Source organism: Leptospira ellinghausenii (assembly GCF_003114815.1).
Taxonomy (GTDB): Bacteria; Spirochaetota; Leptospiria; order Leptospirales; family Leptospiraceae; genus Leptospira_A; species Leptospira_A ellinghausenii.
Map to the genome: position 1 here is coordinate 1557131 of NZ_BFAZ01000009.1, position 217532 is coordinate 1774662.

The following is a 217532-nucleotide window of genomic DNA, read 5'->3' on the forward strand; positions in this document are numbered from 1 at the left end:
ACCCGATGTGGATAACCAGTACACTTTATGCATTTTTTGAAAGTCAATTTGACCAGAATCATCTGCAGGAATATCTCCTACAAAATAATCAGCATTTTCAGATAAGTAATATTCGGAAATCGAATTGTCTTTAGGTTTTAAAATAGAATAAACATAAGAAGTAATCGAAACAGAAGTAATTAAAAACAATAAGCAAATTGATAGATATGGTTTTTCTAAAAATTTGCCTATTGTAATTCCCATTTAGGTTAGTCTTCGAGTGAGAAAGTGATTGGCAAACGATGGGCCATTTTCTTTGGTTGACCTTGCACATAACCAGGGCTAAATCGTACTCTCTTAATCAGTTTTAAAGCAGCTTCATCAAAACCATATCCAGCTCTTCCGGAAACAATTTTTGCGGATTGTAAACTTCCGTCTTCATTAACTTGGACAAGTAGTACCACTTGTTTTTCCATTATGTTTGCTGCTTTTGCTTGTGGTGGAAAGTATTCCTTTAAATCAAAGTCGATGATAGCTGTCGGCATTTTGTCTCCATTAAATGAAAACAAATAACCATCCTTGTCAGTGCCGTTCCCAGATAATTGATTTGGATTGATATCAGAATTGTCTGGTTCGTCCGCCTTATCTTTGTTACTTCCCTCAACCCATTCTTGTTTTTCGATAGGTGCTGGTGAAGATGTGCCTCCAATTAACTCTGGGGGAATTTCTTCAAAGTTTACATCTACATCTTCAAAAGCAGAATCTTCTACTACTTCATCCCCTCTGAGTTGGCTGATTCGATACCCTGCATAAGTAGCAGTATGTATGAATAAACTTCCAGCCAAACAAATATGAAAGACACGTTCCTTATTTTGTTTGATAGAAGATTTGAACTTTACTAAGAGTTCAATAAACCGATTCATTTTTTTACACTGAGGGCGATTTTTGTGACTCCGGCTTTTCGGATGATTCCCATCAGCTCCGTAATTTTTCCATAAGGCAAACTTTCATCAGCAGATAATGTCAAACGCATGTTAGGTCTGATTTTGGCTTCTCTTTCCAAGTTTCGAACAAGACCTGTTATATCAGTGTCTTTTCCTTCTAAAAGAATTGCACCTGTTTTGGTTATTGCTACTTGAACTGATTCCGCTACGTTGGGATCAGCAGCTTGTACTTTTGGTAAATTAATATTTAAACTTTCTTTTTTTAAGAAGTTTGCTGTTACCATAAAAATTACGAGAAGTACTAAAATCACGTCCACCATAGGAGTGATGTTGATACTTCCGATTTCTTCGTCTTGTGGTCCTGATGCTCCAGCCATAATTATACCTTTGTCTTATTCATTTGATAAGAGAGTAGTTCTTTTTTCAAAATTTCAAGGTTTTGCAAAATCACCTTTGCTTTTCTGGAAAAGTAATTATTCGCCATTACCACAGGAATCGCCACTGCAAGACCAGCAGCCGTTGCTAGGAGCGCAGTTGAGATAGAACGCATCACTACTTCTGCACCAGAACTACCCAGTGTTCCCAAACCATAAAATGCTTTGATGACACCAAGAACTGTTCCTAAAAGTCCGATAAAAGGAGCGTTGTTTCCTAATGTATTTAAAATAGGTAAACGTTTTTCTAACTCCAATTTCTCGGATAAAATTTGACCTTCTAAACTTTCATCTAGACCTTTGCGTCCGAGTTTTAATTGTCTTAATGCAAATTGGATGAATCGTGTGTAAATTGATTCTTCTCCTGCATCCGTTTTCCAATGAATTTCAGGTTCTTCTTGGAGTGAGTTTCTAACTTCAGATAAGTAACTTTCATTTTTTTTACCCAAAGTTTTTTTATAGTAAATGAGTCTTTCAGCAAACACAGCAAGTGCGATAACACTTGCTACTCCCATAGCAACAAAAACTAATTCTTCACCTAATTCTACATATTCCTGCATTTTAATCTCCGTCTTGAATGTTATTAAATAAAAAATACAAAGGTATTTGTTCATTTGTTATCTGATTGTTTGTTGTTGCAAAACAAGATCGTAAACAAGCAGTAGCAGTTGGGCTTGTAATACTTGCTTCGATCAGTGCAGTAAAACTTAATTGTCCACATGTTCCCGCATTTGTTTTAGTTTTCCAATCTGTAGATTGGCAATTAAAAGAGCAGGTTTGTGCAATGCTCGACAGATTTTTATACAATGGGCTCGTGATTAAACCTTGGCATGTTTGGGTTTTCACAGTAGCGCTGGTTGCAGTAAAACTTCCTCCAATGGAAGTGTAATAAGCTTGGAAACAAAGATCTTTGTTTGTGATCATTGATTCGCAGGTTTCTTGTGGTGCATTTGGGGTAGTCAAGTATTGGAGTAATACTGTTTCTTTATATGAATCTTCAAATTTTTTATCTTCTGCACAATTGATAAAGATAAGTATCACAACTAAGTAGGTTAAAAATTTCACTAGAAATGTACCTCCATACCTACGTTGAAAAAAGGAATTACGGTTCCACCAGGCAATTGTAGAGTTCCGAAAGTATCATTTTCTCTTGGATTTGTTGCAGAGAATGGTTTGGAATTATCAAAATCGAATCCATTTTTGTTTTTACGCATGTATACGTTTACAATTTCTAAATACCAGTTTAAATATCCCCATGAATAATTCTCAAAAATATCAAATCGAACATCTAACCGGTGATAATCGGTTCCTCTTTTGACATATCCATATTCGGATGTATAAGGATTATTTGAATACTGCGGATTCCAATAGGTTAAACCATTTAATGGATTCGAAAATCTTCCACCATCATCACCAATGATTGGCCTGGAAGGTAATGAAGTTAAGTAACTCCATCGACCACCAATTTGGAAACCTTCATTCACCCTCCAACCATAAATTACGTTTGCCACATGAGTACGGTCCCAAGGTGCTAACTGTTCTACTGAATTTGGAAAATAAGCCGCTAATATTTTTCTTTCGATCCCACCAACTTGAGTTGTATCACCATCATAAATCTGATACAAGTTAGAGTTTTGAAAGGATTGTGACCATGTATAGGAAATCCAACCGAACCAATCACGAGTTCCAGGTCTCGCATTTTTGCGGATGAGTAATTCATAACCATGTGACCAACCAGAAGCTCTGTTGGAATAGTTTAGGGGACGGTTGGCAACAATTGGTTGTGTTAACCATTGTGATTTATCAGGATTTAATCCAACTGGAGTAGAAACGTAAGGATCATCAATGATCGTATCAGTGAATTCGTTTTTAAAAAACTCTACTTTTACTTGCCATACTTGGTCAATTTTTTGATCAATCCCCGCACTTAACTTTCTTGCACGTTCAAATCTTAAATCAGGATTACCCGTTTCTGAGTTAAAATTTGTAGTGAGTGGAAAACGAGATACATCCCCACCACTTCCGTAAATAGTCATACCTTTTCCTACTTCGGGGAGTGTATAAGAAGCAGTAGCTCTTGGTGTTAAGGCACCGTTGCCAGTCACTTGCACATAGTCATACCTAGCACCAGGTTCGAATAAGAAGTTTCCAAATTTAAAATGTAGAGTAGTATAAGCGTTGTAATATGGTGAATTACCTTGGATACTGATTGGTCTTCCTACAAAATCAGGATTCGCTGAATTATAAGGGTTAGGTGATGGATTTGTTGGGTCTCTGAGTGCTACTTCGGTACCATAATCTCTGAAGGAAAATCTGCGCACTTCGGTTCCAAAATCAACTTTTAGGAATTTTGTTGCTGTCCAATAGGCATCCTGCCTAACTCCAACATAACTTCCTCTTTGGTATTGTTTTCCTTGGATGGAGCCAATTCCGACATTGTATTCACCAATTGGATCGAAGTTGATTAATGTGATTCTATTTTGGAATTTATCTCCTGGAATCCAAGTATAACGGAGTGCAGTTGTTCTAAAACTTTGTCCGAAACTTGCTTTAGCTCCTCCAATTAGGGCAAGTTGTGATGTGGTAGGGTCGTTTGCTGGTTTGTTTGGAACATTGATAGCAAAGTTATCCTGAGCTGTTAAATTATAAAAAGAAATTTGATGTTCAGGTGTAAAGTTATGAACATATTTGATCTGCGAATCATTGTATCTCGGTAAACGAATGCCTTCAGGTAATAGTCCACTGGCACCTAAAGTTTTATCTAGATAACCTAGTTTTCCTGCGATTGCCAAATACCCCTTTCCACCTGATGTTGGTGTTGCTGCATATGCAGTTGTGTTCCAAAGTGATACTTGGAATGCACCTTTTGTTTTTTGCACTGAGTCAACGGTTTCTATTTCAATAATACCACCAGTCGCATTATTGAAGTTTGCTGGGTATGCACCGGAATATAAGTCAATTGATTTAATTAAATCATTGTGAATGACAGATGTTAATCCATCTAAGTGAAAAGGATATAAGATAGGTAAATCATCGTAAAGATATGTATTCGCAGCAGGATTAGCACCTCGTACTATGATTCCATTTGCACCACCTCCAAAGCCAATATTAGGTATTACGCCCGGTAAAGTTTCCAATGCTCTTAATGCTTCACCAAAAGTACCTGGCATACGTTTGATTTCTTCGTATCTGACTTTTGTCCTGGAAGCTACGGTTTTTTCTCTTTCACCTTCTACTACAATCCCTGACTTAGGTGCAGTAGACTTTTTTTCTGTATAAATAGTTCTTGATTCATCTTCATTGCCAACTGAAATTCGAATCTCTTGGATTCCTGTATCACGTAACAAACGCAAGGTGTATTCGCCTGAAGAAGGGAATTCTAATGTTACATTTCCTTCTGCATCTGTTTGTGCAAATTTTTTCGTTTCAAAAATTAATACAGAAAGATTTTTTTCAGCTATTTCCTTTTTAGGATTAATCAGTTTTGCCTTGATGCTGACAGCATAAGCAGGCAATCCTAAAAAAAGAAAAAGAATCCCAATCAGAATCGATTTATTTAATTTGAATTTTGCTGATTTCATTGAAGTTTAAATACCATGGGATATCACCCGTTTCTTCTTCGAGATATATAAGAGTACAAACAAGAGGGTATCCTAAAAAAGGACATTCTGTTCGTGTAATGGCAATCGTACAAAGATCCAAATTTCTTTGGATCGGTTTGTTAACGATCACAAGTGGAGGATTGGGAAGTGGGTTACCACATTTCTCCGATGCAAATTTAGCAGCTGCATAAACTTGGCTCTGAGCATCGTTTGTCTCCACACGATCAACTCCTGATCCACAATTGAAAATCATGAATAAGGTAAGTGAGAGAATTCCAATCTTAACTTTCATTTACTTTCCTTTTGATTGGTTGGAGTCGCTTCTTCAAGTTGGCCAACTACATCAGCAGTTACGATGACTACACTTACAAGGCCTAATGGAAAATATGCTTTGTCTTCCCTTTGTATTTTGATATTGATGAGAGTTTTACCGGTAGGATATTTTTCCAAAATCTGACTCATCGCCAGTTCTACATTAGGTGCTTTTGTAACTGGAAACATTCCTAATAAAAAAAATGCTGAATCTTGGCCAGTTCCCTTTCCCAAAATTTTAAATTCTGTTGATCTGACTACTGTTGCGGAGTCGTATAAATGGATTTCCTTAGGAACATGTGATCCAATGCAACCTAACAAATGAAATGCTATTAGGAAAAAACTAACTGGTATTATCTTTTTAAAAATCATATCCAATGACTCAATTTACTTTTTTGACTTCGTTGGTGTTTGTGAGTTTGTAAATTTTACCAAATCACCTTTGATATTAAATCGATATCGGGTGATCGGTCCAAATATCGATTTATCATTCCAATACCGAATATTCACAAGTGCGTCGCCAGATTCTTCTTCCATAACTTTCTCGTATAAATCAGCGACTGGAGGTTGGGTAATGGGCAATCCGAAAAGTACAATGTCAAACGCATACCAAGTAAAGGTTTTATCTACAGTTTTGATAGTTTCGTAAGGAGTATTTGGAATTGGCTTGTTGCTTGTGGCAATGCCAACCGAGGATGAGGCACAATTGGAAACAAAAGTCAAATATACAAAAGGGAGAATCAATAAAATAATTTTTTTCACAATATAACTCCGTCCATGTTCATTTCGCATTTAGGTTGTTAGAGTCAATGGAATAATTCGTAGTTTCTTTATTCCCTACTTGATTGGGAATGAACGCTACTCATTCGGGAGTGAATTAAGAAAATCAGAGTTTTAGGGCTTCTTTGAGCGACTGTGCATAAGAACGTCCAACTGGTAAGGTTGTTTCATCCTCATTTTTGAGTTGGATTGTATAGGAACCACCCTTGTCATACCGTAAACTTGCCACATAACTTAAGTTCACTAAAAAACCTTTATGGATTCTTATAAATTGAGAATTTGGCAATTTTTCTTCGATTTCTTTAAGCAATTTTGGAGTTTCGTAATCTTTTTGCGTTGTATGAATCACACAACTTTTGTTATTTGCTGAAATAAATTGAATGTCAGGAAATGGTAACAAAAATACTGCTGAATCTGACTGGATTTTTAAATGGATTTGGTTTTTATTTTCATCTGGAATCGTTTGTTTTGATTCCTGCAAAAATCGAAGTGCTTTTTCTACTGACTTTCTGAATCTTTCGAAAGAAAATGGCTTTAATAAATAATCTGTAGCGTCTAAATCAAATGCTTCTACTGCATGTTCACTATAAGCGGTAGTGATCACAAAATAAGTACCTTGTGAACGGTTGGATCTAAGGATGTCCATACCGTTGATAACGGGTAGATTAATATCCATAAATACAATATCAAATTTTTTCTCAGTCAAAAGTGAGTTTGCTTTGTCACCACTTTCGGCAATTCCAGCTAACTTTAATTCGGGACAATTCATCACATAATCCATCATTAACATTCTTGCTGGATATTCATCTTCAATGATTAATACTGAATAAGGTGCCGATTCCATATAAATAATTAGATTATATCAACAAAGAAAAAGGTGACATCATCTTTTAATTCTGCATCAGAATATTTGGTGATTTGGACAACTATTTCTTGCGATAAAGATTTGATGTCTTTGTTTTTACCTTTCTCTAATAAATCAAGAATTTTGCCTTCACCAAATAATTTATTTTCTGCCCTAGCTTCTGTTACTCCGTCTGTAAAAAAGAAATACCGATCACCTTTTTGAATTTGGTGTTTCCATTCAGTGAAAGTGAAACTTTCTTTCCATCCGATGATGGGACCTTTGATATTCATAAATTCAAAAGATTTGCGAATTTTGTTGTATAGAATTGGATTTGGATGCCCTGCAGTAGAAAATATAATTGTGTTTTCTTTTGTATCTACTAAGGCACAACAGGCAGTAATAAAATAACGACTAACAAGAGAAGTAAGTGCTTGGTTCATATGTTCCAAAATTTGTTTTGGAGAGTGAATGGATTTGGTAGATTCACGAAATTGTACTTTTACCATTGATGATACGAAAGCTGCGGGTACACCATGCCCTGCAACATCTGCAATCAGTAAAATTAATCTATTTTCATCCAATTCAACCCAATCATATAAGTCTCCTCCGACTTGCCTCATTGGCAAATAAGTTGTATGGATCCGAATCCCTTGGGTATTCGGATGATTTTTTGGTAACAAATAACTTTGGAGTTGTGATGCAAAAAATAAGTCTTGTTCGAGGTCTTGGTTTTTTTCGCGGAGTTCTATTGTTCTTTCGCGGACTCGTTGTTCCAAGTCTTTTGTGAGAATCGAAAGTTCAGATTCATTTTTGGCATTCCGATAGGAAATAGCTACACCAGAAAGGATCATTAGAACTAAAAATCCATATTGAGTTAAATATACATTTTTACCAGATGTAACATCAATGATGATATCAAATGTTGCTCCAATACAAATACAAACAAAACCTACTGATAAAAAGTAAGCTTCCGTTTTTTTTGCACGTGCTGCTCGGATGACAGCTCTTAATACAAAGAACACTACAAGTAAAAGTGTAAATTCCCAAATCCTTAGTAACAAAATTCGAGTAGGTAATTCAATATCCCAAGTTTGAAAAAATGCAATTGAGATGAGAAAAATAACTAACAACCGTTCTTTTAAATAGAGTTTGTTTTGAAAAAGTGAATAACTGAATAAAAAGATGGAGACTGGCAAAAATGTTTGAGAAGTAAAAAATAGTTTTAACCAAAAGATAAAACTATAATCTGTATATGTATAACTAATATTGAGTAACGGAAGTCTCCACATAACAAAGAATAACGTTGATAATAATAAGTAGAAATTAGTTTTCGCCTGACGTTTTAGTAGAATTGAAAAGATTTGGTAAGCACCAATTCCAAAAAACAACATGATAAAACAAAAATCCCTTCCATCTTCTAAAAGAATCAGTTCTTGTAATTTGTCATAATTTCCCATAACAGGAATTCTTCTAAAAATTCCACCTTGGAATGTTTGGTTTCGAAAATGGATTTCGATTCTTAATTGGTTTGGAGAATTTTCTTTGAGAACTTCATTGGGAATGTAATAAAGTCGTTTGTAATACCAATTGGGAAGATAAGATCCATCGGGTAAAATTTTACCTGTTTGGCCCAGTGTAATTCCATTCACAATGAGTGTATCTACTTCTTGAACACGGTCTAAGTAAATACCTAGAGGTTTTTTGTTTGGTTTGAATGTAAAAGTGGTTTCATAATAACCATGGACAGGAGGAAGAAATCCTTGTGAGGAGAGACCTTTTCCTACTTTAATGGGATGTGTGATTTCGCTTGTGGTAAATGTCCAATTTTCAGCTAGAGATACGATCGTATCTGCACTTATGGCGACAGGTTCGGCTACGAGAGAAAGGATCGTAGTGAAAAAAATTGGGAAAAAAAATGAGAGAATTCTCATCGCTATCCGCTAAAGATAGTGTAGTTTGAAGGGAATGCAAGTTCAATTTTGGTTTAAGCGATGAAAGGATCGATTTTTTAAGGAAATATTATGACAATTACTCAACTTCGATACATAGTAGCTTTAGATCAGTTTAAAAGTTTTGCAAAAGCCGCCGAACATTGTTTAGTTGCTCAGCCAACTTTAAGTTTACAGATCCAAAAAGTTGAACAAGAACTTGGTTTTGATTTATTTGATCGAAAAAAAAATCCTATCATCACAACAAAATTAGGAAAAGAAGTAGTCGAACAAGCAAAATCAACTTTGAAGGAAGCTGACAAATTATTTGAAATTGCTGGTCAATGGAAAGATGAACCTGCAGGGAATATATCACTCGGAATCATACCGACTGTAAGTAATTATTTAATTCCTTCAATATATAAAAAATTACAATCAGAATTTCCAAAAGTTAATTTTCGAATTTCTGAATTACCAACACTTACCATCATTGAAAAATTGGAATCAGAGGAGATAGATCTAGGAATCCTCGCAACGCCACTCAAAATTTCCAATATCGTTGAACACCAACTTTATTATGAACCTTTTGTTGTATATTACCCAAAGGATGCAAAAGAAAAATCAACCTCAGTTTCAATGAAACATATCGAAAAGTATCCATTATTAGTTTTAGGCGAGGAACATTGTTTTCGCCACCAATCATTGAAGATATGTAATCGGAATGCTTTAGCAAAAATCGAAAGTGGAAGTGTTGAAACCCTAAAGCGGATGGTAGATATGGGGATTGGAGTTACCTTATTACCAAAATTAGCAGTTGATAAAGTTTCGGAACGAATCGTTCCTTTTCAATCACCTGAACCGGCAAGAGAAATCAGTTTGGTATATAAAAAAGGATTTTATAAAACAAAAATCTTAAATAAACTTACAAATTTAATTCTGAATGTAATCCCAAAAGAGTACCATAAAAAAGAGAAATTCAAAGTGATTGGAGTGTCCATAGGCCAAGATTAGGTCCAACCGATCCTCCCCATAGTTTATATAAATTAGATCATTTATAACATTTATTTTACAAATGATCTAAAATGGACTATATTCTTCTTAACAAGAAAAGGAGGATATTCAATGTCCAATATCAACACACAAATTCCAGACTTCACAACAGAAGCTTTCCACAACGGTGCTTTTAAAAAAATCAGTAAAAAAGACGTTCTCGGAAAGTGGTCTGTTTTCGTTTTTTATCCAGCTGACTTTACCTTTGTTTGCCCAACTGAACTTGGTGATGTAGCAGATCATTACGAAGAACTTCAAAAAATGGGTGTAGAAGTGTATTCTGTTTCTACAGATACTCACTTTGTTCACAAAGCATGGCATGAAGCAAGTGACACAATCAAAAAAATCAAATTCCCAATGTTAGGTGATGCCTCAGGAAAAATCACAAGAGGATTCGGGGTTATGATTGAAGATGATGGTCAAGCACTCAGAGGGACATTTGTAGTGAACCCAGAAGGAGTCATCAAAACTGCTGAGATCCACGACTTAGGAATCGGAAGATCAGCGGAAGAGTTGGTTCGAAAAGTACAAGCAGCTCAGTATGTTGCAAACAACGACGGCGAAGTTTGTCCTGCAAAGTGGAAACCAGGTAATACAACATTGAAACCAGGTCTTGACTTGGTAGGAAAAATCTAAACAAAATTAGGCGGGTTTTACCCGCCAAAACTAGGAGGAAGTTATGTTAGATGAATCAACAAAACAACAGGTAAAACAATACTTTGAAAGAATTAAAAACCCGATAACAATTCACTTGTATTCCGGTGAACATGAAAAAAGGGAAGAACTTGTTAGTTTTCTAAATGATATTCTGTCATTGAGTCCGCTCATAAGTCTTGAAAACTCAAATGATTTATCTGATGGACTCCGGTTTTCCATTTTGTCGAACGGTAACCCAACAGGAATCCATTTTTCTGGAATCCCAATGGGCCACGAATTCACATCTTTTATTCTTGCGATCCTACAATCAGGTGGAAATCCGATCAAATTAGAAGAAGGGATTTTGTCCGCCGTATCAAGGTTAAATGGTGAATTTCGTTTTGAAACTTTTATATCACTTGATTGTCATAATTGTCCAGAGGTGGTACAAACCTTAAATAGTTTTGCCTTGGTGAACTCTAACATTTCTCACAATATGATAGATGGTGCGATGTATCCAGATTTGGTAAAGGAAAGGAATATCCAAGGAGTTCCTGCTGTTTACTTAAATGGGGAACGTTTTTTAAGTGGAAAGGCAGAGGCATCTGTTATCTTTGATAAACTTTTGGAATTATATTCCATTCCTTCTGCAAATGATTCGAACGAGGAAATGGAAAGTCCAAAACAAGTTTATGATGTGACCGTAATTGGTGGTGGTCCATCAGGAGTGACTGCTGCAGTTTACGCAGCAAGAAAAGGATTGAATACCCTTGTCATTGCAGATCGATTGGGTGGGCAAGTAAAGGATACATTGGGTATAGAAAATATCATATCTATTCCTTACACAACAGGTCCTGAACTTACCAATGTGTTAGCTGACCAACTTGATAAAAATCAAATTAAGAAAAAAGAAAATGTACGAGTACAAAAAATTGAACCAGGGCAAATCAAAATCATTCATTTGAATACAGGGGAAAAAATCCATACTAAAACTATTATCCTTTCAACAGGTGCTAAGTGGAGAGAGCTAAATGTGCCTGGTGAAAAGGAGTATGTAGGCAAAGGAGTTGCATACTGTCCACATTGTGATGGTCCATTTTTTAAAGATAAAGATGTGGCTGTTGTTGGAGGGGGTAACTCTGGAGTGGAAGCAGCTCTTGATCTAAGTGGGATTGTGAAATCTGTCACTTTGGTTGAGTTTGGTGATAAATTAAATGCAGACAAAGTATTATTAGATAAAGTGGCTAGTTCACCCAATATAAAAACTCTAACGAAAGCACAAACAACAGAAATCCAAACTGGCGAAGATAAAGTGATAGGATTAACCTACAAAGATCGATCAACAGAAGAAATAGCAACGATTCCTTTAGACGGTGTTTTTGTCCAAATTGGACTCGTACCAAACAGTGGTTTTGTGAAAGATATAGTTGCTACCAATCGATTTGGGGAAATTTTGGTCGATAAAAAATGTAAAACCAATGTGGATGGAATATTTGCTTGTGGAGATGTTACCAACACTCCCTACAAACAAATTATCATTGCAATGGGAGAGGGCGCAAAGGCAGCAATTAGTGCTTTTGAGTATCTTTTACACTCGGCCTGAAGTTAACCACTTTTCAACAGTTTCATAAAGGTAGGCGGCGGAAATTGGTTTGGTCAAAAAATCATCCATTCCAGATTCCATCGCCGAATCTTTTACAGAATAATACGCCCCGGCTGTTAAAGCAACAATTGAAGTTTTTTTGATCTGATCCTTTTCTAATTTTCTAATTTCAATTGTGGCAGTGTATCCGTCCATAATTGGCATTTGTAAGTCCATTATGATGAGGTCAGGTTTTTGGAATTGAAATTTTTCTAGTGCATCAACGCCATCTACTGCATAACGCAAACTAATGTTAGGATATTTATTTTGTAATAACTTTGATAATAATTTACGATTTAATTCATTGTCTTCCACAATCAGAACATCATTTTGAAATTCTGGTTTTTGGACTTTGGTTATTTCATCATTTGTAAATGGTTTTTCTTGGAATATAGTTTTAGCAGTCTCACCGACGGATTTTGATTCTAATTTTAATGTGAAACTAAACTTACTTCCTACATTTAATTCACTTTTAATGTTCAGTTTAGAATTCATTTTTAATAAGAGTTCATTTGTAATTGATAATCCAAGACCAGTGCCACCGTACTTTCGAGTAATGGATGTATCGGCTTGTGAAAAAGTATCAAAAAGTTTTGATTGCGAATTGATATCGATGCCAATTCCCGTATCAGCAACTTCAAATTCTATTGTTACAATATCCCCAATTTTTTCTTTTTGGAGGATCGAAATGTTCACAGAACCTTCATGGGTAAACTTGATAGCATTGCCAATTAAGTTAGATAGAATTTGACGTATGCGTAAAGGGTCTAACAAAATATAAGTTGGTAAATTTTCATCGATATTTAATTGTAATGCGATTCCTTTGGTAGCCGCGGAAATTTGAAATAAATCTACAGTAGATTGTGCTAAGTCCTTCAAATTTGTACTAATGGATTCGAATTCAATTTTGCCAGAGTCAATTTTAGAAAAATCTAAAATTTGATTTACTAACTCTAATAAACTTTTTCCTGATAAAAATATATTTTTTAGGTATTCTTTTTGTTCTTCTTGTAGAGGAGAATTGAGCAAGAGTTCAGTAAAACCAATGATTCCATTTAATGGGGTTCTAATTTCATGGCTCATATTTGCCAAAAAATTACCTTTTGCTAAATTCGCTGCTTCAGCTAATTCTTTTGCATGACGTAATGTATACTCTATTTTTTTTGTTTCCGTAAGGTCTGTATTCGAACCTAACATTCGTATCTTATTACCTGAGGCATCTCTTTGGATATAACATCTAGATAATACATGAACGTAATTCCCTTTACGTTTTTTCATTTGGAAGGTAAATTCAAATGTTTCTCTTTGTGAGGATAATATATTCTCTAAAAATTCACTAACCCAACCTACATCGTCAGGATGAATCAAGCTTTGCCAATATCCTATAGGAACATTCTCAGGTTTATCATTATTGCCAAATTCTAACCACCATCTTCTGGAATATATCACCGTATTATTGATCAAATCCCAATCAAACCATCCATCGGAGCTAGCTTCTAAGATAAGTGAATATCTTTCATTGTACTCTTTTAATGCATTTTCTGCTAATTTTTGTTCGGTGATATCTTTACTGGCACCTACAATGTATTTAAATTTTCCATCAACTTCAACAGGTGTGAGTTCGGTGATCCATATTTTTGTTCCTGCAGGCATCGCAAAACTCTCTTCGTAAGAGATTGTTTTTTTGGCTTGGATTGCTCTTTTGAAATTATTAATGACTACGTTTCCAACATCTTCCCCTAAAAGTTCACTGGGAGTTTTCCCTTGGATCATTGTCTGTGTGATCCCGGTTGATTTCTCATATGCTAAATTGATACGGCGAATGATAAATTGTTCAGTATCCATCACTTCAATCAAAAACATGGAATCTTGAGTGCCATTAAAAATGATATTATTTTCGAATAATAGATGTTTGGCGTCAATTGATTCATCTTCAAATAATTTTTGTAAGGGAAGTAAGTCAGAAATATCTGAAACAATTCCATCAATTCTATACGATTCATTTAATGGATTGTGGATTAATCTTCCTCTGCATTCAATGTATTTGATTCGATTCTCTTGGGTTAAAATTCTAATTCGAAGACGGAATTTCTTATTTTTACGAATCGATTTTAACGTGTGTTTGATTAAATTTCTGTCGTCCTTATAAATAAAATTTTGCCAAGATTGTTTGTTTTTCAAAAAAAACTCACTATCATAACCAGTGAGTGTCTTGATGGAAGGACTTGTATAAAGAATTTCTAATTTTGGATATCCTATCGAAAAGACAATATCCTCAAAATCTGACAATATTTGGATTTCGAGGGAAGGATGAGTTGCCATACTTTCCATAGGACGAAAAAAAATTCGGGAAATATATTGTTTTTACAAACTGTACTATTGTTTTTGGAGGAGAAAAGGTAAGGCGAGTGACGGGGCAAATTTTGGATAACTCATACCTAATAATTTACCATCACTTAAAACTCGAAATTCATCCACAACAAATGGCCAAGGAAAAGGAGCTTCATTTGTGTAACGCAAAAATAAAGAAGTTTGGCCATCAATAGGTGATTTTTCCAAGGATACCACCATCGTGTATTTTTCTTGGAATATTTTATCTCCAGATTTTAAGAACAGGTTTGTTGCTGTTTCATTCCCTCGGAACATCTTCCCCCACCAATTTCGAAAATGCAAATATTGTAGTCCAGTTTTGGAAGTCCATTGAAACCATTTTGGACCTAACCATTGGATTTGAAAGTTTCCAGAAGGAATAGTAGATGGTGCATTTAAAGAAAGATATTGTTTTTTGTAAGCAAATAGTGACATCACCATTAATCCAAATTAACAATTTCGAAAGCATAGCGAATTTCAGGATAACAGGAAAAAAAATTGGAAAGAAATTCTCGTTCATTCAGGAAAGACTTGGCAATTCTAACCAACAATCGTAGAACAGAGAACATTCGGTTTTTGGAGATTGTATGCGTAAGATAATACTATGGTTTTCGATGTTGTTTTTTTTGGTTTCTTGCCAATCAATAGGTGGAGTTTTTAAATCGATCAAACGCACAATTTTCCCAAGTAGTTGCCGCTTAGAAGTTAAATTAGATACAACGGATTTAAAATATTTAGATAATTTATGGGATTATAAAATTTTCGTTTCGGAAGACACTGAATTTTCGGATTTAGTGGAAGCAGTTACCATTACTCCAAAACCAACGATTGAATCAAATTTTGGATCTTCTTTTATTAGCCGTGAATTCTCATTAGATCATTGGAATTTCGATGAAAATGTCGAATACCAAATCACAATTTCTAAATTTTATGCAACTAACGATTGTTTCCTAGAAAATCCTGTTAGTTTTACATTGCCGAAGATGATTCGTAGACCTTCATTTTCCTTATTCAATGAAAATATATTTGAATCGAACTTAAACAAAGTGTTACCAATCGCCATTGCCAATGTCCCAGAATTTGAAGTTAGATCAGCAACAATCACCGTCCCTATTTTGGTCAATGCGATTGCAAGTCTAGGAAGTGGTTATTATAGTTATGATAAAGAGTTGAGTTGGAAAAATTCTACATGGAAATCAGGCGAAAAAGTTAATTCATACAGAAACCAAGGAATGGACATCGATTCATATTTTGGTTCCAAACCGAATAGCAAAGGTTGGCTTGCTTTAGAATTAGGTGCTACCGTTGTTGATGAAAGTAATGATGAACGATACAAAACAGAAAGTATATTTTTACAATCTACAAATTTAGGAATTACCACAAAGGAAGATCCTAATAAACTACATGTTTGGATCCACACATTATCCAATGCAGTACCTGTAGCAAATACAAATATCAGTTTATATGTCAAAGGGAGTTTAAAAGGAAATTGTAAAACAGACCAAGATGGTTATTGTACTGTTCCTGCCATTGCCAATAATAAACTAATGGAATATTCTGTATTGATTGCAGAAGAACCAACGGGAGACAAAGCATTTCTACATTTTAACCAAACACATATTGATGGATATTCCGAATACCATTCTGATGATCACATCAAAGGAAAAATATACTTTGACCGAAAGTTATACCGTCCTGGTGATCGAGTGGAAATCAAAGGTTATCTTACAGATCGAAAAAATGGAACATTAGTGCCATTTGCGTCTAAATCTGTGAATGTAAAAATTAGAGATTCACGGGGTAAAGAAGTCTCAAATCAGAATACAACTACTACTTCACAAGGTGGTGTTGTTTCCAGTTATGTTGTTTCAGATGATGCAGGTTTAGGGCATTATTCGGTGTCCATCTCGATCCAAGGTGATAATAATTCAGTTACATATGATACCTTTCAAGTAGAAGAGTTTCGCCCAGTGAATTTTATGGTAAACGTTTCTCTTGCGAAACTTGCCAAAAAAAATGAAAATATCAAAGGAACAGTAGAAGGTAAATACATGTTTGGTGCTCCTATGGCAGGGGCCAAAGTCAGTTATTCAGTATTAAAACGAAATCGTTTTGTTTCGTTTGAAAAATTTCCAAGTTTTGATTTCTCTGAGACATCGTATGACTATGAAGATGAGTATAGTGATGGAAATTCAGATTATGTAACAGGATCAGAAGGTGTATTAGATAACCAAGGAAATTATAAACTTGATATTCCAATCAAATCTTTGACTCGTAAATTTGTTACAGATGGAGAAGAAATCGAAATTGCAGATCCCTTTCATTTAGTGGTGGAATCATCGGTTTTTGATGTAGATGGAAAAACAGTTACAAAATCAGCTAACATTCCATACCAACCATCTGCAACATATGTTGGATTAAAATGTAATGATCGTTACCAGTCTTTAGACAAACCTTTTCAGTTTACTACTATTGCAGTAGATGCAAATGGAAAAGCCGTATCTGGTGAAGATCTAAAAGCATACATTATCTATAATGATTGGACTTCTGTTTTATCTCAAGGAATAGGAAAGTATTTCTTCAGAAGTAACCAACTAACAAAAAAAGTTGTAGAAGTGAAAAAATTCACTTCGAAATCAGAAGGAGTCAGTTTTGATTATCGAACAAAAGATCCTGGTAGTTATACAATCTTAGTTCTGAATAAAGACAAAGTTTTTTCGCGAGTCGACTTTTATGCGTATCAAAAAGAATCCTATTACACTTGGGACTTCCGCGGAGACGATTCGATTGAATTACGTTCTGATAAAAATGAATATAAAATAGGGGATAAGGCAAAAATTTTAATCAAATCTCCACTTCAGAATGCTCGTGTGATTGTCACAGTAGAAAGAGATTCCATTTATTTTAAAAAATCATTTTTAATGAAGGGAAACAGTGCCCCAATTGAAATTCCAATCGAAGATATTTATCTTCCCAATGTTGAGGTAAATGTGGTATTACTTTCTGGAAGGCTGAGTGCTCCAGATGGGTTATCTGGTGAGGATATAAAAGAATTCAACGAACAAGACTTAGGTGCACCAAAGGCAAAGACTGGCTCGATCACTTTAAAAGTAGATTTGGGTACCAAAATTGCACCTGTTACAGTTAGTACAGATAAACCTGAATACCAACCAAGAGAACAAGTAAAATTAGCTATCAAAACTACTCCAGGTGCAGAATTAACAATTTCAGTCGCTGATAGGGGAGTATTGGATTTAGTTGGATATAGTTTCCAGTCACCAATTCAGATTTTCTATCAATATTGGTACAATGTAATCAAAACATTTGAACTTCGTTCGATGATCATCAAACACTATTTATATGCAAATAAGGGAGACAGCCCTGGTGGAGATTATGGCGAAGATTCGGGAGGTGGTTTTTCTGCTGATTCTGAGTCTGGGGCAAGAAAAGATTTTCGACTTACCGCTTATTGGAATCCAGTTGTCATCGCAGATCAAAATGGGGAAGCAAATTTAAATTTTACTCTTCCCGATAATTTAACAACATTTAGGGTAATGGTAGCATCTGCTTCCAATGGAAAGTATGGTGTGACCAATTCTGAATTTTTGGTAAAAAAGAATTTAGTATTACAAAAATCGGTAGCAAGGTTTATACGCGTTGGCGATAGTTTGGAGTTAGGTGGGAGTATCACTAACAATACTAAAGTAAATGGTAAGTTTAAATATAAAATTGAGTCAAAGTTTTTAAATGATGAAAGAAAGTGGTCTTTAATCGAACTGAATGCCGGACAAACAAAAGAAGTTCTAAAAACATTTCAAATTTCAGAATCACAATTCATCAAACTCAAACAAAACAAACCAAATGAAGACATTCAGCTTACGTATCAAATTTCGGTAGAACCAGAGAATGAAGGGAATTTTCTTTCATTCAAAAAATCAGACTTATCTGATTCCTTACTTGTTACTTTGCCGATCAAAGAGTTTGATCCAGTTACGTCTGTTCAATTTACAGGTTATACAGATTCCGAGTTTAAAACATCGATTCCATTTCCTAATAAAGATTCAATTTTATTGAATAAAGGATCACTGGATATTCGTATCTCTGGGACTGCTCTCACAGCACTTAAATCTGCCTTTGATTTTTATGAATCAAATCCATATTTTTGTATGGAACAAAGAACTTCTGCGTATCTACTTTCACTAAGTTCTGGTGAACTATTAAGGGAATTCCAATACAAAGCACCTTCAAAAGATTCGTATGACTTCAATCAAATTGAAAAATTGTTTTTGGATGAAATGTCAGAATTTCAAACCTATAATGGCGGTTTTAAATTATGGAAAAGTTACGGTCGAAGTGGGTATCCTTACTTAACAGCTTATGTGATTTCTGTCATGCAATTGGGAAAGGAGAAAGGCAAACGAACAAATTTGATTGCTTACCAATCGGGAATCAAGTTTTTAGAAAGTTATATTAAAAGTCCAACAGAGACTTCAATCGATTCTTACCAAACTTTAAGTTTAATCTATTCTGTTTTTGTAAAAGACAAAAAAGATGTAAGTTCCTTAGAAAAAACACTCATTGATCATTTTGAAGAATTAAATCCAAAATCACGTGGGATCTTCTTAACTGCCTATGCAGATTTTCATAAGATCGATTCGTATCTTTCGGATCCAACTTTCAAAAAGCTATATGAAGATTTTGTAAGTTATATCGAATATGATAAAGAATTATTCATTGTAAAACCTATGAAGAAAAATCCTGACGAATATTTTTATTATTCGTATTACAATACATCTTCTGTTCTCGGAAATTATTTACGATTACTCTTACGTGTTGATTCGAAAAATCCGAGAATGGTCCAACTCGTAAATGCAATTATGATGGATCGTAATAGAAGTTTTTGGACTGACAGTCATAGTGTTGGAACCATTGCTTTAGCATTGTCTGAATATCGGAATCGATTTGAAGCAACGAAGAGTGAAACTGAGGGAGAAGTTGTTTTTGGAGAAAAAACAATTATAGACGAATCGTTTTCTCCGACTTCTGATTCTATTTTCAAAGAAGAAATTTCATTTGATCGTTTATTTGATGGAAATTCTGTTTCTACAAAACCAATTTCATTTAAACGAACAAGTGCAGAAGGAAGATTGTATTTTCAAACACGATTGATGTATGTTCCTGTGAAAGAGACAACACAGGAGAAATTTAATGGATTAGAAATCAAAAAAACAATGTATCGCATTGATGGAAGAGATTCTGATGGAAATCCAATATTAAAAGAAGTTTCAAACTTACAAAGAGGTTCCACGTATTTAATCAAACTCAAAATATTGAGTAAAAAAGACCAAGCATTTGTAATCGTTATCGATCCAATTCCGAGTCATACCGAGATTGTGAATACAGCCTTTTTGACAGAAAAATCATCCGATGCAGAGGATGCGGAAGTTACAGAATCTAGTTATGGTCAGTACATTGAGTATCGAGATGATCGAGTGATATTCTCAGATGATTTTTTACGCAAAGGAGAGTCGGAATACAAATACATTCTGAGACCTGTTGCGAAAGGAAATTCAATACTCCCGGCATCAAAAACATTTTTGATGTACCATCCACAGTTTTACGGTAATACTAGTTCACTTCGGGTAAAAGTGGAGTGATTTGGAATTATATATTTAAAATCAAAACCTTATTCTTCCTGATACCTATCGTCGGAGGAATATGGTTTGTTTTAAGACCAATCCAAATTGATGATTTTAAAAAAGATGTAACAACACGTATCCTATCCAAAGATGGTAGATTGATAGGTAGAACTCATAATCATACTTTGTCCAAACAAGATTGGGTGCCTTTAACCGATTATCCAAAATTTGTTTCTGAAATCGTTTGTATTGCAGAAGACAAACGATTTTTTTCACATCATGGGATTGATCCTTTTGCAATAATCAATTCTTTATATTCGTTTTTCTTTTCACAACAAAATCGTGGTGGTGGTTCCACCATCACGATGCAACTGGTTCGAATTTATCATCCAAATATTCGATCGTATCCGATGATAATTCGTAAATCATTTGAAGTTTTGGAAGCCATTCGGTTTGAAATATGGTTAACAAAAAAACAAATCTTAGAAGCTTATTTAAATTCTGTATCTATTCATTCTAATTCAGTTGGGTTTCCTTCTGCTTCCCTTACTCTTTTTGAAAAAAATGTAAGATTTTTATCCTTGGAAGAAACCGTCTATTTATCTATTTTAATTCGAAAGAATGTCTCAAACGAAGATGAGATCAAATTTCGATACAACCAATTGCGATCCAAAATTCCATACTCACTTCCCATATTAAATTCTCCAATTGATCTCGTCCAAACCAAACTCCAAAAGAAAATACAGAATTACGATGATTCATTAAGTGGTGAAAACCAACATTTTCTGAATTGGATCAGAAGTTTACATTTGGATCCAAAAGAAGAATTGGTATCAACCATTTCAGCTGAATTAAATTCTGAAATCCATTCGATTGTAAATTCAGAACTAAATGTATTAAAAAGATGGAATGTAAATAATGCCTCAGCAATCATTTTAGAGAAAGAATCAAACCAAACAACAGATTTATCACTTGTGGCAATGATTGGATCTAAAAATTTTTTTGAAGATGGTAATGGAATGGTAAATGGAACTATTGCGTTTCGTGATGCTGGAAGTACATTGAAACCATTATTATATGCTCTGGCAATCGATCAGAATTTATACTCGATCAATTCAATACTAGTGGATGAAAAATATTCGTACTCATTGGGTACAGGAGAAAACTACCTTCCGAGAAATGCGGACCTTCGTTATTGGGGGGAATTGACATTAGCGGAAGCTTTGGCAAATTCTCGTAATATACCAGCAGTCACTACCATCCAATTAGTTGGTGTCCCTAATTTTTATCGATTTTTAAAGTTAGCAGGATTTGAAAACTTAAAACAATCCCCAAGTTTTTATGGACCGGGACTTGCATTAGGAACGGGAGGAGCTAGTCTACTACAACTTTCGCGAGCTTACGGTACATTTATGTTAGGTGGTATTCTTCCAAAAATTAAAATTGGAAGTATCGATGGAAAATCAATTTTTTATGGTGAATCACATCCTTTGGTATCTGAAGAAACTGCCGAAGAGATCAAATTCATTCTCAGTGATTCAAAATTGAGACAAAAGGCATTCGGGAAAAGAAGTTATTTAAATTACCCCTTTCCAGTTTCAGTTAAAACGGGAACTTCCAAAGACTACAGGAATTCTTGGACTATTGCATTTAATGATCGCTATGTGGTAGGTGCTTGGGTTGGGAATTTTTCAGGTGAAAAAACAATGGATGTTTCTGGTTCTTTTGGAGCTGGAAGAATTGTCCAAAATATTTTTAGATTACTTATGAAGGACAAGGATAAAAAGTCATACTCACCTAAACTAACAGAAGTTCGATCTTTTTGTAAAATTTCCGGTAAACTGTCAAATTCCAATTGTCCTTCAGTTGTTTTGAATGTTAGAAAAAAAATAACAAACCTTCTTCCATGTGAAGAGTTACACAATAATAAGGTTTCTTCCGTAGTTGGCGTGGGATTTGTGTATCCAGGACAAAGCCAAGTTTTTTTATACCATCCTGGATTTGAGCGTGATAAACAAAATATACCTATTCGAATCCGTGAATACCAGACTTTAAAAGATCCAAAACTGATTTGGAACCAAACTTTACAATTGAAGTTGTCAACAGCAGGTGAAGGACATGTGGCCATCCAAAGAGGAAAACATAGTTTAGAATTATTTGATGGAACGGAAACAAAGGCAAAAGTTCAATTTGAAGTTAAATAATTTAAAACATATTTTAAATACACCAAAATTCCAATGGATTCTTTTTTATTTGATACTGTATAGTTTCCATTATCCAGGTGAAATTCTTTGGTCTGGATGGATGTATTACCATGGATTTTTCCTCCAAATTTTATTTTTATTTGGTGTCCTACCAATTGTTTTGAATGTACTTCAACTCAATTCAATATTCAATCAGTTCTCCCGCATCCTTTTTCTTGTGCCGTTGTTAATCGTTTTAAACTACCAATGGGTATACCAAACACAATTAAACTTTCATCTATTTGGATATGCAGTTCAAAATTTAGGATTCCTATGGAAGGAATTTTTTCCATTTTTGCACGAATGTTCAATGGTACATTATTTTCCATTTTTAATCCTAATATTTTTATTTGATCCTTTTTTGGTGTTTATGCGGTATCGAGTGAACCCTACCTTTTTGTTACTCGTAGTGTACTTATTACTATTGTTCCATTCGAAATTGAATGAACAAACTTTGCCCGCCATTCATCAAAAACAGAATCTTAAACAAAAGGTGAATCAATTTATAAATCATATTCCGGGTGACAGTCATATCATAATGATTGTGCTTGAAGGTGTTTCCAGAAAACACTTGATAGGTGTAAATTCAAAATTTATCAATTTTTCTTACTTAGACAATTCACATTTTTTGATTCCAATGCCACATACTTCTAAAAGTTTATTCACATGGATGACAGGAGAGTCACAGCTAAATAGTTCGAGAATTGAATCTACAAAACAGATTGAAGGAGAAAGTTTACCAATTCTTTTAAAGCAAAAATATTCGTATGATACAAAGATGATTTATACTCAATCAATTTATTTCGAAGGTATGAATTTATTTTTTCCAAACGTATTCCAAGATGTCCAAGACAAAACTATATTAGAAAAAAAATTCAGTACTCCAAATGGTTATTTCAGTTGGGGGATGGATGATCGAGTTGTGCTTTCAGAATTCAAACATTTGGATCTTGGTTCTCATCCATTATTTGTTATGGTAGGACTTAGCCAAACACATAGTCCTTATTTTACTCATTCCAATAGAGATATTTCGTTACCAAAAGTTTTACGCCATACAAAAGCATTAGAGGAAAATATAAATTTAATAGATGAATTGATTTCCTATATTAAAACCAATTCTAAAAAAGAAACATTCCTCATCATTACAGCAGACCATGGTGAAAGTTTTGGAGAAGGAGGTGCACATGCCCATAACTATTCTTTGTATAACCAAGAGATAGATGTTCCCTTTTTGATGTACAAAATACTATCTAATGAATTGTATATTCCAAAATTAGGTTCATCAATTCACTATAAAAAAACTCTATTGGATCTATTACAACTAGAGACGAATCGCAAGGAAAATTCTCAGAATTTTTTTAGTTCCAAATACCAATTAGATTTAGTTTTAAAAACTTGGAATTCAGAAATCCAAAGAGGGTTAGTATTTGATCAAAAGAAATACATATTTCACAATGATAAAGATATTTTATACGAAATGGACTTAGATGAAAAAAATCAAAAGAAGGTTTTAGATCCAAAATCAAAAGATAAATTGATAAAAAAAATGTATGAGTTTATGCAAAACTAAACTAAATGCCAGAATGTCCTTTTAATAAAGTTAGGATGGACATTTCTAAAAATTTTTTATAATCCAACATAAAAATTTCCAATTCTGTATCCTTTACAGCTTCTTTCACTTGGTTAGATGGAAAACCATGTGACCAAGATCCAACTGCTAATGCGTGGCATTGCATCAAGAATAAAAACCCTGATTGTTCTGTAAAAAAAGGAAAGTATTTAATGAGTAAAGGTAAAACGGAGCTGATTTGCGTTTTTAAATTCGATTTAAATTCGCGAATGGTTTGTATACTCGCGTTTTTTTCTAAAATTGTCGGTACAATGGGGAGTAATTTTAAAAATCGTGTATGTCGATCCATTGAATTCACAAACCAATTCGAAAAAATATTTGCATCCATTTTGGGAGTCTTACTTAAAAACTCATGTAAATCCATAAACCAAGATTCGTAATCAGCACTATGAATCCTAAGGCATAAATCTTCTTTCGTTGGAAAATATAAATACAAAGTACCTTTTGCAATTTTTGCACGTTTTGCAACTTCATCCATGGAAAGTTCAGACCAATCTTTTTTTTGGAGTAGGGATGCAGCAGCATGTATGATCGAAGTACGCTTTGAAAGTTTATCTTTCTCTAAAACAGCTCTCTTTTTAGGTGAACGTTCTATGACTTGCACTCGACTCATACTTCCAAACTACGAATCTTATAGAAAATATGCTATAAAAAAATGGAAATTGACCTTAAGTCAATTTCAGATGACTTCTAGTCACGAAATTGAAATCAGTCGGAAAATTGTAAAATCTTAGTTTGCAATTTTTATGAATTAAGTTCAATTGATTCATTGTGTGCGGGCGTTTTGGATATACTATAATCAAATTAAAAGATGGAACCGAAAAATGGATTCGATTGATCCAAGGTACCCAAGTTTTCGACATTCAAAAGGTAGAGGACACATTCCGAAGGTCACCAAATTTTGAATACTATCCAAGTTCGATTGCACCGGTAATCCATTCCCTTTCAAATCAAGGTGAAAATACATTAGAGTTAATGCAATGGGGAGTACAACCGAATTGGTCACCAAAACCAATTTTTAATACAAGAGAAGAACGATTGTTCTCTACGTCTTTTTGGTCCAATGCTGCAAAACACAATCGCTGTATCATCCCTGCTTCTTTTTTTAATGAATGGAAATCCGAAAAAGGTACAAAAATTAAATATAAAATTTATCCAAAATCTGGAGAGAGTTTCTGTTTTGCAGGAATTTGGGGTGAGATTCCAAGTCCCTCCCTTCAAAAATTTTGGTTTAGCATATTAACGCAAGAAGGAAACTCTCTGATGAAAGAAGTTCATAACTCTGGTGGTAACCAAGGCCGTCAACCAGTTCACCTAACTGAAGATTGTTGGGAAAGATGGCTAGATCCTCGAATCAAAGAAGAAAACCAAATCAGAAATTTAATCCAATCTTATCCTTCCGAATATATCATTGCGGAACCAGAAATCATTGAACCTATGTTATTTTAGTTGCCTGTATTAAAATCTGAATTCATGTTGATACAAAAGTAATTCCATGAAAAACTTATCTTCTTTATTTCTTTCTATATCGATTTTCTTATTTATTGTGTGGGGACATCCCCTTAGTTCAGAATCAAAATCCTGTAACACCTATTCAGAATCCGAAAAAATCGAAATCTTATTAAAAAGAATTGGAAACTTCAATGGAAACTTCATTCGAAATGGTGATTCACATAATGCAAAGGATGCAGAGAACCATTTACGTTACAAATTAAACGAAGCCAAAAATTCTTTTTTTGCTCCTGATCCGAAAGATTGGACTGCAAAACTCTTTATTGATAAAGTAGCATCGAAGTCATTTTTATCTGGTACTCCTTATAAAATCCGTTATCCAAATGGAAAGGAAATCACGAGTGCGAGTTGGTTGTATGAAGAACTGAAAAAAATCGAGACTTGTCTTTGACGATTGATTTGTTTCCACTCGAACAAAAAGGTTTAGATTTGAATTGATTTAATGGAAGAAGAACCGATTTCTAAATTGGATTTTTAGTAGAATTTAGAAAAAAATTTACAAACTTGAGTTGTAAAAAGAACAAATTTGAGATATTGTAATTCTCCATGTCCAAACATTGGGAGAGAATGATGTTTCCATACTTTGTTACGAGTGTTATTTGTTTCTTTTTTGTTGGTAGTTTGTTTGCGCAAACAATTGAATCGGAGTTTTTATTCAGTACTAATTTTGATGTTCGACCAACATTTGTAGAATCAAGTAATCCATATTTTGTCAATGGTGGTAAGTGGATTTATATTGGTAAAACTGCTGATTTTGATGAACCTGGAGTTTATTTTTACGATACAACTTCAAAACAAAAAATTTATAAATCCATTCCATTAGAAGCATACTATCTGGCACATACAACAGATTTTATTGGCCAAATTGAGAACAAAGGCAAACGTCTCCCTCTTACCATCTACGAATTTTTATATTACGAAGAAGGAAATCATCGTGCAGGATTTATCCTTGAAAACAAAGGAAAATCATCAAAAACAAAAAAATACTTTTATGTAGGTTGGGATTTAACAGCAAATAACATCGATGTGGTGGAACCTATCTTTGAAATCCCAGAAGAGGATTCAAAGTCATTTGCTCAAAGTTCTTACATCGGTTATTCTGAAAAGGACCAAGCAGCTTATTTTACATTCGCTGTAGATACAGATTTAAAAGATGATGTATCAGAAGATGTATCTGCCTTCATTTTCAAAATTCAAAATCAAAACTTAACAAAACTAAAGGAATACAAATCCAAATTTTATCCGTATACACCTGAATTCCATCCAGAATCAAATCAGATTGTCATCGCTGCATATGCAGAAGCGTTTCAAAATCGAAATCCACTTGGTTATTTATTTCAATTAGATACCAATACATTCCAATCGTTTTCAATCCCTTCCACTCCTTACGGAATTTGTTTTTCAAAGGATGGAAAAACTTTGTATATGGCGGCTTCGGATACTGGAGAAGTGAGAATTTATAATACAGGCAATTTAAACGATGTCAAAAAAACGAAGTGGGGTACACACGGCCATCGATTGGGATTTTGGAAAGAAGGGGAACTGGTTTGGGTTCGAAATTCGGGGCTTCATATTTATGATCCCAAAACATTAAAACAAAAGAAAGTAATCCCAACGAAAAAATTCTATAAAAACTATGTGAATGTAAGTGGATCTGTCTTTTTACCATTTCAAAAATTAGTACTGAGAAATATTTTGGAAGACCCAAAAGGGGGAGCTTCAAGCCGAATTTTAATCGCTGAATGAACTGAATCTAGAATCCTCTTATCCACATTCTAAAAGTTTTTATCGTTTGTGGATAAGGAGGATTTGCTTTAGATTTGTTTTTTATTTCCACGCACTCGCATGGTCTTCTGCATATTTCTGAAATGAAATTGGATCGTTTCCAGTGATCTTTTTGACAGTATCAAGGATAGGTGCTGAGAATCCTTCTTTTAATGCACCTGCGATCATCACTAAAAAAGCTGCATAATCTTTTGATAGTCCGGCGGATACCAAGGAATTTTCAAAAACCTTGGGATCAACATCATTGTATTCAATGTTTTTTCCACTAACAGAAGATAAATGCTTGGCTACTTGGTAATGATCAATGGATTCTTTTCCAGTGAGTGTGAGTGCCTGTTTTTGAAAATCATTAGTAGTTAATAGTACGGAAGCAACGGATGCAATGTCTCTGGCATCTATGAAACTAACGTTTGCATTTCCTCCAGGAAAATAAATCTTTTGGTCCTGTTTGATGCCTGCAATCCAAAACGTATGAAAGTTTTGCATAAACCAATTTGGTCTGATGATGTTCCAAGAAAGGCCAGATCCTTCTAATAAAATTTCTGTTTTTCGGAAAGGTGCTTCCGGTGGTGCATGGTCCACTCCCATCGCTGTCATGAGCACAATTTTTTTCAATCCAACTTGTTTTGCCTTTTCAATCCAAGGAGAAAGAATTTCATATTGGTTTGTTTCCCCTGGAGGGCTTAAAAAAAATGCAGCATCCACTGATTCCAAAATCTCTATCCCTTTTTTAGGATCCTTCGAATCTGCTACCACCCAATTCAGGTTCGTTTCTTTTGTTTGTGCTTCCGGTTTTCTGGAACCAGCAAAAACTTCATGTCCTTTTTTTTGTAATTCTTTGACGAGATACCCACCAACAAGACCTGATCCACCATATACAAATACTTTCATCGTTTGTTACCTTATATCCTCAGATTCAATTTTACTTTTACTTCTTTTGAATCTTATACATTTAGTTTATCACAAAAAAATATACTTTCTATGTCGAAAAATATTAAAAATATATCCAAAAGTATAATTTAATGGACAAATGGTAGGGAATTGGTATTTTTTACTTATGGATTTACTCTCAGACATTCTATTTTCAGCAGGTTGGAAAAACGACCTTTTGTCAAAAGGCCAAATCTTCGATAGTTTTGGATTTCACTTCCCTTGCGAAAAAAGTGGCGGTTTCCATGTGGTAACGCAAGGCAGCTGTTATGCGAGGATAGGAAACAAGCTGATCCCACTCAAAAAAGGTGATTTATTATTCATCACAAGAGGGATACACCACGAGTTATTATCTGATCCAAAAGCAAAAGTTGTAACAATCGAACGATTTTTGAATGAAAAAAATAACCACAAGAAAGACCAAAATCCAGTCACTACCTTTGTATCCGTTCGGTATGAAGTTCCTATTGGACCCGTCCACCCACTTCTCATGGAGTTACCAGATTTCATCTATATTCCATATGAAAGTATCCAAAAACACCACTCTTTAGAAGATTTCATTCAAATCCTTTCAAAAGAATTAGAACTCAATCTTGGAACTGACTTAATAGTGCAAAGATTAACAGATATTATGCTATACTATATGATCCGAATTTGGTTACAACAAGAGGAAAACTCACCTTCTGGTTGGATCAAAGCCTTTCACGATAAAACTGTTTTGTATGCTTTAGAAAAACTTCATAATGCATATGCAAAGGATTGGACAATCGAATCACTAGCAAAAGAAACTGGGGTATCTCGCGCAAACCTAGCTAACAAATTTCGGGATGTATTGGGAATCCCACCAATGGAGTATTTGGCAAAACTGCGTATGGAAAAAGCCAAAATTTTATTTCAAAAAGGGAATATGGGTTTAGAGGAAATTGCACAAAATGTTGGTTATGCGTCAGCATTCTCTTTTTCCAAAGCTTATAAAAGAATTTATGGAAATTCACCGAGCAGAGAATGGAAACGAGTTGTCTAACAAAGTTCGAATACTTTCTAATTGGTTTTTTTTAGGTAAAAAATTTGGTTGGTTTCTGTAAATTTCGGCTGCCTTTCGGATTTTGGTAGTCTCTGGTAAAAGTGGTTTCATCTGTTTCCATCTACCATCGAGTTTCATCTGTTCCGATAGTTTCAAATAGGATCGAATCCTTCCAACTTTCGTTGCATAACGAATTCTATTTTTACATTGGCATGGATTTGTACTTTTACTTAAACTACATTCTTTTCCCAAAAATTGTTCTAATTGGTTTCTTGCTCTTGATAATAATTGTCGATAGGATTCAGGTTTAATTCCCATTACGAGTCCGCCTTCTTCACTCGAAATAGAAAATACATCTCCTAATAAATAAGCCATTCTATACTTACGGGTCAAACTTTGTAATATCGCATATGTACAAGCAACTTGGACATGTAAAACCAGATTCGAAACATTGGAATTTGAATCCTCTTCTAAATTGGAATCAGTTTGTCCTATTAAATGAGATGGTAAGTTGTTTTGAGTTTTGTGTAATTCATCACGGATGTTTCTAAAGTGAATGTGTTTTGTTTCTAGATTTGACTTTTTAACATTGATGAGGTGGTTACTCGCAATCTTATAAATCCAAGTAGATAGTTTGCTCTCTCTTCGAAATCCACCGAGATTTGTAATCACTTTGACTAAAATTTCTTGTGTGGCATCCTCTGCATCTTCAGGGTTCCATAAAAATTTAAGAGCCAAGGAAAAAACTTTTGGCTGGAAGAATTGTATCAATTCTTCCAACGCTTTTGATTTACCTTGTAAACAACTCTCTAAAAGAGAACTATGTGGATCTTCGATCATCGTTTATGATTGGCCAACCAATGTACAACTAATGCTAAAAATGCGGGTAATCCTTGCGAAAACAAAATCGAAAATTTTGCAGTTGCAGATCCATAAATTCCCGCCACCACAACACAAACGAGAAAAAACAAAATGGTTTGGAATTTTTGGCTTTGGTCTTTGATGAAAAACAGTGCCCAAAATAATCCTGCAGCCAAAAACCCATTGTACAAACCTTGGTTTTTTGCGAGTTTCGCAGTGATTTCCGCTGTTTCAGGTGTGAGTTGGAATACCTTCATTCCCAATTCTGTTTTCCACAAAAACATTTCCAACACTAGAATGAATACATGTTCTACGGCAACAAAACCTATGAGTATAAGTGAAAGTAATTTCATTGAATCCTCCTAAAGATCCTTTTCCTACTTGTGACAACGGATTTTCTCCATTGTGACAGAATTCAGAAAAAAATTTTAAAAAAAACGTCCGTTCTGGTTGGAAATGTTACCTTCCACCAGAATTAGCGGCATTGAAAACACAGTCTCTTTAAAAAAAACTAGAATCTTAGATCACCATCCTCCTATCTATCGATACATTAGATATATGCAGTAGAACAGCTGCTAAAGATAGTGGTGGAACTGATGGCAGTAAAGGTATGAAAGGTGGAGGTGGTGGATCTTCGATAGTAGCAGTTAAATTGGATCTAAACACATTAGTGTTAGCTAGTGTTCAGCTTATTTCAGGGACAGCAGGCTCTGGAGGAAAAGGTGGAAATGGAGGGTCTGCTCGCAATTCCCATTCAGGGATCGGAGGCCACTCCATCGAGGTATATTCAACCAATGGAAATGCATACACCCTCAGTAGTGCCGTACTCCAATTCGGTACAGAAAGAAGTGAGGGTTCGATCTCTGGTTATGGTAACCAAACTCAAAACGGTCGCAAAGCGAATCTTAGTTGGAAATGATAATTTTAAGCTATCGAGGGACGATTAAGGTTCCTCGAAGCCAGGTCTCGTACTCACCTCCATGATTCCTTCTTCTGCTGGGTAATTTAAATACCTTATTAGTTTAACAATTCTACCATTGCATACATTGAGATATTGAACATTATAATCGACTAGAACATTTGGTGGCGGTGAAACTGAAACATTTGTTTCATAGTAAACTGATTTAATGCGTCCATCACTTCCGCGTAGGCGAAATGTAACATCCTGTAATTCATTAATTCCATTTCCATAACTCAAATCATCTAGTCCTGTGAACCGCGTACCGTCGAGAGGAGACAAGATATTCCCTCGAAATTCATCAAAGAATGGTATGTATGTAATTTTCGGAAAAAATTCTAGGACGTTTGTATTGGTTGATCCAACGAATTGGTTCCAAATCAAATTTCCATTCCAATCAAATTTTAAGAAGATATGATTTCGATAATTTCCTGTTGGAAAAAATTGATAATCATGAATAGGGATTCCAAATCCGCCTGCTGAATTTCCAGAAGCGAAAATACCATCTGCTCCACCTGTTAATGTATTAATGTCGCCAAGATTGAACGACGTGCTTGAATTTCCTAAGTATGTTACATTTTGGATCGAATGATTGTTTATCGATAGGTTCGCAAGAACGATTCTGGAATAAGAAGGTAACGGATGTCCTGGAAATCCATTAAAGTTATCTTGTGCTGAACCACCAATTAGAATATTGTGATTTGGTCCTAGTTCTGCAGTTGATATTTCTATACTATTAATGGAAGGTAAATATGTTTGAGAAATGGGTGTTCCATCTGAATTTAAAATTGCCCATCCAATCTCTCTTTGTCCAACATTCGTTCCATCCGATGCAACTTTTGTGCTTGGGAATTCTATAAATCCTGTTGAGTCAGGTGTATTGGAAGAATTTGTATTATGGATAAAAAATAAATGGATTTGGTCGTTTTTATCAACTACCAGAGCAAATTTATTCAGAAGAAACGAGTTCACTGGTAAATCGAGATACGTATGCCAAATACGATTACCTTTTTGATTGTATCTTGCTACTAAAAAGGCATCTGTATTTGCTTTGCCAGAGATTGGTGTGCCTTGTGTCCCATTGACGTTGGTATAAACAAGAATGTCTCCGTTCGACATTTCTCTCACTGGAGCAAAATTTACTTCTTCAGAAGTAGAGGTAGTTGGTCCTAAATAATCTAGCCATTCAATTTCAAATGTCCTTCCATTCAATATAAAGACAATGACATTCATCGTTGTTCCTAGTGTGCCAGAGTATGAATACTGAATACCACCAGTTCGTCCCTTCCAAGTTACATCTTCAAAAACACCTGCAGTGACAGCTAAATTTCCATTCTTCAGTAATTCGAGGGAATACGGAAATACCTTATAACTTCCACTTCCCAAACGCACTGATCCTCTTGTATTCGGATCACATAACGTTTTTAAGAATTCATTCCATAATGCGGTTTCAAAATAACTTCTGGACCTTGGATCACTTGGATTGTTTAAATTTAATTTACAATGTGAGAACGATATTATCAATATCGAAGCATAGAAGAGTGATAATAAAAATGTATAAAATTTAAGCAAAAACTTCATGAGTGATTCTATAGCCAAACATGGAGCTTGGCAGGATTTAATGTAATTTCTTAGACATGTTATCAATACAATTCATCGTTTCATTCTCAAGCTTTTTGTGATCCAACGTTTGAAAATCATTCAATGCATACGTCTATCTCCTAGCGGAAAATCGCTACAATATCTTCTATGCATAACTCTTGCGCCAGCGATTGCAGCGGAAATCCTTTTTCGAAGAAAAAGATTGGAGCGCAAAGCGCGGTCGTGTTTGGAAGAAAGCAGAATCTCCTAACGAATGCGAGGCGCCATATCCTTTTTCTTAAGGTAAATTGACATTTTCAATTGAAATCTGAGTGTTTTCAGGAAAGTTTGCTGATGTGAACTTTGTGTAGTTAAGACGGACGAGTTTACCCGAACATATTTCTTTCATCACTTCAGTTTTTTCCTGCGTAGGTGAAGTTAAATTTGATTGATAATTAAAACGATTAAATTCTCCAGATACAGGATTAACGAAGATATCAGCAAGTGGATAAACACCAGTGGCGGTATCAATGATTGAGTTAGGTGAAGAGGTATACCTTCCTGTCGATGAAGAACTAAGAGTACGAAATAATAATTGTGAAGAGGATAAAAACAAAGGTTCAGATTCAGAGAAATCAACGGTAGCTTCTGAATTACTTCCTAAGAAACTATTCCATAAAAAAGTACCATTAGTATTAAACTTTGTTAGAAGAAAATGTTTGATTGTTCCATCTGCTGCGACAAGCGATTCTGTAGGAGAACCGAATGTATTTCTAGCATTACCTAATAAAAACATTTGATCATCTTTTAAGTAGAAGCGAAACGGGCCATAATCTCCTTCTGCTGAAATTCCAAAATATTGATACCAAATAATTGTTCCATCAACTTCGTTAACTTTCATTACAATTGGAGTTTGCGTATTTATATTGGGGTGAATGGTTCCGTTGGCACCTTGAGAGGTTGTGCCAGAAATAAACAGTCCATTGGTATTTGCATCAACTCCAAACACATAGTCTCCACCTGCACTCGTAAAAAATCTTTGGAAACTCATAAAACCATTTTCATTTACTGCTAAATGAATAAAGTCAGAATCAGAAGATCCTCCGAGAGGTGTATTAATTATCGCCGGGCCATCGACAAAAGGTGCATGGCTTACTGAAGTAGTATCCCATATATTTTCAATAAACACATGTAAACGGTTTGACGTATCCATCGCAGAAACAACTGTTTCTCCAATACTTGGTGAATCTAAATATGTATACCAAACACGTGTTCCATTTTCCTTGATCCTTCCAACAAATAAAGAAGGAATTCCAATGCCTGATTTCGCATTTAGTGGACTTGGCTGAGAAGCTCCTGTAACGATCATAGCAACCGATATGTCTCCATTGGAATATCGATTTAAATTTGGCTTAAAATATGTTTCGACAGTCGCTTCCCCAAGATAATCAACCCAAAGGATGTCACCATTTTCTTTGGATACACGCATTAAAAAAGTATTAAGTGTTATCCCATTCGAACCTGCAAAATTATTTGTGACACCAACTGGAGAACCAGTAAGAATATACTGTCTAGTCACACCCGATACCAAATAATCACCATTCGAAAGAACCATGATGTCGGAACCTGTGGTTTTACTTGTGCCAGTTCCGTAGGTTTTTTTCCAGGTTTTGAAGTTTAAACATTGATCTGATGATAGAAATAACCGCATAAGATTCGTTAGAAAAAAATCTCTTGAGGTTGGGTCACTAGGGTTATTCAGATTGAGTTTACAAGAGAATAGGAAAATAATGATGAAGGAAAAACAAAAGCAAATAGAATTCATAGTCTACTTTTGCTAACATTTGAATTCAATAAGTTTCTTAAAGAAAAATAAATAATTTCATTGCAAAAGTTCAATGGCCTTTTGGTAAATAAAATCATATTCTAATTTTCGTTTGGTCCAGGTCCAATCTAGATTCATAATGGTTTTCACTACGAAATTTCTATCTGTCGAGAAATATAGATCTTTTGCTCGTTCTAACGCATAACCCAGCGAACTAACGTCATTCGGTTCAAAGACAATTCCTGTTTTGAATTTGGGATCCATCGATTCCTCAACCGTATCTCTTAGACCTCCCACTCTTGAAACAATCGGAATCGTTCCGTAAACATGGCTATACATTTGGTTGAGGCCACAGGGTTCAAAGAGGGATGGCATGAGGAAAAAATCGCTAGCAGCTTCAATTTTGTGTGCAAGTGATTCGTTGTACCCTCTGTAAAAATAAAACACATCCGGCATCACATCTGATAAATGAAAAAATGCTTTTTCAGTTTCTGTATCACCAGAACCTAAGACCACATAACGGTGTGGAAGGTGGCGTCTTTCTAAAAATGCCTGTAAAAATGTAGGGAATCCTTTTTGGTAGGTGAGTCTGCCAATCAGACCAATGAGAGGTGCATCCAATGGCAAATGAGGTCTACCGATTTCTTCATAAAGAAGTGTTTTGTTTTTTAATTTTCCTTCTTTCCAGTCCTTAGCCGAGTAGGTTTGGAAAATCCGTTTGTCAGACTTTGGATTCCATTCGTCAGTATCAATTCCATTTAAAATTCCAGTATAATCCGATCCTCGTTTTTGTAAGGCATAACTCAGACCAAATCCATTGGGTTCCCTTAAGGTTTCTTCTTTGTAACCTGGACTTACTGTTGTGATTTTCCCTGCAGACAAAATCCCTGCCTTCATATAATTACATTTTTCATTGTGATCAAATGGACTTGTGACAAGGCGAAAGGGATCTTCTTTCAAAAAACCAGTCATCCAAAATGGATGGTCCCCTTGGTAAGCAAGATTATGGATCGTAAAAACAGAAGGAATGGAATGGCTCGAATTTTTTTGTAAGGCGAGAGACATTGCTGTATGCCAATCATGGGCATGGAAGGAATCTACTTGTAAGATTTGGCTTAGCGCATAACAAGCGTATGAAAAAATGGCAAAACGGTAATGTTCGTCTATCGTTCCATAAATGGAATCCAAACTCCGAAACAATTCCGAATCAAAAAAATACAATTTGATCCCAGATTCATCTGCTTCCCGGAACCTTGCTTTAGTCAGTAAACTCACAGCGAACGTTTCCTCGATCCCATCTTCGGGCAGGATTGCCTTATATTCTTTGCCAGTCCAGTTTGGCTCTTTCCCCATCGATCCAATCAGAGGTAATGCGACATAAACTTTTTCTGTCTTAGCCTGTTCTTTGGTAAGGGAGGCGAGCATGTCCGCAAGACCACCCATCTTGATGTAGGGAAAATATTCTGCGGATGCATGTAGAATCTTCATTTTCTGTTATTGACACCGACTCGCAAAGTAAGAAGCTAGAAAAACACAAAGTGAAATCGAGGAGAGATCCATGTCAGTATCTACTAATCTAAAAGGCCTTGCTGAACTCGGCCTTAAACCGTCCGAAGTCTTCCATAACTTATCATACGAAGAAATTTACCAGCACGAATTGAATAACAAAGAAGGTGTTACTTCTGATAATGGAACGATGATGGTGGATACAGGAATTTTTACGGGTCGTTCCCCTAAAGACAAGTACTTTGTCGATGAACCTTCTTCCCAAAACAACATTTGGTGGGGACCAGTAAACACGAAAGTTTCCGAAGCAATTTTTAACGAACTCTATGCAGAAGTCACCAAATTCCTAGATAACAAAAAATTATACGTATTTGATGGCCACGCGGGAACAAACGACGACACACGTATCTCTCTCCGTGTGGTAACGGAAAGAGCTTGGCAACACCACTTTTGCACCAACATGTTCCTTCGCCCAACCAAAGAAGAACTCGCAAAACTAAACCCAGAGTTTACTATCATCAACGCTTCTGGTTATAAAAACGCAAAATACAAAGAACACGGCCTCAATTCTGAAGTGTTTGTGATCTTCCACCTAGCAAAAAAAATCTGTATCATCGGTGGAACAGAATACGGTGGGGAAATGAAAAAAGGGATTTTCTCTGTCATGAACTACTACCTACCACTGAAGAATGTTCTCACAATGCACTGCTCTGCAAACGTGGGTAAAGATGGAGATAGCGCACTTTTCTTTGGTCTTTCTGGAACAGGAAAAACAACTCTTTCCACAGACCCAAATCGTAAACTCATCGGTGATGACGAACACGGTTGGGACGACAATGGAATCTTCAACATTGAAGGTGGCTGTTATGCAAAAACCATCAACTTAGATCCAAAAACTGAACCAGAAATCTATGCAGCCATCCGTCGTGATGCACTTCTCGAAAACGTTGTGTATGATGCGACGACTAAAAAGGTTGATTACTCTTCTGCTGCGAAAACAGAAAACACCCGTGTATCATACCCAATTTTCCACATCGACAACATCCAACCAGGATCCAAAGCAGGTCACCCAAACACAGTGATCTTCCTGACTTACGATGCATATGGTGTATTACCTGCAGTGTCTAAACTTTCCATCGAACAAGCGATGTACCACTTCCTTTCTGGTTACACTGCAAAGGTTGCAGGAACGGAACGCGGTGTAAAGGAACCACAAGCAACGTTCTCAGCTTGTTTTGGTCAGGCGTTTATGACTCTCCACCCAACTTTCTATGCAAAACTTCTTGGTGAAAAAATGAAAAAACACAAAGTAAATGCATACCTCATCAACACAGGTCTAGTGGGTGGAAAGTATGGTGTTGGAAAAAGGATGAACCTTCCTGCAACTCGCCAAATCATCAATGAAATCCTGAACGGAAACATTGAAAAATCCGAGTTTGAAAAACACCCAGTATTCCAAGTGTCTTTCCCTAAATCCGTGAACGGTGTGGATGCTCATATCCTAAACCCACGTAACGCTTGGGAAAACAAAGAAGAATACGACAAAACAGCTCAGGACCTTGCGAAACAATTTGTAGAAAACTACAAAAAGTATCTCACTGGTTCCAAAGAATTTGATTACAGCCAATACGGCCCAGTAGCGTAAGTTTGTTGTAGAATTTCAAAGAGACCATCTAGCGGAGTTTAGGTGGCTCGGAAGTCCCTTTTGAAGAAATGGGACTGTGAGTGGAAAACCATCCTTGAGAAATCTCGGATGGTTTTTTTTATTTCAATGTGTGTTCGAGATCCCGAAGTAAAACGAATTGTGTGTATCAATCGCCCTTTCAAAGGGACTTCTGCTCGACACATACAATTCGTTGTCCGCTCCATAATAGGTATAATTCCTTTGCTCAAAATTGATCGAACGGATTTTGGATTGGTTTCGCATAAAACCAAAATACAATCTGATTTGGTCATATACTTTGTAAGAAAGAGAAACCTCTGCTTGAAATCCTAAGATTTCCGTAATGTTGTTTGGATTGGTTTTTGCTAGTGTAAAGTAAGGGCCCACTCGACCATCGGATGAATACATAGTACTAGATCTTTGGTTCGCATAATCCCTGTTCCCATATGTGACGTAAGGATCAAATCCTAAATTGAATTCGAAACCATCAAAAATTTGAATTTTACTCCGCAGTGGAATGGAAATTCCATACGAATTGATTTTGTCATGGCGAATGTTGTAAGCAAATTCATAATTCTCCACTTGGTACATTCGATCTATTTTTAATAAACCAAGTCCAAAATAAAAAATTTGGCTTTCGATCGGCATATATAGAAAATGAAAACGATATTCTTGCCTTTGGAAATTTCCATACGGGATCGCTGATGGAAAGAGACCATTACTATTGGAATAAAATGTTTTTCGATATGGATCATCAAGTTTGATATTTACCATATCAAATTCGAATCCAAATTGTTTTTCCGGATTTCGATACTTAAAAAATGGCAAATACACCAAATCTTTGTTATTACGGATATCCGATTGGTTATAACCGATGATTCCCTTTGTCTCAAAAGGGACGTAGGTAAAATTTTGTCCTTTGAGGCCATATTCATAGGTTTTGGGATTTGTTTTTCGTGATTCGATCGCCTCTTGTGCCAAGAGAAAGTTGGTAGAGAGAAACAGGAGAAAGAGAAATGGTTTTAGATTCATTGGATTCCTTTGGTGTTGTTAGTAATGTATTGATAGATGATAATGTGCGCCTCGCATTTGTTCGATGATGCAGGTCCATCGAACACCGACCGGGCTCCCTTCGGGGTGCGCTAACGCTCCCGTCCCCAGCCATCTAACGATGGCAGGTGACCAAGCCCTTCGGATCCCTGGCGCGGGTTACCAGATGAAGAGGCCAGGGCGATATCCTCCACCAAATTCTATAACTGGAATTAATAACTTTCCATTAATAGGATTTAAAATGATTCTTGGGAATACAAAATTGCCACTTCCTTGTGGAGAAGCGGTAATTTGAGTGTAGACAGTTGAAGAGCCATCCAGATTGCCCCGGTATAGATGTACATAGTTACTATAATGAGTAATAACTAAAAATTTCTGATTAGATGAGTCCAAAATTATGAAAGGTGAATCGCCTGAGCTGATTGGTTGACCAGCTGAAATATCAGAATGACTGCACATAGTTCCATCTAAATTACATCGAAAGAGACTTGGTTTTGCGTTGTTGGCAATATTTACCGTTACAACTAAAATCTTCCGATTGATTTCATCCAAGACTAAACTTGGAGTTAGACCTGAGCCATTACCTTGGCCTGCTGCGATGTCAATATGTTCGCAATTCGTTCCATCTAAATTGCATCGAATTAAGCTCGGCTTATTATAATTACCTGCATTTCGAGAAACAACTAATAGTTTTTGATTGAATTTATCTATTGCGACACCTCTAAAGGTACCACTCATACTTGTAATTCCAGGTGATATATCAGTTGCAATACATCCTGTTCCGTCCAAATTACAACGTATTAAAAGGAGATTTCCTGATACACTATTGTTAACTGTTACCACCAGTAATTTTCGATTGATAAGATCTAAGACTGCATTTGGGGAATTTGTGGAATTCATAGTGATCGTTGATGATATATCTTTGTGAGTACACGATGTTCCATCTAGGTTACACCTATATAAACTAAACTTATTTCCATTGTTCATGTTTAGCGTTGCTACCAATAGCTTTCGATGGATAGGATCGATGACGGCACTTGGATACAAGCCTGAATTGCTTCCCTGACCAGAGGAAATATCGGTGTGAGTGCAACCTGTTCCATTATGGTTACATTGAAACAAGCTTAATTTTCCATTATTTGAGTAATTAGCTGCTAGCAATAATAACTTTTCATTGAAGGAGTCAAATACTGTGCTTAGTGCAAGTGATGCTCCTACATTTTGTCCCGCAGATACATCAACATAGGTCCCTGTTGAATTTGTCCCCGGCGGTGTCACGGTCGTCAAAGCACTCGCTTCCAACAAAGACACCGAACTACTACCAACTCCATTACTTGCCACCACCCGAAAATAATACAATGTCCCACTTGCCAAACTTGTGATCGTTGCATATGGATTTGTCACTGGTCCAAAACTTGTGGATGCCGTTGTAACGCCAGGGCTAGTGCTATAGTACACAGTGTACGACGTTGCTCTACTGACTGGCCACCATTGCACAACAGCACTCGTTCCCCCAGCTTGTGCTTCCACAAAGGCAGGTGCGTCCGGTGGTCCCACATCGAAACTTTGGTTCCCACTTGAACTTAAATTTCCTGCTAAGTCACAGGCCAGGTAACGCACTTGGTTACTCCCATCGGAGAGTGCCACTGGTGTTGTATAAACAGATCCATTTGTCACGGCTCCACTGCCATCAAACGTTGGTTCTGTGCTATTCAAAGTATAAATTATTTTATCACATCCCGTTCCGTTTGTATCAGAACAACTGAGTTGGAGCTGGGTTCCCGTTGTAAAAGGGCCAGCACCAGAAGGAGACACCATTGCCACAACAGGTGCAGTTGTGTCTTTTCTGGTAGTTCGGGTGGTCGATCCAAAACTTCCCACTAAGTTTGCCACACAGATGCGGATTGTGTTTTCACCTTCACTAAAATGAGAATTTGAAATCGAGGAATTGATCTCCGTTGTTGCTATGGCATTTCCTGTAACATTGGCATCGTTCCCCGAATTGGAGAGAGCCGTTCCATTGGAACAGTTCGTTCCACCTAATCGAATTTGGTAAGGACCCGCTTTGGTTGATTGCCAGCTTACGGAAGCATGAGAGGTTCCGTTGATGGCTTGTGTATGCGAATTGACGGTAACGGTCGCTACTTCTGTATCTACGATATAATTTTGAGAAACCACATTGGATACATTTCCCGCTTGGTCACGAGCAATAAACTTTGTATAGGTGGTAGCACCATCTGTCATAACAAGTGCAGAATTGTACAAATTTCCACTGATGATAGTTCCTGTACTTCCTTGGATGTTAGGATTCGTCGGAGAAGAGCCAACTAATACTGAATAAGCGATTTTGTCACACCCAGAACCTCCTACGTCCGAACACGAGGCAGAGACAGAGGTAGCTGTTGCATAACTCCCAGCACCTGGACTTGTGGTGACTGTAGGTGGTGTGTCATCTCGCCTGAGGCTAAAGGAAACAAATCCAGTTAGCCCATTGGATCCTGTAACGCAGATCCTATAGGTTTTGGTTCCTTCGCTAGTAAAATTGGTATGGGAACGTTGGAAGGATTGATCGGCATTAGCAGTCACATTCCCCGATGCCACTTGTGTTCCAGAAGTACAGTCACTTCCTTCTCGGATGACATAGGAGCCGGATCGATTGGTTTGCCATGTGGCAGTGGAACTTGCAATGGCACCGGCTTGGGAACTGATCGCAGTTGCCGTTTGACCGACAAGGGTGAGAGCAGGAACCTGAGAATCAATCGTATACGTAATGTTTAGTGGTGCCGATAGGTTTCCTGCCAAGTCACGGCAGAGGGCTTGCAATGTATGATTTCCTTCCGTAGATAGGGAAATGGATTGGGAAGAACGATTCACCACCGTTCCCAGTTTTGGTGAGAATGTTGGGGAAGAAGCGTCCATCGTGTATACAATGAAACCTGGAGCCTGATTATCAGAACAAGTGAGAGTTGCAGTTTGAGCAGTGGAGTATGTGCCAGCTAACAAAGAACTGGTGAGTGTTGGAGGTGTCGTATCGCTAAGGATTGTCACAATGGCAATGTCATTTGGTGTTCCATCTCCATCGGTATCAAATCCAAGTGGGTTCCCATTCGCATCAACAATGATAACGACAGGACTTCCTGTTCCACCTGGGGCTGTTGTTAAAAATCCAGGAGGGTTAGGACTGATGAAGTAGTCGGCATTGCCGTCACCATTGCTATCGACGGCATCAGGAATTCCATCATCGTTGGTATCTAAGAGGATAAGATTGGGAGTAGTGCCACCTGTGAGATTGATCCCATCGGAAACTCCATCCCCATCTGAATCCACTAGAGTGGCGTCCGTTTTCCCATCTCCCGAAAGATCAAGTGTAGTGCCAGGGGATAAATCCTGAGAGGAACTCTGGTTCCCTCCTATCAGTCCAAATAAAAAAACAAACGGATTGAAACCCTGTTGCGAGGAGCCGTCGGGGAGGATTCCAACACATTGGCTCGAAAAAAGAGTTAGAACTAAAAATAAATAAAGTTTGTTTCGCATAACAGAGTCCGTTTTCAAATTCAAATTTCCAAATCTATATTCGGAAATTCTAATCAAGCAAAAGGTCTCCATGCTCTCAATGGAAAATTACATGGAAGGAAAAAAATTCAAATTTTTCCGTTAAAAACGTTCTGAAAACGCGTTTGCACCGTTTTCAGCGGTTTTGCGAAGCTTGAGGAGCCGTATGGATGGTTTTTTTTATTTCTTAAATGGCATCTCACCCAAATAATCTTTTTTTCCAATCTCCACACCGTTATGACGGAGAATCGCATAAGCAGTTGTGATGTGGAAATAAAAATTTGGGATCGCGTGATGGGTAAGGTATTCCCACCCAGTTAAGTATTGCCCTTCCCATCTTGGTTGGGACACTTTGATTTCCGAAACCATCTTAAAATCTGATTCTTGGTAACTATCCAAATACTGGAGAACCGATTGGATCCTTGTTTTCAGTTCATTTAAATTTGATTCAGTATCATCATGTTTGGGTGCCTCTTTGCCCGAAATACGAGCCACACAAAGTTTTGCAGTATCGCATGCAATTTGGATTTGTTTGGTTAAAGGGAATTGGTCAGGGAAGAGTCTTGCGTTTAGTAAGTTCTCAAATGGAAACTTTTTGGCTTCTGCATGGGATTCTGCTTTTTCTAGAATATTCAGTAAATTTCTAAGTCCTTTTTTGAAGGATTGGACAGAGATTTCAAAGATCATGGATTGATTCATAATTCTATTCATTGGAAGAGAACATACGAAATCAATCCATTAAATCTTAAAATCTAAATGGCAATGCCACCAGAGAGGATTAACTCTAAAAAACCAAAATTTTGCGAGGCACGATTGGATCCTCCACTTGTTAACACATCGGTGAGATCAATGTAACCACCCTTCCCACCAAATTCAATAAAATAAGTTCTAGAAAATTCATATCGAGTTGCGACGTACCCAGATACTCCATAACCGGATACGTGGAAATTATTGTTTTGTCCTTTACCTAACACGCGTACGTCGCTACGGCAAACCACTGGTCCACCACCAATTGAGGATACCAAACTAATGCCACTAAGTCCATCAGCTGAAGTATAAAGAGGAGTGATCCATCCAAAATCTAAAAATAGATAATTTAAACCATCAGTATGTTCATACTTTAGTATATCAGGTGTTAAAGTAATGGTTTGGTCTCCACCATGGTATCCTGCCATTTCTTGGACATGTCCAGGAAAAAGATATATGAATGCAGCCGCTTCCGTTGACAAAGCAAGTTGATTTTTTGCGATCACTCCAGGGTCAATATAACCTGAATATTTGACTGGTTGGCCAGGAGTGACTACATACTTCATATGATCTTGTCCGAAGGATAAAAAGAATCGATCTGTAAAGTAATACATAAACTTTAAATTGTACTGGGGAATTTCAAACTTTGAAGGATTCAGATAAACATCTGCTTTGAACGATTCTGGTTTGTCTCTGGCATCAACAGATTTTAAAGTATAACGGTACCCTGGACCACGAAAGTTGATATCACTTTGAGTGAAATAATCTCGGTTATAACCCCATTGGATATTCCAGCGTCCTTTTTTATCATGGACGGTCAGTGGGGTTTCATTTTCCTCTGCCCCAACGGAGGGGTTTAGTAAGAGGCATAGAAGGAAAATCGAAAGTGTAGAAGGAAAAGAACCACACACTCGCATGATTCTAAGAGGAATCGAATCGTACATATTGTCACATTCTAAATCATTATGAAATCAGAATAGGCGAATGTATGTTTGGTTTAGGAAAAATTAGTCTTTTTTTGACAGAGATAAAGACTATAATTTAAAATCTGTCTTTTTCGTTTTTCCTTGGCAGAAGAGAAAACGAACAGTTAGTAACTTCCTCCGCTCCCTCCACCACCAGAGGAACCACCTCCAAAACTTCCTCCGCCTCCGCCCCCTCCACCACCGGAGCCAGAACTACTCTTTTGTTTTTTGGGAATGGTTTCATATTCGATTTCACTGTGTTTGCAATGAGCACAATTTCGTCTGACTTCCACTTTCCCCGAACTACTGTAAGTTGCTTCTGAAAGGACTCTACTGGATTTACAAACATAGGTTTCAAATTTACATTCAGGACAAACTTTGATTTTACGAAACGAAGTGCCTTTGTAAATGTATTCTGGATTGATGTTCGGAAATTTTAAGATGGAGTGATTGTGACAAGATTGGCAAACCCAAACATCATAATCAACGGAGTTGACAATTTCCTCCGAGATTTGGCCATCCGACAAATGTTTGTTATCTGCTTCCTCTGTAAGTTTGGTCATGGTTGATCCACATTTTTTACATTTTCTCGGAATATTTCGAATGGCTTGTAATCGCACGTTTAACTTTTTCATTCGATGATCGCTAAGGAAAAGAAAGTAAACAATGATACTTGCGATGATGAGAAAGATAGAAACAGGGAAAAGTGCCTCTTCAAGATAAAGGGATAGGGTTGTGATGACTAAAATCAGTGGGCTAATGACAATACCATAGTATAAGATAAAATCTGTCTTGTGAACGATGTGGTATTTGGCAGTCGGAGATGGCAAAATCCAAACGATAAGTCGTTGTAATAGATTTAAAAATAGGAAAAGACCCAAATAACCAAGAACAAAAGTCGATTTAAAATAAAAGGATTCTTCTTTTTCTAATCTTTCTGTTTCTTCATATTTTTCATTTAAGAGCCGAGATTCCTCATCCGTGAGAAAGAAATTAGATGTTGTATTGTATGTGTCGATCGTCTGTTCTAATATTTGTTTTTCTTCTGAAGTGAGGTCAGTAAACTTCTTACCTTGGTAATCATATAAATTTGTGCGTGTAACTGCATTGTTATCAACATTCTCAGATGGAGCAGAACTTACATCAGAGGGAAGGGTACTTTCCCCTTGTTGGGAGATTAGATTTTCAACAGCGATTTCAGGGTGTTTGAGCTTTTGGATTAATGCTGCAACAGTCTCGACATGGCCTTTTTGGAAATTGTCCTCTTTAAAAGAAGGAATTGTATAAGTATCAATGATCCTTTTGACAGTCGCATCAGGAAGGTCACCTTCAAGTCCATAACCAATTTCGATTTCGACTCTCCTTTGGTCAATGATGTGTAAAATCAAAATTCCATTGTCTTTCCCTTTTTTCCCAATTTTCCAGTGATTGAAGAGTGCCACTGCAAAATCTTTTGGCACATAACTGCCAATTGTTGGTAATGTAACGACTGCAATTTCCAACCCAGATGAACTTTCTTCTGCGTTGATCATACTGTCGATGGACGTAGTATCTGTCAGGACTCCGGCACTATCTTCTACCCAACTGTTGCGAAGTTCTTTTGGGTTTGGGACTTTGGCGACAAGTGCATCAATGGATTCTTCATTTGTATTGGAGCACTGCAAAAATAGGAAAAGGACAACAAGTAAAGGAAATAGTGTGATTGAATGTAAATGAAATGGAAAAGCCGATTTGGTTCTTTTTTTTGCGTTGGATATTGGTTGGGAGGAAGTAACTAGGGACTGTATCACGATCTGAAGAATTTAGATGAGTTTTATTCGTTTGTCAAGTATGAGTTTTATGCGAAATGTATATGAAAGAAAAATATACTCTTTATTTAGTCAGAATATGTGTTGGACAATGTTAGTTTTAAGTTTGAGTGTAAGTAAGATTCTAACATGATTTCGGATAAAATCAATTGACCGATTAATCGAAGTGATTACAGTGAAAAGTAAAAGCTGTATCTCGTTGGACTCAGTGATTTACCTGATGCAGACTTTATATTCGAAGTAAAATCAATCGTATGTTGGGTATTTGATGTAAGCTGCTCACATCCACTCATTATGATTTTATTTCCAGAAACAGTGACGGATGTATATCCAGCTATAGGAGCAGGTGTGAACACAACGTAGTTTTGCATCCAAGTTATTATATCTGTTTCTACAGTTGCAGGTGACTCGTTAAATTCCAAATAGATCGTTGAGGGTGTAATTCCAAAATTTGTTTGGTGTAATGACAGTTGGGATCCATTGATAAAATAGGCTTGGACCAATTCAAAAAAGTTCCCTTGTTCGTTAGGACCAACCGTCCCGAGCCCTAGGATTTCCATACCAGGCGGCATTCCGTAAGTTGTGAAACCGATGTTTTGAGGGCCTAGAACTTCTAAAGAAAATTCGAAAAAGTAAGATCCATTTTTGTTCACAGTAAATGGAATGGATCCCATTTGGAATGGGATATAAAACCTTCCTCCGTTATCGGTCACATAACCAGAGTTTGTCGATTTGGATTGGGGCGCAAACGATTTGCCAGGTACTAAAACAAGTCCCACTCCTGCCACACCATTTGGCTCTCTGATTTGACCTGTGATGAGTAAAGATTGTCCGGAAAAGCCTAAGAGTCCAAGGAATGAATTGTTATCTTTGGATTCAGGAGGTGCGAGTATGGAATTGATAATGGGATTGAAGTAACAATTCAAATTGAAAGATAATAAACTGAAAGAAATAAGTCTAAAGAGAAAACTATATTTTTGATTCATTTTAAACTCCCGAATTTCATATGTAAGAAGTGCAAGCAATCTAGTTCAAATACTAATAACCAAATCGAAATTTAACAGTCTGACCTTACTTCAAACAATGCAAGAAATTTCCTATAAATACAAGGCTCCAATTCTAAAACGAATTATAGTCGGTTTCATGCTTTTACCTGAAGCTGATTTTATTCCTGGCAGAAGAGTTAAATAATAATCAGTCTCCGGTAAATAAGATCCACTGTTGACTTGGAAGATAACGTTATTTCCTCCTACACTGGTAGAAAGAAATGACAATGGAGGTGAAATGAGAAAGTTTTCATTCCGCCAAGTATCTGCATCAGATGGCGATTCAAGAGTTTCTGAAAAATTGAAAGAGAATCCTGAAGAGATTGTCATTCCGTAATTTGCATTTGCAACGATCAATCCCTCATAAGGCATAGAAGATGTGATATCAAGATATGTTACATCGCCCAAAGAAGATGGAGATGCTCCCAAATTAAATACTGTAAAACTAGTATTACTAATCGAAACTAAAGTAACCAATGGTGGAGTGACGGAAAGTTCTATGGTGAATTTTGTTCCCGAGACATCGACTTCAAGAGTCATTTTGCCTTCGGAGCTAATTAATTTGAATCGGCCTGCTGAATCGGTAGTGCTAACATTTGTTAGATCAGAAGTGCCAGAAATCCGAACCGTTGCCCCTGAGACCCCAGTTCCAGCAAACATCAATTGGCCCGTCACATAAAAAGTGGAAGGCCCTAACCCAAGAAGACTCAAAACCGCAGGATTCTCTTCTTTCTCAACTGGATTCAATAAATCATACACAAATGGATTGAAATAACAATTTTGGATTAAAAGAAACGGTACAACAAAGATACCGAATCTTTTGCTAAAATTAAGAAAAGAGAAATTTGATATTTGTATCGATCTAAGATTCATGGTTAAATACTTCACTTTGTTATTTTTTCTTTTTCAAAGCTTCTAAATCTTTTTCAAGTAATTCGAGTTCGTATTTTTCTTCGGCTTCTTTTAACTCTTGTTCGGTTTTGATTTGTTCGACGGCTTCTTCTTTGATTCGATTGATTTCCGAATCCGAAACCATACGATATCCATTCCCTTCACAAACATCTACGATAATGGTTTTTCTTGTGATTGTAATTGCAAATCCACCAAGAAGAGTGATCGCAAGGTCTTTCCAAGTCGATGTTTGGCGGATACGAACAGGTCTACTATCTTTGGGCAAAAGAACATTCCAATCAGGTTCTGAGAATCTTAAACCACCAAACAACCAAAAATACTCTGGGTATTCTTGGAACGTTTGGCATTTGGCTGATTCGGGTGCGAGAGTGATCATATTACCATCGGCTACAGAAGTGAGAACAAAAGAATCCCGTAAACTATGTGTGACTTTTGTTCCTTCATTTGATTTTGTACGATTTGCTGCTTCTTGTTCTGCCAGGGCTTCACGTCTTTTACGTATCTCTTCTTGTTTGGCTGCGATTGCTTTTTCTTTTTCTAGTTTTCGTTTCTCTTCTTCTTCTTTTCTAATTTTTTCTTCTTCCGCTTCCGCTAAGTCTTTATAGAGAATTTTTAAGACTGATTTTTTGGAAATCACCATGTGTTTCCCATCTTGTGTATCAATTTCAACGTTCTCAACGTTTTGATTGGTAATGATACCTTTCACAGACTTTCCTTGTTTCAAAAGAATTGTTTGAACGGCATGAAGAGGTAAAAAAAGAAAGAAAAAGAGGATAAGGAATGTTAGATTGCAGTTTCGCATTTGAAAATACCGATAAATCTAGGATTTCTCCTATAAATACTAGTCTCTTTCTCAATTGCAATTAAGAAATTTAAAGATTTTTGGAAATAACGTGTCAATTTTGCAACAAATGACTCCATCGAACCAGTGTTCTATTGAGTCATTCCTTATGTAAAAAAATAGGAAGACATAAATCATACAAAGATCATACCAATGTGGAATTAACTACAATATCAATCGAGTGAGCAAAAATGAACGAAACTCCAAAATTACACAAAGCCCTTCATTCAGTACATTTATGGGGAATGGCAGTTGGACTTGTCATTTCAGGAGATTACTTTGGTTGGAACTTTGGATGGTCAAATGCAAACTTTTGGGAGTTTGGAATCTCCATTGTATGGATTGCCATTTTTTATGTAATGTTTGCTCTTTGTTTTACGGAACTTGCAGCAAGTATCCCACAAGCAGGCGGTCCTTCTGCATATGCCAAACGTGCCTTAGGTGATACATTCGGATTTTTTACTGGTTATCTCGTACTAGTGGAATTTTTATTAGCGCCGCCAGCCATTGCATCTGCATTAGGTGGATACATACATTTTTTATTCCCTATCATTCCTTCACTTTATGCAGGAGTTGGTATGTTTTTGTTATTGTTACTCATGAATTTAACTGGAATCAAACAAACTGCTAGATTTGAATTATTTGTAACTTTTATCGCAGTGATTGGACTTTTATTGTATTTAGGATTATTGGTCCCACATCTCTCTTTGGATCAAATTCCAAATTGGAAGAATGAGACAAATATTTCTTTTTCTGCGGTATTCACTTCCATTCCCTTTGCGATTTGGTTTTTTCTAGCCGTTGAAGGAGTTGCATTAGCAGCGGAAGAAGTAAAAAATCCTGCAAAAGACATACCGAAAGGTTATATTGCTGGTATCATCACCTTACTTTGTTTAGCAGGTATGATTTATGGATTCACAGCTTCGGTAACAAATACAAAGGACATTGCTAATATTGAATATCCTTTGTCCTATGTATTAAACTCATTATATGGATCCGAATCAATTTGGCCCATTTTGTTTACTTTTATTGGATTATTCGGACTTGTAGCTTCTCTTTTTGGGATTATTTTGGGCAATTCAAGGTTGTTATATGCAATGAGTAAAGAAGGTTACCTTCCAAATTATTTATCTCAATTGACCAAAGGATCGGTTGTCCCTCAAAATGCTGTCATCTCTGGTGGAGTTGTCGGAATTTTTTGTATGTTGTTTTTGAATACTGCAGAACTCATTACCATATCCGCATTAGGTGCTTGTGGTATGTATTTACTTTGTTTGGTATCTTATCTTTTTTTGCGAAAAAGAGAACCCAATTTAGATCGACCTTATAAGGCTCCTTTGTATCCAATTTTGCCTTTCATCGCGATGGGATTTGGTATTTTTGCGTTTGGATCTGTATTTTATGCAGAACCAAAGTTAACGATTGGTGTTTTTTTTGTTGGGATCGTATTGGGAATTGGGTATCGATTGAACCAATTCCGAAACAAATCAATTAACTAGTGCCAGACTCGAGTTTGGATTTTTCGAGAGCATCTTTACAACGTTCTAAAAAAAGACGCGATACTGAATCATCAGGATTTTTATCTAATAGGGAAGCAAAACCTTCTTTTGCTTCTTCAAAATCTTCCCTACGATATGCATCGAGGGCAAGAGTGTAATCGTCTTTACAAGCAATTAAACGTTTCGATTTTTCTGGCTCATAACCATCTAACACCTCAACAACAAAAACTGATTCTGTTTTACCTTTGATATTTACTCGATCCAATAATCGGTAGTGAAACCCTAAATTGTCAGACGCTTCGATAAATGTTTCCGCACTGATGACGATCCTAGAAGAGAATAGTTTTGTGATCCCTTCAATTCTAGATGCTAAATTCACTGCATCAGAAATTACGGTTCCTTCCATTCGTTTGTGTTCACCTAAAATTCCGAGTGTTAAATTTCCTGTATGGATTCCTATCCCAACTTCAATGGGAATATAACCACAATTGGCTCGATGGCTATTGTAAATTCGAATTGCCTCTTGCATTTCAACAGCAGCCTTTACCGCATCACTGATATTATATGGGAATAATGCCATCACTGCATCACCAATGAATTTATCAATAAACCCATTATTATGACGGATGATTGGTCCAACGCGTTGGAGATAACTATTTAGAAAATCAAAGTTTTCTTTTGGAGTAAGTGTTTCAGAAAATTCGGTAAAGGAACGAATGTCTGCAAATAATACAGTCATCCGTTTTTGGACTTGGTCTCCCAAGTCAACTTGTCGGATGTCATTTTTCCCTAGATGGTATAAAAATTCAGTGGGAACAAATCGACTAAAGGAAGAACTGAATTGTTTTTGTTCCTCAGCAAACTCTAAGGTTTTGACGATGTTTTGTCTAACGATTCTTCCAAAGGTAAATACTTGCAAAAAGACAAAGATCACAACTGTTGAAGGACCAATGTAAGTGGTATGGATCACTGCTTGTGCATGTAAAACATCATTACTTGCTCCAATCAAAATGAGTCCTATTCCGAATAACAAAGGTTTTGCTTCCATCCGGCTTTTTTGGTACGCTCTGAATAAGTAAAACAGAATAAAAAGTCCATTTAATACAAATGCAATTGGGTAGATGGAAGCAGTTTCTGTGAAATATACTGGTGGCAAAAAGAGCCCCAGAGTTAAAATCGCAGAGAGAAAGTAAAAAACATTGCCAACCTTTTTAGAAAAGTCATATGGAAAAATTGTATAAAAATAATGATAGAGTAGAGGTGCAGACCAGTACCAAGATACATACTCCAATCGAAGCAGTGCCCAGTACGGCATATCGATAAATTCGAGTACAATTCGTTCGCCAGTTGATATGGTTCTGAGTAGTACAGCTAAGGAGAACAAAAAGATTCCTAAAGTTTGCCTTCCATCTCGATTGTAAAAATACATTACTAAAAAGAAAATTCCAACAAAGGCAAATATTGAAGACAAGATTGTTTCGTTTATCTTATGTTTGGTGAGGCGATTCTCTGCTTTGGTATATGATGACAAAACAATATCGTTCCAAACTCCACCCTTTCTGTGAACATAATTGGCTACATACAAATCAATCGTAAGGTTTTTATTGTGTGGTAAAACAACAATGGTGGACTTAACCATCGGAAGGAAGTGAATGGTGTTACTTGCCGGTATCCCCGATCCTCCGTAGTACTTTCCATTGATATAAATTGCATAAGAGGTGTCTTGTTCATGCACTGTAAGCGCCATTGTCTCTTGTAAGTCCTCTGGTAATTCGAGATGCATACGAAAAGTTGCATGACCAAATCCAGAAAGTTTTCCATAGTCCATTTGGTATCCATTCCAATGTTGGGGCAAATTGAGAATACGATCCAAATTTGATTCTTGGATGTTTTCTGGAGAGGTATTCCAATAAAACTTCCATTCCCCAGTTAGAGCCACAAAAGGTTCCAATGGAAACGAATGATTCTTTAAATTGATAAATCCATTTTTTGCTTCTTTGTTTACATTTCTTTCTTCTGACAAACAACTAACCAGGAATAGAAGAGATATCAAAATGAGTTTTTTCATCTAGGCTTGTCGTTTTGGAAAAACTGTATAATCCTGCAATTTTGTAAATTTTACTTCATCTCGTTTGTATCCGAGTAATCCTTCCAAGGTTTGGTAACGATTCATTCCCATACTGATTTCAATGTCTTGGCCTGTAAATTGGCCTGGGTGTTCGTATCCACAAGAATGAGCCAAACTTAAAAGTTCCTTGCGAAAACCTTGGATGTATTTGGCTGCTCGTTTGCCTTTGATTTCTGGATCGACTCCACGTTGTAACCACCAGTTTTGTGTAGCTACACCAGCAGGACAATGGTCTGTATGGCATTTTTGGGCTTGGATACAACCAATCGATAACATGGCTTCCCTTGCGATGTTGATGAGATCACAACCCATCGCAATGGCGACAACGGCTCGGTCAGGAAAACCCAATTTTCCTGAACCTATCCATACCACTCTGTCAGATAAACCTTCTTTTTGGAACAAAGTGTACACTCGTTGGAAACCAATTTTAAAGGGTAAGGATACATGGTCTGCATATGTTAGTGGGGCAGCACCAGTTCCCCCTTCACCACCATCGATGGTAATAAAATCAGGACCTTGTGAGGTACGTTTCATTTCTTCTGCTAATTCTTCCCAGAACTCAATTTCGCCAACTGCACTTTTGATCCCAACAGGCAAACCTGTTCCATTCGCTATCTTTTCGATAAAAGACACTAGTTCTTTTACATTTGTGAACTCACTGTGTGAGTTAGGTGATATACAATCTTTTCCTTCAGGAACATGTCGAATTGACGCGATCTCAGCGTTTACCTTTTTAGCAGGTAAAATACCACCTTTTCCTGGTTTGGCGCCTTGTGATAATTTGATCTCGATCATTTTTACGCAGGCATTATTTCCGACTTTTTCTTTTAAAACATCTAAGTTAAATTTTCCAGAATTGTCTCTTGCACCAAAGTATCCAGTTCCAATTTGCCAAACAATATCAGCACCTTCCTTATGGTAGTTGCTAAGTCCCCCCTCACCAGTGTTATGGTAAGAACCTGAATCTCTTGCTCCACGATTGAGAGCTAAAACCGCATTTTTTCCAAGGGAACCAAATGACATGGCTGAAATATTTACGATGGAATAAGGTCTGTATGGAAATTTTCGGTTCGGCCCAATGACCTTAAGACAGGGAATACAACTCGGGTCACTGTTGTGAACATATGCTTTCGATTCAGGATAAGGAAATGCTTTGTGTTTAATGATGGGGTAACCAGGTTCGTATTGGATCTCTGTAGTTCCAAATCCAAAATTATTATTTTGGCCTTTGGCAGTTGCGTAAATCCAACTCCTTTCTGTGCGATCAAATGGTCTTTCTTCTTTGTCATTGGCGACCCAGTACTGCCTGAGTTCGGGACCAATCATTTCTAAAAAGTAACGTAACCTTCCAACGATGGGAAAATTCCTTTGAATGGTGTGCTTTTTTTGTGTGATGTCTCGAAGGAAAACGAGTGCTAAAAATAAAAACAATCCGATCCAAGTGGCAGAGATAGGATTTGTTTCGATCCAATTCAAAATTGTGTTCATCATTTTTGCATCCATATCTACCTTCGAACTAAGTTATTGACAAGCTAAGATTGTAGATGAGCCAAAGAATCCAAAAGTTTTTCTTTGGTAAATGGTTTAAAAATATAACCAGAGACATAAGGAATTTTTGCTGCTCTTTCTGTATCCGCATCGTCTACCGAAGAACTTACCAAATAAATTTGAATCTGTTTTGGGAATTTGGAAAGTAAAGGTTCAATTGCTTCTAAGAATTGCCAACCATCCATAAAAGGCATATTGATATCCAAAAATATAATATCAGGAAGTATTGATGTGTTATTCGCTTCAGATTGGAAAAAACTAAGTGCATTCTCTGCATCTGAAAATACCAAAACCTCGCCAGAAATGCCAGCATTGGCAATGATCTTCTTCGTTGTGAATTGGTAAATTTTGTCATCATCGATGATACAAATTCTGGGAGTCATGCGTTGGCGGCACTCCCATTCGGAAAATGAAGCAAAAACGTTGCGCCTTCCCCAGGTTTCGATCTGACTTCGACTCTTCCGCCCAATGATTCCATCGTATATTTCATTAAAAATAAACCGAGACCTTTCCCACTCATCTGACGATGAAAAGTCTTCTTCAGCTGAAAAATTTGATCCCCGTACCGAGATAAATCAACCCCTAATCCATTATCTGAGAAGGAAATTGTCGTTTCGGAACCCATTGAAAAGGATTCTACCCCGATTCGTAGTTCCCGAGACGGATCTGCAAATTGAAGTGAATTGCTAATGAGTTGTAAAAATAAGGTTTCTAGGTATTCTTTGGAAACAAAAACCAATTCTTTTTCTGTCACATTGAGTTCGATGTGGACGTTTTTTTTCTGGAATTCTCCTTCCATCAGTTTTTGCACTTTTTGAAAGGTAAGAAGGATGGAGATCCATTCTGGTCGGTAATTTTCCAAACTTTGGATTTTTAAGGTTGTGATGAGTTCGGAAAGTACGGTTTCCAAATTTTCAGTCACTTCTTCCAAGTGATTTTGTAATTCCCTTCGTTCTTCCTCTACACCTGTGATCTTTAATAAATCCAATAAACTTCTGAGATTACTGACAGGTGCCCTTAAATGATGGGAGATAATTTGATTATAAGATTGGAGTTGTTTGTTTTGGATGAGAAGGGAATTTTTAGTGGCTTTTAAAAATTCATTGTTTTCTAAAAGTTGGGTTTCTGTTTTTTTTCGTTCATCGATATCGATAATTTGTGCTAAATAATAAATTGCTTCTCCTGAATCATCGCGTAACACAGTAACTGTGATGTATGCCCAAACCAAATGTCCTAGTTTATGTACATATTGTTTTTCAATAGAATAATGATCGATCATTCCTTTTTGGACAGAATCTCGATACCGTAAATTTTCTTCGAGTTCTCCTGTGGAACTAATTTCAGAAAAATGTTTTCCTAAAAGTTCAAAGGTTTCATAACCTAAAAATTTCGCGAAGGCTTCATTGACATCATCGATGTAACCATGTGTGCTCGTTAAGACAAGTCCAATGGGGGAATCGCGGAATAAGGTTTTGAACTTACGTTCGGACAAAGCTAAGTTTGCATCGGATTCTATTTTTTCTGAGATATCGCGAGAAGATGTGTGTAGATAATTTTTTCCTGTTAAGGAATGAGTGGTCAATCGATTGTCTGATTGTAACCAAATATAAGTTCCATTTTTATGTAAGAAGCGGAAAGTGGGGTGGATGTTTTCTTCACCTCGTAAAAGAGGTTGGTGTGATCTTTCAAAAATTAACCTCCTGTCATCTGGATGAAGAAAATCATAAGGATTTTTTCCAATAAGTTCCTCCGGTTCATATCCGATGATGGATTTAGAATTGGGGCTCACATAAATATAAGTCCCATCAGTTTCGTGTAAACATACCAATTCTCGGCTAATCGAGGTTAATAATTGCAAAATTTCGGAATCGGGAAGTGCCACACTCTAATTCAATAAGAGAAGAATCCGGTTGTCTATCCCAAATCAGTTTTTTTTTAGCATGAATAAAATCCCTTGAGATAACATTTTTTTTAACCATCACTCAAGTTTTTCACCTATAGGAGATGTGGCTAATAAAACTGTAATAGGGATACTCAAATGAAAAATCTATCGTACATCATCTTAGATGGGAATTTAACTTCTGATCCAGAAGAGAAAACAATTGCTGGAGGTAAGTCACTGGCACAATTCACGGTGGCAGTCAATCACTCTCAAAACAACCCAGATGCAAAGGAAAAGGATGATGTTTCCTTTTTTGAAGTGGAAGCTTGGGAAAAGTTGGGTGAAAACTGTGTGGAGTACTTAAAAAAAGGAAGTAAAGTGACAGTGATGGGCAATTTAAAACAAAACCGATGGAAAACTCCAGATGGAGAAAATAAATCAAGAGTGAAAGTCACGGCATCTACTGTTCGATTCGATAGTATAAAGAAACGAGAAGAAAAAGTAGCATAACTGGAACACGGGTGTTTGTGACACCAAGCACCCGCGTTTTTGAATGTTATGGAGTTGTGATGGTTCTCTTTTTATGTTTTGTATGGGTTGGAGAATCAAAGATAGAATGGTTATCATCTTTTTCCGATTGTGAATTTTCTTTTGATTCCTCGGTTCGTTTGTCTTCTTCCATTATGGTTTGTTTTCCTAGTTTGCCAACGGAAAGAATGCGAAAATACCGTGGTGAAGATACTAAGTTCCATTCTCTAAAGAAAAATTTTGTAAACGTATGTTTGGGTCCATACGTTCCATTGGAAGAATCTATTTTTGATTTAATATTTGTTTTAAATTCTGTCTGTTCTTCTGCGGATAAGTTTGGAAATTGTGCAATTTCGCCATTGACATAACGAATTCTTAAAATATCCAATTCACGACGATTCCGTGAAGTCACATCATCGAAAAATTTTTGTTTGGCGCCAAAACAATTTCCGCCATACGATTCACAATTTGGTTCCAAATAAGGTAGAACATACGTTAATTCTAAATAGATACTGATGTATTCCCCAGGAGAGGGAACTTTTCCTTCAAAAATTTCGAGAACCTGAGGAACAGTATCACGATCTGAATACTGTCTTTCGATGGCCTCTCTGGAGATCCTAGTTTCTGGAGTTGTACTATTCACCTTCACTGGTTTTTTAGATTCTCCAACAATCACCTTATTTCGCATCACTTCTGTTTTAGTTTCCAAAATTTCATAGGCTTGGAAGTTAACTGGTTGTTTTGCGATGATTTCTCCTTTTTGGTTTAAGACAACAATATGATGGTCTATGATGGTGCCCGCGATGATTTCTTCAATGATGCTAATACCCGCATCTTCAAAAAATAAATCTAATTGGATAAAAGGAATTTTATTTTCTGAATATTCAACACTCACTCCTGGTTCTTGGGCGAGGGGTTTTTTGGAATTTGATTCATGGCTTGGATTTGCCTCTTGTTTGGTGATCATTTTGATTCGATTCAAATTGATTTGTTCAGATTGTTTAGGAAAAGTCGGAATCATCACCTGTTGTGGTGTTTGGCACCCCCAAACAAATTGCAAAAGGAATACGACAAAAGGAATTCGTTTCATATAGTAGAGTATCGGCAAAGGATTGCCCCTAAAATTAGGGGCAATGATGGTCTTAGATGTGTTTTGCACTCATTGGAGGAAGGATTGGTCCACTCACTTGTTGGATTTCGACATACTTTCCATTGATCAGTCTGTATGCTTTTTCAGGTTTGTCTTTTAAAAAGTAAACTGACTCAACACCTTTTGCAGTAGGAGCATCCATTCTTAAAACTTTACCCCATTCTGTGTATGTAAGAGTGATGGTTTGTCCATTCTCAGTGTATTCTTTCACTAGTTTTCCATCAAAGTCATACTCAGCCATGGCAATTGGATTACGGTCTGTCCAGAATTCAATTAAGTTGAACACAAGAATGTCCAAGAAACTACCAATTCCATACGCTATGTATAATGGAAAAATCATTAACAAGGAACGAAAGAAACTTGCTAATTTTCCTGATCCAATTTGAATCCCTGCATTAAACGAATATACTGCCTTGATAGCACCAAATTTTCCAAAACAATTGGAAAGAAGGCCGAATGACAATAACCCTACTAGAGCTGTTTTTAATATTTTTTTCATTTTCTACCTCTATGTTTTTAGTTGAAAACTAGTGTCCAATCATAAGTGAAATGGGAATGTTCTGCAAGTCGAAATGATTGACACTGGTATTTTTTCGATGATTCTGGTCTCAATAGAAGGCGAACCCATTGATCTTTTCTGATTTTGAATACTTTGTCTTCTTTCTTTTTGTCTTTTTTACTGTTTGGTATTTGTTCCCAACACTCTTTTCGAACCAATCTAAAGAGACTCGCATCTTACACATATTCCTACTCATCAGTAGTTATTTTTTCTACATGTCTTGGGATTATCGTTTTGGTGCACTGATCTTGTTATCCACGGCTATCGACTTTTATGTGGGTCTCAAACTTGCAAATGAAACGAGAGAAAAAATAAGGTATTATTTATTACTCTTTAGTTTGATCACAAACTTAGTTTTTATCCTAGGATTTTTTAAATACTATAATTTTGTTGTGACTTCTATGAATTCCGTCACCAATGTATTGTTTGGTGGTGACATGCTGCCAGTTTTAAAAATCATTTTGCCAGCAGGGATTTCCTTTTTTACATTCCAATCATTGTCTTATACGATTGATGTTTATCGCAAAGAAATTCCAGCGGAAACTGATTTTATTCGGTTTGCATTATTTGTGAGTTTTTTCCCACAACTTGTTGCAGGTCCCATTGTCACTGCAAGGACCTTTATGCCCCAGTTGTACAGTCCTAAAAAATTAGAAGAAATTGAATTTCGTGTTGCGATTCGTTTTTTTATGTTAGGTTATTTTAAAAAGGCTGTACTCTCTGATATGGTTGCACCAACAATTGATGCCATTTATGCAAATCCAGCAGGTCATCATGCTTATGCTTTGCTCATTGCAGCAGCTCTTGGTGGAATCCAGGTGTATTTGGATTTTAGTGGGTATTCGGATATGGCCATCGGCAGTGCCATGTTACTCGGGTACAAATTGCCTACCAATTTTAATTTACCATTTCTCGCCACATCCGTATCTGGCTTTTGGCGAAGGTGGCATATGACACTCAATTCTTGGTTACGAGACTATATTTATATCCCTATGGGTGGGAGCCGTGTAACTTCCGTACGTCGCAAGTTTAATTTATGGTTTACCATGTTTGTGAGTGGTGTTTGGCATGGTGCCCAATGGACTTTTGTGTTCTGGGGTTCCTTAAATGGATTTTTTTATGTTTTGGAAGAGGTTTGGAAAGAGTGGTTTCCTGACAAAAAAGAAACTACTTCTGGCCAATTTTCGTCACTCGTTCAAATTCCTATTTGGCTGTTTCAAAATGTACTCAATAATTCCATTTTCTTTTTAGGTGCGGTTTTTTTCCGCTCGCTTACTTGGGAAAATGCTTGGATCCATTTAAAAGGGATTTTCCTTTTCCAAGATGGAAATTTACGTCCCTATATGTGGAAAGATTTCCTTTGGATCATTGGTTTTCTGACGATTGGTCATGCCATCGGTTATTTTCTCTTTGAAAAGGGAAAAGGGAAAAAAATCCCTGCCAGTTTTGAATTTGCGATGTATCCAATTCTCTTTCTTGTCTTAAATTTAGCTACACCCGAAAACTCGGTTCCGTTCATCTACTTTCAGTTCTAATTTGCTTTTTTCGTTTCCAATTCTAGGAATCCATGTATTTTGTTGCTATGGAAAGTGAGCGAAGGCTTCCCAGAATTTCCCCAGGTGATTTTTCCGAATTTGAAGTCCATTTGGATCTCGAAGGGATCACTCTATTTGGAAAATTAGGAAACATTTCTGAAGAGGGACTTTGTTTTTTGGGAGAAGACGATTTACTTGGTGATGAAATCGAATCACTAGTACTCGGAAGTATTGTTTGGGCAAAAGGCACAAAACGGTTGTTTTTTGAAGGCACCATCATGTGGACCCAAACTTCCAAGATCAAAAACGTCATTTATCATATCGCTGGAATTCAATTTTTAGAAAAAATCAATTTAACTGACTCGATGCTCGCAAGAAGTTTGGAGATAAAATGAAAATATTGTTACTTGGTGGAACAGGTCTTGTCGGTAAACAAGTGTTACTTTCACTTCTATTTTACCCTCAGATCAAAAAAGTGATCGTTTGGGCTCGTCATTTTGAAAACTCATCCAAACCAAATCTTCCCATTGAAGTGATAAAAGTCACTTGGGACGATTTCCAGACAGGTAAGGTGAGTGTTCCAGATGGAATTGATGCCGTGTTTTGTTGTTTGGGTACAACCATAGGAAAAGCTGGGAGTCAGGAGAAATTTAGAGAAATTGATTATGACTATCCACTCCTTGCTGCAAAACAAGCGAAGGAAAAAAATGTCCCAGGTTTTTATATCATTACTGCGATGGGTTCAGATGCTAGCTCTTCCATTTTTTACAACCGAGTGAAAGGAGAATTGGAAAAGGAATTAATGGCACTTTCATTTCCTTTTTTAGGAATCTTTAGGCCTTCCCTTCTCATAGGAGAACGAGAAGAACTCCGGATCGGGGAAAAAGTTGGCGAGGTACTTGGTCACATCATTCCATTTGGATTATTTGGTTTAAAAAAATACAAACCCATCCAAGCAGAATATGTTGCCAAATCTATGATTTATTCCTTGTTAAAAGATAAACCTACAAATCCATCCAAACCGATGGTAAAAATTTATGAAAACGATATTCTGTGGGAGATCGGTAAGGACCATTCTTTTTGATTCCAGATAATAAACAAAAACCCTATTCCAAAACCAAATACATTATCTTAAGTTTTGTAGTTCACTTCATTGTAAGAGTTTGGTATCTTTTCGTACGAAACCAAAAGTTGATCATCCCTCAGGAATCAACAAATGTGATCGAACAAGGAAGGGATTACATCATCGCGGTGTTTCATGAAACAACACTTTCATTGTACAGGCATGCAACGCAGTACTTAAAACGAAAGAAAAAAGCGGACATGGTGGCACTTGTGTCCCAATCAAAAGATGGTGAAATTATCCACCAAACATTTGCTCGGTCAGGCCTTCGTTCCGTACGAGGATCCTCAACAAGGGGTGGAACAGGTGCATTTCGTAATATCCTAAAGGAAATGAAACAAGGAGCCGTTCCCATTTTCACCGTGGACGGGCCCAAGGGTCCAAGAAGGGAAGTAAAACCAGGTGTGATTGTAACTGCCTCTCTCACTGGATTTCCGATTTTGTATCTGCATTCCTGTTATGACCGTGCTTATGTATTTCGGAGTTGGGACCGTCATTTTTTCCCAAAATTTGGGGCCAGGCTCTTCATCCAATATGGAAAACCCTTCTTTGTTCCGAAGGGTCTCACGGAAAGCCAGATCGATGAATACGCTAAAAAATTGGAAACGGAAATGCAGGCGAACGCGGAGTCACTGGAATCTTACGTGCGTGGACTCTTTCCTGACAATTCTATTGACGTACCACCTAAAAACGAAACTTTAACCAAGTAAGGTAAAAAAAAATGTCCTCTCTTAAAAACTATATCTTCACTTCCGAGTCCGTATCTGAAGGACACCCGGACAAAGTCTGTGACCAAATTTCTGATGCCATTCTAGATGCGTATTTAGCCCAAGATCCAAAGTCCCGTGTTGCTTGTGAAACCCTTGTTACGACAAATCTTGTCGTCATTGCTGGTGAAATCACAAGTAAGGGAAAAGTAGACACACAAGAAATCGCACGAGATGTGATTCGCAAAATTGGATACAACGACATCAATATGTACTTTGATGCTGACTTTGCTGTCGTTGCTTCACACGTCCATGCACAATCTCCAGACATTGCCCAAGGGGTAAACGAAGGAGAAGGTCTCCACACAGAACAAGGTGCTGGTGACCAAGGATTGATGTTTGGATTTGCCATTGCAGAAACTCCAGAGTTAATGCCCGCTCCTCTTTATTATTCACATAAACTCCTCGAACACCTATCGGAACTGCGCCATACAAACAAAATTGAATGGTTACGCCCTGATGCAAAATCACAAGTTACAATCCAGTACGAAGACGGAAAACCAAAACGTGTTGATACTGTTGTTATTTCCACTCAACACAAACCTGGTGTGACTCATAAACAAATCGAAGAAGCGGTTATTGAAGAGTGTATCAAAAAAATGATTCCAAAAGAATTATTAACTAACACTCGTTACTTTATTAACCCAACTGGAAAATTTGAGATTGGTGGTCCACATGGTGATACTGGTCTAACAGGACGTAAAATCATCGTCGATACTTACGGTGGAATGGGTCGCCATGGTGGTGGTGCATTCTCTGGAAAAGATCCATCGAAAGTAGACCGTTCAGCAGCATATATGGGCCGTTACATTGCGAAAAACGTTGTTGCAGCTGGCCTTGCTCACAAATGTGAAGTTCAATTAGCATATGCAATTGGTGTAGCACAACCTGTATCAGTTCTTGTCGATACATTTGGAACAGGAACCATTTCTGATGAAGAAATTGCAAAACGAGTACTTGCAAACTTCAAACTCACTCCAAAAGGAATTGTAGAAGGTTTGGATCTCCTTGGAAAAGGAAGAAAATACCAAGAAACTGCTGCTTACGGCCATTTTGGTAGAACTGGAAGCACATTTACTTGGGAAAAAACTGACAAAGCAGAAGCGTTAAAAAAAGGATAATCATGGGAGCACCTAGCCAATCAACAGCGGACAAAAAAGCAACAAGAGATGCATACGGCGAAGCCTTAGTTGAGTTAGGTGCATCTAGGCAAGATATAGTCGTTTTAGATGCGGACCTTTCGGGTTCCACTAAAACTGCTGACTTCAAAAAGAAGTATCCTGAAAGATTTTTTAACGTAGGTGTCGCGGAACAAAACTTAGTTGGTCATGCGGCAGGCTTAGCTCTTTCTGGATTTGTTCCATTTGCTTCAAGTTTTGCTATGTTTTTATCTGGTCGTGCCTGGGAAGTGGTAAGGAATAGTGTCGTTTATCCGAAGTTAAACGTAAAACTTGTAGCTTCTCATGGTGGTATCACTGTAGGGGAAGATGGTGCTTCTCACCAATGTATTGAAGACTTTGCAATTATGCGTGTCATTCCAGAAATGACTGTCATTTGCCCATCTGACTTTAATGAAACCAAACAAGTGATTCATGCAATTGCTGACTACAAAGGTCCTGTTTATGTGAGAGTGGGAAGACCTGCCATTCCTGTCATTGAACGTGAAAACTACAAATTCCAAATTGGAAAAGCAGAAGTGATGTCGGAAGGTAAGGATGTTTGTATCATTGCGAATGGAGTGATGGTGAACGAAGCCATGACTGCAGTAGGACTCCTCAAAGAAAAAGGAATCCATGCCACTCTCCTCAATATGGCAACAATCAAACCTTTGGACAAAGAGGTCATCATCGCCAAAGCAAAAGAATGTGGTGCTGTTGTGACTTGTGAAGAACACAATGTCATTGGTGGCCTTGGTTCTGCTGTATCTGAACTTTTATCTGAAGAATACCCCGTTCCAGTCATCAAAGTGGGAATGAAGGATAGTTTTGGAAAATCAGGAACTTGGAGTGGACTTCTCGATTATTTTGGCCTTCGTGCAAAAGATGTAGTTTCCCACGCGGAACTTGCCATTTCCAAAAAGAAAAAATAAGGGAAGGGCTTCGGTCATGACCGGTTCCGGAGCATCCCAACCTTCTATCTTAGAAGAAACTGAAATCAAACCAACCAAAAATGACGGCCCATGGAAGGTCGTTTTGTGGGATGACGACCACCACACCTATGAGTATGTCATTGAGATGCTCATGGATGTTTGCCAAATGACTTGGGAAAAAGCCTTCCAACATGCAGTTGAGGTGGATACCCGCAAAAAAACCATCGTCTTTTCTGGAGAATTAGAACACGCAGAGTTTGTCCATGAGCGGATTTTGGAGTATGGTCCTGACCCTCGTATGAGTTCCTCCAAAGGATCCATGACCGCAACCTTAGAACAATAAAATAAAGATCGTAATTTTGATTCTATGAACTTAATTTAGAAATTTAGAATGAAATCTACTGATTGAGTAAATTTCGAATGAATGAATCATATACAAAAAAGAAACGAATCATTAATGATATGAAGTTTAATCTAAGCGAATTGTTCGGCAAATCTTTTCAAAATTTTAAGGAAGATTATACTACTTCCAGTACAAATACAAAGAATCGTAATTTCATATTATTTTTTTCTAATTTTCTGCTATCATTTTTGATCTTCATTTTGAGAAAACCGGATTCAGTTCTGAAGGCACAATTATGGGCTGAAGATGGACAAATATTTCTCCGTGATGAATGGGTTACTGGATTCCCAGATACTTTCTTTTTTTTGTATGCTGGATATATCCACTTTGTTCCTAGATTCATTGCATTTTTTGCGAATTTGTTTCCCTATGAATCGATACCTTTGGTATTTAATCTTTGTGCTATTTTCATTTCTGCTATTTCTGTTTCGATTTTTTCTCTCACTAAGTTTCGTTATATCCTAAGAAGTGATTTTTTAAGAACAATTGTGATTGTTTTACTTTGTTGTTCACCTGTTGGAATAGAATCATTTAACAATATCACCAATGTACATTTTTTCCTGTCATTGGGGGTATTTCTTTTGGCAATCATGGGTGGCGAATTAAATGGATTTAGTTATCTATTGATCACAATTTATGTATTGTTAGGAATTTTTTCTGCGCCTTTGGCCATTTGTTATGCCCCTCTATTTTTAATTCGTCCATTCCTTTTTAAATTTGATCGGAAACGTTGGGTATATCTGGTTTTGTTTGTGATTGGTTTGGGATATGGTATTTTAATGTTTTACTTGGGTTCTAGGGATTCCGTGGTTGGCATTGATTGGAATTATTTTTTAAATCCAATACATATTGAGAAATTAATTCGATTGATTGTCGCAACATACTTTATGAATACGAATTCAGTAGAATTCATTACATATCATAAGTATTTTTGGATACTCGAAGTGATCTTACTCTACTTTTATTTCAAAAAATTCAAAATACAAGGATTTCAAACTTCGATATTGTTGGGTGGATTTTTGATCACTGTTTTGATTCCAGTGTTACTTAGAGGTGGTTTGTCTTTAAACGAAGAACAGGCCACTTATATTACTTTAGTCAATGGGGCTAAGGAATCATTTTATTTTTTAAATGTCATTAATCTGATGATCAATCGGTATGGTTTAGTACCATATTTTCTGTTCTGTATTTTGACCTTTGTATTGTTATTCGAAAAAAATAAAACTCAATCCACGATTCATTTTCAAGTTTTAGTTGTGGTTGTATTTCTTTTTGTAATACGAAATTCACTTTTCATCAAACCATATGAAGATTTAAAATGGGATCAATATGCAGATATGGTTAAAAACAAAACAGATGTTTCAATCCCAGTGAATCCGATATGGTTTCCAAAAATAGAAATCAAAAAAGATTCATGGAAATAGTCAGCAATATTGTCATAGCATTGAATCCTTAGTTTAGAATTTTTAAAAGATTTGAACAATTATTTAAATGATTTATCGAAGATATTCCCAGAAAAATCCTGATATTGCGGAAGAACTAAAAAACAAAATTTGTAAATTTTTGAACTTGAGAACTCAGTGAAAGGAAAGCTATTCAGAGGAGACAATCTTCACGTAATAAGCAAAATGATTTTTGTTTTTTAAAAAAGAAATATTCCTTCAATCGATTAATGACTTGTCTTTTATTCTATAATTGAAATATCTAAGTATTTACAATATTGAAAAAACAACCGTAACTTAAATTTCTTTGAAAAAAATAAGAATGAAAAAACAAAATATTAGTAAATTTACAATCTTCAAAGCTAACATCATGAGCTGGGCAGGAAATGAAAAGATAAGTTGGCATAGGATATATACTTCGATAATTGATTCATTAAAAGTATCATGCAATAATTTTAAATCCAATTTTAGATCATGTGGTTCGATAGATTTTAAATATAATTTCAAATTGTATTTTTTCAATGCCATAATCGCATTTTGCATTTTCCATTTTCGCAAATCAGATTCATTGATAAATTCCCAATTATGGGCGGAAGATGGAGTCATTTTTTTGAAATCGGAGTGGGTAACTGGATTTCCAGAAACAATTTTTATTCCTTATGCTGGTTATCTACATTTTGTTCCAAGGCTTATTGCTTTTATTGCGAACCTTTTCCCATTTGAGATTATCCCCTTCATATTTAATTTTATGGCGATGACAATTGCTGCTATATCTGTTTCGCTATTTTCATTGGTAAATTATCGATACTTGGTGAAGAGCGATTTTCTTCGGTCAGTAATTGTGATCCTTATCTGTTTTGTACCAGTTGGTTATGAATCAATCAATAATGTAACGAATGTTCATTTCTTTTTATCTTTTGGGTTTTTTCTGCTGGCTTTGATTGGTGGTGAGCTTAGTGGGGTAAGTTATTTTTTTATTTTTGTATATTCTCTATTAGCTATATTCTCTGCGCCACTCACAATTTTTTACTTACCTTTTTATTTAATACGATTTTTTTCGTCTAAATCTGATCGATACAGTCGGTTATATGGAATTATTTTCATATTAGGGATAACCTACGGTATTGCAATTTATCTGACGGGCGCGAAACGTGAAATAGCTCCAATTGATTGGAGTTTTTTAATGAATGTAATGAATGTCGAAAAACTAATTCGAATTTCATTTTTAGGATATTTAGGTGAAGAAAACACCTTCTCTGCCCTAAGTTATGTTAAGTATTTTTGGATTCTGGAAATTGTATTATTATATTTCTTTTGTAAAAATTTTGTTCACTTTGGTGTCGGAAATACATTCTTAATTCTCGGATACATGATTGCGATATTTGTTCCCATATTGCTCAGAGGAGCGTTCGTCATTAGCGACGAGCAAGCCTTATTAGTGAAGCTTACCAATGGGAGTAAGGATTCCATCTATTTTCTAAACGTTGTTAAACTATTGTCAAGTCGTTACGGACTCGTTTCTTATTTTATATTTTGCATAATAATTTTTTCTAATATTTTGCCAGGAAAAATTTCAATGAAAACATCTAGTATTATGTTAATTCTAATTGTATTATATTTACATCTTATCAAGAATTCGGTCTTTATAAAGCATTTTGAAGAATTAAATTGGGATAGTTATTCGAAACAAGTTCGAAATAAGGAGGATATTTCGATTCCAATAAATCCAAAATGGTATACGGGAATTCATATTAGGAAAGATGAATGGAGGTAGTTTGAATTTATTTTTAGTATTAATATAAAAAAAATCTATTTGATTTTTACATCTTACGTTCTAAAGCGTAGTTCCGCTCAGGAACTAAAAGAGACGAAACAGATTCATTTGTATCGATTTTTATATTCGTAGTTGGATTGTAGGTATCTAACATTGTCTCGCCATCTACGATGAATTGGTAGTGATACTCACCAGGGAGTAATTTTTTCTCTAAGGTAAATACCCCTTTGCGATCTTTTTTCAAAAAATCATGTTCAGGGTTCCAATCATTAAAATTTCCCACTACCCGAACCACTTCTGCATTTGGTAAATAAATTTGAAATTTGACTGTACGCAGATCACGTTCTTCGTTTGCAGAATCTTCCAATACTATCGTTTTTGTTTGGCGATCTGTGTCTTTGGAGTCCAAAACAAAACGAGAATAATAAGAACCAGATCCATCTTCCACCTTATCAAAGTTTTCTGGATCATAGGTGAGTAGGCCGTTGACTCGAAATTTATATTCGTAAACATGATCTTCTTCGTAACTGTCTTTGATTTGGTTTGGTTCGATGACTGTGTAATAAATTCCATATTGGTTCCGTTTCATTTCGGCACATTCCCAATTATTAAAACTGCCACAGATTTCCACAGATTCATCTCTAAGGCCATTATAGGTGAAAAGAATCCCTCGGTGGAGAAGGTTCCCGCTCGAAACATAGGATTCGACATCAAGATAACGAATGTAACGTGGTGCGATGTTTTTCTTCAGACTTTCCAATTGCCAAAGGTAATAAACCGTGTCTTGGTCTTCGGTTTCATCTGACATTTCGAGTTCTCCAGAAGAAAAACTGCCAATCCAATCCATGCCATCGTCGGCAAAAATTCCAATACCTGTCAAAAAGAGTAAAATGAGGGCAATTCGGATGAATTTGGATTTCAACATAGTGCAGATGTCTCTTGTGTCCTTTGTCTTTATTTTCGGCAGGATTGAAAAAAGAGCGTGAAAGGTTTTTTGATTCGAGAATCATCTGACATAATAAAAAAAATATTCTGTCATTTTAAGAAGGAGCCGATAATTCATTAGGAATAGACCTTCGCATGGCTGAGCCGATAGACAAATTGAGTCCGGAAGAAATCACACAAATCGAGACGATGTTTTCGGCTCTCAATAAGAACCCTATGTCCTCGGAAGAGCTCAACCCGATGGCGAAGGTCTTACGTGAGAAACTAGGCTATACCAATCCCTTTTCTGGCAATGAAGAGCCAGAACCTACTGACGAAGAACCAAATGATGCTCTACCCGATGATTTCGGTGGGGATGATGCGACTGCAGGTGACACCTCAGATCCATTTGCCGGTCTTGATGATGATGACGATTTTGGTCCACCCAAACTTTCCAGTTCTCAACCTGAAGAAGACGATGGGATTGATTTAGATGAATTATTAGGTGAAGATAGTCCTAAACCCAAAGAGACAACACCTCCTACTGATACTGATTTTGATGATTTGGGAATGGATGCCCCCTCAGATGTTACGTCTGGGAATGAGGATCCATTTTCTACACCTGCGGGTGACGATACCGATCCATTTGCAAACCTTGGTTCTCCCAGTGACTCTGAGGCAAGTACCGATGATCCCTTTGCCAATTTAGATGCAATTGATGAAGCACCTATTGAAGAAACAAAGGCTCCAGAAATTGGTGACGATCCCTTTGCCAATTTAGGGGGCGATGACGATTCAATTCCTAAAACAACCGACGAAGACTTGTTTGCTGGATTTGATTCAGGTTCGGAAGAACCACAAGGCACTGGTGATGATTTTGATTTTGGATCTGGTGCTGAAACTCCTTCCGGTGATGATCCTTTTGCTGATATGGGATCTACCCCATCCGATGCAGATTCGGGTGCTGGTTTTGGGGATGACCCTTTTGCAAGTTTAGATTCTCCTTCCTCTGATGTCCCTTCGGGTGATGATCCGTTTGGAGATCTTTCCACACCTGCTTCTTCCAGCGAATCTTCGTTTGGTGACGATCCATTTGCCGATATGGGATCCACTCCAGCCGCTTCCGATGTTGGTGCCGATTTTGAAGATGATCCTTTTGGAAGTATGGAAACACCATCCACTTCTGCTAGAGAACCAGAACCTGCAGATATAGGTGGCGGATTTGATGATCCATTTGGTGACTTGGGTGTGGGAATGGAACCACCGAGTCTTGATGATGATTTAGCCGCTCCTTCATTTGATGACCTAGCACCATCCATCGATGATATGCCTGTTTCTGCCATGGATGATTTTGGTGGAAATGATGAAGGCCCAGGTGGATTTGAAGAAGACCTCATGTCACTTGGCAAAGAGGAAGAACCAGAAGAATCTCTTGAATCCAGTTTAACGGATGAAGAACTTGCGGTCATTCAGTCTGAGTTACTTCGGTATCCTCCAAAATTAAGACGAACCATTATTGATGCGATAGTCAACCAACGCATTCCTGTTCGGAACCAAAAAGAAATCATTGAGCTTATCAAAGCTCAACAAAAACCGGAAGACATTGCAAGTTTCTTAAGTGGCCTTCTTGGCGAACGTGTGGAACTCAGTGATTCTAGTGGAAAATTTGCGGCAGATGGAGTTCCCATCATTGCAAGTAAAGATGCTTACACCAAGGAAGGTGCTGCTCGTAAACGTGAGTTAGTCAGAAGGACAATTTTATCTTCTGCTGCAGCTATCTTTTTGGTATTTGGAATTGTTACTTTATGGAAGTATGTAATCGTTCCTTACCGTGCTAAAGCGCAGTATGCTCTTGGACTTGAAAAAATAGAAGAATACAGTTATGAAACTGATGCCTTAGAAAAGAAAAAATTACTCGCTGATGCTGAGAATTATTTTATCAAAGGGGAAGAGATTTTCCCACATAACTTAGAGTTTTTGAATAAATATTGTACTGCATATACGAAAGCTGGTTTGTATGAAAGAGCGTTTGAAAAATGTTTTGGAAAGGTAGAACCCGATTTTGGTTATGAACCAGAAGACAAGGAACATAAACGTGCTTGGGAAAATCGTAAAGAAGTTCCAAACATCAGTTTTGCAAAAAAAACGGAATGGAATGATGCAGGTGTCGAAACTGCAGGTAGAAGACCACTTCCCGAATTAGCATTTTATTTAACTTCTCAAGATAAAGTTCCAAGAAAGGTTTTAAAAGCAGGTGCCTACATTGCATCTCGCCTCAAATACAATGTCCATGATATTGATACTTATATTGCACTCGGAACCTTTCATTCCTTTCACAGAAAAGACTTTATAGAAGTTCCACCTGGAAGTAATCGCAAAAAATACAAAAATGATCATCTCGCCATCGAATACTTCAAACGAGTGTTTACCGATGGGGGAGACCCTGATAATGTTGATGCCATTGCTGGTATTGCAAAAATTTTCTATAACAAAGAAGAGTTTGGAACGGCTGTTAAATACTATAACGATATCATTGAAAAGTATCCAAAAAATCCAATTGGACACGGTGGAATTTTATCTACATATATTGAAATGTGGAAACGTGACAAAAACCCACAATATGTTTTAAACCACCATAGACAAGTTCGTAATGCTTTAAACATTGAAGACGAACTTTCACTATTTGTTTTGGCAAAACTTGCTTCCTTTTATATTGATTTAGATTCTGAAGAAGTACGAATCAAATACAACATCAATCCTGAAGACCAAGTCACAGGAATGGAGATTGATGATAACGTAGAATACCTACTAAACATTGCTTATGGCAAAGACGGTGGTTCAAAATTTGCGGAAGGGTATTACCAAAGAGCACGTTTTTATTTCAAAAAAGAAGAAGCAGCTCGTGCTCTAAAACAATTAGAATTAGCATCAACTTATGATATCAGACATTATTTGGCAGTTTTACTTATGGCTGAATATTATATCCAAACTGAAGATTATGATGAAGCTGTTAAACTTTTAAAAGAAGCAGATGATCGATACCAAAACTATCGTGATCGATTGGGAGAAAGGGACGAAGACGAAACCTTACTCGAAGGAAGTCCAGGAAGGATTTCGTTTAACTTAGGCAAAATTCAATTTTTGGAAGCAGCAGGGATCAACGTAACAGACAACATACGAGAGTTTCCTGGCAAAAAAATCTATCCAGAACGAAGTATAGGAACTCTTTCTTATGAAGAAAAAGAAAGACGAAATGGTCTTTTTATGGCGCGTGAATCATTTCTCGCAGCTCTTGACCGTGATATTTCCAAAGATCCAAAGATAGTTAGAGAATGTTATTATTATTTGGGTTGGATTGATTATAACCATGGTGACTTTGCACAAAGTTTAGATTTTTGGGCAGAACTCCCAGAAGAAGATATATACAATAATCCTACCTTACTCTTTGGAAAGGGAAATGCATTTTATTATACAAGACAATACAATGCAGCACTTGGCAACTATCTGAAGTTAAAGGATGATTTTGAACTGAAGGAACAAAGCCTTGGTCGAATTGACACTGAAAACTCTGATCATAGAGAAGTGTATGAGACATTAACGGCTCTTTACAATAATATAGGTGCAGTGTATGAGAAAAAACAAGATACCATCAATGCACTCAAATACTATTGGAAAGCAATGGAAACAGCACGTAAAATAGGTTCCGTAAGCGAAATTGCAAATTCGAATAAGGATTTGGTTTTTGCTAGAGCCAAACTAGATAGAGAACCATTGTTAGAAGACTGGTTAGCTCCTACGCTAGATCGATTGGCTCAGATTAAAAAATAAACGTTATTGTTTGCGAAAACGTTCGCGAATTCCAAGTAATAGAAAGTAAAACGTTTCCCACATACGTCGGATTCGGTATGGTCTTGCAATGATGCGCCACAACCAAATTAAACCTCTTTCCTTGAACCATTCAGGTGCTTTTTTGTCAGCACCAGATAACATATCTAAGGCGCCACCTACACCAATCACAACAGCTTTACCAAAATAACCAGTGTTGTTTTCAATCCAAATTTCTTGTTCAGGGAAGTCCATAGCAAGGAAAATGATATCAGGTCCAGTTTTACGAATGGCTTCTTTCACTCGCATTTCACGTTGGCGATCTAAATGGCCTGCGTGCCTACCGACAATACGAACTTTCGGAAAGTGCCTTGTGAGATTAAAATAAATACGTTCTACGATTTCGTCTTTTGCGCCAAAGATAAAGGCTGTGAACTCTTTGAGTTCTGCAAGTCGGATCAGGTCCATCATCACTGCAATTGGTGTGACTCTTTCTTTTAATCGACCCTTTGTCATCCAACCAATTCCTGCCCCTTCTACTAAAATCGTACCTGCTTTTTCAGCGATACGGTGGAGCGATTTTTTAGGGCGCATCCTCATCAGTTTGATTGGATCTAAGAATAAAACATGGTGCATGCCTTCTTTTTTTTCAAGCACGCGGAAAAGTTTCGCAATCGCTTCATCTGTTGTGACATTGTCTATTGGAATTCCTAAAACATTCAATGTTTCTAACTTGGAAACATCGATATTTTGGTATTCTAGTAGTATATCTCTCTCGTCTTTTGAGGAATTGTGAACGATTTCGCTCAATTGCTTCATGTAGCCAGGTTTTCCTTTCCTATCTAAAGCATTATGTCCAGTACCCTCTCTTGTCGCCTCTAAATTTTTAAAAACTTTCGTTTTTTCACTTGGATTGGAACCGAGAGGAGGAGAAAAAGTATCAAAATGTTTCGTAGCAATTGTATTCTCTATTTGGTCCTCTTTCTTCTCTCAAGCGCAAGTTATGCGGAAAAAATTTCCATCTTTGGAACCATTCAAAACGGTACAACAAGAGGATTTGGAAAGGCTGATTCGATTCGGATGATGGCTTTACAAGGAGCAATGGTTCCACTCGGAGAAATTGGGCCACAGTCTGGCAAATTTAAATTCCCCGAAATGGATTTACCTGAAGGTGCACCCATCCTTTTGCAGGTCCAGTACCAAGGCGCAAATTATAATAAAATGATTCCGCCAACCACTAAGTTTCGTACTTCTCCTCAAGAAATAACCGTGTATGATTCAGGGGCAGACCGAAAACAAATAGCAATTAAAAGCTTAATGCAAGTTATGCGAGAGAAAAAAGGTCTACGTATTTTTAAATTGTTCCTCATCGATAATGTTAGTAATCCACCAAAGTCGTATGATCCAAAGTCAGGTGCATTGGAATATTCGGTTGCGAAAGAAGCAACGGAAATTATGGCACAACTCCAACAACCAGGTAGTAAAATAGCCATTCCTCTTGGTGTACCAGATGGTCCAAATGGCGGACGAATTTTGGACCGAGCTGTCTTACCTGGAAGTTCCGAACTACAAGTTTCTTATTTGATCCCAAACTCTGAAGATTCATTCAGCGAACGAATGTTAATTGAATCAGAAAACGGTAAATATCCTATCTTCGTAAAACCACAAGATATGGTGGTGGAAACAGGTGAAAAAACACCTGTGGTGAAATTAGATAAAGATGTTCCAAAAGGTCTCAGTGCTTATGTATTAAATGCACTCGAATTTGGAACAATGGTTGAATTTCGTTTTGTTGGAGGAAAGGCACTTCCTACAATGGCAAATTCTCCAAACCCAGAAATTTGGAATGGATCTATCCTTACGAGTTGGGATTTATCTACCTTTGCAATCGTTGGATTTTTAGGACTTTTATTCACACTGTCTTTTATTTTTGTCTATCGCAAACAATCAGAAAGGAAAAACAATTTATGAACCAAAAAAAAACAAAACAAGAAACCACCTATCTTCGGTTTTTTGGTCTTGCAGAACTTGTGAACCATGGCCCAAGAGGGATTTTAGCCTTCTGGATGATTTTAGGTATGGCCTTCTTTCTGTTTGGCGATCAAAACTTAATTGCTCCCAATATGAAAAACATTGGAGCTTCCTTAGGGATTACAGATCCAAATGAAGTTGATTGGAAATTTGGTGGAATCATTCCTGTTTTGTTTTTTATCTTGGGTGGACTTGTTTCATTGTCTATGGGGTATCTTTCCCAAGCATTTTCTCGTAAACATTTGTTAGTTGCGACTGTTCTATTAGGTGAAATTCCATGTTTTTTAACTGCATATGCTCAGAACTTCGATCAGTTTTTAATTTTAAGGACATTGTGTGGATTTGGACTAGGCGGAATTTTCCCATTACTCTTTAGTTTGATTGGAGATTATTTTTCCAGCCAATCCAGAGCCATTGCAACTGGGTACGTATCTTTAGCAATGGGACTTGGGGTGGGAGTAGGTCAGTTGTTAGGTGGTATATTGGGTGGAGCAGATCCCATAAATGGATGGAGGACCTCTTTTATTTACATGTCTGCACCTTCGTTTCTCTTCGTTGCTGTTTATTTATTTTTCTGTAAAGAACCAAAACGTGGTGGAGCAGAAGAAGTGGGTGCCGATGAACTTTCTCACAAAATCACTTTAAAAGACTTTAAATTACTATTCGAAAACAAAACAAATCTAGGTGCCTTTTTACAAGGACTTCCTGGCTGTATCCCTTGGGGTGTATTTTTTGTTTATTTAGCAGATTATTATGAACACACATATCACCTAACAAAAGAAGTTTCCGCTGGTATGATTACATTCGCTGCGATTGGAATTTTTATTGGAACTTTTTTTGGTGGAGTGCTTGGGCAATTTTTATACAATATCAAAAAAACATACCAACCATTATTATGTATGGGAACTACTTTCTTTGGAGTATTTCCGGCTATCCTTTTGTTATATTCGTTTGATATCGTTCCGCACATGGGACTCTTTATTGGTCTCAATGTATTAACAGGAATTATGATCTCAGTCACTGGCCCTAATGTTAGAGCTGTTTTACTCAATGTAAATGAACCAAAATCGAGAAGTGCAATCTTTTCAATATACAACCTAACGGATGATTTAGGAAAAGGTCTTGGTCCTGTTATGTCAGCAGTGATTCTTGGACTCACACCGGATAGAGGTCTTGCTCTTTCCATCTCAATTTTATTTTGGATTCCATGTGCCTTAGCTTGGTTTTTGGTTTTATTCAATTATGAAAAAGATGAAAAAACAATGCATTTGTTAATGAAACAGAGTGTTTCCTAATTTGGATTCATTCATAAATTGAAAACAAATAAATAAAATGCAAATCAAACATAACTTACTCGATATCGAAGGGACAACGGCACCAATTGCCTTTGTCCATGAGATTCTTTTTCCTTATGCAAAAAAACGAATCCATTCCTTTTTAAAAAACTATCAGTTTTCGGACGAGAAATGGAAAGAAATACAAATAGAATACCATAAAGATTTTTTATTCCATGAACCGTCATTCATTCAAAAATTTACGATGGGAAACTCGGCCAATGAAATACCAAAGGAACTTTCCAAAGATATGGTTTCCTTATATTTTGAATATCTCATTGAGAAAGATCGTAAATTTGGTCCCTTAAAAGAAGTACAAGGAAAAATTTGGAAAGATGGTTATGAGTCTCATGAGATCAAAAGTACAGTCTATGAAGATGTTCCCAAATTTTTAAAACAATCCATCCAAGAAGGAAAAAAAAACCATGTGTATTCGTCTGGATCCGTGGAAGCTCAAGTTTTAATTTATCAATATTCGGTGTTAGGTGATTTGCGTGAGTATTTTACTTCTTATTTTGATACAGCGGTAGGTGGAAAACGGGAAAAAGAAAGTTATTTAAGAATTGCGAATACACTCTCTGCACTTCCAAGTGAAATTCGTTTTTTTACAGACATTGTGGAAGAAGCGGATGCGGCAAGTTTAGCAGGGATGCAAGTGGTCATTTTGAATCGACCAGGAAATTTGCCTCAAAAATCACATTCGTTTCCCATTTGGGATCATTTTTAAGTGAAATACCAGATCCCAAATGAATACACAAAAATCAAAGTTGAGAAAATCAACTTCCAAAAAAAATGGGCTCGTACTAAATTCATAAATACATAGGATATCAAAAGGAATTTGATCGCACTCATCAGTATCAAATTCCAATTACTTGGTACAAACGACCCCATCCCGTAAAACGATAGATATACGATTGTGAGTAAAATCATATAAGTAAATACAATTCGTAACATAAAACCTTCTTCCTTATTGGATCAAATACAATGCTGGGTATAGGATAAGCCAGATCAAATCACACATATGCCAAAAAATTCCCCCCGCTTCCAAATTCAAAAGGGTGATGGTTTTTCGGTTGAGAAGAACAATTGATAAGATGATGATTCCTACTGCTACGTGTAAGTAATGAAAACCTGTGAGTAACCAATAGTAACTAAAGAATATACTCGTATCTAAGGTATAACCTAAAGTCCATTTGTCATAAAACTCGAGACTTTTGAGGAACAAAAAAGCCAATCCGAAAAGAATTGCACCTAACATAACATAAAGGAATTGGGTCTCCTTATTGTTTTCTTTTGCATAAACAATTATGGCTAATAAAAATCCACTTGTTAATAGGAAAATTGTATTCCAAAAAGCAAATTCTCTGTGCAGAAGTTTTTGCATGGTTTGGAAACCATCTGGATTTTGAGTTTTGTCATACACTAAGGATCCAATCCCCATACAGAAGGTGATTACTTCCACAAATACGATGAGCCAAATGAGAATTCCCCCAGGTGGGTACCAAATTGAATCATTTTCCTCGATAGTAGTTTCGTTCATGAATTCTCCTTGGTTACTATAGAAAATTAAAATAATCGAATATTCAAGTAAATTCAAATCCATAAGGGATTCAAAAGGTTCCAAAATTTCGGGAAAACGTTCAAATTGTCCGGTTTTCCCCTCAATTTACCTCTTTTAGTTATTTAAATGATTCTAATTCTTATTCATAATCAATTCCATTCGGTGTCTTACGTATGTTAACACAGGATTTTTATTTAGAACTTGATTAGAATCAAGGCATTTTGTACAATCTGCACTTACATTTGTAAAATGAAAAAAGGAGGTAAGGATGCTTTCAAAATCGCAAGCAAGGGCATTCTTTCTGGGTGGAACTTTTTTGTTCGGTGCTATCTTTGTGTTCCTCACAATTGATACCTTGCGACAAAACGATACCCGTACCAATGCGCAAAACTTAACAGAAGATGTGCTGAAAGGGAAAGAGATTTGGGAAAAAAACAATTGTATGGGTTGCCATACCTTACTTGGAGAGGGAGCATACTATGCGCCTGATTTGACTAAAGTGGTCGAGAGAAGGGGAGTTAGCTGGATCGACGTATTTTTAGATGATCCACAAGCAATGTTCCCTGGTGAACGTAAGATGGTGAAATACAATTTTACTAAAGAAGAAAAAGGCCAAGTCATCGCATTTCTAGATTGGGTTGGTAAAATTGATGCCAATGGTTGGCCACCAAAACCAAATATCCCAGTTGGTTCTATAACCACTGCCGTACCTCCACAAACAACTTCCAGCGTTGTGAAAGTTTCTCAACCAGAAAAGTTTTCTCAATTATGTGTCGCCTGTCACGCAGTAGGTGGCAAGGGAGGAAATGTAGGACCTGCACTTGATCATGTAGGATCAAAGTTTGATGTCGATTATCTCAACCGATGGTTGATTGATCCACAAGTAATCAAACCGGGAACTAACATGCCAAAGTTGCCGTTAAGTGATACAGAAAGAAAGGATATAGTTACTTACCTTTCTGCATTAAAATAAGGAGAAACAATGAGATTCCAATCACAAAAGGTCGCATATTGGTTCTTTGCAACTTGTATGTTACTCTTATCTTTACAAATCGTTTATGGTTTTATCATGGGTTTTGCTCGGATTGGTTTTGATGGATTACATGATTACATTCCATTTAACACAGCTCGTGCAACACATACCAATTTATTAGTTGTATGGTTATTAACAGGATTTATGGGTGCTGCTTATTACATCATTCCTGAAGAATCTGATCGTGAATTGTACAGTGTCAAACTCGCATACATCCAACTTATATCTTGGATTGTGGTGGGTGTTGTTGCCATCATTGGATTCCACTTTAATTGGTGGGAAGGTAGAAAGTTTTTAGAGATTCCAAGGCCACTTGATTATCTTGTCGTTGTCAACGTTCTTACCTTTTTATTCAATATTGCCATGACCATTTGGGAGGCCAAAAAAAGGAGTACAACACAACTAGTATTATTCTTTGGTCTGTTATGTGCAGCCTTACTTTATCTCCCAGGTATGATTTATTTCGATAACCAAACCTTGGATTCTTACTTTCGATGGTGGGTTGTTCACCTTTGGGTAGAGGGAGTTTGGGAACTCATCATGGGTGGTATCTTAGCATTTTTACTCATCAAACTTACAGGTGTGGACAGGGAAGTCATTGAAAAATGGTTGTATGTGGTTGTTGGTCTCACGTTCCTTTCTGGAATTTTAGGAACAGGCCACCACTACTACTGGATAGGAACTCCTAAGTATTGGCTTATGGTCGGTGGAATTTTTTCTGCCTTAGAACCACTTGCGTTCCTCGGAATGGCGATTTGGGCTCTCAATATGTATCGCAAAAAAGGAAAAGACCATCCAAACAAAATTGCACTCTATTGGACACTTGGAAGTGCGATGATGTCTTTCATTGGTGCTGGTTTTCTTGGTTTTGCACACACTTGGCCATCGGTTAACCAATGGACACATGGAACTCTCATCACAGCAATGCACGGTCACCTTGCTTTCTGGGGAGCCTACGCAATGTTAGTGTTAGCTGTCATTTCCTATGCAATGCCAAACATGACAGGTCGTAAACTATTCACTGGTATGTCTGGATATTTAGCATTCTGGGCATCCAATATTGGAATGGTCGGAATGACTGGAGCGTTGGCAGTGGCAGGGATCACTCAGGTGTATCTAGAACGTAAATTGGGAATGGACTTTCTAGTGGTACAAAAAGAAATCGTGTTCCATTTTATCGGAATGTTACTTGCAGCTACATTATTTACAATTGGAATCACATATTTCATTGTTGATTTCATTAGACATGGTCTTCCTTCCAATGAAGCGGTTGGTAAAAATGTAGGTGATATAGACTAACGTATGTTAACAACAAAAATTCCCTATTACGAACCAACTGGTAAGGAAGTGGAAATTTTTCAAATGGCGGCGGAGAATACTCTGCCGCTTTTGTTAAAAGGACCTACTGGTTCTGGAAAATCTAGATTTTTGGAGTTTATGGCACACCAAATGGGCCGTAAACTCATTACGATTTTATGCAATGATGAAACATCCGCAGTGGATTTAGTGGGACGATTTATCGTCAAAGGGGCAGATACTGTTTGGATGGATGGTCCACTTACCACGGGTGTCAAAGAGGGTGCAATTGTGTATTTGGATGAAATTGCAGAAGCAAGACCAGATACTCTTGTGACCATTCACTCATTAACAGACCATAGACGGACATTATTCATTGAAAGAAAAAACGAAGAAATCATCGCACATCCAAACTTTTTACTCGTAGCTTCCTATAACCCTGGTTATCAAAAAGGGTTTAAAGAATTAAAACCTTCCACCAAACAACGTTTCCTTAGTATGGATTTTCCATATCCAAAGCCATCTGTGGAAGAAAAGATCATTATCGGGGAAACAGGCATTTCTGATTCCGTTTCGAAAAAATTAGTGCAATTTGCAAATTTAGTCAGGAAAAAACCAGAGTTGGGACTTGCGGAAACAGTATCGACACGTTTGCTTGTATCATGTGCTAAGCTGATTGGGAAAGGCCTACCATCTCGCCTTGCGGGTCGTACTGCGATCATACTGCCTTTATCAGATGATGAAGATACAGTGACTGCCTTACAAGATAGTTTTGATTTAATCTTTTAGGAATTTATTTTGGAATGGGATCAGTTTGTATTCTACCAAGGTCATAAACTTTGGAAAAAACTTAAAACAAAACTTACACCTCCAAGTCCATACTATCCATATCGTATGGAGACGGAAGAAACTAAAATCGTTCGTTATCTACAAACTTTACGAAAAGAAACAACCTCCATTGTGTATGGTGTTGAATTCATCTCCCTTGGGGAAAATTTTCTTAAATTTCCAGAAACCATTTATTGGTATTTAACTGAAAGGGAATCTAAGATTCAAATACGGATTCTACTTGCGTATTTATCATTTTTAAAAGAAGAACATACAATCAAAACCAGTTTGGTTAAGGAAACTTTTTATCAATTATTTCGTTCTTTTCTAAAACGATATCCTGGTGCTTATTTTAATTGGAAAGAAATTCGAAAGGATCGATTGATGCTTAGAAAAAAGGACCCAAAACAATACCAAAAAATTGTTTCCTGTTTTTATCATGCAAACACTTCAATTTCCAATTCCAAGATAAACTTTCCTGTTGGTAAAGATTTTATTTCTGATAAACAGAAACAAAAAATGGAATCGAAAGAATCCAAACAAAAGTTAGATCCTAGTGAAGCAGAATTACTGGAGGTGGATGAGAAAAAAATTGAAGAATATACACTTGGCCACAATTTTGAAAAAATTGAAACTGTAGAAGAGTTTGACGGGCAATGGAGAGACATTGATGGCGAAGAAGATATGGAAGAAGAGGAGGCTCTCGAGGAACTCAACTTAGAATATATCATTCGTACAGAAGATCCCGTTCATACTACAAGGACAAGTGAATCAGGTGCAGGAACCTTGTTGGAAATTTTGGAAGACACTAGTAAGGAAAAACCCTATTTATATCCAGAATGGGATTACAAAAAAAAACAATACAAACCTAATTACTGTTCTGTGGTTGAGGAATTTCCAAAAACATTGGATTCTTCTTATGCAATCGGAGTTTTAGAAAGACAACACCGCACCCTATTATTATTAAAGAAAAAAATGACCGCATTACTCAATCAAACCCGTATTAAAAAACGTTTGGTTGCGGGTGCTGACATAGACTTAGATGCACTCGTTGATCGTTATGCAGATTTAATGGCTAAAAAGAGCCCCTCAGAAGCAATCTATATGAATCCAATTCGAGATGTATCCGATTTAGGATTGTACTTTTTAATGGATTTAAGTTTGTCTACCGATTCTTGGATTCACGATAAACGAATTTTGGATGTGGAAAGAGAAAGTTTATTACTGTTTTCTGAGTGTTTAGAAGAATTGAAAATTCCATTTGGTATCGCAGGTTTTTATTCTCGTACTAGAAATCACAATCAGTTTATCCACTTAAAACAAATGAACGAATCTTGGAAGGTAGTCAGAGATCGATTAGGCCCTTTGTCTCCCATCGGTTACACAAGAGTGGGTCCGTCACTTCGTCATACAAATTCACTCTTAAAAGATTCCGGATACAAACAAAAATGGATCATTTTAATTACTGATGCAAGACCAAATGATTATGACCAGTATGAAGGTAAGTATGGAATTGAGGATGTGAATAAAGCAGTGGGTGAATGTATGTTAAACGGTGTACAAGTGTATACTTTAGCGATAGGAACAGAGGAAAAACCAACTATCCCCGCAATGATGCGAAACGCGAGTTATCAAATGTTATTCCATCCAGAAAGGCTCCTCGATTCATTACAGGAATTTTTTAAAAGAGCCATTAAGAGTTAAGAGTGAATGAGAAATAGAATTAAATTCAACTCTTTCGCTTAAGAAGGTTTTCCATCAGGTCTAGGTGAATAAAGAATGATTGTATACTGGACAACATAGAAAACAAAACACAGAATCCAACCAATTCCAGAGAGGTAATATGCATATTTGTATTGGTTGAACAGTTGTAAAAAGACTCGAATCACCACGCTTACATTTAAGAGGACATAGCAAAAAACAGTGAGTGGAGATGCAACGATGGTCCTACCAGTATGGCCCAAACTCACTCTTGTGATCATACCATAAATAAAAACGGCAAGACCACCAACTGTTAGGCTATGGATTGCTGATGAAATTGGAAATAGATTCAATTCTGTTAAACTATAGAGTAAAAATCCAAGGCATACCCAAAAGTAACCTAAGTACAAAATCCAAAGGATAGGCCTTTGGTAGGATTTCCATGGTTTCCATGAAATGTAACGAATTGTATTTAAGGTAAATAATGAAAATCCAACAAGAAAAGAAATTATTCCAAAAACAGTGAAACCTGTTCCTTGTAAGTAGGAAAGTGATCTTAAAAAATATACATCTAAATATGATTGTATGAGTTTTGTCAGATAAAAGATAAATGGAAGATAGATTAGAAATGTTTCTAATTTTGGCATTCGCTTAAAAGAATAACCTTGGATTACGACCCCAGAGAAAAAAGGAACAACTCGTCCGCCTATGATGAGTATCAAAAATAAAACAACAAAGATGCTTAAATGGATAAAAAGTAATGTTTTCTCCGGATCTAAAATGGAATAAGCAGATAGAGCACTCAGAATATGAAAAATTGTAAAAAGTCCATAATGGTATAAAATGGGTCTGTTGTGTTTTTGGGTAGGAACAATCAACTTTGGAACAAGTAGATAGATGACCAGGATATCCGAACAGATATCAAATCCAAAAGAAAGGTAACTTAAAAAACCGAACGAATAGAATGAAAATCTTCCAAGTAACCAAAAAACTAATAAGTAGAATAAACTTTTCCCTTTTAGAATGGTTGAATTTGTCCAATTTTGAACGGCAGTGAACAAAAAACCCAATACAATGGCTTTCGTAAAACCGAATACCATTTCATAGGAATGCCAGTGAATGGCGTTGATGTGAATTGGATTTTTAATAATATTCGAAAGTATGAATAACCAAATTGAAATGACTAGGATTCCGAAAACTGAGCCAAACCAAAAAAAAGGGCGAAACGCTGTATTCCAGAAACTGTATTGAAAAAACGATTGTTTCATACGTTAATACTATCTGAAAGGAGTATCATTTCATTGATACAAATCAAGTACTAAGCTAAAATTTTCAAAAGACCTTCCTTGTCTAAAATTGTGATCTCACCTTTTTGCGTATCAACAAGTCCTTGGTCTTTCAGTTGTTTTAATATCCTTGAGAAAGTTTCAGGTCTTAAGTAAAGTAAGGATGCCATCTGTGTTTGTTTTAAGGCAAGGGAATCGGGTGTTCCATAAAATAGAAAATGAGCTACTCTTTGCATTGCATCCATGGTGAGACCACGATTAATTGCCAAGTTTAAAGTCTCGATTTTATTCATCAATGAGTGCATTAGAATGTGGTTAAGTTCAATATTAGAATTTAGTCGATTTTGGACTTCAGAAAGTGGCATCCGAAAGATCGTACTTTTTTTTGTAAACCTTGCAGACGCTGGATAAGGAATTCCTTGGATAACAGCCCATTCGGCCACAATACATACTGGTCTGAAAAAAGTTAGAGTTACTTCATTCATATTTCCATCATATTTAAAAACCTGTAAGTCACCATTGACAAGAAGATCCATGTGAGTGACTTCATCACCGGCATGAAATAAAAATTCATCTTTATCATATGTTAGTTCCTTACATCCAACAAAGGCTTTCATTAATGATTCAGGACTAGGTTTCGTAATGTATTTAATAATCATTGAAACAATCGATTTATTTCTTCTTTTTGAAGTTAGGAATTTTAATTTCTGTTTCCTTTAAAAATTTCCAAATTCTTTTTAAAGTGACTCTCCAATCCTCTTTTTCTGATTTTTTTGAGGTTTGGTTTTGTATCCCAACTGAAGTTGAATCTTTGATGGGTTGTAATTCTGAAACAGGAACAATTGCTGAGATTCCCAAATCGATTTTTAGATATTTTTTCTTGATGATTTTAAAGTCGATTTTTGCGCCTAACAAACGTACAATTTCTAAAATAATTGCCCATTTTACTTTAATTGGGGTGAGTTGGTTGTAATTTTCGGACAATTCATTGTATAATTTTTGTGCCACCTTGGAATTACTGTGGAACAATAAGAACCTAAAATGAACATTCCCCTTTAAATCTTGGGTGATGATTAAATCATTATGATTAAATTCTTTAAATGGAGGAAAGTCCACTAGCCTCACTACAACAGAGTTAATTAAATCTAAACTATTAAGAATTTCAGTTTCTGGATTTACTTTAATTGAATATGTAATGTCATCTTCTGGAATTACATCATTGATAAAGGATACAAAATTTACTTGTTCTTTAAATGGGACTTCTTTTAGTACTTCCAATCTTGAAAGTTCAATGATATCATCCATGACGTTGTCAATTGACGATTGGACTTCAATCACTTCTTTTACTAAATTTTTATCTTTTGTTTTTTGAGTAGATTCTCTGTACTCTGAAAGTTTATCTTTCATTAATTTTAATGGGCCTGAGATCATTGCGTCCATATAAAAGAAAATCTTTTCTCTGAGTGAATCGGCTTCTTTTAATCTGTCATATCGATTTTGGAGTTTTCGTTTCATCATCAAAAACTGAAATCGCAACGCAAGGGTCATTAAAATTAAATACACTAAAAAGCTAGTTTCAAGTGAAGATGGTGAGTTTAAATATCCTCTTTCAATTAAAATCTCTTTCAGAATTGAATAGAGTAGGTAAACAAGAGCCAATAAATGGATTGTTGATCCTCTTTTTTGCTCACGGAATTTTAGTATCGTTACATAAATTGCGTAACCAATCACCGCAAGTAAGTGAATATCCCAATACCCAATGAAGTTATACCAAAACACCGGATTTTGGATGATGAGAAATACAAGGATAAAGAAAAATTGAAAAAAGAGGTAAATTCTTTGGTACTTAAATGGTTTTAATTCGAAAAAATCTTGGATGAATTTGATAAAACCATAAGGCAATATAAGTAAAAATGAATATTCCAGGAATTTTAAAATTGCAAAATGATTGAAGATCAAAAATCTAACTTCGTTTTTGCATAATTCATATCCTGAGAAGATAAGCGCCAATACACTGAAACTTAAGTATTCTTTATTCTCTCTTAGGTTAAAAAAGTTAATAAAGAAAAACAAAGCAATGAATAGATAAAAACCTACGAAAATTAGTTCGACAAGTGAATCATATAAATTTCCGTTAATTGCTTCTTCGTAAGTTACAATTCGGATTGGCCCAGTAATGATCCCTGCAGATGTAGATAGTGATGAATCAATTTTGATGATTAAAACATTTTCTCCTTCGAGTAATAAATCATGTGGAATAGGGTAGATTCTAGGCCTTCCAAACGAATATTCTTCAGGATCTTTGCCAAAAGCAGAATTGTTTTTACCTATTAACACACCATTGACAAAAACCTCATCCGATTGGTATACTTTCCCTAATTGTAAGGCTAATGACTTTTGGTGTTGTTCTGTAGTAATTTCAAAACTTTTCCGAATCCATATTGAACCTCTATAGGATTTATTTAAATTTCGGAAATTGTTAGGAACACTTGTAATGTCCAAATTATTTGGATTAAATTCTGGATTTAATAAATCTGCACTATCATTAAAATAGATTCCCCAATCTTCACCATCTAACTTTAATACAACGGTTGATTCGTCAGTTGTACGTGAACAATTAAGTGAAATGAAACAAAAACAAAATAGAATAATGCGACAGAATGGTAAGGATATCATTTTTTTGGTTTTTCTGGGATACGAATTGTGAACTTTGCTCCCATTCCTTCGCTTGATTTTAAACTAACGGTTCCTGATAAAAAGTTGCTTGAAGCCTCTACTAAAGTTAAACCAATTCCTGCGCCAGGGATATCATTTTTTTTGTCTCGATAACCTCGGACAAATTTTTGAAAAATAGTTTCCATTTCTATTTGACTAAGTCCCATACCTTCATCCATCACAATCAATTGATGATATCCATCTCTATTGAAAAATTCAATATGAATGTCTGTTTTAGGATCCGTGTATTGGTATGCATTCTCCACCAAATTTCTTAAAATACAGAATAACAATTCTTTTGGAAAATAAATTTCTAAATCATTTGGTTTAATATCAATAAAGGTATTTTTTCGATGTTGGCCCAAATGGTTTTCTACACTGGCAACACAGTTTTTTACCAACTCCAATACTGAGAAACTTTCATAAAATGGAATATAAGTTCGTTCTTCCAGTTTTCTCAATAAAATTGCTTCCTCCACCATATAACTCATGTAAGATATATGATCTTCTGCTTGTTTAACTGGATCTCCAATATGTTTTGTGTTCGTAACTTTTGATTTTTTCTTAGCGGCTTTTTTGGCAGATGGTTTGACCACATCTTTCACAATAGATTTACTTTGATTGGTAGTAATATTCTCAATCGCGGATTTGATTTTTTCCATTCCCGATTTAAATTCGGAAGATAAGTTGATGAGAAATCCAGTTTTGACTCTTTCCATTTGGATGAGTTCTTTTTCTTGTTCTATAAAATTTTCCAATCCGATGACTATATCGTTTGATAATTGGATAGATATCATCACAAGAAAAATTAAAAAACCCAAGTATAATGTACCTGGCATGGAAATGATGATTTCCAAAGCGGACAAACTATCGATTAATATTGTAGGTAGTAAACAGGCGATCCCAATGAGGATAAATTTTACTTTTTTAATATTTGTTTTACCATTTTTAATAAATAAGTATATCACAAGTCCCATTGCAATTGGTAATGCATAATTAAAGAGTGCAATTACCAAGATCCATGTTTTTGGATTTCTGAAAAATAATGTGATAATAAAAAGTACGGATAAAAACACTTCATAAACAAGTAACACAATGTTACGTTTCAATTTTAAATATTGGTGCATGAAGTTTATGAAAAAAGCAGGTAAACAAATAAGTACTAAAAGTTCTGCAACATACGACCAAGTGAAACTTTCAAATAAAATGTCTCTATGTTGAGTGCGGATGAGAACATAAATTCCCATAAAAATTGAAAATAATGCAAAAAAGAAATTTTCCCCAGCTCTTCCGCGAACAATGGAACCTACTAAAAAGTAAATTCCCATAAAAACAAAAACGTAACCACAAACCATCGCAAAGAGTTCTTTTGAGAATACCGCCTCACGTAACAAACGTTCTTTGGCAATTGTGGGAGCTTCCTTTAATCCATTTAGGTTTGTGGCAGCATAAATACGAATGGCCATCACATTTAAACCTGGTTTGAGTAAATGTGTAGGAAGAGAATAAATTCTGATTTTTTGAAAATCAACTTCTAATCTAGGTAAAACTGTTCCTGTTTTATCAATCAAAGTTCCATTTAAATAAAACTCATCGATGTCACGAATTCTACCCAATTGGATGGCAATTGGTTCCACCGGCGTTGTATAATTGTCAGGTAAATAAAAAGAACAACGATACCAGTGATACCCTGTTAGGTTTTCTGTTTTTGAAATTCCATAATCCGGAACGGAACGTTTGACCCAAAAACTTTCTTCAACTGACTCATCACGCCAATCTAAATTGTCTCCTTTTCTAAATAACCAATCTGTTTTTAAAACCACTGGTTTATCAAAGGATGTGATCATGGTTCCGCATGGTTCTGCCACCAAACTTACTAAAGTTGGTGACAAAAACAGTAAGAACCCGAGGAAAAAATGGGAAAAACGGGTTTTCGAAATCATATTGGTTCTACGTTTCGAATTGCCTCTTCAATTTCTTTGAGCTGAGTGGAAATTCTTGCGTCGATTGCTCCCACATCTGTTTCGATGATCACTCCACCACGGTCGACTCGAGAGTCTTCGTAGATGTTTACTTTTCTGAGTGATTCCATCAGTTTGATGAGTTCGTCTTTATGTGCTGTTGTGAGTTCTAAGTCAGCGAAGTTAACACGAATGTCAATACGGTCACGGTCTTTGATTCGCTTCATCGCCTCACGAATGTTATTGAGTACAATTTCTTTACGTTCAATGATTTCGTCTTTGATCACTTTTCTTGCGATAACAAGAATCATTTCCACCATTTGTTTTTCAGAAGCGGCGATCATCTCTTCACGAATGTCGATTGCTTTACCAATGATAGTTCCCAATCGGTCAATGAGTCGTCTTACTTCCCCTTGGCCTTTTTTAAAACCAACTTCACGACCAGCATCATATCCTTTTTGGTAGGCTTCGTGTTCGATCTCAGCCTGTTTCATTTCGGCTTCTTTGATCATACGTTCGACTTCCATCTTCGCACGATCTAAGATTTGTTCTGCTTTTGCTCGACCTGAATCTTCTTCTAATTTGATTTTTTCTTTAGAGTCCTGAACCATTTGGAAGGCTTTGGTTCTACCTTCTTCTTCAATGGCTTTCGCTTGTTTTTTGGCGTCTTCTAATAATTGGCGGACTTGTTCTTCTGTTTCTTGGCGATACCTTTGGAGTTCCGCTTCGATCTCTTCGATCGAGGGTCCTTGGTATTGTTCGATGATATTCCCTTCTTGGTCTATCTCGAAGTCTTCTTGTTCGTCTGTTTTATGAAATTTTTTGTACTTATCAGGAAGTTGGATTTCAACTTCTTCTTGTAAGTCGGCAATTTGAATGGGTTTAAAAACTAGTTTTGCCATATCCTTACTTCAATCTCCAAAGTTTCACTTTGCCTTCATCCATTGCTTCCCGCAAACGATCTAAGATCCCTTTTTGGGCTTCTTCAATCTCTGCCAGTGAAACAGGACCTAACGAATCCCATTCGATCTTTATCTCTTTCACAAGCCAAGATTCCAAATTGGAATACACTTGGTCACGAAATTCGGTCTCAACACCTTTCAATGCGCAAGCAATGACAAGGGGATGGATCTCAGAAAAAAAACGAGTGAGACTTGTCCTTCCCAAATGAAGGAGGTCTTCCAAACGAAAGTAGTGTTCTACTATAGTTTCGGCATATTCTGGGCTTTTTTTCTGAATTCGTTCAATTAAATTTTGAGATGGCAAAAAAGGAAGTCGAGTGAGAATTTCCCCCGCGGTTTTGGCTTTGCGGCTCCGGATTTTGGAAACCGGCATTTTTTTCTCAATGAGTTCCATTTTGAATCGTAGGAAACGATCGAGTTGGTCACGTTCCCTGTCCGAGTGGTAGTCAATTTCAGCAAGTGCCAAAATGATCTCCTCTCTATGCGATTCTGGGTATTCCGCAAGGACTTCCGATGCTGATTCTGGGTCCGAAAAACTGAGAACCCTTGCCACCACTTCGGGAGATTCATCCCGTGTGAGATTTTGGAGCATTTCGACGGAAAATTTTGGCAACTCTAGCCAGAGTGGACCAGACCGTTTGTTCTCCTCTTCTTTGAGAATTTCTTCTAATAGGGAATAAAGTTCGTTTGTTTCGGGATTGCCACCTGTTGGAATACCTCCAGGAAAGGAACCAGCAGAGTTAGCTTTTGGGGTTTGGTACTCGGCAGAATTTGTTGGTTTTCCCCCTAACGTGTTAGGTTTTGAAATCTTTGGATTCTGGGTACCAAGGTAAGGCAATTCGGCCTCATTTTGTTGCGAAATGGTAGGGTTAGGTTTCCCTCCTCCAGGGAACGGTTGGTTTCCTTGGACCAAATTCGAACGGATTCCCTTTTTTTGCAGGAAATGGGTGAACGAGAGTAAGATGTCCTTTTCTTGGCCTTTTGTCGGAGAGGGATTGGTTTCTACCTTAAGAAGTAGAGACTCGATTTCGGCATCAGTCAGATGGGCGAACACTTCATCCGGTAAGTATTGGCCTAAAATTTGGTATGCCAGTGCGGCTTTGTTGGGACCGGAGGAATGTGCCATTTAAGAGACATAATAGCTTACTCAGTACTTCGTACAAACTAAAAAATATTATTTTTTTCATTTTGAAAACTTCCTTTCCAAATAAGGGTCTGAAATGTCTCTGAAGGATAGGGATGACCCTCTTCAATCGCATCACTCTTTGCCTCGTTTTCCTCACAGTGGCATGCCAACTTGTGACTCCTTCTAAGGAAGTTACGTCTGGAACGTTAGACCTTCGTTCCTTTCCATGGAAAACAGGAAAGGCAATCAAACTACAAGGGGAATGGAAATTTTATCCTCATACACTAGGTGAATTGGCACCTGATGCCAGTTATACTCTTCTCCCGGTTCCATCACTCTGGAATGATGTTCCCTTACGTTCGAATATGATCGATGGGAAGGGATATGGAACTTACTTACTTGATATTTTACTCCCTAGTGAATCACAAATTTATTCGTTATACCTGCCAGAAGTGAGGACGAGCTTTCGTATAACGGCAGGTAATCGAGTATTACTCTCTGGATTTCCAGGTGAAGATAAAAAGACAACAATTCCTTCTGCACAAGGACAAAGTTTTACCTTTGTTACAAAGGATCACATCCAAATTAAAATCGAAGTAAGTAATTTCCATCATAAAGAAGGTGGATTGCCAAATGCACCAATTTTTGGAACAGCTGAAACCGTACAAAACTATATTTTAGCTGAGAGTACAATGGACATTGCACTGACAGGTGCCTTGTTTATGTTTGGATTGTATCATTTTATATTGTTTTTCTATCGTAACAAACAAAGAGAGGCATTTTATTTTGGATTCTTTTGTTTGGTGTTTGCGTTTCGATTACCATTTGTAGGAAGCAAAACCATTTATGCGATGTTTCCAAACATTCCTTGGGAACTTGTTATCTATGTAGAGTATGCATCCGTTTTTGTTTTGGGAATTTTGTTTTTATGGTTTGTAGATGGACTATTTCCTCGATTCATTGAAACGAAACTCATTCGATATTTCAGTGCCTTCGTACAATTCATTTTAGTATACGGACTCATTATCAAACCAGAGTTTTATACAGAATTCGAAGTTGTCTTCCAAGTGTTAGGAATTGTATATGCAGTTTTTCTTGGAATTCGTCTGTACCAAATGGTGGCAAAAGGATTGCCAGATTCTCATATTTTCTTTCTAGGGTATTTGATTTTATTTTTTGGATTTGTATATGATGTATTCCTTGCTTACACAGGTGAAGGGGAATCGTCCTTATCACAAATTGCTGTATTTTTATTTTTTGGCGTTCAGTCTACAATTGTGACACTTCGTACGGCTAGAACCTTTCGTAAAAAAATTCTCCTGAAAGAAGAATTTGAATCGATCAACGAGCAGTTTATATTAACAAATCGATTTTACGCAAAATTTATACCAAGAGATTTTTTGACCCATTTAGGAAAAGAAAGTATCGAGGAAGTGAAGTTAGGTGATAGTAGCGAACGAGAGTTGACAGTTTTGTTCGCGGATATTTGGGAATATTGGGATATCATTTATTCCATCCCACTGGAAAACCGAATTTTATTTACAAATTCCTATTTGGGACGTATTGGACCTTGTGTCCGTAAAAACAATGGATTCATCGATAAATACATTGGAAGTGCTGTAATGGCACTATTTGATGGCGGGATACAAAATTCGATCAAAGCTGCAGAAGATATCCAATGGGAATTGGAAAAATACAATGAGAGAAGAAGGGGCTTTGGTTATTTACCATTACATGCAGGGATTGGAATCCACTCAGGGGATACGATGCTTGGTATTTTGGGAGAAGAAGAAAGGCTCGAGTCAACGGTTATTTCCGATACTGTGAATTTGGCGAGTCGTATCCAAGGATTAACTAAAAAATACAATGCTAGAATTCTTGTAAGTTTAACCTCACTGATGTTACATGAAGATTTAGATACAATTCCCTATCGAATTTTAGATTTTGTTCGTGTAAAAGGTAAACAAGAAACTGTTATGATCGCCGAAGTATTGATTCCAGGGATCGATTCTATTTCGGATCAAAAAATAGCGTATAGGGAACAATTTGAAGCAGCAATTTTTGATTATGAACGTGCTGATTTTAATTCAGCTTTAAATGGATTTAGAGAAGTCCATGCAAACAATCCAGATGACATCGCCGCACAGATTTATATCGAAAGGTGTGAATACTACCAATCAGCAGGTGTTGGGGAAGACTGGGATGGAGTATCCGCATGGGAAAAATAAAACCTATCCCAATGTCTTTTTCATTTTATGGATTACTATTTTTAATCGTACTTCAATTCTCGTGTAATTATAGTAATGCGAAAGAAGCAAAATTTGGATATTTAGAAATTCCTGAAGTTTATGTCGATTCTCATAAAAAAATTTCACTCAATGGTGAATGGGAGTTTTATTGGAATGAGTTGTATGGCGAATCCTTGTTTCAAAAAATTGACTCAAATCAAAAAACCTATGTAAAAGTTCCCTCGTCTTGGAATTCGGTCCGGCCAGAAGGGGAAGGTGGGGATGGATTCGCTAGCTTTCGATTGTTAGTTAAAGTGCCTGATCCTAACATTCGTTACTATTTGAGAGTCCAACCTGCTACGAGCGCTTATGAGTTGTACATCAATCGGCAAAAAATTGCAAGTTCTGGTGTTGTTGGTATGGATGAAATTTCAGCAAAACCAAAATACCAAATCCAATACGTATCCTTCCAACCAGAATCTTACGAACAAGAAATCATTTATGTTGTGAGTAATTTTCACCATGCGCGTGGAGGTTACCGCAAACCAATTGAAATTGGTACAAAAGAAGTTATCCAGAATGAATCATTAATTTATTCTGCAGGTGAAGTTTTTGTTTTTGGTGCGATGCTTACGATGGCTTTATACCAACTAACAGTATTTTTCTTTCGTAGAGAAGAGAAAAGTTCTTTATTTTTCGCACTTTTTTGTTTGTTCACTGGATTACGATTAGTTGTGTTAGATAATTTTTACATTATGTATGCATTTCCTGATTTTTCTTGGAAATGGATGCAAGTATTGGATTATACATCTGCACCACTGCTTGTTTGTTTTTTCTTAAGTTATCTTCGTAGTTTGTTTCCTGGAAAATCAGAAGTTCCAAATTGGATGTTAAAGTTTTGTTGGAGTTTTAGTGTAACATACGTTTTGTTTGTTTTACTTACAGATCCAAAATTATTTACTACAACCAACATAGTGTCCCAAGTTTTTATTTTATTTTTTAGTATTTGTTCCTTTTATGTAATCCTTCGAATTTATCGCCAAAGAAAACGAGACAGTAGTTTGGTGTTTTATGGGTCACTTATTTTAATTTTAGGCTCCACTCATGATTTGATGGCAGGTAATTATTGGTTTCAGGCCCAACCTCTGATGCCATTTTCTCTTTTTGTTTTCTTTCTGTTTCAAAGTATCCTACTAGCAAGACGCAATGCGCGTTTTTATTCCTCTATGGATACACTAACGAATGAATTGATTGAGGTAAACAATCGTCTTGAAGCATCAAACGAAGTATATGCGAAATTTGTTCCTTTACGATTGATCCAACTTTTTTCAAAAAAATTGGATTCTAAAGTAAAACGAGGAGATTTCATCGTAAAACAAATGTCAGTTCTTTCTTCCGATATCCGCGATTTTACAGCAATTTCGGAAACACTGAGTCCTGAAGAAACATTTCTCTTTTTGAATGATTACCTAAAACAAGTTGGTCCTATCATCCGTTCTCATAATGGATTTATCGAAAAGTATGTGGGCGATGCCATCTTTGCACTTTTTGAAAAAGAACCAGAAGATGCATTGTCTTCGGCGATCCAAATGCACAAAACGATTGCTAAATGGAACGCAGAAAGTCATAATCACCGAGTAGGTGAGATCCAAATCGGAGTTGGTATTCACTTTGGTGAACTTATGCTTGGGATTGTAGGAGAAGAACAAAGGATTGAATCGGCAGTTCTATCTGACTCAATGGGTGTTGCCAATTCATTAGAATCGATGACGAAAAAATACGGAGCAAAAATCATTTTAAGTTTGGATGCTCTTCTGGAATTAAAAGAACCTGATTCTTACCCACACAGATTATTGGATTTTATTAAAATTCCAGCCAAACAGAAATTAATTGGAATTGCGCAGGTGTTAGTTGATGGAGTGGAAGAAACATTCCATTTAAAAATACAAACGAAAGAACAATTTGAGGAAAGTGTGAATCTCTTTTGGGATGGCGATTTTCAAGGAGCGGAATCAGGTTTTACATCTGTTTTAAAACAAGATCCTTCAGACAAGGCAGCCTACCTTTATTTAGAACGGGCAAAACAATACATCCAAAATGGGCCACCACCTGGGTTCGGGAAAGGGTTTTTGGCATAAAAAAGACATAGAATCGCCCTCATTTGCGAAAAAGTTCTTGAATTTCCTCTCTAACTGAACGAGAGTCAGTAATACGGAGATTCCCATGACCCAAGCTACTCTTTCCTCGGCCAATGTAAGCAACACTGCCGTCATCCAAACCAAAAGTTTTACTCCCAAAGACATAGACCGTATTTTTAATGCACAAAAGAAAAAGTCACTCGAACTTCGTTTGACGAACTTTAAAACTCGAATCGTCAAACTTAAGAAATTAAAGTCAGCTGTCTTAAAGTACCAAACTGAAATCCAAAAAGCGCTCCATGCAGACTTTAGAAAATCTGCAGGTGAAGTAGACATTACGGAAATTTTACCAACGATTGCAGAAATCAACGACGCGATTCGACATGTAAAACATTGGATGCGTCCGAAAAACGTGATGACTCCACCAACTCTTCTCGGAGCAACAAGTCGGATTGTTTATGAACCAAAAGGAGTTTGTCTCATTATCGCTCCTTGGAATTATCCATTTCATTTAGCAATTGCTCCCCTTGCGGCTGCCATTGCTGCTGGAAACACAGTTATGCTAAAACCATCTGAGTTTACTCCTCACACAGCGAATGTGATTAATCTAATGTTAGGTGAAGTATTCTCTGAAGAAGAAGTGGCTGTTTTTGAAGGTGATGTTACTGTCGCAACAGCATTACTTGAAATTCCATTTGATCATATCTTTTTCACTGGATCTACTCCTGTTGGAAAAATTGTTATGACAGCTGCTGCCAAAAATTTAACTAGCGTTACATTGGAATTGGGTGGTAAATCACCTTCCATTATCGCAGAAGATGCTGACATGAAAGTGGCTGCTGAACGAATTATGTGGGGTAAGTTTCTCAATGCAGGCCAAACTTGTGTAGCACCTGATTATTTACTAATTCCAGAATCGAAGATTGATGAATTTGTAAAACATGCAAAGGAAACTACTGAAAGTTTCTTTAAATCCAAACCTGAAAATTTTACAGCAAGTACTGATTTTTGCCGTATCGTAAATGCAAAAAACTTTTCGAGAGTTTCTTCCTATATCGATGATGCAGTCAAAAAAGGTGCAAAAATTGCTTACGGTGGAGAAGTTAGAAGTTCTGACAACTTTATAGCACCAACAATTCTCACAAATGTTGCGTTAGATGCAAAAATTATGGAAGATGAAATTTTTGGACCACTCCTTCCTATTGTCACTTATAAAACATTAGATGATGCAATTCACATTATCAATGAGCGACCAAAACCTTTGGCTTTGTATGTTTTTACAAAGAAAAGAAGTACTTCGAAGTATGTTCTCCGAAGAACAAGTTCAGGTGGAGCAGTGATCAACGATGTAATTTTACATTTGGTAAATCCCAACTTACCATTTGGTGGAGTGAACCATTCAGGTCATGGCAGTTACCATGGGATTTTTGGTTTCAAAACATTTTCACATGAAAGGTCGGTCTTACAAACACCAAAAGCCTCAATTGCAAAGATGATGTACCCACCTTACTCTAGTTTTGTGAGGCTTATGGTAAAACTCACTACAAAGTTTTTTGTATAAAACAAAAATACTTTCTTAAAACAAAAATCATTCCCGAGTTTTTCTCGGGGATGATTCTCAAATTCTACTTCGAATGGTAAACAACTGAATTCTTTGGTTTCGCATTTTGTTTGATTCTAAAGTCATGATAAATATCAACTTAGGATTTTTCTCAATTTCCGTGACAACAATGGGTGCCGAAATTTTGTGGAATCATGCAAAAGGATTCTTCCGCGCATCTTGACTCTCTTCGTATCACTTGGTTGAGTGAACCCTTTCATCTTGGCATCCCCATCATTGACTTACAACATGTATGGCTTGTGCATATCATTTTGGAGTTAGAAGAAGAAATTGTAGAGGCTGAAAAAACAAATTCAGATATCGATGTTCATTCTTCCTTTCGAAAGGCTCTGGATTATGTGGCAGAACATTTTGCTTTGGAAGAGGATATTTTGGAACATTTCAATTATCCAAATTTCAAAGAACATGTACTCGGACATAGGAAATTTGTTGAGCGCCTAACGGAAAAATACTATGAGGCCAAAAATAGCCAGATGGCTGCTCTTGGAATTTTACAGATTCTGAAAAAATGGTTGTTCCAACATATTTTACATGATGATACTGATTATGCAGAATTTTTTAAAGCTTCGAATTTTGATTTAAAATCATATTGTAACAAGTTATTAAAGTCTGGAAAGTATCCGGTTTCTAAGGAACAACTATTGATTTACCAAAATATTGTTCAAATCGATACCACAAACATTTCTTTACATGAACAGACTATTGATACAATCCAAGAAATTCGGAATATTTGGAAAACCTATAATTTATCAACTGGTATTCCCATCATAGATTTACAACATATTTGGTTACTCAAGATGATAGTAGAACTAGACCATTCCTTGAAGTTAGGTGATGGCTCAAGTGAAACTTTTCATAAGGTCATTGCAGAAGCTATTGAGTATACAAAAGATCATTTTGGTGTAGAAGATAAAATTATGCGTTACTTTCGGTATACGGATGTTGTGCAACACATGAACCAACACAAACGTTTTATTGATTTTATCAAAATGAGAAATGATGAATATAAATTGGGAAATCCTCGAGTGGGTTTACATTTGGTTCAAGATCTTAGGAATTGGTTACTTTCACACATTGCGCTAGAAGATAAAAAAATTGGTCTGGCATTTGAATCGAGGGTGAGAGAACTTTCCGAGTTCACCAAAAAACTCCACCAAAGTGGGGAAATTGGGATCTCACGAGAACAAAAAAATCTATATAAATTGGTCTTACAATCGGTCCCAGACCCCTTGGATTAAAATCTGACGGAATTTGAATTGCCAGGTTCATTTTCCATGAAAATCCTGTTACCAAACCATGGAATACGAAGTCATCATCGGTCTGGAAGTCCACGTCCAGCTCAATACCAATTCAAAAATTTTCTCCACTGCCACTAACGAATTTGGTGGTAGTCCCAATACTCATATTTCGCCATTATGTGTTGCGCTTCCAGGCACCTTGCCTGTGTTAAATGAAGTTGTACTTGAAAAAGCAGTGAGAGCAGGTGTGGCTCTCGGTTGCGAAATTACACAATTCACTAAATTTGATCGTAAAAATTATTTTTATCCTGACCTTCCAAAAGGGTACCAAATTTCACAATTTGATAAACCTTATGCAACCAAAGGTGGGATTCATATCCAATTGAAAGGGGAAACGGAAGAAAAGTTCCTTCCACTCACTCGGATCCATATGGAAGAAGATGCGGGAAAACTCATCCACTCACATGATCCATCCATCAATCGATCTTACGTGGATTACAACCGCGCGGGAACTCCACTCATTGAAATTGTATCCGAACCAGACCTTCGTTCCTCTGATGAAGCATATGCTTATCTAAATGAATTAAAAACCATACTTCGTTATATCCAAGTTTCGGATTGTAACATGGAAGAAGGTTCGCTTCGTTGTGATGCCAACGTATCCATTCGCCCAAAAGGGGAAAAAGGATTTCGTACACGTGTTGAAATCAAAAACCTCAACTCGTTTAAGGCCGTAAAACAAGCGATCGATTATGAAGTGGAATGGCAAAAAGATGTTTATTCAAGAGGTGAGTCGTTCAAACAAATGACAAAACTTTGGGATGCAACTCTTCTCAAGACAATTCCCATGCGTTCAAAAGAGATGAGCCATGACTACCGTTATTTTCCTGAACCAGATCTACCAGCGATTCAAATTTCAGATTCGTTTATTGAAGACATTCGAAAAACGCTCCCTGAACTTCCGAGACAAAAAAAGGAACGTTATAAAACTGTGCTTGGTCTTCCTGAATATGATGCTGAAGTCTTAACAAGTGAAAGGGAAATTGCAGAGTACTTCGAAGAAGCACTTGTGATTTCTGGTGATGCTAAAAAAACATCCAACTGGGTTAAAGATGAAATCTTAGGAATCGTGAATAAAGAAAATATTTCCATCCAAGAATTTGCGATTGATCCTGTCAGGATTGGGAAACTAGTGAAACTCATCAATTCAGGTGAGATCACTGGAAAAATTGCCAAAACCATTTTTGAAGATATGTTAACTTCGAAAGAACAACCAGAATCCATTGTCGAGAAAAAAGGACTCAAGGTAGTTCGGGATGATAAGGCTTTGGAAGAAATTGTCATTCGAGTGTTAGAATCCCAACCAGAATCAGTGGAAGGTTGGAAAAATGGAAAGGATCGCGTGTTAGGTGCCATTGTTGGTGGAGTGATGAAAGAAACAAAAGGCAAAGCCGATCCAAAACTGGTAAACGAACTGATCCTTGCCAAATTAGGCCCGTTAGGTGAAAGAAAGAAGGTGTAAAACCCTCTTAAATTTCAATTTTATGAACTGAACCAAAATCCACTGGGGACTTAAATGCCTCCTCATGTGGAGTTCCATTGATCCGGCAGAGGATGGCTCTAATGGGTCCCGAATGGCATACAACAATCATAGAGTTTAGTTTTTGATTGTTTTTTTCCTCCCATTTTTGTTTCAAAATCCCATTTGGTTTCCAATCCTCTAAAAACAAATCCACTCGTTGGATTAAGTCGGTGAATGCTTCTCCATTTGGTGTTCGGGCATTCACAAAGTCTTTCATCCAAGGAATAGTATCTTTTCTAGGAATTTCTTCCCATAGTTTTCCATCCCAATCACCAAAGTCCATTTCTAACAATCGTTCGTCGGTATGCATTACAATATCCATTTGGTTTTGATTTGGATTGTATTTTGACAGTAAAGCATTAGCTAATTTGACTGCACGAGGTGCTGGGCTCACTATGAAATGATCAAAGTTAGGTGGTAGATAAGAAAAGGTGGAGTCGGCAGTATCTTCCACTGGGTATTTGAGCGGAAAATCTGTACGACCATAACAAGTTCCTTTGGGCGCTATGGTTTCTGGGTGGCGGATTAAATAAAGTTCCATATAAATACTCCTGAAATCCAAATACAAGTTTCCACAACTTGTTGGACTGCTCCAAGACAATCACCAGTAAATCCTTGGATCCAACGTTTCATCAATCGAACCATATATATGTAACTAGGGATGATACACAAAAGGCTTAAGAAAAAATTAGGATGTAGATAAGCAAGAGACAAATATGGTAAAACTCCCAAAAGACTTGCAAATAAGATTTGAGGCCAAGTGATTTCTTTTGCCATCGGTTTGGCATAACCTTCTTCCTTTGCATATGGCAATAGTTTCATTACAAAAACTGATAAAAAGCGACTGAGTGTGTGGGCACTTACAAAATACAACCAAACACTGATTAAATGTAAATCGTTGGTAAGATTCGAAAACATAGGAAGGTTTTTTCTTTGGAAATAGGAAAAGGTTTCGTATGCTCCTAGTACTTTTAGTAAAACAAGAACACAAATTCCAACAGCACCGAAACTGCCAACACGGCTGTCTTTCATAATTCGAAATATATCTTCTCTTTTCCATCCTCCACCAATCCCATCACAGAAATCAGAAAACCCATCTTCATGAAACGCACCTGTTATGATCAGTAAAAAACCGAGAGAGATTGTAAATGCGATCGTTGGTCCATATAAAAATTGGAACAAAAGAAATACGACAAATTGTATACTTCCAAGTAGTAAACCCACAGTAGGTGAATATTTTATCGAATGGTGTAACCAATCCTCTTTGAAACCAATCCAAGTTGGAGAAGGAATTCTTGTCAGAAAGGCCAAACAAACAAAAAACAAACGAATTTCTAAAAGAAGGTATTGGATCATACTCTATACTTTTTTATCTGCATCGCTTACCCCTGCATCAGCAAAGGAAGCCATTTCATTCAAAAATTGAATGCTGAGTTCAACAAGTGGGTAAGCAGCCAATGCACCACTTCCTTCCCCTAATCGTAAATTTAGTTTTAGTAGTGGGTTAATTTGGTAATGGTTCAAAACAATGATATGGCCTTCTTCATCTGATACATGAGAAAAAATTGCATAGTCTTTTACGTTTGGATCTAGGTGGTAAGCTAATAAATACGCAGCAGTAGTGATAAAACCATCCACAAGAAAAAGTTTTTGTTCCGATGCGACACCTAACATCGCTCCAACCATCATTCCGATTTCAAATCCGCCAAATTCGGAAAGAATTTCCATTGGATCATTTAGTTTTCCTGTTCTTTGGAAAGCACGTTCTAAAATTTGAAGTTTGGATTGTTTTCCTTCAGGATTTAAACCTGTTCCTTTCCCAACCAATTTTGAAAGTGGAATTCCTGTTAAATGAGATAAAATCATAGATGCAGAAGAGGTATTCCCAATTCCCATCTCACCAAATAAAAATACATTTGATTCTTTGTATTTGTTTTCCAAAATCAATTTGAATCCATTCTCTATACATTGGTGGGATTCTTCTTTGGACATTGCTTGTGTTTTTAAAAAATTGGATGTACCTTTGCGAATTTTTTTGATCAAAAGGTTTTTTGTAGAATCATCCCAATCATGATCCACTCCAACATCGACAACTTCTACTTCAATCCGACTGTGTTTTGCAAATACGTTGGCACAAGCACCACCATTTAAAAAATTAATGACCATTTGCCAAGTGACATCTTTTGGATATAGTGAAACTGGTTCTTCCGTGATCCCATGGTCACCTGCAAACAAAATTAACTTCGGATTTTTGAGTATTGGAGAAGTGGTGTTTTGAATCTCTGCAATTTGTAATGCAATCGTTTCAAGTGCACCGAGAGAACCTAATGGTTTTGTTTTGGTATCAATTTTTTCTTGGATTTTATTTCGCAAAACATGGGTTATGGGGCTAATTTTTGGTAGGGAAAACGGGGACATAGACAAAACCAGTTTGTGTAATGCCCTGACACCTTCCATCGTTTTTGGGCTTGGATGGATTTGGCAGGTTTAGGAATTGGCAATTTGGGCCAAAAAAAATCGAAAATCCTTCCCTTGGGGCGCTTTACGTACGGGGGCATCGGCTTTACTATGTCACCAAGCCATGGAAGATTTTGCCCACCTGCATCTGCACACTACCTATTCCATGTTGGATGGTGCCATTCGAATCAGTGATTTGATGAAACGAGTGAAAGAACTGGGTATGAGTTCTGTCGCCATCACTGACCACGGCAACATGTATGGTGCCATCGAATTTTACAAAGAGGCAGTTAAACACGAAGTCAAACCCATCATCGGATGTGAATTTTATGTGACTCCCTCAAGAAGTGCAGAAACCGAGTTAGATGAAATTGCTGATGGTGGAGCCTATCACATCATCTTATTATGCAAAAATGAAATTGGTTACCATAACATCATCAAACTTGCTAGCCGTTCGTTTACAGAAGGATTTTATCGAAAACCACGCATTGATTATGATTTATTAGAACGACATAGTGAAGGACTTGTTTGTTTGACAGCATGCCTTGCTGGAGAAGTGAACCGAAAAATCCTGGAAGGCAAAGAAGACAAAGCTTATGCGTTAGCTGGTCGATTGCATGAGATCTTTCGTAAAGAAGATTTTTATATGGAAATCCAAGACCACGGAATTCCAGAACAAAAGATTGTGGCTGAAGCAGTCATTGGTTTTTCCAAACGAACTGGTATCCCACTTGTGCTCACCAATGATTCTCACTTCTTAACCAAAGATGATCGGGAAGCACAAGACATTCTATTACGCATTGGTATGCGCAAAAACATCGATGATGAAATGCGCTTTGGGTTTAACGAAAATTTTTATGTAAAATCTCCTGCGGAGATGAAGGCACTTTTTCCCAATCATTTAGATGCTTACTATAATACACTTGCCATTCGTGATAAATGTTCTTTAAATTTCCAATTTGGAAATCCATTACTCCCTCCTTTCGAAGTACCACAAGGGTATGATACAGACAGTTATTTAGAAAAATTGGTTTGGGAAGGGATTCAGGAAAAATACAAAGAAATCACACCCATTGTCAAAGAAAGAACTGAATATGAAATGCAAACCATTCGTAACATGCATTTTGCAGGATACTTTCTCATTGTTCAAGATTATATCAATTTTGCAAGGCGAACAGGAATCCCAGTAGGACCTGGTCGTGGTTCGGCGGCGGGTTCCATCATTGCTTATGCACTGGGAATCACAAATGTAGATCCAATTCGATACAATTTGTTATTTGAACGATTTTTAAACCCAGATCGTAAGGATATGCCAGATATTGATACTGACTTTTGTGTAGAACGTCGCGAAGAAGTGATCAACTACATCAAACATAAGTATGGTGAAAATCGAGTTGGTCAAATCATAACTTTTGGATCCCTCGCAGCAAAAGCGGCAATTAAAGACGTAGCTCGAGTTTTTAATGTACCTTTTTCAGAAGTGAATGAGATGAGTAAGTTATTTCCTAAAAAATTAGGAATTACCATTCAGGAAGCAGTTGAAACTTCAAAAGACTTACGTGATGTCGCAGAAAAATCTGATCTAAATAAAAAAGTATTTTCCATTGCTCAAAAATTAGAAGGTAACTATCGTCAAGTGGGAAGACACGCAGCTGGTGTAGTAATTGCACCAACTGCATTGGAAGAAATTGTACCATTATCAACTGTTAGTGAACCTGGACGTGATGGGCGTTCGATTGTCACACAGTACGACAAAAACATGTCGGAACAAGTGGGACTCATCAAAATGGATATTTTAGGTTTAAAAAACTTAACTACCATTCATCATGCTACACAATTGATTCAAAAACGGCATGGGATCAAACTTGATTTGGATAACATTCCACTAGATGACCCAGCTACTTTTAGTTTATTAAGAAAAGCGAATGTGTTAGGTATTTTCCAGTTGGATTCTTCCTCAGGGATACGTGACCTTTTTGCAAAAGCACAGGTGCAAAAATTTGAAGAAATTGCCGCCTTGCTTGCGTTATACAGACCTGGTCCGATGGGTTCAGGGATGTTGGATGACTATTTAGATCGTAAAAATGGAAAGAAAAAAGTAATTTTCCCGCATGAAAGTTTGGCAGAAGTACTCGGCGAAACTTATGGTGTTGTTGTTTACCAAGAACAAGTAATGGGTATCTCAAGGATCATGGGTGGATTCTCTGTGGGAGACTCGGATGTTCTTCGTAAGGCGATGGCCAAAAAAGATAAATCCAAACTACCTGCCTTAAAGGAAAAATTTGTAAAAGGTGCAATTGAAAAAAAGATCAATGAAAAATTGGCAACCGAACTATTCGAACAATTAGAAAAATTTGGTGAGTATGGTTTTAACAAATCCCACTCGGTTGCCTATGCATTTGTGACTTACCAAACAGCATACCTGAAAGCAAATTATTCCATTGAATACCTCACTGCCTTATTATCGGGAGATCATTCAAAGATCACTGATGTTGTGAAATACATCAATAATGCAAAAGATATGGGGATCAGAATCCTAGGTCCAGATGTAAGAGAGTCGGGAATTTCATTTGAGATCACAGACGACAAAACAGTACGATTTGGATTGTCTTCCATCAAAGGGGTGGGAGAACTTGCCGCAGAGAATATCATCAAAAATCGAAATGAACTTGGTGGTTACAAACAACTCAGTGATTTTACAAAAAAATTAGATACTCGTCTCGCGAATAAAAAAGTGTTAGAGTCACTCGCACAAGGTGGAGCGTTTGATTCTTTTGGTTATACGAGAAAAACAATTTTTGAATCTACAGATATCATTCTAAACTATGCTAACAAAAAACAAGCTGAGGAAAAAGAAGGTCAATTTTCATTGTTTGGTGGAGCGAATGGTGGAACGGAAGAAAACTTAAATTTACCAAAAGATGGTATTGAGTGGAATGGAGACGAACTTCTCCGTCGAGAAAAAGAAACAACGGGTTTGTATTTGTCTGGCCATCCACTTGACAAATTCACAGAACAACTCAAAAGTCTAAACCCAACTTCCATTGAAAATTTAGAGGAAGTTCGACCTAAATCCAAAGTGGAAATTGCCGGTGTATTATCCAAAAAAGTTGTTAAACTCACAAAGAAAAAAGAAGAATTCGTCAACTTTATGTTGGAAGACCAAACCGGTGAAATTGAGTGTGTGGCTTTTCCAAAAACATATGCTGAATTCAAACATCTTTTCTCTGAAGACAACACAGTATTTATCAAAGGAATATTGGAACGAATTGATGCCGATGAATCAGAGTTAAAGGGTCAAATCATTGTTAACAAACTTGAAGAGCTAAATTCCGTAACGATTGAGAAAAAAATGGAAAAAACCCTTCATTTAACCATCAATATGAAGGAAGAAAAAAATCGAGATGTGATTTTAAAACTCCAAGATATCCTTTCTGTTCATAGAGGTGCCTCTTCTGTATTTTTTCATTTGATTGGGAACGGCGATGAAAAAAAAGTCATTCGTGCTCATGACCATTTTTCCATCGAAATCACAACGGACCTTATGAAGATGTTAACGGATATTTTAGGAAAAGGTGCGGTGCGGTATACCGTTGGGGAAGAAGTGAGAGTTTACGGGTAAATTCTGTGGAAACAGAATCAATTTCCCTCGTTTTATTATTAGAGTTTTTATGGATGGGATCTGGTGCCATCTTTTGCCTCATTTGGGCATTGTCTAACATAGTCAAAAATCGAAAAAAATCGGATCTGCTTTGGTCCTTTATCTTGTTTTCTACAGGTTTATGGTTGTTAACTGGAGCCTTTATGTTTACAGGATTTTATTACCAACTTCCTTCTATAGTGTTTATCCATATTCCATTTGTATTTTTATCTGCTTCGTTTTTGTATCACTATTTGGAAAATTTGTTTTTAGAGAAAAAAATCAATCTACATTGGTTTTCTTTTTTTCCTTCCTTGTTTTCTATTATATTCCTCGTTCCATATTACCTAAAATCAGATGTAGAAAAAATAAATATCTTAGACACAATTACAAGTACTGAGTATGGAAGTATACTGACAGGCCTTAATTTAGGAATCAAACTCTCCATCTTAATTTCTGTTGGAATTTTTTTAATCCGTGAATGGATTCCCAATGTTCGGTTGTCGGTATTTTTTACGAAACGTGCAATTTATTCCTTAGTGTTTATACTTTTGATATGGATTGATTTACTTGTAGGAAGTATTGGTTTTAGTTTTCAAATTCCATTTTTTCGGAAATTGAGTGCATACCTATTGCCCATCCTTATGTATTTTTATTTTTTCACTCGTGAATTATGGGAACCCTTTGTTTCTGATGTTCGCGATACTATACAAAAAAATAAATATGAGAAATCGAAGTTGGTTTCTGTTCCACTTGAAGTAATCGATCAAAAACTATTCGAATTGATGTTAGAAAAAGTATTCTGTGATGAGGACTTAAGTTTAGCTAAGTTGGCGGATTTAGTTGGAGTTAAGTCAGGACAATTGTCTGAATACTTTCACAAACGATATGGATTTGGTTTTTACAATTATATCAATCAATACCGGATTGAAGAAGCAAAACGTTATTTATTGGAACCAAAAGAACGAACCATTTTGTCCATTGCCGATGCAGTCGGTTTTAATTCCAAATCCACTTTCAATCGTGTTTTCTTAGAAAAAGTGGGAGTCACTCCAACAGATTTCCGAAAACAATCAAAACTTTCCGAACCATAAGTCTCAAAGAATTCTAGAGGACGACGAATCTTTTTCCATCGATTACTCTTGTATCCAAAAGAGGAATATTGATGCGAACCATGATCGATTTTTATTTAGATCTCCCAAAACGATTTGGGCATAAAAAAGCTTTTGGAACCAGATTGGGGCCAGGTGTTTACCAATTCAAAACCTATATGGAATTGTTAAATGAGGCAAAACATTTGGCATTTGGACTGAGTGAAACTTTATCCGAAAGAGACAAAGTCGCTATTTTTGCTGACAATTCATATGAATGGATCCAAACAAGTATTGCAACAACTCTCCTTGGTGCAATCGACGTACCACGTGCTTCGGATGTTACCGACCAAGATATATTGTACATTCTCAATCACTCTGAATCCAAAATACTCTTCGTAGAAAATGAAACAGTTTTTGAGAAAGTGATCAGGTTGGAAAAAGATTTAGAATTTCTAAAAGAAATCATTTTGTTTTATCCACCAAAACAAAATAAAGAATTCAAATCCAGGAAAATTAAAATCATAACCTTGCAAGAGTTAGTGGAAAAAGGAATTCAAAAAAGAAAGGAAGACCCTTCTGATCAAATTTTTTTAGAGAATACGATCAAAGAGTCTGATTTGTTTACAATGATTTATACATCAGGAACAACGGGAACTCCAAAGGGAGTGATGTTAACTCATGGAAATATCTTATTTCAACTTAAGAACTTACCGTTGAGTTTGAAAAAAGGTGATAAAACACTTTCGATATTACCCATTTGGCATATTTTTGAAAGGATTTTTGAAATCTTTAGTTTATCGTATGGAGCTTGTACTTATTATAGTAGTGTTCGTACGCTCAAAGAAGATTTAAAATTTGTAAAACCCAACTTTATGGCTTCTGCACCAAGGTTATGGGAAAGCATTTATGGTGGAATCTTAGGTACCTTAAATAAATCTTCATTAGTCAAACAAAAGATGTTTCAAGTTTCGATGTATTTTGCGAAACGTTTTTTTCATTCAAGACAAGTCATTACAGGGAATGTACTCGATATCCATCCAATGGTGATATGGAAACAAATCATACGCTTTGTTTACCATTTGATTCGATTTTTTGTCGTGTGTTTTCCATATTTTATTTTTGACTTTTTAGTTTTATCCAAAATTCGAATCGCAACAGGAGGTGAACTAAGAGGTTCCGTATCGGGAGGTGGAGCACTACCATTTCATGTAGATGAATTCTTTAATATGATTGGCATTCCTGTTTTGGAAGGTTATGGAATGACAGAAACCGCACCAGTCCTTGCCATGCGAACCTTTGAGGAAATCATTCCAGGTTCAGTTGGAAAAATATTTCCCCATACAGACTTACGACTTGTCGACTTAAATACGGGTGAAGTTTTCCTAGATACTGAGATTGGAAAATTTGTTTATGGAAGAAAAGGGGAAATTCACGTTAAAGGAAAACAAGTTATGGCAGGTTACTATAAAAATCCAGAAGCGACAAACAAGGTGCTCGTAGCAGGTTGGTTGAATACTGGTGACTTAGGTATATTTACATCAAACCATAACTTACGCATTGTAGGTCGTTCCAAAGAAACGATTGTATTACTCGGTGGAGAAAATGTGGAGCCAGTACCCATTGAATCCAAAATTTTAGAGTCTGAATGGATTGACCAATGTATGGTTGTTGGGCAAGACCAAAAATTTTTGAGTGCACTTGTTTATCCAAATCTAAATCGATTTGAAACAACACCAGGAAAAGAATTTTGGAAAGATAAAGATGTAATCCAAAAAATGGAATCAGAGATCAAATCAAAGATCAATGTCCAAACTGGATTTAAATCGTTTGAACGAGTGGTTGGTGTGATTGTGATCCCAAAACCATTTGAAGTAGGTGATGAACTTACTGCGAAGTTATCACTCAAACGCCATGTGATCACAGAAAAATATAAAAACCAAATCCAAGCTCTTTACGAGTGATTGGTTTCCGTGGATGTTTGAATTGGACTTTGGTGGAGGGTTAATTCCCTCCACTGATCCTTGTAATGTTGATACTGAAGTTTCTTTCTCCTTCATGACCAGAAAAATCTTTTGTTTGCACTTTGATTGTATTTTCGCCAGCTTTGAGATTCAAAACTCCAACCAAATAACGATCCTTAAAAAATAAATCATCAAAACTATGGCCATCTTTTGTTTTCCATTTGGTACCATCAAACTGAAGGGATTCGAAATTTGCCACTTTGTAAGTTTCACCATTGAATAAATATTTCACTTCTTTGATTCCTCTCCTTTGGCTATTTTTGATCCCACCATCAATGATACTTACCGTTAGAGGAAAAGCTTTGGAAACATTGATATTGTCTCCATCATTTAGATTGGTATAATTTTCTCCCACATGGATGAACAAATTGGCGATTTGAGGAGGCATATTGTCTTCGACGGGCGGTAAATAGGAGAGAGGGTCGAGTAAAGTTTTTCCGTAGTCTTTTCCTAGAACAAAGTGTAAGTGTCCACCAGTTGAGTGACCTGTGTTGCCAGAGATTCCAATTGTATCACCCGCTTTCACTGGTTTGTGATTTTTGACGAGTTCGTTCCTTGTTCCACCTAAGTGGTAATAACCGCTCACATAACCATTTTTATGTGCAATCCAAACAATATTTCCTGAACCTCTTTCATCCTCAAAAGGATTATCTTCCGCATAACGAGAGTACAAAATGAATCCGTCTCCCATGGAACGAACTGGTTGTAAGACTGAGGAAATGTCTAAACCATTGTGAAAGTGGTCTTTTCTCGATTCACCAAACGTACTCGTGATTAGAGAGGAGAGTTCCAATCCTTGGATGGGCCAAACAAAATTAAGTTTCCCTTCGGACTTCTGTCCCTCAGCGAAAATAAAACTTGCCAGAAGAGTCAAAATCACAACAATACGTTTCATGTTATTAGAAGTCTTGGAGTGGGTTCCTTTTTAGGAAAGTAGTTTATGGAACAGACTTCTTATTCCACCGAAGAAATTTTGGAACTTGTCAAAGAATGTGGGACTGGCAACGAAAAATCCCTACAAAAGTTTTTTGATCATTACTCCCAAGATATCTATAATTTTCCCATTCGAGTTTTCCATCTAACGGAAGATGATGCTTCCGACTATTACATTTACGCTTTTGAGCGACTCAAATCTGGAAAACGGTTCAAAAGTTTTGTCGGGAAATCGAGTTTTAAGACTTGGTTTTTTTCCGTACTGCGAAACTTGCTCATCGATTGGCAACGCACCAAACGTGAGGTGAAAACCCAGACAGTTTCTAAGGTCAATAAGGAAGGAAAGGAATACAGCACAATCGAAGACGAACCCGATAAACGTGCAGATGCCCTTGCCCACGCCCTTGATGTCTCCGACCAATTCCAATCCGTACTTTCCACAATTAAAATGGAAAATCGAATCGTATTCAAATTGTCTTTTGTGTACTACCTTCACCTAGACCCTGAAGAAATTTTGTACATCGCGGAAAAAACGAACCGACCTGAGGAAGAAATTCGTTCTGAAATATTGTCGCTACGAGAAGAGTTATCCAACCGAGAGGAGGAAAACCTCAAGATGGAAGACAAAATCACTTCCTTGTATTTGAATATTCTAGATTTAAAAGAGCAGAAAAAACAAAAGGCACAGGGAGATTCGGTTGAAGCACAATATTATAAAGAACGATTGGATCATGCCCTTGCGAAGAAGTACGAACAGAGAAAAAAACTAATCGAAAAAAAGCAAAAAGGCCACTTCCTCGTTCGAACCCCTTACCGGGAAATTGCCCGAATCTTAGGGATTTCCGAAGGTGGAGTGAGTGTCACCCTGCTCCGTGTACTCGAAAAAATACAAAAAAAAATGCATTCTGTAGCGGGAGAGTCGTAATTTCCTTCGTCATACAATATACCGTGGAGGGGCCACATGGAAAATCAGGACTTTAACGCAGAATCATTGGAAATTGCTAGGGAATTATTCCTAAAGGGTGCATTTCCTAGTGAGGCTGAGTTGCAAGATCACCCAGACCTTTGGGATGCATACTGGTTTTGTGAGGAATCCTTTTTTGCAGAATTGAGAAAAGAGGTATGGAAGGAAGATGCGTTTGCTGAGACCTTTCTCCTACATAAAGCTGAAAACACTGTTCACCGTGCGCAACTTCCTTTCCCAGAATACTTAAAAGAATACACACGAAAACATTTGTCTAGTCCTGAATCAAAAGACAATTTGCTTGTCCGCCTAACACAATCAGGGATTCGAGTGATCGACAGTCTCGTTGAGTCGTTCCAAATCCGAGAGTCAATGGAACTGGCACCAATGATGCGTTCAGCATCCGCTGATGTACGTTCAGAAAGTACAAATTCCGTTATATTTGAAGAAACCACAAAAGAAAACCAAAAGTTCTATTACCAGATCGTGAAAGAAAATGAGACAGAAGTTTACCTTTCCGTCAAAGCAGAAGGAAGTTCTGGTTTCCAACAAGTGAACCTTCGCAGGGATGGAAGGTTCATTTTATCCAACAAAATCAATCTGGATGGCAGTGCCAGTTTTTCGGGGTTAACCCCTGGTAGTTACACCATTGAGTTTGTGGGACCTAATCTTTCAAAATCGTTTGACTTGTCCATTCTCCTTGGATAGCTTCATGGGAGAATGCTCTCCCTCATCATAGATCGTGTTGGAAATGTCAATATCTTCAATGTTTTAGAAGATAATCTTCCTGTAGAAGAATCTCACATCCAATCTACGTTAGACGATGATTTGATTTTAGAGTATTTGGGTGAAGTGGAACGACTTGTCCATGTTTCCCAATCCGTATTATCCAAACCCAACCAAATTTTAAATGTCGATATTTTACAAGATTTGAAAGTTCTCGGGGAAACTTTTTTCCAACAGTTTTTCCCAACCTCTATCATCGAAAAACTAAAAAACACAAACAAACAGAGCATCCACTTTAATATCGATCCAACACTTGCTCTTGTTCCTTGGGAATTATTGCATGATGGAACTAGTTTTCTTTCTGATAAATTTCGAATTGGAAAAACGATTCGGGGTGGCCTACATCGTTCCACACATAAAGAAAATCGTAAAATCAAAATGCTCATCATTGCAGATCCAACAGAAGATTTGCCACATGCTCAGAAAGAAGGTGAGGTTTTGTTTTCAGTTCTCAGTCAAAAAGTACCAAACCATCTACTCGAATTAGAATTCATAGGAGGAAAACAGGTAACCAAACTCAAGTTACTCTCTCTTATCAAAGACAAACACATCATTCATTATTCAGGGCACTTACATTTTTCAGATGATTCCCTTGAAAATGGTTGGTTATTGTCGGATGGGAAAGTCCTTAAGGCTCGTGAAATTAAATCAACAGGTATTGATACGGATTTAGTTTTCTCTAACTCTTGTATGTCGGCAAAATCTGCAGGTAAAAAATTAAATACAAATATTTTAAACCAATATGCAGGTGCATTTTTAACTGCAGGGATCAAAACTTTTGTAGGAACAAATTGGGAAATTTTAGACAATGAAAGGACAATTGATTTTACTGTAAGATTTTATACATATCTTTTTTCAGATAAATCTGTTGGAGAGTCCTTATTCTTATCGAAAGAATTTGCAAGACGTAATTACCATGCGAATGATTTAACTTGGGCTAATTATTCCTTATATGGGAATCCTGATTTTGCAATGTTTGTGAATGAACGAAGGAATTTTCATTCGGCAAAAATTTTAAATCCAACTGCAGTATTAGAGTTTTATCCAACTCCAATTGCTGCTTCTTATTCCAAGTGTAATCATTTCAATAAAAACAAAACGGTTGATAAAACAAATCTCCTCAATTTGATTCGATTGTTTGAATCGATAAGCCAAGTGGTAGGGATGATTGTTTTTAGTGATCATGCTTCTCATGCAATGAACAAATCCATCCCAAATAATTTGGATGATGCTGTTACACTTCGTAAATGGTGGGAACTTGTTTACAGTTGTGTATGGGATTTTCAAAAATTAAAGATTACGAGTATATTTGATTCTGCTCTTCCCGTTTTACACGAACAAAAGGAAACCATTTTTAAAATCTTAGGTTGGTTGGAAGTTTGGGAAGAGAGTGATATCAATGCGGAAGAATTGGAATCTTACCAAATCATTCTTCAGTTTTTTTTAGAAAATATGTTATTGGAATTTGCGGAACTGGAACGAATCAGTATTTTACTGGTTTCGGAGAACAATAACCCACATTTTTATTTTAAAGGGATCAAACCATCCTATTTATACCCGACTTCCCACGGGTCACGTGAAAAACTTTTAGAACAATTGTCACACCACAAAGGTAACTTAGTGTTGTTACATGAAGGAAGAAAAATGGTTATCCCATTTCAAACTTATTTCAAAGAAAAAAAGGAAACTGGTGAATTGGAACTTGTGTTCAATGGTCTCATTCCATTTGTAATCGGAGCAAAACAGAATTGAGTTTATGCCATCCAGAACGAGGGAATGTTTCCTGCGGTGCCTGTTGTGGACTTTTTAATTTAAAACTTACAACCAAAGAATTCAAAAATTTACTCTTAGAACGAACAACTGAATTTCATAACACAGTCAATTTTGAAATCAGACATACACTTCCCATCTATCGAAAAGATAGAGAAACCAAAGAATCAAATTTTCCCAAAAAAGATGAAATGACATACAATTGTCCATTCTTGGGTTATGTAGACAACACCAAACAAAGAATAGGTTGTATGATCCATCCTAAATTTACAGGAGATCCCAAAAGCCAAAATTTTTCATTTTATGGAACATCCATTTGCCAAGCTTATGACTGTAAAACAAAGGAAAATGCACTCGCAGAATTGTGGGAAGTTTTGTTTGTCGAAATTGCAAAAGATTCGATTGAATATTCTTTTTTATCCGCAGATCATATCTTTACTTATGCAGTTGAGAAATTTTTTGCCCATTCCAATAAGAACGTAGAAGAAATGTTTCAAACCTTTCGATTGGAACTTGTAGAATTGTTTCAGTTACGATTGGTTACATCCATTCAAAACAATTTCACATCCTTTGAAATCAATTATGATGCTTTTTTGACCTTGGAGTCTGTTTGTTTGTATCTTGAGTCGGAACTTGGAATGGATTGGATTCGTTGGAAGGAAGAGTGGGAAAAGAAAAACCCGAATAGAGGTGAAGTATCCGGGTTTTTTGATAAGTGATTTGGATTATGCTTTTGAAGTAACAGTTGCTACTTTTGCTTTAGCTTCCGCTACAACAGTGTTAGCTTTTCCAACGATTGTTTCTACTTGAGAAAGACCTTCTTGAACGTATTTTCTAAGGTTTACAGAAATTTCGCTTTGGTCTTGAGCACCTTTCGCTGCTAAGTTTTGAAATTCTGCATTAATGCTAGAGAAAGCCTTTTCTGCTTCTACTTTTGCAGTGTTTACTGCGCCTAAGATAAAGTTTAATCCGTCTTTTACTTGTTGTTCCATTTTCATTTCTCCTTTTTTCGGTTCTCAGTTGTGCAATGCACCATTCCTTTTTGTGCGCTGCACAGCGATCCGTCAACCCGTTTTTTCATTTTTTTCCTGCATCGCACAAAAAAAATGGAAAGATGCCCCAACCGGAATTTTTACCCATCCAGTGGAAATCCACTTACCTCTCCTTACTTGACCAAAGGGCCTTGCCAGGAAAAAAAGAATTTTTAGAAATTAAGTCAGTTGAAGAGACAATTATAGCAATTCGTGATATGGCTGTTAGGGGAGCACCAGCCATTGCCATCACTGGTATTTTTGGACTTACACTTGGTGCCAAAAAAAAATCAGGAAAAGTAAATTCACAAGAAATTGAATCTCTCATAAAACAAGTGTTTGAGTCTAGACCAACTGCAGTGAATCTAAGTTTTGCTTTACAAGAAGCAAAAAAACGAGTGGAAGGGGAAACTCTTTGGGAATCCGTACAAACTGTTTGGGAATCGTTTGCACTAGAGATGATGGTGGATGATCTAAATGCCAACCAAACCTTAGGAAAAAACGGGGCAAATTTATTTCCCAAAAACCAGGAAGAGTTTCATATCATCACACATTGTAATACAGGTGCGCTTGCCACGGCTGGTCATGGAACAGCACTTGGGGTGATCCGAAGCCTACGTGACATGGGAAAAAAGGTAGTTGTTTATGCAGATGAAACTAGGCCATTTTTACAAGGTTCAAGGCTTACTGCTTTTGAGATGATGGAAGAGGGGATCGAATGTTATATCATCACAGATGGAATGTCTGGATGGCTCATGAACCACAGGAAAATTGATGCGGTCCTTGTTGGTTGTGACCGTGTTGCGGCCAATGGGGACACTGCGAATAAAATTGGGACATACAATTTAGCGATTGTTGCCCACGAACATAATGTTCCGTTTTATGTTTGTGCTACAAAGGACAGTTTTGATCTCAATTTAAAAACGGGAGAGGAAATCCCCATTGAAATGCGAAAAGAATCAGAAGTGACCCAGTTTGATTTTTTGAAAACACATGATGGAAAGTATTTATTTCCGGAAGGGAAAACCTCACCCGTTGGTGCAAGAGCTCTCAACCCTTCTTTTGACATCACAAAGGCCAAATTTATCAAAAACTTTATTACAGAATTAGGATGTTTTGTACCTGGAGAGATTCCCATTCGTCTAAAGAATGTATGACGGAAAAAGCGATTTTAGGTGGTGGGTGTTTTTGGTGTACGGAAGCAGTGTACTTACGCATCCAGGGTGTAATTTCCGTAGAATCTGGTTATGCGGGTGGTCAAACACCAAACCCAAGTTATAAGGAAATTTGCACAGGGACCACTGGCCATGCCGAAGTGATCCAAATTGAATATAATCCAGAAGTCATATCCTACTCCAAAATATTGGAGATTTTTTGGGCATCACATGACCCAACCACACTCAATCGGCAAGGGAACGACGTAGGAACACAATACAGATCCGTGATTTTCTATTTGAATGAAAAACAAAAGGAACTCGCAGTGGAATCAAAAAGAAAACATGCTTATATGTTCCCTGATCCCATAGTCACTGAAATTTCGCCTGCTCCCAGTTTTTACAAAGCAGAAGACTACCACCAAAATTATTTTACCTTAAACCCACAAAACCCGTATTGCCATTATGTGATTTTTCCAAAATTGAAAAAATTGGGTCTGAAGTTAAATTGATTAAAATTGCGGCTAATTTGAGTTAGCCGACTTATCATTTGCCTTTAAAGGCGGTGAGCATTGCTTTGTCTTGGTTTGGAAAAAAATTCATCACAAAAGCTGATTGTGCTTTGGTGATTTTTTCCACTTGCCTTCTGTATTTGATGACAGCTCCAGGGTGAGCCGTGTTTCGTACGACCACTTTTACATTATCTTGGTTGTAACGAGCACCTTTTAGTTCTTCAATTTTTGATTTGAGTAATTCAACAGTTTTGTTTTTTTTCTGATACGCATCAAAGATTTCTTTGAACTTTTCTTTTCTTGCTTCATCAATTTTTCCGCGAGAACGTTGTACCACTTCTTTGATCTTTTGGATTTCAGGTACAAGTGCTTCCAGTTCCTTTTCCATATCGGAAAGGCGTGAACTACCTTCTGTAAGAAGTCGGTCATTTTTATAATGGAATCCAACTTCCACAACTGTGTCCATTTGTGCAGAGGAACCAAGTGAGGAAACGGTAATTCCTTGGTAGGAAATTAAATCACTGCCAATGATAGAAGAAGATTCCCCCGTTAGGATGATATTCCCCAAACAAAGGATTCTACTGCCTAAAATAAAGTTTTCGATGATACAATCCCCATCAATTTCAAGGTTTGCATTTTCGACAAACTTGGCTCGAAGATCACCTTTGATGCGGATCACTCCTTTACCTTTTGCTTTCACTCCACCTTTGACTTCTAAATCTTCACCCACAACCACATCAGATGATTCAACGTTTCCATCTAAATAGAGGGAACCTTGGCAGTTGACAATCGCACCTTCTTCGATAGTTCCTTTGACACGGATGGTACCTTCAAAATTGATATTCCCTGTTCCTAAACCAATATTACTTTCAATATTTAACTCAGGTGATACAGTAAGTGATGTGTCTGTGGAAAATACCACACCACTTAACGTGGCAAAGTATTCTTTGAGTTGCCTACCTGGTTTTTCAGGGTCATCAATGGTTTTAGGCAAAATATTTTTACCTAAGGTGAGCCTTGGTCTGTCGATTGGATTCGGGTAAATTGGATTTCCAAGTACGTCTGTTCCTTGTTCTCCTGCCACCCCTTCAAATAGGGTAGCTAGTTTTTCCCCTTCTTTTACGTGAACATATTTATTGATATTACGAAAATCAGCAGATCCATCTTCCTTTAAAACAACTCGTTGGGCTCTTGGAAAATAAAACTTAATCCAACCACTTTCCCCTTGTTTGGCGGGGATCCCTTTTCCAACAACAAACGTAAAATCCTCTTTTACCTTTGTTGGATCTTTTAAAATTTTATCAATTTCGAGGGCAGCTAGGTCCACATCTTTCATTAAAATGCGGTCTCTATGAATGGAGGCGTTGTCTAACGCTTCAAAAATGAGTATATTGCTCATAGAACCACCTAACAGCCAAACTGGTTTGACTAAGAGAGTGGCTGTCAAACGATCCTCGGAGATTTGGATCTTGAGTCCTCGTTCCGGATTGAAGTCCGGTGCATTTTTTACGTCCATTCTGACTATAGTATCGGCAGGTTTTTTAGGAGAATCGACAATTTCTGTAGTGCTATTGGTCTAACCAGTGCAGAAAACTTCCAAAAGTTTGTAAGAGAGCAGGAACCCCAAAAATTTGGGAATGGAGTGGGAGACTGTCACCATGGGTGAGGGCAGTGGAAGTCCTGTGGACATAAGGAATTCCTTTTCCTTTCAGAAGGAGAGCCAGTTTTTCCGATTCTTTGGCCGAGATGACGGGGTCGGTTTTTCCATGCAGAAGGGAAACTGGGCCACTTAACATTTCCAATTGGTAAAAGGGGGAAAGGTTTTCTGGCATTTTTTCGGGTACTGTGTCTAAAACCTGTTGGGCCAAACTGATTCGGAAGGTGCGATCGTTGTGGACTTGGTCAAAAAATTCTTTTGCAAGTTTTGAAGATTTGTTTAGATACAATTCGGTTTTGGCATTTTGCCCCGTTCGTTTGAGTCCATTGTCCAGGGCAGCTTCATAATACACGGATTCAAGTTCTTCTGCGAGTTCTCGTTCGAAACGGTGGAGCATATTATATAAAATAACATACACAGCGTACGGGTCTACTTCGTAATGAGAGAAAACAAAAGGGACTGCTTCAAAAAAATTACAATACCCACCAATAAGCATACTTGATTTGATTTTGTCTCGAGTGTTGGATCTGGAAGCGGCAATGATTCCCATACCCGCAGAAAAACTAGCTGATAAATACCCTAAGTCATTACCGTTAAACAATTGTTTGTTTGAATAAATCTCTAACATCAAATTTTGAATATTGGAGATGGTTGTTTCTTCGATTTTTAATCCTTTGACTTCTGGAAGTTCTGGTAAAATGACACTATGACCGGTACTTGCAATGTTTTCTGCTAAGTCGATGATCCTTTGGTCATCAATGCCCATAGCACTCATTCCATGTTGGATGTACACACCTGGTAAGGAAGTAGGATCAGTGTTCTTGGGATAAAAAAGAAAACTACGACGACCCGTTTCGGATAAAGTGAATTCTTTTCGTTCGAGAGATTTTTTTTGTTTTAGTCCGGCATAACTCAAAATTAGAGGGAGAGCCAAAACATAGGGTTTCATTCGACTTTAGTTTTGGGGAGTAGGGAATTTTTCCAACAATAAAATCAAATACAACCTTCCCATGTATTCATCCCCACGTCGGTCTTTTAAGTTAAAGATGAGAATGTATTGGCGAAAGTGTTCCAGTGATATGGGAACCAGTTTGTGGTTTAAATTTTCTGGTGGTAAGATATCAATTTCGTAACGACCAAGTCGCATTTCTGTAATCAATTTACCTGCAATTTGATTGGCGAATTCCATCATGATGGATGCAGAGTGGGCTCTCGAAGTTGGATCAATTTGAAAGGCTTTCGCTATTTTTGGTAAAAGTTTGAGTTTTGTATAACCATCGAGTGCTAAATAGAGTTTTCCATTGATGTCTCCCACAAATTCGACAAGTGTACAATTTTCAAAACAAAGTCCTTCGTTTTTGGAAGGACCATATGCTTCCCTTTCAGCAAACACAAGTAAGGTTTTGTGAAAATGGTCCGGTAATACTTGCGAAACCGTTAATATGAATTTTTCATCGATGAGTGGATCCATTTAAGCGGCGTGGTAGAGGATACTCTCTTCTAAAGAACCATATGCTTTTTTGATCCAACCATCAAACCGTAAGTCAGGAATGAGTGGATTGGAATAACCTAGTGCCACTTCGGAAGGATAACCCAATTGGTCTAATTCCTCAATGAATTGTTGGAAAAAAGAAGAAAAAGATTCTAGGCGTTCGTTGGGAATGAGAGCTGCATATAAGTCTTCTTCCAATTGGAAAAGTCCAAGACCGAGTACAGATTGTTTGATTCCCATATGATTGAGTCCGATGGCAAGTTCCGATTGGAAGTTGGTATCAATGAACTTAAATAAGACCAAGGTCTTTTTTTCGGAAGCCTCAAAGGAAGCTTTTGCCATTTGGTAAAAATGGGAAACAGTATATAGTTTTGTGAACGGGTGTTTGGTGACTTTTGAATATTCACGTTTTGCCAGTATTTTTTCTGACAAATTGGTTGTTTCTTCCCAAAACACTTGGATGTCTTCGTTTGACCAAACATCTTTTGAAGTAAAACATAAAAATCCAAATAAATTCGCATTGATGGTTAATGGAACATATAACTTACGTTTGTTTTTGGAAATCACAGGGAGGGATTCTCTAATTTGGTTTTCTTCCCATTCATTCCATTCCACAGGATTGTCGTCTGTTTCGACTAACATTTCTGACTTTTGCCAGTAACATTCCTTAAATTCTTTTCCATCAAAGTATACATATTGAATGGAGGAGAGTTTAGGACTTGTGAAGGAAAAAGGAAATTCCTTTACCGTATCACAAAAAAGATTTCGTTCTTCCAATCGAACGGATTCTCTCGCAAAAAAAATAGGGTCCACTTTCCATAAGATTTCTTTTGGTTTTGGTCCTTCTGTTACTTCATTGTAGGCTTCAGGTGTCTGTGAAACTTGTGCATCAAAAACTCCTTCCGAAGTATGGGTTTCTTCCGTTGTATTGGATAAGTCATCTTTGCCTGGTGTACTTGTTTCAGGAGAATTGGATAGGGACTGTAAATCCAAACTGTACAAAAAGAGAGTGAGGAGAAGGCATGAAACTGTGAGAAGAGTGAAACTCACCCAGGAAAAATAAAAGAGGGATTGCAGGGTCACACCAATGGCAAAAAAAATAATAGGAATTGTATATCGTTTCATGGTACCTTAGCCGTTACTCAATATAACGGGTAAAATGGGGATTCGCTAAACTGATTTTCCTTTTCCGCTAGGGGCAAATGAAACTCTATTCCGAATTAGCAGAATACTATTTTACCATCGAAGAACCTGGCCGAAAATTTTCGGAAGAAATCCTTTTCTTAAGAGAAACATTCAAGCGACATAAAATTTATACTGTCCTCGACATTGGGTGTGGGACAGGGGAACACATCAAAGAATTACAAGGGATGGGCTTCAAACCACATGGAGTCGACGGATCTCCCCGGATGCTCGAGATTGCAAAAGCAAGATTTCCACATTGTAGTTTTGAACTTGGAAAAATGGAAAACTACATCGCCAAACAACCAGTTGATGGAGTGATTTGTTTGTATGGAACGTTCAATTATTTAGTAAATGATGATTTGGTACAAAATTTCTTACGTAATTGTTATAAAAACTTAAAACAAGCTGGGTTACTTGTTTTGGAAATTTGGAATGCAGATCCCATCCACCGCATCAAACGAAAACCCATTACGACTGTGAGTAATGTAAGACAAGGGACCACATCCATACGAAGGAACCGCGGATTTCGGTTAACAAGAGCAGATGACATTGCCATCGTAGAAGTGAATTATGTTTATAATTTAAACCAAAAGGATTTAAAAGACAAACATACCATGCGAGTGTTTCATTTCCCACAAGTCAGGAATTTCTTAGACGAAAACAAATTTGATATCTTAAACGTGTATAGCAATTACGACGGAGAAAAGTACATCAAAACAGGCGCAAGGATGCTCATCGTCGCCAAAAAGAGGTCTTGACTTTCTTTTTTTAGTACGGTATCTCATTCTATCGGGAGAACGTATGTCCAATTCAAACCATTTCCAAGTGATCGTGATTGGAGGAGGGCCAGGTGGTTATGTCGCTGCCATCCGTGCTGCCCAACTCGGTTTACAAACATGTGTTGTCGAACGCGACAAACTCGGTGGAGTTTGTTTGAATTGGGGTTGTATTCCCACCAAAGCATTGTTAGAAAGTGCACATGTTTTAGAACATTTAAGAGAAGCATCTAAATTTGGCATCTCTGCAGACAATATCAAAGCCGATTTTGAGGCCATCATCAAACGCTCAAGGTCAGTGGCAGACCAAATGGCAAAAGGTGTTGAGTTTCTCATGAAAAAAAACAAGGTCACTGTGGTGAATGGGGAAGCTAGTTTTGCAAATGCTAAAACCATCACTGTGAAATCAACCACAGGCGAAACCTCATCCCTTACCGCAGATTATTTTATATTGGCAGTAGGTGCCAAAAACAAAGCCCTACCTTTTTTACCTTTTGACAGCAAACGAGTGTTATCTGCAAAAGAAGCCATGGTAGAACCAAAAGTCATTCCCAATTTAGCCATCATCGGTGCTGGTGCCATTGGTGTTGAATTTGCTGATTTTTATGCGAGTATGGGATCCAAAGTCACCATCATCGAATACCAAGACCACCTACTACCCAATGAGGACAAAGAAATCTCTGGGGTACTTGAACGTAGTTTTAAAAAACGAGGGATTGAACAGTATTTGAGTTATGGTGTGGAGACAGCAACTGTTTCTGAAAAAGGCGTTGAACTCACGTTACTTGATAGAAATTCCGCTAAAAAAGAGAAATTAAACTTTGATAAGGTGATTGTGGGAGTAGGGATCTCACCGAACACATCTAACATTGGCCTTGATGCCATTGGAGTGAAATTAAAAAATGGGTTTGTGGAATATGTTGGAAACTATAGAACCACAGTGGATCATATTTATGCAATCGGTGATTGTATTCCCACTCCATCCCTTGCCCATGTAGCAAGTGCGGAAGGGATTCGTGCTGCAGAAGATATCTCCATTCGTATGGGAAATCCTCACCACATCCAAATCCAACGATTGAATTATGCCTACATCCCTGGTTGTACGTATTGCCATCCAGAAGTGGCGAGTGTGGGTCTTAGCGAAGACAAAGCAAAAGCGATGGGCCACGAAATTAAGGTTGGTAAATTTCCGTTTACAGCGAGTGGACGTGCCCAAGCCCAAGGTGACACAACGGGGATGGTGAAAATTGTCTCCGATGCCAAACATGGTGAAATTTTAGGGGCACATATCATTGGACCAGGAGCAACGGAACTCATCGCAGAACTGACACTAGGTGCCAATATGGAAATTACCGTGAGAGAACTTGCCAATACCATCCATGCCCATCCTACCTTAGCTGAAGGGATTATGGAAGGTGCTGCGGCAGTGCTTGGTGAGGCAATTAATATATAAGGGAATGGATACGGGGATGGGAATCGATTGGTTTGTCAGTTCTATTCAATACTTCGTTACTCATTTGTATTTTCACATAACAGTTAGCAATTCTTAGATTCTTTCCCTTATGAAAGAACCTATCGAGTCTATCTTACGTACAGTTGGCCACAGGCCATGGCCCATTCCTAAGCATTCCTGGTTTTGGTACCAAGAATGGAACGAAACAATTTTTTTGCATTACCAAGTGGATGGAAATCGTTTGCGTGAGCTTGTTCCTCGGCATTTGGAATTGGATCAGTTTGATGGAGAACATTGGGTATCAGTAGTTGCCTTTACCATGGATCAAGTACATCCAAAGTTTACTTTCCCCATCCAATTCCTTTCTACCTTTCATGAAGTGAACCTTCGTACCTATGTGACACGTGATGACAAACCTGGTGTGTATTTTCTAAGTATCGAAGCAGAAAAAATCCTACCAACATTCTTGGCAAGGATGTCATCAGGACTACCTTACAAACATTCTCCAATCATTCGGACAAACAATTCTTACATCGTACGTGGAAAACGTTGTGAGATTGGTATTGAATTTTTAAAAAAAGATAAAATAAGCTCTCCCACTCCCAAAGAACTTTGGCTTACGGAACGGTATTCTTTGTACAGGGGGAAAAACCCAGACGAAACAGCCATGGACGTACACCACAAACCTTGGGAATTGTTCCAATTAGAATTTACGAAACTGAATATCCGTTATGCGGCATATGATGGGTTAGTCAATTTTGGGAATCCAAACGTATGCCATTATTCACCAGGAGTGCAGGTGTTAGCTTGGTTGTAAGGAAATGGGAAGAGTATTCGTAAATTACATCATGAATCGCGAATGACAGATTTTGTACCATTCGCAGTAATATTTCCATATGCATTCCAAAAAGGAAATTAAACTATGAAAGTTAAAATCCTCACCCTTATGATATTCCCCCTCTTTATTCTTTTTGCAAGAGATCGTAAATTTGATCAATTGTATGAAAAAGTGAATATAGAAAATATTCCTATTGCCAGTTCTTTTTTGTTAGAGAAAGGAAAATCTAAAAAAGAATACTCTGGTGAAAAAATCAATGATCGTAATTATGATACTGCTTGGTGTGTGTCAAAAAACCAAGGGATCGGAGAATCTATTTATCTATCCTTTCCAAACGACTTTTCTTATGGAACTTATGATAATCTGGCTATAAATGATTTTCCCATTTCATTTGCATTGTTTAATGGTTTTTCCAAAACAGAAGATTTATTTTTTGCAAATAATAGAGTGAAGAGAATCCTAATAGAGTTTACGGAAATTCCATACAGTTTTGCCACTGGTGACTTTACATTAAAAGGGGATATTAACTTACACGGTGAGCCAATCCTAAATAGCATTCATGAGTTTTCACTTATTGATTCAAAAGAATTACAAAAAATTAAATTTAAGATTAAGCCTAAACAAAAAAATCAAGAAGGTTATCAAATGGGAATTTTAGCAAAAATGACTATTCTCGAAATCTATCCAGGAACGAAGTATAAAGATACGTGTATTACGGAGGCAGGTCTTTTTGCTGGTATTGAAAAGTATGAGAAAAAATAAAATGTCCAAGTAAACAAAACCAAGTGAAAAAATACCTATCCATTTCTTTATCTCTCCTAACCCTTCTTCTGTCCCAATGTTCGACATCCCATCCCAAATCGTTGGAAGCAGACGTGATGACAGATGCAAGTTACGGATACTTTCATGTCTTCTTGTGAATGAATCTAATTTACTTAGTCCAATTTTCTATACTTAAACCAGGAATCATGGAGAAATGTTTTTCATTGTTAGTTACTAAAGTGTAATTTAAAAAGAGAGCAGTGGATCCGATTAATAGATCAAAATCATCCACAATATTGCCTTTTTTCTGAAGGGTGGCTTTGACCTCACCAAAGGTTTCCACTATTCCTTTTGTTATTTCAATAACAGGAAATAGTTCACCAATTCTATAGACTGTAGCCAAATTTTTCTCTCTACTTTTGGATTTCTTTGCACCAAATATAAGTTCGCCGTAAGTAATTACTGAAATGGCTTTAGAAAGATTTTTTCTTTCGAGAAGGTTTTTTTGAACGCTTTGATTACCCTTAAGACTATAGATGATAATATCAGTATCAATCAAATAGCTCATCTGTTATCCTTGTCCGATTCTTTTTTGATCTTGATGATTTAATTTCAGTAATTAGTTCTTTAGCGGTTTTATCATCATGCCATGAATTAGTCAGTTTCAGAAACTCAATCGTTCTTAACTCGCTTTCAAAGTCATCTCTCTTCAAATGATTTTCAATGATTTTGACAACTTCTTGGCTAACTGATCGATGTTCTAATTCCGCCCTTCTTTTCAATGAATCATAGAGCCTGTTGTCTATATCTCTAACTTGTAAATTTGCCATTTTCTTGAACCTATTATGAGTTTGGACTAACTCATGAATTTGCAAGCATTATTCATGCTTTTTTAGTATTTTCATTTTAAAAACATGATTCATATCACCGACTTAAATCAATACCAAAATGATGTGCTTCGAAAGAGGGCTGTAGAAAGGAATTTGGAAATCATAGGTGAAGTAGTCAAAAAAATTCCTGATTCGATTAAAATCGAAAATCCAGAAATTGAATGGAGACAAATTGTTGGATTACGAGATTGTATCGCTCATGGTTATTTTGAAATTGATGATGAAATCATTTGGAATACAGTCCAAGTCCATTTAAAACCGTTTCGAGAACGTATCAAGTTGATTCAAAATCAGGTTTAGTTTTCAAACCTAACAGGAGCCAAGTGACCAACACCTGACTCCTGATTTTGTGTTGGGAATCTACTGCTCTACACAAACAATTTTCTTCGCAATATTACATGTGTCAGTTGTTACTTCTACAAGCGATGTGGTACTCGTACCGACTACACCAGTGACTCCATTGATTCCAGCATTTGAGATCGTCCAGTTTGTGCAGTTATCACTACTATTTACTAAGTTTCCTCCGGTAATGGTGATCCCTGTCCAAAAACGAGTCCCGTTATCACCGAGTGCAAAATTCATTTGCATCGTAGTGTTGGAATCACGAAAGATTCTGTTGGAAGTTGTTGTGGAACCAGTTGTATTCGAAGTGTCAGTGCTATTGGAATAAAAGGTATTCGCTTTTAACACCCAATCTGTATAAGTCAATGTTCCAATAGGATTGCCTAAAACTTCTCTTACACCTGGAACAGAAACCATCGCTTTATATGTTTTTCCTCTAACTCGATTTAAATCTCCATTACAAACTGCATCTGCACCAACAATTCCACCACTTCCAATTAATCCACTTCTTATAGTGCTAGTTAAAAATATATGACACCTTGTGGAACAAGGAGCGGAGGTGGATTGTGCGAGGAGGAGGGCGAGTAAGGTTGTGTCGTCGTTACTATCTTTAGAAGTGTTGCAAGCGCTTAGGAAAGCACTAGCAAAAACAAGGAATACCAAGGAATACCGTTAGATCCATTTTGTTTGCCGTTTTTCATAAACTCCAAATTGGACGCGCGTTTGGTGGTACGCAAGAAAAAATTAAGAGGTGATAGGTGCTTTTGGGCAAACCATTGAAAGGGATGATACTTAGGTAGCCAATGAGGATGATGGTGATGGTGATGGATTTTCACTTTTCCCCCCGCGCCAGCGATAGGAGACGAAACCATCGTCAATTCTTTGTCGGAAGTTGACTTGACAAAGGTTGTCTCTCAATCAAAAAATAAAGCAAGAGCTTAAAAATGTTTCCCTTATCAAAGAACCAAATTCTCACTCAGTTGAAAGACGACAAAGCGATATTGAGTCACTTTGGAGTGGCTCAGATTGGACTTTTTGGATCTTTTGTTCGAGACGAATCGAATGAAAATAGTGACATAGATATCCTCGTAGAATTTTTACCAGAACAGAAAACCTTTAGAAATTATATGGATTTGAAAATCTACTTAGAAGATAGTTTTCATAGAAAGATAGATTTGGTGATTAAGGATTCTCTGAAAGTTCGGATTAAGGATCAAATTTTAAGTGAAGCAGTATATGCCGCGTGACATTATTGTTTTGATAGAGGATATCCTCAAAGCGATCGATGAAATTTTTGAATTTGTCAATGATATCACCGACTTAAATCAATACCGAAATGATGTGCTTCGAAAGAGGGCTGTAGAAAGGAATTTGGAAATTATAGGTGAAGTAGTCAAAAAAATTCCTGATTCGATTAAGTTCAAAAATCCAGACGTTGAATGGAGGCAAATTGCAGGATTACGGGATTTTATCGCTCATGGATATTTCGAAATTGATGATGAAATCATTTGGAATACAGTCCAAGTCCATTTAAAACCGTTTCGAGAACGTATCAAGTTGATTCAAAATCAGGTTTAGTTTTCAAACCTAACAGGAGCCAAGTGACCTTCACCTGACTCCTGATTTTGTATTGAGAATCTACTGCTCTACACAAACAATTTTCTTCGCAATATTACATGTGTCAGTTGTTGTTTCAACCAAAGTTGTTGTACTTGCACCGACCACTCCTGTGACACCACTTACTCCCACATTGGAACTTGTCCAATTGGTACAATTTACGTCATTGGCAAGGTTTCCGCCAGTAATTGTCATTCCTGTCCAAAAACGAGTCCCGTTATCACCGAGCGCAAAATTCATTTGCATAGTAGTGTTGGAATCGCGAAAGATTCTGTTGGATGTTGTTGTGGAACCAGTTGTATTGGATGTATTTGTGCTGTTAGAGTAGAAAGTGTTCGCCTTTAATACCCAATCTGTATAAGTCATAGTGCCTGTAGGATTGCCTAGTGCTTCCCTAACGCCAGGTATTGATACCATTGCTTTGTATGTTTTACCACTAACCTTATTTAGGTCACCATTGCAAACTGCATCAGCACCAACAATTCCCCCGGCTCCAATAAACCCTCGAGGAGTATTTGCGGACAAAAATATATGACACCTTGTAGAACAAGGAGCGGAGGCAGATTGTGCGAGGAGGAGGGCGAGTAAGGTTGTGTCTTCGTTACTCTCTTTAGAAGTGTTGCAAGCGCTTAGGAAAGCACTAGCAAAAACAAGGAATACCAAGGAATACCGTTAGATCCATTTTGTTTGCCGTTTTTCATAGGTTCAAATCTGGGAGAAACGTTCCAAGGTGGCAAGAAAGAATTGGAGGAAGAGTGTGTGGCAAATCAAAATTTTCAAAGAGGTAATAGTTGGGGAAAGATGACAAACTAGTTAGGTGAGGGGTTTTTTGTCTATCCACCTAATGTCTGTCCGAGGGTTGGGGAGTCGAAAAATTAATGTATTGAAAAAAGGCACACATGACGCCAGGATTTAAAAAGTGATTTTTGACTGGGACCAAGAGAAAAATAAATTCCTCGCATCACAACGAAATATTTCCTTTGAAAGGATCGTTATCGAAATAGAAGCGGGAGCAGTACTTGGCATATTGGAATATCCAAATAGTGAAAAATATCCGAACCAACTCATACTGATGGTGAATATAGATGATTATGCTTGGGTAGTTCCTGTCATTAAAACGAAAAATTCGTTCTTTCTAAAATCAGCATATCCTTCGAGAAAACAAACAAAACACTATTTAAAAAAGGAGAACCTTCATGAAACTGAAACTGACTGAGGAAGAAAAGGAATTAGAATTAACTTTCGAACGAAATGAATGGAAGCCTGTTTACAATCAAAAGCACTACTTAAATCAGTTTAAAAAAGCTGCCAAAAATACGTTAGCCAAAGATAAGAGAATGAATATTCGTATTGCTGGAAAAGACATTCAATTATTAAAAACAAAAGCCCTTGAAATAGGAATCCCCTATCAAACTTTAGTATCCAGTATTTTGCATCAATACGTGACGGGAAAACTAAAAGAATATTAGAGAATTAATCATTCAATAAAAAATTGTAAAGATGATGCGCCAGCGATTGCAGCGGAAATCCTTTTGCGGAAGCAAAAGATTGGAGTGGAAAGCGCGGTCACATCTTCCATCAAAGGAAACGAACACCAAAGGATTGTGAGGCGCCCCGCACTTCTTTATTCTAGAAATATAGTTTAATCTTCTTTCATATCCAAACATCGTTGCATCCAATTCCATGTTTCTTCCGGGCGTTCAAAGGGGAAAAAATGGGTGAAACCAGGGAAGATGGTCACATCCGACTTGGGGTGTACTTTTGTGAGTAGGTTGGCATACTTAGGACTACAGACTTCGTACCTTTCAGGAATGGCGATGTGGTTTTCCGTTTTGATGCCATAGAAGTTTTTGAAGACATGGAAATGGGCGTGGCCAAAAATTTTGGCTTCGACTCTTGGGTCACAACAGAGTTTGACTTCGTCTTCGTTGCCAGTTGGTACAAAACAAGAATTGAGATAATCTTCGAAGATAGAAGGTTCAAAATTGGCAAAGGCTGGGAACTTTCGGAATGACCGCCTAACAAGCTCTATGGATTTGAAATGAGTCCTTCTTTTTTTGGCACCTTTTGCGAGTGGGTTTTCTAAAAATTTAGAAAGTAAAATGAGTTTCCAACCAAGGATGACTGGATCCATTGCTAATACTTTTGTAAATCGTTCGGGTTCTTTTTTCGCTGCGAGTAGGGAAGAAGCTCCACCAAGGGAATGGCCGATGATTGTTGTTTCGTTCACCGATTCATGGTCGAGGAGGGAAAGGATTTGGTCCCGGAAGACATTCCAATTATGGAAGTCCAAAGTGAAGGCAGAACGACCATGCCCAATGAAGTCGGGTGCAATCACTCGGTAGTGTTTTTTTAATCTTTCAAAATAAAATTGGTAACAACCAGAACTATAGCCATTGGCATGACAAAAAACTAGGGCAGGCCCGGGTGTCTCCGAATCTAAATAAGCACATTCCCAATTTTTGTATGGTAAGGTTTTTGATTTCATTTTCTATTTGACCCTTCCCGATTTGCGTCGGATTTTGTCTCTATCCCATGCAATTCCAAGTCATCCTCTTCTTCTGTATAGCTGTATTCTTCAATGCATTGGCGAATATTTTAATCAAAACATCTTCTATGCAAGACAAACAAGTCACACCAGGAGAAGGGTTTTGGAATCTTGTGTTTACTGTATTTAATCCTTATTTTATTGCAGGCCTTGCGAGTTTCGGATTGGCATTGTTAGGTTATCGTTATGTTTTGGGTAAGGGATTGAAATTATCTTTGGCATATCCCGTTTTTACTTCGAGTGGGTTTATCATTGTTCTCATTGCATCTTCAATTTTTTTCAAAGAGAGACTTAATTTTACACAATGGCTTGGGATTTCTTTTATTTTAGTGGGTGTATGGCTTACCGCCTTGCAGATGTTTGACGTTAACTCTTGAGCTCAAAATTCACTCGTACTTCTTTTGATTCCATTTTTCCTTCTTTTGTTTTAAAACTTTTTTTAATTTTCCTACTTTCCCTGCTTTGTGTCTGTCAAAAAGAATCTGTCACACCAGAAAAAAACCTTCCGGCCGAAGAAGCTGGGAAACAAACACGTTCAAAACCCAATGTCATTTGGATTGTGATTGATAGCCTTCGGGGTGATATCATAGGGCATTACAATGTGACACCTAACTTAGATTTTTTTGCAAAAGAAGGAATTCAATTTGATTACCACCTTGTGAATGCTGCCTGGACAAGACCCTCAACCTTAGTGTTTTTTACTGGAAAATATGCCTCTGCCAACCCAGTGAATTTTTGGGATTACCCGACTACCAAATCCGAAGTAGAAGCCTTTTATCGTTCCGAGAAAAAACCATTGCCCAAGGTGTTAAAAGAATTTCAATACAATACGGTGATGGTTGGGAATAATCCGTTTTTGACCGATAAATTTGGGTTAGGTGTGGAAGTTGGGTTTGATTCCTTATATGATTTTTCGAACTACAGTGAAGACACAAAAAAGATAACCAAAAAAACTATGGAAGTATTGGAAGAAGTTTCCTCCAAAGAAAACCCTTTCTTTTTATTTTTAAATTACAATGACCCTCACAAACCTTATACACCTCCACCTGGATTTACCAATCGTGTCAAAACAAACGAATTACTCGACGAACGAAAGTTAAACTATTTGGGGGAAGTTGCCTTTGTAGATGAAGAGTTGGGTAAGGTATTTGCCGATCTCAAAGCAAAAAACCTTTGGGACAACTCACTGATTCTCATCACAGCCGATCATGGAGAAGTGATGCATGCCTCTCACGCTATCTCTCCCTTTACTGGAACCAATACCTATTATGGCCATGGACAAGATTTGTTTTTAGAGAATATCCATGTTCCACTGCTCATCAAACTTCCACATACAGAAAAACAAAAAACAGTGAAGGAGATGACAAGGTCCATTGATTTGTACCCGACGATCTTGGATTATGCGGAACTTCCCATTCCCAAATCCATCCATGGTATGTCACTTCGTCCAATCATCGAAGCGACAGAGACCACCAAACGAACCTACTATGGGGAAACTCGGTTTACGCAAGGGTATGGGGAAGGGAAGGAATTTTTATTACAAAGGTCTTACCGGTTCCATGAATTGGGGAAATTTTGGCAAGGTTCAGTGGGAAATGAATTTTATTTGTACTTCGACTCTGTAAAAGATCCGAACCAAATGAATCCAATTCGCATCAACCAAATGGCAAATATCGGTGAACTTAAGTTAGATGCAAAATTAGAAAAAAAAATCCAAAGGTTTTGGAAACAAATTCGATCCATGGAACCAAAACTACCGTTGTACCACCTTTGGATTCGACCAAACCCACTGGAAAAAGAAACGGAGATCCAAATCAAGGTGCAAAGTGGGATCCTTCGTTTGGCAAAATTCCCAAACACTGTGGTTGTAGAAGAGAAGGGAAAACTAGTTAACATACATACCAAAGATTCACAACCATTCCAAATCAGTTTTGAAGTGTATCCTGATGTGAGTTTTCCGGAGTTCCAAGTTTGGTTCGGGAAGAGGCAAGTCCCCAAATCAGACATTCATGTAGGGTATTTTGGTGTGTCTATGTCGGCTTGTACAAAAGACTGTGATCTGTTATACGAATCACAATCCATTCGTCCCATCATTCATCCCGAAACCAAGGTTCATTTTTGGAAAGAAGGTGGGCAAAAAAAATCATACGAAAGTAAACAAGAGTTAGGAACAGATGCTTTGGATATCTTAAAAAAACAAGGGTATGTTCAATAGTCCTTAGATAATCAATAACTTCTAGTGTCTGTGTATTGATTCTGTTCGGTATTGAAGAGAATCAATTTAGTCATTGTCCTGGTTTGTGACAGATACGTTTGGTAAGGATTCACCATTGAAACCAGTCCCTCCTCCCGTTAACGATCCAAATAAAATCGAATACAAGACATTCCCATCTACAAGCGCATCATCTACACCTGTGAGTACAACATTTTGAAAGGTATTCCAATCGCTGGAAGTAAAGGTCAAATTTGGTACAGACGTTGTTCCTTCTGCAACATTCGAACTGGATACACCGATTGTGACATTTGAAGTGGGCCTTGCTCGTAATCGCACTTGGAATCGAGATTGGCCACCTACTTCCGTAGTCATTAAGTTAGGTGAAGTGACAAGTCCTCCCGAGGGATTGGGAGAGGTTCCACAGGCCACCATTGGATTAGGATCTGTGCAAGGAATGATATCATATAGATTGTACAAATGTACACCTGGAATGGATGAAGGTGTGAGTGCGCTATAAATGGTGGAAGGGGAAAATCCAGTTCCTGATTCACTCGAAGTGATTTGAGGGTTAATGTTATAATTCACATCCGATCCGTCTGCTGTGTCTAAACCAAGGATTGTGACAAGTTGCCCGGTTCCAAAATTGGAAGGTGTGAAGGTAAGTGGTGCCGTAGGAAATTGGACAAGTCCACCAGGTGCTGTTGTAAAATTGATGGTAACATCCGCTGTAGGTTGTGAATTCAAATGGATGTAAAACTGAGAACCAGCCCCAGATTGGGAAGTGATGACTGAAGCTGGGGAAAATCCAGATGTGGTAACACCTGCTGTGTCATTGTCGTTTAACGTAAGTTCGGGGTAGTTTGCGGATGGGTAAGGATTTACGTTATTATAAAATCCATCACTGGAAGAAAGCACACCTATGATGATGGGACAAGATACATTTCCATCATCCACAGAATCATCAAATGGTGTGATTGTAATCGTGTTATGGGCACCAATTGCATTCCAATTGGCACTTGTGATGGTCACGAGGTTCGTGGAAACAGAAAATTGAGAAACTGTGGGACCTGTGAATAATGTACAAGGAAAACTGGAAGAAAGAGAAACGGGAATTGTCACATCATCTGTTGGTGCTTGGCTGAGTAAAATATACACAGAAAAGGAGGCAGCATTTTCAGCACGTACCATGACTTGCGGTGTGATGACTGTCACTGGATTTTCCGAAACACTATAATTCACGAGACTTGCCGTAGTTCCCGTACTTGTCAAAAAACTGTCATACCAAGAAGGAAAGGATCCTGTTTCGGTTCCTGAAACTGTGATCGAATAACTTACATTTCCATCACTAACAGCATCAGAGACTCCCAAAATTTCAACGGGAACGGAGGTGCTCCAATTGGCATCGGTAAAAATATATTGTTTAGAACTAACAGGAGTTCCGCTGTCATTGATCATTCCTTCTGTGGTGTCGGAAGAGGTTAATGTAACAGTCACTGAATTTCCTGGAATGGGTCGACTCCCAAGTCGTAAACTGTAAAAGGTAGAAAATCCAGACTCAGTAGTGAAGTAAGGTTGGCCTGTATCCAAGGTAAAAAGAATTTTTGGAGAAGGGTTATCATTATCTGTGATATTTATGGTAACATCATTTGGATTCATCCCTTCATAATCGGTTCCAGAACCAGAAATGGCACCTAACGTGAGCGTATGGGTTCTTGTATTGGATTCATTGATGGCATCATTCACAACGGAAATCGTAACCGTTTGGGGTGATGCATAATTTAAATGTGTAAATGTTAAACTGGATGGTGAAACTGTATACTGTGTGGAATCAGGCAAGGAAAAGGTTTCAGCTGTAATCGGAATGGTAACAGATCCACTTGTACAGTTTGCCAAATTACTAGGTGTATCACAAGGAGCTGCATTGAGTCGTACAGTAAATGTGGCATCTGGATCTCCTTCTGTGAGATTGAGTGTGGTTGCGGAAAAAGTAAATCCTTTAGTATCATTGTCAGTGATGGTCACCACCAAATATCCGTTTGTGTCAGTATAACCAGGAACCGCACCTGTTGGATAAAGTCCTGTAAAATACGATCCATTTGCTTGAGGGATCTGAATGGTAACGGGTATATTTCCATCATCAAACGAGTCACTGACTGATCGAATGGTTATAGTTTGTGGTACATCCCATCCACTTTGGCTTGTATTCCCCGTATAACTAGCAACTTGCGAATTCGTGGGTGTAAACGTTAATGTGCGAGAAGCCGCTACTCCCGATGTACTATTGAGTAATACTGCTTCCGTTCCATCGGATGAGGTAATGGGGCCTATAGTTACATTGGAATTGGGTTTTAAAGACAATCGAATTTCAAATGTGATTGTGGATGTCCCGTTTTCTGCGATGGAAGATGCCGATAGATTTTGGATTCGGACAAGGGGTTCATTACTATCCGTATTGATGGCTGTAACGGCTGGAATTGCCATCGAATTGTATTTGGGATCTGTAGAACTCGCATTACTAAAGTTGATGTTTACATTTTGATCTCCATCATCCACACCATCTAACACAGAAGTAATGGTGACAGTTTGTGGTGTGTTCCAATTGGCGGTGGTAAATGATAAGGAAGAGGGTGAGACAGTGATTTCTGAAGTGTTACTAGAAGTGATCGAGGAGAGATTCACCGTTTGTGTGGGTTGCGAATTTAATACGACTGTAAATGTTTCGGTAAAGGGAGTTCCATTTTCATGTACCACAAGCCCACCAACTGGAGTGACTGTGATTCCCGCAGTATCATCATCAGTGACAGAAATACTCACTTGTGCCGGGGGAGTGATGCTGTTATACACTGGATCTGCCGTTCCACCTGTATCGACTGATCCAAATTGTAAAGTCACAGTCCTTGTATCTTCGTCGATGGAATTATTATTGGTAGTGATTTGGACAGTTTGGTCTATGTTCCAATTCGCATTTGTAAACACCAATGAATTTGTATTTACATTGGTAATGGTATTGTTTTCGTTAATTCCTGTTAGGGTAACTGTGGATCCAGGAGGAGGTTGTGAGGAAAGTCGAATGGCAAAATTTAAAATCCCACCATTTTCTGATATTGTCAATCCACCTGGTGAGGTGAGAACAAATCCTGGAACATCATTGTCAGTATTCGTTACCGAAGGAAATACGGGTCCCGCCAAACCATTGTAATCTGTGTCAGTTGATGTTGCCGCACTCGAAACGATGGAAACTGTTTGTGAACCATCCACTATGAATTCATCGACACCAGTGACAGTAATGATTTTGGGAGTGAACCATTCGGCTGGAGCAAAGATAAGGGAACTAGGACTTGCGGTGGCTTCTGTCCCAGATGTGGCAACAATGGAGGGAATGGTGACTGCATGTGTCGGAAGTGTATTTAATACCACTCCAAAGGTAACAGCACCTCCTGCTTCTGTAGTTGTGAGCCCTGATAAATTCACAACTGTAAATCCTGCAACATCATTATCCACATTGGTTCCTGTGATGATGGGGACAGACTTACCCATGTAAGCCGGATCAAACGAAACGGTTGGGTCAGCTGAGATTTGAAAGGTACTATCATCCACACTAAAGTCGTCAACACCTGTGACTGTTACCGATTGGGGCACATCCCAGTTGTTAGGTGTAAAAACAAGTTCAACAGATTCTACAGTTGCTTCTGTTGTGTCATTGGAAATAAAATTGCGAATGTATACATCTTGCATCGGTCTTGTTTGCAAAACGTAGGAAATACGACCAGTTTCCCCTGTTTCTGACGTGAGTAGGCCAAACACAGGACTTGCGGCTACACCTGAAGATTCATTGTCAGTGTTCACAACAAGTAAAACTGGCAGTGGTTGTGTGGAAAAACGAATGTCAGAGGTTAAGATACTTCCTAACTGCACTCGGTAATTTTGATTCCCATCTGACAAAAGATCGTCAACTCCCGCCAAACGAACGGTATGTGGTGAGTCCCAATTGTCTTCATTAAAATCGAGAAAAGTATCTGATAATAAAACACCTTCGGTTGGATCGGAGATCGTAATCGGGCCAATTCGCACTGAACTGTTCGGTTCAATGTTCAAACGAAGTACGAATTCTGCTTGTTTTCCATTTTCACTCGTGAATAAAAAATTCGGGGCTTCATAAATTACAGAACCTTGTCCGGACGCCGAAACAAAAAAGGAACCGAACAACATCTGGAGATTAACAGAAGTTACCGATTGGCAGGAGAAAAAGAAAAATAGGAGGAAGAGGTAGACATGCGAGAACCTTTGTTTGAACACGAATCCGAATTGTCCTCTTCTGAATCCCATTTAGGGTTCTCCCTCTCTATTCTACGAGAAAAAAGCCCGAAAACAGAAAAAAATTTCTAGGAAATGCAATAAAACCAAATGGAACAAAATACAAACTCAAATGCAAAAGGACCACTCGCTGGAGTGAAGGTAGTCGATTTATCATTACTCCTTCCAGGACCACTCTGTTCGCAACACCTTGCAGATATGGGAGCAGAAGTGATCAAAATTGAAAACCCACGTGCCTATGATGGATCACGTGCGATGTTTAAAGGGAAAACTGGATACCCTGCTCTCTTTATGATGCTCAATCGAAATAAAAAAGCGATCACTCTCAATTTAAAACGAGAACAAGCAAAAGAGATTTTATTCAAGTTATTAGAAGATGCTGACATCCTCTTAGAAGGGTTTCGACCAGATGGAATGGATAAGATGGGAATCGGTTATGATGTCTTAAAAGAAAAATTCCCACGGCTGATTTACTGTGGCATTTCTGGTTACGGCACAAGTGGTAAGTACGTAGACTTTGCTGGGCATGATCTCAACTACTTAGCGATCTCAGGTGTCCTTGACCAAACAGGAAATCCTCCAAGACCAGCGGGATTCCAAATGGCTGACGTTGGTGGTGGGACCTTAACTGCTTTATCTGCGATCCTTGCCGCCCTCTACTACCGAGAAAAAACAGGCAAAGGCCAAAGGATTGATATCTCGATGACGGATGCATCGGTTCAATTCATCTCTTTGTATGGAGGGATTTTGTCTGCATCAGGTGAATCTCCAGAAGCTGGGAATGATATCCTTTCTGGTAAATTACCAAACTATAATGTGTATGAAACAAAAGAAGGTAGGTATGTTGCACTTGGTGCTTTGGAAGATATGTTTTTCCAAACTTTTTTACGTGCGGCTGGTATGGATACGTTAACCAAAGACCATCCCATGACAGAGGAAAATATTCCTGTCATTAAACAAAAGTTAACCGATTATTTTAAATCCAAAACGTATGCTGACTTACAACCTATTTTTGATAATACAGATGCTTGTTTATCTCCTATTCTGAATATGAAAGAAGTTTCACAGGACCCTCATATGAAAGAAAGAGGGATGGTCATCGAACGCAACCATCCAAAGTATGGACCTATCTTACAATTTGGTTCTCCCTTTCATTTTTCAGAAACTCCTTTTGTGTACCGGAATGATCCGCCAGAACATGGGGAACACACAGAGGAAATTCTCACCCAGTTGGGATTTTCCAAAGACAGTATTTCCGGATTCAAAAAAGATAGAGTCATTTAACGGGTCTTGCTTTTTTAATCGAACTTCTGTACTTTGTCCTAGGGGGGAGGTATACTCTCCCTGAAACAAATGTATATGAAGTTCTTACAAGTATCAGATCTCCACCTATCCGCATCCTCAAAAGAAGAAGAAACGTATTCTCTCACAGTCCTCAAAGAAATTTTTGAAACGGCAGAAACAAAAGCTTGTGAACGAGTACTTTTTTGTGGGGATGTTTTTAATACATTTCCAGACCTAGAGACCTTACGGTCTGGGTTTTTAAAAGTTGTCTCAACCTATTCTGGACTTGTTTATTTTTTACCAGGGAACCATGAGGTCTTAGAAAAAAAGGGAAACCAAAACACCTATTCCGCCTATGATTGGTCCAAAAAAGTCATTGTACTCGACCAACTTCCTTTTACCTGTTTCGAAGAAGATGGAATCGAGTTTGTCGCCATCCCCCACCAAGAAAACTATTCCGAAATTTTACTAAATCCCCCTCCTAGAAAAAAAACACCATTACGAATTGGTCTTGCACACGGGACAGTATCGGGTATGAGTTTCACCGGCTTACAAGAAGAAGAGGAAGAAGGTGGATCATACTTAGATCCCAATTTATTGCAAACCTTAGAATTGGATTATTTGGCAATTGGTCATTTGCATAAACACCGATTTGGCAATGTCGGAAACTGTAACGTCGGATATGCGGGATCATCTCGCGTTTGGAGAAAAGGGGAAGTGGGACCAAGAGGTGGAATTTTACTCGAAGTCAAACAAGGAAAAGTTCACACAGAATTTGTCCCTTGGTTATCAGCTGGAGAATACCGCGAAATCATTGTTAGTCTAGATACAGATGGAAATCCTGAGTTTAGTCCAGACGAATATTTACAAAACACAAATCCCAATGATTGGATTTGTTTTCGGTTTGTTGGGTATGTGGATTCAATGGAAGGAAAACAAAAATTCCAAGAAACCATCCTTAGGGAATGGAAATCAAAATTTAGAATTTGTGAATTTGATCCAGACGAATCTCAAATTGTTGTCATCCAACACATTTCAGAAAACGAATTCATCAAACAATTTTTAGACAAAATGAATGAACGAAAAAATCAAATGGATCCAAGTTTGTGGAGGCACACTCGTGTCACTGGCATTCGTTTTATTTTAGATGGAGGGAAAGTAAAGTGAAATTGAAACTAGAAAACTTTGGAATCTTTACGACAAAAGAATTTCCCATCGAACGAATCACTGTGTTTACAGGTCCTAATGAATCTGGAAAAACTACCATCTTAGATGCGTTTGTATCAGCCCTTATCAAGGTAGTTGGTAGCACAAAGTATGGAACCATCCTAAATGCCAGATACCAAACCAATCGTAAATCCGATTTGGGAGTTTCCAAACAATCACTTTCTCAAAATTTATACTTAAACTCACTTGTGATCCGAGAAGGGAATATGGATGTGGGATCGGAAAAAGAACTCATCCAGGTTATTGAACAATCCATCTTTGACAGTGGTTATAACCCAACTCACTTAAAGGAAATGGCTGAACAACAAGTGGCAAAAACTGGTGTCAGGAAAGTTGCCAAAGACTGGATGGCAACATTGAATGAATTAGAGACCGCCAAACAAAAGTTTGATGTGAGTGAACGAAGTCTAAACCAAATCGCAAACCAATTTGCCGAACTACCCACTTGGGAATTGGAACGACAATCCAGAAAAGACGAAGTAGAAAAACTGACGATCGACCGCACGAATCTGCAAAAACAATTCGAAGAGTTAAAAGAAAAAGAACTCCACACGGAAGCAGACCGTGTATACCAACAAATCCTACAATGGGAAATGTTTACTTCCACTAACAAAGGAGAGGTGGCGGGAATCCAAGTGGATGCAGAAAAAAAAGCAAAAGAACTTGAAGAATCCATTCGCTCCAAAAAACAAAAAATTTCCCTACAAAAAGAACAAATCGGATCCTTGGAATCTAAAATCGAATCCATAAAAACTTCCAAAACCCAATCCGAAACCAAATTCCAATCACTTGAATCTTATTACCCATCTTTTGAAACTTGGAAGGGAACGGTTAACAAATTCCAGCAAGATTTTCCTGTTGTTTCCGTTGTCACTTGGAATCCAACAAACAGAAATTTGGCGTTTGGTTCCTTTATTGGTGTGCTCATTTCTCTTGTTGCTGTTCTATTTACGGACTTCGATTTTGGGATGTATCTACCTCTCATTCTCTTTTTAGGTCTCACCTTGTTTTTTGGAATCAAGATGAAAGATACCCGGTTGGAAAAAGACGAATCCAAATGGAACGAAATGGTGAGGCGAATTGCCAGTGAGATGGAAACAAAAACATTAGGCGATTGGAAACCAGATTCTTTACACTTAGATTCCCTACAAATGACCTTCCAAAGGTATGATAGGGAATACACAAAACAAAAGTTAGAACTACAATCTCTCAAGGAACAAATCACAAAACTTGAAACCGACTTAGATTCCTTTCAAAACCAATCCAAAAAAGAAAAACTGGAATTAGAGGAATTAGAATCTTCTATTACCAAACTTTACCAATCCATGGGAGTGAAGTCTTTGTCGGAACTGAGCGAACGTTTGGTGGAAGGGCGACTCAAACAGGACAAAATCAAAACGCTAGAAGACAACCTGCGTTCAGAAGGTAAAAAATGGGGAACAACTGACACCGAAACCCTCAAACTCAAACTGAAAGATAAAATCGCCGATTGGGAGAAAAAAGGAATTGGGAAAGGGTTTGAACTCGAAGATCGTACAAACAAACAAAAGTTAGAGAATTTCATCCAAGAACGATCCGAAACCATTCGCAATTTGGAACAAAGGATCGTAGAGTTAGAAAAAAAATTAGAAACTGGGAAAGCGGTTTTAGAATCTCAAATGGTACCCGCACAAAGGGATTGGGAGAGTTCTAAAAAAAATCTTGAGACCAAGGAAAAGAAAAAAGCAGAACTCGAAAGGAATTACCAGGCCTTCGAAGTGCTCATCGATATCTTTTCAGAAATGGAAGCGGAAAGTACTGACAAAATGTCTTCTCTTGTTCGTTCCTTACAACACAGAATGGATGCTATCAAAGGATCTCTGCCAGCAAGGCAAATCAAATGGAATGGATTTTCAGATGAAATCCAAGTGGAAACGGAGGCAAACGAAGGTAAGATGGGATTTGGCCAATTGTCTACTGGAACCCGTGAACAAATTTCCTATGTATTACGTTTGGAGTATGCATTCCGGATTGGAACTCAATACAATCTTCCCTATTTACTGTTAGACGAACCTTTTCGTCATATGGACAATGTTCGGCGAAATGTCGCCTTGGAATATACCTTACAATGTATTTTGAATGCAGGTGAGGAATGGAAAGTGGTGTTTTTTAGTTTTGATGAGGGTTTGGTTTCAACAATCAAAGGATTGGCAGAAAAGTGGAATCTTCCCTGCCAAATCCATTCGTTAACTAAACCAGTTTCTTAGCTTCTGCAAGAACGGTGTCGTAATTTGGTTCACTTCCGATTTCAGGAACAAGTTCGGTATACCGAACGACATCGTTTTTATCCACAACGAAAACGGCTCTAGCAGAAAGACCAGCAAGTGGACCACCAGAGATATGGGTTCCGTAGTTTTTGGAAAAAGAAAAATCCTTAAACTGAGAACCTGTGATCAAGTTGTCAGAATCAATGCCTTCTGTGGAACAAAAACGTTTCATGGCAAAAGGAAGGTCACCAGAAATGATGAGAGTTGTGATTCCATTTTCTTTTGCGACCTTTTCATTGAATTTTTTAGTTTCGATGGCACAAACAGGAGTATCAAGGCTTGGTACTGCCACGAGGATTTTTACCTTTCCTGCTAAATCTTTTAAGGAAATATCACTTAAATCTTGTTTGGCGACTTTAAAATCGGGAGCTTTGTCTCCTGGTTTTGGGATGGATCCTTCGAGAGGTACGGGATTCCCTTTGAGTGTTACTTGAGCCATATTTTCTCCTATGTTTGTATTAGACTAAAACATGAGTCTCTTAGGTCTTTCATTCTTTTGGAAGGATTTTTTCCATTCCTTGAAAAGATTCTGCTAGTTTCCCTTTTTGGATGGTTGCACTTAAAAATCGCACACGTTCCAAAATCCAAGAGGGTGAGTGTTCACTGAGGCCGACAAAGGCATTTAATTCTTCTGCATTTAATTTTCCATCAAAGGAAGCACAGATGGCAAAGACAGATACCGGCCATTTTTTTTCTTCTTTCGAAAGCCCCTGTAAGGACAAAACAAAATGTTCCCAATCATCCAGGTTTTGTAAGTTTTCTCTTTTTGGCAAAAGCCCAAGTAACCCAAAGAGTAAGTATTCAAAATTCGGATGGAAGGTTTTGGTATAGACGATAGAAAGGGCCACAGAACGTAACACAGATTCAATGAGTTTTGGATTTCGGTTTTTCGATTTGATTTGGAGTAAAATGGAATCTGCCAATTTTCGTGTGATGATCCGTTTTCTGAGTTCAAAGAGAATCAGGTAGGTGGTGACAGCATCCCAAATTCCAGTAATGGGACCTGAGATGTATTCAATGAGAAAACGCAAACTTGTCCTACCCAAAATCACTTTTAACATCAGTTTTGCGAAGATATTCGAAAGGAATACCTTACTTTTGTAGAGTAATGTACGAAAGAACAAGGCCCTCTCGTTTAAATGTTTATAAGGATCAATCCCATACAAACGGATCCTTGGGTCAGGGATTTCCAAAACAAGCCGTGCCATCATCCCAGGAATCGGTGTGATGAGTTCGGGTTCGTCTGCCAATTCCACGTCTGCTGCTTTTGCCATCTGGTAAGAAAGATAAAACCCCAACCGAAACAACAGGTAAAATTCGATTACAGTCACAATGGTGAGTAAGGATACAAACCAAAAGAGACCTTCATACGAAATCTTGGAAAAGGATTCGAAAGAAAAAGAAGGTAAAAAAAGAGAAAGGTACACAAAGAGAACGGAAGGAAAAAATCCAATCCAAAAGGACCAAAAACTCCCCCAAAAGAGGAGTCGTTTAGAAACATCCGAAAAACCTCCCTCTCCTTCGGACTTCTGTTCTTTCGTAAGAGTACGCAAGGAAATGAGAACTCTGCGTCCCCATTGTTCTAAAATTCCTGGTTTGTAACGATCTGTACTCATTTTTTTTGCAACCGGAATCGGATTCTGGGCTCCCACTTCATGGAACAGGAATTTTCTATGACGACACAAGCTGAAATCAAAGTCAAAAACCCGATCGATTGGGTGACTACGATTTTTTTACTCACATCACCACTCGTTGGTATTTTCGGAACCCTATATGTGTATCTTTATGAATCCATTCATTTAGGAACTTGGGCACTCTTTTTGTTTTATTTTTTTGCAACAGGTATGGGAATTACAGTCGGTTACCACAGACTTTTTTCACACAAAGCTTATGAAGCCAAATCTCCCATAAAACTATTGTTATTATTATTTGGTGCTGCTGCTTTTCAATCTACAGCACTGGAATGGAGTGAGGACCATCGTATCCATCATAAATTTGTGGACACTGACAAAGACCCATACTCGATTAAAAAAGGGTTTTGGTATGCTCATATTGGTTGGTTATTTCGCAAACGAAACTATGTTGGCCAAGGGGTACAAGATTTGATGAATGACCCACTTGTGGTTTGGCAACACAAACATTTTTATTCGATTTCAATCTTTATGTGTTTTATCCTGCCAGGTCTCATTACCATGTTATGGGGAACATTTTTAGAAGGATTTTTTGTAGCTGGGTTCTTACGATTGTTTGTAGTTCACCAGTTTACCTTCTTTATCAACAGTGCTTGCCATGTTTGGGGAGAAAGGACTTTTTCCAAAGAACAAACAGCACGAGACAATTGGATCATCGCCTTTTTTACGTTTGGTGAAGGATACCACAACTTCCACCACGAATTCCAAATGGACTACCGCAATGGAATCCGTTGGTATGATTATGATCCTTCCAAATGGATGATCAAATTCCTTTCTTTTTTTGGTCTCACTTACAATTTGAAAAAAGTTTCTGAAGAAAAAATCTTACAAAAAACGATGTTTATCAAAGAAAAGGAAACTTTACACCAGTATGCGAATCTCGGTGAAGAAAAACTAAAAACTTGGTCCGAACAATTGGCTCATCTACGAGAGTCGGCCATCACAGAATACCAAAAATGGTCCAAAGCAAAACAAACTGCGAATGAAACCGAAGCAGGACTTTCCAAAAAGAACTTTGAAACCACAAAGGAAAATTGGGAAAAACTTTTAAGTCGTCCTCTTTTTTCGTAACAACTTAACCTCTCACCTCCCTAAAGATTTCTTTAGGGAGATTTGGCACATCACCTGGACCCACTAACGGTAAATAAACCATAAACAAAGTTCGACCGAGAGTTGATTCCACTTCAATCCTACCTTTGTGTTTTTCGATAATTCCTTTCACAATCCCAAGCCCAAGTCCTGTTCCTTCGCCTTGGTCTTTTGTAGTAAAAAAAGGATCCCAAATTTTATCCTTAATTTCAGTGGGAATCCCTGATCCATTGTCTTCAAAACTAATCATCACATATTCTTCTCCAATCCTTCTGGAAGAAATAATGAGTTTTGGGTGTTCGGTTTTTTTCATCGCATGGATGGCATTTGTGATGAGATTTGTCCAAACTTGGTTGAGCTCATCCAAATTACACCTAACAAGAGGGATAGTGCCATAATTACGTTCAATTTCCACACCATGTTTGATTTGGTTTTGCATGATCACAAGTGTGTTCTCTAGGCCTTCATTGAGGTCGGCAATTTCATAAGAATTATGACCGATGTGTGAGTAGTATTTTAATGCCTTCACGATCCTCACAATATTACGAATCGCATATTTGATATTTTTGATATTACGTTGCAAACTTAAAGTGTTCTTTAGCATCTCAAAGGTTTCTTTCCCACCTGATTTCCAAATTCGTAATAATTCTTCTTGCATATGCATGAGGTGGTGATCGATGAGAAAAGTAGCAAGATCGGTAGCATCGTTTTCTGGCATCCCATCTTGGATGAACTTGAGTTTGGTTTCTTTTTTGAGTTTGAATTTATCCTTTGGATCAATCTTGGTATTGGGATCCTCTTTGACAAAACTGAATAAGATATCCAAATACAAAGAACGAAAATCTGGATTTTGGATGAGGTGGGTAATGTCACCTAAGTGGGATAATACGAATACTAAGTTAGCATCCAAATTGTCGGCGGCACCATTGATGACGGCTGCTGGAGTATTAATTTCATGTGCGATTCCTGCTACCATCACCCCGAGAGAAGCCATTTTTTCCGATTGGACAAGATGGGCTTGGGTTTCTTCCAACTCTTTTGTTCTTTCTCTTACTTTTGCTTCCAAGGTTTCCGTTAAGTTTAACAACTGTTGGTAGATCATGGAATTGGAAAGGGACATGAGAGAAACGGAAAGAATTTCTAATATGATTTCAATTTCTTCTAAATCGTAAATTTTTCCTTCTTTGTGTTTTCCAAGTAAGATAAAACCCACCAAACTTGACTTAATCGAAAGTGTTGCTACCAACTCAGAACGAGTGTCTTTAAAAAAATGTAATGCTTCTTTTGCGATTTTTTCATGGCTTGTGGAAACAAATTGGATGAAGTTTTCTTTGATATGAATCCCTTCACGTTCTGATAACCAAAGCAAAAATGGATTGAAGACAGGTATGGATGGTAAGTCAGAATGTTGATGGTTTTTGGATGTTAGGAAAGGTCTTGGTCTAAATTGGCCCTCCAATTCATCCCATGTGTACACTTGCACAAACTCTGCAGGAATTTTAGAAGCTAAAAATTGGCTAATGGTTTCACTGATTTGGTCTGGGTCATTAAAAGAGATCAGTTCTTCTTTGAATTTCTCGAGGGCAAAGAGATTTTGCACCAACTCATCGCGTTTTTTCGGTTTTTGTTCCGTTGGTCTTTCGTTTTTAACAAGGGGGAAGAGGAAGAGGGATACAGTAAGTAACCCCAACCCGAAACATCCCAATACCAAAAAGGTAGCTGCTTGTAATATGCCTAATCCGTAAGCACAGACAAACCAACCAAAAGCGGATAAGAGAATGATGGAAGAACGAAAGAAAACTTGTATTTGCATGTCGATTGTATACAATGTACGAACTAGAATATTTTGGTGTTGAATCCACTTGGGTAAAGAACTATTTACAATCGCGCGTATCTTTGGTGCCTATTATGAAATTTATTCAGAGGCCACTTCCTACGCCCTAGCTGTACTCAAAGGCAAACTCCGCCTCAAAAATTCAAACGAACGCCATCCCTTCGTGGTGGGTGACATGATCCTTGCTGAAAAATCGTCTGGAGAAGAGTGGGTCATCTCAGAACGATTGGAACGAAAAAACTACCTCACTCGCAAAAGTGATAAAGGCGACAGTCATGTGTTATGTGCAAACTTAGACCAATTGGCTATCCTTGCTTCTTGTAAAGACCCAGAAACAAAACCAGGGTTTATTGACAGGCTACTCGCTGCTTCTTACCATACAGAAATTCCACCTCTTATCATTTTTACAAAAAAGGATCTTGTTTCTCAAGAAGAGATTGAAGATAGAGAAACCTACTATAGAGAGTTAGGTTATGATGTCATGAGTGTATCCTTACTTTCCGAAGAATCGATCCTGCCCTTATGGGAAAAAATTAGAGGCAAACGTACATTCCTCTGTGGGAATTCTGGTGTGGGCAAATCCACACTCATGAACCACCTCCACCAAAAAACCGTTCAACGAACCAATTTGGTAAGTGGTTCCACAAAAAAAGGAAAACACACCACCACCAATTCCTTTGCTCTCTTTTTGGAAGGAAATACCGTCCTCATTGACTCTCCAGGGGTCAAAGAATGGGGGATTTTGCACCTCACTCCCAACGAACTTTGGGAAAGTTTTCCTGAATTACGCAGAGTAAAGGAAGGTTGTCGGGAAATTTATTGCTGTGAACTGGGTTCTGAGTGTCCAATGCGTAAATACATGAATGAAACCATGGACGAAACCCGAAAAAAGAGCCTCGAATCCATGATCGAAAGTTTGGAAAATCCCTACCGTGTGACCCGCAGGGACCATTGGTCAAAAGCTGTCACAAAAAGATATTAGGGAAAAGAGTTGCCAAGGCTTCAGTTGTTATCTAAATTAAGAAAGTTATTTCCGGAGGAAGGAATATGAAACGTACAATCATACAAAAATTGTCGGTTTTGGGATTTGTGGCGATTTTTGCCATGTTTGCCGTAGCTTGCCAAAAAGACTCAAAAGAGACTGTAACAAATGTTACGGATAAAAACCAACCAGCTAGTAATGTGGTCATTGCCTTTGTAAAAGGTGATGTAGTCGTATTAAGAGAAAATGGACAAATCAAACCAAGCTTAGGTGATACATTAACTTCACAAGACACAATTGTTACAGGTGAAAATGGATCTGTTGAACTTTTAGTAGGTGAAGACGGTGTTCTCAAACTAAACAAAAATACTTCCCTTAGTGTAAGCCAAGCATTCGCAGCAAACGATGGAACACGAGAAACAGAAGTAAACATGCAATACGGAAAACTAGTAACTGTTCTTCGTAAAGAAAGAAAAACAGAGTCTTTCAGTGTTGTGACTCCAACTTCTATCGCGGGTGTTCGTGGAACGATCTTCCTTACCAATGTAGAAAATCCTTCTGCTAAAGGTGGAAACGTAGCATGCGGATCCTCAAACTGTGTTGTAAAGTACACGGTTCTTGATGGTGCGGTTGCGATCCGTAAATCAAACTCAGATAACGAAATCGTAGTCGACAAACAAAAGTCAGCTGAAGTGGCTTCTGACACAAAACTTTCTGATAAAATGATCAAACCAATGGACAAACAATCCTTAGGTGAAATGAAAGAAATGTTAGTGTTTGAAAACACAAAAATGTTACAATTTGAGTCTCTTGCAAATGAGCTCAAATCAAACAATGAAGAACTTCAAAAGATGAATCTAGTTTCTTCTGTAGAAGAATTAGAAAAAGCAGCCAAAACTCGTGAAATCACCAAATCAAAGTCAGATGAAGTGATCACAACTGCAAAATCAATTGAAGATTCTAAATACATTAAAAAAGATGTGCAAAAAGATTCACTAAAATTAGCTCCAAAAGAGAGTTTTGATAAGACGAAATGAGATATGTTTATTTACCGGTCCTTTGTTTTTTAGTCGGTTATTGTTCTTCGGTCACAAAGATCGAAACCCTCAATCGAAGTTTTACAAAACCTAAGTTTGTCACTCCAGATCTTGGAGAGTCTGAACCCCTTCCTTCGGGTAGAGATTACAGAGAACGACTGGTAAATAAATCAACCCCAAGTTTCACTCTCCTCTGGAAACAAATTCCAGAGGGGTTTTCTCCATCTGACTTAGCTCTACTTGAAGAAAAAGTCCTTTTCCCTCATTCCAAATTGGGAATATACCAAAAAGCCCCAATCAAACAAGATCCCAAGTTTTTCGAGTCGAATGATATCGATATCATGTTGGAACTGAATCTTTCCAAATCAGTGGATCGATTGACTGTGGATGTCCAATACAAAGACCCCGTTCTTTCACAAAATTTTGGTAAGGCGGTATTTGTTTACCAAGAAGAAAAAGAACCAAAATCGAAATCAACAAAATCCTTCGATGTATTTCATGGAAAAAAACACCTCCTCCCTTTAACCGAGTTTGTTCCTGCTTATTTTATAGAGATTTCTTCTCCTTCTGTTGATGAATTACGAAATTATTTTACAGCTTCCTTACAAGGGAAAGTTTCTGTTTTTTCTACATCTCCCGGCACAACCATTTATCTGGATGGAGTCGAAGTGGGAAAAGCACCTCTTCTCAATTACACACTGATCAATGGAAAACATACACTTTCATTTGCTAAACCTGGCAAAGACCAAGTAAAACGAAATATCTTAGTTCGTGCGGGGAAAACAACAAGAGTATTCCAAGAATGGAATGATGATATTTCCCAAGGTACTGTCGTTGTTTCTAGTTTCCCTCCTGGGCTTGATGTTGTCATTGATGGCCAAAAAAAAGGCAAAACACAATACGCTGAATCGGGAGTTCCTTACGGAAGTTATCCGGTCCAATTCATTCGTACCTCTACCGATTCTCATTTTGAATATGCAAAGGCTGGAATCAAAATTCGGCCAAAACAAATTACATCGATTGCATTACCAATTTCTCTGGAAGATGGAGTGGGTTGGGAATCGGAAGAATTTTGGAACCTATCAACACCTTCACCTAACTTCTCTGCAACATTTCCTGGAAAATTGACATTTGCAAAAAACAAAGAGTTACCAAAGGGTTGGTATGGAGTTTTTTCCGAAGACCTAATTCCAGATTATCTTGAAGTTGAACTTATATTGGATTTAAAGAAAGAATACAATGGTACGCTTGGGCTTTCGATCCATGACCATTCTGCGAATTCGATTTTAGTCTATGTAGACCAAACGGACTTTCATATAGTGAAGTTTTCGCAAAGTGAGTCAGAAGCACCAGTTCGCTCCTCTTATCGATGGAATAAAGAAGATGAACTCAAAGGCCGTAGCATTAAGTTCACAACTGATATCGAGAAAAAAATGATTCGTTTGTATTTGGGTAACAAAATGGTTGAGGAATTTCCTTGGAATTTTGAAACATTTTGGAATTTAGGTGTTCTTACTCCACATAACTCTCCTTTGGTGGGAGTCCCGCTCAAAGGATTAAAGATTCAATACCCAGACATGGTTAAGTTTGAACAAAGGTTCCAAAAATGAAACAATTGATTGTTGTATCTGTTTTACTCGTCACGTTTATTGGCTGTCGTTCTCGTGATTTTCAGTCTGTCACTGTAAAAGATTCTGTTGTCGAAAAATCAAATGTTTCAGATCGACAAAAAATCGAAGAAGCCAGAACTCTTATCGCTGATGGAAGTAATGAATTCCAAAAAGGAAACATTGATGTTGCCTTAGAAAAAGCAAAATCTTCGATCCAAACTTTTGAACTTGTGGAAGGATATGCATTACTTGGTGCTTCCTATTATCAGTTAGGTGAGTATGAAAATGCCAAATCTGCGTATGAAAAAGGGAATAATTTAGACCCGCAAAATGAGAAAATCCTTATTGGACTTGGAACAGTTCAGTCAACCTTAGGTGAGAATGAAGCTGCACTCAATACCTATCAAACTCTAAGTAAACTAAAACCAGAAGAATCCATTTACACATACAAAACTGGACTTTTATTAAAAAACTTAGGTCGTTACCAAGAAAGTTTGGTCACTTTAAAGTCATTAGAAGATAAAAAAGATTTTCCATATCCGATTGAGTTACTCAATCAATTAGGTGATGTTTGTTTAGAACTAAAACGATATGATGAAGCTGAGAGTTATTTTGCAAAAGCTGAAAAATTAAATCCAGAACTTAAGTCTGCAAAAGATGCAAAACTTTCCACAAAAATTGCTTCCCTCATCCAAAGAGGAAATGACTTCTTAAACAAAAAAAATTATACAGAAGCAACGAACGAATTTAAAAAAGCTTCTGAATTACAACCTCAAAATGCTTCGGTTTGGTCCTTTCTTGGGAACGCACAATTATTAAATGGAAAACTGAAAGAAAGTGAAGACAGTTTTAAAAAATCCATTTCACTCTCTGATACAAATGCAAATGCATATGTTGGTCTGTGTAACGTTCTCATACAAACACACAATTATTCAGAATGTTTAAAAACTTCCAAACTAGCCTTACAAAAGGTTCCTAAAAACGCAGAGATTCGCAACAAACAAGGGATATGTGAGTGGAAATGGGGTGAAGTAAAAAAAGCAACACTTAGTTTCCAGGATTCATCTGCTTGGGATCCAAACTTTATCGAACCAAAAATGAATTTGGCATATGTTTTGATTGATTCTGGTCGTTTTGATGAAGCATTGGATGTTTTAAAAAAAGCTGAAACACATCCGAAAGCAAAAAAAGAAGACATTCGAAAAGCGAAAGTATTAGCGGAATCTCAAAAATTCATAGCAAGTGGTGATACCTTTTTACGCCAAGGAAAACGCAAACAAGCGTTTGATGAATATGGCAAAGCAATGGGAGTAAACCCTGAAAACCCAGCAGTTCAAAATGCCTTTGGTCGTGGGTATTTTGCGTTTAGTGAATACAAAAAAGCAGAAGGTTCTTATTTAGAAGCCTACCGCTTGGACAATGCAAATCCAGGTGCTTTACAAGGCTTAGCTCGTGTGTATGCAAAAACGGGTGAGTCCAAAAAAGAAAAAGAATTCGTAAAAAAATTGGAAACTCTTTCCGCAACAGATCCCTTTAGTGCCATCACGCTAGGAAGGATTGCAGAGGATGCAAGTAAGTGGGATGAAGCTGAGTCCATTTATATGGGGCTTAAGAAAAAGTTCCCAGGAAATGAAGCAGTAGATTATCGATTGGGAAGTTTGTATTACAAACGAGCTGTCGAGGAAAATACAAAAGAGAATTATACAAAAGCAAACGAGTTCATTCAAAAATCTAAAAAATTCACAAAGGACATTCCGGAACTCATTGAAACTGAAAAAACTGTTTCGGAGAACTCTCGTTTTGCGGAGATTTTACCTTTAGTCAAAGAAGGGAATACACTTTTTAATCGCAAAAAATTCATTGAAGCAGTAACTCCTTACCAAAAGGCATACGACCGAGTGCCAAAAGCTTCTCTCCTGGTCAAAATCGCAGAGTGTTATATTGAAAAAGGGGAGGAGGAAAAAGGCCTCTCCATTTTAGAAAATGCTGTAAAATCGAATAAAGAAAATGCCATCTCTTTCAAAGAAGGGATTTATTCCTTCTACTATAAAAAGGGAGAACTCAAACGTGCCGAAGATGGGTTCTATGACATATTAAAAGAAAAACCAGATTCTTATTACGCTTATTACATGTTAGGTCTCGTTACCATGAAGCGTAAAAATTATGAAGGAGCTATTGGTGAATTTGACAAAGCAATCCTCGTGAATCCAAACTTTGCTCCAAGTAATGTAGCAAAAGGACTTGCGTATTATAAATTGAACCAAATGGATGCTGCCAAACGTGAATTTGAAAAGGCAAGGGCCAAAGATTCTGAATTTGGACTTTCTTCTTATAACTTAGCAATTGCCTATTTTAATGAAGACCTCACAAACGAAGCAAAATCAATCCTTGAATCCATTCGTAAATCAGATCCTGATTTTATGGATGGTGAAATCCAATTGGCGTACATTTACTTCAAAGAAAACAAATTGGATGAAGCTGAAAAAACCATTGATCGTGTTTTAAAAGAAGAACCATCTGCAGAAGCAATGTTTGCCCAATTCCGTATATTGGACGCAAAACAAAAACATTCTCCATCCGAGAAAACCAAGTCCAAACGAAATGCAGTGAAAGAAAAAATCTTACGTGAATATGGTGAAACAAAATACGCAAGGTTACTTCCTTCTGATGCTTTAGATGATGAACCACTCCATGTAACAGATCTCAATTTATCGGGAACACCGGTTTCGACTCCGATTGTATATCCAAATCGTATCATTGTAAATTATGGAACGGCGATAGTAGGTTATGACCGCGTCACCAAGGAACTCGTTTGGAAACAATACACTTCTACTCCATTCCAATTACTCGTGGCAGGTAAGGAACTTGTGGGAATTTCCAATGATACTGCTACCAAAATTTACCCAGAATCAGGAAAGATGACTTTCAAAAAACAAGTATTAGCTGGTTGGAAAGTAAAACAAGGGTCAGCTGACAATAGTGGTTTTTTTCTCTTATTGGAGAAAGATAAATCTCCTAGTCGAAAACTGGTTCGAACCAATCCAAATTTGGAAATCCAAGAAGAATGGAATGGAAATGATTTTGTTAGTTTTTCGCTTAATGGGGAAGGAAAACTTTTTGTGATTCGTGATACGAAAAAAGAGTTTTTAGTACAAGTTTTTAATCCAGCCGTACCAAACGAAAAGGAATCTAAAGTATCACTTCCTATCGCCAAAAAAGACTCAAATGAGTCTGCTAACTTCTTAGGTTGTGTTGAAGAATCTTGTTTGGTTCAACTTGGTGGCCAAATCTACGAAGGCACAGAAAAAGCAAAATTATATGCCATTGGCAAAACAGAATCTATACGATCTGTTTTAAAAAATCCAGATTCACTCCTCGTGAATACGGAGAATACCACCTATCTTTGGAAAGGTGGTTCAAAATGGAAAGATTCATACCAAATCGAAGGGGATTTTTATTACCCTATGGATGGTTTGGTAGTCGAAGGAAGATCTAAGGAATTGGTCATCATCAAAGGAAAGGAAAAAACTCCAGTTCCTTGGAAAGGTGATCGTGACGGATTACGAATCAGTACGGTGACTCTTGATTAGAGTGTCTGAGTTTTCCCTTCACACTTCATTTTACTAAAACATAATCCGATAGGTACGGAAGAAAAACGATAAAACGAATCACAGAGGTTTGGTTCGTTTTAAGTAATAAATCCGTTTCCCTTCACTTCGTTTTTCCGCTTCAAAAAATGAAATGGGAAATCCAGGTCTCTCAAATTCATATTCCTTGTCCTTCCACAAAAACTCAGGAAATTTGCGTAATAGGGAGATGGTTTTTCTCGCATAGGGACCATAGTCTGTCGCAAATAAAAGTTCACCACCTGGTTTTAACAAACTAGATATTTGTTGTATCATATGAGGTTGCATCAGTCTATTTTTATGATGCTTTTTTTTGGGCCAAGGATCGGGAAAATTGATGATGATTTTGTCAAAAATTTCTTTCTCAAGGAGTTCATCGAAAAACCATTGGAAGTTAACGGTCATATAACGAATATTTTCTAAACCTAACGTTTTTCTTTGTTTTTCGGTGTGGATGATGCGGTTTACCTTTTTTTCCATTAGAAGGTAACCGGTTTCTTGGTCATTTTTAGCCAATTCAATGGCAACTTCACCCCAACCAGAACCTAACTCTAAAACAAAGTTTTTGGTGCGAGAAGGGAAAGAATTTTTTAGGTCGATTTTTTTCCCGCGTTCGTTAGGTTGCAGGAGATAGTCAGACTTGTAGGAAGTTCTAATGGTAAACTTCCAAAGTTTTTCTTGGATTTCTGGATTAACTAACAATTGCTTTTCTTCCGATGATTTAATGTCAGGATTTTTAAAAGGAACTAGATGAAAATAACTCTTTTTGGTGTGCGAGGTAGTCTTCCCACTCCGATTTCAAAACAGGAACAACGAGAAAAAACCTTAAAGATTCTGCATTTAGCAAAAGAAGAGTGGAAAAAAGATGCAAACAGTTTTTCCGAAGAGGAGTTTTTAAACCATTTACCAATCCCTCTCTCACAAGACTTAGGTGGCAATACAACTTGTGTTTTTATCGAAGGTGATGGTGGAGAAAGAGTGATTTTGGATATGGGTACAGGGTTACGAGTACTCGGAAACCAACTTGCGCCGGAAGCATTTAGTGGAAAAGAGATGGACATTCATATCCTTGTATCTCACACACATTGGGATCATATCCAAGGTTGGCCATTTTTCAAACCAGGGTATTCTCCTTCAGTTAACGTCCATTTTTATTCTTGTATTCCCAATTTAGAAGAACGATTAGAAAGACAACAACATCCTGAAAACTTTCCTGTAACCTTCCAACAAATGGCTTCCAAAAAACATTTTCATTTATGGAAAGAATTTGAATCCTATATGTTAGGTGGTCTAAAAATCATTCCCTTTGGACTTCGCCATCCAGGTTCGTGCACTGGTTACAGGATTAGAGAAGGTAACAAGATATTTTTATTTTGTACGGATGTTGAATACCGTGAAGAAGACAGAGAACACCTATTAAAGATGAAACCCCAAATTGCTGGAGCAGATCTTATCATCATCGATGCACAGTATAGTACTTCCGAAGCTGAGAAAAAAATAGGTTGGGGGCATACAGCAGTCAGTAAAGCTGTTGAATTCGCAGAAATGATGGAAATTCGATCAGTGGTTTTAACTCACCATGAACCTGACCATACTGACCATGAAGTGGCAAGGATCATCTTAGATGAAGCACGATTATTAAAACCAGGTGGCATGCAAGTACACATTGCGCATGAAGGCCAAAAGTTTATTTTGTAAGACTTGCTACCGACAATCACTCGTTAATCAAATAATTGGAATGGTAACCTTTTCCTTCTCCAGAATATTCAGGGCATTCTAATTTTAGTTCTGCGAGCCAATGGATTTGGTAGGGTTTTGCAAAAAACAATTGGATAAAAAATCGTAAAAATGAAGAAATATTTTCTAAGGCACTCATTGTTGCAATGGGACGAGTTCGTTTTACATTCAATTTACAAGTTTCATTTTGGAAGTATAAAATTTCCGATTTTGGGATCGTATAACCAGAAGTAGGTTCTTTTTCCCATTCTAAAACTTCTACCCTCTCAACTGTTCCTTCTAAAATCAAATTTCCTGAAGGATTGAGAACTGCAACTCTACGGAAAAATTCACCTGGGAAATTAGAATTTCCAATAAATCCACCTGTAAAAATTCGATAATTGTCTTTTGTTTGTGAACGTACCAGTTCCCATTTTTTGGAAAACTGATAAACTGCCTCATTGGTAAGGATATGTTCAAGCCCACCAACACCTTTTACTTCTTCTGTTACATCTTTGTACCGAATGGTACCTGTGACAGTCGAGTAGGAAAAAGGGATATCAGCTTGAACGAATTTTCCTTTCTCCATTAAAGGAAATTTTCCTTTGGAAATGGGAACATTGCCTTTACGTGGTTTGTAATCCAATTTGATTTCCCAATCCCCGTAGTTCATATAAAACGAATACACTCCGTTTTTTAATTCCATCCAGTTTTCACCACTTCGTTGGTAAAACTGTCCTTTCTTAAATTCGTAGTCTTCTGCATCAAATTCGCGGGTGGAATAAAAGACAGGTTGTTCTTTGGTTTTTAGAAGTAATGAGACTCCATTGTTGAGGGAACCAGGACCAAAATTACTCACAAGAAAGGTAGCGAAGAGATTGTACTTTTCATTGCGAAAGGTAAAGTTCCAACCTTGCAGGTATCCTTCTTCAGGGTAGTGTTGTGTTTTAAAATCTTCAGCAGAAAGGTTTTTGTTTAAACTCACAAAAACCAAAACAATCAAGAGGAGGTTACCAATGTTACTCTTCCATCGCACCGCCAAAGACTAAAAGGACCTGAAAAAAGAAGCAAGGTTTTTCTTGGGGATTTCCTTTAAATGCACAAAAGAGTCGGAACGGAGATCGAAAAGAGATCACCCAAACACACTAAAGAGAACACAGGGTGTTCTGTATTTCCAATTTCTCGTAGGCGCTCTCTTTCCTCGGCAATGCCATCCACATGGATCCAAGTTTCTGTTTCCTCATTGGGTAAAATGCGGCAAGCTACCTGGTATTCAAACGTGCCGATCTTCGCAAAAAAGATTTGGACTGAGTTTGGATCAGAATCGGCAAGAAGGCGCCTAAAACCAAATTGTTTGGATTTGGTTTCCCCCCTCATTTCGTAATAATGGTTTAAAATCCTTAGGATGTGTAAAAACTCCTCTTTTTTCGAAACCAATTCATGCCAGGATAAATCATTGTCATTCATACCAAAGGGAGGTAAACGAGAGAGTGACTTGGTTCTTAAAAAAGGATTCTCACTTGAAAAATACTTTCCCCTATCCAAGATGAACGAAACAGACATGGTCACGGAGATCTTAGAAATATTCTGGAAAGAGAAACTTCGGTTCGCCCAATACTGTTTTGATGAATTGGCTAAAATGGATGCCAAATCCTTCCAAGAAAAAGGGAAAACCGGAAAATCACCCCTTTGGGTTTTGCACCAAATGGTATCCTATGATAAAACGTTTCGGTTTTATTTGCCCATCTCACTCAAACTCAGTAGTTTTTTCTTTTTCCATAGTTTCAAAGACCAGGAAATCGAAAAAGATTTGGAAACCATTCGCGATCGTTATACTCCTCCTGCATTCCCAACTCATTTTTGGGAAATTCACATTTCGGAAGCCAACCAATTAAAAATCAATGCAAATGATCCCTTTATCTCCGAACATTGTGAATCCTGGAAAGAAGTTTTACTCCAATTAGAAGCGAAACTTTCTCTTGTTTCCGAATCGGACGCATATAGAAAAAGATATACATCCTTCACTGGAATCCATACCATTTCAGGAGCGATTAATAATTCGACAGAGTTCTGTCATTATATTTGGAATCGTTATATGGGAAGTTCCAATTAAGTCTTATAATTTTAAAGTTAAAATAGTATGAGTTTAGGAGAAATCAATGGGAAAAATTAAAGTAAAAACACCGTTAGTCGAGTTAGACGGCGATGAAATGACAAGAATCATCTGGAAAGAAATCAAAGATCGTTTCATTCACCCTTACTTAGATATTACATTAGAGTATTATGATCTCGGTGTAGAATATCGCGATAAAACGGATGACCAAGTAACTGTTGATTCTGCTAATGCGATCAAAAAACACGGTGTTGGTGTGAAGTGTGCGACAATCACTCCAAATGCTGACCGGGTAAAAGAATACAATTTAAAACAAGAGTGGAAATCACCTAACGGAACAATTCGTGCGATTTTAGATGGAACTGTATTTCGTAAACCAATCATTATCAAAAACATTCCAGCGGCAGTTAATTCTTGGAAAAAACCAATTGCGATTGGTCGCCATGCATACGGTGACATCTATCGTGACGTAGAGATTCTTGTAGATGGTCCAGGAAAAGTAGAACTCGTTTATACAGACGCATCTGGAAAAGAAAAACAAAGACTGCTAGTAAATGAATTTAAAGGTGCAGGTGTTGCGCTTGCGATGCATAACTTGGATGAGTCTATTAAGTCTTTTGCAAAAGCATGTTTCACATATGCGTTGTCTGAAAAAATCAGCATCTGGTTTGCGACAAAAGATACCATTTCAAAAAAATACCATGCTCGATTCCGTGATATTTTTGATACAATGGCAAAAGAACAAGAATCGGCAATGAAAGCTGCAGGTATCACTTACAGCTATTACCTCATTGATGATGCGGTTGCACAAATCATGAAAAACGAAGGTGGTCAACTTTGGGCTCTCATGAACTATGACGGCGACGTGATGAGTGATATGGTTGCTTCTGGTTTTGGTTCTCTTGGACTTATGACTTCTGTTCTTGTATCTCCAGATGGAAAATACGAATATGAAGCAGCTCACGGAACTGTGACACGTCACTACCGTAAGTACCAAAAAGGGGAAACTACTTCTACAAACTCAGTAGCATCTATTTTTGCTTGGACTGGTGCCATTGCAAAACGTGGAGAACTAGACGGAACTCCTGATGTAGTGAATTTTGCTCATAAGTTAGAAGAAGCTATCATCGAAACAATTGAAGGCGGAGAAATGACAAAAGATCTACTTTCCCTTTCAACAGCAGCAAAGAAAACAGAATTGGATACTTTCCAATTCATGGAAGCTGTACAAAAACGTTTGGATGCTAAACTCAAATAAACAATATGATTCACCCTGTCATTTGGCAGGGTGAATTTCTTTATTTTCTTGCCTTCTTTCTTTTTCCTTATCCAATAAACATTCCATGACAAACGAATCTAAGTCTTTACTCGATAGTTTTATGGATTGGTATTTGGTAGAACTTCCCAAAATTGATTCTCCAGCTGTTTTATTCCATTCGTATATTCAATACTTACAATCTTTAGGTTTTGATATCATGAGAGGGAATATGGGAACAAAAACTTTACACCCCCAAGTAGAGACGTTAGCTTATCTTTGGGCACCAAATTCTCAAAAAGAACTATTTGATGTTCAGGTGAATTCATTATTCCATTCAAGTTTACTTTACGAATTTCCAGATTCTTCCATTCGGGTCACCAAATTTAGATTAGGTTCTATACAGTCTTCGCAATTTACTGCAAGTCCTATACATTATGTTTTAACTGCCAAAAAAACATATTATTATCAGTTTGATTCTGAGAATAAAGGCGATTACCCTTATCCCATATTGGAAGAATTAGCACCTTTAGGTGGAACTGGGTATTTGGCAGTACCTGTCATCCAAAAAGGGAATAGTTATGCATTTTTAAGTTTATTAACGAAAAAACCGAATGGATTTGATGAAAGAGAAGTGGATTTTTTAACAAAATCATTAAACCTGATTGCGTTGAAGTGGTGGACATTTATCCAATCAGAACTCACAGAATCCTTACTCAGTATTTATTTGGGGAAAAGAACTGGTTCAACAGTATACTCTGGCAAAATTTATTTAGGTGAGTTGGAGAATATCCAATCAGTAATTTGGTTTTCAGATATTCGAAATTATTCTGGCATAAGTGAAACCCTTCCACCTGAAGAAGTTATCAAGTTATTAAATGATTATTTTGGTGTTGCGATTCCTCAAATTGAAAGATTTGGGGGAGAAGTTTTGAAGTTGTTAGGGGACGGTGTCCTTGCTGTATTCCCATACAACGGGAAAAACAAATTGGTTGTAGGTAAAAAAGTTTTACTCGCTGTACGTAAGTTAGGTGAACTGTTGGCCCAATTAAACCAAGAAAGAGAAAAAGAAGGTAAAATTTCAATCCATCACGGTGTAGGTTTGCATTCTGGTGAAATATTGTATGGGAATATCGGATCTATGGACCGTTTGGATTTTACTGTGATAGGAGAAGCTGTTAATTTGACGAGTCGAATAGCTGGAATGTGTGGTGAGTTAGGAAAAGCAGTTCTTGCCTCCGAAAACTTAGCGAAACAAATTCCAGTTCGGTGGGAAGAATTAGGCGAACATAAATTGAAAGGAATTAGCTCTCCAAAAAAAATCTATGCGATTTCGGAGAAGAAAAAATCAGTTCGTGAATCAAACTAATCTTAAGCTGAGGGAGAAATTAATTTCTCCCTTGATCGTATTTTGTGGATTGGTCCTTATTTTAAGTCATTTATCATTCATGGAATAAAGGTTCTAACGAACAATGACCCATTTCCCCGCAATCCGGCTTAAATAGACTGGAATTGCTGCACCTTTTTTAGAAACGATAATCGGATCTCCCTTTTTATTTGTAATTTCAAGAATTTGATTGTTACAGAGTAATTTAAACTGAATTTCTGAAGGATTGAGTTTCCATGTGGACCCGATCGATTTTATCATTCCTTGGATTGATTTTAATTCATCAGCTTCATCATAAGGATAGTATCTTACTTCCGATGTATCTTTTGCTCGAAAGGAAGTCGCAGACAAAATCTTTTTTGCATCCTTTGTATTGAGAACTTTGGTGAAATCTTTTAAGAATGAGATAGCAGAATCCTCCAATTCTTTTGATAGACTCAATGTTTCTGCTTGTTTCCACAACTCACTTGGTGGAGAGAAGGGGGGTTGAAACGGAATTTCGATCCATAAGCCCATTTGTTTTGGATTTGATTGGTTGTGTTCGACTTTTTCTAGTAAAACACCTTCATCTGGGAATTGACCTTTCTGACCAATGATGAGTTTTACTTCAGCTTCACTTGGTAATCCTGAAGATTGTTTTTTATTTTGTTTTCGTTCTGAGAATCGGATTTTAATTTTATTATCGCTAGGTAAGATCCAATAGTTAATATCAGCTTGTCCTGATGAATCTTCATTTGAGAAATCACTCCGTACATTATATCCATTCACTTGTATTTCTAAATTTACGGAGTAATTTTTATAAGTAATAATATAATAACCTTCTTTAGGTGGACTTGGTGGAACAGGTTTGTCTTCCGATAAAATTGGTTGTAAGCTTAAAATCGATAAGAGTAACAAAGTTGCGAGTCGTTTCATTCTTTAGTCTCCAGGAATGGTAAGGGAGAATTTTAATGAAACACTAAGTACTTGTCGATGTAAAAAAATTGCTGGAACAAGAAATCTGAGTGGTGTATTCGATTTTTTATAGTTATGGAAGGAATTTTTTTCCTTTTCGATCAAAGAAAAAATTGGTTTGGCAAACGTTACAATGGAATCTCCCATATTTTTTGGCAGGGATCGGGTGGTTACAAGAAGGACATAGGACTGTTTTATTTTGGAATGTAGATAATCGTAAATTATGTTCCAGTCTATCCAGATACTTATGGTGGACAAATCCATTCGCAAGGATCATTCCAATGAAAAATGCCACTACTTGGCCTGCATAGGTACTTCGGATTTCACTATGAAGTTCTACAAAATACAAGTATCCTTGGATGAGAATCCAGATGCTCAAACTAAAGTAAATCGGTACATCTTTGAATGCTATTTTTTCAAATACCATTGTACTTTTTACTTTGGGAAAAAAGACAAAATACATTCCTAAAAAGCCTGAAATCACACCAGAAGTTCCCACTACAGGTACGATGGAGTTCATGTGGAATAAAAAATAAGTGAGATTTGTAAGGATTCCAAAGAACATAAATAAAAAGAAAAACTTGAGAGGGCCGATTACATCTTCAATATTGTCAGCAAACATGTACAAGTAGATGGCATTTGTTGTCCATTCCACGAAAGAAGAGTTAAAAAAGAAAGAAGAGAATAAACTAAACCCAAATTCTTTTTGGGGAGTAAACGCATATGTGTTATTTGAATCTAAAAACTGAGTGCATAGAGTGATGACGATTAAGCAGAAAGTGATAATTGGGAATCGAAATTTCTGATTTGCTTTTTCAAATACAAACATTGTGAATGATGAGTCTCCATTCCTAATGAAATCTTCTTTGTTTCGTTTGGCAATTCCTTTTTACTTGCAGCTGTTAGATTGTGTTTTCTAATTTTTAGAACCATAAATAAAAGAAGAATGTGAAACCTAATAAAATCCCATACAACCATTCATCTCGTTTGCGAAATACAGAAATAAAGGTTTGTTTCGTTGATTTTTTGCGATAGGTAAGTATTAAAGAAAAGAGGATAAATAGTAAAAATCCAAATACCGCAATTAGGAATTTTGAATTTGGGCATTGGACACGTAAAAAAATAATGAGAAAAAATAGGATGGCAAAGAGGGAAAGACAAATCAAAAAGAAATGCTGATTTTGTTTTTTTGGGTTTTGGTTGAATGGATTGAACTGAATCAGTCCTTGGAGTGAATTGTCTTTAGGATTCTCTTTGTATTGAAGGAATGCGGCTATAACTAGTACAAAAAAGGCAAAGTGAAAGATCAGAAAGACTCGGTGTAAAAAATTTAATTCTTCGCCAAATGTGAGTTTAATGAAGTCTGGTGCATAGTTTGTGTATAAGTAAGGACTTAAAAGGGAAAGGAAAGGAGTGAGAAGGATTGTCCCGCAGATGGCTTTGGCATTGATTTTAACATTAAAAATTCCGAATAAAAAAACAACAAGTAGAGCAGGTGTGAAGTGAGAACTTTGATTGGATAACTCAATAAAGAAATTTTTCTTTGAATTTGGGTCAATGAGAACGTTTGCAAACACTGTTACCAAAAAAGAAAATAACAAGAGAAAAATTCTCCCTGATTTCATTTGCCTCTCATCAGAAAGTGATCCCCCTTTTTTTTCAAAGAGTGGTTTGTAAAAATCAATTGTGAATAATGTAGCCGCTGAATGTAACATGGAATCAATACTTGAAAAGATAGCTCCCAATAATCCTGCCAGGATGACTCCGATGAGTCCGTAACCAACCGGAACAACTAATACGACTAATTTGGAAAAAGCTTCATCAGGAGCTATATTTGTCGTTTCCCCAAGGGAAGACCAAATTTGATACGCAGCAATCCCGGTTAAGATCGAAAAAAAAGGGACTGTGAGCTTTAATAGTCCACCCACTAAAATCCCATAACGCGCTTCTCTCAGCGATTTTCCACCTAATGTCCTTTGTACGACGTATTGATTTGTATTCCAATAAAATGTATGTAATAAAAATAGTCCGCTCAGTGCTCCGGTCCAAGGAAGTGTAGGGTGGTTTGGAGGTAAGTATAAATTCATTTTACTCAGTCCGTCCATCCTACTTTCTTCTTTTGCAAAAAGTTCTAGTAACCCACCAACTTCGGGTCTTGTAATCGAAAGATAGGCGAGTACAAGTCCCGAAGCTAAAATTAAAAAGGTTTGGATCACATCTGTGTATACTACCGATTTTAATCCACCAAACCAAGTGTAGATAGTAGAGGTAAATGCAATCCAAATGACAAGTTCAGTGTAGGTAACCGACATACCAAGGTTTTGCAAAAATGGTAAAAAACTGCGGGCTCCGATGTACAAAGCACCAGTCAGTTGGATGGTAATGAGAATCAGCGAGATAGCGGAGTAGATTTTTGCTGTTTCTTTTCCAAACTTTTCCTGTAAAAATTGGGAGAGAGTAAAAAACTTTTTTCTTCGGAATAGGGGTAAAAATACAAATGCCAAAAGTACAATTGCTGGGATGGATCCGAATTCATAATGGCTTTGTGCAAACCCCACTGAAAAACCTATGCCGAGCATTCCTACTAAATGGTTTGCCGAAATATTCGTGCCAAAGAGAGAACCCGCAATCCCCCACCAGGGAAGGCTTCTTCCTCCAAGAAAATAGTCCTTTGATGAGGATTCTTTTCTACCTGCAACCATTCCAATCCCAAGCACAAGTAGGAAGGTAAACCCAAAGAAAAGGATATCAATTGTTGTGATCATTGTCAGGAATGGAACCTCCAGAATCGATTTTTTCTAAAAATAATGCAAGCGATAGATTTTTTGAAATCCCTCTTGTCGTTTCTTGGTATCTCGGTTTCTATTGGCAACAATGAATCCGATTCCCAAAGCACCCGCCATTCGATCCGAAGACACGTCTGTGGAAGTTGCCTGGTTTTGTGACCTATGCAATGGAGATTATGAATTTTTAGGAGTTCCTGATGGGAACTTACGTTCGAGTTTCGAACATTGTGCCGACATCATCCGCATAGCAGATGATTTGGGATATCAAAATATTCTATTACCTTCCTCTTACCAAACTGGACAAGATACTTTAACATTTGCTGCTGCAGCATCTCAGTTTACAAAACAAATTTCCCTCCTAACGGCGATTCGGTGTGGTGAAATTCATCCTCCCATGCTTGCAAGAACCCTTTCCACTTTGGACCATATGCTAAAAGGAAGGCTCAACATCAATATCATCTCTTCTGACTTACCTGGCACTGTCCGCGATTCCAAAACGAGATATGAAATCTCAAAGGAAGTGATCCAAATCTTACAACAAGGTTGGACACGGGATCACATCAACTTTAAGGGAAAACATTACCAATTGGATTTAACAGCAGATCCAGTGAAGTCATACCAAACAAATGGTGGACCCTTACTTTACTTTGGTGGGATTTCAGAAGATGCACGAGCGTTATGTGCTGAGTTTTGTGATGTGTTTTTGATGTGGCCTGAAACGGAAGAAAAACTCGCTGACACAATGAAAGACTTAAGTGAGCGTGCAGTTAGTTTTGGGCGCAAAATCGATTTTGGTCTACGGATCCATTTGATTGTGAGGGACACTGAAAAGGAAGCAAAAGACGCCGCAAAACGTTTGTTATCAAAAATAGATATCGAGAGAGCAAATGATATCAAACATAGAGCACTGGATTCTAATTCCGCAGGTGTTTTACGCCAAGATGAATTACGTAAGTCTGCAGATTCTGATTTGTTCATCGAACCTATGATTTGGTCAGGGATAGGACTTGCACGATCTGGTTGTGGTTCTGCGATTGTGGGAACACCTGAACAAGTGTATGAAAAAATCCAAAGGTACATCAAAATGGGAATCCGCGCATTTATTTTTTCTGGTTATCCACTCATTGAGGAATCAAAACTATTCGCAAACAAAGTGTTACCAAAATTAAAAACAGTGAATTTTGCAGAGGCACAAGGAAGGAAACCCCAAGGTATTCCTGTCACACCTCTGACAATAGGAGAAAGAAAATAATGGTTCCACAAATTCATTTTCCCAAACATAATTTATCCATTTCTCGTTTGGTGTATGGGATTTGGAGGTTACATGAAGACAAACATGGATTTGGTGAAGATCGAATTTATGAAAAAATCAATTTATGTTTGGAACTTGGGATCGATACATTCGACCATGCAGATATTTATGGAGATTTTGAAAATGAAGAACATTTTGGAAAGGTCCTAAAAAAATACCCAAACTTAAAAAACAAAATCAAAATCATCACAAAGTGTGGGATACAAGTTCCAGGTGCCAAATATCCAACAAAACATTATAATACATCGAAAGAACATTTACGGTATTCGGTGGAACGATCTTTGCGCAAACTGCAAGTGGATTCTTTGGATGTACTACTCATTCACAGACCCGACCCACTCATGGATCCAACTGAAATGGCAGAGGTTTTTGATTCTCTGGCTCTGGAAGGTAAGGTCAAACATTTTGGAGTCTCCAATTTTACTCCGTCACAATTCCGAATGGTCCAATCGAAATGCAAACGCCCTCTTTTCACAAACCAGGTGGAGTTTCATTTATATCACACCGAACCTATGTTTGATGGAACCTTTGACCAAATGATCGAATCTGGTATCCATCCTATGGTATGGTCTCCTACCGCTGGTGGAAAGGTATTCTCACCGAAAACGGAGACGGAAATCAAAACCTCTCAGAAATTACTTGAGATCGCAAAAAGATATGGAGCAAGTGTTGATCAAATTCTTTATTCTTGGTTTCTGAATCACCCTGCAGGACTGGTTCCCATTTTAGGTACCAATGATTTGGAACGAATTGAGTCGGCAGCAAACTGTTTTTCTTATCCTCTCAAAAGAGTTGAGTGGTTTTCCATTTTAGAAGTGGCACGAGGTAAGGAAGTCGCTTAAACCATTGGATTCAACGATTGGGAAATATATTGGATGATTTAGGAAACAAAACACCTATTATATCTAGTTTGGTAATGGTCGGACAGAATTGTTTTGTTGGAGTTGGCAATAGAGGGACATTTTATGCTTTCTGAATTAACTCCTAACCAATATTTCACTGGTGGTTCATTTAATGCGGACCTTACGGATGACTTACATTTTCATAGTAACTCTCAGCATAGGGAAGAGATTTGGGAACAAACTGTCCAAACAATAGCCAAAATTCCAGAAATTTTTGCGACTTGGATTTTAGAATACCAACCAGATACACAAACCTTTCACTTACTTGCTTTCGACGGTTCAAAAGATTTTCTTTTTCCAAAAACAATATCTAAGTCAAATCTCCCTTGTTCGAATGTGATCGATTCAAATATGATATTTGAAGTCAATCTATTGGAAGATGATTCGCTTTATAGATCTCTTCGTATAAGCAAGGTTAATAATTCATCTGCAATCTATTTGGGATACCCAATTCGATCGGATATCGGTACAGTGATTGGAGTCATCGGGATGGTTGCTGAAAATAAATTTAAACATAAATTTAAGAATTTAAAGCTGATTGATGTACTTGCAGATAAATTGAGTTTAGAATTAATTCGATACAAGAATGAAAAAATAATTTCAGAATCATTAAATACTTCGGCCTTTGTGAAACAATCTCTTGGCGAATTATACCGATTACTTTCCAATCAAAAAGATGATATTGTTAAAATTTGTCGGAATTATTTACAGACTGGTACTAAACTATTTGGATTACCCTTAGGGGTGATTGCAACAAAAATAGGGGATGGTTGGGAGTATAGTTTCGTAGAGGGGAATATACACGGAATCTACGAAGGGCAAAGATTTTCAAAAGTTCAATTCAATCTTCCCAACATTCATTCATCGGGTAACGCCAAGATAATCAAAAATTTCTCAGTAGAAACTTCTACATCAGTACAAGAACATTTGGTTTTACTTGGAGTTTCATGCCTAATGGAATTGCCCCTACAGGTTCATAACCAAACAATTGGATTGATTGGTTTTTATGGATTTGGTGACCAGAACATTCATTCATCTGAAATCATTCAAAGGGTATTTGAATTAATGGGAATCGGACTTGCAAATTCCATAGAAAAGAATAAGATTCCAGCTTTTTCTAAATTTTATCATTTAGATGAAAAAATTCAGAATCCATAAACTAAATTCAAGAAGCCCTGATTCTAAAAAAACAGCTTAACTTTCTCAAGCTCATTTTCCTTATAAAAATGAGTTTGACATTTAATCTTTATATAACCAAATAGATATATAACCAATTAGATATATAACCAATTAGATATATAACCAATTAGATATGCAAACTCTGGACGCAACATTTTCCGCACTGGCTGACCCCACAAGAAGGGCCATTTTAATGCATCTGGCAAAAAAAGACCTAACGGTGATGGAACTCACGAAACCGTTTCAAATGAGCCAACCAGCCATTTCGAAACACCTAAAGATATTAGAAGAAGCTGGACTCATTACAACAACAAGAAGGGCTCAGGAAAGGCCACGTAGGTTACAAACTGCTCCTCTCAAAGAAGCTGTGGATTGGATGGAAAAATACCGCCAGATATGGGAAAAACGATACCAGGCTCTCGATGGGTTATTGGAAGAACTACAAAACATACAACCGAAAGGGGTGAGAAAAAAATGAATTCAAAACAAAATGTAGTGAAGATGATTCGGAAAGGTGACACTGAGGTTGTGTTTCAAAGGTATTTCGATGCACCGAGAGAATTGGTTTTTGATTGTCACACCAAACCTGAGTTAATGAGAAGATGGCTCATTGGACCAGAAGGTATGGTCCTCGATACTTGTGAACAAGACCTACGAGTTGGTGGGAAATACCTTTACTTGTATGCAGATGAGAAGGGAAATAAATCAGGTGTGTATGGAACTTTTCGCGAAGTTGTTGTTCCAGAAACACTCTCCAACACAGAAAATTACATTATGGACATGGAAACATTCGATGCAAATGCTCCCGAAGATCCAAATGCAACATTTGAATCACGCACATTCACAACAGAAGGAAAACGGACTCTTATGACACATCTATGTCGGTACGCTTCACCTGATATTTGTAAGATGATGGTTGAGTCGGGTGCAGCAGATGGGATGGCGGAATGTTATTTGGAACTAGATCGATTGCTTGGTGAAATGGGTTAGCTACTCTAGGTTATTACTGAAAAACAAGGCATTCGGAAAGCCTTGTTTTGTAAAATTTATCATCAATCAAAAGAATGAGAATGGATTATTGAAATGGTATCACTCCATCACGGTGACCAATTCCTTTGATTGGAACATATCAACTGAGGAGATAACAGGTTCTGCATAAGGAATGCTTTTCCCATATCTTTTTTTCATAAGAGTTTGAACCTGTTTAGAAGATAAATCAAAGTCTCGTAACGTTTTTAGCTCTCCAAGTTTTAAGCCTGTATACTTCTCATACAGTTTCCAAACCAGTTCCGTACAATAAATCCGATCATCTGACCACTCAAAGTAGAGATCATAATGTTTCCCAACAAAGAATCTACCATATTCTTTCATTTTTTGAATGGTCTCCGCTGTCAGTGTTGAGCTTGCATTACGGATACGTTTGATCACATAATGGTGGTTTGTTCCTCTTTGGATGAATTTTTGCAGGTCAGTGATTTTGACAGGTTCAACAGCTTCTAATACTTTAAAATTATTTCCATACTTGAAAATGATACCTACGTGGGTGTATCTTGATTTCGTTGCCAGTTTGATGGCAGTTGCTTGTTCTGATTTGGATTCATGAAAGATGATATCTCCTTCTTCTAATTTGGAAATTTCAATTGGTTTTGCAACGATGTGTGTAAAAGAGATAAAAAGAATCAATACATAACTAAGTTTCAAATTCATTTAAAAGTCCTTATTATTGATATGAATCGATTCAAACTAGAATTCAATTTTTGTTTTCAAATGAAAGTCTGGCAATCATTTGAAAAGAAGTGATTCGCCTACCAAGGGATCTCCTTTTTGTCCCGAAAGAATTTCCCTGTTGGACCGTTATCAGGAAGAGTTGCTGCCCATACTATGGTTTCAGCACCTTTTTCCACTGACCTTGTTGCATTTGTTCCACCCATATCGGTTTTCACCCAACCAGGGCATACGGAATTGATTTTGATATTTTTTCCAACACCTTCTGTACTGGAAAGGTTTGTCAAAGCATTGATGGCCGTTTTGGAAATCCGATACGCTGGATAACCGCCACCCATATCGGAAAGTTGCCCCATCCCGGAGCTAACATTGACTATACGACCATAGTTGTTTTGGACCATCATCGGTAAAAAAACTTGGATCAAACGAAATGGTCCAAATAGATTTACCATTAAGGTGCGGTGTAAGTCTTCCGAAGTGGTTTCAAAAAAAGAACCTGGGTCTGTAAATATTCCAGCATTGTTAACTAAAATATCCAGACGACCAAAACTCCCAGTGATGATATCGTAAACTTCATTGATACTCTGTTCTTTGGAAACATCGAGAGAGATGATCTCTCCTTTACCCACCGACTTTACTTGTTTTAAAGTATCTTCTGCATCAGAAACATTTCTGGAAGCAATGAGAACATAAATCCCTTGTTTTGCCAAATCAATGGAAACTTGTTTCCCAATCCCTCTGTTGGCACCTGTCACAAGTGCAATTTTTTCTTTACTCTGGTTCATGGGAAACTCCTTTGAATTTGGATCGGTGATCTATTTTATAAAAGGTTATCTAACTTATTTTGTTTTCAGTAATTCTTTTAACCAAACATCTATTTGTGATTCGATAAATACTTTATCAGTGATCACCCATTTAGACATAAGGACATGCATTCCGTTTTCGACTGCGACTTTTTTATTGAGAGGATTTGGTGTTTTTTCTAAGCCAAAGTTGGCATAACCTTCCAACATTTTGGGAACACTTGCTGTTGGATCTTGTTCTTTTTCATTTTTGTAATAATACAATAATAATGCGGGGGAAGTAACCTTTCGAAATACATCGGGAACTGCTGCATAGTTTTTGAGATCGTTTACTCCCACAAGCGCAGCAAAGTATTGTTCCGGATACCAATAGTTGTTTCGTTCTGGAAGCACTTTTGGATTGTTATGTGATGAAGCTCTTACTTTTCCTTTGAGTAAATGGATGAAACTAAGTCCACCTGGATAGTTAAGGATATTTAAACTTCCATCCACAGGTGCATAAAAAGGATTGGCAAGCACAAGTCCATCCACTTCTTCTGGGTATTCAGATGCAAGCCATGTCGCCAGTAGTCCACCCATAGAACTTCCAAACACAACCACTTTGTCTCCTTGTGATTGCATCATATACAATGCTTCACGTGAAGCATCTAAGTAGTTATTAAAATTTTGATCTCTTTGGTCTTCTTTGTTTGTTCCGTGACCAGGAAGCCTGAGTAAGTAAGTATTGGCCTTATACTTTTTTGCCAATTTTTCCATTACATCTTCACCTTCTGCACGTGACGCACCAAATCCATGGATGTATAAAAATGCGAGAGGCGTTTTTTTCCCAAAACTGATATAACGTTCTTCGTTTCCAGGTCTATGGTTTTTGCGTTTACTCTCGTTCAACTTTTCTTGGAAGTATACTTCAAAGTTCGCATAACTTAAGTTTGCTTTCGATTGGTAATTGGGTCGTCCTGAGCAAGAAACAATTGCAAAGGTTACTGTGATAAGGAGGACAGAAGTGATCTGTCTCAGGTTGTGGAATAAAGAACACGATTTAGCCATACAAATGGAAAATTTTACAGTGTAATTGCTTTCTTGTAAAGAGAGAAAAACCCTTGGCACAGGAAGGGTCGTACGAAAAAAGGTAGTAAATACCCCATTCTTAGAAGGAACATCCCGGAATGTATAGCCAATTCACAGAGCAACAACTTGAAATCAGAGATTTAGTTCGTAACTTCGTCAAAAAAGAAATCCCGCATGAAGTAGCCTTGCACTGGGATGAAAAAAACCAACACCCAACTGAACTCATCAACAAAATGCGTTCCGAACTTGGAATCAACGGTCTAGTGATTCCAGAAGAATACGGTGGATGGGGACTTGGAGCCATTGAGCAGTGTTTGGCCATCGAGGAATTGTCTCGTGGATGCCTTGGAATCGCACTAGGGTTTGCTTACACAGGTCTTGGAATCCTTCCTATCCTAAAAGGTGCTACTCACGAACAAAAACTCAAATGGCTTCCAGACATTGCTGAAGGTAAGTTCGGAGTTTCTTTCTGTTTATCAGAACCAGGTGCTGGATCTGACGTTCCAGGAATGACCACTCGTGCCGAGAAAAAAGGTGACAAATGGGTCATAAACGGTGCAAAACAATGGATCACTGGTGCATCTGATGCCCAAGCGTTTACTGTATTTGCTTATACTGATAAAAACCGTGGAACACGTGGAGTCTCTTGTTTCTACGTGCCACGTAATACAAAAGGTCTTACTGTAGGTAAAAAAGAAGATAAACTCGGAATCCGTGCATCTTCTACTCACCAAGTTATTTTTGAAGATTGTGAAGTGAGCGAAGAACAATTAGTAGGGAAAGAAAACCTAGGTTTCGTTTACGCACTCCAAACTTTGAATGCTTCTCGTCCATTTGTAGCGGTAATGGGTGTGGGTGTAGCGCAAGCAGCACTTGATCACGCAGCACGATACGCTCGTGAGAGAGAGCAGTTCGGTGTTAAAATCGGAACTTTCCAAGCAGTGCAACACATGTTAGCTGATATGTCTATCAAAGTAGAGACTGCAAGAGAAATCACTTATAAAGCAGCTCGTCTTTCTGATGCAAACGATCCAAACCTTCCAAAATACTCTGCGATTGCAAAAGCATACGCTTCTGAGTGTGCTGTTCAGTGTGCCACTGATGCAGTTCAAATTTTTGGTGGATACGGATACACAAAAGAGTATCCTGTTGAGAAGTTAATGAGAGACTCAAAAATCCTCACGATCTTCGAAGGAACAACTCAAATCCAAAAGAACGAAATTGCAGCTTACGTAATCAAAGAAGCAGCTTCGAAAAAAGACTAAGATTCTTGAAAAGAAATTCGGTCGAAAGGGAGCCTCCAGAGATGGAGGCTTTTTTTTTGAGGTGGTACAGGTTTGGATGTAGGTATCCCCGCCCTGATTGGGTGGGGTGTGTCCACCCGCCACCCAATGACTTCCCTTTACACCCAAAACAAATTTTCTGCCACCTGAAAATTGAATTTGCAAAATTCTTTTGAAAAGAGTTCATCTTTTGGTATTCATGAATCATAATTTCCAAATCCGATGGGCCACTTCCCCCGATCCCCATTCCCAAAATTGTATAGATGAGCTCTGGACAGAAATCCAAAAACGATATGGTTTTCAAGCTCCGAACCCAATGGATTTCAACGACTTCTTACCCCCCAAAGGTAAGTTTCTTCTCGCAGAATCGATGGATCAAAAAGAAGTCCTGGGCTCAGTCGCCTATACGAAATTTGACGACACTAAATGTGAGTTAGATGCAGTATATGTGTTCCCTCAATTTAGAAAATCAAAAGTCGCAACGTCTCTGTTAGTTGAACTTCAAAAAAATGCAATCTTAGATGGTTATCGATCCATGATCCTACGAGCAGGTTCCCCTCAACCAGAAGCGCTGGCACTATACAAAAACTTCGGATTTCAAGAAATCCCTTCCTTTGGAAAATGGATATCCGATCCAACTGCGATTTGTTTAGAGAAAAAAATTGTAATTTAGCTCAGCTTAGGATTGGGCTGCCCGGGCGGGCTCTTACGGGGTGCGCTCCCGCTCCCGTCCTTGGTTCGTTATCACTCACCAAGGACTAAACCCTCCAGATCCCTGGCAGAAACAAACCCTTCTTATGAACTTTTTTTCCTAAATTCTATTTCTGATTCTGTTATCCTTAAAAAAGTGGCTGACTTAAGACTTCTTATCTTAGAAACTCTAAGTCCCATTTGGATTGGTAATCACAGTGACAAGTATCCCAAAAGACCCATTCCCCGAAAAATCGCGAAAAGAAGATCATTACCTTCGAATCTTTCGCCAAATGGAAACATTAGGGAAACTTGGTCATTGGGAATATGATTTTATCAATCAAACCATCCATTGGTCAGAAGGTGTTTTTCTTATTTTAGAAATGGATCCTGTGGACATGCCCGTCTCACTTGAATTAGGTTACAATTCTGTCCATCCAGACGATCGAGAAAAAGCAAAACAACATATGGAAGATGTTATCAAGAAAGGAATTCCATATAATTTTGAATGTCGCTTAGTAACAAAAAATGGTACCGTTCGATACATTCACAGCCAAGCGGAACTGGTTCGTGATGATTCTGGTAATCCCATTCAAATTGTGGGAATTTTTCAGGACATCACTGACCGAATTGAATCATACATACAACTCAAACAACAAGAATTACGGCTCAGTTCTATCCTACAATCAGAACCAGAGTGTGTAAAGGTTGTTTCCCCAGATGGAATCCTCATTGAGATGAACCCTGCAGGCCTCAATATGATTGAAGCAGATAGTCCAGAAGATGCGATCGGAAAAAATGTAGATGCATTAATTGAACCATCTGACCTTAGATACTACCAAAGTATTCATGAAAATGCTTTAAAAGGAATTAAATCAAGTGCTCGTTTTCGGATCATTGGTATGAAAGGAACACATCGTTGGATGGAAAGTACGGCAGTTCCACTTACAAACCAAAAAGGCGAAATCATTTCCGTATTAAGTTTAACTCGTGATATCTCTGAAAAAGTGATCAACGAAGAAAAATTGATTCGGATCAAACGAAACCAAGAAGCACTCATCAATGGAACTTCTGATCTCATTTGGTCTATTGATACAAACTTTTGTTTGGTGGCTGCAAACCAATCCTTCTTAAATGTTCTCAGTTTTTTACTACAATACCCCGCGAAGGAAGGAGACTCAGTCTTAGTAAAAACTGCTGGAGAAGAATTTTATTATAAATGGAAAGAATACTATGAAAGAGGACTCTCTGGTGAATCCTTCACTTCTTATGAAAATTTCATAAGTCCAATCACACATGAAGAAGAACATAGAGAAGTTTCATTTAATCCGATTCGAAACGTTGACGAAAAAATAACAGGTCTTGCTTGTTTTTCAAAAGATATCTCCAGTTTAATGCGGAAAAGCAAAGAGCTGATTCTAAACGAAAAAAGGTTCCGTGTTCTAGTAGAAAATGGAGCCGATGTCATCATGATCCTGAGTCCAAGAGGCCAAGGAAAATATGTTTCACCTTCAATCACAAAAGTAATGGGTTATACGGAAAAAGAAGCGTTAAGTCTCAATTTGTTTGATGTTGTTCATCCAGATGATTCGCCAAAACTTAAAAAAAGATTATTTGATGTATTAGCATTACCTCTTGGAGGGTCTTTGCCAAGTGAAACCTTTCGTGCCAAACACAAAGATGGATCATGGAGGTATGTGGAATCAACACTTACCAATATGTTATCAGATGAATCGATCGGTGGGATCGTTGACAATTTTCATGATGTGACCGAAAAAGAAACACAATTAGAAGCGATCAAAACTCAAAACCAAAAACTAAAATCAATTGCATGGACACAGTCACATGTGGTTAGAAGCCCGCTGGCAAGGATTATGGGATTAACCCAACTCATTCGGACTGGCAGTTTGACAAAAGAAGAAGAGGATAAGAGTTTGGGTTATTTATTAAATTCTGCTAATGAGCTTGACGAGGTCATTTGGGATATTGTAAGAAAATCCCAGGAAGTGATTCCTCCAGAATTTAATTCGAAAACATAAGGATTTTCACTTGCCACTTTGGTGAATTTGGTTCTAATTCTGTCACCATGGTTCTTTCCACATTTTTATCCGATTTGTTTTTGTCCTTAGTTTCGCTCAGCGTAGCGTATCGTTTTTTTGGTAAATCATCAATCCCATCTCGTTCCGCATTGTATGGGTTTGCCATTATTGGAATATCAGCAGGGCTTGGGTCCATTCACTTTTTAGGTATCAATACTCTCGATCCTATCTATCGTTTTTTTGTAGGCCTATCTGGTTGTCTTGGTGTTCCACTCCTTGGTCTTGCTTTTTTTCATTTTTCCTTTCGTTCCATTTCGGAAAAAACTTTTTTCCTTCTCATCACCATCCTTTTTGTTTTGTATTTGGTCTTTGCTTACTTGGTTCCACTACCAATTTATTCGACAGTCGTCGGCGGAATTGCGATGCTTATCGTACTTGTCAGTTCCATCATCCGTTTTCCGAAGCACAACCAAGCTGCCATGATGGGCATCGTGGGAGTAGTGTTGTTTATCTTGGCTGGTTTAGTGATTGGTACGAAGGGGACATCAGGACCTTTCCTGAATGTTGATATCTTTCACGTCCTACTTGCGATTGCGAATTATTGTTTAGGCGAGGGAATTCGAAAATTAAGCTAGATCAATATTGATCCTTTCCGTAAGGTAACTCTGAAACGATATGGCCTTATCTCCTTCAGAGTCAACCTTAGAAAAAATACTAAAAATACAAACAGAGCTAACTGTTGTTAATCCTGATATTCCACTTCTATTAGATCTCATCACACTACGTTCCAAGGAACTTGTTTCAGCAGAAGGAGCAGTGTTCGAATTAGTAGAAGGAGACGATTTAGTATATCGCGCTGCGAGTGGATCTGCTTCCAATCAGATTGGATTGAGGCTACATGTTTCTGGAAGTTTTTCTGGACTCAGTTTACAATCAAAAGAAATTTTATACTGTGTCGATTCAGAAGAAGACAACCGCGTCAATCGAGAAGCTTGTCGTGTCGTGGGTTTAAGATCCATGATTGTAGTTCCATTGTACTTCGGTTTAGAAGTGATAGGTGTCTTAAAAGTTTTCAGTTCAAAACCTGCATACTTTCATGAAAACGATCTTCATACTCTTAATATGTTATCAGGAACAATGGCGGCGGTATTACATAATGCTTATCGTTGGGCAGAACGAGAAAAACGATTACAATCAATGTCCTATCTTGCAAGCCACGATACACTCACTGGGATCTACAATCGTTCTGCTTTTTATGATTATTTGAGAAGAGGGATCGCCCGTTTACAATCCAATTCAATCTCACTAACTGTGGTTATGTTTGATTTGGATGGTTTAAAACAAGTGAATGATACATTTGGACATGCAGCTGGAGATTTTTATATCTCACAATTTGCCAAACGACTTTCTAACCTTATCCAAGATCACGATATATTGGCAAGGTTAGGTGGTGATGAGTTTGGATTAATTTTGATGAGTCCAGATCCGAAAGAATCAATTTTATCCTTTTTATCCAATATTATGAATATCGTTGAAGGGGAATTACAATTTGAGTCCCAATCCCTTCGAATCAAAGCAAGTGTTGGTGTTGCTCATTACCCAGAAGATGGTGGAGAATTAGAATCCTTAATTGCTAAAGCCGATGAAAGGATGTATGAAAATAAACGAGACCGAAAAAAGAACCAATAACCATAAAGTTCATTCCTTACTACTCGCATTTCTTTCCTGAATTTTTCTGTCATTTGGTACATCTTCTTCTTGTCTAAGGAGGAAAGATGAATCCAAACTCCCCAATATTTACAACCCTCACATTACCAAATGGAGTCATTCTTCCCAATCGATTGGTGAAAGCCGCTATGGAAGAAAATTTATCGAATGAAAATTTAGAACCAGATTCCGCACTTTGGAATTTATACGAAGCATGGGGAAAGGGTGGAGTTGGGACCATCATTACTGGAAATGTGATGGTCGATCATAGGTCTATGACTGGGCCTGGTGGAGTCGTCCTCGAAGCAGGTAGCAAATTAGATGGATTCAAAACCTGGGCGAACAAAGCAAAATCTTCGGGTGGAAAAATCATTATTCAAATTAACCACCCCGGTCGGCAAATATTAGCGAAGTTAGGTGGTAACGTCTGGGCTCCCTCTGCAGTTACGGTAAATATTGGAAATCTTTCTAAACTTTTGGGCAATCCGAAAGCAATGAATGAATCTGAAATTCTAGAAACCATCCAAAGGTTCGCACTGACTGCAAAACTCGCGGAAGAAGTTGGTTTTGATGGCGTACAAATTCATGCAGCCCATGGGTATTTGATTAGCCAATTCCTTTCTCCTTTAGTTAACAAGCGAACGGATGTTTGGGGAGGAAGTTTAGAAAATAGAGCAAAATTTTTAATCGAAGTGATCCAATCTGTTCGAAAGTGTGTAAAACCTAATTTTATTGTTTCTGTAAAAATCAATTCAAGTGATTTCCAAAAAGGTGGATTTCAATTTGAAGATGCCACTTCTGTTATCAAAATGATTCAAAAGTTAGGTGTAGATTTTATTGAAATATCTGGTGGGAATTATGAAGCACCTGCCATGCAAGGAATCGCAAAGGATGGTTCCACCTTAGCAAGAGAAGCATACTTTTTGGATTTTGCACGAGAAGTGACAAAAGTAGTATCTGTTCCCATAATGGTAACTGGTGGAATTGTTAGAAAACAAATTGCAGAGTCCGTTTTAGAATCAGGAGTGTCGCTCGTTGGGATTGCCACGGCCTTAGCTTTAAATCCAAATTTACCAATGGAATGGAAGGAAAATAAAGAATCCATTTTTAGATTGCCCATCCCCAATTGGAAATCAAAAACTCTTACTGGCCTTGCAACAATGGCAATGGTGCGTTACCAACTCCAACGATTGGCAAAAGGAAAAATGCCAAATGTTAACCTAATTCCATGGTTTCGGTTGCTCATGGACCAAATCCGTTTGTCGAAATTAACAAAACGATACAGGCATTGGTTGGATCAAAAATCGGCTTCGACTTAATTGGAACTAACTTAAATTTTAGAATAGAATCGGTCCCGAAACGCAAGGGCTACTTTTACAAGTAAAATTAAAGTTGGAACTTCAATCAGTGGACCAATGACTCCAACGAAGGCTGCTCCGCTACTAATCCCAAATACTCCAATGGAAACTGCGATCGCGAGTTCAAAATTGTTTCCAGTAGCTGTAAAACTTACTGCTGCGTTTTTTGAATAATCAACACCTAGTTTGTATCCCATCCATAAACTTAAGAAAAACATGATGATAAAATAGAAGAGTAATGGTATGGCAACGCGTATGACATCTTCCGTTAGTTCTAAAATCATTTCACCTTTTAAACTAAACATCACAATGATTGTAAATAGAAGTGCTAGTAAGGTGATTGGCGAAATTTTAGGAAGGAATTTTGTTTCATAGAATTCCTTTTTGTTCCATGTTTCAAATCCAAAACGTAATAAAAATCCAATCACAAATGGAATCCCTAAGTAAATTCCTACAGTTTTTGCTATCTCGGAAATTTCAATGGAAACATTCGATGAAGTGATACCGAAGTAAGGAGGTAAGATAGTAATGAATAAATAAGCATAAAAACTATAAAAGAACACTTGGAAAATGCTATTCAAAGCAACGAGAGCAGCCCCATATTCTCTATCGCCATTTGCTAAATCATTCCAAACAATCACCATAGCAATACATCTTGCCAATCCAATGAGAATCAATCCCGTTCTATATTCAGGTTCATTTTGTAAAAAGAGAATCGCTAGAATGAACATGAGAATAGGACCGATAATCCAATTGAGCAGAAGTGAAAGTAAGAGTAGTCTTCCATCTCGAAATACCTTTCCCATTTCTTTGTATTTCACTTTAGCAAGTGGTGGAACCATCATAAGGATAAGGCCAATAGCAATCGGGAGATTTGTCGTACCACTATTTAAAGAAGATATGAAACCAACAAAGTTTGGAAAATAATTTCCAATGAGAACACCCAAGAGCATCGCTCCAAAAATCCAAACAGTCAAAAATCGGTCTAAAAAGGATAAATGTTTCATTCAGCAACAACCAACTTTTTCTAAACTGACTTCAGATGGTTTTTTGCTGCAACATGAGTTTTTTGATATTGGTTTTTCACTCACAAATTCTTCGTTAAGAATCGGGATGTTGGTATCTTTTTTGATACCACAACTTTCGGATGCCTTACATTCTGTTTTTCCATCTACCAATTCCATAACGAGCTCAGTGCCAACAATCTGTAAATTGGAAACAAAATATTGCCTCATTGCAGATTTGGAATTTCCAAATTCGATTCTCAGGATTGCATCATCTGGTATCAATATTCGTGTAGAAACCTTTGTAAATATTGAATTCACTTTTTTGAGGTCCATTGAACCAGTTTCAATTTTTTCGTTTGGTTCCAATACTTGTAATATGATTTCTTTCCAAGTATCATAGTTCCCTCCACAATCAACTGATTCGATCGTGGCTAATTTAAATTCAGTGATATGGTAATTAGGATAGATTCTTTCTTGGTTTTGGTATAAAAATGTAAGTTGTAGTTCAGGATACAAATCCAAATTCTTTTTGAAATTAAGCCATGTCATTGATTGGTTCATATATTCCTCGTTAGTTTAATTCTTTGTTTACAAAATTTTCGCAATACTTTCGAATTTCTTCTCTTGTTTTTGCGAAAGCTTCTTTGATTTCGGATTCAGTTCCTATCTTTTTAGATGGATCACTGAAGTTGTGGTGGAATCGTTTTGCATCACTCGGGAAATAAGGACAGTTTTCTTTGGCGTGATCACATACAGTGATCAAATAATCAAAGGTAATGTCTTTGTATTCGTTTATATGGTTTGAGGTATGATTGGAAATATCAATTCCAACTTCCTTCATGGTCGAGATCGCTTTTGGGTTCACTCCATGAGTTTCGATACCTGCACTGTACACTTTAGCTTTCTCTTTTGCATAAAATCGCATCCAACCTTCAGCGATTTGGCTTCTACAACTATTACCTGTACATAGGATTAAAATATTTTTCATTTTAACAACAGCTCCCGTTTTCTCTTTGGAATTCTTTGATCGTATTGAGTGATAAAATAAATGCGTCTGACATTTGATTAAAGTTTTCCCAGTTGATACAATAACAGGAACTTGTTCCCTCAATTTCCCCTTTTACGAGTCCACCCTCCTTTAACTCCTTAAGGTGTTGCGAAACAGTTGATTGAGCAAGTGGAAGTTCATCAACGATTTCTCCACAAACGCAAGTTTGGCGTTTGGCCAACACTTCTAAAATCGCAATCCTTGCTGGATGTGATAAGAGTTTGGCAAAGGATGCAAAACTCTGGATGGGGGCCGGGAATTCAGTTTTTTTGTTCAACGCCATAGTATATCGTAAATATACGATATAGTGTAAACTAGGAAATCGGTCAAGGGGAAAAATGTTTTTTTATGAATGGGATTCTAGGAAGAGATAAGTCCCAAAAATTGATTTGGAAACTGGGAGTTTCCCATGGAAAAAACATCCATTTTCAAATCCTTATCGAAAATGGGTGTTCTGTAGGTTAGTGGATTAGATTCCGGATCCGTCTGGGATGACCACTGGATCATCAGAAGTGGGAGTGTCTGGTTTGACATCGGCTGGGGTGTAGTTTTGGTCACTTGGTTTCCGTCTCGATTCAAATTCCGTACCATTAGGTTTGTGGTTTCCTTCAACCGAAAATAACCAACCATCATCCTGTTTTTGAGAAATTCCTTGTTCATGAGGAAAGGTTTCAATCGGACGGATAGTGATAGAAATATACTGGATGAGTCTTTCATCTTTGACAGGGTCGAGATACGCCAAACTATCGTTACGCCATCGATTTTTGGCTCGAGGTTCTCTGCGAAAACTTTTCATCACCATATCCAAGTCTTTCGCATATTTAGAAAATAAAACACGAGTGGTTTTGGCCTGGATTACATAGTACATTCCACCTTTTCTGTGGAATAAAAAACGGTTTGAGATCGTTTGTTTATTTTCCGTATAATGCAAAACAACAAAGGTTGATTCATCAAACCCAGCTATTTCATTTTCCAAAACCTTTTCTCGAACTAGTTTTAGATCAGGGTATTTTGTTAAAAACGTATCAACTGTTTCTTCAATAAAGCGATCGATGTCATAATCTTTTGTTCGGCGAGCCACATCAATTTGCAAAATGGCTTCGCGGTTGGATTTAGCGATTTGGATCCGAACCGTGTCAGTGTATCGTAATACAGACTTTGCCCAACCTCTCGGATATTCAAATGCAAATCCGAGTGAGTCTTCAACCCAAGTGGCAGCTTCCAATCCTGTGATAGTAAGACATAATATAAATACTAGGCAAAGTCGCTTTTTCATACTGAATATATCGGCTAAGTCTCCTACCATTATTGATAGTCAAGTAACCCTTTTCGTAAATCTGATTTTGGAAAAGTTCCAATCTTTTCCCAGGAACTCTCATCATAAATTGCCACAGATTCGAGAAGAGGTTGTAGGGGAGAACCGTGGTAAGGTTTTTTTCGGATCCAACTCATCAAACGAAAGACAAGTTCCACCATTTTGGACCAAACACCTGAAACAGGAATGGGTAATAATCGTTTTTTTGTAATGCCCAATTCTTGGAAAGTTTGGATCACTCCTTGGATTGTCACAAATTCCGGATGGGAAAAAACATAAACTTTCTCCGGTTTTTTCCCAGCTAAACATTGTTTGGTCCAAAGATAAATTGCCTCAGTTGCATCCTCTATGTGCAAAATTGATTTTTTACGAACGGGAGGGATTTTCGGATACACTCCTTTTTTCATCAGGGATTTGAGTTTGGAGACAAAACTTTTGGTACCTTTTCCGTAAATACTTGCCAGTCTCAGTACTGAATAGTTCTCGCCACTTTGGAAAATAAAATCTTCGGCCAAAGCTTTTGTTTTTGCATAAATAGTGGTACCATGTCTTTCACTCTGTAGATTTAAATTGATCTCTTTGGATCCATAAACAGAAATACTACTCACAAATCCAAAGTGAGGGATTTTATTTTGAACTGCATAAGAGACAAGGTGTTTTGTAGCATTCACATTAATCTGGTAATAAGTAAATTCGTCTACCTTTGCTCCTGATACAACAGCCGCTAAATGGAGGATGAGATCAATCGATTCTGAAAGATTAAAATCTTTTGGATCATCGATCGTTGCTAAATTTCTTTCATAGAACTTAAAATGTTTATGATGCCGTATGGATTCAGGAAAATTAGCGTAGTTTGTTCCAATTGCTATGATTTTGTAATCAGGGATTAACTTTTGTATCAAAGATTTGCCGAGGACTCCACTTCCACCTGTGACAAGAATTATTTTAGTCATATTATAAATACCATTTGAAACCATCCAACAAGAGCACCAAGAGCTGCTCCCACAAGTATCAGTAACATTTCGTCTTCTTGGAATGCTGAACGTAATATGGACTCAAATTCTTTTGGGGGAAGAGCTGACATTCGATCTCCCATCATTGTTTCAATTTGCAAAGATTCCCCTAAATACGATTCTAAATGGAAAGCATTTTCAATCGCATTATCAGCCATCGCCACAGCTATCCTTTCTTTTGCAGAATCAAATTCATTGATTTTACCAGTCGCATACAAAGCAGGTTTTGCAAGAAACGTAACTGTATCCACATGGCTGCTCACTTCTTTGCGTATGATTTCGATGATTTCCTTGGAAGCTTTTCCAAAAATAAGTTCTGATAGTATATTTTTAGGTGTAAGGATTTTTTCACTTACAAGTTTTGCATACAACCTAGACACTTCATTTTGTCGTTTTAAAAACAATCCTTGGTAAGTTCCAAGCCCCAAAATTTTTTTTGGTAATAGAGGCCTAAAAATCATTTCAAGTGCTAAGTAATTTGTTAGATACCCGACAATCACTCCTTGGATGGGAAGTGTCCATGCCATAGGAAAAAAAATCATAAATACCATTTGGACAAGGCCAAGTAAAAAGCCAAAATAAAAACCAGATCGTTCAATGAATCGAAACTCTGGGGCACCAACTTCCTGGAAAAGTTCCACCACCAAACCTACGTTATTACCAGAAAGTTTTTTTAATACCAAAGCTTTTACATCAAATAAGGAATCAATGTCTGCCTGGAGTTTTTTAATGACCTTTCGAATGGTAATCCCACTTTCCCTTCGTACTTTGTGGTAAATTTCTTCTTTGACAATTTCAGGAATGATTTCCCAAAGTTTTGGATCTAAACTATCCGAAAATTCTTTTATCGTATAACGAATGCTTGAGTCAAGTGCTGGTAAAAAAACAACCTCTGCTTTTTTCGGATCGACTTTGAGGAAAACTTCTTTGATGTTGAGAAGGCGTTCTGTGATCACATCCACAGACTTACTGGCCATTTTGTGTGCTTTTCTGGGTATGATCCCTTGCCACCCCAAATAGGGAGGAAATCCAATGAATTGGATGGGGTAAAATGTCATTTTGAGTGCCAACCAATTGGTCACCCAACCCACAAACCCATATGTGAATGGGATCATGAGTAATTTCCAACCGCCTACCGAAAGCCAAAAATCCCACATATTTCGCTAGGAGTAGGCTTTGTGGCGGAAAGGAATGGGCAATCGAAATTCATTTTCTTGTCTATTTTTGGCCCAAAAGTTATGAAAAAGGAAATTTTTATCCGATACCCCTAAAAAAGGTTTGCTTTCTGTACGAAAACAGACTACAAATGGTACACTTTGGGAGCTCTTAGGAATTTCCCGAAGTCATTTGAAAGGAAGTGGCGAATCGCCACAAAGCGAATTTGATTAGAGGGTAAGTCTATGCGCGTTCGAGGGTTGTTCACCATTCTCGTACTCATTTCTGTTGTATCCGTGGGTTGTTCTCGTAAGAAAAAATCCATGCCATTCTGGTTGTTGTTAGGTACCGGTGGTGCCGTTTCTGATAACAGTGGACAAACTGATCTCCCTCCCGATTCCAACGGTGTTCCCCTCCCTCCTTCTGGTGGTTCTATCATTGTAACAGATCCGGATGAAGTTCCGAGTAATGGTTCCGAACAAGAAGTTCCAAACCATGGACCAGCGCGTGTCATTGGTTCGATTGTTCCAGTGGTTGCAGGAGTTCCTGCTAATGTGATCTGCGGAAATCCTGGAGCACCAGCCCTTCCAAATTGTGTTGATCTCACTTTAATTTCTGTCCGCATCGAAGTAGCGAACGGGGATGTAAGCACACTAGTTGCCGCAAAGTTTGCAGAAGCAAATGGAAGTTTCCAATTTGACTTAGCTGATCTTCCTAATAACAATTATCGTGTTCTCATTAACACTGGTTATGGTTTAAATTATACCTACCAAGACTTTTCTTATGTGTATAACCCAACACAAACTCCATTTACCTTAGTGAATGTAGGCAATTTACTTGCAGAAAGAATGTATTATGCCCAAGGACCAGCTCAGTTCACAGGTGTTGTCACAAGCCCTGGATTTTCTGGTGGTGGGGTAACGGTTCCATCTGGACCTGTAGCAGGGATTGTGGTGAATATCATTGACTCCAATGGAAATACAGTCGGAACGGGAGTTACCAATGCCAATGGGCAATATGTGATTTCAATTAGTCCTCTCCCTAACGGAAATTATACGGTAGTTTATGTTGGAGATTCAGTTGTAGTGTCTGGCCAACCTTATGCAACCACACAAGAAAGTGTACATTTTACCTTTCCTGGTACCAATCCAAATACAGTGGCTGTCATTGATTTAGGAGTTACCAATTTACCTTGGATGGCAGCAACCGAAAGTGATCTTTTACTTTCTGGACTGATTCGTAACGGAGCATTGTCGAATGACCAAACTTCCGTATTTACCATCAAACTTAAAAATGAGCAAGGTGCTATTTTGCAAACAGTTCAAATCACAGGAAATGGAAATTTTTCCATCGAAGGATTTGAATTAACAAATGGGGTCTACTATTTAGAAGTATCTAACCCTACTTTTTACACAGTCACCCAATCCTTTCTTTTTACAGCGGCTCCCAATGGTGGATCAAAATCAGTCACTCTCAATGATCCAATCCTAATCGTTGCAAAACCATCCTTAGTGGTTGGGTATGTAAAAGATGCAAATAATGATCATGTTGCAGGTGCTGTGATTAACGTTCGACCATCAGCCAACCAAGCACCATCTAACATTGTCTATTTGAAAGATGATGCAATTTTAGGGAATGCAATCAAACTTTGGATTCTTGAATCCTTAAGTGCCGTGGCAGGAACAAATTGTGCATTAAATCAAGCGGGTTCTATTTGTTCCTGTGCTATCAATCCAACAGCTTCCTGTTTGGCAAATGTGCAAGGTAGTGGTCCATGGGCTTACCAAACATATGCAAACAAAGTATATGAAGTAAATCCAACCACCAAAGAAGTGTCCTTCCTTGGTGCTAGTGGACTTTGGGCATATTATATTTCTGCACCAGGATTTGAAAACTATTGTGGCAATCATCCGACTCCTTGTTCTTCCAATCCATTACAAGTCAGCCTAAATGGCGCAACTTACAATGCGGGAACCATTTCAATGACATCCATTGCTACACGTTCGCAAATTGCCGGGTCCATTTCGGTTCGGGATGCTGCACCTAACGCAAACACACTCCATACAACTCAATCTGGATTGTATGTTGTGATGTTAGGAAATACGAATGATGCGGGTGCATCACTTGTACACATCACGACAACAAACTCTGGCCAATTTAGTTTTGGTGGTAGTTCTTATGTTGTGACATTACCGCAAGTATTACCTTCTCCTTTCACAAATGATGATGCAGGAAAAGTAACCTATGCACTTTACCAATTGGGAACTGGATCCGCAACAACACTCGCAACTACTCCGAGTGTTGCACGTGCAAATGATAATACAGCTTCTGTCGACATCATTGACGGAACCGAATACAATTTCAGACAAAGTTCTTACCAAATCATTGTTGTGGACCGAGTGGCTCCATCGTATCAGTCTAGTTACTTGTCCTCTAATAGCCTTCGTGTTGACACTTCATCGGTTGCAACCAATTTATACGCTTCCAATCCTGTTGTTTACCAATTGAATGGTGTTGTCCTCCATAGTCCACGTGCAACAGTCACCGGTGTTGTAACCGATGCGGTTTCAACTTCCGTTGTCAGTGGAGCAACGATCACATTGGGTCGGTTAGTTGGTGGAAATTTCACTCCAGATGTGAAAAGAGACTGCTCTGGAGGTTTTGATGCTCCGAATTGTTCAGTTTCTTCCACAAGAACTGCTGGTAATGACCAAACAGTTGGATCTGTTTCTTCTCAAGCAAACGGTAGTTATAGTTTTCCTTTCCTTTCCCCAGGTTCTTACCATTTACGAGTCGAAAAAAATGGAATCACCACATACTTCCCAGTCGAAGTAGGAACAGGTGGCGGAACTGTTGTTGTGAACATTCCAGTGATTACAAATGACGGACGCGGAAACCTTTCTGGATCAGTGCGAACTCCTGGTGGATTTGCTTTCCTTGGAACTTATTCCTTGGAAATTGTGGATCCAAATGGAGGAACCTTACGTCCATCTGCAGGTGTCCAACCAGCATCCATCGCAACTGGCTCTACAATTTTCTCAAATGCAAGCCAATACACAATTTTTAATATCAATGCTGGCCGTTGGAAAGTTCGATTTGTATCTGCTGGATACCAAACTGTAGAAGGGATTGTAGACATCCAAGCGGATGTAACAACCAACTTTGATATCATTACTTTTGTTCCTGGAAGCCAAACAAGTGGAACGGTTTCTGGTCGAGCTTTATCTGCCCTTTACAATACGGGAGTGTGTAACCTAACAGCACGGATCCGTCCAGGTGTAAATGTGAAGTCGGGACCTTATGCGATTGATGCCAATGGAGTGACAATTCCATCTGTCAAAACCTCGACGGATGGGTCCTATGCCATTCCATCAGTTCCTCCTGGAAACTATACTCTAGAAGTTTCTGGAGCAGGAAAACGAGGTGATTGTACTTCTGTCCAAGAAAACTATTCCACAACCTACAGAACCGTTGTTTCCGCTGGATCGGAAACTCCTGCCAACCAAAACATTTTAGTCACACCAATCCTTGGTGATAACGAGATGAGAGTTGTCCTATCATGGGGTGCAAAACCAAGAGATTTGGATTCACATATGCAATATGGAAACCAAGCAAACGACCGCATCGTATGGAACAATAAAACTCCGTTAGGTGCAGGCAATGGAAGTTTGGACTATGATATCACAAGTGGATATGGCCCAGAAACCATTACAGTGCAAGGTTCTATCTGGAACCAACCGAATCGTTATTACAGTGTTTATAACTGGTCAGGTGAAGCAAGTATGGGAATCTCTGGTGCAACGGTAAGAATCTTCAAAGGAAGTGTTGGTGAAGTGAGAAATTATTCCATCGCACCAAACTATTCCAATCGTTGGTGGAAACTCTTCTGTATTGCTCAAGACAAATCCGTTACTGATGTTGGTGTTGGAAGTTGTAAAGCAACCAATTTCATTGAAAGATCGATGTATCAATAGAGAGCGATTAATCGTCTTATCTTTAGTCAATAGAGTGTAACGTTATGAAAGGACAGTAAGTTGATACTGTCCTTTTTTTTCGCTTACAGAAAGATTTAAATCATACAACTTTGAAAGATTTGAATCCGTAAAGACGGATTGTTTTTCTCCAAATGCCAAAACCTTTCCTTCTTTTAACAAAAGAATTTTATGAAAATCTTCTGGGATTTCTTCGATTCGATGTGTGATCAGAATTCTTGTGAGTTTCGGATTGTTTTGTTTTAAAGAATATAACGATCGGCCAAAATCTACTCTTGCTGTCACATCGAGAGCAGCAGTAGGTTCATCCAATATCAGTAATTCTTTTCCTTCACCAAACGCACGTAATAAGAGTACCTTCATTTTTTCTCCTGAAGAGAGTGTTTGGTACTGTTGGTGGGCTTTATTCTCTAACCCAATTGATTTTAATGATAAGGATGCAGTTTTTGTTTGTTCAGGTGTTGGTTCTTTGTACAAACCCAATGTTCCAATTACACCTGTTAGCACCATTTCGAATGCAGTGAGTCTTTGTAGTAAAGTTTCCTGGTGTCCTGGTTGGACAATGCCCATTTTATTTTGTAAGGGAGCCATGGGGGTGTCTCCATATGTTTCACCAAAGGCTGAAACATTTCCTGATGTCGGCCATAGGTAACCAAATAGTAAATTGATGAGTGTCGTTTTTCCGGCTCCGTTACGTCCAACGATCGCTAAGGACTCACCTTGTTTGAGTGAAAAGTTTATATTCTGTAAAATGGTTTTATCATTTCTAACAAACGAAACAGAATGAAACCGAACTACCTCACTCATTTGTTTTTTTATACAATACCTCTACCTTATTCACAGCAGCTGAAAAAACATCGATGTTGTCTAAATTAAACTTTGCTAACAAGTTTTTGTCAATGGCATAAAATCCTTTTTTCTGTTCATGGAAATCTGCCATCATATTTGCCATGTAGATCACTTCCACCAGATCTCGTAATTCTGGAGGAGCTAAAAATGGTTTGTGATGGTATTCAATCGCAACACGTAAGTCTTGTGGAAATTCCCACTTTTCAGCAAGTAATGCACCAAGTTGTGGGTGACTAAGTCCAATTGCCATCTCCTCAAGGAGAGTTGAGTTTCCAGAATCAGTCCCTCTTTGATAGGTTTCGATTTTTTTGAAAAACCCTCTATCAACAGATAACAATAAAAATTTTCCTATATCATGTAACAGTGCACATACGGCAATGATATCCGCAATTTTATTTGTATGATTGTTTTCTGTTGCGAGATAACGTGCATAATAACTGCAACGACTGGAGTGTTCCCATACATCCATCATTTTGCCGTACTGGCCATCCATAATCTTTCGAACACCAGAAACATAAAGAAGGTTACGGAGGTTTTTTAATCCAACTACTTTTACCGCTTGTAAAATGGAACTCACTTGGCTGCGATTTGCAAAAAAAGCAGAATTGGAAAGTTTTAGTAAATCAGCAGACAATGCAGGATTTCGTTCAATTTCTTGTGAAATCATGTGAAGGTCAGAATCTGGATTGTTGCAGAGTTGGATGATTTTGGTCAATGAATGTGGTAGAGGAGGCAGGCCATCAATTTCATTTAATAACTTGGTTTTAAGGTCTGTTTGGATTTCGACTGGAGTTGTAACATCAGGTACACTGAGTGTAGCGCGCGTTATTTTCTCGTTTGTAAAAATTTTAAATTTATCAGAACCGATTCCAGAATTTTTTAAAAGTAATTGGATCAGTACTAATCCTAAACCTGCTGATTCGGTACTATCGGAAACATCAGTGAAAGCATCGGATAAATCATTGTAATTTTTAGCGACTTCAATGCGACGATTGATTCTTGATAATTCTTCTTTTGTGATGGGCGCGTTATTTTCAACAGCGAAGTGAATGGATTTTCCTTCCACTTTCATGAGTAAACTTATGTAATAATTTCCACCATCTAACCGCTCTAATTGTTCGTTCCACTTCATGATGATGTTTTCTTGGAACCTTGACATCCCTTTTGCATAATCAGTGGCATTTTGGATGTCCAATTTTTCACGACTAAAGTAATCACGTTTTGCATTTGCCTTATTGGCATTCATCAGGAGTTCTTTGAGGACAGTGAAAATGACTTCCACTAAATATAATTTGTCCATATACCCCATTACATGGACAAGTAATGCGTATATCTCCTGATTTTGTTCTTCAGTCACAAAATAAAAATTAATTCTGGATTCTTTGGAAGTTTCTAATTGAGAAATGATATCTTTAAAATTCACAAACGATGTTTCCCGTTACACTCTTATAAATTAAATTCCTTTGGAGGCAATAGATATTTTTTTCCAAAGCAGTTTCTATTTTGTCCCCCCCATCTGGTATTCTGTATTCATCAGTGGAGGAAAACACAATGGATATGTTAGACCAAATGAATTTACATTTGATGATGGAAGAACGATTGGAAAAAATCTTAGAAGACTTAGAGAAAAGACCTAAGGGAAAAACCAAAAAAACAAAAGGATTTGATAGGATCCCTGCGAATCGCGAACGAGCAGAATGGAATTTACAAGAAATACCGATTCTATTCGGAGCTTAACCTAGTGAAAACCGCAACCAAACATTGAGAGTTTTGGAATGGATGATACCAGATTGGTCTTGGTTTGCCCACTTAGCCAAATCGGAAATCCTTGGGGGAAAACCCTGAAATGAATTGAGTTCTACAGTTTGTTCGAATGGTTTGTTTGTATTGAATGCTGTTAACTCTGAATAATTTTGAATGTTCTCAGTTGTTTTTGCAGATAACAATTCATCCCACACCAATTGATTTTTTCCTTTTCTAACACCAGAATACAGACGTTTGGTGAAAGATTCCATACTTTGTTTTCTATGCAATTGAGGTAAATAGTATCGTTCGTATCCGGTGCCTCCGCAATGTGACTTCCCAAATTCTGATACAAAACTCACACCACTTAAAACTAAATTCCGATTCAATATTCCCTTTGTGATGGAAATCACCATACCTAGTAAATTTAAACTTGGGTTTTGTATATGTGGCCAATGGAATCCCTTTTCATTTTGAAAATAAAAAGATACAATTTGGTCCAAAGGATGGCCTGTATTGACTAAAATTTTTGGATTCGGAAGTTCAAATAAATAGGGAGAACCACCTAACCAAGTGATGATGGGTATTGAGGTCGGTAAATCAACTAAAAAATGATACAAAGTTCCTCTTCCAGAATCAAAGGAAAGAATATAATCGGGAACAATGGAATGTTCTAAAAGGTAACCAATTGAAGTATCACTAGCGAATAATGTGAATGTATGACGGTGTTTTTTGATCGATTCAATGTTATGTTCTAGACCTGGGCTTGCTCCTAAAAATAATACATTGCAGTTAGTTCCGCGAAAGGATTGAAACCAATGGATGGATTCTTTTGTTTCCTCGATGGTAACTTTGTTTTTTAAATAATTATGAGTCCATACTTTACGAAAGTGTTGGATTGTATTTTGATTTGTGTTTTGCGATTGAAACTGGGAAAGAAAGTTTTTCCGGCAATTTTCGATCAAATTTGGGAAATAACGCTCATAACTCGGTGTCACATACAAAGCCCATTTCACATTGATGGGTACTTTTTCGCGAGTAGAGAAAGCGAGTTTTTCTTTGATTTCGTTCCAATTTGGCGTAATGCCAGTGACAAGAACCAAAGTGAAACCATTCTCTTTTGCTTTTCCCGAAAGTTCTAATATTTCTGTTTGGAATGCGGGAAGTTCAAATACCTCAGGCAGTGGTTCCCAAACAATGGCAGCTGGTTGGCCCATAGGCGATAAAACAAGGGAACGAACAGAATGTAAGGCACCTAATCCCAGAATGATGGGAATGGAATCTGATTGGATTTGGTTTAAGAATCGTAAAGCCTCCTTTTCAGGGGAGACTTTTGAGTGTAAATAAAATTGATCGGGGGTTTGAAAGTTGTTGAGAAGGTTGTTTTGAAAGAGGGGAAGTAGAGGAATGGGGCTAACCTCTAATCCTCTTCTTCCTCATCTGAATCCTCTTCGTCATCAGAGTCGTCGTCGAAATCATCATCGTCATCATCCTCTTCTTCCTCTTCCGTATCATCACCGAATTCATCTTCATAACCATCTTCAAATTCTGGTTTTTTAGCTTCTTCTTCAGGGATAAAATCTTCTTCGATGTCTTCTTCTGCATGAGGAGCAAATGATGTTCCCGCAGTGGAAGTGACACCTGCAAGTTTGTCTTTTTCTGCTTGGAGGAGAGCTTTTTCTTCGGAAGAAAGGTATTTCCATTGCACTAAGTCGTTTGTGAGAGCATAGAGTGCTTGGACAGTGAGTTTACGATTTTTTAATTTTTTAGGAAGAGTGATTTTTTCGATTTTGTCGATCGCGCTGAAACCGGCCACACATGTTTCGTATTTTTTTTCCCGGCAAAGTTCTATTAAGGATACGATATCGAAGTCTTCTTTCTGTGATTGGCTCATTTTTTATAAATTCCTGGGGAAGAGAGTGGAACGTTAGACCAGAGTGGGGCATGCGGGTCATATGTCAAGGGAAAGTTCGAAAACGGACTTTACAGACGTTCTCCTAGTCCAAACCATGGGGATGGACCGTCCAAAATATGGGATTTATGAAGACCGCCCTCAGCTTATTGATTAGTTTATGTCTCATTACTTGCGCACCTGCGAAATCCTCCTACTTCGGAGAAACTTCGTTTGTTGGTGTGACCGCGGATGGGGAAGAAATCACCTTTGCAAACTTGGCAAAAGACCAAATTGCAATGAATGTGTATTCTCCAGACTGTGTGCCATGTTGGAAAGAAATTCCCGCATTGAATTTATTATACGCCGAGATCCAAAACAAATTCCCAACGAAAGCAATTTATATGGTCGTTGATCCATACCAAATTGTTCCTGATGTCACCGACGAACTTCCGTTTGGCCAAGTTTACCAATTGGCAAAAGAAAGAATGAAGGTTGAAATCAAAAATCGTAATATCCAAATCCCTATCATCTTTATGAAGAAACCTTTTCGAGTAAAGGAAGGTGGGCTTGTGACAGGAACACCCGAAACACTACTTTTCGAAACAAAACCATTGCGATTGTATTATAACTTCTTAGGTTCAATCTCGGAACTAACAACAAAAGAAACAATTGAGAAAGATCCTAAATTCAATTTCTTTCGTTACCAATTTGGAATGGAATCAATATGAGAGCTGTCATTATCAGATTCATTGATTGTGAAGGTCCTGGAATTTTAGAACCACTTTTACGACAAAAAGGATACCGAATTAGTTATCATAATGCTTATGATTCTCGTGTACATTTGATGCCAGAGATTCATTTGAATTTTGATTTGATTGTCATGTTAGGTGGTCCACAGTCAGTTGCCGATCCTGATAAACAGGAATTTTTTAAACCTTACTACGAAATTGTTGAAAATGTAGTCGCTTTACCCAATAAAAAATTAATTGGAGTTTGTTTGGGGTCTCAAATCATAGCACGAGCGTTAGGTGCAAATGTTAGGCCAGGAACAAAAGGCCCTGAGACTGGTTTTTCTGAGCTTCAACTTTTAAAACCAGAACATCCTATCTTTTCTGGAATTCAAAAAGAATCCATTATGGCATTTCATTTACATGAAGACATCTTTGATATTCCTGTAGGTGCCGATCATTTGCTTGCTAGTGAATTTTATGCAAACCAAATGTTTTCATACAAAAACAAAGTTTTCGCTTTCCAAACACATTTAGAGCCCACGTTGGGAATGTTACGGGTTTGGCAAAATGTCCATAAGGAGTTTATCTCCAAGGGCAGTGGAGATTTTTCTAACATCGATTTGAAACAGAAAATCATGGAAGAAGATGCCAAAATCATATTTAGCAATATTATAAATTTATAACGGACAAAACATGTTTCAAAAAATATTAACTATACTTTTCGGTAGCAAATACGAAAGAGATTTAAAAAGGCTCAATCCAATCGTAGAAGCAATTAATTCATTTGAAGTTACAATCAAAGCGATGGACGATGAAACACTTTCCTCTCAAACACTAAAGTTTAAAGAAAGATTGGCAAACGGGGAAACTCTTGATGATATTTTACCAGAAGCATTCGCGACTGTAAGAGAAGTTGCGTATCGTACGTTAGGTATGCGCCATTTCGATGTTCAGATGATGGGTGGTATTTCCTTACATTGGGGTAATATTTCTGAAATGAAAACTGGTGAAGGTAAAACTTTAACATCTACACTTCCTATTTATCTCAATTCACTTTCAGGTGAAGGAGTTCACGTAGTTACAGTTAACGACTATTTGGCGAAAAGGGATGCGAATTGGATGCGTCCTGTTTTTGAATTTTTAAAAGTATCTGTTGGTGTCATTCAGCATGATATGGATCACGAGGAACGTAAAGTAGCCTACAATTCGGATATTACATACGGAACAAACAACGAATTTGGTTTTGATTATTTACGAGATAACATGGTAAGTTACAAAGAACACCGTGTCCAAAGACAACATAACTTTGCCATTGTGGATGAGGTTGACTCTATCCTAATTGATGAAGCAAGGACTCCTCTCATCATTTCAGGTCCAGCAGAAGAATCCACTGACAAATATCTAAAAGTAAATAAAATCATTCCTAAGTTAATCGAAGGAGAAGACTTCGAGATTGATGAAAAGGCAAAAAATGTAATTTTGTCAGAAGCAGGTGTTCATCATGTAGAAAACTTATTGGAAGTGGAAAACCTTTACCATGCTGAGAATATTGAGCTCGTTCACCACGTACAACAGGCTCTAAAAGCACATAAAATCTTTTTTAAAGACAAAGATTATGTAGTGCAAGATGGTGAAGTGATCATTGTTGATGAGTTTACAGGCCGACTTATGAAAGGAAGACGTTATTCTGATGGTTTGCATCAATCCTTGGAAGCAAAAGAAGGTGTTCCCATTGCACGTGAATCACAAACATTAGCATCCATTACCTTTCAAAATTATTTCCGCATTTATAAAAAACTAGCTGGTATGACAGGAACAGCTGATACTGAAGCCGAAGAATTTAAAAAAATTTATAACTTAGATGTCATTGTAATTCCTTCTAATTTAAAAATCCAACGTCAAGATTTACCTGACCGTGTATACAAAACGGAACGAGAAAAGTTTGACGCAGTCGTAAAAGACATCCAAGAAAAAGTTTCAAGGAAACAGCCGGTGTTAGTTGGAACAATTTCAATTGAAAAATCGGAAGTTTTATCTAAACTATTATTCTCACATGGAATCCAACACAACGTTTTAAATGCAAAACAACACGAAAGAGAATCAGAAATTGTAGCTAACGCTGGTAAACCAGGAGCCATCACAATTGCTACAAACATGGCAGGTCGGGGAACAGATATTGTTCTTGGTGGCGCACCTAAATACAAAGATGATTTAGAAAAATTAGATGATAAATGTGATTCATTAGGAATCAAAAACAAGAATGAATTAGAAGTAATCTATAGTTTTCGTGAATGTCTCATTAAACAAAAGTTTGATGAAGCAGAAGGAAAAATTGCGGACGTTCGAAATGAAACGATCAAAAAAGAATGTCTGAAAATTTTAACGGATGCAAAAAAATGGAAAGTAGATCATGATTTTGTAATTGGAGCAGGTGGACTTCATATCATCGGTTCCGAACGACATGAATCCAGAAGGATTGATAACCAACTTCGTGGAAGGTCAGGTCGACAAGGTGATCCAGGTTCTTCAAGATTCTATTTATCGTTACAAGATGATTTGATGAGAATATTTGGATCTGATCGTATCGCACGTATCATGGACACTTTAAAAATGCCTGAAGGTCAAGAATTGGAACACAGTATGGTTTCCAATGCAATTGCTAGAGCACAAAAACGAGTTGAAGGCCATAACTTTGATATCAGGAAACATTTGTTAGAGTATGATGATGTTATGAACCGTCAAAGAATATACATCTATGGGATTCGTAACGAATTATTGGACAAAGGAAATATGTCCAAAACCATTGTTGATTTCTTTGATGAAGTCGTGGAAAACCAAGTAATTCTATATTGTGAAGGAAATAATGTTGATTCTTGGGAATTAGATTCTCTCAATGAATGGTTACAAAGTTTAGGCATCGATCATACAATTGAAGCTAAAGATTTCAAGAAAGAACCTAATCCGCAATTAAAAGTATTTGAAGTTGTATCTAAATTAGTGAAAGAACTTTACGAATATAAAGTTTCTTCCATTGGAGATGAAATATGGAGATCGATTGAAAGGAATGTTTTCCTGGATATTTTAGATCATAGATGGAAAGAACACTTATACGCAATGGACCATTTAAAAGAAGGAATTTGGACTGTTGGATATGGTGAAAAAAATCCACTCATCGAATATAAACTGCAAGGTTTTAAGATGTTTGATCAATTGGTTGAAAATCTTAAAAACGAAGTAGTTTCCTTTTTGCTAAAAATTGAAGTAACTGATTCAGATAAAAAACAAGATGATTCTTCGCCAAAAGAGTACAAAAAAATTGGGCAAGAACAAAGAGCAGAAGTGGATATGTTCGGCAATGAGTTAAAATCCAATAAAACAAAACCACAAGTATCATCGACTACTAGTTCTGGTGGAGGTTCGGAGAGAAGGTCTAGCCGCCGTAACAAGCGCTAGGATTATTGTTTCGGGAAGTATGCCTTCCCATTCAATTAATCTCTTGGTTTATCTAAAAAAAACTCAAGTAACCTAATTACTTTCTAATTAGATTACTTGAGGATTCAAATTGAAAATACCCTTATTCTATATATTTTGCAACAACACCATCTATGTCAGATCCATTGTCATATGAATGTGGATAGGTGTATCCGTTCCCTGTGTTTGGGTTCGTTACAGCAGATGCGGAAATCATTTTTATATATTTAAAACCGTTGGTTTGGATATTTGAACGAGTAGATGAATCACAGTTGGCATCTGGTCCGCCAACAATTAGATCATCCAAATTGAATCCATCTCCACCACCTAACAAAAAACTATTTCCAGATGGAGTAAATAATTCATTTAATGTAAAGGGTTTTGTGGCCATATTGTAAATCACAGGTCTAAGTCCAGCAAAACCTGGCCAAGATGATATTTTGTTACTGTCGGAAACATTTGGGTTATAACCACTGAGATCAAATCCACAAAATTCGGTTCCATTAAAAGAAACTTGTACTACCATTGGATCAAAAGCATAACGATCGCTAGATTCTGAAACTCTGAATGGATTTTCATAGACGATAAAATCTATACCACTTACATTCTTAACTGTTTTTCCTGCCCAAGATAAAATCAAACTAGCACCAGCTCCCGTTAAATTTAAGGCATATACATCTAGGGATCCAGAAAACTCTCCACCACCACAGATGCCATTGATCGCTTTCGTCTGATTGTTAAAGCCACTCACAGTTGAATTGGCGGAGACAACTGTATTTGCAATTGGGATTTCAGTCGGTAGAGAAGTTGGTGGACATGGTATAGCGGAAGAATTATTTACCTTTGGAATTGCGAGTAAAGATAATAAAATATCATTCTTATTTTCGTCTTCTTTACATTGTAAAAAAGTAAATGATAAAATGAACATAAATAAGACTGATTTTAGTTGGTATTTTCCCAATTTGTTTCTCCTATATGCCTTCATTCAATATAATAATGAAGGCAAAATTTTGATGCTTAGAAAGTTCTCGTTAAAAAATTGAAGGCAAAGGAACCATTACATCCAGCAGACTTAGGATTAGAAGTATAAACTGTTCCTGATGCTTTTCTTGAGTTAAGATCTGATTTTGTTTCCACTAACGAAGGTTTACCGTTGAAAACATCGCAAATTAAAATTTCTTTCGCATCTGTAATCGTCCAAATGAGTGCAGAAATGTTTGCACTATTTTTAGGTTTGTAATAGAGAACTCGATCGGTATTGCTAAATTCTACAATTTCTGCATTAACTCGGTAAGTTGACGTTCCTGCACCATTTACATAATCTACATATAAATATCCAGTTGTTGTTCCAAAATTAGATTGGATTGAAACCGTATTTGAGCCAGGTGTATTACAAGAACCAGCAGAACAACTTGCTTGCAAATAAGTACCTCTTATTTCGATTTGCCCAGCTTCTTTTGACGATGACTCTACAGTTTTTAATAAGCCTAATGCTAAATTATTGTCCGCAACTGATTTGTCTACTTTGCCAGTATCTGCACATGCTGAAATCACAAGTGCAAATAACATCACGAGTGTTAGTTTAATTAAAGTTTTCATTTAGATTCTCCTAAATCTTTTTTGAAATTTAGGGGAACGCGAAACGGAAAGTTGATACGACATGAATATATCCATGTGTATACCAAATCTAAAGATAATAATCGAATAGTTTTGTTTTCCATACGGGTGCCCCGAATTTGCCTTCGGGGCCCCTTTATGCTCTCTATTGAAAATAAAGAGCATAAGTGTGCAAAGTTCCCAATCCACGAGAAAACATTGCGGGGAAGATCTGGCTCAACAGAAAAAAGGATTAACTATTTTCTGTATTACAGTTGCGGGTCAGCACAGGATTCTCACCTGTTTCCTCCCTGAAGGTATTGTCACATTTGTCTTAGCTTAATTTTACGTCAACAGATTTAATTTGATTTAGTTTTATCAGAGAGTGTTTTTAAGAACACAATGAGCAAATCTATTTCTGAACTTGCTAATCGTCTGTTCAATTTGTACTCATTCATCCTTTCTATTGTCTCTTTAAGCGAAGTTACACTTCCGTCATGGAAGTATGGTTGAGTTAAAGTTACATTTCTTAAACTGGGAATTTTAAATAAATATCGATCATTCGAATCACCTGTTACTTCAAACTTACCGAAATCATTTGGATTGTATAAAAAAGAAGATTCAAGTTTTGAAAGATTGTTTCCACCTAACAAATACCCTGAATGGCAATTGGTACATCCAACTTCTAAAAAAATATTCAAACCTTCCAGTTCCTGTCGATTGAATATAAGTAAGTTACCCATAACAAAATCATCAAATTTTGAATTGGAAACTAAACTTCTTTCAAAGGACGCTAAAGATAATCTCACATTGTGTAGATTAATGTTTGGGTTTGATGGGAAGGCCCTTACAAAATATTCACTATAAGAGGGATCATTCTGGATTTTTTGTATCAGTTCGGATTCAGATGATAATGACATTTCTATTGGATTGATAAATGGGTCAATTGCTTGGTCATAGAGTGAATTTCTCCTTCCATCCCAAAACAGTACAGAATTAAACCCAACATTTAATATCGTAGGTGTATTTCTTTTTCCCAATTGGCCAAAGGTACCTCTTGGGGTGGTTTGACGATCCATACCAGCAGATCTTCCATCAATAGGATGGCATGTAACACATGCCTGGATTTGATTTGCAGACAAATTGATATCACGAAATAGTTTATTCCCCAATTTGATTTTTGCATCAGTATCATCTTCGGAACCTGGTGGAGAATTGGGAAGAGAACCAATTTGATTTTTGGCTCTTTGTTGGAGATCGGAAGCAAAAGAAATATCGTTAAAAAATTGTATTGAGATTAAATATTGAAATTGGTTGTTATCATTGTAGTATACTCTGAAATCTTGACAATTCGAAATGCAAACGAACGTTAGTATTAAATAAAATTGAATTAAAAAGTTTACTTTAGTATTGGCTTTTTTGGTTACTGTGGATCCCATGATGACCAAAAAGGGAATCCATACAATTTTTTAGCAAACAAATTTTAGAATTGAAAAAATCATGTGTCTGTTAGGTGGTAAATTCAAAAAATACCTTTATTAATGGGTGCGAAAAGTATTTGTAATCATGGCAATGTTAGTTGCAATGTCTCCAATTTTTTGGCTCACTTGGTTTAAATCTTCAGAATTATTGGCGAGTTCTTGGGCACTTCCAGATAATGTATTGACCGTATTAACCATGTCTTCCGATGCTTTTTTCTGTTCTCTACTTGAGAATTCGATTGTTCTTGCCATCTCTTCCAAACCATTGAGCTCGCTTGTAACACTGAGTAAACTTTTGGATTGAGTTGTCATTTCCTCTTTTAAATGGCTTACTGCATTATTCATGCGTTTTGATTGTCCCACTATCTCACTGAGTGCATTCACAGCTTCCATTACATGACTGGAACCTTCATTGACTACAAGATGACTTTTATCGATTAACTTTTTAATGCTCTTTACTGACGATTGTGTTTTGTCAGCTAATTTTGAAATTTCTTCTGCCACTACAGCAAATCCCATTCCAGCATCACCAGCGCGTGCCGCTTCTATACTAGCATTTAATGCAAGTAAGTTGGTTCGTTCTGAAATTTCAGTTATCAAATCAATGATCCCCGTGATCTCCTTTGTCACGGATCGGATTTCAGTCATTGTTATATCGGTATTTTTAATCGAATCATTACCAGAATTTGCAAGTTGAGTTGATTGATTCGAAAGGTCCGTTAATTGCAAAAGTGCCTTTTCAATATTTGCAATTGAGCTTTTGATCGTTGTCATTTCTTCCGTAATTTTTACTATATTCTTTGTTTCATTTGTGATGAATTCGAACATAATTTCGAAGGAAGTGGTTAACTCTTCCAATGAGGCTGCCGATTCTTCTGACACAGAAGCAAGCGATGTTGCGTTATCTGAAACAGAAATTGCATCTTGTTTTAATTTTGATGATACTTTCTCAGATTCGCTGACTGACATTTTTAATTGGTTCATAATCTGATTAAGATTTTCTAAGAATAAATTGATGGAGTAAGTGATTTTACCAATTTCATTGTTTCCAAAGTCAGGTAATTTATTAGTGAGGTCTGCTTCCCCACTTGAGAGTTCATCAATCTTAATGAGCACTTTTTTTAACGGATCATTCACACTTTTGAATATAAAGTAAACGAAAACAGTAGATATGAGTAATGCGACAATTACTAAAATGATATTAAAATTTCGTTTCCAAGTGAGTAATTGCACTCGGTCATTGATCATTTGTTCGAGTAGTGAATTTGATTTTTCCTGAATTATTTTTGCATTATCTGTGCCTTTGTGGACGGTTGTGAATAGAACATCTGATGATATGGGCTTAATTTTATTTTGTAAAAAAATATTTTTTAGTTCCGATGTGTAATCATAGCAAGATTTTTCGGCAAATTTTTTAGCTTCATCTAATTTTGGTTTATAATTTTGATTTGTATCGAATGATTTTTTGTAGGATTTACTAATTTCTTTACAAGTTACTTCAATTCCATTAATAGTTAAAATGGCCTTGGTAAGGCTTTCACTCGAAAAGGTTTTTGATGTTGAATTTGCACCTAAGTATTCGTTTCGAACCATTTCCTTTAGCAAGGAAACATTTTGGTACAGGGAAGGCACACGAAATAATACAATTTCCATTTGGTAATACGAATCAACTTCTGGATCTAAGATTAAATTCGAAAGGTCTCCTATCTTTAACAAAAGTTCCTGCGCATCGTTCAAAAATTGGAGTGTCGTAGTTTGGTCGAATGAATTCATTTTTGTATAGTGTTCAAGATTCACGACTTCATCCGCATCTATGCTAATGATCTCAGTTTTTAAGATTTGTTTTTTGATCTCTTGAAGAAGTGGAATTAATTCCTTAGTAGACTCTTGTCCTATTTTTAATCTACTTAGGCCCTCTCGGTACGTTGCTGAAATTGGTTGGATGGTTGCCAATCCAAGTTGTTCTTTTCTAGAAAATTCTAGGGTTTCATTTTGCGATTGGACTAACAAAAATAAGATAAATACCAAGGATACAATGAGAGGAAGAGGGAAGAGCAATAGTCGGCTTTGGATAGAAATTTTTGATAGAAATCTCATTACTAATAAACTCATTCTAAAGGCTCAGACGATTTTTTATAACATTTCATTGCAGAACGATTAATGATTTCCAAAATTTTACTCATTTTGTTTCTTAGAAGATCTACGGAGGATTTATGAAACAATCCCTTGTCATTCCCATCCTACTTGCCTCTTTGCAATGTGCAAAAACGGTACAGGTAAAAAACCAAGAAAACCTTTTTGAAAATTGTATGAAAACGTTCCAAGATGAACAAAAGTGCAAAGAATTTATGTCAAACTCTGTTAAGGATATGCAAACAGATGAAGAAAAACGAGAGGACGATCTTGCTAAGTTGACAAAAGAACAACTGGCTGGTCTTAAATTACGTAAGGAAATCAAGGATACCCTGCCTGGTAAAAACGGTAATTTTGTAAAAGAGTTTATTGGTGTACCAGATGAAATCAAAAGGGGAGGGGACAGAGAGTATTGGATTTATAAAAGACCACTTAGTAAATTTGATGGTGAATCTCTGCCAGATAAAGAAATCACTGTGATCTTCAGAAGGTCCTTTGTTGAGAAGGTTGAACATAAAAAACCATAAGTGTCGTTGATTCATTTTTCTTTCGATCATGTATTATAAAGGGAATGGTCAAATTGGAGGAAATAGTCAGGAGTGTGATCTCCTGACTGTAAGTAAGGTTTAGTAAACTAGGTATCCTTTCAAATCTACCGTAACTCCGGCAGTTGTCGTATACGAAGTGTTACATGCTGCAAAAGCACCAGCAAGAGCTTGTTGCGCAAGAGCGTAAGTGAATTGTGGTAAGTTACAAGGTTGCACTGTATCGTTTACTTTTTTAAGCACGCATTCTTTTAATGCATTTAGTTGCTCAGCAGTTTTCCCGTCCAGTTTGGTTAATGCACATCCTACCCCTGGGTTAAAGAATTCAGTTCCTCCCACACATGAGTTCGCAGCTGCATAAGTTCCCAAACAAATCCTTTGGACTTCATTGAAGCTGTTAGGGTTATTTGCCAAGTAAAGTAAGATACTTGGATCATCTTCCTTTTTAGCTCCTGACTCTGTGCAACCAACGAAGCTGGTTGCTAAAAGAAGAGCCAAAGAGATTCCAATCAAACTTGATTTCAAAGTTTTTTTATTCTGATTCATTTTCATCTCCTTAGAATTTTGCTACCATACCAACGATGATACCGTTTTGGTGAGACGCTGGTCTTCCAGATGTATCTACGAATTGTTGACCAGGACCCCAATCTCTTCTTAAATCCACTTTTACTTGGAGGTTCTCAGTGAGATCAAAAGTAGGTGTGAATGTTAATGTTTTGATTTGTCCATAGTTACTTGTTGCTCTTGCTCCGATAGAATCTTGGAATTTAAGATCGTAACGGTTTGTAGGAGTCACAGCAAACAATGGAGGGTTTACAGCGAGAGATCCACCGTATCGTTTGTCATCCAAATACTCAAAACGGAAACCTAAAGCAAAGAAGTCAGTGAATTGATACTTCGCTTGCACTTGGTAAGTTTGGTAGATTCTTCTAACTCTGTTCTCACGAGACAGGTTGGTATCTGCAGTGAGACCAGCAGCAGTTAAACCTGCAGGTAAATCTGGAACAAGTCCTGGCAATGCTGCATCTAACTTGTTTTTTGTGATCCCACCTGGCTCATATCCATAAGCTGCTGTGTTTGTTTGACCTGATCTATCACCATAAGTATAGTCAAAGATTGTCGTTAACTTGTCAGTTGGCTTGTAGATCAAAATCAAGTTTTGGATCATCCAATGGTCTGTTTTGAAAGCAGATTGTTTTGGAAAAGACGTTCCAGTTGCTTGTTCTAAGTAGTAAAGGCTATTGTCTTGTCTACCTTTGATGTTGTCGTTTGCTTGTAATGTGTTCCATACAACTTGAAACTTATCAGGAACAACATCATACTTAACTTGTGTTCCAATCGCTCTAGTAGGGTTTGGACCATCTGCATATGCATGTTGTTGTGTGCTTGTTAGACTTGATCCACCAGCAGCATCACCGTAAGGTGATAAACCTACGTAACCAAATTGTTGTCCATTTCCTGTGTAACCAGTACCTTGTGCACTATTATAGAGATACAAACTTGTTGAAAGTCTGTCATTCACTTGTAAATTTGCACGAGCACCGGTGTGAATAAATGGGATTGTGTTGTAGAACACATATCCAATGGTATAAGCAATGTTATCTTTCGAGTCCAAGACTTCCAGTCCGATATGAGTTGCCATCTTACCGACATCTACTGTTAATCCCTTTAAGACTGGAAAGTATGCTGATACATAAGCTTGTTGTAACAATTGCATGTTATGGAGTGAGTTTGTTGTTTGGTATGGACGCTCTTGGTACATGTTGTTCTGTCCATTTTGCATATCCAGACGAAATCCCCAAGGGCTTTCCTTATCCGCTAACTTTTCCATAGAAAGTTTCACCGCATTTACAGCAAATTGTTTGTTGTATTGATGAAACGTTCCTGCTGTGTCCTGGGTTGCCCCTTGCCGGTTATTTGAAGTATAGTTATAGTATACGTCCACATATCCGGAAAAATTTACCAACTCATACCAAGGCTTGTCTTTGTCCTTTTTTGCCTGAGCAAAAAGGGAAGCCTGGGAAAATAAGGTAGCAACGATCGTCGCTAATAGAGTGTATTTATTTCTCATTTGCCATTTCTCCTATGTGAAGTTGATGTGCAAGTTGTGTACCAGGTTGGCAAGTGGTGAGGTTAGAATGGGAATAAAAAATGAGAAGTTTTGATTTTAGGTAAGAAAATCAGAAAAAAAAAGGAATTTTTGATTAAAAAGAGAACAAAACGTCCAAAGCCTTCATTACATTTCGAGAATTATTTGGACAATTTGTTTATTAAATCAGCAGTATGTTGGATAAGTCTTAGATATTCATTTTCTTTAGGCGTTTGTAAAACGAGGTCCAAAAGTTGGTTTAACACCTCACCAAATTTAGTTTTTGGTAAGTATGGAAAATTTTCACTCAATTGGTTGCCGTTCATTGCCAAATCGGAAAGTAATAAGGGAGGATTTTTTTCCCAAATTGTGATCATCGTTTCGATTTGATCACCAAAAATTGGTTTTAATTTTTCATAAAAGTTACGATTCAATTCGTATCGATTCAAAAAATGTCGTTTAACGGGCGCTAAAAAATCTTTTTTAATCGTATACGATGAGAGAGAACTTGTATTCGCAATTTGATTCCATTTTAACAACAAATCAAAAAACAAAATTGTATCTTTTATGTTTTGTCCAGAAAACTTGAGAGTACGTAAATGAGTTTCCAATTCTTTTAGTGTTAAGCTTGGTAAAATCGAATAAAAAGCAAAGGCAAGTTGGAACCCAATCAAATCATTTGGAATTTGATTGAGCTTATAAAGAATCGTTTCGTTCGGTTTAAGATCTATTGGTATAGTTGGAAGAAAAATCTGGAAAATATTTTCTTCTGCTAACAATTGAATCATTTTAGCAGGATTTTCACCTACAAATGATTTTAATATTTCGTCTTGGAATCGTTCTAATGAAATTTTTTGAGTGATATGTTTCGTTTGATGGATTGCTTTTTTAGTTTCTTCTTCAATTGTAAAGTTAAGTGTGCTAGCAAAACGAAGGGCTCTAATTGGTCTTAATCCATCTTCTGAAAATCTTTGGATAGGGTTACCGATTGTTCGAATTGTTTGATTTTCTATATCAACTAAGCCTGAATGATCATCGATTAACTCTTCAGATTGAAGATCGAATGCTAAGGCATTCATTGTAAAATCTCTTCTTTTTAAATCTTCATGTAGCGTTGTACCAAATTCAACATGACCAGGTCTTCTACCATCCGTATAATCTTTATCGATACGATACGTTGTTACTTCGTAGTTTACCTTATCAATCACAATCGTTACCGTACCATGTTCGATGCCAGTATCTATAACAGTTCTGAATAACTTTTTAACTTGTTTTGGTTCAGCATTTGTAGTGAGATCATATTCTTTGGGAATTTTTTTCATTACCAAATCGCGAACAGAACCACCTACCAAATAACATTCAAATCCTGAATTTTTTAAGGTAGAGTCGATGATCTCTAAATGATTTTTATGAAAGGTAGGAATGTAAGAGGAAAGGTTTACTGGCAATTTCGACATTTGCCTCGAAAAACAATTTCAACTGATTCTGTTGTAAAACCTTTTAGTTGTTTTGATGAAGGCATACCATTCCAAGGATCATCGATACACTCAATTTTTCCGCAAACATTACAGATCAAATGGCCATGCGCAAAAGATACAACATGATTCCCATCCGATTTCAATTCAAAATAAGTCACACGATCAGCGGAATGCAGAGAGTTGAGTAGATTTTTTTCTTCTAAATCAGATAATGCACGATAGATAGTAACTCGATCCCAAGATTCTTCTTTCGGAAGTTTTTCCATGATTTCTTGGTGGTTGAGTGGTCTTTGGGATCCTTGTAAGATCGATAAAACTTGTTCTCTGTTTTTCGTAACCTTGAGTCCAATTTTTTTGAGAATTTGAGAAGGATCGCCAGCCATATAAAATGGTTATCGCAAAATGGCAGAGATTGTCTATTCTAAAATCACACTCGATTTCCAGATTTCCCAATAACGGATCCCCATTTGTGTATGTACTTTTAAAAATTCTTCGATTTCTTTCCCTTTGGATTTCTCAATGATAACTGGTGCAATTCCTAAGTCTAGTCTACGATTGATGATGGAATCAATTTCCTCTTTCGCTTTTTTTGTAACCTCGTTACATTCTAACTCTCTTTCCTTTAGATGGACTTTATTTTGTTCACAAAATATCGCAGACTGATAGATAGTTCCCTCTTCTAAAATTTTATCCAATTGTTTTGTATAGGAAGGATTACATCCTAATGCCATCCAAAAGGAAAGTAGTAGTACAAATTGTTGAATTTGAGTTTTCATCCTTTGTTGTCTTGCGCAAGATTTGCAAGTTGGTCAGCGCGTGCATTTTGTTCGCGCGGTATATATTGAATTTCAAAACTATCAAATGAATTTCTGAGTTGGTCGCATTTATTTTTAAATACTAAAAGATCTTTGTTTTTGACTTTGTATTCGCCTTTCATCTGTTTTACGACAAGTTCCGAATCCAATCTAAACTTTATTTTTTTGATATTTTGTTTGATTGCTTCTTCCATACCTCGAAATAAGGCATTCCATTCTGCAATATTGTTAGTAGCATTTCCAATCTTTTCAGATAGGGACAAAAATTCATTCCCATCATTATCTTGAAAGGAAACTCCTATTGCAGCTGGACCAGGATTTCCACGGGAACTTCCATCACAATAAACAAAAGTCGTATCTTTAGAGGACATATAGCCGACATGATTTTTGATTACGAAACTATCACCAATCAAAAACATGAACCTCTTTGAAAAAAAAAATCTTAGAAATTGAATTAAAGAGGACTTTTTCGGTAGGTATGTTATATGGAGCGTATTGGGTGGCGGGTGGATAACCCCACCCAGTCTCTAGTAGGGCGGGGAAGTCTACCCAAAAAGCCCGCCAAATAAGGAAATAACCATGACGGAACGAGGATTAGGTGCCCTCATAATGTTTGAAAATCGCCTTCGCAAATTAAAAAAAGAGCGCGAAAAATGGGCGAAACGCGAAAATATAGAATGTTATCGGATCTATTCTGAAGACATACCCCAAGTTGCGTGTATATTGGATCGATATCCAAATGGATTTGTTTTGTATGATAAAAGTTCGTTACGATTCCAAGCAGAAGCAGACCACGAAGAACGATTTGCACAAATTGCCGGAATTGTGAAAAATGTATTTCAAATATCAGGTGATACTCTTTTTTTAAAAAGTCGTAGGAAACAAAAAGGCACCGATCAATACGAAAAAATAGCAATTGAAGGGAATGATCATTGGGTAAAGGAAGCTAACTTAGAATTCCGAATCAATCTTTCTGATTATTTAGACACAGGATTATTTTTAGACCATCGAATTACGCGGAAATGGTTAAAAGAAAAATCAAGGAATAAATCTGTTCTTAATTTATTTTCATACACTGGTGCGTTTTCCGTATACGCTGCGTCAGGTGGTGCAATTAAGACAAAAAGTATAGATCTTTCAAAAACATATTGTGAATGGGCGAATCAAAATTTACAACGAAATGGCTTTACTGGTCAGAATCATCAAATTATCAATGCTGACATATTGCAATGGTTAGAAGGTGAAGCTAAAAACCCTAACCGAGAAAGGTATGATTTAATTTTCCTTGATCCACCAACATTCTCAAATAGTAAAAAAATGTACGAAGAATGGGATGTGCAAACTAAACATAGAAATATACTTCTATTATTGCTAACAAAATTTCTAACCGATCACGGCGAAATTTGGTTCTCAACTAATTTTCGTAAGTTTAAAATGGAAGTTGAAGAAGAGGAATGGAAGGAAAGAGGGTATCTATGTATAAATCGTACATTGGAATCGATACCACCAGACTTTAGGGACCAAAAGATCCACCAATTATTTTGTATCGTACCAATCTCGAAATAACCTCATCTCATGATTGGTTGACAAATGGATCGATTCTTTCTGCTAAAATTCTGCGATTTTCACCAGATTGTAAGGATAAAATTCCTCTCATGATCGCCTGACGTTCGTTACTTTCTCGTTTTGCAACTACTTTTAATTGATTGGAAATAGGTAACAAAATTAAATTTGCAAAGGAAATACCATAAAATGTTGCAATAAAAGCAGTAGCAATTCCTTGGCCAAGTACTTTCGTTCCACCATCCAAATTTTCTAGAACCGTTACTAGTCCCAGGACGGTTCCAATGATTCCGATGGTAGGGGAAAAACCAGCTGCTGTTTCAAAGACTCTTGCAGACTTTAAATCTTCTTTCTCCTTTTCTTCATGTGCTTCCCAAAGGATTTCTTCAATCGTTCTTGGATCAGAGCCATCTACTATCAATTGTATTCCTTTTTGTAAAAATGGGTTATCCAATTTTTTGGATTCATCTTCGAGAGAAAGTAATCCATCTTTCCTTGCTTTTTCCCAAAATCGAAAGAATAAAAGTTTTAAATCTGTTTCTCTCCGTTTTTGCAATGCAAATCGAGTATCCCGAATGGCTTTTGAAATTTGTGAAATAGAAAAAGATGCAAAAGTAGCACCTAACGTTCCACCTACGATAAGAAACATAGCTGGGATATGGAAAAATGATCGTAATGATGCACCTTCAATTAAGATCGCAACAAAAACGGATAAAATTGCTGCGAGGATACCGAGTAATGTAGAATGGATCATTGGATTCTTGCCTCTTTTGCGTCTGGTCGTATACTGATACGTCTAAATGAGTCTTTTTTTTCAATTACTTCATTTTTCAATCGTTCCCAAATCACTGAATTGGGATTTTCTCTTAAACGTGTAGAAATAATAGGTTCTACTTCTTTCCAGTTTTCTTGGTTGATGTATAACCTAACTCTAGCTAGTTCAAGTTCATTTGCTTGTTCAATTTGATTATTTGTTCTATAATACTTTTCTAAAAATCCCATTGTTTTTAAAGCATTGTTCCAGTCTCCTAAAGATTCAAACATAGGAATGAGAGAATTCCAAGCAAACTCTTGGAACTCTGAATCAATACTCAAATCTTCAAGGATTGGGATGTATTCTGCTTCAGGTGTTGTGAATTTTAAACTATTAAATGCAATTCTAAGTAAATCTGGTTTCGGTGATTCAAATTTTCTTGCATATGCAATTGCATCTAAACTTAATTTATTTTGGCCAATATTATGATAAAATTTTGCATATGCTGCAAACGATTCATAGTATAAATGTTTAATCTCGAATGCGTCTTTTCTTAAATCACCTGAAGAATATTTTAAAACAGAATCCAAGTGGTTCACTACTTCTTGGAAAGAAGCATTATCAAGTTTTTCATGAAAATACTTTAATTTCCAATCATTTGGAAGTGTTGGTGCAAATGTAATTTTTTGACTTAAATAGTTCGGATAGTATATATCAAAATTCCAATATGATTTTCTACTAAGTAATGACAGTGCATTGATATGATGGAATTGATTGGTTTTGTTTCTAGTCGTAATGATTAAAAACGGATGATTTTCTTCACTTAACCTTTCAATATAAGATATGATTTGTGATTGGTTAGAACTCAATCCCAATACAACGATTTTATCTTTGATTTCTGATCTTTTTGGTAAAAAAGGATTGGAAGGAAAAGGTAAAACAGATTTGTAAAAAATATATTCTTCTTCATTAAAATTTAGATTTGTGATGGCAAATGGGATCGGATCAAAATTCTCTTTTTTTGAAAAAGGTGAGTTTGTTCGGATTGTAGGTGGAGAAAAAAAGAAGATCACTATTAAAATTGCGCCAGCTAACATTAGAATGCGAGGCAATCTGACAATATGTTTTTGCAATAAATAAGGATAAACCAAAACAGGAACAAACAAAAGAGCAGTAAATGTGCGAATTCCCATTGGTAAATTCCAAAAATATAAAAGGAACGAAAGTCCCAAGTATATTCCTGTTTCCATACCAATCATCATATATTCTTTGTAAGGTGTTTTGTTTGGTTTAAAAAAACCAACGATTGTTCCTCCAATGATGCAAAGTGCAATGTAAAATGAACTCCAATAGGTTTGGTAAATAAAGAAGAAAAAAGCAAACAACAAGGCAACTCTTCCTATTAAGAACACTGCTTTTGTTTCTTTTTTTAATCCACCTAATAGTGATAATACTCTTCCGAAAGTCACGGAGAATGATATAGAAAGTATTAAAGGTATTTTGGGTCCTGGTTGGAAATATAAATGGAGAATACAATATGCAATGAGTAAGGATAAACTTGATCGATAAAAAGGCGAAAATAAAGGGTGTTTCCCAATTTTTGATCTAATTTTATAAAACTTACTAGAGATTGGATTTTGTTGGAATAAAGTGCTAAAAAAATAAAACGACAATAGTATATATAATATGGCTAAAAGTATTTTTATCGAATAGTTTTGGTTAGGTTCAAAAAGGGAGTAAAAAGTAAATACAGTTACTCCTAAAGTAAAACTCAAAAACCTGAAGTCACGTAAGGATCCGCCATAAATTCCAACTGAAAAAGCAGATAAGATTCCACCAATCAAAACTAATTCGAAGGAAAAGATATAATCGATTAAGAATTCGGAAGTGTTCCCCAATAAAAGCCAAATCACTTGACCGATTGCAAGTGTTAGTAGTGCCAAACTGAAGGTAAATGGAAAGTTTTGTTTGTATTTCCTATAAATAAACCCAGCTGCAAAAAAAATAGCAATTAACGCTTGTAAGATGGGATAGGCTGTATCTGTCCTATCAATTAAAGATAATTCTGACCCAGCAACATAAAAGAACAGAGACAAAACATAACCTATCGAGAGGCTAAGGCTAAATTCGAGAGAAGGGAAGAGGCCGGTTTCCCAGAATCGTTTCCATTGAGAATCCATAGAATTGCAACCAATGTTGTGGTATGGGCCTTGATCGCAAACGAAAGAAATTCTATTTTTATTTGGCGGTGCACAAAATGTTTGACCAAAACACCCTATTTGTCGATTTTGACTATAACTATGCTCACGTTTTTATCTATATCCTTTTTGGTTCTTTACGGTTTCGATATTTTAGTTCTGTTCTACTTTGGGTTACACACCTACCTCATGGTGTTTTTGTATAGCAGATACAAACAAAACTGCGCAGAGGATGAATCAAAAATCCTATCTTTAAAGGACAAAAACCTACCAACGGTTACGGTCCAACTTCCTATTTTTAATGAATTTTATGTGGTCGATCGTTTGATTGAGTCCGCTTGCAATTTACAATACCCTGCAAAAAAACTCCAAATCCAAGTTTTAGATGATTCCACTGATGAAACCATTGAAAAGGTGGCAACTCTTGTTGCTCAGTACAAGAAAAAAGGAATTTGGATCGAACACGTTCATAGAACCAATCGTAAAGGCCACAAAGCTGGTGCATTGGATGAAGGAATGGCGAAGGCAAAAGGGGATTATATCGCAATCTTTGATGCTGATTTTACTCCAGATCCCGATTTTTTACTCCGTACGATGGGGTATTTTGATGATGAATCGATCGGAATGGTCCAAACACGTTGGGGCCATATCAACGAAACTTATAATATTTTAACCAAAGCCCAAAGTTTTGGAATCGATGGTCACTTTATGATTGAACAAGTGGCACGAAATGGTTCAAACCTTTGGATGAACTTTAATGGGACAGCTGGGATTTGGAGACGTTCTTGCATTGAAGATGCTGGTGGATGGGAACATGATACCCTCACAGAAGACTTTGACCTATCCTACCGAGCTGAACTCAAAGGTTGGAGATTCCGTTATATCAAAGATGTAGTTTGTAAGGCCGAAATCCCTGCAACGATGAATGCGTACAAGGCACAACAATTCCGTTGGTGCAAAGGGTCCATCCAAACAGCAGTCAAACTCATCCCTCGCATTTGGAAGTCCAAGGAATCTTGGAAAATCAAAGGTGAGGCGATCACCCACTTAATCAATTATTCAGTTCATCCACTGATGATCATCAACATCCTTCTCACAGCTCCTCTCCTTCTGATGGAATATTGGGCAGGATTTAAAATGGATGACCTCCCAATGGAAATTCTATTTGGATCGGCCGCGGTTCTTTCCGTTGGCTCCATGGGACCTGTTATTTTTTACGCGTATTCCCAAAGAGAAATTCACAAAAACTGGAAATCCAAATTGGTGTACCTTCCTATTCTTGTGATGATCGGAACTGGAATTGCTGTGATGAACACATATGCTTGGGTAGAAGCCGTTTTTGGTGTCCAATCGGGATTCAAACGCACTCCAAAACTCAGAATTGAAAAAGAAGGGGATAGTTTACAGGACAAAATCAAATATGTGGTTCCTGTGGATTACCGAGCTTTCCTCGAATTCTTTATGGGTGCTTATTGTGTATTTTGCATTTATTTATCCTTCATGGTCGGAAAACCATACATGATCGGTTTTATGGTTCTCTATTCTATCGGATTTTTCTATGTCTCCTATCTTTCTGTGGCAGAGTCGTTCTGGAAATTCAAACCAGCGACCAAAGCAGAAAAGGAACTTCGTGCCGTCGCTTAAGGAAGAGCGATGGTACTTACTTGACGAAACCTTTCCTTCCAAAAAGCTGTAAATTCAACCTAGGTCCAGGGGTCATCCATGAGTGAAAAAGTCTACTGCGCGAACTGTTTGCATTGTGTTGTGGTTCGCCAATACGAATCGGAGCAAGATAAATACATTCTTCGCGTAAAATGTAACAAGAAGAAATGGTCAAAACGTTCCGGTGAAGAAAAACTTTATAAATACTTTACCGTCGCTCGTCGTATGCAAACAAATTGTGAATACTACGAAGAAATGGGAGAAATTTTACCTTACATCAAAAATTTGAAAAAAGAGCTCCCAATCAAAGACGAAATCTACATGGTGAAAGCCGTCTAAATCATTACTGGCGTGTTGTTTCCCAGGTTACCTCGCGCCTTCGCTCGTAAATTTCATAAAACTGAAAATAAAAGAGAACGGACGATTCAGGGTCAATTCCTGATCCCCGTTCCTACGGGCAGCGAAATTACTGATTCCTATCCTACTCGAGTGACTCACGGGCAAGTTATGCTTTCGCATAACGGTACAAAGGTTCTCGCACCTGTAAATGGAGTCGCAACATTAACTGCTGATCAAAAATTTTTTCAAATCAAACAAGATGGTTCTTGGTCAACCAGTTCAATTTATCAATTTAAGAGTTATGATTTTTCATCACTTATAAATGCATTTGATGAAGGTGCTTTGGCATCTCTTGATATCGTTGAAATGCCACTTAAGGATTATTTCTTAAAATTTAAATCCAATCCTTCAATTCAAATTGTATTATCTCCCTTTTCACGTTACCAACATTTAGATTTTGAAGAAATGATTTTAACTTCAATGAAAGAAGCTTATTCCAGTTTCATTGAATTACTAAAAACTACATTTCCCAAAGTAGAAGTTAAAAACTTTTTTGAGATCCCAACATTAAAGTTTGAACACCCTAATGGTATCCCTGAATATTTTTTACATAAACAATTCCAATGGGATGTCAAAAAGGCAAAAAAATCTCTTCAATCAAATGAGATTTTATACTTGGGTGCAGAGACAATTTATCATATATTACGTAAATTGTATTTCGGTGAACCATTCACCAAACGACACTTAGCTGTCTTTTTGGTGGACCGTAAAGGTCGAATGGATTTAGAACCTAGACAGTTTTTTTTGACAAATGGTCAATCCTTGGCTTTTATTCCTGCAAATTTAGACAAACGTTATAAGATTGCTTCCTTTGATACGGTTTTCGAAGCAATTCAGCCAATGGATGTAAATTCCTTAGGTTATTTTAATATCTATGAACATTATGCAATTACATTGTACGAAAAACTCCCAGCAGTTAGGAAAGAGTTCAGTTGTATCGATTGTTTGGAATGTAACCAATATTGCCCAACTCAAGCAAATCCATTCCAATTGATTAAAGGAAAAATCGAAGAATTCGATAAAGAAAAGTGTGTTAGTTGTGGAATTTGTACAGTATACTGCCCGGCAGGGATTGATATTCGAAAACGAATCGAAGAGGTTGTTTAAACAAAATTTATGATGTTAAAAAACCTTTATATACTTTCTGAAAATAGCTGGGGGATTAAATCATCAGAAATTTTTGCTGATCTATTTTATTTTTTAACACTCATATTTTTTTTAGGGTACTCTTTGGCTTTTGTAATGCCGTTACCAATCCTACCAATTGTTTTGGCTTCGATTCTCACTTTTCTTTATTTGGGTGTTTGCATAAGGAATAAACAAACTCCATATTGGATCGGTCTGATTTCGCAATTGCTGATCATCTTACTGATTATCCCTACTGCATGGCTGAACCCAATTTTATTATCAGTATCTATGGTATTTGCTTTTGTGGCTCACTTTTTTTTAATACAATATTATTCCTTACGGTTGCCAATTTCCATTTTTGTCATATTGTTTTTGTATATATTTGATTCCTCATTTTCTCTCATGGGGTATCAACTTAGATCAGAATATAGTCTTGCATCTAGTGTTGGTATACCTATTGAAACTAGTTTGCTTCCCATGTCTTTACCTTGGATTTCTGATAGTTCTTCAAATTCAAAATTCTTCCTATCAATCGCAGAAAGTTTAGGTATATTTTTATTAGTAAGTGTTGCATGGGTTTCTTTTCGCCGCACAATACTTCTTAGTTTCTTTCTTGCTTGGTTCCTTTTATTTTTTGTTTGGGGAATTGGTGTTGGGTTAACTGGTTATTCTTGGAACTTGTCCTATGCTTCTTTGGCCTTTTTTATTCAATTAGCACCTGGAAGGAATTTTTACGGTTCTTTTTATGTGACAATTGTCAGTTTCCTTATTTTACTCCCGATTGCTTTTTTTGTAGGAAAATTGGGTATAAGTGGTATATGGGTAGTGGTCGTTTTTTTTCTGATAGAGTCTCTATTTGTAAGGGTTTTTCTTGGAAAATAAGTCGAGTTTGGAAATGTGGGAGTAAGTAATACCAAATGAATCAACTTCTGGAGATTCTGGATCCTAAAAATATCATTTTCGACTTTAAAGCATCAACGAAAGAAGATGCAATTCGGAAAATGATTTCGCATATGGTCGCCACACAAACGTTAGACGCAATTCATGAAGACGAAACAGTTGCTTCGTTGATGAATCGAGAAAAATCAATGTCAACTGGTATCGGAAGTGGTGTAGCGATTCCTCATTGTTCCGTTCATTACGTAAATGAATTAAAATGTGCAATGGCAATTGCACCCAGCGGAATCGATTTTGATGCTTTGGACCATGGCCTTGTCCAAATTTTTATCATGTTAATTGTTCCTAAAAACAAATTTCAGGATCACATTAAGACATTAGCTTTAATTGCAAAAACTCTAAACATCCCTGAGGAAAGGGAGAAACTGATTAAAGCCAAAAACTTCGAAGAAATCCAAAAGGCATTCCTTTCCAAAAGTTAACACTGTGAAGTCGGAAGTTTTCCGTTTTCTTTATTTCCTGCTACTTTTGTCAATGATTAGTAGTTTTGTATCAGAATTTCATACAAAAGATAAATCCTATTTGTATGCAGATTCTGCAATTTCCAGTTTAGAAACTGCAAATAAAAATATTCTAACTTCGTATCTTGAATTTTGGGAACGTTTAGTATGGGAAGCTGGTGGCAAAACGCAAAATGGTGAATCTGTTTATGGACATATCACAAATCGTTTTTTTGCTACTACACATTTAGCACTTTTTAGTATTTTATTTGGCGCTACTTTTGCGTTTGGATTGGCTTTACTAACAATTTATTTTCGTTCCAATCGATTGTACATAATTGTTGAAACAATCTCTAATTTTATATTGTCAACTCCAGTTTTTATAGTCGCCATACTTTTGTTAATCGTATTTTTCTATAAACTTGAGTGGTTTCCTCCCGGTGGATATGAGACAGGGAACACATACTTCATTGTCTTACCAGGCATTACATTGGGTTCTAGAATTTTTGCTAGATTGTCATTGTACCTTTTGCCAGAAGTCATAAAAGAATCTAAATCTAAATACGTTCAATTACTTTTGACTCGATATTATCCTTGGAGTTACATTGTAAGGGTAGAAATATTTTTAAAAGTATTACCTGTTTCATTTATACTTTTGGTATTAGATTTTGGTTCATTGTTATCTGGCGCCATGGTGGTTGAAGAAATTTTCTTTTTTCCGGGAATTGGAAAATCGTTATATTACTCGATAAAATCCATGGATACTTATTTGTTATCAACTTTACTTATGTATTCAGGGATTTTATTTTATAGTTTAAATCGACTTGGATACCATTTGCAAAATTATTTCTCTGGGGAGTATCGAAATGCTCCTTAATTCGATTCGTATTTTGTTTTTTGGAACTATTGTTTGGGGGATTTTATTTTTACCAGTTCCTTCTTATGTTGATCTAACCAATAATAATTTACCAATCTTTTCAGATGGATTTATGTTGGGAACCGATCGATTGGGGAGAAATAATTTAGCTTTGTTTTGTTATGGATCCATGTCGACAATACTCATCGTAGTTCCAGCAAGGTTACTTACGATTTTGTTTTCTTTTTTAGTCTCAACATTAACTTTGGTTTTTCCAAAACGATCTGATTTTTTTCTATCGGGTTTTGTTTCTGTTTCACTTGCCATTCCTTCCTTATTGTCTGCATTAATTGTGATCAGTATACTTCCAAATAATCCAATTTCGATTATGATCGCAATTTTAGTATCTGATTGGGCAGTGGTTTACGAATCATTAACTGCTAAAATCAGAGAGATTCGAATAAGTCCATACATAGCGGCTTCGCTTTGTTTTGGTGCAAAACCTTATCATCTGATTGTTCTACATTATCTGCCTGCACTTAGGAGTATGTTTCGGTTTTTATTTTTTTCTGGATTACCGACTGTTGTAATGACTACGGCATTATTTTCTTATTTGGGTATCCAAACTTCGGTGGGGGACACTGGGCCAGGATTAGGGGAACAAATCTCATTTTCAAAAGATTATTTCGATAAGTCTCCATTTTCCGTTTTGCTTCCCATCATCGCTATTTTAACTTTGGTTTATTCATTGGGGTCCCGCAATCAAAAACATGAAACATAAAATTTCTGCTGCATTGCTCATTTTGGGACTACTAGGAAATACTCTTCCATTATTTTCCATTGATGACTATTATAATTTCCCCAGTCAATCATACAAAGGTGGAGTTACTTTTGAATCAAGCAGAAATCTTTGTATTTTCCCATTTGTTGCAATTAAGGAAGATGTTACAAAAGAATATCTAATGAAAGGAATTCCTTCTGTGTTGCTTTCCGATCTTAGAAATTTAGAATATACTTATGTAGAATATCCTAGAAAGAATATAATTTATCATTCTTTTGGTGAAAATCCTGTTTCAACCTTACAGGAAAAAATTGATGCAGAATCTCCGAATGTAAAAAGAAAAAAGAAAGAGATATCCGACGAAAAAGATTTAGAAGATCTAAGAATCGGAAAAAAACAAGTTTCTCCAGAAAAAGATCCCCGTTACATAAAGATTTCGATCAAACAGATGTGGGATAAAAAGCCATTACGAGTTGACGAGGCATTTGGAACTGCTTCCAAATATGGCTGTGACTATCTTCTGTTTGGCTCTTACGAAGTGGTTGAGAATTCTTTGCGTACGAAGGTTTATTTGTTCGATGATTATGAAGGAAAAACAATCCCCTTTGAACACCAAACATCCGTAATTCGAGCCTACCAAGAAATGGGTCCACTTGGTGAATCCATAAAAGAGAAATTGCAAGGAAAAGAGACAACTACGTTCAGTTTGACTGCAAATGGAGAAGAGGGTGCACTTGTTTATTTGGATGGAATTTATTTAGGTAAAACTCCACTTGCGGAGAAAAAGTTTCCTATCGGAAGGCGATCGTTATTTATTTTTAAAGAAGGTTTTCATCCTTATAAGTCTGAAGTCATTCTTGAGAAAGGGAAAAAATTCGAAGTCGATGTTAAACTTTCAATTAAGTTGAGTAGTTCTTATATTTCTGTCACTTCAAATGTAGAATCAGATGTTTACTTAGGGATTCAATACTTGGGAAAAACACCGATTCAACATTTGTCCATCCCAACAGGCATGAATCGACTCCGAGTATCAAAAGAAGGATATATCGATGTTTTTCGGTCTATAGATGCAATAGAAAATGAGGAAACTTCTTTAGATGTGCAGTTGCGAGAAGGTCAGTCTGAAGTTTATTATAAAAATAAACAAAATGTATTTCTGGATCATACCTATAAAGATTTTACGACATACTCTCTATATGGTGCGTTATTATTTTACGCAAGTTATGCATATTTGAACTATGCATCTAGGCAAGCATATTCGGGAGCTCGATCTCAGGTTACTTTCACAAATGCGATTGCAATCAGATCCTTCTACGAAAATAATCCAAATGAATTCTTTTTTTGGTATTACACGCAAAATCAAGTGATCGAAAATGCAGAATCAAAAGGTAGAAATTTAAAACTGATTGCTGGTACGTTACCGATTGAAAATCGTAGGAAACGCCAACTTGTGGCTGGACCAATGGTGATTTTGATGGGACTTATGCTTGTCTCTGCAGCTACCTTTTATTATTTAGGATTAGATAAGGAAACAATCGAAATTGGTTATTTGCCAATCAATCCGGAATTTGCTAACTACGGTCAGTCGGCAATTGAAGGGTATAGTTATATGCAATTCCATCTTCGCTATTAAAAGTAAATCTAGGTGAATTCTGTATCTTCTGGAGTTGATTGATTCATCCGATGGATTAGATTCTGATGCTTTATTAGGAGTTAAATCAAAAATTGTGAATCAAGCTGAGTTCCGCATCCTGTCACCTCATGATACTGAATTAATTTCACTTATAACAAATTGGTATCATGAAGAGTGGAAAATTCCTTTAGATAAATCTTTGGCTAAAATAAAATCCGTGTTGATTGATGAAACACAGTTACAAGTTGTTATGACAATCGATTCCGTTCCGATCGCAACGGGAGGAATTTATAATCACGTAGGTCTTTTGGACCTTCAGCCAAAGTTCAAAATCCATAAACACTGGTTAGGTTTGGTGTATACAATTCCTGAGATGCGCCAAAAAGGGTATGGGGCATTGCTTTGTAAGCAGTTAGAATTTTTGGCAAAGCAAAGAGGATTTTCTGAACTATATTTGTTTTCTGATACTGCTGTTAATCTGTATGTTCGACTTGGCTGGGAAGAGGTGGAAATAGTTCCGTTTGGTAGTCGTTTGGTGACTGTTATGAGAAAATACTGTATGGGAGAGTAGGAAGGTATAGATCCCCGCCCGTATCGAACTGGGTGGGGTAATCCACCCGCCACCCAATACGCTCCATCTATCACATAACGGCAAATCTATCCATACGAATCTGGGTTTTGACAAAAATAAATCCAAACAAGTTCACCTTTTCGCCGTCAGGTGGCAAACACAATTCGCCTAGGCCTACAGGAAGCACCTAACAGTATACAGTCTTTGATTTTGTAATCTACCACACGTTAAACGACCACCTATCCTTCTTGAAACACTCCCTTTACCGCCGCATTACCCCTCTTATCTTTATATTTCACGTAAACGAATTATGTCACATTATACCAATATTATGTCTCATATCGCCACGAGGTCCCGAGCCAATTTAGAAAAATAATTCCCATGAACTGCGAACTTTTTTAT

Annotated in this window: 189 protein-coding genes (1 of these 189 cut by a window edge); 95 read left to right on the forward strand and 94 right to left on the reverse strand. The window is 37.2% G+C overall.

Annotation, left to right across the window (positions count from 1 at the left end):
• The 11 genes from DI076_RS15920 to DI076_RS15970 all read right to left on the reverse strand — a co-directional run.
• Positions 1–243: the 5' portion of a sensor histidine kinase gene (locus DI076_RS15920; protein WP_108960717.1), read on the reverse strand. Its footprint begins 1671 nt before the window's first position; the window shows 243 of its 1914 coding nt (coding positions 1–243); the start codon lies at positions 241–243; the stop codon falls past the left edge of the window.
• Between the two features lie 5 nt (positions 244–248).
• Positions 249–902 (reverse strand): energy transducer TonB, encoded by a 654-nt coding sequence (locus DI076_RS15925; protein WP_108960718.1) that lies wholly within the window; start codon positions 900–902, stop codon positions 249–251.
• Positions 899–1300 carry an ExbD/TolR family protein gene (locus DI076_RS15930; RefSeq protein WP_100728042.1) on the reverse strand — a complete coding sequence of 134 codons (402 nt, stop codon included), beginning with the start codon at positions 1298–1300 and terminating at the stop codon, positions 899–901. The genes DI076_RS15925 and DI076_RS15930 overlap by 4 nt, the downstream gene beginning before the upstream one ends.
• Positions 1301–1302: 2 nt before the next feature.
• Positions 1303–1917, reverse strand: a complete 615-nt coding sequence (locus tag DI076_RS15935; RefSeq protein WP_108960719.1) for a MotA/TolQ/ExbB proton channel family protein — start codon at positions 1915–1917, stop codon at positions 1303–1305.
• Between the two features lies 1 nt (position 1918).
• Positions 1919–2422 carry a hypothetical protein gene (locus DI076_RS15940; protein ID WP_108960720.1) on the reverse strand — a complete coding sequence of 168 codons (504 nt, stop codon included), beginning with the start codon at positions 2420–2422 and terminating at the stop codon, positions 1919–1921.
• On the reverse strand, positions 2422–4938 hold the full coding sequence (locus DI076_RS15945) for a TonB-dependent receptor plug domain-containing protein (RefSeq protein WP_108960721.1): 2517 nt from the start codon (positions 4936–4938) through the stop codon (positions 2422–2424). Before DI076_RS15945 ends, DI076_RS15940 begins: the two co-directional genes overlap by 1 nt.
• A complete protein-coding gene (locus tag DI076_RS15950) occupies positions 4910–5251 on the reverse strand; it encodes a hypothetical protein (RefSeq protein ID WP_108960722.1) in 342 nt (113 codons plus the stop codon). The genes DI076_RS15945 and DI076_RS15950 overlap by 29 nt, the downstream gene beginning before the upstream one ends.
• The gene (locus DI076_RS15955; RefSeq protein ID WP_108960723.1) at positions 5248–5643 is read right to left on the reverse strand and encodes a hypothetical protein; all 396 of its coding nucleotides are present in this window, start codon (positions 5641–5643) and stop codon (positions 5248–5250) included. Before DI076_RS15955 ends, DI076_RS15950 begins: the two co-directional genes overlap by 4 nt.
• 15 nt (positions 5644–5658) lie before the next feature.
• Positions 5659–6033: an LIC20211 family lipoprotein gene (locus tag DI076_RS15960; protein ID WP_174705063.1), complete on the reverse strand. Its 375-nt coding sequence runs from the start codon at positions 6031–6033 to the stop codon at positions 5659–5661.
• A gap of 124 nt (positions 6034–6157) precedes the next feature.
• Entirely contained in the window at positions 6158–6895 is a 738-nt protein-coding gene (locus DI076_RS15965; protein ID WP_108960725.1) for a LytR/AlgR family response regulator transcription factor, read from the reverse strand.
• 8 nt (positions 6896–6903) lie between these two features.
• A complete protein-coding gene (locus DI076_RS15970; RefSeq protein WP_108960726.1) occupies positions 6904–8829 on the reverse strand; it encodes a PP2C family protein-serine/threonine phosphatase in 1926 nt (641 codons plus the stop codon).
• A gap of 90 nt (positions 8830–8919) precedes the next feature.
• On the opposite strand from DI076_RS15970, the gene DI076_RS15975 reads away from it, so the two are divergent.
• The 3 genes from DI076_RS15975 to ahpF all read left to right on the forward strand — a co-directional run bounded on the left by DI076_RS15975 (position 8920) and on the right by ahpF (position 12115).
• Positions 8920–9837 carry a hydrogen peroxide-inducible genes activator gene (locus DI076_RS15975; protein WP_108960727.1) on the forward strand — a complete coding sequence of 306 codons (918 nt, stop codon included), beginning with the start codon at positions 8920–8922 and terminating at the stop codon, positions 9835–9837.
• Between the two features lie 111 nt (positions 9838–9948).
• The gene (gene ahpC, locus DI076_RS15980) at positions 9949–10512 is read left to right on the forward strand and encodes an alkyl hydroperoxide reductase subunit C (RefSeq protein ID WP_012389934.1); all 564 of its coding nucleotides are present in this window, start codon (positions 9949–9951) and stop codon (positions 10510–10512) included.
• A 43-nt stretch (positions 10513–10555) separates the two neighbouring features.
• Positions 10556–12115, forward strand: a complete 1560-nt coding sequence (gene ahpF, locus DI076_RS15985; protein WP_108960728.1) for an alkyl hydroperoxide reductase subunit F — start codon at positions 10556–10558, stop codon at positions 12113–12115.
• On the opposite strand, the gene DI076_RS15990 is transcribed toward ahpF, so the two are convergent.
• Together DI076_RS15990 and DI076_RS15995 are read right to left on the reverse strand one after the other, a co-directional pair.
• The gene (locus tag DI076_RS15990) at positions 12101–14476 is read right to left on the reverse strand and encodes a PAS domain-containing hybrid sensor histidine kinase/response regulator (RefSeq protein ID WP_108960729.1); all 2376 of its coding nucleotides are present in this window, start codon (positions 14474–14476) and stop codon (positions 12101–12103) included. The genes ahpF and DI076_RS15990 overlap by 15 nt on opposite strands.
• A gap of 54 nt (positions 14477–14530) precedes the next feature.
• A complete protein-coding gene (locus tag DI076_RS15995; RefSeq protein WP_108961018.1) occupies positions 14531–14959 on the reverse strand; it encodes a hypothetical protein in 429 nt (142 codons plus the stop codon).
• 152 nt (positions 14960–15111) lie between these two features.
• On the opposite strand from DI076_RS15995, the gene DI076_RS16000 reads away from it, so the two are divergent.
• From DI076_RS16000 to DI076_RS16010, 3 genes are read left to right on the forward strand one after another with little or no spacing between them, the layout of a single operon-like run.
• On the forward strand, positions 15112–20181 hold the full coding sequence (locus DI076_RS16000) for an alpha-2-macroglobulin family protein (RefSeq protein WP_108960730.1): 5070 nt from the start codon (positions 15112–15114) through the stop codon (positions 20179–20181).
• Positions 20178–22367 (forward strand): transglycosylase domain-containing protein, encoded by a 2190-nt coding sequence (locus DI076_RS16005; RefSeq protein WP_245918475.1) that lies wholly within the window; start codon positions 20178–20180, stop codon positions 22365–22367. The genes DI076_RS16000 and DI076_RS16005 overlap by 4 nt, the downstream gene beginning before the upstream one ends.
• A complete protein-coding gene (locus DI076_RS16010; protein WP_245918476.1) occupies positions 22354–23976 on the forward strand; it encodes a sulfatase-like hydrolase/transferase in 1623 nt (540 codons plus the stop codon). The genes DI076_RS16005 and DI076_RS16010 overlap by 14 nt, the downstream gene beginning before the upstream one ends.
• A gap of 1 nt (position 23977) precedes the next feature.
• On the opposite strand, the gene DI076_RS16015 is transcribed toward DI076_RS16010, so the two are convergent.
• The gene (locus DI076_RS16015; RefSeq protein WP_108960732.1) at positions 23978–24649 is read right to left on the reverse strand and encodes a TetR/AcrR family transcriptional regulator; all 672 of its coding nucleotides are present in this window, start codon (positions 24647–24649) and stop codon (positions 23978–23980) included.
• Between the two features lie 158 nt (positions 24650–24807).
• Here DI076_RS16015 and DI076_RS16020 point away from each other — a divergent pair, with 158 nt between their 5' ends.
• The 3 genes from DI076_RS16020 (at position 24808) to DI076_RS16030 (ending at position 27294) form a co-directional block, all read left to right on the forward strand.
• Entirely contained in the window at positions 24808–25485 is a 678-nt protein-coding gene (locus DI076_RS16020) for an SOS response-associated peptidase (protein WP_108960733.1), read from the forward strand.
• Between the two features lie 46 nt (positions 25486–25531).
• Complete coding sequence (locus DI076_RS16025) at positions 25532–25939, forward strand: DUF5329 family protein (RefSeq protein WP_108960734.1); 408 nt, start codon at positions 25532–25534, stop codon at positions 25937–25939.
• 176 nt (positions 25940–26115) lie between these two features.
• On the forward strand, positions 26116–27294 hold the full coding sequence (locus DI076_RS16030) for a YncE family protein (RefSeq protein ID WP_108961020.1): 1179 nt from the start codon (positions 26116–26118) through the stop codon (positions 27292–27294).
• Between the two features lie 81 nt (positions 27295–27375).
• Here DI076_RS16030 and DI076_RS16035 read toward each other — a convergent pair whose 3' ends face one another.
• The gene (locus tag DI076_RS16035) at positions 27376–28224 is read right to left on the reverse strand and encodes an NAD(P)H-binding protein (protein WP_108960735.1); all 849 of its coding nucleotides are present in this window, start codon (positions 28222–28224) and stop codon (positions 27376–27378) included.
• Positions 28225–28390: 166 nt separating this feature from the next.
• On the opposite strand from DI076_RS16035, the gene DI076_RS16040 reads away from it, so the two are divergent.
• A complete protein-coding gene (locus tag DI076_RS16040) occupies positions 28391–29287 on the forward strand; it encodes an AraC family transcriptional regulator (RefSeq protein ID WP_108960736.1) in 897 nt (298 codons plus the stop codon).
• Here DI076_RS16040 and DI076_RS16045 read toward each other — a convergent pair.
• Positions 29255–30127, reverse strand: coding sequence for an RNA polymerase sigma factor (locus tag DI076_RS16045; protein ID WP_108960737.1), 873 nt, complete (start codon positions 30125–30127; stop codon positions 29255–29257). The genes DI076_RS16040 and DI076_RS16045 overlap by 33 nt on opposite strands.
• A complete protein-coding gene (locus DI076_RS16050; protein WP_108960738.1) occupies positions 30124–30501 on the reverse strand; it encodes a DUF1304 domain-containing protein in 378 nt (125 codons plus the stop codon). Before DI076_RS16050 ends, DI076_RS16045 begins: the two co-directional genes overlap by 4 nt.
• A gap of 257 nt (positions 30502–30758) precedes the next feature.
• On the opposite strand from DI076_RS16050, the gene DI076_RS16055 reads away from it, so the two are divergent.
• The gene (locus DI076_RS16055; RefSeq protein ID WP_108960739.1) at positions 30759–31067 is read left to right on the forward strand and encodes a hypothetical protein; all 309 of its coding nucleotides are present in this window, start codon (positions 30759–30761) and stop codon (positions 31065–31067) included.
• A 24-nt stretch (positions 31068–31091) separates the two neighbouring features.
• Here the strand turns inward: DI076_RS16055 and DI076_RS16060 are convergent, their stop codons facing one another.
• The 3 genes from DI076_RS16060 to DI076_RS16070 form a co-directional block, all read right to left on the reverse strand.
• Positions 31092–32687 carry a hypothetical protein gene (locus DI076_RS16060; protein WP_245918478.1) on the reverse strand — a complete coding sequence of 532 codons (1596 nt, stop codon included), beginning with the start codon at positions 32685–32687 and terminating at the stop codon, positions 31092–31094.
• Positions 32688–32985: 298 nt separating this feature from the next.
• The gene (locus DI076_RS16065) at positions 32986–34398 is read right to left on the reverse strand and encodes a hypothetical protein (protein ID WP_245918479.1); all 1413 of its coding nucleotides are present in this window, start codon (positions 34396–34398) and stop codon (positions 32986–32988) included.
• A gap of 171 nt (positions 34399–34569) precedes the next feature.
• Positions 34570–36000 (reverse strand): glycogen/starch synthase, encoded by a 1431-nt coding sequence (locus DI076_RS16070; protein ID WP_108960741.1) that lies wholly within the window; start codon positions 35998–36000, stop codon positions 34570–34572.
• Positions 36001–36070: 70 nt separating this feature from the next.
• Here DI076_RS16070 and pckA point away from each other — a divergent pair, with 70 nt between their 5' ends.
• Entirely contained in the window at positions 36071–37663 is a 1593-nt protein-coding gene (gene pckA, locus DI076_RS16075) for a phosphoenolpyruvate carboxykinase (ATP) (protein ID WP_108960742.1), read from the forward strand.
• A gap of 123 nt (positions 37664–37786) precedes the next feature.
• Here the strand turns inward: pckA and DI076_RS16080 are convergent, their stop codons facing one another.
• The 8 genes from DI076_RS16080 to DI076_RS16115 form a co-directional block, all read right to left on the reverse strand.
• Complete coding sequence (locus tag DI076_RS16080) at positions 37787–38713, reverse strand: hypothetical protein (RefSeq protein WP_108960743.1); 927 nt, start codon at positions 38711–38713, stop codon at positions 37787–37789.
• 177 nt (positions 38714–38890) lie between these two features.
• Positions 38891–42265, reverse strand: coding sequence for a chitobiase/beta-hexosaminidase C-terminal domain-containing protein (locus DI076_RS16085; RefSeq protein ID WP_167396548.1), 3375 nt, complete (start codon positions 42263–42265; stop codon positions 38891–38893).
• 198 nt (positions 42266–42463) lie between these two features.
• Positions 42464–42982 (reverse strand): DUF1993 domain-containing protein, encoded by a 519-nt coding sequence (locus tag DI076_RS16090; RefSeq protein WP_108960744.1) that lies wholly within the window; start codon positions 42980–42982, stop codon positions 42464–42466.
• 53 nt (positions 42983–43035) lie between these two features.
• Complete coding sequence (locus DI076_RS16095; protein ID WP_439957306.1) at positions 43036–43974, reverse strand: hypothetical protein; 939 nt, start codon at positions 43972–43974, stop codon at positions 43036–43038.
• A gap of 146 nt (positions 43975–44120) precedes the next feature.
• A complete protein-coding gene (locus tag DI076_RS16100; RefSeq protein ID WP_174705095.1) occupies positions 44121–45698 on the reverse strand; it encodes a TPM domain-containing protein in 1578 nt (525 codons plus the stop codon).
• Between the two features lie 275 nt (positions 45699–45973).
• Entirely contained in the window at positions 45974–46789 is an 816-nt protein-coding gene (locus DI076_RS16105; protein WP_108960745.1) for an Ig-like domain-containing domain, read from the reverse strand.
• A 111-nt stretch (positions 46790–46900) separates the two neighbouring features.
• On the reverse strand, positions 46901–47722 hold the full coding sequence (locus tag DI076_RS16110) for a hypothetical protein (protein WP_108960746.1): 822 nt from the start codon (positions 47720–47722) through the stop codon (positions 46901–46903).
• A 19-nt stretch (positions 47723–47741) separates the two neighbouring features.
• A complete protein-coding gene (locus DI076_RS16115; RefSeq protein WP_108960747.1) occupies positions 47742–48563 on the reverse strand; it encodes an LA_0442/LA_0875 N-terminal domain-containing protein in 822 nt (273 codons plus the stop codon).
• Between the two features lie 230 nt (positions 48564–48793).
• On the opposite strand from DI076_RS16115, the gene eat reads away from it, so the two are divergent.
• Entirely contained in the window at positions 48794–50101 is a 1308-nt protein-coding gene (gene eat, locus DI076_RS16120; RefSeq protein ID WP_108960748.1) for an ethanolamine permease, read from the forward strand.
• Here eat and DI076_RS16125 read toward each other — a convergent pair.
• From DI076_RS16125 to DI076_RS16140, 4 genes are read right to left on the reverse strand one after another with little or no spacing between them, the layout of a single operon-like run.
• Positions 50094–52169 (reverse strand): adenylate/guanylate cyclase domain-containing protein, encoded by a 2076-nt coding sequence (locus tag DI076_RS16125; RefSeq protein ID WP_108960749.1) that lies wholly within the window; start codon positions 52167–52169, stop codon positions 50094–50096. The genes eat and DI076_RS16125 overlap by 8 nt on opposite strands.
• Positions 52170–53720, reverse strand: coding sequence for an FMN-binding glutamate synthase family protein (locus DI076_RS16130; protein WP_174705064.1), 1551 nt, complete (start codon positions 53718–53720; stop codon positions 52170–52172).
• A 41-nt stretch (positions 53721–53761) separates the two neighbouring features.
• On the reverse strand, positions 53762–54160 hold the full coding sequence (locus DI076_RS16135; protein WP_108960751.1) for a response regulator: 399 nt from the start codon (positions 54158–54160) through the stop codon (positions 53762–53764).
• Complete coding sequence (locus DI076_RS16140) at positions 54157–55659, reverse strand: sensor histidine kinase (protein WP_108960752.1); 1503 nt, start codon at positions 55657–55659, stop codon at positions 54157–54159. Before DI076_RS16140 ends, DI076_RS16135 begins: the two co-directional genes overlap by 4 nt.
• Before the next feature lie 156 nt (positions 55660–55815).
• Between DI076_RS16140 and DI076_RS16145 the strand changes: the two genes are divergently transcribed.
• Positions 55816–56169, forward strand: coding sequence for a single-stranded DNA-binding protein (locus DI076_RS16145; RefSeq protein WP_108960753.1), 354 nt, complete (start codon positions 55816–55818; stop codon positions 56167–56169).
• Between the two features lie 46 nt (positions 56170–56215).
• Here the strand turns inward: DI076_RS16145 and DI076_RS16150 are convergent, their stop codons facing one another.
• A complete protein-coding gene (locus DI076_RS16150; protein ID WP_108960754.1) occupies positions 56216–57277 on the reverse strand; it encodes a hypothetical protein in 1062 nt (353 codons plus the stop codon).
• A gap of 52 nt (positions 57278–57329) precedes the next feature.
• Positions 57330–57836, reverse strand: a complete 507-nt coding sequence (locus DI076_RS16155; RefSeq protein WP_108960755.1) for a DUF3332 family protein — start codon at positions 57834–57836, stop codon at positions 57330–57332.
• 128 nt (positions 57837–57964) lie between these two features.
• Here DI076_RS16155 and DI076_RS16160 point away from each other — a divergent pair, with 128 nt between their 5' ends.
• The 9 genes from DI076_RS16160 to DI076_RS16205 all read left to right on the forward strand — a co-directional run bounded on the left by DI076_RS16160 (position 57965) and on the right by DI076_RS16205 (position 67029).
• A complete protein-coding gene (locus DI076_RS16160; RefSeq protein ID WP_108960756.1) occupies positions 57965–59431 on the forward strand; it encodes an MBOAT family O-acyltransferase in 1467 nt (488 codons plus the stop codon).
• A 32-nt stretch (positions 59432–59463) separates the two neighbouring features.
• Complete coding sequence (locus DI076_RS16165; protein ID WP_108960757.1) at positions 59464–59826, forward strand: PilZ domain-containing protein; 363 nt, start codon at positions 59464–59466, stop codon at positions 59824–59826.
• A complete protein-coding gene (locus DI076_RS16170; RefSeq protein WP_108960758.1) occupies positions 59823–60515 on the forward strand; it encodes a Rossmann-fold NAD(P)-binding domain-containing protein in 693 nt (230 codons plus the stop codon). The genes DI076_RS16165 and DI076_RS16170 overlap by 4 nt, the downstream gene beginning before the upstream one ends.
• The gene (locus tag DI076_RS16175) at positions 60512–61264 is read left to right on the forward strand and encodes a lysophospholipid acyltransferase family protein (RefSeq protein ID WP_108960759.1); all 753 of its coding nucleotides are present in this window, start codon (positions 60512–60514) and stop codon (positions 61262–61264) included. Before DI076_RS16170 ends, DI076_RS16175 begins: the two co-directional genes overlap by 4 nt.
• A gap of 11 nt (positions 61265–61275) precedes the next feature.
• Entirely contained in the window at positions 61276–62442 is a 1167-nt protein-coding gene (gene metK, locus DI076_RS16180) for a methionine adenosyltransferase (RefSeq protein WP_100717569.1), read from the forward strand.
• A 2-nt stretch (positions 62443–62444) separates the two neighbouring features.
• Complete coding sequence (locus DI076_RS16185; RefSeq protein ID WP_108960760.1) at positions 62445–63410, forward strand: transketolase family protein; 966 nt, start codon at positions 62445–62447, stop codon at positions 63408–63410.
• A 16-nt stretch (positions 63411–63426) separates the two neighbouring features.
• Positions 63427–63753, forward strand: a complete 327-nt coding sequence (locus DI076_RS16190) for an ATP-dependent Clp protease adaptor ClpS (protein ID WP_108961024.1) — start codon at positions 63427–63429, stop codon at positions 63751–63753.
• 77 nt (positions 63754–63830) lie between these two features.
• The gene (locus tag DI076_RS16195; RefSeq protein ID WP_108960761.1) at positions 63831–65237 is read left to right on the forward strand and encodes a hypothetical protein; all 1407 of its coding nucleotides are present in this window, start codon (positions 63831–63833) and stop codon (positions 65235–65237) included.
• Between the two features lie 340 nt (positions 65238–65577).
• Positions 65578–67029, forward strand: a complete 1452-nt coding sequence (locus tag DI076_RS16205; RefSeq protein ID WP_135358396.1) for a hypothetical protein — start codon at positions 65578–65580, stop codon at positions 67027–67029.
• 46 nt (positions 67030–67075) lie between these two features.
• Here the strand turns inward: DI076_RS16205 and DI076_RS16210 are convergent, their stop codons facing one another.
• Positions 67076–67954 (reverse strand): early set domain-containing protein, encoded by an 879-nt coding sequence (locus DI076_RS16210; protein WP_108961025.1) that lies wholly within the window; start codon positions 67952–67954, stop codon positions 67076–67078.
• Between the two features lie 155 nt (positions 67955–68109).
• On the opposite strand from DI076_RS16210, the gene DI076_RS16220 reads away from it, so the two are divergent.
• Entirely contained in the window at positions 68110–71781 is a 3672-nt protein-coding gene (locus DI076_RS16220; RefSeq protein ID WP_108960764.1) for a hypothetical protein, read from the forward strand.
• 3 nt (positions 71782–71784) lie between these two features.
• On the opposite strand, the gene DI076_RS16225 is transcribed toward DI076_RS16220, so the two are convergent.
• Entirely contained in the window at positions 71785–72597 is an 813-nt protein-coding gene (locus DI076_RS16225) for a WecB/TagA/CpsF family glycosyltransferase (RefSeq protein ID WP_108960765.1), read from the reverse strand.
• Between the two features lie 126 nt (positions 72598–72723).
• Here DI076_RS16225 and DI076_RS16230 point away from each other — a divergent pair, with 126 nt between their 5' ends.
• The 3 genes from DI076_RS16230 to mtnC are packed head-to-tail and all read left to right on the forward strand — an operon-like array spanning position 72724 to position 75870.
• Positions 72724–73749 (forward strand): hypothetical protein, encoded by a 1026-nt coding sequence (locus DI076_RS16230; protein WP_108960766.1) that lies wholly within the window; start codon positions 72724–72726, stop codon positions 73747–73749.
• The gene (locus tag DI076_RS16235) at positions 73746–75104 is read left to right on the forward strand and encodes an MFS transporter (protein WP_108960767.1); all 1359 of its coding nucleotides are present in this window, start codon (positions 73746–73748) and stop codon (positions 75102–75104) included. The genes DI076_RS16230 and DI076_RS16235 overlap by 4 nt, the downstream gene beginning before the upstream one ends.
• A gap of 37 nt (positions 75105–75141) precedes the next feature.
• A complete protein-coding gene (mtnC, locus tag DI076_RS16240) occupies positions 75142–75870 on the forward strand; it encodes an acireductone synthase (protein ID WP_108960768.1) in 729 nt (242 codons plus the stop codon).
• Here the strand turns inward: mtnC and DI076_RS16245 are convergent.
• Positions 75867–76097, reverse strand: a complete 231-nt coding sequence (locus DI076_RS16245; RefSeq protein WP_108960769.1) for a prokaryotic cytochrome C oxidase subunit IV — start codon at positions 76095–76097, stop codon at positions 75867–75869. The genes mtnC and DI076_RS16245 overlap by 4 nt on opposite strands.
• Before the next feature lie 13 nt (positions 76098–76110).
• Positions 76111–76683 carry a cytochrome c oxidase subunit 3 gene (locus DI076_RS16250; RefSeq protein ID WP_108961026.1) on the reverse strand — a complete coding sequence of 191 codons (573 nt, stop codon included), beginning with the start codon at positions 76681–76683 and terminating at the stop codon, positions 76111–76113.
• Positions 76684–76972: 289 nt separating this feature from the next.
• Between DI076_RS16250 and DI076_RS16255 the strand changes: the two genes are divergently transcribed.
• The 4 genes from DI076_RS16255 to DI076_RS16270 are packed head-to-tail and all read left to right on the forward strand — an operon-like array spanning position 76973 to position 81565.
• Entirely contained in the window at positions 76973–77677 is a 705-nt protein-coding gene (locus DI076_RS16255) for a c-type cytochrome (RefSeq protein WP_108960770.1), read from the forward strand.
• A 9-nt stretch (positions 77678–77686) separates the two neighbouring features.
• On the forward strand, positions 77687–79036 hold the full coding sequence (locus DI076_RS16260) for a cbb3-type cytochrome c oxidase subunit I (RefSeq protein WP_108960771.1): 1350 nt from the start codon (positions 77687–77689) through the stop codon (positions 79034–79036).
• Between the two features lie 3 nt (positions 79037–79039).
• Positions 79040–79822 (forward strand): CbbQ/NirQ/NorQ/GpvN family protein, encoded by a 783-nt coding sequence (locus tag DI076_RS16265; protein ID WP_108960772.1) that lies wholly within the window; start codon positions 79040–79042, stop codon positions 79820–79822.
• Positions 79823–79831: 9 nt separating this feature from the next.
• Entirely contained in the window at positions 79832–81565 is a 1734-nt protein-coding gene (locus DI076_RS16270; RefSeq protein ID WP_108960773.1) for a nitric oxide reductase activation protein NorD, read from the forward strand.
• A gap of 38 nt (positions 81566–81603) precedes the next feature.
• Here the strand turns inward: DI076_RS16270 and DI076_RS16275 are convergent, their stop codons facing one another.
• From DI076_RS16275 to DI076_RS16300, 6 genes are read right to left on the reverse strand one after another with little or no spacing between them, the layout of a single operon-like run.
• Positions 81604–82830: an NnrS family protein gene (locus tag DI076_RS16275; RefSeq protein WP_108960774.1), complete on the reverse strand. Its 1227-nt coding sequence runs from the start codon at positions 82828–82830 to the stop codon at positions 81604–81606.
• A gap of 50 nt (positions 82831–82880) precedes the next feature.
• Positions 82881–83507, reverse strand: coding sequence for a Crp/Fnr family transcriptional regulator (locus tag DI076_RS16280; protein WP_108960775.1), 627 nt, complete (start codon positions 83505–83507; stop codon positions 82881–82883).
• A 13-nt stretch (positions 83508–83520) separates the two neighbouring features.
• Entirely contained in the window at positions 83521–85524 is a 2004-nt protein-coding gene (locus DI076_RS16285; RefSeq protein WP_108960776.1) for a 7TM diverse intracellular signaling domain-containing protein, read from the reverse strand.
• Positions 85521–87506, reverse strand: a complete 1986-nt coding sequence (locus DI076_RS16290) for a sensor histidine kinase (RefSeq protein ID WP_108960777.1) — start codon at positions 87504–87506, stop codon at positions 85521–85523. The genes DI076_RS16285 and DI076_RS16290 overlap by 4 nt, the downstream gene beginning before the upstream one ends.
• A complete protein-coding gene (fliH, locus tag DI076_RS16295) occupies positions 87503–88426 on the reverse strand; it encodes a flagellar assembly protein FliH (protein ID WP_002973208.1) in 924 nt (307 codons plus the stop codon). Before fliH ends, DI076_RS16290 begins: the two co-directional genes overlap by 4 nt.
• A gap of 4 nt (positions 88427–88430) precedes the next feature.
• Positions 88431–89612 carry a FliG C-terminal domain-containing protein gene (locus DI076_RS16300; protein ID WP_108960778.1) on the reverse strand — a complete coding sequence of 394 codons (1182 nt, stop codon included), beginning with the start codon at positions 89610–89612 and terminating at the stop codon, positions 88431–88433.
• A 113-nt stretch (positions 89613–89725) separates the two neighbouring features.
• Between DI076_RS16300 and DI076_RS16305 the strand changes: the two genes are divergently transcribed.
• From DI076_RS16305 to gatB, 5 genes are all read left to right on the forward strand, one after another.
• The gene (locus DI076_RS16305) at positions 89726–91840 is read left to right on the forward strand and encodes an adenylate/guanylate cyclase domain-containing protein (protein WP_108960779.1); all 2115 of its coding nucleotides are present in this window, start codon (positions 89726–89728) and stop codon (positions 91838–91840) included.
• Positions 91828–93978, forward strand: a complete 2151-nt coding sequence (locus DI076_RS16310; RefSeq protein WP_108960780.1) for an adenylate/guanylate cyclase domain-containing protein — start codon at positions 91828–91830, stop codon at positions 93976–93978. The genes DI076_RS16305 and DI076_RS16310 overlap by 13 nt, the downstream gene beginning before the upstream one ends.
• 85 nt (positions 93979–94063) lie before the next feature.
• Entirely contained in the window at positions 94064–95539 is a 1476-nt protein-coding gene (locus tag DI076_RS16315) for an aldehyde dehydrogenase family protein (RefSeq protein WP_108960781.1), read from the forward strand.
• Positions 95540–95733: 194 nt separating this feature from the next.
• On the forward strand, positions 95734–96837 hold the full coding sequence (locus DI076_RS16320; protein WP_108960782.1) for a bacteriohemerythrin: 1104 nt from the start codon (positions 95734–95736) through the stop codon (positions 96835–96837).
• 58 nt (positions 96838–96895) lie between these two features.
• Entirely contained in the window at positions 96896–98359 is a 1464-nt protein-coding gene (gene gatB, locus DI076_RS16325) for an Asp-tRNA(Asn)/Glu-tRNA(Gln) amidotransferase subunit GatB (RefSeq protein ID WP_108960783.1), read from the forward strand.
• Positions 98360–98366: 7 nt separating this feature from the next.
• Here the strand turns inward: gatB and DI076_RS16330 are convergent, their stop codons facing one another.
• Genes DI076_RS16330 through cobT form a run of 3 tightly spaced genes read right to left on the reverse strand, consistent with a single transcriptional unit; the run spans position 98367 to position 100837 of the window.
• Positions 98367–98960, reverse strand: a complete 594-nt coding sequence (locus DI076_RS16330) for a histidine phosphatase family protein (protein ID WP_108960784.1) — start codon at positions 98958–98960, stop codon at positions 98367–98369.
• Positions 98945–99772 carry an adenosylcobinamide-GDP ribazoletransferase gene (locus DI076_RS16335; RefSeq protein WP_108961027.1) on the reverse strand — a complete coding sequence of 276 codons (828 nt, stop codon included), beginning with the start codon at positions 99770–99772 and terminating at the stop codon, positions 98945–98947. The genes DI076_RS16330 and DI076_RS16335 overlap by 16 nt, the downstream gene beginning before the upstream one ends.
• Positions 99773–99778: 6 nt before the next feature.
• A complete protein-coding gene (gene cobT, locus DI076_RS16340) occupies positions 99779–100837 on the reverse strand; it encodes a nicotinate-nucleotide--dimethylbenzimidazole phosphoribosyltransferase (protein WP_108960785.1) in 1059 nt (352 codons plus the stop codon).
• A gap of 163 nt (positions 100838–101000) precedes the next feature.
• Here cobT and dnaE point away from each other — a divergent pair, with 163 nt between their 5' ends.
• The 3 genes from dnaE to DI076_RS16355 all read left to right on the forward strand — a co-directional run bounded on the left by dnaE (position 101001) and on the right by DI076_RS16355 (position 107571).
• A complete protein-coding gene (dnaE, locus tag DI076_RS16345) occupies positions 101001–104498 on the forward strand; it encodes a DNA polymerase III subunit alpha (RefSeq protein WP_108961028.1) in 3498 nt (1165 codons plus the stop codon).
• Between the two features lie 5 nt (positions 104499–104503).
• Positions 104504–105610: a helix-turn-helix domain-containing protein gene (locus tag DI076_RS16350; protein ID WP_108960786.1), complete on the forward strand. Its 1107-nt coding sequence runs from the start codon at positions 104504–104506 to the stop codon at positions 105608–105610.
• 71 nt (positions 105611–105681) lie between these two features.
• Complete coding sequence (locus DI076_RS16355; RefSeq protein ID WP_108960787.1) at positions 105682–107571, forward strand: AMP-dependent synthetase/ligase; 1890 nt, start codon at positions 105682–105684, stop codon at positions 107569–107571.
• A gap of 40 nt (positions 107572–107611) precedes the next feature.
• Here the strand turns inward: DI076_RS16355 and DI076_RS16360 are convergent, their stop codons facing one another.
• The gene (locus DI076_RS16360; protein ID WP_108960788.1) at positions 107612–108526 is read right to left on the reverse strand and encodes a M23 family metallopeptidase; all 915 of its coding nucleotides are present in this window, start codon (positions 108524–108526) and stop codon (positions 107612–107614) included.
• Positions 108527–108571: 45 nt separating this feature from the next.
• On the opposite strand from DI076_RS16360, the gene DI076_RS16365 reads away from it, so the two are divergent.
• Genes DI076_RS16365 through DI076_RS16380 form a run of 4 tightly spaced genes read left to right on the forward strand, consistent with a single transcriptional unit; the run spans position 108572 to position 112803 of the window.
• A complete protein-coding gene (locus tag DI076_RS16365) occupies positions 108572–109489 on the forward strand; it encodes a sigma-70 family RNA polymerase sigma factor (protein ID WP_108960789.1) in 918 nt (305 codons plus the stop codon).
• A 36-nt stretch (positions 109490–109525) separates the two neighbouring features.
• Positions 109526–110236 carry a hypothetical protein gene (locus DI076_RS16370; RefSeq protein ID WP_108960790.1) on the forward strand — a complete coding sequence of 237 codons (711 nt, stop codon included), beginning with the start codon at positions 109526–109528 and terminating at the stop codon, positions 110234–110236.
• A 12-nt stretch (positions 110237–110248) separates the two neighbouring features.
• A complete protein-coding gene (locus tag DI076_RS16375) occupies positions 110249–112066 on the forward strand; it encodes a CHAT domain-containing protein (RefSeq protein ID WP_108960791.1) in 1818 nt (605 codons plus the stop codon).
• Positions 112063–112803 (forward strand): hypothetical protein, encoded by a 741-nt coding sequence (locus DI076_RS16380; protein ID WP_108960792.1) that lies wholly within the window; start codon positions 112063–112065, stop codon positions 112801–112803. Before DI076_RS16375 ends, DI076_RS16380 begins: the two co-directional genes overlap by 4 nt.
• A 6-nt stretch (positions 112804–112809) precedes the next feature.
• Here the strand turns inward: DI076_RS16380 and DI076_RS16385 are convergent, their stop codons facing one another.
• Positions 112810–113076: a sigma-54 down-regulated protein gene (locus DI076_RS16385; protein WP_100717631.1), complete on the reverse strand. Its 267-nt coding sequence runs from the start codon at positions 113074–113076 to the stop codon at positions 112810–112812.
• 122 nt (positions 113077–113198) lie between these two features.
• On the opposite strand from DI076_RS16385, the gene mtnA reads away from it, so the two are divergent.
• Positions 113199–114272, forward strand: a complete 1074-nt coding sequence (gene mtnA / locus DI076_RS16390; protein WP_108960793.1) for an S-methyl-5-thioribose-1-phosphate isomerase — start codon at positions 113199–113201, stop codon at positions 114270–114272.
• Positions 114269–114781, forward strand: coding sequence for a peptide-methionine (S)-S-oxide reductase MsrA (gene msrA, locus DI076_RS16395; RefSeq protein ID WP_108960794.1), 513 nt, complete (start codon positions 114269–114271; stop codon positions 114779–114781). The genes mtnA and msrA overlap by 4 nt, the downstream gene beginning before the upstream one ends.
• Before the next feature lie 34 nt (positions 114782–114815).
• On the opposite strand, the gene DI076_RS16400 is transcribed toward msrA, so the two are convergent.
• Genes DI076_RS16400 through DI076_RS16415 form a run of 4 tightly spaced genes read right to left on the reverse strand, consistent with a single transcriptional unit; the run spans position 114816 to position 119055 of the window.
• Entirely contained in the window at positions 114816–116297 is a 1482-nt protein-coding gene (locus DI076_RS16400; RefSeq protein ID WP_108960795.1) for a FapA family protein, read from the reverse strand.
• 52 nt (positions 116298–116349) lie between these two features.
• The gene (locus DI076_RS16405; protein ID WP_108960796.1) at positions 116350–117387 is read right to left on the reverse strand and encodes an alpha/beta hydrolase; all 1038 of its coding nucleotides are present in this window, start codon (positions 117385–117387) and stop codon (positions 116350–116352) included.
• Between the two features lie 6 nt (positions 117388–117393).
• Positions 117394–117909 (reverse strand): chemotaxis protein CheX, encoded by a 516-nt coding sequence (locus DI076_RS16410; RefSeq protein ID WP_108960797.1) that lies wholly within the window; start codon positions 117907–117909, stop codon positions 117394–117396.
• Complete coding sequence (locus DI076_RS16415; RefSeq protein WP_108960798.1) at positions 117910–119055, reverse strand: hypothetical protein; 1146 nt, start codon at positions 119053–119055, stop codon at positions 117910–117912. It abuts the gene before it with no gap.
• Positions 119056–119132: 77 nt separating this feature from the next.
• On the opposite strand from DI076_RS16415, the gene DI076_RS16420 reads away from it, so the two are divergent.
• From DI076_RS16420 to DI076_RS16435, 4 genes are all read left to right on the forward strand, one after another.
• Complete coding sequence (locus DI076_RS16420; protein WP_108960799.1) at positions 119133–119873, forward strand: class I SAM-dependent DNA methyltransferase; 741 nt, start codon at positions 119133–119135, stop codon at positions 119871–119873.
• A gap of 43 nt (positions 119874–119916) precedes the next feature.
• Positions 119917–121344, forward strand: a complete 1428-nt coding sequence (gene lpdA / locus DI076_RS16425) for a dihydrolipoyl dehydrogenase (RefSeq protein WP_108960800.1) — start codon at positions 119917–119919, stop codon at positions 121342–121344.
• A gap of 109 nt (positions 121345–121453) precedes the next feature.
• Positions 121454–122161 carry a YqjF family protein gene (locus DI076_RS16430; protein WP_108960801.1) on the forward strand — a complete coding sequence of 236 codons (708 nt, stop codon included), beginning with the start codon at positions 121454–121456 and terminating at the stop codon, positions 122159–122161.
• A 105-nt stretch (positions 122162–122266) separates the two neighbouring features.
• Entirely contained in the window at positions 122267–122944 is a 678-nt protein-coding gene (locus tag DI076_RS16435; protein ID WP_108960802.1) for an NADase-type glycan-binding domain-containing protein, read from the forward strand.
• A gap of 169 nt (positions 122945–123113) precedes the next feature.
• Here the strand turns inward: DI076_RS16435 and DI076_RS16440 are convergent, their stop codons facing one another.
• Together DI076_RS16440 and DI076_RS16445 are read right to left on the reverse strand one after the other, a co-directional pair.
• Positions 123114–123512, reverse strand: coding sequence for a type II toxin-antitoxin system VapC family toxin (locus DI076_RS16440; protein WP_108960803.1), 399 nt, complete (start codon positions 123510–123512; stop codon positions 123114–123116).
• The gene (locus tag DI076_RS16445; RefSeq protein WP_108961029.1) at positions 123496–123774 is read right to left on the reverse strand and encodes a FitA-like ribbon-helix-helix domain-containing protein; all 279 of its coding nucleotides are present in this window, start codon (positions 123772–123774) and stop codon (positions 123496–123498) included. Before DI076_RS16445 ends, DI076_RS16440 begins: the two co-directional genes overlap by 17 nt.
• A gap of 84 nt (positions 123775–123858) precedes the next feature.
• Between DI076_RS16445 and DI076_RS16450 the strand changes: the two genes are divergently transcribed.
• The gene (locus DI076_RS16450) at positions 123859–124134 is read left to right on the forward strand and encodes a HepT-like ribonuclease domain-containing protein (RefSeq protein WP_108960804.1); all 276 of its coding nucleotides are present in this window, start codon (positions 123859–123861) and stop codon (positions 124132–124134) included.
• 60 nt (positions 124135–124194) lie between these two features.
• On the opposite strand, the gene len (DI076_RS16455) is transcribed toward DI076_RS16450, so the two are convergent.
• On the reverse strand, positions 124195–124839 hold the full coding sequence (len, locus tag DI076_RS16455) for a Len family endostatin-like outer membrane lipoprotein (protein ID WP_108960805.1): 645 nt from the start codon (positions 124837–124839) through the stop codon (positions 124195–124197).
• Between the two features lie 281 nt (positions 124840–125120).
• Here len (DI076_RS16455) and DI076_RS16460 point away from each other — a divergent pair, with 281 nt between their 5' ends.
• Together DI076_RS16460 and DI076_RS16465 are read left to right on the forward strand one after the other, a co-directional pair.
• Positions 125121–125423: a nucleotidyltransferase family protein gene (locus DI076_RS16460; protein WP_108960806.1), complete on the forward strand. Its 303-nt coding sequence runs from the start codon at positions 125121–125123 to the stop codon at positions 125421–125423.
• Complete coding sequence (locus tag DI076_RS16465; protein ID WP_108960807.1) at positions 125413–125754, forward strand: HepT-like ribonuclease domain-containing protein; 342 nt, start codon at positions 125413–125415, stop codon at positions 125752–125754. Before DI076_RS16460 ends, DI076_RS16465 begins: the two co-directional genes overlap by 11 nt.
• Before the next feature lie 60 nt (positions 125755–125814).
• Here the strand turns inward: DI076_RS16465 and len (DI076_RS16470) are convergent, their stop codons facing one another.
• The gene (gene len / locus DI076_RS16470; protein WP_108960808.1) at positions 125815–126456 is read right to left on the reverse strand and encodes a Len family endostatin-like outer membrane lipoprotein; all 642 of its coding nucleotides are present in this window, start codon (positions 126454–126456) and stop codon (positions 125815–125817) included.
• A 256-nt stretch (positions 126457–126712) separates the two neighbouring features.
• Between len (DI076_RS16470) and DI076_RS16475 the strand changes: the two genes are divergently transcribed.
• The gene (locus DI076_RS16475; RefSeq protein ID WP_108960809.1) at positions 126713–127009 is read left to right on the forward strand and encodes a toxin; all 297 of its coding nucleotides are present in this window, start codon (positions 126713–126715) and stop codon (positions 127007–127009) included.
• Positions 126990–127262, forward strand: a complete 273-nt coding sequence (locus DI076_RS16480) for an antitoxin (RefSeq protein ID WP_108960810.1) — start codon at positions 126990–126992, stop codon at positions 127260–127262. The genes DI076_RS16475 and DI076_RS16480 overlap by 20 nt, the downstream gene beginning before the upstream one ends.
• Before the next feature lie 173 nt (positions 127263–127435).
• On the opposite strand, the gene DI076_RS16485 is transcribed toward DI076_RS16480, so the two are convergent.
• Positions 127436–128281, reverse strand: a complete 846-nt coding sequence (locus DI076_RS16485; protein ID WP_108960811.1) for an alpha/beta fold hydrolase — start codon at positions 128279–128281, stop codon at positions 127436–127438.
• Between the two features lie 47 nt (positions 128282–128328).
• On the opposite strand from DI076_RS16485, the gene DI076_RS16490 reads away from it, so the two are divergent.
• Both DI076_RS16490 and DI076_RS16495 read left to right on the forward strand, forming a co-directional pair.
• A complete protein-coding gene (locus DI076_RS16490) occupies positions 128329–128718 on the forward strand; it encodes a DMT family transporter (RefSeq protein ID WP_108960812.1) in 390 nt (129 codons plus the stop codon).
• Positions 128715–130556: a sulfatase gene (locus tag DI076_RS16495; protein ID WP_245918484.1), complete on the forward strand. Its 1842-nt coding sequence runs from the start codon at positions 128715–128717 to the stop codon at positions 130554–130556. The genes DI076_RS16490 and DI076_RS16495 overlap by 4 nt, the downstream gene beginning before the upstream one ends.
• A gap of 66 nt (positions 130557–130622) precedes the next feature.
• Here DI076_RS16495 and DI076_RS16500 read toward each other — a convergent pair whose 3' ends face one another.
• A complete protein-coding gene (locus DI076_RS16500; protein WP_108960813.1) occupies positions 130623–134882 on the reverse strand; it encodes a beta strand repeat-containing protein in 4260 nt (1419 codons plus the stop codon).
• A 78-nt stretch (positions 134883–134960) separates the two neighbouring features.
• Here DI076_RS16500 and DI076_RS16505 point away from each other — a divergent pair, with 78 nt between their 5' ends.
• The 3 genes from DI076_RS16505 to DI076_RS16515 all read left to right on the forward strand — a co-directional run bounded on the left by DI076_RS16505 (position 134961) and on the right by DI076_RS16515 (position 139627).
• Positions 134961–136154, forward strand: a complete 1194-nt coding sequence (locus DI076_RS16505) for a CaiB/BaiF CoA transferase family protein (protein ID WP_108960814.1) — start codon at positions 134961–134963, stop codon at positions 136152–136154.
• A 75-nt stretch (positions 136155–136229) separates the two neighbouring features.
• The gene (locus DI076_RS16510) at positions 136230–137321 is read left to right on the forward strand and encodes a metallophosphoesterase family protein (RefSeq protein ID WP_108960815.1); all 1092 of its coding nucleotides are present in this window, start codon (positions 136230–136232) and stop codon (positions 137319–137321) included.
• The gene (locus DI076_RS16515) at positions 137318–139627 is read left to right on the forward strand and encodes an ATP-binding protein (protein ID WP_108960816.1); all 2310 of its coding nucleotides are present in this window, start codon (positions 137318–137320) and stop codon (positions 139625–139627) included. Before DI076_RS16510 ends, DI076_RS16515 begins: the two co-directional genes overlap by 4 nt.
• On the opposite strand, the gene tpx is transcribed toward DI076_RS16515, so the two are convergent.
• Both tpx and DI076_RS16525 read right to left on the reverse strand, forming a co-directional pair.
• Positions 139611–140126 carry a thiol peroxidase gene (gene tpx / locus DI076_RS16520; protein WP_108960817.1) on the reverse strand — a complete coding sequence of 172 codons (516 nt, stop codon included), beginning with the start codon at positions 140124–140126 and terminating at the stop codon, positions 139611–139613. The two genes, DI076_RS16515 and tpx, sit on opposite strands and share 17 nt — an antisense overlap.
• 49 nt (positions 140127–140175) lie before the next feature.
• Positions 140176–141303: an LBF_2804 family protein gene (locus tag DI076_RS16525; protein ID WP_108961031.1), complete on the reverse strand. Its 1128-nt coding sequence runs from the start codon at positions 141301–141303 to the stop codon at positions 140176–140178.
• A gap of 57 nt (positions 141304–141360) precedes the next feature.
• Here DI076_RS16525 and DI076_RS16530 point away from each other — a divergent pair, with 57 nt between their 5' ends.
• The gene (locus tag DI076_RS16530; RefSeq protein WP_108960818.1) at positions 141361–142449 is read left to right on the forward strand and encodes an acyl-CoA desaturase; all 1089 of its coding nucleotides are present in this window, start codon (positions 141361–141363) and stop codon (positions 142447–142449) included.
• A gap of 4 nt (positions 142450–142453) precedes the next feature.
• Here DI076_RS16530 and DI076_RS16535 read toward each other — a convergent pair whose 3' ends face one another.
• Positions 142454–144280 carry an ATP-binding protein gene (locus DI076_RS16535; RefSeq protein ID WP_108960819.1) on the reverse strand — a complete coding sequence of 609 codons (1827 nt, stop codon included), beginning with the start codon at positions 144278–144280 and terminating at the stop codon, positions 142454–142456.
• Between the two features lie 49 nt (positions 144281–144329).
• Between DI076_RS16535 and rsgA the strand changes: the two genes are divergently transcribed.
• From rsgA to DI076_RS16555, 4 genes are all read left to right on the forward strand, one after another.
• A complete protein-coding gene (rsgA, locus tag DI076_RS16540) occupies positions 144330–145283 on the forward strand; it encodes a ribosome small subunit-dependent GTPase A (protein WP_108960820.1) in 954 nt (317 codons plus the stop codon).
• A gap of 65 nt (positions 145284–145348) precedes the next feature.
• Entirely contained in the window at positions 145349–146320 is a 972-nt protein-coding gene (locus DI076_RS16545; protein WP_108960821.1) for a FecR family protein, read from the forward strand.
• Positions 146317–147930 (forward strand): LIC10124 family lipoprotein, encoded by a 1614-nt coding sequence (locus tag DI076_RS16550; RefSeq protein WP_108960822.1) that lies wholly within the window; start codon positions 146317–146319, stop codon positions 147928–147930. Before DI076_RS16545 ends, DI076_RS16550 begins: the two co-directional genes overlap by 4 nt.
• Complete coding sequence (locus DI076_RS16555; RefSeq protein ID WP_108960823.1) at positions 147927–151520, forward strand: tetratricopeptide repeat protein; 3594 nt, start codon at positions 147927–147929, stop codon at positions 151518–151520. The genes DI076_RS16550 and DI076_RS16555 overlap by 4 nt, the downstream gene beginning before the upstream one ends.
• A 78-nt stretch (positions 151521–151598) precedes the next feature.
• On the opposite strand, the gene trmB is transcribed toward DI076_RS16555, so the two are convergent.
• Complete coding sequence (trmB, locus tag DI076_RS16560) at positions 151599–152258, reverse strand: tRNA (guanosine(46)-N7)-methyltransferase TrmB (protein WP_108960824.1); 660 nt, start codon at positions 152256–152258, stop codon at positions 151599–151601.
• A gap of 48 nt (positions 152259–152306) precedes the next feature.
• Between trmB and DI076_RS16565 the strand changes: the two genes are divergently transcribed.
• Complete coding sequence (locus DI076_RS16565) at positions 152307–153254, forward strand: MBL fold metallo-hydrolase (RefSeq protein WP_108960825.1); 948 nt, start codon at positions 152307–152309, stop codon at positions 153252–153254.
• A 16-nt stretch (positions 153255–153270) separates the two neighbouring features.
• On the opposite strand, the gene DI076_RS16570 is transcribed toward DI076_RS16565, so the two are convergent.
• Both DI076_RS16570 and DI076_RS16575 read right to left on the reverse strand, forming a co-directional pair.
• A complete protein-coding gene (locus DI076_RS16570) occupies positions 153271–154266 on the reverse strand; it encodes a hypothetical protein (protein ID WP_369689773.1) in 996 nt (331 codons plus the stop codon).
• A 98-nt stretch (positions 154267–154364) separates the two neighbouring features.
• Positions 154365–154835: an LIC_13246 family protein gene (locus DI076_RS16575; protein WP_245918486.1), complete on the reverse strand. Its 471-nt coding sequence runs from the start codon at positions 154833–154835 to the stop codon at positions 154365–154367.
• Here DI076_RS16575 and DI076_RS16580 point away from each other — a divergent pair.
• The 3 genes from DI076_RS16580 (at position 154819) to DI076_RS16590 (ending at position 158009) form a co-directional block, all read left to right on the forward strand.
• Positions 154819–155385 (forward strand): hypothetical protein, encoded by a 567-nt coding sequence (locus DI076_RS16580; RefSeq protein WP_108960826.1) that lies wholly within the window; start codon positions 154819–154821, stop codon positions 155383–155385. The two genes, DI076_RS16575 and DI076_RS16580, sit on opposite strands and share 17 nt — an antisense overlap.
• A 46-nt stretch (positions 155386–155431) precedes the next feature.
• Positions 155432–156643, forward strand: coding sequence for an NADP-dependent isocitrate dehydrogenase (locus tag DI076_RS16585; RefSeq protein ID WP_108960827.1), 1212 nt, complete (start codon positions 155432–155434; stop codon positions 156641–156643).
• 85 nt (positions 156644–156728) lie between these two features.
• Positions 156729–158009: an adenylate/guanylate cyclase domain-containing protein gene (locus DI076_RS16590; RefSeq protein WP_108960828.1), complete on the forward strand. Its 1281-nt coding sequence runs from the start codon at positions 156729–156731 to the stop codon at positions 158007–158009.
• Positions 158010–158102: 93 nt separating this feature from the next.
• Here DI076_RS16590 and DI076_RS16595 read toward each other — a convergent pair whose 3' ends face one another.
• The 3 genes from DI076_RS16595 to DI076_RS16605 all read right to left on the reverse strand — a co-directional run bounded on the left by DI076_RS16595 (position 158103) and on the right by DI076_RS16605 (position 161746).
• Complete coding sequence (locus tag DI076_RS16595) at positions 158103–158942, reverse strand: hypothetical protein (protein ID WP_108960829.1); 840 nt, start codon at positions 158940–158942, stop codon at positions 158103–158105.
• A 112-nt stretch (positions 158943–159054) separates the two neighbouring features.
• On the reverse strand, positions 159055–159810 hold the full coding sequence (locus tag DI076_RS16600) for a rhomboid family intramembrane serine protease (protein ID WP_108960830.1): 756 nt from the start codon (positions 159808–159810) through the stop codon (positions 159055–159057).
• Positions 159811–159904: 94 nt separating this feature from the next.
• Positions 159905–161746, reverse strand: coding sequence for an SLC5 family protein (locus tag DI076_RS16605; protein ID WP_108960831.1), 1842 nt, complete (start codon positions 161744–161746; stop codon positions 159905–159907).
• A gap of 109 nt (positions 161747–161855) precedes the next feature.
• Here DI076_RS16605 and DI076_RS16610 point away from each other — a divergent pair, with 109 nt between their 5' ends.
• The 5 genes from DI076_RS16610 (at position 161856) to DI076_RS16630 (ending at position 166150) form a co-directional block, all read left to right on the forward strand.
• Positions 161856–163019 carry an LLM class flavin-dependent oxidoreductase gene (locus DI076_RS16610; RefSeq protein ID WP_108961034.1) on the forward strand — a complete coding sequence of 388 codons (1164 nt, stop codon included), beginning with the start codon at positions 161856–161858 and terminating at the stop codon, positions 163017–163019.
• Positions 163019–163921: an aldo/keto reductase gene (locus DI076_RS16615; RefSeq protein ID WP_174705065.1), complete on the forward strand. Its 903-nt coding sequence runs from the start codon at positions 163019–163021 to the stop codon at positions 163919–163921. Before DI076_RS16610 ends, DI076_RS16615 begins: the two co-directional genes overlap by 1 nt.
• A 123-nt stretch (positions 163922–164044) precedes the next feature.
• Positions 164045–165139, forward strand: coding sequence for a GAF domain-containing protein (locus DI076_RS16620; protein WP_108960833.1), 1095 nt, complete (start codon positions 164045–164047; stop codon positions 165137–165139).
• 154 nt (positions 165140–165293) lie between these two features.
• Positions 165294–165638 (forward strand): ArsR/SmtB family transcription factor, encoded by a 345-nt coding sequence (locus DI076_RS16625; RefSeq protein WP_108960834.1) that lies wholly within the window; start codon positions 165294–165296, stop codon positions 165636–165638.
• Entirely contained in the window at positions 165635–166150 is a 516-nt protein-coding gene (locus DI076_RS16630) for an SRPBCC family protein (RefSeq protein WP_108960835.1), read from the forward strand. Before DI076_RS16625 ends, DI076_RS16630 begins: the two co-directional genes overlap by 4 nt.
• Positions 166151–166249: 99 nt before the next feature.
• Here the strand turns inward: DI076_RS16630 and DI076_RS16635 are convergent, their stop codons facing one another.
• From DI076_RS16635 to DI076_RS16645, 3 genes are all read right to left on the reverse strand, one after another.
• Positions 166250–166867 (reverse strand): YiiX family permuted papain-like enzyme, encoded by a 618-nt coding sequence (locus tag DI076_RS16635; RefSeq protein WP_108960836.1) that lies wholly within the window; start codon positions 166865–166867, stop codon positions 166250–166252.
• Between the two features lie 98 nt (positions 166868–166965).
• A complete protein-coding gene (locus DI076_RS16640; RefSeq protein ID WP_108960837.1) occupies positions 166966–167670 on the reverse strand; it encodes an SDR family oxidoreductase in 705 nt (234 codons plus the stop codon).
• Positions 167671–167724: 54 nt separating this feature from the next.
• The gene (locus DI076_RS16645) at positions 167725–168795 is read right to left on the reverse strand and encodes an alpha/beta hydrolase (RefSeq protein ID WP_108960838.1); all 1071 of its coding nucleotides are present in this window, start codon (positions 168793–168795) and stop codon (positions 167725–167727) included.
• Between the two features lie 59 nt (positions 168796–168854).
• On the opposite strand from DI076_RS16645, the gene DI076_RS16650 reads away from it, so the two are divergent.
• The 6 genes from DI076_RS16650 to DI076_RS16680 all read left to right on the forward strand — a co-directional run bounded on the left by DI076_RS16650 (position 168855) and on the right by DI076_RS16680 (position 175794).
• Complete coding sequence (locus tag DI076_RS16650) at positions 168855–170021, forward strand: acyl-CoA dehydrogenase family protein (RefSeq protein ID WP_108960839.1); 1167 nt, start codon at positions 168855–168857, stop codon at positions 170019–170021.
• A gap of 217 nt (positions 170022–170238) precedes the next feature.
• On the forward strand, positions 170239–170712 hold the full coding sequence (locus tag DI076_RS16660; RefSeq protein ID WP_108960841.1) for a GNAT family N-acetyltransferase: 474 nt from the start codon (positions 170239–170241) through the stop codon (positions 170710–170712).
• 244 nt (positions 170713–170956) lie between these two features.
• Positions 170957–172768 carry a PAS domain S-box protein gene (locus DI076_RS16665; RefSeq protein ID WP_369689774.1) on the forward strand — a complete coding sequence of 604 codons (1812 nt, stop codon included), beginning with the start codon at positions 170957–170959 and terminating at the stop codon, positions 172766–172768.
• Between the two features lie 47 nt (positions 172769–172815).
• Positions 172816–173403, forward strand: a complete 588-nt coding sequence (locus tag DI076_RS16670; RefSeq protein ID WP_108960842.1) for a DUF6962 family protein — start codon at positions 172816–172818, stop codon at positions 173401–173403.
• 40 nt (positions 173404–173443) lie between these two features.
• Positions 173444–174457, forward strand: a complete 1014-nt coding sequence (locus DI076_RS16675; RefSeq protein WP_108960843.1) for a sensor domain-containing diguanylate cyclase — start codon at positions 173444–173446, stop codon at positions 174455–174457.
• A gap of 86 nt (positions 174458–174543) precedes the next feature.
• Positions 174544–175794, forward strand: coding sequence for an NADH:flavin oxidoreductase/NADH oxidase family protein (locus DI076_RS16680; RefSeq protein WP_108960844.1), 1251 nt, complete (start codon positions 174544–174546; stop codon positions 175792–175794).
• 11 nt (positions 175795–175805) lie between these two features.
• On the opposite strand, the gene arsB is transcribed toward DI076_RS16680, so the two are convergent.
• The 7 genes from arsB to DI076_RS16715 form a co-directional block, all read right to left on the reverse strand.
• Positions 175806–176840, reverse strand: a complete 1035-nt coding sequence (gene arsB / locus DI076_RS16685; protein WP_108960845.1) for an ACR3 family arsenite efflux transporter — start codon at positions 176838–176840, stop codon at positions 175806–175808.
• Positions 176841–177401: a DUF6428 family protein gene (locus tag DI076_RS16690; protein WP_108960846.1), complete on the reverse strand. Its 561-nt coding sequence runs from the start codon at positions 177399–177401 to the stop codon at positions 176841–176843.
• Between the two features lie 10 nt (positions 177402–177411).
• The gene (locus DI076_RS16695; protein ID WP_108960847.1) at positions 177412–177828 is read right to left on the reverse strand and encodes an arsenate reductase ArsC; all 417 of its coding nucleotides are present in this window, start codon (positions 177826–177828) and stop codon (positions 177412–177414) included.
• 1 nt (position 177829) lies between these two features.
• Positions 177830–178171, reverse strand: a complete 342-nt coding sequence (locus DI076_RS16700; protein ID WP_108960848.1) for an ArsR/SmtB family transcription factor — start codon at positions 178169–178171, stop codon at positions 177830–177832.
• Between the two features lie 186 nt (positions 178172–178357).
• Positions 178358–179164 (reverse strand): hypothetical protein, encoded by an 807-nt coding sequence (locus tag DI076_RS16705; RefSeq protein WP_108961036.1) that lies wholly within the window; start codon positions 179162–179164, stop codon positions 178358–178360.
• Positions 179165–179193: 29 nt separating this feature from the next.
• On the reverse strand, positions 179194–180156 hold the full coding sequence (locus DI076_RS16710; protein ID WP_108961037.1) for an NAD-dependent epimerase/dehydratase family protein: 963 nt from the start codon (positions 180154–180156) through the stop codon (positions 179194–179196).
• Entirely contained in the window at positions 180153–181331 is a 1179-nt protein-coding gene (locus tag DI076_RS16715) for a DUF445 domain-containing protein (protein ID WP_108961038.1), read from the reverse strand. Before DI076_RS16715 ends, DI076_RS16710 begins: the two co-directional genes overlap by 4 nt.
• Before the next feature lie 285 nt (positions 181332–181616).
• On the opposite strand from DI076_RS16715, the gene DI076_RS16720 reads away from it, so the two are divergent.
• A complete protein-coding gene (locus DI076_RS16720) occupies positions 181617–185345 on the forward strand; it encodes a Cna protein B-type domain protein (protein WP_108960849.1) in 3729 nt (1242 codons plus the stop codon).
• Between the two features lie 42 nt (positions 185346–185387).
• On the opposite strand, the gene DI076_RS16725 is transcribed toward DI076_RS16720, so the two are convergent.
• Together DI076_RS16725 and DI076_RS16730 are read right to left on the reverse strand one after the other, a co-directional pair.
• Positions 185388–186170 carry an ABC transporter ATP-binding protein gene (locus tag DI076_RS16725; protein ID WP_108960850.1) on the reverse strand — a complete coding sequence of 261 codons (783 nt, stop codon included), beginning with the start codon at positions 186168–186170 and terminating at the stop codon, positions 185388–185390.
• Positions 186163–187635: an HDOD domain-containing protein gene (locus tag DI076_RS16730; protein ID WP_100720567.1), complete on the reverse strand. Its 1473-nt coding sequence runs from the start codon at positions 187633–187635 to the stop codon at positions 186163–186165. The genes DI076_RS16725 and DI076_RS16730 overlap by 8 nt, the downstream gene beginning before the upstream one ends.
• A gap of 128 nt (positions 187636–187763) precedes the next feature.
• Between DI076_RS16730 and DI076_RS16735 the strand changes: the two genes are divergently transcribed.
• Positions 187764–187949: a hypothetical protein gene (locus tag DI076_RS16735; protein WP_100720568.1), complete on the forward strand. Its 186-nt coding sequence runs from the start codon at positions 187764–187766 to the stop codon at positions 187947–187949.
• Here the strand turns inward: DI076_RS16735 and DI076_RS16740 are convergent.
• On the reverse strand, positions 187946–189172 hold the full coding sequence (locus DI076_RS16740) for a 6-hydroxymethylpterin diphosphokinase MptE-like protein (RefSeq protein WP_245918489.1): 1227 nt from the start codon (positions 189170–189172) through the stop codon (positions 187946–187948). The genes DI076_RS16735 and DI076_RS16740 overlap by 4 nt on opposite strands.
• Before the next feature lie 203 nt (positions 189173–189375).
• Positions 189376–189849 carry a DNA primase gene (locus DI076_RS16745; RefSeq protein ID WP_108960852.1) on the reverse strand — a complete coding sequence of 158 codons (474 nt, stop codon included), beginning with the start codon at positions 189847–189849 and terminating at the stop codon, positions 189376–189378.
• 146 nt (positions 189850–189995) lie between these two features.
• On the opposite strand from DI076_RS16745, the gene DI076_RS16750 reads away from it, so the two are divergent.
• The 3 genes from DI076_RS16750 to secA are packed head-to-tail and all read left to right on the forward strand — an operon-like array spanning position 189996 to position 194033.
• On the forward strand, positions 189996–190577 hold the full coding sequence (locus DI076_RS16750; protein WP_245918490.1) for a TlpA family protein disulfide reductase: 582 nt from the start codon (positions 189996–189998) through the stop codon (positions 190575–190577).
• Positions 190574–191263, forward strand: a complete 690-nt coding sequence (locus DI076_RS16755) for a type 1 glutamine amidotransferase (RefSeq protein ID WP_108960854.1) — start codon at positions 190574–190576, stop codon at positions 191261–191263. The genes DI076_RS16750 and DI076_RS16755 overlap by 4 nt, the downstream gene beginning before the upstream one ends.
• A 10-nt stretch (positions 191264–191273) precedes the next feature.
• On the forward strand, positions 191274–194033 hold the full coding sequence (gene secA / locus DI076_RS16760) for a preprotein translocase subunit SecA (RefSeq protein ID WP_108960855.1): 2760 nt from the start codon (positions 191274–191276) through the stop codon (positions 194031–194033).
• Between the two features lie 121 nt (positions 194034–194154).
• Here the strand turns inward: secA and DI076_RS16765 are convergent, their stop codons facing one another.
• From DI076_RS16765 to DI076_RS16780, 4 genes are all read right to left on the reverse strand, one after another.
• Positions 194155–195012: an LIC_13355 family lipoprotein gene (locus DI076_RS16765; RefSeq protein WP_108960856.1), complete on the reverse strand. Its 858-nt coding sequence runs from the start codon at positions 195010–195012 to the stop codon at positions 194155–194157.
• 56 nt (positions 195013–195068) lie between these two features.
• Positions 195069–195650 carry a hypothetical protein gene (locus DI076_RS16770; RefSeq protein WP_108960857.1) on the reverse strand — a complete coding sequence of 194 codons (582 nt, stop codon included), beginning with the start codon at positions 195648–195650 and terminating at the stop codon, positions 195069–195071.
• A 356-nt stretch (positions 195651–196006) separates the two neighbouring features.
• On the reverse strand, positions 196007–197086 hold the full coding sequence (locus DI076_RS16775) for a cytochrome-c peroxidase (protein ID WP_108960858.1): 1080 nt from the start codon (positions 197084–197086) through the stop codon (positions 196007–196009).
• A gap of 99 nt (positions 197087–197185) precedes the next feature.
• Positions 197186–199225, reverse strand: coding sequence for a methyl-accepting chemotaxis protein (locus DI076_RS16780; RefSeq protein ID WP_245918491.1), 2040 nt, complete (start codon positions 199223–199225; stop codon positions 197186–197188).
• A gap of 116 nt (positions 199226–199341) precedes the next feature.
• Here DI076_RS16780 and DI076_RS16785 point away from each other — a divergent pair, with 116 nt between their 5' ends.
• Positions 199342–199788 carry a hypothetical protein gene (locus DI076_RS16785; RefSeq protein ID WP_108960860.1) on the forward strand — a complete coding sequence of 149 codons (447 nt, stop codon included), beginning with the start codon at positions 199342–199344 and terminating at the stop codon, positions 199786–199788.
• A 99-nt stretch (positions 199789–199887) separates the two neighbouring features.
• Here DI076_RS16785 and DI076_RS16790 read toward each other — a convergent pair whose 3' ends face one another.
• The 6 genes from DI076_RS16790 to DI076_RS16815 form a co-directional block, all read right to left on the reverse strand.
• The gene (locus tag DI076_RS16790) at positions 199888–200358 is read right to left on the reverse strand and encodes a hypothetical protein (RefSeq protein ID WP_108960861.1); all 471 of its coding nucleotides are present in this window, start codon (positions 200356–200358) and stop codon (positions 199888–199890) included.
• Positions 200359–200362: 4 nt separating this feature from the next.
• Complete coding sequence (locus DI076_RS16795; protein WP_108960862.1) at positions 200363–201877, reverse strand: porin; 1515 nt, start codon at positions 201875–201877, stop codon at positions 200363–200365.
• 179 nt (positions 201878–202056) lie between these two features.
• Positions 202057–203343 (reverse strand): CCA tRNA nucleotidyltransferase, encoded by a 1287-nt coding sequence (locus DI076_RS16800; protein ID WP_108961039.1) that lies wholly within the window; start codon positions 203341–203343, stop codon positions 202057–202059.
• Positions 203334–203756 carry a Fur family transcriptional regulator gene (locus tag DI076_RS16805; RefSeq protein WP_108960863.1) on the reverse strand — a complete coding sequence of 141 codons (423 nt, stop codon included), beginning with the start codon at positions 203754–203756 and terminating at the stop codon, positions 203334–203336. The genes DI076_RS16800 and DI076_RS16805 overlap by 10 nt, the downstream gene beginning before the upstream one ends.
• Before the next feature lie 33 nt (positions 203757–203789).
• On the reverse strand, positions 203790–204149 hold the full coding sequence (locus DI076_RS16810; protein ID WP_245918492.1) for a hypothetical protein: 360 nt from the start codon (positions 204147–204149) through the stop codon (positions 203790–203792).
• A complete protein-coding gene (locus DI076_RS16815) occupies positions 204146–204559 on the reverse strand; it encodes a ribonuclease HI family protein (protein ID WP_108961041.1) in 414 nt (137 codons plus the stop codon). The genes DI076_RS16810 and DI076_RS16815 overlap by 4 nt, the downstream gene beginning before the upstream one ends.
• 208 nt (positions 204560–204767) lie before the next feature.
• On the opposite strand from DI076_RS16815, the gene DI076_RS16820 reads away from it, so the two are divergent.
• Positions 204768–205754 carry a class I SAM-dependent methyltransferase gene (locus DI076_RS16820; protein WP_108960864.1) on the forward strand — a complete coding sequence of 329 codons (987 nt, stop codon included), beginning with the start codon at positions 204768–204770 and terminating at the stop codon, positions 205752–205754.
• 7 nt (positions 205755–205761) lie between these two features.
• On the opposite strand, the gene DI076_RS16825 is transcribed toward DI076_RS16820, so the two are convergent.
• Positions 205762–206505, reverse strand: a complete 744-nt coding sequence (locus DI076_RS16825) for a motility protein A (protein WP_108960865.1) — start codon at positions 206503–206505, stop codon at positions 205762–205764.
• Complete coding sequence (locus tag DI076_RS16830; protein WP_108960866.1) at positions 206502–208685, reverse strand: hypothetical protein; 2184 nt, start codon at positions 208683–208685, stop codon at positions 206502–206504. Before DI076_RS16830 ends, DI076_RS16825 begins: the two co-directional genes overlap by 4 nt.
• Positions 208686–208805: 120 nt before the next feature.
• Between DI076_RS16830 and DI076_RS16835 the strand changes: the two genes are divergently transcribed.
• The 9 genes from DI076_RS16835 (at position 208806) to DI076_RS16875 (ending at position 217130) form a co-directional block, all read left to right on the forward strand.
• Positions 208806–210347 carry a cellulose synthase family protein gene (locus DI076_RS16835; RefSeq protein WP_167396539.1) on the forward strand — a complete coding sequence of 514 codons (1542 nt, stop codon included), beginning with the start codon at positions 208806–208808 and terminating at the stop codon, positions 210345–210347.
• A gap of 78 nt (positions 210348–210425) precedes the next feature.
• Entirely contained in the window at positions 210426–210704 is a 279-nt protein-coding gene (locus DI076_RS16840) for a hypothetical protein (RefSeq protein ID WP_002973362.1), read from the forward strand.
• A 168-nt stretch (positions 210705–210872) separates the two neighbouring features.
• Positions 210873–211871: an ATP-binding protein gene (locus tag DI076_RS16845; RefSeq protein WP_174705068.1), complete on the forward strand. Its 999-nt coding sequence runs from the start codon at positions 210873–210875 to the stop codon at positions 211869–211871.
• 9 nt (positions 211872–211880) lie between these two features.
• Positions 211881–212774, forward strand: coding sequence for a hypothetical protein (locus DI076_RS16850; protein ID WP_245918493.1), 894 nt, complete (start codon positions 211881–211883; stop codon positions 212772–212774).
• 35 nt (positions 212775–212809) lie between these two features.
• On the forward strand, positions 212810–213271 hold the full coding sequence (locus tag DI076_RS16855; protein WP_108960868.1) for a PTS sugar transporter subunit IIA: 462 nt from the start codon (positions 212810–212812) through the stop codon (positions 213269–213271).
• 52 nt (positions 213272–213323) lie between these two features.
• A complete protein-coding gene (locus DI076_RS16860) occupies positions 213324–214166 on the forward strand; it encodes an ABC transporter permease subunit (protein WP_245918494.1) in 843 nt (280 codons plus the stop codon).
• Positions 214156–214926 (forward strand): ABC transporter permease subunit, encoded by a 771-nt coding sequence (locus DI076_RS16865; RefSeq protein WP_108960870.1) that lies wholly within the window; start codon positions 214156–214158, stop codon positions 214924–214926. Before DI076_RS16860 ends, DI076_RS16865 begins: the two co-directional genes overlap by 11 nt.
• Positions 214916–216559, forward strand: coding sequence for a PEGA domain-containing protein (locus DI076_RS16870; protein ID WP_108960871.1), 1644 nt, complete (start codon positions 214916–214918; stop codon positions 216557–216559). Before DI076_RS16865 ends, DI076_RS16870 begins: the two co-directional genes overlap by 11 nt.
• Positions 216560–216593: 34 nt before the next feature.
• Positions 216594–217130, forward strand: coding sequence for a GNAT family N-acetyltransferase (locus tag DI076_RS16875; RefSeq protein WP_245918495.1), 537 nt, complete (start codon positions 216594–216596; stop codon positions 217128–217130).
• The last annotated feature ends 402 nt before the right edge of the window (positions 217131–217532 follow it).

Coding starts and splice junctions, on each gene's coding strand:
- DI076_RS16855 (WP_108960868.1), top strand. CDS start 212,810: ATGAATCAACTTCTGGAGATTCTGGATCCTAAAAATATCATTTTCGAC.
- DI076_RS16410 (WP_108960797.1), bottom strand. CDS start 117,909: ATGGATCCACTCATCGATGAAAAATTCATATTAACGGTTTCGCAAGTA.
- DI076_RS16465 (WP_108960807.1), top strand. CDS start 125,413: ATGCCGCGTGACATTATTGTTTTGATAGAGGATATCCTCAAAGCGATC.
- DI076_RS16650 (WP_108960839.1), top strand. CDS start 168,855: ATGTATAGCCAATTCACAGAGCAACAACTTGAAATCAGAGATTTAGTT.
- DI076_RS16600 (WP_108960830.1), bottom strand. CDS start 159,810: ATGTTTGTATTTGAAAAAGCAAATCAGAAATTTCGATTCCCAATTATC.
- DI076_RS16750 (WP_245918490.1), top strand. CDS start 189,996: ATGAAGACCGCCCTCAGCTTATTGATTAGTTTATGTCTCATTACTTGC.
- DI076_RS16285 (WP_108960776.1), bottom strand. CDS start 85,524: ATGATATCCTTACCATTCTGTCGCATTATTCTATTTTGTTTTTGTTTC.
- DI076_RS16205 (WP_135358396.1), top strand. CDS start 65,578: ATGAAAAAACAAAATATTAGTAAATTTACAATCTTCAAAGCTAACATC.
- DI076_RS16725 (WP_108960850.1), bottom strand. CDS start 186,170: ATGAGTGAGGTAGTTCGGTTTCATTCTGTTTCGTTTGTTAGAAATGAT.
- ahpF (WP_108960728.1), top strand. CDS start 10,556: ATGTTAGATGAATCAACAAAACAACAGGTAAAACAATACTTTGAAAGA.
- DI076_RS16590 (WP_108960828.1), top strand. CDS start 156,729: ATGACAAACGAATCTAAGTCTTTACTCGATAGTTTTATGGATTGGTAT.
- DI076_RS16300 (WP_108960778.1), bottom strand. CDS start 89,612: ATGGCACATTCCTCCGGTCCCAACAAAGCCGCACTGGCATACCAAATT.
- DI076_RS16150 (WP_108960754.1), bottom strand. CDS start 57,277: ATGAAACGAATTCCTTTTGTCGTATTCCTTTTGCAATTTGTTTGGGGG.
- DI076_RS16000 (WP_108960730.1), top strand. CDS start 15,112: ATGCGTAAGATAATACTATGGTTTTCGATGTTGTTTTTTTTGGTTTCT.
- DI076_RS16305 (WP_108960779.1), top strand. CDS start 89,726: ATGACCCTCTTCAATCGCATCACTCTTTGCCTCGTTTTCCTCACAGTG.
- DI076_RS16530 (WP_108960818.1), top strand. CDS start 141,361: ATGACGACACAAGCTGAAATCAAAGTCAAAAACCCGATCGATTGGGTG.
- DI076_RS16700 (WP_108960848.1), bottom strand. CDS start 178,171: ATGGCGTTGAACAAAAAAACTGAATTCCCGGCCCCCATCCAGAGTTTT.
- DI076_RS16035 (WP_108960735.1), bottom strand. CDS start 28,224: ATGAAAGTATTTGTATATGGTGGATCAGGTCTTGTTGGTGGGTATCTC.
- DI076_RS16485 (WP_108960811.1), bottom strand. CDS start 128,281: ATGAAATCAAAAACCTTACCATACAAAAATTGGGAATGTGCTTATTTA.
- DI076_RS16220 (WP_108960764.1), top strand. CDS start 68,110: ATGGCTGAGCCGATAGACAAATTGAGTCCGGAAGAAATCACACAAATC.
- msrA (WP_108960794.1), top strand. CDS start 114,269: ATGACGGAAAAAGCGATTTTAGGTGGTGGGTGTTTTTGGTGTACGGAA.
- DI076_RS16565 (WP_108960825.1), top strand. CDS start 152,307: ATGAAAATAACTCTTTTTGGTGTGCGAGGTAGTCTTCCCACTCCGATT.
- DI076_RS16420 (WP_108960799.1), top strand. CDS start 119,133: ATGAAACTCTATTCCGAATTAGCAGAATACTATTTTACCATCGAAGAA.
- DI076_RS16195 (WP_108960761.1), top strand. CDS start 63,831: ATGAATGAATCATATACAAAAAAGAAACGAATCATTAATGATATGAAG.
- DI076_RS16170 (WP_108960758.1), top strand. CDS start 59,823: ATGAAAATATTGTTACTTGGTGGAACAGGTCTTGTCGGTAAACAAGTG.
- DI076_RS15955 (WP_108960723.1), bottom strand. CDS start 5,643: ATGATTTTTAAAAAGATAATACCAGTTAGTTTTTTCCTAATAGCATTT.
- DI076_RS16555 (WP_108960823.1), top strand. CDS start 147,927: ATGAAACAATTGATTGTTGTATCTGTTTTACTCGTCACGTTTATTGGC.
- DI076_RS16775 (WP_108960858.1), bottom strand. CDS start 197,086: ATGGGATCCACAGTAACCAAAAAAGCCAATACTAAAGTAAACTTTTTA.
- DI076_RS16355 (WP_108960787.1), top strand. CDS start 105,682: ATGCGAACCATGATCGATTTTTATTTAGATCTCCCAAAACGATTTGGG.
- DI076_RS16080 (WP_108960743.1), bottom strand. CDS start 38,713: ATGAATCTAAAACCATTTCTCTTTCTCCTGTTTCTCTCTACCAACTTT.
- DI076_RS16695 (WP_108960847.1), bottom strand. CDS start 177,828: ATGAAAAATATTTTAATCCTATGTACAGGTAATAGTTGTAGAAGCCAA.
- DI076_RS16440 (WP_108960803.1), bottom strand. CDS start 123,512: ATGAGCTATTTGATTGATACTGATATTATCATCTATAGTCTTAAGGGT.
- DI076_RS16115 (WP_108960747.1), bottom strand. CDS start 48,563: ATGCGAAACTGCAATCTAACATTCCTTATCCTCTTTTTCTTTCTTTTT.
- DI076_RS16825 (WP_108960865.1), bottom strand. CDS start 206,505: ATGATCCATTCTACATTACTCGGTATCCTCGCAGCAATTTTATCCGTT.
- cobT (WP_108960785.1), bottom strand. CDS start 100,837: ATGTCCCCGTTTTCCCTACCAAAAATTAGCCCCATAACCCATGTTTTG.
- DI076_RS16405 (WP_108960796.1), bottom strand. CDS start 117,387: ATGAAACCCTATGTTTTGGCTCTCCCTCTAATTTTGAGTTATGCCGGA.
- metK (WP_100717569.1), top strand. CDS start 61,276: ATGTCCTCTCTTAAAAACTATATCTTCACTTCCGAGTCCGTATCTGAA.
- DI076_RS16835 (WP_167396539.1), top strand. CDS start 208,806: ATGCTCACGTTTTTATCTATATCCTTTTTGGTTCTTTACGGTTTCGAT.
- DI076_RS16615 (WP_174705065.1), top strand. CDS start 163,019: ATGGTTCCACAAATTCATTTTCCCAAACATAATTTATCCATTTCTCGT.
- DI076_RS16400 (WP_108960795.1), bottom strand. CDS start 116,297: ATGGACGTAAAAAATGCACCGGACTTCAATCCGGAACGAGGACTCAAG.
- DI076_RS15945 (WP_108960721.1), bottom strand. CDS start 4,938: ATGAAATCAGCAAAATTCAAATTAAATAAATCGATTCTGATTGGGATT.
- ahpC (WP_012389934.1), top strand. CDS start 9,949: ATGTCCAATATCAACACACAAATTCCAGACTTCACAACAGAAGCTTTC.
- DI076_RS16135 (WP_108960751.1), bottom strand. CDS start 54,160: ATGACTCCCAGAATTTGTATCATCGATGATGACAAAATTTACCAATTC.
- DI076_RS16630 (WP_108960835.1), top strand. CDS start 165,635: ATGAATTCAAAACAAAATGTAGTGAAGATGATTCGGAAAGGTGACACT.
- DI076_RS16735 (WP_100720568.1), top strand. CDS start 187,764: ATGGATATGTTAGACCAAATGAATTTACATTTGATGATGGAAGAACGA.
- eat (WP_108960748.1), top strand. CDS start 48,794: ATGAACGAAACTCCAAAATTACACAAAGCCCTTCATTCAGTACATTTA.
- DI076_RS16705 (WP_108961036.1), bottom strand. CDS start 179,164: ATGAAAAAGCGACTTTGCCTAGTATTTATATTATGTCTTACTATCACA.
- gatB (WP_108960783.1), top strand. CDS start 96,896: ATGGAATACGAAGTCATCATCGGTCTGGAAGTCCACGTCCAGCTCAAT.
- DI076_RS16430 (WP_108960801.1), top strand. CDS start 121,454: ATGAAAGAACCTATCGAGTCTATCTTACGTACAGTTGGCCACAGGCCA.
- DI076_RS16315 (WP_108960781.1), top strand. CDS start 94,064: ATGACCCAAGCTACTCTTTCCTCGGCCAATGTAAGCAACACTGCCGTC.
- DI076_RS16500 (WP_108960813.1), bottom strand. CDS start 134,882: ATGGGATTCAGAAGAGGACAATTCGGATTCGTGTTCAAACAAAGGTTC.
- DI076_RS16330 (WP_108960784.1), bottom strand. CDS start 98,960: ATGGAACTTTATTTAATCCGCCACCCAGAAACCATAGCGCCCAAAGGA.
- DI076_RS16480 (WP_108960810.1), top strand. CDS start 126,990: ATGAAACTGAAACTGACTGAGGAAGAAAAGGAATTAGAATTAACTTTC.
- DI076_RS16385 (WP_100717631.1), bottom strand. CDS start 113,076: ATGGAACAACAAGTAAAAGACGGATTAAACTTTATCTTAGGCGCAGTA.
- DI076_RS16070 (WP_108960741.1), bottom strand. CDS start 36,000: ATGAAGATTCTACATGCATCCGCAGAATATTTTCCCTACATCAAGATG.
- dnaE (WP_108961028.1), top strand. CDS start 101,001: ATGGAAGATTTTGCCCACCTGCATCTGCACACTACCTATTCCATGTTG.
- DI076_RS15950 (WP_108960722.1), bottom strand. CDS start 5,251: ATGAAAGTTAAGATTGGAATTCTCTCACTTACCTTATTCATGATTTTC.
- arsB (WP_108960845.1), bottom strand. CDS start 176,840: ATGAAACATTTATCCTTTTTAGACCGATTTTTGACTGTTTGGATTTTT.
- DI076_RS16635 (WP_108960836.1), bottom strand. CDS start 166,867: ATGAATTTGAAACTTAGTTATGTATTGATTCTTTTTATCTCTTTTACA.
- DI076_RS16575 (WP_245918486.1), bottom strand. CDS start 154,835: ATGTCTGTTTCGTTCATCTTGGATAGGGGAAAGTATTTTTCAAGTGAG.
- DI076_RS16605 (WP_108960831.1), bottom strand. CDS start 161,746: ATGATCACAACAATTGATATCCTTTTCTTTGGGTTTACCTTCCTACTT.
- DI076_RS16785 (WP_108960860.1), top strand. CDS start 199,342: ATGAAACAATCCCTTGTCATTCCCATCCTACTTGCCTCTTTGCAATGT.
- DI076_RS16435 (WP_108960802.1), top strand. CDS start 122,267: ATGAAAGTTAAAATCCTCACCCTTATGATATTCCCCCTCTTTATTCTT.
- DI076_RS16185 (WP_108960760.1), top strand. CDS start 62,445: ATGGGAGCACCTAGCCAATCAACAGCGGACAAAAAAGCAACAAGAGAT.
- DI076_RS16755 (WP_108960854.1), top strand. CDS start 190,574: ATGAGAGCTGTCATTATCAGATTCATTGATTGTGAAGGTCCTGGAATT.
- DI076_RS16585 (WP_108960827.1), top strand. CDS start 155,432: ATGGGAAAAATTAAAGTAAAAACACCGTTAGTCGAGTTAGACGGCGAT.
- DI076_RS16525 (WP_108961031.1), bottom strand. CDS start 141,303: ATGAGTACAGATCGTTACAAACCAGGAATTTTAGAACAATGGGGACGC.
- DI076_RS16025 (WP_108960734.1), top strand. CDS start 25,532: ATGAAAAACTTATCTTCTTTATTTCTTTCTATATCGATTTTCTTATTT.
- DI076_RS16690 (WP_108960846.1), bottom strand. CDS start 177,401: ATGAACCAATCAATGACATGGCTTAATTTCAAAAAGAATTTGGATTTG.
- DI076_RS16105 (WP_108960745.1), bottom strand. CDS start 46,789: ATGAATCAAAAATATAGTTTTCTCTTTAGACTTATTTCTTTCAGTTTA.
- DI076_RS16865 (WP_108960870.1), top strand. CDS start 214,156: ATGCTCCTTAATTCGATTCGTATTTTGTTTTTTGGAACTATTGTTTGG.
- DI076_RS16640 (WP_108960837.1), bottom strand. CDS start 167,670: ATGAACCAGAGTAAAGAAAAAATTGCACTTGTGACAGGTGCCAACAGA.
- DI076_RS16745 (WP_108960852.1), bottom strand. CDS start 189,849: ATGAGCCAATCACAGAAAGAAGACTTCGATATCGTATCCTTAATAGAA.
- DI076_RS16580 (WP_108960826.1), top strand. CDS start 154,819: ATGAACGAAACAGACATGGTCACGGAGATCTTAGAAATATTCTGGAAA.
- DI076_RS16870 (WP_108960871.1), top strand. CDS start 214,916: ATGAAACATAAAATTTCTGCTGCATTGCTCATTTTGGGACTACTAGGA.
- DI076_RS16375 (WP_108960791.1), top strand. CDS start 110,249: ATGCTCTCCCTCATCATAGATCGTGTTGGAAATGTCAATATCTTCAAT.
- DI076_RS16740 (WP_245918489.1), bottom strand. CDS start 189,172: ATGGGCCAACCAGCTGCCATTGTTTGGGAACCACTGCCTGAGGTATTT.
- DI076_RS16510 (WP_108960815.1), top strand. CDS start 136,230: ATGAAGTTCTTACAAGTATCAGATCTCCACCTATCCGCATCCTCAAAA.
- DI076_RS16850 (WP_245918493.1), top strand. CDS start 211,881: ATGATGTTAAAAAACCTTTATATACTTTCTGAAAATAGCTGGGGGATT.
- DI076_RS16065 (WP_245918479.1), bottom strand. CDS start 34,398: ATGCGGTTATTTCTATCATCAGATCAATGTTTAAACTTCAAAACCTGG.
- DI076_RS16675 (WP_108960843.1), top strand. CDS start 173,444: ATGGCCTTATCTCCTTCAGAGTCAACCTTAGAAAAAATACTAAAAATA.
- DI076_RS15935 (WP_108960719.1), bottom strand. CDS start 1,917: ATGCAGGAATATGTAGAATTAGGTGAAGAATTAGTTTTTGTTGCTATG.
- DI076_RS16595 (WP_108960829.1), bottom strand. CDS start 158,942: ATGAAACGACTCGCAACTTTGTTACTCTTATCGATTTTAAGCTTACAA.
- DI076_RS16490 (WP_108960812.1), top strand. CDS start 128,329: ATGCAATTCCAAGTCATCCTCTTCTTCTGTATAGCTGTATTCTTCAAT.
- DI076_RS16235 (WP_108960767.1), top strand. CDS start 73,746: ATGAACCAAAAAAAAACAAAACAAGAAACCACCTATCTTCGGTTTTTT.
- DI076_RS16085 (WP_167396548.1), bottom strand. CDS start 42,265: ATGCGAAACAAACTTTATTTATTTTTAGTTCTAACTCTTTTTTCGAGC.
- DI076_RS16155 (WP_108960755.1), bottom strand. CDS start 57,836: ATGAAAAAAATATTAAAAACAGCTCTAGTAGGGTTATTGTCATTCGGC.
- DI076_RS16625 (WP_108960834.1), top strand. CDS start 165,294: ATGCAAACTCTGGACGCAACATTTTCCGCACTGGCTGACCCCACAAGA.
- DI076_RS16670 (WP_108960842.1), top strand. CDS start 172,816: ATGGTTCTTTCCACATTTTTATCCGATTTGTTTTTGTCCTTAGTTTCG.
- DI076_RS16310 (WP_108960780.1), top strand. CDS start 91,828: ATGGGAAAAATAAAACCTATCCCAATGTCTTTTTCATTTTATGGATTA.
- DI076_RS16790 (WP_108960861.1), bottom strand. CDS start 200,358: ATGAAAATGAATCAGAATAAAAAAACTTTGAAATCAAGTTTGATTGGA.
- DI076_RS16245 (WP_108960769.1), bottom strand. CDS start 76,097: ATGTTACGAATTGTATTTACTTATATGATTTTACTCACAATCGTATAT.
- DI076_RS16445 (WP_108961029.1), bottom strand. CDS start 123,774: ATGGCAAATTTACAAGTTAGAGATATAGACAACAGGCTCTATGATTCA.
- DI076_RS16360 (WP_108960788.1), bottom strand. CDS start 108,526: ATGAAACGTATTGTTGTGATTTTGACTCTTCTGGCAAGTTTTATTTTC.
- DI076_RS16660 (WP_108960841.1), top strand. CDS start 170,239: ATGAATCATAATTTCCAAATCCGATGGGCCACTTCCCCCGATCCCCAT.
- DI076_RS16840 (WP_002973362.1), top strand. CDS start 210,426: ATGAGTGAAAAAGTCTACTGCGCGAACTGTTTGCATTGTGTTGTGGTT.
- DI076_RS16265 (WP_108960772.1), top strand. CDS start 79,040: ATGTTAACAACAAAAATTCCCTATTACGAACCAACTGGTAAGGAAGTG.
- DI076_RS16415 (WP_108960798.1), bottom strand. CDS start 119,055: ATGAAACGATATACAATTCCTATTATTTTTTTTGCCATTGGTGTGACC.
- DI076_RS16130 (WP_174705064.1), bottom strand. CDS start 53,720: ATGATGAACACAATTTTGAATTGGATCGAAACAAATCCTATCTCTGCC.
- DI076_RS16710 (WP_108961037.1), bottom strand. CDS start 180,156: ATGACTAAAATAATTCTTGTCACAGGTGGAAGTGGAGTCCTCGGCAAA.
- DI076_RS16225 (WP_108960765.1), bottom strand. CDS start 72,597: ATGAAGCAATTGAGCGAAATCGTTCACAATTCCTCAAAAGACGAGAGA.
- DI076_RS16370 (WP_108960790.1), top strand. CDS start 109,526: ATGGAAAATCAGGACTTTAACGCAGAATCATTGGAAATTGCTAGGGAA.
- DI076_RS16795 (WP_108960862.1), bottom strand. CDS start 201,877: ATGAGAAATAAATACACTCTATTAGCGACGATCGTTGCTACCTTATTT.
- secA (WP_108960855.1), top strand. CDS start 191,274: ATGTTTCAAAAAATATTAACTATACTTTTCGGTAGCAAATACGAAAGA.
- fliH (WP_002973208.1), bottom strand. CDS start 88,426: ATGGCAAAACTAGTTTTTAAACCCATTCAAATTGCCGACTTACAAGAA.
- DI076_RS16030 (WP_108961020.1), top strand. CDS start 26,116: ATGATGTTTCCATACTTTGTTACGAGTGTTATTTGTTTCTTTTTTGTT.
- lpdA (WP_108960800.1), top strand. CDS start 119,917: ATGTCCAATTCAAACCATTTCCAAGTGATCGTGATTGGAGGAGGGCCA.
- mtnC (WP_108960768.1), top strand. CDS start 75,142: ATGCAAATCAAACATAACTTACTCGATATCGAAGGGACAACGGCACCA.
- DI076_RS16260 (WP_108960771.1), top strand. CDS start 77,687: ATGAGATTCCAATCACAAAAGGTCGCATATTGGTTCTTTGCAACTTGT.
- DI076_RS15930 (WP_100728042.1), bottom strand. CDS start 1,300: ATGGCTGGAGCATCAGGACCACAAGACGAAGAAATCGGAAGTATCAAC.
- mtnA (WP_108960793.1), top strand. CDS start 113,199: ATGCCCCAACCGGAATTTTTACCCATCCAGTGGAAATCCACTTACCTC.
- DI076_RS16045 (WP_108960737.1), bottom strand. CDS start 30,127: ATGATCGAAGATCCACATAGTTCTCTTTTAGAGAGTTGTTTACAAGGT.
- DI076_RS16860 (WP_245918494.1), top strand. CDS start 213,324: ATGATTAGTAGTTTTGTATCAGAATTTCATACAAAAGATAAATCCTAT.
- DI076_RS16805 (WP_108960863.1), bottom strand. CDS start 203,756: ATGGCTGGCGATCCTTCTCAAATTCTCAAAAAAATTGGACTCAAGGTT.
- DI076_RS16210 (WP_108961025.1), bottom strand. CDS start 67,954: ATGTTGAAATCCAAATTCATCCGAATTGCCCTCATTTTACTCTTTTTG.
- DI076_RS15990 (WP_108960729.1), bottom strand. CDS start 14,476: ATGGCAACTCATCCTTCCCTCGAAATCCAAATATTGTCAGATTTTGAG.
- DI076_RS16275 (WP_108960774.1), bottom strand. CDS start 82,830: ATGAAACAATCGTTTTTTCAATACAGTTTCTGGAATACAGCGTTTCGC.
- DI076_RS16680 (WP_108960844.1), top strand. CDS start 174,544: ATGAATCCAAACTCCCCAATATTTACAACCCTCACATTACCAAATGGA.
- DI076_RS16815 (WP_108961041.1), bottom strand. CDS start 204,559: ATGTCCTCTAAAGATACGACTTTTGTTTATTGTGATGGAAGTTCCCGT.
- DI076_RS16460 (WP_108960806.1), top strand. CDS start 125,121: ATGTTTCCCTTATCAAAGAACCAAATTCTCACTCAGTTGAAAGACGAC.
- DI076_RS16320 (WP_108960782.1), top strand. CDS start 95,734: ATGCAAAAGGATTCTTCCGCGCATCTTGACTCTCTTCGTATCACTTGG.
- DI076_RS16505 (WP_108960814.1), top strand. CDS start 134,961: ATGGAACAAAATACAAACTCAAATGCAAAAGGACCACTCGCTGGAGTG.
- DI076_RS16090 (WP_108960744.1), bottom strand. CDS start 42,982: ATGAATCAATCCATGATCTTTGAAATCTCTGTCCAATCCTTCAAAAAA.
- DI076_RS16550 (WP_108960822.1), top strand. CDS start 146,317: ATGAGATATGTTTATTTACCGGTCCTTTGTTTTTTAGTCGGTTATTGT.
- DI076_RS16230 (WP_108960766.1), top strand. CDS start 72,724: ATGTTTCGTAGCAATTGTATTCTCTATTTGGTCCTCTTTCTTCTCTCA.
- DI076_RS16810 (WP_245918492.1), bottom strand. CDS start 204,149: ATGAAAACTCAAATTCAACAATTTGTACTACTACTTTCCTTTTGGATG.
- DI076_RS15995 (WP_108961018.1), bottom strand. CDS start 14,959: ATGTCACTATTTGCTTACAAAAAACAATATCTTTCTTTAAATGCACCA.
- DI076_RS16610 (WP_108961034.1), top strand. CDS start 161,856: ATGAATCCGATTCCCAAAGCACCCGCCATTCGATCCGAAGACACGTCT.
- DI076_RS16830 (WP_108960866.1), bottom strand. CDS start 208,685: ATGGATTCTCAATGGAAACGATTCTGGGAAACCGGCCTCTTCCCTTCT.
- DI076_RS16535 (WP_108960819.1), bottom strand. CDS start 144,280: ATGCAAATACAAGTTTTCTTTCGTTCTTCCATCATTCTCTTATCCGCT.
- DI076_RS16095 (WP_439957306.1), bottom strand. CDS start 43,974: ATGTACGATTCGATTCCTCTTAGAATCATGCGAGTGTGTGGTTCTTTT.
- DI076_RS15970 (WP_108960726.1), bottom strand. CDS start 8,829: ATGAGAATTCTCTCATTTTTTTTCCCAATTTTTTTCACTACGATCCTT.
- DI076_RS16040 (WP_108960736.1), top strand. CDS start 28,391: ATGGATTTACTCTCAGACATTCTATTTTCAGCAGGTTGGAAAAACGAC.
- DI076_RS15925 (WP_108960718.1), bottom strand. CDS start 902: ATGAATCGGTTTATTGAACTCTTAGTAAAGTTCAAATCTTCTATCAAA.
- DI076_RS16545 (WP_108960821.1), top strand. CDS start 145,349: ATGAAACGTACAATCATACAAAAATTGTCGGTTTTGGGATTTGTGGCG.
- DI076_RS16190 (WP_108961024.1), top strand. CDS start 63,427: ATGACCGGTTCCGGAGCATCCCAACCTTCTATCTTAGAAGAAACTGAA.
- DI076_RS16250 (WP_108961026.1), bottom strand. CDS start 76,683: ATGAACGAAACTACTATCGAGGAAAATGATTCAATTTGGTACCCACCT.
- DI076_RS16015 (WP_108960732.1), bottom strand. CDS start 24,649: ATGAGTCGAGTGCAAGTCATAGAACGTTCACCTAAAAAGAGAGCTGTT.
- DI076_RS15965 (WP_108960725.1), bottom strand. CDS start 6,895: ATGGAATCGGCACCTTATTCAGTATTAATCATTGAAGATGAATATCCA.
- DI076_RS16050 (WP_108960738.1), bottom strand. CDS start 30,501: ATGAAATTACTTTCACTTATACTCATAGGTTTTGTTGCCGTAGAACAT.
- DI076_RS16290 (WP_108960777.1), bottom strand. CDS start 87,506: ATGATTTCGAAAACCCGTTTTTCCCATTTTTTCCTCGGGTTCTTACTG.
- pckA (WP_108960742.1), top strand. CDS start 36,071: ATGTCAGTATCTACTAATCTAAAAGGCCTTGCTGAACTCGGCCTTAAA.
- DI076_RS15975 (WP_108960727.1), top strand. CDS start 8,920: ATGACAATTACTCAACTTCGATACATAGTAGCTTTAGATCAGTTTAAA.
- DI076_RS16845 (WP_174705068.1), top strand. CDS start 210,873: ATGCTTTCGCATAACGGTACAAAGGTTCTCGCACCTGTAAATGGAGTC.
- DI076_RS16255 (WP_108960770.1), top strand. CDS start 76,973: ATGCTTTCAAAATCGCAAGCAAGGGCATTCTTTCTGGGTGGAACTTTT.
- DI076_RS16365 (WP_108960789.1), top strand. CDS start 108,572: ATGGAACAGACTTCTTATTCCACCGAAGAAATTTTGGAACTTGTCAAA.
- tpx (WP_108960817.1), bottom strand. CDS start 140,126: ATGGCTCAAGTAACACTCAAAGGGAATCCCGTACCTCTCGAAGGATCC.
- DI076_RS16055 (WP_108960739.1), top strand. CDS start 30,759: ATGAAAGGTGGAGGTGGTGGATCTTCGATAGTAGCAGTTAAATTGGAT.
- DI076_RS16280 (WP_108960775.1), bottom strand. CDS start 83,507: ATGATTATTAAATACATTACGAAACCTAGTCCTGAATCATTAATGAAA.
- DI076_RS16125 (WP_108960749.1), bottom strand. CDS start 52,169: ATGAAAAAACTCATTTTGATATCTCTTCTATTCCTGGTTAGTTGTTTG.
- DI076_RS16110 (WP_108960746.1), bottom strand. CDS start 47,722: ATGAATCTTAGATCGATACAAATATCAAATTTCTCTTTTCTTAATTTT.
- DI076_RS16820 (WP_108960864.1), top strand. CDS start 204,768: ATGACGGAACGAGGATTAGGTGCCCTCATAATGTTTGAAAATCGCCTT.
- DI076_RS16780 (WP_245918491.1), bottom strand. CDS start 199,225: ATGAGATTTCTATCAAAAATTTCTATCCAAAGCCGACTATTGCTCTTC.
- DI076_RS16145 (WP_108960753.1), top strand. CDS start 55,816: ATGAAAAATCTATCGTACATCATCTTAGATGGGAATTTAACTTCTGAT.
- DI076_RS16620 (WP_108960833.1), top strand. CDS start 164,045: ATGCTTTCTGAATTAACTCCTAACCAATATTTCACTGGTGGTTCATTT.
- DI076_RS16720 (WP_108960849.1), top strand. CDS start 181,617: ATGCGCGTTCGAGGGTTGTTCACCATTCTCGTACTCATTTCTGTTGTA.
- DI076_RS16715 (WP_108961038.1), bottom strand. CDS start 181,331: ATGATCCCATTCACATATGGGTTTGTGGGTTGGGTGACCAATTGGTTG.
- DI076_RS16450 (WP_108960804.1), top strand. CDS start 123,859: ATGATTCATATCACCGACTTAAATCAATACCAAAATGATGTGCTTCGA.
- DI076_RS16165 (WP_108960757.1), top strand. CDS start 59,464: ATGTATTTTGTTGCTATGGAAAGTGAGCGAAGGCTTCCCAGAATTTCC.
- DI076_RS16060 (WP_245918478.1), bottom strand. CDS start 32,687: ATGAAGTTTTTGCTTAAATTTTATACATTTTTATTATCACTCTTCTAT.
- DI076_RS16770 (WP_108960857.1), bottom strand. CDS start 195,650: ATGAAAACTTTAATTAAACTAACACTCGTGATGTTATTTGCACTTGTG.